Annotated in this window: 221 protein-coding genes, 8 tRNA genes and 1 other RNA gene (2 of these 230 cut by a window edge); 152 read left to right on the forward strand and 78 right to left on the reverse strand. The window is 63.3% G+C overall.

Going from position 1 to position 225,069, the window contains the following annotated elements; translation table 11 throughout:
- From ctaD to N6L26_RS02245, 13 genes are all read left to right on the forward strand, one after another.
- Positions 1 to 239, forward strand: the final stretch of a protein-coding gene (ctaD, locus tag N6L26_RS02185; protein WP_263606414.1) for a cytochrome c oxidase subunit I. Its footprint begins 1,477 nt before the window's first position; only the last 239 of its 1,716 coding nucleotides appear in the window; the start codon falls outside the window, past its left edge; it ends in the stop codon at positions 237 to 239.
- A gap of 90 nt (positions 240 to 329) precedes the next feature.
- Positions 330 to 1,289 carry an alpha/beta fold hydrolase gene (locus N6L26_RS02190; RefSeq protein ID WP_263606415.1) on the forward strand — a complete coding sequence of 320 codons (960 nt, stop codon included), beginning with the start codon at positions 330 to 332 and terminating at the stop codon, positions 1,287 to 1,289.
- 23 nt (positions 1,290 to 1,312) lie between these two features.
- Complete coding sequence (locus N6L26_RS02195) at positions 1,313 to 2,230, forward strand: heme o synthase (RefSeq protein ID WP_263606417.1); 918 nt, start codon at positions 1,313 to 1,315, stop codon at positions 2,228 to 2,230.
- Between the two features lie 124 nt (positions 2,231 to 2,354).
- Positions 2,355 to 2,927: a cytochrome c oxidase assembly protein gene (locus tag N6L26_RS02200; RefSeq protein WP_263606418.1), complete on the forward strand. Its 573-nt coding sequence runs from the start codon at positions 2,355 to 2,357 to the stop codon at positions 2,925 to 2,927.
- 66 nt (positions 2,928 to 2,993) lie between these two features.
- Positions 2,994 to 3,815: a cytochrome c oxidase subunit 3 gene (locus tag N6L26_RS02205; RefSeq protein ID WP_263606419.1), complete on the forward strand. Its 822-nt coding sequence runs from the start codon at positions 2,994 to 2,996 to the stop codon at positions 3,813 to 3,815.
- Positions 3,816 to 3,975: 160 nt separating this feature from the next.
- A complete protein-coding gene (locus tag N6L26_RS02210) occupies positions 3,976 to 4,518 on the forward strand; it encodes an SURF1 family protein (protein ID WP_263606420.1) in 543 nt (180 codons plus the stop codon).
- A gap of 50 nt (positions 4,519 to 4,568) precedes the next feature.
- Positions 4,569 to 5,960, forward strand: a complete 1,392-nt coding sequence (thrC, locus tag N6L26_RS02215; protein WP_263606421.1) for a threonine synthase — start codon at positions 4,569 to 4,571, stop codon at positions 5,958 to 5,960.
- Positions 5,960 to 6,850, forward strand: a complete 891-nt coding sequence (locus N6L26_RS02220; RefSeq protein WP_263606422.1) for an RsmD family RNA methyltransferase — start codon at positions 5,960 to 5,962, stop codon at positions 6,848 to 6,850. Before thrC ends, N6L26_RS02220 begins: the two co-directional genes overlap by 1 nt.
- A 10-nt stretch (positions 6,851 to 6,860) precedes the next feature.
- Positions 6,861 to 7,235: a dihydroneopterin aldolase gene (locus N6L26_RS02225; RefSeq protein WP_263606423.1), complete on the forward strand. Its 375-nt coding sequence runs from the start codon at positions 6,861 to 6,863 to the stop codon at positions 7,233 to 7,235.
- Complete coding sequence (locus N6L26_RS02230) at positions 7,232 to 7,531, forward strand: Rossmann fold domain-containing protein (protein ID WP_263606424.1); 300 nt, start codon at positions 7,232 to 7,234, stop codon at positions 7,529 to 7,531. The genes N6L26_RS02225 and N6L26_RS02230 overlap by 4 nt, the downstream gene beginning before the upstream one ends.
- A gap of 3 nt (positions 7,532 to 7,534) precedes the next feature.
- Positions 7,535 to 7,777 (forward strand): MoaD/ThiS family protein, encoded by a 243-nt coding sequence (locus N6L26_RS02235; RefSeq protein ID WP_263606425.1) that lies wholly within the window; start codon positions 7,535 to 7,537, stop codon positions 7,775 to 7,777.
- Complete coding sequence (locus N6L26_RS02240) at positions 7,770 to 8,237, forward strand: molybdenum cofactor biosynthesis protein MoaE (protein ID WP_263606426.1); 468 nt, start codon at positions 7,770 to 7,772, stop codon at positions 8,235 to 8,237. Before N6L26_RS02235 ends, N6L26_RS02240 begins: the two co-directional genes overlap by 8 nt.
- Before the next feature lie 74 nt (positions 8,238 to 8,311).
- Positions 8,312 to 8,734, forward strand: a complete 423-nt coding sequence (locus N6L26_RS02245) for a hypothetical protein (RefSeq protein ID WP_263606427.1) — start codon at positions 8,312 to 8,314, stop codon at positions 8,732 to 8,734.
- A gap of 64 nt (positions 8,735 to 8,798) precedes the next feature.
- On the opposite strand, the gene N6L26_RS02250 is transcribed toward N6L26_RS02245, so the two are convergent.
- A complete protein-coding gene (locus tag N6L26_RS02250; protein WP_263606428.1) occupies positions 8,799 to 9,317 on the reverse strand; it encodes a hypothetical protein in 519 nt (172 codons plus the stop codon).
- A 188-nt stretch (positions 9,318 to 9,505) separates the two neighbouring features.
- On the opposite strand from N6L26_RS02250, the gene rplU reads away from it, so the two are divergent.
- The 3 genes from rplU to N6L26_RS02265 all read left to right on the forward strand — a co-directional run bounded on the left by rplU (position 9,506) and on the right by N6L26_RS02265 (position 10,993).
- Positions 9,506 to 9,964, forward strand: coding sequence for a 50S ribosomal protein L21 (gene rplU, locus N6L26_RS02255; protein ID WP_263606429.1), 459 nt, complete (start codon positions 9,506 to 9,508; stop codon positions 9,962 to 9,964).
- A gap of 12 nt (positions 9,965 to 9,976) precedes the next feature.
- Positions 9,977 to 10,246 (forward strand): 50S ribosomal protein L27, encoded by a 270-nt coding sequence (gene rpmA, locus N6L26_RS02260; protein ID WP_253517293.1) that lies wholly within the window; start codon positions 9,977 to 9,979, stop codon positions 10,244 to 10,246.
- Positions 10,247 to 10,453: 207 nt separating this feature from the next.
- Complete coding sequence (locus tag N6L26_RS02265; protein WP_263606431.1) at positions 10,454 to 10,993, forward strand: GNAT family N-acetyltransferase; 540 nt, start codon at positions 10,454 to 10,456, stop codon at positions 10,991 to 10,993.
- Between the two features lie 71 nt (positions 10,994 to 11,064).
- Here the strand turns inward: N6L26_RS02265 and N6L26_RS02270 are convergent, their stop codons facing one another.
- Entirely contained in the window at positions 11,065 to 11,943 is an 879-nt protein-coding gene (locus tag N6L26_RS02270; protein WP_263606432.1) for a metal-dependent hydrolase, read from the reverse strand.
- 117 nt (positions 11,944 to 12,060) lie between these two features.
- Here N6L26_RS02270 and N6L26_RS02275 point away from each other — a divergent pair, with 117 nt between their 5' ends.
- On the forward strand, positions 12,061 to 12,660 hold the full coding sequence (locus tag N6L26_RS02275; protein WP_263606433.1) for a TetR family transcriptional regulator: 600 nt from the start codon (positions 12,061 to 12,063) through the stop codon (positions 12,658 to 12,660).
- Here N6L26_RS02275 and N6L26_RS02280 read toward each other — a convergent pair.
- Positions 12,623 to 13,384, reverse strand: a complete 762-nt coding sequence (locus tag N6L26_RS02280; RefSeq protein ID WP_263606434.1) for a YgfZ/GcvT domain-containing protein — start codon at positions 13,382 to 13,384, stop codon at positions 12,623 to 12,625. The two genes, N6L26_RS02275 and N6L26_RS02280, sit on opposite strands and share 38 nt — an antisense overlap.
- Positions 13,385 to 13,422: 38 nt before the next feature.
- Here N6L26_RS02280 and pyrC point away from each other — a divergent pair, with 38 nt between their 5' ends.
- On the forward strand, positions 13,423 to 14,460 hold the full coding sequence (gene pyrC, locus N6L26_RS02285; RefSeq protein ID WP_263606435.1) for a dihydroorotase: 1,038 nt from the start codon (positions 13,423 to 13,425) through the stop codon (positions 14,458 to 14,460).
- Here pyrC and rarD read toward each other — a convergent pair.
- The gene (rarD, locus tag N6L26_RS02290) at positions 14,438 to 15,340 is read right to left on the reverse strand and encodes an EamA family transporter RarD (protein WP_263606436.1); all 903 of its coding nucleotides are present in this window, start codon (positions 15,338 to 15,340) and stop codon (positions 14,438 to 14,440) included. The genes pyrC and rarD overlap by 23 nt on opposite strands.
- Before the next feature lie 183 nt (positions 15,341 to 15,523).
- Between rarD and N6L26_RS02295 the strand changes: the two genes are divergently transcribed.
- Together N6L26_RS02295 and N6L26_RS02300 are read left to right on the forward strand one after the other, a co-directional pair.
- Complete coding sequence (locus N6L26_RS02295) at positions 15,524 to 15,991, forward strand: glycine zipper 2TM domain-containing protein (RefSeq protein ID WP_263606437.1); 468 nt, start codon at positions 15,524 to 15,526, stop codon at positions 15,989 to 15,991.
- Between the two features lie 218 nt (positions 15,992 to 16,209).
- Positions 16,210 to 16,920, forward strand: coding sequence for a hypothetical protein (locus tag N6L26_RS02300; RefSeq protein WP_263606438.1), 711 nt, complete (start codon positions 16,210 to 16,212; stop codon positions 16,918 to 16,920).
- Positions 16,921 to 16,927: 7 nt separating this feature from the next.
- Here the strand turns inward: N6L26_RS02300 and astD are convergent, their stop codons facing one another.
- A complete protein-coding gene (gene astD, locus N6L26_RS02305) occupies positions 16,928 to 18,409 on the reverse strand; it encodes a succinylglutamate-semialdehyde dehydrogenase (protein WP_412071349.1) in 1,482 nt (493 codons plus the stop codon).
- Complete coding sequence (locus N6L26_RS02310; protein WP_263606440.1) at positions 18,410 to 19,849, reverse strand: protein adenylyltransferase SelO family protein; 1,440 nt, start codon at positions 19,847 to 19,849, stop codon at positions 18,410 to 18,412. It abuts the gene before it with no gap.
- A gap of 75 nt (positions 19,850 to 19,924) precedes the next feature.
- Between N6L26_RS02310 and N6L26_RS02315 the strand changes: the two genes are divergently transcribed.
- From N6L26_RS02315 to N6L26_RS02335, 5 genes are all read left to right on the forward strand, one after another.
- Positions 19,925 to 20,791, forward strand: a complete 867-nt coding sequence (locus N6L26_RS02315) for an alpha/beta fold hydrolase (RefSeq protein ID WP_263606441.1) — start codon at positions 19,925 to 19,927, stop codon at positions 20,789 to 20,791.
- Complete coding sequence (locus N6L26_RS02320) at positions 20,788 to 21,933, forward strand: glycosyltransferase family 4 protein (RefSeq protein ID WP_263606442.1); 1,146 nt, start codon at positions 20,788 to 20,790, stop codon at positions 21,931 to 21,933. Before N6L26_RS02315 ends, N6L26_RS02320 begins: the two co-directional genes overlap by 4 nt.
- A 117-nt stretch (positions 21,934 to 22,050) precedes the next feature.
- Positions 22,051 to 22,851 (forward strand): tetratricopeptide repeat protein, encoded by an 801-nt coding sequence (locus N6L26_RS02325; protein WP_263606443.1) that lies wholly within the window; start codon positions 22,051 to 22,053, stop codon positions 22,849 to 22,851.
- A gap of 40 nt (positions 22,852 to 22,891) precedes the next feature.
- Positions 22,892 to 24,235 (forward strand): PQQ-binding-like beta-propeller repeat protein, encoded by a 1,344-nt coding sequence (locus tag N6L26_RS02330; RefSeq protein ID WP_263606445.1) that lies wholly within the window; start codon positions 22,892 to 22,894, stop codon positions 24,233 to 24,235.
- A gap of 55 nt (positions 24,236 to 24,290) precedes the next feature.
- The gene (locus N6L26_RS02335) at positions 24,291 to 25,646 is read left to right on the forward strand and encodes a methyltransferase family protein (RefSeq protein ID WP_263606447.1); all 1,356 of its coding nucleotides are present in this window, start codon (positions 24,291 to 24,293) and stop codon (positions 25,644 to 25,646) included.
- Here the strand turns inward: N6L26_RS02335 and N6L26_RS02340 are convergent, their stop codons facing one another.
- From N6L26_RS02340 to N6L26_RS02350, 3 genes are read right to left on the reverse strand one after another with little or no spacing between them, the layout of a single operon-like run.
- Positions 25,647 to 25,949 (reverse strand): putative quinol monooxygenase, encoded by a 303-nt coding sequence (locus N6L26_RS02340; RefSeq protein WP_263606449.1) that lies wholly within the window; start codon positions 25,947 to 25,949, stop codon positions 25,647 to 25,649.
- Positions 25,950 to 25,969: 20 nt separating this feature from the next.
- Positions 25,970 to 27,340: a glutamate--cysteine ligase gene (locus N6L26_RS02345; RefSeq protein WP_263606450.1), complete on the reverse strand. Its 1,371-nt coding sequence runs from the start codon at positions 27,338 to 27,340 to the stop codon at positions 25,970 to 25,972.
- A 42-nt stretch (positions 27,341 to 27,382) separates the two neighbouring features.
- Entirely contained in the window at positions 27,383 to 28,138 is a 756-nt protein-coding gene (locus tag N6L26_RS02350; protein ID WP_263606452.1) for a 16S rRNA (uracil(1498)-N(3))-methyltransferase, read from the reverse strand.
- A gap of 119 nt (positions 28,139 to 28,257) precedes the next feature.
- Between N6L26_RS02350 and ubiA the strand changes: the two genes are divergently transcribed.
- The 3 genes from ubiA (at position 28,258) to N6L26_RS02365 (ending at position 30,049) form a co-directional block, all read left to right on the forward strand.
- Complete coding sequence (gene ubiA / locus N6L26_RS02355; protein WP_263606454.1) at positions 28,258 to 29,160, forward strand: 4-hydroxybenzoate octaprenyltransferase; 903 nt, start codon at positions 28,258 to 28,260, stop codon at positions 29,158 to 29,160.
- Between the two features lie 5 nt (positions 29,161 to 29,165).
- On the forward strand, positions 29,166 to 29,618 hold the full coding sequence (locus N6L26_RS02360) for a tRNA (cytidine(34)-2'-O)-methyltransferase (RefSeq protein ID WP_263607236.1): 453 nt from the start codon (positions 29,166 to 29,168) through the stop codon (positions 29,616 to 29,618).
- An 80-nt stretch (positions 29,619 to 29,698) separates the two neighbouring features.
- A complete protein-coding gene (locus N6L26_RS02365; protein ID WP_263606456.1) occupies positions 29,699 to 30,049 on the forward strand; it encodes an ArsR/SmtB family transcription factor in 351 nt (116 codons plus the stop codon).
- Here the strand turns inward: N6L26_RS02365 and N6L26_RS02370 are convergent.
- A complete protein-coding gene (locus N6L26_RS02370; RefSeq protein WP_263606458.1) occupies positions 30,040 to 30,411 on the reverse strand; it encodes a VOC family protein in 372 nt (123 codons plus the stop codon). The two genes, N6L26_RS02365 and N6L26_RS02370, sit on opposite strands and share 10 nt — an antisense overlap.
- Positions 30,412 to 30,534: 123 nt before the next feature.
- Here N6L26_RS02370 and soxR point away from each other — a divergent pair, with 123 nt between their 5' ends.
- From soxR to N6L26_RS02390, 4 genes are all read left to right on the forward strand, one after another.
- Positions 30,535 to 30,972 carry a redox-sensitive transcriptional activator SoxR gene (soxR, locus tag N6L26_RS02375; RefSeq protein WP_263606459.1) on the forward strand — a complete coding sequence of 146 codons (438 nt, stop codon included), beginning with the start codon at positions 30,535 to 30,537 and terminating at the stop codon, positions 30,970 to 30,972.
- 96 nt (positions 30,973 to 31,068) lie between these two features.
- Entirely contained in the window at positions 31,069 to 31,434 is a 366-nt protein-coding gene (locus tag N6L26_RS02380; RefSeq protein ID WP_263606460.1) for a PadR family transcriptional regulator, read from the forward strand.
- Positions 31,431 to 32,012: a hypothetical protein gene (locus N6L26_RS02385; protein WP_263606461.1), complete on the forward strand. Its 582-nt coding sequence runs from the start codon at positions 31,431 to 31,433 to the stop codon at positions 32,010 to 32,012. Before N6L26_RS02380 ends, N6L26_RS02385 begins: the two co-directional genes overlap by 4 nt.
- Before the next feature lie 49 nt (positions 32,013 to 32,061).
- Entirely contained in the window at positions 32,062 to 32,934 is an 873-nt protein-coding gene (locus N6L26_RS02390) for a CPBP family intramembrane glutamic endopeptidase (protein WP_263606462.1), read from the forward strand.
- Between the two features lie 37 nt (positions 32,935 to 32,971).
- On the opposite strand, the gene N6L26_RS02395 is transcribed toward N6L26_RS02390, so the two are convergent.
- Positions 32,972 to 33,499 carry a SixA phosphatase family protein gene (locus N6L26_RS02395; protein ID WP_263606463.1) on the reverse strand — a complete coding sequence of 176 codons (528 nt, stop codon included), beginning with the start codon at positions 33,497 to 33,499 and terminating at the stop codon, positions 32,972 to 32,974.
- A 10-nt stretch (positions 33,500 to 33,509) separates the two neighbouring features.
- Complete coding sequence (locus tag N6L26_RS02400) at positions 33,510 to 36,251, reverse strand: ATP-dependent DNA helicase (RefSeq protein ID WP_263606465.1); 2,742 nt, start codon at positions 36,249 to 36,251, stop codon at positions 33,510 to 33,512.
- Between the two features lie 196 nt (positions 36,252 to 36,447).
- On the opposite strand from N6L26_RS02400, the gene N6L26_RS02405 reads away from it, so the two are divergent.
- The 3 genes from N6L26_RS02405 to N6L26_RS02415 all read left to right on the forward strand — a co-directional run bounded on the left by N6L26_RS02405 (position 36,448) and on the right by N6L26_RS02415 (position 40,736).
- Complete coding sequence (locus N6L26_RS02405; RefSeq protein ID WP_263606467.1) at positions 36,448 to 37,395, forward strand: hypothetical protein; 948 nt, start codon at positions 36,448 to 36,450, stop codon at positions 37,393 to 37,395.
- Between the two features lie 441 nt (positions 37,396 to 37,836).
- A complete protein-coding gene (locus N6L26_RS02410; RefSeq protein ID WP_263606469.1) occupies positions 37,837 to 39,465 on the forward strand; it encodes a lysine--tRNA ligase in 1,629 nt (542 codons plus the stop codon).
- Positions 39,466 to 39,614: 149 nt separating this feature from the next.
- Positions 39,615 to 40,736 carry a PAS domain-containing protein gene (locus N6L26_RS02415; protein ID WP_263606471.1) on the forward strand — a complete coding sequence of 374 codons (1,122 nt, stop codon included), beginning with the start codon at positions 39,615 to 39,617 and terminating at the stop codon, positions 40,734 to 40,736.
- 5 nt (positions 40,737 to 40,741) lie between these two features.
- Here the strand turns inward: N6L26_RS02415 and N6L26_RS02420 are convergent, their stop codons facing one another.
- Positions 40,742 to 41,410, reverse strand: coding sequence for a prolyl hydroxylase family protein (locus tag N6L26_RS02420; RefSeq protein WP_263606473.1), 669 nt, complete (start codon positions 41,408 to 41,410; stop codon positions 40,742 to 40,744).
- 99 nt (positions 41,411 to 41,509) lie between these two features.
- Between N6L26_RS02420 and N6L26_RS02425 the strand changes: the two genes are divergently transcribed.
- The gene (locus N6L26_RS02425; RefSeq protein WP_263606475.1) at positions 41,510 to 42,064 is read left to right on the forward strand and encodes a cytochrome b; all 555 of its coding nucleotides are present in this window, start codon (positions 41,510 to 41,512) and stop codon (positions 42,062 to 42,064) included.
- 87 nt (positions 42,065 to 42,151) lie between these two features.
- Here the strand turns inward: N6L26_RS02425 and N6L26_RS02430 are convergent, their stop codons facing one another.
- On the reverse strand, positions 42,152 to 43,132 hold the full coding sequence (locus N6L26_RS02430) for an RcnB family protein (protein ID WP_263606476.1): 981 nt from the start codon (positions 43,130 to 43,132) through the stop codon (positions 42,152 to 42,154).
- A gap of 188 nt (positions 43,133 to 43,320) precedes the next feature.
- On the opposite strand from N6L26_RS02430, the gene N6L26_RS02435 reads away from it, so the two are divergent.
- Positions 43,321 to 43,893, forward strand: a complete 573-nt coding sequence (locus N6L26_RS02435; protein ID WP_263606478.1) for a pyridoxamine 5'-phosphate oxidase family protein — start codon at positions 43,321 to 43,323, stop codon at positions 43,891 to 43,893.
- 5 nt (positions 43,894 to 43,898) lie between these two features.
- On the opposite strand, the gene N6L26_RS02440 is transcribed toward N6L26_RS02435, so the two are convergent.
- The 5 genes from N6L26_RS02440 to ettA form a co-directional block, all read right to left on the reverse strand.
- Positions 43,899 to 44,165, reverse strand: a complete 267-nt coding sequence (locus N6L26_RS02440; protein ID WP_263606479.1) for an acylphosphatase — start codon at positions 44,163 to 44,165, stop codon at positions 43,899 to 43,901.
- Positions 44,166 to 44,214: 49 nt separating this feature from the next.
- Positions 44,215 to 44,652, reverse strand: coding sequence for an FKBP-type peptidyl-prolyl cis-trans isomerase (locus N6L26_RS02445; protein ID WP_263606480.1), 438 nt, complete (start codon positions 44,650 to 44,652; stop codon positions 44,215 to 44,217).
- Between the two features lie 182 nt (positions 44,653 to 44,834).
- Complete coding sequence (locus tag N6L26_RS02450) at positions 44,835 to 45,425, reverse strand: GGDEF domain-containing protein (protein WP_263606481.1); 591 nt, start codon at positions 45,423 to 45,425, stop codon at positions 44,835 to 44,837.
- Positions 45,416 to 46,645, reverse strand: a complete 1,230-nt coding sequence (locus N6L26_RS02455; RefSeq protein ID WP_263606482.1) for an MASE1 domain-containing protein — start codon at positions 46,643 to 46,645, stop codon at positions 45,416 to 45,418. Before N6L26_RS02455 ends, N6L26_RS02450 begins: the two co-directional genes overlap by 10 nt.
- A gap of 50 nt (positions 46,646 to 46,695) precedes the next feature.
- On the reverse strand, positions 46,696 to 48,375 hold the full coding sequence (gene ettA / locus N6L26_RS02460; RefSeq protein ID WP_253517153.1) for an energy-dependent translational throttle protein EttA: 1,680 nt from the start codon (positions 48,373 to 48,375) through the stop codon (positions 46,696 to 46,698).
- Positions 48,376 to 48,651: 276 nt separating this feature from the next.
- Here ettA and N6L26_RS02465 point away from each other — a divergent pair, with 276 nt between their 5' ends.
- Positions 48,652 to 49,863: a GGDEF domain-containing protein gene (locus N6L26_RS02465; protein WP_263606483.1), complete on the forward strand. Its 1,212-nt coding sequence runs from the start codon at positions 48,652 to 48,654 to the stop codon at positions 49,861 to 49,863.
- 163 nt (positions 49,864 to 50,026) lie between these two features.
- Positions 50,027 to 51,202, forward strand: coding sequence for a GGDEF domain-containing protein (locus tag N6L26_RS02470; protein ID WP_263606484.1), 1,176 nt, complete (start codon positions 50,027 to 50,029; stop codon positions 51,200 to 51,202).
- On the opposite strand, the gene N6L26_RS02475 is transcribed toward N6L26_RS02470, so the two are convergent.
- The 4 genes from N6L26_RS02475 to N6L26_RS02490 form a co-directional block, all read right to left on the reverse strand.
- A complete protein-coding gene (locus N6L26_RS02475) occupies positions 51,199 to 52,524 on the reverse strand; it encodes an MATE family efflux transporter (RefSeq protein WP_263606485.1) in 1,326 nt (441 codons plus the stop codon). The genes N6L26_RS02470 and N6L26_RS02475 overlap by 4 nt on opposite strands.
- Positions 52,525 to 52,602: 78 nt before the next feature.
- Positions 52,603 to 52,679: transfer RNA gene (locus tag N6L26_RS02480), tRNA-Pro, on the reverse strand.
- A gap of 26 nt (positions 52,680 to 52,705) precedes the next feature.
- Positions 52,706 to 52,782: transfer RNA gene (locus tag N6L26_RS02485), tRNA-Ile, on the reverse strand.
- Positions 52,783 to 52,838: 56 nt separating this feature from the next.
- On the reverse strand, positions 52,839 to 53,627 hold the full coding sequence (locus N6L26_RS02490) for a polysaccharide deacetylase family protein (protein WP_318173613.1): 789 nt from the start codon (positions 53,625 to 53,627) through the stop codon (positions 52,839 to 52,841).
- Positions 53,628 to 53,687: 60 nt separating this feature from the next.
- On the opposite strand from N6L26_RS02490, the gene N6L26_RS02495 reads away from it, so the two are divergent.
- The gene (locus tag N6L26_RS02495) at positions 53,688 to 53,855 is read left to right on the forward strand and encodes a hypothetical protein (protein WP_263606486.1); all 168 of its coding nucleotides are present in this window, start codon (positions 53,688 to 53,690) and stop codon (positions 53,853 to 53,855) included.
- Here N6L26_RS02495 and N6L26_RS02500 read toward each other — a convergent pair.
- Positions 53,852 to 55,675, reverse strand: coding sequence for a sensor histidine kinase (locus N6L26_RS02500; protein WP_263606487.1), 1,824 nt, complete (start codon positions 55,673 to 55,675; stop codon positions 53,852 to 53,854). The two genes, N6L26_RS02495 and N6L26_RS02500, sit on opposite strands and share 4 nt — an antisense overlap.
- A gap of 227 nt (positions 55,676 to 55,902) precedes the next feature.
- Between N6L26_RS02500 and N6L26_RS02505 the strand changes: the two genes are divergently transcribed.
- Together N6L26_RS02505 and N6L26_RS02510 are read left to right on the forward strand one after the other, a co-directional pair.
- Positions 55,903 to 56,364 carry an Lrp/AsnC family transcriptional regulator gene (locus N6L26_RS02505; RefSeq protein WP_263606488.1) on the forward strand — a complete coding sequence of 154 codons (462 nt, stop codon included), beginning with the start codon at positions 55,903 to 55,905 and terminating at the stop codon, positions 56,362 to 56,364.
- A complete protein-coding gene (locus N6L26_RS02510) occupies positions 56,361 to 56,900 on the forward strand; it encodes a GFA family protein (RefSeq protein ID WP_263606489.1) in 540 nt (179 codons plus the stop codon). Before N6L26_RS02505 ends, N6L26_RS02510 begins: the two co-directional genes overlap by 4 nt.
- Here N6L26_RS02510 and accC read toward each other — a convergent pair.
- The 6 genes from accC to N6L26_RS02540 form a co-directional block, all read right to left on the reverse strand.
- Positions 56,897 to 58,255: an acetyl-CoA carboxylase biotin carboxylase subunit gene (accC, locus tag N6L26_RS02515; protein ID WP_263606490.1), complete on the reverse strand. Its 1,359-nt coding sequence runs from the start codon at positions 58,253 to 58,255 to the stop codon at positions 56,897 to 56,899. The genes N6L26_RS02510 and accC overlap by 4 nt on opposite strands.
- Positions 58,256 to 58,258: 3 nt before the next feature.
- A complete protein-coding gene (accB, locus tag N6L26_RS02520) occupies positions 58,259 to 58,756 on the reverse strand; it encodes an acetyl-CoA carboxylase biotin carboxyl carrier protein (RefSeq protein WP_263606491.1) in 498 nt (165 codons plus the stop codon).
- Between the two features lie 72 nt (positions 58,757 to 58,828).
- Entirely contained in the window at positions 58,829 to 59,263 is a 435-nt protein-coding gene (locus tag N6L26_RS02525; RefSeq protein ID WP_263606492.1) for a type II 3-dehydroquinate dehydratase, read from the reverse strand.
- A 31-nt stretch (positions 59,264 to 59,294) separates the two neighbouring features.
- The gene (locus N6L26_RS02530) at positions 59,295 to 59,708 is read right to left on the reverse strand and encodes a holin family protein (RefSeq protein ID WP_263606493.1); all 414 of its coding nucleotides are present in this window, start codon (positions 59,706 to 59,708) and stop codon (positions 59,295 to 59,297) included.
- A gap of 138 nt (positions 59,709 to 59,846) precedes the next feature.
- A complete protein-coding gene (locus N6L26_RS02535; protein WP_263606494.1) occupies positions 59,847 to 60,734 on the reverse strand; it encodes a hypothetical protein in 888 nt (295 codons plus the stop codon).
- Positions 60,735 to 60,832: 98 nt separating this feature from the next.
- Positions 60,833 to 62,053 (reverse strand): S8 family serine peptidase, encoded by a 1,221-nt coding sequence (locus N6L26_RS02540; protein WP_263606495.1) that lies wholly within the window; start codon positions 62,051 to 62,053, stop codon positions 60,833 to 60,835.
- A gap of 78 nt (positions 62,054 to 62,131) precedes the next feature.
- On the opposite strand from N6L26_RS02540, the gene N6L26_RS02545 reads away from it, so the two are divergent.
- On the forward strand, positions 62,132 to 62,626 hold the full coding sequence (locus N6L26_RS02545) for an RNA polymerase sigma factor (RefSeq protein ID WP_263606496.1): 495 nt from the start codon (positions 62,132 to 62,134) through the stop codon (positions 62,624 to 62,626).
- A complete protein-coding gene (locus N6L26_RS02550; protein ID WP_263606497.1) occupies positions 62,623 to 63,315 on the forward strand; it encodes an anti-sigma factor family protein in 693 nt (230 codons plus the stop codon). Before N6L26_RS02545 ends, N6L26_RS02550 begins: the two co-directional genes overlap by 4 nt.
- A gap of 134 nt (positions 63,316 to 63,449) precedes the next feature.
- Here the strand turns inward: N6L26_RS02550 and N6L26_RS02555 are convergent, their stop codons facing one another.
- Together N6L26_RS02555 and N6L26_RS02560 are read right to left on the reverse strand one after the other, a co-directional pair.
- Entirely contained in the window at positions 63,450 to 63,794 is a 345-nt protein-coding gene (locus N6L26_RS02555) for a hypothetical protein (protein ID WP_263606498.1), read from the reverse strand.
- Between the two features lie 161 nt (positions 63,795 to 63,955).
- Positions 63,956 to 64,032 (reverse strand) — tRNA-Pro (locus N6L26_RS02560).
- 202 nt (positions 64,033 to 64,234) lie between these two features.
- Here N6L26_RS02560 and yajC point away from each other — a divergent pair.
- From yajC to secF, 3 genes are read left to right on the forward strand one after another with little or no spacing between them, the layout of a single operon-like run.
- Complete coding sequence (yajC, locus tag N6L26_RS02565; RefSeq protein WP_253517118.1) at positions 64,235 to 64,561, forward strand: preprotein translocase subunit YajC; 327 nt, start codon at positions 64,235 to 64,237, stop codon at positions 64,559 to 64,561.
- Positions 64,562 to 64,575: 14 nt separating this feature from the next.
- Entirely contained in the window at positions 64,576 to 66,174 is a 1,599-nt protein-coding gene (secD, locus tag N6L26_RS02570) for a protein translocase subunit SecD (RefSeq protein ID WP_263606499.1), read from the forward strand.
- A gap of 13 nt (positions 66,175 to 66,187) precedes the next feature.
- Positions 66,188 to 67,165: a protein translocase subunit SecF gene (gene secF / locus N6L26_RS02575; protein ID WP_263606500.1), complete on the forward strand. Its 978-nt coding sequence runs from the start codon at positions 66,188 to 66,190 to the stop codon at positions 67,163 to 67,165.
- Here the strand turns inward: secF and N6L26_RS02580 are convergent.
- Positions 67,162 to 68,352, reverse strand: coding sequence for a glycosyltransferase (locus tag N6L26_RS02580; RefSeq protein ID WP_263606501.1), 1,191 nt, complete (start codon positions 68,350 to 68,352; stop codon positions 67,162 to 67,164). The genes secF and N6L26_RS02580 overlap by 4 nt on opposite strands.
- Positions 68,349 to 68,921: a helix-turn-helix transcriptional regulator gene (locus N6L26_RS02585; protein ID WP_263606503.1), complete on the reverse strand. Its 573-nt coding sequence runs from the start codon at positions 68,919 to 68,921 to the stop codon at positions 68,349 to 68,351. The genes N6L26_RS02580 and N6L26_RS02585 overlap by 4 nt, the downstream gene beginning before the upstream one ends.
- 113 nt (positions 68,922 to 69,034) lie before the next feature.
- Here N6L26_RS02585 and N6L26_RS02590 point away from each other — a divergent pair, with 113 nt between their 5' ends.
- Positions 69,035 to 69,511: a DUF6456 domain-containing protein gene (locus N6L26_RS02590; RefSeq protein WP_263606504.1), complete on the forward strand. Its 477-nt coding sequence runs from the start codon at positions 69,035 to 69,037 to the stop codon at positions 69,509 to 69,511.
- A 67-nt stretch (positions 69,512 to 69,578) separates the two neighbouring features.
- Here the strand turns inward: N6L26_RS02590 and N6L26_RS02595 are convergent, their stop codons facing one another.
- The 3 genes from N6L26_RS02595 to N6L26_RS02605 are packed head-to-tail and all read right to left on the reverse strand — an operon-like array spanning position 69,579 to position 73,552.
- Positions 69,579 to 70,145, reverse strand: a complete 567-nt coding sequence (locus tag N6L26_RS02595; protein ID WP_263606505.1) for a uracil-DNA glycosylase family protein — start codon at positions 70,143 to 70,145, stop codon at positions 69,579 to 69,581.
- A complete protein-coding gene (locus tag N6L26_RS02600; RefSeq protein ID WP_263606506.1) occupies positions 70,142 to 71,947 on the reverse strand; it encodes an ABC-F family ATP-binding cassette domain-containing protein in 1,806 nt (601 codons plus the stop codon). The genes N6L26_RS02595 and N6L26_RS02600 overlap by 4 nt, the downstream gene beginning before the upstream one ends.
- Before the next feature lie 42 nt (positions 71,948 to 71,989).
- Positions 71,990 to 73,552 (reverse strand): amidohydrolase family protein, encoded by a 1,563-nt coding sequence (locus tag N6L26_RS02605; protein ID WP_263606507.1) that lies wholly within the window; start codon positions 73,550 to 73,552, stop codon positions 71,990 to 71,992.
- 126 nt (positions 73,553 to 73,678) lie between these two features.
- On the opposite strand from N6L26_RS02605, the gene N6L26_RS02610 reads away from it, so the two are divergent.
- From N6L26_RS02610 to N6L26_RS02625, 4 genes are all read left to right on the forward strand, one after another.
- A complete protein-coding gene (locus N6L26_RS02610) occupies positions 73,679 to 74,398 on the forward strand; it encodes an SIMPL domain-containing protein (protein WP_263606508.1) in 720 nt (239 codons plus the stop codon).
- Positions 74,399 to 74,465: 67 nt separating this feature from the next.
- Positions 74,466 to 74,771 (forward strand): PepSY domain-containing protein, encoded by a 306-nt coding sequence (locus N6L26_RS02615; RefSeq protein ID WP_263606509.1) that lies wholly within the window; start codon positions 74,466 to 74,468, stop codon positions 74,769 to 74,771.
- Between the two features lie 84 nt (positions 74,772 to 74,855).
- Positions 74,856 to 75,533: a response regulator transcription factor gene (locus N6L26_RS02620; RefSeq protein ID WP_263606510.1), complete on the forward strand. Its 678-nt coding sequence runs from the start codon at positions 74,856 to 74,858 to the stop codon at positions 75,531 to 75,533.
- Between the two features lie 112 nt (positions 75,534 to 75,645).
- Positions 75,646 to 76,962 (forward strand): sensor histidine kinase, encoded by a 1,317-nt coding sequence (locus tag N6L26_RS02625; RefSeq protein ID WP_263607238.1) that lies wholly within the window; start codon positions 75,646 to 75,648, stop codon positions 76,960 to 76,962.
- Between the two features lie 7 nt (positions 76,963 to 76,969).
- Here N6L26_RS02625 and N6L26_RS02630 read toward each other — a convergent pair whose 3' ends face one another.
- A complete protein-coding gene (locus N6L26_RS02630; RefSeq protein WP_263606511.1) occupies positions 76,970 to 77,266 on the reverse strand; it encodes a chorismate mutase in 297 nt (98 codons plus the stop codon).
- Between the two features lie 65 nt (positions 77,267 to 77,331).
- On the opposite strand from N6L26_RS02630, the gene N6L26_RS02635 reads away from it, so the two are divergent.
- The 8 genes from N6L26_RS02635 (at position 77,332) to N6L26_RS02670 (ending at position 86,929) form a co-directional block, all read left to right on the forward strand.
- A complete protein-coding gene (locus tag N6L26_RS02635; RefSeq protein WP_263606512.1) occupies positions 77,332 to 78,348 on the forward strand; it encodes a polyprenyl synthetase family protein in 1,017 nt (338 codons plus the stop codon).
- A 20-nt stretch (positions 78,349 to 78,368) separates the two neighbouring features.
- The gene (hrpB, locus tag N6L26_RS02640; protein WP_263606513.1) at positions 78,369 to 80,792 is read left to right on the forward strand and encodes an ATP-dependent helicase HrpB; all 2,424 of its coding nucleotides are present in this window, start codon (positions 78,369 to 78,371) and stop codon (positions 80,790 to 80,792) included.
- A 105-nt stretch (positions 80,793 to 80,897) separates the two neighbouring features.
- Positions 80,898 to 81,176: an ETC complex I subunit gene (locus N6L26_RS02645; protein WP_263606514.1), complete on the forward strand. Its 279-nt coding sequence runs from the start codon at positions 80,898 to 80,900 to the stop codon at positions 81,174 to 81,176.
- 34 nt (positions 81,177 to 81,210) lie between these two features.
- An RNA gene (gene ffs, locus N6L26_RS02650) (signal recognition particle sRNA small type) lies at positions 81,211 to 81,305 on the forward strand.
- Positions 81,306 to 81,366: 61 nt separating this feature from the next.
- Positions 81,367 to 83,190 carry a DNA polymerase III subunit gamma/tau gene (locus tag N6L26_RS02655; RefSeq protein WP_263606515.1) on the forward strand — a complete coding sequence of 608 codons (1,824 nt, stop codon included), beginning with the start codon at positions 81,367 to 81,369 and terminating at the stop codon, positions 83,188 to 83,190.
- Positions 83,187 to 83,522 (forward strand): YbaB/EbfC family nucleoid-associated protein, encoded by a 336-nt coding sequence (locus tag N6L26_RS02660; RefSeq protein ID WP_263606516.1) that lies wholly within the window; start codon positions 83,187 to 83,189, stop codon positions 83,520 to 83,522. Before N6L26_RS02655 ends, N6L26_RS02660 begins: the two co-directional genes overlap by 4 nt.
- Positions 83,523 to 84,016: 494 nt before the next feature.
- Positions 84,017 to 86,404, forward strand: a complete 2,388-nt coding sequence (gene lon / locus N6L26_RS02665; RefSeq protein WP_263606517.1) for an endopeptidase La — start codon at positions 84,017 to 84,019, stop codon at positions 86,402 to 86,404.
- 252 nt (positions 86,405 to 86,656) lie between these two features.
- Positions 86,657 to 86,929: an HU family DNA-binding protein gene (locus N6L26_RS02670; protein WP_263606518.1), complete on the forward strand. Its 273-nt coding sequence runs from the start codon at positions 86,657 to 86,659 to the stop codon at positions 86,927 to 86,929.
- 102 nt (positions 86,930 to 87,031) lie between these two features.
- Here N6L26_RS02670 and N6L26_RS02675 read toward each other — a convergent pair whose 3' ends face one another.
- Positions 87,032 to 87,865, reverse strand: a complete 834-nt coding sequence (locus tag N6L26_RS02675) for a hypothetical protein (protein ID WP_263606519.1) — start codon at positions 87,863 to 87,865, stop codon at positions 87,032 to 87,034.
- A gap of 25 nt (positions 87,866 to 87,890) precedes the next feature.
- Positions 87,891 to 88,679 carry a 23S rRNA (guanosine(2251)-2'-O)-methyltransferase RlmB gene (gene rlmB / locus N6L26_RS02680; protein ID WP_263606520.1) on the reverse strand — a complete coding sequence of 263 codons (789 nt, stop codon included), beginning with the start codon at positions 88,677 to 88,679 and terminating at the stop codon, positions 87,891 to 87,893.
- Between the two features lie 142 nt (positions 88,680 to 88,821).
- Here rlmB and N6L26_RS02685 point away from each other — a divergent pair.
- Positions 88,822 to 88,907: transfer RNA gene (locus tag N6L26_RS02685), tRNA-Tyr, on the forward strand.
- 71 nt (positions 88,908 to 88,978) lie between these two features.
- Here the strand turns inward: N6L26_RS02685 and N6L26_RS02690 are convergent.
- Positions 88,979 to 89,689 (reverse strand): Crp/Fnr family transcriptional regulator, encoded by a 711-nt coding sequence (locus tag N6L26_RS02690; protein WP_263606521.1) that lies wholly within the window; start codon positions 89,687 to 89,689, stop codon positions 88,979 to 88,981.
- A 119-nt stretch (positions 89,690 to 89,808) separates the two neighbouring features.
- On the opposite strand from N6L26_RS02690, the gene N6L26_RS02695 reads away from it, so the two are divergent.
- Genes N6L26_RS02695 through N6L26_RS02705 form a run of 3 tightly spaced genes read left to right on the forward strand, consistent with a single transcriptional unit; the run spans position 89,809 to position 92,534 of the window.
- Complete coding sequence (locus N6L26_RS02695; RefSeq protein ID WP_412071336.1) at positions 89,809 to 90,933, forward strand: beta-ketoacyl-ACP synthase III; 1,125 nt, start codon at positions 89,809 to 89,811, stop codon at positions 90,931 to 90,933.
- Positions 90,934 to 90,972: 39 nt separating this feature from the next.
- Complete coding sequence (locus N6L26_RS02700; RefSeq protein WP_263606523.1) at positions 90,973 to 91,725, forward strand: phosphatidylserine decarboxylase; 753 nt, start codon at positions 90,973 to 90,975, stop codon at positions 91,723 to 91,725.
- Positions 91,722 to 92,534, forward strand: coding sequence for a CDP-alcohol phosphatidyltransferase family protein (locus N6L26_RS02705; RefSeq protein ID WP_412071337.1), 813 nt, complete (start codon positions 91,722 to 91,724; stop codon positions 92,532 to 92,534). Before N6L26_RS02700 ends, N6L26_RS02705 begins: the two co-directional genes overlap by 4 nt.
- Here N6L26_RS02705 and N6L26_RS02710 read toward each other — a convergent pair.
- Positions 92,518 to 92,754: a hypothetical protein gene (locus tag N6L26_RS02710; protein WP_263606525.1), complete on the reverse strand. Its 237-nt coding sequence runs from the start codon at positions 92,752 to 92,754 to the stop codon at positions 92,518 to 92,520. The genes N6L26_RS02705 and N6L26_RS02710 overlap by 17 nt on opposite strands.
- A gap of 351 nt (positions 92,755 to 93,105) precedes the next feature.
- On the opposite strand from N6L26_RS02710, the gene rpsB reads away from it, so the two are divergent.
- The 12 genes from rpsB to rpmE all read left to right on the forward strand — a co-directional run bounded on the left by rpsB (position 93,106) and on the right by rpmE (position 104,526).
- Positions 93,106 to 93,858: a 30S ribosomal protein S2 gene (rpsB, locus tag N6L26_RS02715; RefSeq protein WP_263606526.1), complete on the forward strand. Its 753-nt coding sequence runs from the start codon at positions 93,106 to 93,108 to the stop codon at positions 93,856 to 93,858.
- Positions 93,859 to 93,968: 110 nt separating this feature from the next.
- Entirely contained in the window at positions 93,969 to 94,895 is a 927-nt protein-coding gene (gene tsf, locus N6L26_RS02720; protein WP_263606527.1) for a translation elongation factor Ts, read from the forward strand.
- A 288-nt stretch (positions 94,896 to 95,183) separates the two neighbouring features.
- Positions 95,184 to 95,900 carry a UMP kinase gene (gene pyrH, locus N6L26_RS02725; protein ID WP_263606528.1) on the forward strand — a complete coding sequence of 239 codons (717 nt, stop codon included), beginning with the start codon at positions 95,184 to 95,186 and terminating at the stop codon, positions 95,898 to 95,900.
- Between the two features lie 28 nt (positions 95,901 to 95,928).
- Positions 95,929 to 96,486: a ribosome recycling factor gene (gene frr / locus N6L26_RS02730; RefSeq protein WP_263606529.1), complete on the forward strand. Its 558-nt coding sequence runs from the start codon at positions 95,929 to 95,931 to the stop codon at positions 96,484 to 96,486.
- Positions 96,487 to 96,511: 25 nt separating this feature from the next.
- Positions 96,512 to 97,195 carry a polyprenyl diphosphate synthase gene (gene uppS, locus N6L26_RS02735; RefSeq protein ID WP_263606530.1) on the forward strand — a complete coding sequence of 228 codons (684 nt, stop codon included), beginning with the start codon at positions 96,512 to 96,514 and terminating at the stop codon, positions 97,193 to 97,195.
- Positions 97,182 to 97,895, forward strand: a complete 714-nt coding sequence (locus N6L26_RS02740; RefSeq protein WP_263606531.1) for a phosphatidate cytidylyltransferase — start codon at positions 97,182 to 97,184, stop codon at positions 97,893 to 97,895. Before uppS ends, N6L26_RS02740 begins: the two co-directional genes overlap by 14 nt.
- Positions 97,892 to 99,043 carry a 1-deoxy-D-xylulose-5-phosphate reductoisomerase gene (dxr, locus tag N6L26_RS02745; protein ID WP_263606532.1) on the forward strand — a complete coding sequence of 384 codons (1,152 nt, stop codon included), beginning with the start codon at positions 97,892 to 97,894 and terminating at the stop codon, positions 99,041 to 99,043. Before N6L26_RS02740 ends, dxr begins: the two co-directional genes overlap by 4 nt.
- A gap of 2 nt (positions 99,044 to 99,045) precedes the next feature.
- The gene (rseP, locus tag N6L26_RS02750) at positions 99,046 to 100,188 is read left to right on the forward strand and encodes an RIP metalloprotease RseP (protein ID WP_263606533.1); all 1,143 of its coding nucleotides are present in this window, start codon (positions 99,046 to 99,048) and stop codon (positions 100,186 to 100,188) included.
- Between the two features lie 171 nt (positions 100,189 to 100,359).
- Positions 100,360 to 103,059 carry an outer membrane protein assembly factor BamA gene (bamA, locus tag N6L26_RS02755; RefSeq protein ID WP_263606534.1) on the forward strand — a complete coding sequence of 900 codons (2,700 nt, stop codon included), beginning with the start codon at positions 100,360 to 100,362 and terminating at the stop codon, positions 103,057 to 103,059.
- Positions 103,059 to 103,730 carry an OmpH family outer membrane protein gene (locus N6L26_RS02760; protein ID WP_263606535.1) on the forward strand — a complete coding sequence of 224 codons (672 nt, stop codon included), beginning with the start codon at positions 103,059 to 103,061 and terminating at the stop codon, positions 103,728 to 103,730. The genes bamA and N6L26_RS02760 overlap by 1 nt, the downstream gene beginning before the upstream one ends.
- Before the next feature lie 22 nt (positions 103,731 to 103,752).
- Positions 103,753 to 104,205: a 3-hydroxyacyl-ACP dehydratase FabZ gene (fabZ, locus tag N6L26_RS02765; RefSeq protein ID WP_263606536.1), complete on the forward strand. Its 453-nt coding sequence runs from the start codon at positions 103,753 to 103,755 to the stop codon at positions 104,203 to 104,205.
- Positions 104,206 to 104,298: 93 nt separating this feature from the next.
- The gene (gene rpmE / locus N6L26_RS02770) at positions 104,299 to 104,526 is read left to right on the forward strand and encodes a 50S ribosomal protein L31 (protein WP_253516775.1); all 228 of its coding nucleotides are present in this window, start codon (positions 104,299 to 104,301) and stop codon (positions 104,524 to 104,526) included.
- A gap of 89 nt (positions 104,527 to 104,615) precedes the next feature.
- Here the strand turns inward: rpmE and N6L26_RS02775 are convergent, their stop codons facing one another.
- Positions 104,616 to 105,251: a prolyl hydroxylase family protein gene (locus N6L26_RS02775; RefSeq protein WP_263606537.1), complete on the reverse strand. Its 636-nt coding sequence runs from the start codon at positions 105,249 to 105,251 to the stop codon at positions 104,616 to 104,618.
- 191 nt (positions 105,252 to 105,442) lie between these two features.
- On the opposite strand from N6L26_RS02775, the gene N6L26_RS02780 reads away from it, so the two are divergent.
- The 10 genes from N6L26_RS02780 to N6L26_RS02825 all read left to right on the forward strand — a co-directional run bounded on the left by N6L26_RS02780 (position 105,443) and on the right by N6L26_RS02825 (position 113,600).
- Positions 105,443 to 105,519, forward strand: a tRNA-His gene (locus tag N6L26_RS02780).
- Between the two features lie 50 nt (positions 105,520 to 105,569).
- Complete coding sequence (locus tag N6L26_RS02785) at positions 105,570 to 106,634, forward strand: Leu/Phe/Val dehydrogenase (RefSeq protein WP_263606538.1); 1,065 nt, start codon at positions 105,570 to 105,572, stop codon at positions 106,632 to 106,634.
- A 58-nt stretch (positions 106,635 to 106,692) separates the two neighbouring features.
- Entirely contained in the window at positions 106,693 to 107,415 is a 723-nt protein-coding gene (ccmC, locus tag N6L26_RS02790) for a heme ABC transporter permease CcmC (protein WP_263606539.1), read from the forward strand.
- Positions 107,415 to 107,555 (forward strand): hypothetical protein, encoded by a 141-nt coding sequence (locus N6L26_RS02795; RefSeq protein ID WP_263606540.1) that lies wholly within the window; start codon positions 107,415 to 107,417, stop codon positions 107,553 to 107,555. The genes ccmC and N6L26_RS02795 overlap by 1 nt, the downstream gene beginning before the upstream one ends.
- Positions 107,552 to 108,022 (forward strand): cytochrome c maturation protein CcmE, encoded by a 471-nt coding sequence (gene ccmE / locus N6L26_RS02800; protein ID WP_263606541.1) that lies wholly within the window; start codon positions 107,552 to 107,554, stop codon positions 108,020 to 108,022. The genes N6L26_RS02795 and ccmE overlap by 4 nt, the downstream gene beginning before the upstream one ends.
- The gene (locus tag N6L26_RS02805; protein ID WP_263606542.1) at positions 108,019 to 109,974 is read left to right on the forward strand and encodes a heme lyase CcmF/NrfE family subunit; all 1,956 of its coding nucleotides are present in this window, start codon (positions 108,019 to 108,021) and stop codon (positions 109,972 to 109,974) included. Before ccmE ends, N6L26_RS02805 begins: the two co-directional genes overlap by 4 nt.
- Positions 109,971 to 110,495, forward strand: a complete 525-nt coding sequence (locus N6L26_RS02810) for a DsbE family thiol:disulfide interchange protein (RefSeq protein WP_263606543.1) — start codon at positions 109,971 to 109,973, stop codon at positions 110,493 to 110,495. Before N6L26_RS02805 ends, N6L26_RS02810 begins: the two co-directional genes overlap by 4 nt.
- Complete coding sequence (locus N6L26_RS02815) at positions 110,492 to 110,899, forward strand: cytochrome c-type biogenesis protein (RefSeq protein ID WP_263606544.1); 408 nt, start codon at positions 110,492 to 110,494, stop codon at positions 110,897 to 110,899. Before N6L26_RS02810 ends, N6L26_RS02815 begins: the two co-directional genes overlap by 4 nt.
- On the forward strand, positions 110,896 to 111,552 hold the full coding sequence (locus tag N6L26_RS02820) for a tetratricopeptide repeat protein (RefSeq protein ID WP_263606545.1): 657 nt from the start codon (positions 110,896 to 110,898) through the stop codon (positions 111,550 to 111,552). Before N6L26_RS02815 ends, N6L26_RS02820 begins: the two co-directional genes overlap by 4 nt.
- 104 nt (positions 111,553 to 111,656) lie before the next feature.
- Positions 111,657 to 113,600 (forward strand): potassium transporter Kup, encoded by a 1,944-nt coding sequence (locus tag N6L26_RS02825; protein ID WP_263606546.1) that lies wholly within the window; start codon positions 111,657 to 111,659, stop codon positions 113,598 to 113,600.
- Here N6L26_RS02825 and N6L26_RS02830 read toward each other — a convergent pair.
- The 6 genes from N6L26_RS02830 to N6L26_RS02855 all read right to left on the reverse strand — a co-directional run bounded on the left by N6L26_RS02830 (position 113,597) and on the right by N6L26_RS02855 (position 119,562).
- Entirely contained in the window at positions 113,597 to 114,154 is a 558-nt protein-coding gene (locus N6L26_RS02830; RefSeq protein ID WP_263606547.1) for a chloramphenicol phosphotransferase CPT family protein, read from the reverse strand. The two genes, N6L26_RS02825 and N6L26_RS02830, sit on opposite strands and share 4 nt — an antisense overlap.
- 30 nt (positions 114,155 to 114,184) lie before the next feature.
- Positions 114,185 to 114,847, reverse strand: coding sequence for an inner membrane-spanning protein YciB (locus N6L26_RS02835; RefSeq protein WP_263606548.1), 663 nt, complete (start codon positions 114,845 to 114,847; stop codon positions 114,185 to 114,187).
- Between the two features lie 87 nt (positions 114,848 to 114,934).
- Positions 114,935 to 115,861 (reverse strand): signal recognition particle-docking protein FtsY, encoded by a 927-nt coding sequence (gene ftsY, locus N6L26_RS02840; RefSeq protein WP_263606549.1) that lies wholly within the window; start codon positions 115,859 to 115,861, stop codon positions 114,935 to 114,937.
- Positions 115,858 to 117,033, reverse strand: coding sequence for a MiaB/RimO family radical SAM methylthiotransferase (locus N6L26_RS02845; protein ID WP_263606550.1), 1,176 nt, complete (start codon positions 117,031 to 117,033; stop codon positions 115,858 to 115,860). Before N6L26_RS02845 ends, ftsY begins: the two co-directional genes overlap by 4 nt.
- Entirely contained in the window at positions 117,030 to 117,839 is an 810-nt protein-coding gene (gene dapF / locus N6L26_RS02850; protein ID WP_263606551.1) for a diaminopimelate epimerase, read from the reverse strand. Before dapF ends, N6L26_RS02845 begins: the two co-directional genes overlap by 4 nt.
- A gap of 46 nt (positions 117,840 to 117,885) precedes the next feature.
- Positions 117,886 to 119,562 (reverse strand): putative bifunctional diguanylate cyclase/phosphodiesterase, encoded by a 1,677-nt coding sequence (locus N6L26_RS02855; RefSeq protein WP_253516718.1) that lies wholly within the window; start codon positions 119,560 to 119,562, stop codon positions 117,886 to 117,888.
- A 147-nt stretch (positions 119,563 to 119,709) separates the two neighbouring features.
- Between N6L26_RS02855 and N6L26_RS02860 the strand changes: the two genes are divergently transcribed.
- The gene (locus tag N6L26_RS02860) at positions 119,710 to 120,117 is read left to right on the forward strand and encodes an EVE domain-containing protein (RefSeq protein WP_263606552.1); all 408 of its coding nucleotides are present in this window, start codon (positions 119,710 to 119,712) and stop codon (positions 120,115 to 120,117) included.
- Between the two features lie 12 nt (positions 120,118 to 120,129).
- Here N6L26_RS02860 and N6L26_RS02865 read toward each other — a convergent pair whose 3' ends face one another.
- Positions 120,130 to 121,797: a thiamine pyrophosphate-binding protein gene (locus N6L26_RS02865; RefSeq protein ID WP_263606553.1), complete on the reverse strand. Its 1,668-nt coding sequence runs from the start codon at positions 121,795 to 121,797 to the stop codon at positions 120,130 to 120,132.
- A gap of 136 nt (positions 121,798 to 121,933) precedes the next feature.
- Here N6L26_RS02865 and N6L26_RS02870 point away from each other — a divergent pair, with 136 nt between their 5' ends.
- Positions 121,934 to 122,128: a hypothetical protein gene (locus N6L26_RS02870; RefSeq protein ID WP_263606554.1), complete on the forward strand. Its 195-nt coding sequence runs from the start codon at positions 121,934 to 121,936 to the stop codon at positions 122,126 to 122,128.
- Positions 122,129 to 122,131: 3 nt separating this feature from the next.
- Here the strand turns inward: N6L26_RS02870 and N6L26_RS02875 are convergent, their stop codons facing one another.
- Complete coding sequence (locus tag N6L26_RS02875) at positions 122,132 to 123,469, reverse strand: MFS transporter (protein ID WP_263606555.1); 1,338 nt, start codon at positions 123,467 to 123,469, stop codon at positions 122,132 to 122,134.
- A gap of 113 nt (positions 123,470 to 123,582) precedes the next feature.
- Between N6L26_RS02875 and pgsA the strand changes: the two genes are divergently transcribed.
- Together pgsA and drt4 are read left to right on the forward strand one after the other, a co-directional pair.
- The gene (pgsA, locus tag N6L26_RS02880) at positions 123,583 to 124,176 is read left to right on the forward strand and encodes a CDP-diacylglycerol--glycerol-3-phosphate 3-phosphatidyltransferase (protein ID WP_263606556.1); all 594 of its coding nucleotides are present in this window, start codon (positions 123,583 to 123,585) and stop codon (positions 124,174 to 124,176) included.
- A 483-nt stretch (positions 124,177 to 124,659) separates the two neighbouring features.
- Positions 124,660 to 126,336: an antiviral reverse transcriptase Drt4 gene (gene drt4 / locus N6L26_RS02885; protein ID WP_263606557.1), complete on the forward strand. Its 1,677-nt coding sequence runs from the start codon at positions 124,660 to 124,662 to the stop codon at positions 126,334 to 126,336.
- A gap of 39 nt (positions 126,337 to 126,375) precedes the next feature.
- Here the strand turns inward: drt4 and N6L26_RS02890 are convergent, their stop codons facing one another.
- Together N6L26_RS02890 and rnd are read right to left on the reverse strand one after the other, a co-directional pair.
- The gene (locus tag N6L26_RS02890; RefSeq protein WP_263606558.1) at positions 126,376 to 127,272 is read right to left on the reverse strand and encodes a LysR substrate-binding domain-containing protein; all 897 of its coding nucleotides are present in this window, start codon (positions 127,270 to 127,272) and stop codon (positions 126,376 to 126,378) included.
- A gap of 108 nt (positions 127,273 to 127,380) precedes the next feature.
- Positions 127,381 to 128,583 carry a ribonuclease D gene (rnd, locus tag N6L26_RS02895; RefSeq protein ID WP_263606559.1) on the reverse strand — a complete coding sequence of 401 codons (1,203 nt, stop codon included), beginning with the start codon at positions 128,581 to 128,583 and terminating at the stop codon, positions 127,381 to 127,383.
- A 208-nt stretch (positions 128,584 to 128,791) separates the two neighbouring features.
- Here rnd and N6L26_RS02900 point away from each other — a divergent pair, with 208 nt between their 5' ends.
- A complete protein-coding gene (locus tag N6L26_RS02900) occupies positions 128,792 to 129,649 on the forward strand; it encodes a cupin-like domain-containing protein (RefSeq protein WP_263606560.1) in 858 nt (285 codons plus the stop codon).
- Between the two features lie 120 nt (positions 129,650 to 129,769).
- Positions 129,770 to 131,587: an aspartate--tRNA ligase gene (aspS, locus tag N6L26_RS02905; RefSeq protein WP_263606561.1), complete on the forward strand. Its 1,818-nt coding sequence runs from the start codon at positions 129,770 to 129,772 to the stop codon at positions 131,585 to 131,587.
- Between the two features lie 91 nt (positions 131,588 to 131,678).
- Here the strand turns inward: aspS and N6L26_RS02910 are convergent, their stop codons facing one another.
- Positions 131,679 to 132,110 (reverse strand): ferritin-like domain-containing protein, encoded by a 432-nt coding sequence (locus tag N6L26_RS02910; protein ID WP_263606562.1) that lies wholly within the window; start codon positions 132,108 to 132,110, stop codon positions 131,679 to 131,681.
- Between the two features lie 156 nt (positions 132,111 to 132,266).
- On the opposite strand from N6L26_RS02910, the gene N6L26_RS02915 reads away from it, so the two are divergent.
- The 9 genes from N6L26_RS02915 to N6L26_RS02955 all read left to right on the forward strand — a co-directional run bounded on the left by N6L26_RS02915 (position 132,267) and on the right by N6L26_RS02955 (position 140,254).
- Positions 132,267 to 132,503 (forward strand): acyl carrier protein, encoded by a 237-nt coding sequence (locus N6L26_RS02915; protein WP_006834437.1) that lies wholly within the window; start codon positions 132,267 to 132,269, stop codon positions 132,501 to 132,503.
- 94 nt (positions 132,504 to 132,597) lie between these two features.
- Positions 132,598 to 133,857: a beta-ketoacyl-ACP synthase II gene (fabF, locus tag N6L26_RS02920; RefSeq protein WP_263606563.1), complete on the forward strand. Its 1,260-nt coding sequence runs from the start codon at positions 132,598 to 132,600 to the stop codon at positions 133,855 to 133,857.
- Between the two features lies 1 nt (position 133,858).
- The gene (gene mltG / locus N6L26_RS02925; protein WP_263606564.1) at positions 133,859 to 134,830 is read left to right on the forward strand and encodes an endolytic transglycosylase MltG; all 972 of its coding nucleotides are present in this window, start codon (positions 133,859 to 133,861) and stop codon (positions 134,828 to 134,830) included.
- Complete coding sequence (locus N6L26_RS02930; RefSeq protein WP_318173614.1) at positions 134,827 to 135,357, forward strand: 2'-5' RNA ligase family protein; 531 nt, start codon at positions 134,827 to 134,829, stop codon at positions 135,355 to 135,357. The genes mltG and N6L26_RS02930 overlap by 4 nt, the downstream gene beginning before the upstream one ends.
- Positions 135,358 to 135,384: 27 nt before the next feature.
- Positions 135,385 to 136,080 (forward strand): Crp/Fnr family transcriptional regulator, encoded by a 696-nt coding sequence (locus N6L26_RS02935; protein ID WP_263606566.1) that lies wholly within the window; start codon positions 135,385 to 135,387, stop codon positions 136,078 to 136,080.
- 68 nt (positions 136,081 to 136,148) lie between these two features.
- A tRNA-Met gene (locus N6L26_RS02940) sits at positions 136,149 to 136,225 on the forward strand.
- Positions 136,226 to 137,083: 858 nt separating this feature from the next.
- Positions 137,084 to 138,469, forward strand: a complete 1,386-nt coding sequence (locus tag N6L26_RS02945) for a 7-cyano-7-deazaguanine synthase (RefSeq protein WP_263606567.1) — start codon at positions 137,084 to 137,086, stop codon at positions 138,467 to 138,469.
- Positions 138,460 to 139,641, forward strand: a complete 1,182-nt coding sequence (locus N6L26_RS02950) for a helix-turn-helix domain-containing protein (RefSeq protein ID WP_263606568.1) — start codon at positions 138,460 to 138,462, stop codon at positions 139,639 to 139,641. The genes N6L26_RS02945 and N6L26_RS02950 overlap by 10 nt, the downstream gene beginning before the upstream one ends.
- Entirely contained in the window at positions 139,616 to 140,254 is a 639-nt protein-coding gene (locus tag N6L26_RS02955) for a hypothetical protein (RefSeq protein WP_263606569.1), read from the forward strand. The genes N6L26_RS02950 and N6L26_RS02955 overlap by 26 nt, the downstream gene beginning before the upstream one ends.
- 301 nt (positions 140,255 to 140,555) lie before the next feature.
- Here N6L26_RS02955 and N6L26_RS02960 read toward each other — a convergent pair whose 3' ends face one another.
- On the reverse strand, positions 140,556 to 141,638 hold the full coding sequence (locus N6L26_RS02960; protein WP_263606570.1) for a copper resistance protein B: 1,083 nt from the start codon (positions 141,636 to 141,638) through the stop codon (positions 140,556 to 140,558).
- Positions 141,635 to 143,338, reverse strand: coding sequence for a copper resistance system multicopper oxidase (locus tag N6L26_RS02965; protein WP_263606571.1), 1,704 nt, complete (start codon positions 143,336 to 143,338; stop codon positions 141,635 to 141,637). Before N6L26_RS02965 ends, N6L26_RS02960 begins: the two co-directional genes overlap by 4 nt.
- Before the next feature lie 77 nt (positions 143,339 to 143,415).
- Between N6L26_RS02965 and N6L26_RS02970 the strand changes: the two genes are divergently transcribed.
- The 3 genes from N6L26_RS02970 to N6L26_RS02980 all read left to right on the forward strand — a co-directional run bounded on the left by N6L26_RS02970 (position 143,416) and on the right by N6L26_RS02980 (position 144,990).
- Entirely contained in the window at positions 143,416 to 143,688 is a 273-nt protein-coding gene (locus N6L26_RS02970) for a metal-sensitive transcriptional regulator (protein WP_263606572.1), read from the forward strand.
- Between the two features lie 64 nt (positions 143,689 to 143,752).
- Entirely contained in the window at positions 143,753 to 144,229 is a 477-nt protein-coding gene (locus N6L26_RS02975; protein WP_263606573.1) for a DUF411 domain-containing protein, read from the forward strand.
- Complete coding sequence (locus N6L26_RS02980; protein ID WP_263606574.1) at positions 144,229 to 144,990, forward strand: glutaredoxin; 762 nt, start codon at positions 144,229 to 144,231, stop codon at positions 144,988 to 144,990. Before N6L26_RS02975 ends, N6L26_RS02980 begins: the two co-directional genes overlap by 1 nt.
- On the opposite strand, the gene N6L26_RS02985 is transcribed toward N6L26_RS02980, so the two are convergent.
- Both N6L26_RS02985 and N6L26_RS02990 read right to left on the reverse strand, forming a co-directional pair.
- Positions 144,991 to 145,611 carry a DUF305 domain-containing protein gene (locus tag N6L26_RS02985; protein WP_263606575.1) on the reverse strand — a complete coding sequence of 207 codons (621 nt, stop codon included), beginning with the start codon at positions 145,609 to 145,611 and terminating at the stop codon, positions 144,991 to 144,993.
- Positions 145,612 to 145,807: 196 nt separating this feature from the next.
- Entirely contained in the window at positions 145,808 to 146,371 is a 564-nt protein-coding gene (locus tag N6L26_RS02990; protein ID WP_263606576.1) for a recombinase family protein, read from the reverse strand.
- A gap of 345 nt (positions 146,372 to 146,716) precedes the next feature.
- Between N6L26_RS02990 and N6L26_RS02995 the strand changes: the two genes are divergently transcribed.
- From N6L26_RS02995 to N6L26_RS03005, 3 genes are all read left to right on the forward strand, one after another.
- Positions 146,717 to 147,196 (forward strand): hypothetical protein, encoded by a 480-nt coding sequence (locus N6L26_RS02995; protein WP_263606577.1) that lies wholly within the window; start codon positions 146,717 to 146,719, stop codon positions 147,194 to 147,196.
- A 599-nt stretch (positions 147,197 to 147,795) separates the two neighbouring features.
- A complete protein-coding gene (locus N6L26_RS03000; RefSeq protein WP_263606578.1) occupies positions 147,796 to 148,515 on the forward strand; it encodes an excalibur calcium-binding domain-containing protein in 720 nt (239 codons plus the stop codon).
- Positions 148,516 to 148,696: 181 nt separating this feature from the next.
- On the forward strand, positions 148,697 to 148,897 hold the full coding sequence (locus tag N6L26_RS03005) for a DUF6961 family protein (protein ID WP_412071338.1): 201 nt from the start codon (positions 148,697 to 148,699) through the stop codon (positions 148,895 to 148,897).
- 5 nt (positions 148,898 to 148,902) lie between these two features.
- Here N6L26_RS03005 and N6L26_RS03010 read toward each other — a convergent pair whose 3' ends face one another.
- Positions 148,903 to 149,430, reverse strand: a complete 528-nt coding sequence (locus N6L26_RS03010; protein WP_263606580.1) for a hypothetical protein — start codon at positions 149,428 to 149,430, stop codon at positions 148,903 to 148,905.
- Between the two features lie 359 nt (positions 149,431 to 149,789).
- Here N6L26_RS03010 and N6L26_RS03015 point away from each other — a divergent pair, with 359 nt between their 5' ends.
- The 10 genes from N6L26_RS03015 to glp all read left to right on the forward strand — a co-directional run bounded on the left by N6L26_RS03015 (position 149,790) and on the right by glp (position 163,257).
- Positions 149,790 to 150,455 carry a hypothetical protein gene (locus N6L26_RS03015; protein WP_263606581.1) on the forward strand — a complete coding sequence of 222 codons (666 nt, stop codon included), beginning with the start codon at positions 149,790 to 149,792 and terminating at the stop codon, positions 150,453 to 150,455.
- A 1,155-nt stretch (positions 150,456 to 151,610) separates the two neighbouring features.
- On the forward strand, positions 151,611 to 151,913 hold the full coding sequence (locus N6L26_RS03020; protein ID WP_263606582.1) for a hypothetical protein: 303 nt from the start codon (positions 151,611 to 151,613) through the stop codon (positions 151,911 to 151,913).
- 75 nt (positions 151,914 to 151,988) lie between these two features.
- On the forward strand, positions 151,989 to 152,936 hold the full coding sequence (locus tag N6L26_RS03025) for a tyrosine-type recombinase/integrase (RefSeq protein ID WP_263606583.1): 948 nt from the start codon (positions 151,989 to 151,991) through the stop codon (positions 152,934 to 152,936).
- A gap of 102 nt (positions 152,937 to 153,038) precedes the next feature.
- Positions 153,039 to 154,550, forward strand: a complete 1,512-nt coding sequence (locus N6L26_RS03030) for a KAP family NTPase (RefSeq protein WP_263606584.1) — start codon at positions 153,039 to 153,041, stop codon at positions 154,548 to 154,550.
- A 186-nt stretch (positions 154,551 to 154,736) separates the two neighbouring features.
- Complete coding sequence (locus N6L26_RS03035; protein ID WP_263606585.1) at positions 154,737 to 156,440, forward strand: retron Ec67 family RNA-directed DNA polymerase/endonuclease; 1,704 nt, start codon at positions 154,737 to 154,739, stop codon at positions 156,438 to 156,440.
- Positions 156,441 to 156,796: 356 nt separating this feature from the next.
- Positions 156,797 to 158,173 (forward strand): NAD-dependent succinate-semialdehyde dehydrogenase, encoded by a 1,377-nt coding sequence (locus tag N6L26_RS03040; protein WP_263606586.1) that lies wholly within the window; start codon positions 156,797 to 156,799, stop codon positions 158,171 to 158,173.
- 46 nt (positions 158,174 to 158,219) lie between these two features.
- Complete coding sequence (locus N6L26_RS03045) at positions 158,220 to 158,819, forward strand: SDR family oxidoreductase (protein WP_263606587.1); 600 nt, start codon at positions 158,220 to 158,222, stop codon at positions 158,817 to 158,819.
- A 349-nt stretch (positions 158,820 to 159,168) separates the two neighbouring features.
- A complete protein-coding gene (locus N6L26_RS03050; RefSeq protein WP_263606588.1) occupies positions 159,169 to 161,232 on the forward strand; it encodes a putative bifunctional diguanylate cyclase/phosphodiesterase in 2,064 nt (687 codons plus the stop codon).
- Positions 161,233 to 161,605: 373 nt separating this feature from the next.
- Positions 161,606 to 162,082, forward strand: coding sequence for a cyclic pyranopterin monophosphate synthase MoaC (gene moaC / locus N6L26_RS03055; RefSeq protein WP_263607240.1), 477 nt, complete (start codon positions 161,606 to 161,608; stop codon positions 162,080 to 162,082).
- The gene (glp, locus tag N6L26_RS03060; RefSeq protein WP_263606589.1) at positions 162,079 to 163,257 is read left to right on the forward strand and encodes a gephyrin-like molybdotransferase Glp; all 1,179 of its coding nucleotides are present in this window, start codon (positions 162,079 to 162,081) and stop codon (positions 163,255 to 163,257) included. Before moaC ends, glp begins: the two co-directional genes overlap by 4 nt.
- Positions 163,258 to 163,272: 15 nt before the next feature.
- On the opposite strand, the gene N6L26_RS03065 is transcribed toward glp, so the two are convergent.
- The 4 genes from N6L26_RS03065 to N6L26_RS03080 form a co-directional block, all read right to left on the reverse strand.
- On the reverse strand, positions 163,273 to 164,784 hold the full coding sequence (locus N6L26_RS03065; protein ID WP_263606590.1) for an acetyl-CoA acetyltransferase: 1,512 nt from the start codon (positions 164,782 to 164,784) through the stop codon (positions 163,273 to 163,275).
- A gap of 309 nt (positions 164,785 to 165,093) precedes the next feature.
- Positions 165,094 to 168,624, reverse strand: a complete 3,531-nt coding sequence (locus tag N6L26_RS03070; RefSeq protein WP_263606591.1) for a TonB-dependent receptor — start codon at positions 168,622 to 168,624, stop codon at positions 165,094 to 165,096.
- Between the two features lie 146 nt (positions 168,625 to 168,770).
- A complete protein-coding gene (locus tag N6L26_RS03075) occupies positions 168,771 to 169,844 on the reverse strand; it encodes a FecR family protein (protein ID WP_263606592.1) in 1,074 nt (357 codons plus the stop codon).
- The gene (locus tag N6L26_RS03080; RefSeq protein ID WP_263606593.1) at positions 169,841 to 170,389 is read right to left on the reverse strand and encodes an RNA polymerase sigma factor; all 549 of its coding nucleotides are present in this window, start codon (positions 170,387 to 170,389) and stop codon (positions 169,841 to 169,843) included. The genes N6L26_RS03075 and N6L26_RS03080 overlap by 4 nt, the downstream gene beginning before the upstream one ends.
- 234 nt (positions 170,390 to 170,623) lie before the next feature.
- Here N6L26_RS03080 and N6L26_RS03085 point away from each other — a divergent pair, with 234 nt between their 5' ends.
- Entirely contained in the window at positions 170,624 to 173,440 is a 2,817-nt protein-coding gene (locus N6L26_RS03085; protein WP_263606594.1) for a M16 family metallopeptidase, read from the forward strand.
- Between the two features lie 147 nt (positions 173,441 to 173,587).
- Here the strand turns inward: N6L26_RS03085 and N6L26_RS03090 are convergent, their stop codons facing one another.
- From N6L26_RS03090 to yghU, 4 genes are all read right to left on the reverse strand, one after another.
- Positions 173,588 to 174,796 carry a sensor domain-containing diguanylate cyclase gene (locus tag N6L26_RS03090; protein WP_263606595.1) on the reverse strand — a complete coding sequence of 403 codons (1,209 nt, stop codon included), beginning with the start codon at positions 174,794 to 174,796 and terminating at the stop codon, positions 173,588 to 173,590.
- A 241-nt stretch (positions 174,797 to 175,037) separates the two neighbouring features.
- Positions 175,038 to 175,112: transfer RNA gene (locus tag N6L26_RS03095), tRNA-Gln, on the reverse strand.
- Between the two features lie 14 nt (positions 175,113 to 175,126).
- Entirely contained in the window at positions 175,127 to 176,536 is a 1,410-nt protein-coding gene (locus N6L26_RS03100; protein ID WP_263606596.1) for an MFS transporter, read from the reverse strand.
- 70 nt (positions 176,537 to 176,606) lie between these two features.
- On the reverse strand, positions 176,607 to 177,458 hold the full coding sequence (gene yghU / locus N6L26_RS03105) for a glutathione-dependent disulfide-bond oxidoreductase (RefSeq protein ID WP_263606597.1): 852 nt from the start codon (positions 177,456 to 177,458) through the stop codon (positions 176,607 to 176,609).
- Between the two features lie 93 nt (positions 177,459 to 177,551).
- Between yghU and N6L26_RS03110 the strand changes: the two genes are divergently transcribed.
- From N6L26_RS03110 to N6L26_RS03125, 4 genes are all read left to right on the forward strand, one after another.
- The gene (locus N6L26_RS03110; RefSeq protein ID WP_263606598.1) at positions 177,552 to 178,553 is read left to right on the forward strand and encodes a DNA topoisomerase IB; all 1,002 of its coding nucleotides are present in this window, start codon (positions 177,552 to 177,554) and stop codon (positions 178,551 to 178,553) included.
- Positions 178,554 to 178,690: 137 nt separating this feature from the next.
- On the forward strand, positions 178,691 to 179,707 hold the full coding sequence (locus tag N6L26_RS03115) for a sensor histidine kinase (RefSeq protein ID WP_263606599.1): 1,017 nt from the start codon (positions 178,691 to 178,693) through the stop codon (positions 179,705 to 179,707).
- 277 nt (positions 179,708 to 179,984) lie between these two features.
- Entirely contained in the window at positions 179,985 to 182,057 is a 2,073-nt protein-coding gene (locus tag N6L26_RS03120; RefSeq protein ID WP_263607241.1) for an NAD(+) synthase, read from the forward strand.
- A 2-nt stretch (positions 182,058 to 182,059) separates the two neighbouring features.
- Positions 182,060 to 182,947, forward strand: coding sequence for a DMT family transporter (locus N6L26_RS03125; protein ID WP_263606600.1), 888 nt, complete (start codon positions 182,060 to 182,062; stop codon positions 182,945 to 182,947).
- On the opposite strand, the gene N6L26_RS03130 is transcribed toward N6L26_RS03125, so the two are convergent.
- Together N6L26_RS03130 and N6L26_RS03135 are read right to left on the reverse strand one after the other, a co-directional pair.
- Complete coding sequence (locus N6L26_RS03130; RefSeq protein ID WP_263606601.1) at positions 182,948 to 184,030, reverse strand: branched-chain amino acid aminotransferase; 1,083 nt, start codon at positions 184,028 to 184,030, stop codon at positions 182,948 to 182,950.
- Between the two features lie 503 nt (positions 184,031 to 184,533).
- Positions 184,534 to 185,097 carry a hypothetical protein gene (locus N6L26_RS03135; RefSeq protein ID WP_263606602.1) on the reverse strand — a complete coding sequence of 188 codons (564 nt, stop codon included), beginning with the start codon at positions 185,095 to 185,097 and terminating at the stop codon, positions 184,534 to 184,536.
- Between the two features lie 61 nt (positions 185,098 to 185,158).
- Between N6L26_RS03135 and N6L26_RS03140 the strand changes: the two genes are divergently transcribed.
- The 12 genes from N6L26_RS03140 (at position 185,159) to N6L26_RS03195 (ending at position 197,469) form a co-directional block, all read left to right on the forward strand.
- A complete protein-coding gene (locus tag N6L26_RS03140; RefSeq protein ID WP_412071339.1) occupies positions 185,159 to 185,881 on the forward strand; it encodes a TlyA family RNA methyltransferase in 723 nt (240 codons plus the stop codon).
- A 54-nt stretch (positions 185,882 to 185,935) separates the two neighbouring features.
- The gene (locus N6L26_RS03145) at positions 185,936 to 187,468 is read left to right on the forward strand and encodes an acyl-CoA carboxylase subunit beta (protein WP_063511210.1); all 1,533 of its coding nucleotides are present in this window, start codon (positions 185,936 to 185,938) and stop codon (positions 187,466 to 187,468) included.
- On the forward strand, positions 187,438 to 187,737 hold the full coding sequence (locus N6L26_RS03150) for a hypothetical protein (protein WP_263606604.1): 300 nt from the start codon (positions 187,438 to 187,440) through the stop codon (positions 187,735 to 187,737). The genes N6L26_RS03145 and N6L26_RS03150 overlap by 31 nt, the downstream gene beginning before the upstream one ends.
- Positions 187,737 to 188,186, forward strand: a complete 450-nt coding sequence (mce, locus tag N6L26_RS03155) for a methylmalonyl-CoA epimerase (RefSeq protein ID WP_263606605.1) — start codon at positions 187,737 to 187,739, stop codon at positions 188,184 to 188,186. The genes N6L26_RS03150 and mce overlap by 1 nt, the downstream gene beginning before the upstream one ends.
- A gap of 156 nt (positions 188,187 to 188,342) precedes the next feature.
- Positions 188,343 to 188,954 carry a glutathione S-transferase family protein gene (locus N6L26_RS03160; RefSeq protein ID WP_263606606.1) on the forward strand — a complete coding sequence of 204 codons (612 nt, stop codon included), beginning with the start codon at positions 188,343 to 188,345 and terminating at the stop codon, positions 188,952 to 188,954.
- A gap of 93 nt (positions 188,955 to 189,047) precedes the next feature.
- Entirely contained in the window at positions 189,048 to 189,833 is a 786-nt protein-coding gene (locus N6L26_RS03165; protein ID WP_263606607.1) for an enoyl-CoA hydratase-related protein, read from the forward strand.
- Between the two features lie 174 nt (positions 189,834 to 190,007).
- Positions 190,008 to 192,167 carry a methylmalonyl-CoA mutase gene (gene scpA, locus N6L26_RS03170; RefSeq protein WP_263606608.1) on the forward strand — a complete coding sequence of 720 codons (2,160 nt, stop codon included), beginning with the start codon at positions 190,008 to 190,010 and terminating at the stop codon, positions 192,165 to 192,167.
- Positions 192,164 to 192,625, forward strand: a complete 462-nt coding sequence (locus N6L26_RS03175; RefSeq protein ID WP_263606609.1) for a DMT family transporter — start codon at positions 192,164 to 192,166, stop codon at positions 192,623 to 192,625. Before scpA ends, N6L26_RS03175 begins: the two co-directional genes overlap by 4 nt.
- Positions 192,622 to 193,647 carry a biotin synthase BioB gene (gene bioB / locus N6L26_RS03180; protein WP_263606610.1) on the forward strand — a complete coding sequence of 342 codons (1,026 nt, stop codon included), beginning with the start codon at positions 192,622 to 192,624 and terminating at the stop codon, positions 193,645 to 193,647. Before N6L26_RS03175 ends, bioB begins: the two co-directional genes overlap by 4 nt.
- 11 nt (positions 193,648 to 193,658) lie before the next feature.
- On the forward strand, positions 193,659 to 194,945 hold the full coding sequence (locus N6L26_RS03185; RefSeq protein ID WP_263606611.1) for an O-acetylhomoserine aminocarboxypropyltransferase: 1,287 nt from the start codon (positions 193,659 to 193,661) through the stop codon (positions 194,943 to 194,945).
- 19 nt (positions 194,946 to 194,964) lie between these two features.
- On the forward strand, positions 194,965 to 197,031 hold the full coding sequence (locus N6L26_RS03190) for an acetyl/propionyl/methylcrotonyl-CoA carboxylase subunit alpha (RefSeq protein WP_263606612.1): 2,067 nt from the start codon (positions 194,965 to 194,967) through the stop codon (positions 197,029 to 197,031).
- Between the two features lie 180 nt (positions 197,032 to 197,211).
- Positions 197,212 to 197,469 (forward strand): hypothetical protein, encoded by a 258-nt coding sequence (locus tag N6L26_RS03195; protein WP_263606613.1) that lies wholly within the window; start codon positions 197,212 to 197,214, stop codon positions 197,467 to 197,469.
- 35 nt (positions 197,470 to 197,504) lie between these two features.
- On the opposite strand, the gene aroB is transcribed toward N6L26_RS03195, so the two are convergent.
- Entirely contained in the window at positions 197,505 to 198,614 is a 1,110-nt protein-coding gene (gene aroB, locus N6L26_RS03200; protein ID WP_263606614.1) for a 3-dehydroquinate synthase, read from the reverse strand.
- Complete coding sequence (locus tag N6L26_RS03205) at positions 198,605 to 199,159, reverse strand: shikimate kinase (protein WP_263606615.1); 555 nt, start codon at positions 199,157 to 199,159, stop codon at positions 198,605 to 198,607. Before N6L26_RS03205 ends, aroB begins: the two co-directional genes overlap by 10 nt.
- Positions 199,160 to 199,219: 60 nt before the next feature.
- Between N6L26_RS03205 and N6L26_RS03210 the strand changes: the two genes are divergently transcribed.
- From N6L26_RS03210 to N6L26_RS03230, 5 genes are all read left to right on the forward strand, one after another.
- Positions 199,220 to 199,381: a hypothetical protein gene (locus N6L26_RS03210; protein WP_263606616.1), complete on the forward strand. Its 162-nt coding sequence runs from the start codon at positions 199,220 to 199,222 to the stop codon at positions 199,379 to 199,381.
- Entirely contained in the window at positions 199,378 to 201,228 is a 1,851-nt protein-coding gene (locus tag N6L26_RS03215) for a hypothetical protein (protein ID WP_263606617.1), read from the forward strand. The genes N6L26_RS03210 and N6L26_RS03215 overlap by 4 nt, the downstream gene beginning before the upstream one ends.
- 1 nt (position 201,229) lies before the next feature.
- Complete coding sequence (locus N6L26_RS03220; protein WP_263606618.1) at positions 201,230 to 202,108, forward strand: tyrosine recombinase; 879 nt, start codon at positions 201,230 to 201,232, stop codon at positions 202,106 to 202,108.
- Positions 202,109 to 202,117: 9 nt separating this feature from the next.
- Complete coding sequence (locus N6L26_RS03225; protein WP_263606619.1) at positions 202,118 to 203,062, forward strand: acetyl-CoA carboxylase carboxyltransferase subunit alpha; 945 nt, start codon at positions 202,118 to 202,120, stop codon at positions 203,060 to 203,062.
- Between the two features lie 122 nt (positions 203,063 to 203,184).
- The gene (locus tag N6L26_RS03230) at positions 203,185 to 204,663 is read left to right on the forward strand and encodes a M48 family metalloprotease (RefSeq protein ID WP_263606620.1); all 1,479 of its coding nucleotides are present in this window, start codon (positions 203,185 to 203,187) and stop codon (positions 204,661 to 204,663) included.
- A gap of 80 nt (positions 204,664 to 204,743) precedes the next feature.
- On the opposite strand, the gene N6L26_RS03235 is transcribed toward N6L26_RS03230, so the two are convergent.
- Together N6L26_RS03235 and N6L26_RS03240 are read right to left on the reverse strand one after the other, a co-directional pair.
- Positions 204,744 to 204,914 (reverse strand): Flp family type IVb pilin, encoded by a 171-nt coding sequence (locus N6L26_RS03235; RefSeq protein WP_253516502.1) that lies wholly within the window; start codon positions 204,912 to 204,914, stop codon positions 204,744 to 204,746.
- A gap of 121 nt (positions 204,915 to 205,035) precedes the next feature.
- A complete protein-coding gene (locus tag N6L26_RS03240; protein ID WP_253516499.1) occupies positions 205,036 to 205,215 on the reverse strand; it encodes a Flp family type IVb pilin in 180 nt (59 codons plus the stop codon).
- 40 nt (positions 205,216 to 205,255) lie between these two features.
- Here N6L26_RS03240 and N6L26_RS03245 point away from each other — a divergent pair, with 40 nt between their 5' ends.
- Together N6L26_RS03245 and N6L26_RS03250 are read left to right on the forward strand one after the other, a co-directional pair.
- A complete protein-coding gene (locus tag N6L26_RS03245; protein WP_318173615.1) occupies positions 205,256 to 205,720 on the forward strand; it encodes an NUDIX domain-containing protein in 465 nt (154 codons plus the stop codon).
- Between the two features lie 50 nt (positions 205,721 to 205,770).
- Positions 205,771 to 205,847, forward strand: a tRNA-Arg gene (locus N6L26_RS03250).
- A gap of 124 nt (positions 205,848 to 205,971) precedes the next feature.
- Here N6L26_RS03250 and N6L26_RS03255 read toward each other — a convergent pair.
- Positions 205,972 to 206,325: a metallopeptidase family protein gene (locus N6L26_RS03255; RefSeq protein WP_263606621.1), complete on the reverse strand. Its 354-nt coding sequence runs from the start codon at positions 206,323 to 206,325 to the stop codon at positions 205,972 to 205,974.
- Positions 206,326 to 206,455: 130 nt separating this feature from the next.
- Here N6L26_RS03255 and N6L26_RS03260 point away from each other — a divergent pair, with 130 nt between their 5' ends.
- The 3 genes from N6L26_RS03260 to folE are packed head-to-tail and all read left to right on the forward strand — an operon-like array spanning position 206,456 to position 209,116.
- Positions 206,456 to 206,947 (forward strand): hemerythrin domain-containing protein, encoded by a 492-nt coding sequence (locus N6L26_RS03260; protein ID WP_263606622.1) that lies wholly within the window; start codon positions 206,456 to 206,458, stop codon positions 206,945 to 206,947.
- A gap of 19 nt (positions 206,948 to 206,966) precedes the next feature.
- The gene (locus N6L26_RS03265; RefSeq protein ID WP_263606623.1) at positions 206,967 to 208,508 is read left to right on the forward strand and encodes a phospholipase D-like domain-containing protein; all 1,542 of its coding nucleotides are present in this window, start codon (positions 206,967 to 206,969) and stop codon (positions 208,506 to 208,508) included.
- Positions 208,505 to 209,116, forward strand: coding sequence for a GTP cyclohydrolase I FolE (folE, locus tag N6L26_RS03270; protein WP_263606624.1), 612 nt, complete (start codon positions 208,505 to 208,507; stop codon positions 209,114 to 209,116). Before N6L26_RS03265 ends, folE begins: the two co-directional genes overlap by 4 nt.
- A 51-nt stretch (positions 209,117 to 209,167) precedes the next feature.
- Here the strand turns inward: folE and N6L26_RS03275 are convergent, their stop codons facing one another.
- Together N6L26_RS03275 and N6L26_RS03280 are read right to left on the reverse strand one after the other, a co-directional pair.
- On the reverse strand, positions 209,168 to 209,710 hold the full coding sequence (locus N6L26_RS03275; RefSeq protein ID WP_263606625.1) for a MarR family winged helix-turn-helix transcriptional regulator: 543 nt from the start codon (positions 209,708 to 209,710) through the stop codon (positions 209,168 to 209,170).
- Between the two features lie 223 nt (positions 209,711 to 209,933).
- Positions 209,934 to 210,413, reverse strand: coding sequence for a peroxiredoxin (locus tag N6L26_RS03280; protein WP_253516475.1), 480 nt, complete (start codon positions 210,411 to 210,413; stop codon positions 209,934 to 209,936).
- 362 nt (positions 210,414 to 210,775) lie between these two features.
- On the opposite strand from N6L26_RS03280, the gene ahcY reads away from it, so the two are divergent.
- The 8 genes from ahcY (at position 210,776) to trxA (ending at position 223,603) form a co-directional block, all read left to right on the forward strand.
- Positions 210,776 to 212,182, forward strand: coding sequence for an adenosylhomocysteinase (ahcY, locus tag N6L26_RS03285; RefSeq protein WP_263606626.1), 1,407 nt, complete (start codon positions 210,776 to 210,778; stop codon positions 212,180 to 212,182).
- A gap of 82 nt (positions 212,183 to 212,264) precedes the next feature.
- The gene (locus tag N6L26_RS03290) at positions 212,265 to 214,610 is read left to right on the forward strand and encodes a PAS domain-containing sensor histidine kinase (RefSeq protein ID WP_263606627.1); all 2,346 of its coding nucleotides are present in this window, start codon (positions 212,265 to 212,267) and stop codon (positions 214,608 to 214,610) included.
- Positions 214,607 to 215,044, forward strand: a complete 438-nt coding sequence (gene tsaE / locus N6L26_RS03295) for a tRNA (adenosine(37)-N6)-threonylcarbamoyltransferase complex ATPase subunit type 1 TsaE (protein WP_263606628.1) — start codon at positions 214,607 to 214,609, stop codon at positions 215,042 to 215,044. Before N6L26_RS03290 ends, tsaE begins: the two co-directional genes overlap by 4 nt.
- The gene (locus tag N6L26_RS03300) at positions 215,041 to 216,030 is read left to right on the forward strand and encodes an aminoglycoside phosphotransferase family protein (RefSeq protein ID WP_263606629.1); all 990 of its coding nucleotides are present in this window, start codon (positions 215,041 to 215,043) and stop codon (positions 216,028 to 216,030) included. Before tsaE ends, N6L26_RS03300 begins: the two co-directional genes overlap by 4 nt.
- Positions 216,027 to 216,749: a nucleotidyltransferase family protein gene (locus N6L26_RS03305; RefSeq protein WP_263606630.1), complete on the forward strand. Its 723-nt coding sequence runs from the start codon at positions 216,027 to 216,029 to the stop codon at positions 216,747 to 216,749. Before N6L26_RS03300 ends, N6L26_RS03305 begins: the two co-directional genes overlap by 4 nt.
- Positions 216,742 to 219,756 (forward strand): double-strand break repair protein AddB, encoded by a 3,015-nt coding sequence (gene addB / locus N6L26_RS03310; RefSeq protein ID WP_263606631.1) that lies wholly within the window; start codon positions 216,742 to 216,744, stop codon positions 219,754 to 219,756. Before N6L26_RS03305 ends, addB begins: the two co-directional genes overlap by 8 nt.
- Positions 219,753 to 223,232, forward strand: coding sequence for a double-strand break repair helicase AddA (addA, locus tag N6L26_RS03315; protein WP_263606632.1), 3,480 nt, complete (start codon positions 219,753 to 219,755; stop codon positions 223,230 to 223,232). Before addB ends, addA begins: the two co-directional genes overlap by 4 nt.
- Positions 223,233 to 223,282: 50 nt before the next feature.
- On the forward strand, positions 223,283 to 223,603 hold the full coding sequence (gene trxA, locus N6L26_RS03320; protein WP_253516442.1) for a thioredoxin: 321 nt from the start codon (positions 223,283 to 223,285) through the stop codon (positions 223,601 to 223,603).
- Here the strand turns inward: trxA and N6L26_RS03325 are convergent.
- Together N6L26_RS03325 and argJ are read right to left on the reverse strand one after the other, a co-directional pair.
- Positions 223,600 to 224,367 (reverse strand): inositol monophosphatase family protein, encoded by a 768-nt coding sequence (locus tag N6L26_RS03325; RefSeq protein WP_263607243.1) that lies wholly within the window; start codon positions 224,365 to 224,367, stop codon positions 223,600 to 223,602. The two genes, trxA and N6L26_RS03325, sit on opposite strands and share 4 nt — an antisense overlap.
- Before the next feature lie 29 nt (positions 224,368 to 224,396).
- Positions 224,397 to 225,069, reverse strand: the 3' portion of a protein-coding gene (gene argJ, locus N6L26_RS03330; RefSeq protein WP_263606633.1) for a bifunctional glutamate N-acetyltransferase/amino-acid acetyltransferase ArgJ. It continues 554 nt past the right edge of the window; the window shows 673 of its 1,227 coding nt (coding positions 555-1,227); its start codon lies beyond the right edge, outside the window — the gene reads right to left on this strand; it ends in the stop codon at positions 224,397 to 224,399.

The following is a 225,069-nucleotide window of genomic DNA, read 5'->3' on the forward strand; positions in this document are numbered from 1 at the left end:
TCAGCTCGATCGGCTATCTGATCATGGGTGCTTCGATGATCTTCTTCTTCGTCAACATCGTCTACGCCTTCGTGGCGGGCAAGAAGGCGGCGGACAATCCGTGGGGCGAAGGCGCGACAACGCTCGAATGGACGCTGTCGAGCCCGCCGCCGTTCCACCAGTTCGAGACGCTGCCGGTGATCGAAGACCATCACACCGCTCACGATCACATGAGCAAGGCTTCGCCCGCCGCAGGCTAAGCGCGAAGCACTGGACACAAGCAAACGGTCGGTCCCATGGTGGACCGGCCGTTTTCTTTTGCCTGCCGGATATCTGCACGGGGGAGTGCCATGCTCGAAATGCGTACCATCGATACGGGAGAGGTCAGCCTGCGCTGCGCCGTGGAGGGCGAGGGTCCGCTGGCGATCATGGTCCATGGTTTCCCCGAAAGCTGGTATAGCTGGCGCCACCAGATCGGCCCCATTGCGGAAGCCGGGTTCACCGCCTGCGCAATCGATGTGCGCGGCTATGGCGGGTCGAACAAGCCGCAGCCGGTCGATGCCTATGCGATGGAGCATATCGTCGGCGACTTGGTCGGACTGAGGCAGGCGCTGTCGCCCGATGCCCCCGCCGTGCTTATCGGCCATGACTGGGGCGCGCCGATCGTGTGGAATTCCGCGCTCACGCACCCCGAGCACTTCCGCGCAGTGGCCGGCCTGTCGGTGCCCTTCGCGGGCGTGCCGAGCCGGCCCTTTACCGAAGTCTTCCGCGAACATTTCACCAGCCAGGGCCGCTTCTTCTACCAGGAGTATTTCCAGGAACCGGGTGTTGCCGAGGCGGAGGCGGAAAAGGACCCGCGCGATTTCGTTCAGCGGATGATGTATTCGATCAGCGGCGATGTCCCCCCGGGCGAGTACTGGGACAAGCCGCTGGGCGCGACCTTCCTCGAGGGCCTTCCCGATCCCGCGCCGACCGCCTGGCTGACCGAAGACGATCTCGATTTCTACGAAGCCGAATTCGCTGCCTCGGGCTTCCGCGGCCCGCTCAACCGCTATCGCAATCACGAAGCCGATTACGCATGGCTGCAGGGCTGGGCGGACAAGCGCATCGAACAGCCCGCATTGTTCATCGGCGGGACGCGCGATCCGGCGACCTTCCTGTTCGGCGCGATCGAGGACCCGGTGGTGCTGGTGAAGATGTTTGCGCCGCAGGCTGAAGGGCATATTCTCGAGGGCGTCGGCCACTGGACCCAGCAGGAGCGACCCGATGCGGTCAATTCGATCCTGATTGACTGGCTAAAGCGCCTTTGACGCCCTATATGGCGGCCGATTCCATGACCCAGACAGTTCCCACACAGCTCCCCGCGGAATGGCGCGATTTCTTTGCGCTGACCAAGCCTCGCGTGATGAGCCTGGTGATCTTCACCGGCCTGTGCGGCCTTCTCGCCGCGCCGGGCCACATCAATCCCGTCCTCGGTTTCACTGCCATCCTGTGCATCGCACTGGGCGCGGGCGGGGCGGCGGCGCTTAACCAGTGGTGGGAAGCCGATATCGATGCAGGCATGAAGCGTACGGCCGCACGCCCGCTTCCCGCAGGGCGGATGAACCGCACCGATGCGCGCGATTTCGGCGTACTGATCTCGGCCGCTTCGGTGATGATCATGGGCCTCGCGGTAAATTGGCTCTCGGCCGCGATCCTCGCGCTGTCGATCTTCTATTACGCGGTTATCTATACCATCTGGCTCAAGCCGCGCACGCCGCAGAATATCGTCATCGGCGGCGGGGCGGGGGCTTTTCCGCCGCTGATCGGATGGGTCGCGGTGACCGGCGAGATCACGCTGATGCCGGTGCTGCTGTTCGCAATCATCTTCATGTGGACACCGCCGCATTTCTGGGCGCTCGCGCTGTTCGTAAAGACCGATTACGCCAATGTCGGCATTCCGATGATGCCGGTGGTCAAGGGCGAAACCTCGACCCGCCGCCAGATCCTCATCTATGCCGTGCTGCTCGTACCGATCGCCGCCGCGCCGTGGTTCATCGGTGGGACCGGCTTCGTCTACGGTGTTGCTTCGCTTGCGCTATCGCTTGCTTTCCTTGCGCTTTCGGTTCCGGTCGCTTTCCGGCAAACTGGAGCCAACGACACGATGAAGCCCGAAAAGCGCCTGTTCGCTTTCAGCATCATCTACCTTTTCGCCCTGTTTGCCGCGCTGGTGGCGGACCGGGTGCTGGCTTATCAGGGATGGATCGCATGACCCCCGAAGAAGAAATCGAATTCAAACGGCGGCAGAAAAGCCGCAACCTCGTGCTGGGCGGCATCCTGCTGTTCTTTGCCGTGCTGTTCTACGTGATTACCATCGCCCGGATGTGAGCCGCACTATGACCGCTGTAACTCTCGAAACCCGCAAGAACCGGACCGCTCTGCTGGCTCTAGGCGGCGCTCTGGCAATGCTCGGTCTGGGCTATGCCGCAGTGCCGCTGTACCAGCTCTTCTGCCAGGTAACCGGTTTCGGCGGTACGACCCAGCGCGCCACCGAAAGCGAGGCGGATATCGCCGAGCGGCTTGGCGCGAGTGCTGGCGGCAAGACGATTTCGGTGCGCTTCGACGGCACCACTGCGGGCGACGTTCCGTGGAGCTTCCGCCCCGAGCAGGTGACCGATACCGTCACCATCGGCCAGCGCGACATGGCGATTTATCTCGCCAAGAACAATTCGAACCAGACCATCACGGGCACCGCGACCTTCAATGTCGAGCCCGAGCAGGCCGGCGCCTATTTCAACAAGATCCAGTGCTTCTGTTTTACCGAGCAGGTGCTCCAGCCGGGGCAGGAAGTGCGTATGCCGGTGCTCTATTATATCGATCCCAAGGCGCTCGACGATCCCAATATGGACGGGGTGGAGCAGATCACGCTCTCCTATACTTTCCACCGGGCGCTGGATTCTGCCGAGTAGCCCCTAGACCCGCGCGCGATGGCGCATTAAGGGCACCCGCAAAGCGAAACCCAGGACGCGAGTACAATGGCCGGTAACGTCAATCACGAATATCACATCCTCGAACCCGATATCTGGCCGCTGATCGGCTCGCTCTCGGCGTTGACCTTCACCAGCGGCATGGTCCTGTTCATGCACGAAATGGGGAGCGCGCACCTCGTGCTCGGTCTCGGCATCGCTGGCCTCATCGCGACGTTCTACGCGTGGTTCTCGAACATCGTGAAGGAAGCCGAGCGCGGCGACCACACGCCGATCGTCCAGCTGCACATGCGCTACGGGATGATCCTGTTCATCGCGTCGGAAGTGATGTTCTTCGTCGGCTGGTTCTGGAGCTGGTTCGATTTTGCGCTGTTCCCGAGCGAACTGTCCGATGTGGTCGGCGGGGTCTTCCCGCCCACGGCGATCGAAGCGGTCATCGACCCGTTCAGCCTGCCGCTGCTCAACACGCTGATCCTGCTGTGTTCGGGTACCACGGTGACCTGGGCGCACCACTCGCTGATCCATGGCGACCGCGACGGGCTCAAGAAGGGCCTGTGGCTGACCATCATCCTTGGTGCGATCTTCACCGCCATCCAGGCGTATGAATATGCGCACGCGCCGTTCGCCTTCGGTGGCAACACCTATAGCTCGGCCTTCTACATGGCGACCGGCTTCCACGGCTTCCACGTGCTGGTCGGCACGATCTTCCTGATCGTCTGCCTGCGTCGTACCTATCTCGGCCACTTCACCCCGCGCCAGCATTTCGGTTTCGAAGCGGCAGCTTGGTATTGGCACTTCGTCGACGTGGTGTGGCTGTTCCTGTTCATCACCGTCTATGTCTGGGGTGGCTGGGGCGCAGCCGTCCACTGATGCCCGCCGACAGGCCTGAAACACAAGAAGGGCAGCCCGGCATCGCCGCGGCTGCCCTTCTCGGTTTATGCGTCAGCGCATCCGGCGGCATCGCTGGCGCTAACTCTATCGCGAGAGAGCAGAAGCTTTGAAACGCGTTCCGATACTGCCCACCATAGTCGTGGCTGTAGCCATCGCGACCATGATCGCGCTCGGCTTCTGGCAGCTTGGCCGGATGGACGAGAAAGCGGCGCTGATCGCCCGTGCCGAACGGTCGTTGTCGATTGTTGAGCCGGTTGCCTATCCGCGCGATCCGGCAGGCGCCGAAGAGCTGTTGTATCGCCATACCGACGTGACCTGCGCTGAAGTCACGAACATCACCACCGTCGCGGGGACGAGCCGGCGCGGCGAAAAGGGTGTCGCCCACCGTGCGGCGTGCACCTTGGCGGGGGGCGAACGGGTCCGGATCGATCTCGGGTTTTCGCGGAATCCGGCACCGGTCGAATGGGCCGGGGGTGAGGTAAGCGGAATAATCGCCCCGGGCGGTCGGATTGTCGCGGCAGACGGCGTTGCCGGACTTGCACCGCTCGCGCCGCCCGATCCGCGCGATCTGCCCAACAATCATCTCGCTTATGCCGGGCAGTGGTTCTTTTTCGCGCTCACGGCGCTGATCATCTACGTCCTCGCGTTACGGCGCCGCGCCACGCGGGCTAGGGACGATTAAAGAGCCGCTTGCTTGCTCGCCTTCGCATGCCCCGCTAACCGCCGATCACAATGAAATACGTTTCCACCCGCGGCAGCGCTCCGTCGCTCGATTTCGCCGGCGTCACGCTCGCCGGCCTGGCCAGCGACGGCGGGCTCTATGTCCCCGCCGAATGGCCGCAATTCACGCATGACGAAATTGCGGCGATGCGCGGCCTGCCCTATGCCGAACTCGCCGCGCGGATCATGCAGCCCTTCGTTGGCGACTGCCTGACGCCCGAGCGGCTGCGCGAGCTTACCGCCAAGGCCTATGGCCGCTTCGCGCATGCCGCGGTCACGCCGCTGACCCAGCTCGACGAACGGCAATGGCTGCTCGAACTGTTCCACGGGCCGACCCTGGCGTTCAAGGATGTGGCGCTGCAATTGCTCGGCCTGCTGTTCGAGGAATTCCTAGCGCGCGACGGCGGCACATTGACTATCGTCGGCGCGACCAGCGGCGACACGGGCAGCGCGGCGATCGACGCAGTCGCCGGGCTCGACCGGGTCGAGATATTCATGCTCCATCCCAAGGGGCGCGTCAGCGATGTCCAGCGCCGCCAGATGACCACCGTGCGGGCACCGAACGTCCACAATATTGCCATCGACGGCAGCTTCGACGATGCGCAGGCGATGGTGAAGCGAATCTTCGCCGACAAGGACGTCACCAACAAGCACCGGATCGGCGCGGTCAATTCGATCAACTGGGCGCGGCTGATGGCGCAGGTGGTCTATTATTTCGCCGCTTCGCTGCAATTGGGCGGGCCCGAACGCAAACCCGCCTTCAGTGTCCCGACGGGCAATTTCGGCGATGTCTTCGCGGGCCATGTCGCAGCGCGGATGGGGCTGCCGATCGAGAAGTTGCTGGTAGCCACCAACGTCAACGACATCCTCCACCGCGCTCTGAGTGCGGGCGATTATTCGACCGGCACCGTGACCCCGACCGCTGCACCCAGCATGGATATCCAGGTCAGTTCCAATTTCGAACGCCTGCTGTTCGATGTCGGTGGGCGCGACGGGGGAGCCATGGCCGAACAGATGCGCGCGTTCGAAAAAGCACGGGCGATGCGTCTGACCAATGCGCAGCGCGAAGGCGCCGCGGCGCTGTTCACCAGCATGCGTGCCGACGAGGACGACATGGCGCGCGCGATGCGTTGGGCGAGCGAGGAATGCACCGAGATCGTCGACCCGCATACCGCGATCGGTCTCCATGCTGCGCGCCACGCTGATCTGGCCGGCGATACTCCCGTGGTGACGCTTGCGACTGCGCATCCCGCGAAGTTTCCCGACGCGGTCGAACGCGCCACCGGCAACCGGCCCGCGCTGCCGGCGCGGGTCGGCGACCTGTTCGCGCGCGAAGAAGCCTATATCGAATTGCCCGGAACCTATGAGGCGGTCCGCGACCATATCGTGGAGCATGCGGCCTGATGGCCAAGCTGGTTCGCGATCCGGTGCTGATGGTGGGCGAGGGCTGGGATGCCTATCGCTTGCTCGACAGCGGCCATGGGCGCAAATTCGAGCAATACGGCGCCTATCGTTTCATCCGCCCCGAACCGCAGGCAATGTGGTCTCCGCGCCTGGCCGAATGGGACGCGCATGGCGAATTCGTCCCCGGCAGCGATGAAGATGGCGGCGGACGTTGGCAGTTCGCACAAGACGTCCCGCAGGATGGCTGGACACTGGGGTGGGGTGACGAGGCGCGCTTCACGGCCCAATGCACGCCGTTCCGCCATCTCGGCTTCTTCCCCGACATGGCGCCCGTATGGGAATGGATGGGGCAGCAGCTTGGCGAGGCGAGCAATGCCGAGATGATGAATCTGTTCGGCTATACTGGTGTCGGAACGCAGGCGCTGAGCCGTTACGGCCGCGTCACGCATGTCGACGCAAGCAAGAAGGCGGTGGCCCAGGCGCGCGAAAATGCCGCGATGGCGGGGCTGGATGATCGCCCGATTCGCTGGCTGGTCGAAGACGCGATGAAATATGCCGCGCGCGAAGTGCGGCGCGAACGGCGTTATGACGGGATCATCCTCGATCCGCCGAAATTCGGGCGCGGACCCGATGGCGAGGTGTGGCGGCTCGAGGAAGGGCTTCCGGATCTGGTCTCGGATTGCCGCGAGCTGCTCGATGCCGACAGCCGGTTTCTGTTTCTCACCGTCTATGCCGTGCGCATGAGCAGCCTTGCGCTGGCGGGGCTGCTGCAAGAGCTGTTTGCCGAACTTCCGGGCACGATCGAACATGGCGACCTCGCAGTGCAGGAACAGGACGATGGCCGTCTCCTCCCCACCGCGATCTTCGCGCGCTGGTCCAATCCGCGCTAGGACGCTGCCCATGGACGATTCGCTGATCCTCGAAGTGGCCGATTTCGAGCACGATGTGCTCACCGGCATCTATTCCGAAGAAACCGGCCGGCCGCAGCCGCTGCGGTTCACGATCCAGGCGCGGATGAAGCCGCTGCATCGCTACGAGCCCGATACCTCGCTCGACCATTCCAAGAACTACATGGATCTGAAATTTGCCGCTTCCGCTGCCTTGCCCGAAGGCGTGCATTTCAAGCTGATCGAGGCTGTCGCCGACCACGTCTGCGAAACGCTGTTCCTGCAGGATGCGCGCATCACCGCAGTGACGGTCAAGATCGTCAAGCTGGCCATCGCCGAGGCGGGCGAGAAGATCGGCATCACGCTCCACCGCGAGCGGCGTGAATGAAACGCATCGCGGTCGACGGGCTGCCCGACGACCCGCTGGCTGCGGCGGGGGTGTTCCACCAGCATTGGCTGGCGCATGTCGAGCATGTGCTGGGGACGGGCGAAGATGTGCTGTTGGCGCTACCTGCCGCCGATCACACGCACCGCGAATGGCGGCTGGCGATTGCGGCGGGGCTCGCGCGCAAGCATACGCCGCGCCGGATCAACATGATTGCGGGTGAGGGCGAGGGGCTCGACGCCACCGCTACCTATCTTGCCGGAGCGCCGGGGATCACCGGCCAGTATCTGGAGACCTGAGCCATGGGCGTGCGTATCCTCTTCCTTGGTCCGCTGGCCGATCTGGCTGGATCGCACGAGCGTGAGGTGGCCGCTCCGCTCGATTGGGCGGGTTTGCGGGCGGCGGTCGGTGCCGAGATCTCCACGCAATTGGACGACGCGCGCGTGCATGTCGCGTGCGGCGGCAAGGTGCTGGCCGACAACACCGCGCTCGACGCGCGCGATGGCGATGAAATCGCGCTGCTGCCCCCGGTAAGCGGTGGCTAGGCTTACGCTCGCTACTCCGCTCGACGTGCGGCTGCTCGACAAGGGGCTGTCGGTTGGCGAAGCGCTAGCGGCGTTCAATGCCGCGCATGAGCGGGCTGGCGGGATCGTTTCTTTCCTCGGCAAGGTCCGGCCAGATGGCGATGTGAATGCGCTCGAACTGACGCATTACGAACCGCTGACGCATTCCGGCATGGTGGAGCTGGCGCAATCGGCACAGACGCGCTTCGGCCTCGACGGCGTGCTCGCCTGGCACCGGATCGGGGTGATGCTGCCCGGCGACGCGATCGTACTGGTCGCCGCAGCAGCGCGGCATCGGCGGGATGCTTTCGCGGCGGTCGATTATCTGATGGACCACCTCAAATCCGCCGCCTGGTTCTGGAAACGCGAGAAACGCGATGACGGCTGGCACTGGATCACTCCGCGCGAGCGCGATCACGCGGATCTTGCGCGGTGGAATTAAACGCGGGTTCTTAATCCAGATCAAAGACCGCTCCATCGCCTGACGGCATCACGGCTCCAACAAAGGAGCACGTCATGTCCAAGCATCTGATCCGTGAACTCGTCGCCGAACAGGCCATCATCCGCGACGCACCCAAGGTTGTGCACGAGGCGGATCGCAGCTTCGAACTGCCCAAGGGGTTCTATGTGGGGACCGTCGCGCTCTATCTCGGCTTTCTGGCGATTACTGCGGTCGGCTTCGCGTCGCCGGGATTGATCATCCCGATGGCGATCTTCACGCTGTTCATCGTTGCAGGTTTCGGTCTCCCGGCACTGTGGACGCGGATCGGGCCGGAGCACAGCGGCCGCAATATGAGCTGGGCCCAATTGTCGAGCAAGGGCATCGCCACGCATACGGGCCGGGTGACGGCGCGTGACGCGATGGCTCAGGTACTGATCCTCCCGGCGCTGATCTTCTGCTGGGGCATAGTCACGGTCACGATCGCTGCGCTTGTCTGAACGGTCGAATACCGGGAAGAGGCGCGGGGCCGGGCGACCGGCTCCGCGTTATTTTTGTGTCGGACTAGCGGACCTGCGCGCGCAGCCGGGCCAGAACGTCGTCCTCCTCGGCCACCAGCGCGATGACCGACATGCGTGCCGCGGTGATCGGGCTGGCATCCTCCGCCTGCACCGTCGCGGCGGTATAGAGGATATCGAGGTCACCCAGCGCGATTGCAGCGATGCTGCGCGCCGAATCGAGATCCGCCAGGGCGACCTGCGCCGCCGCCCAGCTGTCGCTGCCGATGGCGCTGCCCGATGCCGCCCGAACCCGGCGTTCGGCGGAGGGAACGGCGCCGGTGAAGTCGGCATGTGCACTCCGCGCCTGTTCAACCAGCGCCGAGAGGCGGGCATCGAGCCCGCCGGTCAGTTCGACCGGGACTTGCGGCACATCGAGTCGCGGGCTGGGGACAGGTTCGAAGGTGCCTTCCGCCCGTTCGACATCGCGAACGGCAAGCGAGGGGTAGCCATCGCCCGAGCCGGCTGCACAGCCTGCAAACAGGAACACGGTGAGCGGAAGGACAAGATGCTTGCGGTCGATCATCGCCTTCTCCATATCACGCGGGCCGCAACGCGCCAGCGAGGATGCAAATTTCCTCGCACCGGGCGTTGACTTGGGGCCGCCCATCGCTTAACGGCACGCTTCTTTCCGGGGCTGGCTCTGACAGCCTGACGGGTGCGCCGTGCAATCGCAAGATCACGGCACAGCAATTTGAACGAGAGATAACCACCATGTTCGCAGTAGTGCGCACGGGCGGCAAACAATACCGGGTTGCCGCCGGAGACAAGATCGCGGTTGAGAAGCTGGCTGGCGAAGCCGGCGACACCATCACGCTGGGCGACATCCTGCTTGCAGGCGAAGGCGATACGCTTTCGGATGCCGGCAAGGTTACCGTTTCGGCGGAGATCATTGCGCAGGCCAAGAGCGAGAAGGTGATCGTCTTCAAGAAGCGTCGCCGTCACAACTATCGCCGCAAGAACGGTCATCGCCAGCAGATGACCCTGCTGCGCATCACCGATGTCGGCACCGGTTCGGCCAAGAAGGCAGCTCCCAAGAAGGAAGCGGCCAAGCAGGACGACGCTGCAGAGCAGAAGGCCGCTCCGAAAAAGGAAGCCGCCGAGAAGAAGGCTCCGGCCAAGAAGGCAGCGCCTGCGAAGGCCGCCGCCAAAAAGACCGCAGACAAGAAGTAAGGAGCACGGACGATGGCACATAAGAAAGCAGGCGGTTCGTCGCGTAACGGTCGCGATTCGGCCGGTCGTCGCCTCGGTGTGAAGAAGTTCGGCAGCGAGAACGTCGTCGCCGGCAACATCATCGTGCGCCAGCGCGGCACGCGCGTCTATCCGGGCGCCAATGTCGGCATGGGCAAGGATCACACCCTGTTCGCGCTTACCGACGGTATTGTGCGATTCCACAAGGGCAAACTCGACCGCAAATTCGTCTCGGTCGAAATGATGGCCGAAGCCGCCGAATAACAGGACGCTCCGATAACGGGATCGTCCAGACAGGACGGTCCCAGCCGGGTCCACGATCCGGCAACCGAAGAGGGAGATGGGGCCGACCCGTCTCCCTCTTGTCGTTTCTCCCTCTTCAATTTCGCGGCGAAACCTTCTTTCGCCATCACGCAATTGTCACGCGTCCGGCCTAGGAGCCCGGAGCGTGGACCTCAGGGGAGATAACCGATGTTCCATGTAACCGAGAGGCTGCTGCTGCGGCCTGCCTGGCCCGAAGATGCCGATGCGCTGTTTGGCGGGATCGCCGACGAAGCGATCGTCCGTAATCTGGCGCGCGCCCCGTGGCCCTATCTTCCCGAACATGCGCGTGAATTCGTCGCTCGCGAGACCGATCCGCGAATGCCCGCTTTCCTGATGACCCGGCCCGACGAGAAGGGCTCGCGGGTCATCGGAGCGGTGGGCTTGGGCGACCATGAGGACGGAGTGGAACTCGGCTACTGGATTGCACGGCCTTTCTGGGGAAAGGGGTATGCCACCGAGGCGGCCCGCGGGGTGCTCGAAGTTGCCCGGCTGCTCGGCCATCGCAAGATCACCGCAGGTCACTTCCTCGATAATCCGGCATCGGGGCGTGTGCTGCGCAAGCTTGGTTTCATGCCCACCGGGCGGACGGTACCGCGGTTCAGCGAGGGACGCGGCGAGGACACGCCCTGTGCGCTCTATCGACTTTGCCTCGATGAATGCGAGAGGCTCGCGCCGATTGCCGCATGACACAAAGAAGGCCCCGCGATCCGCTCGCGGGGCCCTTTTTGTTTGGGGTCTGTTGGGTTCGGCGCCGCTGCCTATTCGGCGGGCATCAGGGCGTCTTCGAAATCGCCTTCGTACAGCTTGATCAGCGCGCGGTCGTCATGGTCCCACGGATGGAAGCCCGGTTTGAAATAGGCGAGCCATGCCGGGAAGATGCGGCGCACGATGCCGGGGCTGACGGTGAGGTATTTGAACAGGCCCCACTTGGCCTTCCAGCCGGTGATGCCGTCCTGTTCGAGCAGCGCCACCGTATCGGTCCAGCGGTTCTTGAAGAAGCGCGCGGTGACGCTGAGCATCACAAGGCTGCGAACCTGCCAGCGCTTGCTCGGCTTCCAGTCCTTGGTCGCATGGTTCCAGGTGTCGAAGGCGACGCCCTTGTGCTCGATTTCCTCCGCAGAGTGCCAGCGCCACATGTCGCGGACCTCGGGATCGGCATCCTTGAAATGCGCCGGGTTGGCGAGAAATTCAGCCGCCATCATTGCGGTGTAATGCTCGAGTGCCATGGTCACCGCGAGATTGGCGATAGCCGGGCGATCCTTGGTCAGCGCCAGCAGTTCGGCGACCCGCGCGTCGATCGCCTTGATGTCGTAGCCGGCATCTTCGGCGAGCCGGTTGAAGGCGATATGCTCGCGCGTGTGATTGATCTCCTGCTTTACGAAAGCGCGGATTTCGGCCTCGAGCTTGGGCTGGGCACCTTCGCGATGCGCCTTGACCGCTTCGATGAAGAACGCCTCGCCGCGCGGGAAGGTGGCGGACAGCGCATTGTGCCACGCAGTGCCGAACGGTTCACCTGCCCACCAGCGCCGCGGATTGGTGCCACGGTTGAAGCGCTCGTCGCGCACGGTGATGGTAAGATCGGCCGGGGTCGGCGCGGCTGTACGGTAGTCTGAATCGATCGAAACGGGCGCGTTCATGGGTAGCTCCGCAAAATTTAACTGACATTGATGTAAGTAAGGCTTACTTACAGGACTGTCAATAACGGGCCCTAGCTGCTTCCCACAGCCGGATCGATGGGTTAACGCTGGCGGTATATGGCGACACGCAAAAGACTAAGCCCCGAGGAATCGCGCCTTGCCGCGCTCGAGGCGGCCCGCCTGCTGTTGATCGAGACCGGGCCGCAATCGGTCACGCTGAAGGCGGTCGGGGCGCGGATCGGGCGTACGCATGCCAATCTGCTACATCATTTCGGTTCGGCTGCGGGGCTGCAGAAGGCGCTTGCCGGGCATCTGGCGGGAACCGTCTGCAACACGATCATCGATGCGGTCCGCGCCAGCCGTGCCGGACTGGGCAGTCCGCGCGAAGTGGTCGATCTGGCTTTCGATGCCTTCGACAAGGAAGGTGCGGGCGCGCTGGCCAGCTGGATGATCCTCACCGGCAATGAAGACGCGCTGACGCCGATCGTCGAGACCATCCATCAGCTGGTCGATGAAATAGCCCCCGAAGAGGCCGGGCATGGCGCGGGCCCGCTGCAGGTGCATGAGGAAACGCTCGCGCTGGTCCTGCTGGCGATGGGCGATGCGCTGATCGGAACGGCGCTGTCGCGTTCGCTGGGACTACCCGAAACCGCTGCGCGCGACCGGGCCGAGCGCATGCTCACACGTTCGATGGATCCAACGGTTCCGCAGGGCTGAGTGCGTCGCGCATCCAGTCGGGTGCGATTTCGGAATTGATATCCGCCAGCCGGAGATGATCTACCGCCAGACCGAGGTCGGGATACTCCGCCTTGCGGCGCTTCTCTTCCGATTGCTCCAGCGGCACCACGACCAGCCGCCGGTTGACCTTGCTGCGCCAGTTCATCCGCGCAGTGTTTTCCTGTCCGACATAGCACCCCTTGTCGAAGCTGACGCCGTGGAGCTCGACCGCATTGGTCTCGAGCCACAGGATGTCGCCCAGCTCCGCGCGGCCTTCGGGAACGCCTAGCGCGAGGCGGTGCGCCTGCCAGGCCGCGTCTGCTGCTTCGTCGCTCTCGCTGGCGGGGGCGAGCCAGCGCTGGCCCAGTGCTCCAAGCCGCGGGTCGGCCGCACCGCCATCGCCCATCTCGCGCTGCCAGTGCACCGAAACCTCGGGATCGACCGCGATCTCGATCTTCCGGCGCAAGCGATAGAGCGACAGGCGTTTGACGAGATCCTCGGCGGCATCGGCCTCGCAATCGAGCAGCAACTCGCCTTCGGCACCCGGCCAGACGATGAAATCGAACAGCATCTTGCCCTGCGGCGTCAGTAGTCCCGCATAGGCGGGGAGCGTGCCCGCAACGTCATTGGTAACGAGTCCCTGGAGGAAGGCGGCAACGTCTTCTTCGGGGTCTTCGGTGACCAGGCGGATCACGGCGCGGTCGAACAGGCGGGTAGCAGTCATGGGTGACAGATAGGCCGCTCGCCGCCATAGGCAACCACATGGTCGATTCGCTGACAATCCGCCGCCCCGACGACTGGCACCTGCATTTCCGCGATGGTGACACGATGCGCGCCGTGGTCCCGCAGACGGCACGGCAATTCGCCCGCGCGATCGTGATGCCCAATCTGGCGCCTCCGGTTACCACCACCGCGCTCGCTGCGGCCTATCGAGACCGGATCCTTGCCGCGGTGCCGGCGGGCATTGATTTCACCCCGCTGATGACCGCCTATTTGACCGATGAGAGCGACGCGGACGATCTCGCCGCAGGACATGCCGGCGGCGTGCTGACCGCGGCCAAGCTCTATCCCGCTGGCGCTACCACCAATTCCGCCCACGGTGTAACCGACGTGGCCAACATCATGGGTGTGCTCGAACGCATGGCCGAAATCGGCATGCCGCTATGCGTTCACGGTGAGGTGACCACGCCCGATATCGACATCTTCGACCGCGAGGCGGTATTTATCGATCGCGTCCTCCAGCCGCTGGTCGACCGCTTGCCGCAGCTGCGCGTTATCTTCGAACATATCACAACCATGCAGGCGGTCGCATTTGTCGATGGCGCCGGCCCCAATGTCGCGGCGACGATCACCCCGCAGCATCTGCACATCAACCGCAACGATATCCTCGTCGGCGGTATTCGCCCGCATCTCTACTGCCTCCCGGTGGCCAAGCGCGAACAGCACCGTCTGGCGCTGCGCGCTGCGGCCACCAGCGGTTCGGCCAAGTATTTCCTTGGCACCGACAGCGCCCCGCACCACCGGCATGCGAAGGAAACCGATTGTGGCTGCGCAGGGATATTCAACGCACCCTTCGCGCTCGAAAGCTATCTCAAGGTGTTCGAGGATGAGGGCGCGCTCGACCATTTCGAAGCCTTCGCCAGCCTCAACGGCCCCGCCTTCTACCGCCTTGCGCCCAATGAGGAGCGGATTACGCTGGAGAAGGCCCCGGTCGAAGTGCCGGTGGAAGTCGATGGCGGCGAGGCCCGGATCGTGCCCTTCCACGCGGGCGAAACGCTCAGCTGGCGGCTGACTTCCTAGTCCGCGCGACGAGGTCCCACACGAAAATCGCCGCGGCTGCCCAGATGCAGGCGAAGCAGGCGGCCTGAACGGGCTTCAGTTCCTCGCCAAAAACGGTCAGGCCGAGGATGAAGACGATGCTGGGCGCGAGAAACTGGATAAAGCCGAGCGTCGAATAGGGCAACTTGCGCGCGGCGATGGCGAACAGCAACAGGGGGAAGGCGGTCAGCAGGCCGCCCGCCATGATCGACAGGCTCAGTTCGGTCGAAACGGCGAAGGACGAGCCCTGCGTCTGCGCGAAATACCACGCCACACCAAGCGACGGCAGCAATAGCAGCGTCGATTCGATGGTCAGGCCGGGTACCGCGCCCACATCCAGCTGCTTGCGAATAAGACCGTATGTACCGAAGCTCAGCGCCAGCGTCAGGCTGATCCACAAGGTCGTCAGCGCGCCCGCTGCAAGCAAGGATACGCCGATAGCAGCGAGGCCGACTGCGACCCATTGCGCGCGGGTCAGTTTCTCGCCCAGCAGCAGCGTGCCAAGCAGCACATTGACCAGCGGGTTGATGTAATAGCCCAGGCTGGCGGCATAGACCTGGCCGTTCTGGATCGCCCAGACATAGACCACCCAGTTGACCGCGATCAGCGTTGCACTTGCGGCGAGCCAGGCGATCGTGCGCCGATTGCGGAGCGCGACCCGCAAATCTGGCCATTGCTTGCGGGCCAGAACGATCAGCAGGCACAGTGGCAGCGTCCAGATAATCCGCCAACCAACGAATTCGAAGGCCGGAACATTGCGGACGAGAATCAGATAGAGCGGCAGGAAGCCCCAAATGACATAGGCGCTAAAGGCCGCGGCGAGGCCCGTCCGGTCGTGCTGGGGTGGGGCGCTCGCATCCATGCCCCGCGCGCTAGGCGGCTGCGCTGGCGCCCGCAAGCGGCAATTCGTCGGCGCCCAAACCTCGCTTCGTCGAATTTCGCGAAAGCTGACGGCGGCGTTGCAAACGGTTCAGGTTCGGGTGCTTAAAGCTTAACGGCATCGCAGGGGTGCCCCTCTCGGCTCCCGCTCAGGAAAGGACCTATCATGCTCAAATCGTTTCGGAACGCCTCGATGGCGATCGCCGCAGCGGGCCTGGCATTCGCCATGCCGGCCAGCGCTGCCCCTGCCACGCACATGGCCCCCGGCGCGCACGCCGCGGTTATCGGGGATATGAGTTTCGAGCACAAGCGACAGCGCTCGCATCGCCATGACCGCTCTCACAATCGCGATTACCGCGGTGCCCAGTCCCGCCCCTATTACATGGGTTACGACCGCCAGTACGGCCAGCCGGTCCGCAACAACACCCGTGTCTGGCGTGGAAATGACGGGCGGTACTACTGCAAGCGCGACAATGGCACGACCGGCCTGCTGGTTGGGGCCGGGGTCGGCGCGCTGCTCGGCCATGAAATCGCCGGCAGTGGCGGCGACCGCACGCTGGGCGCCATCCTCGGCGGTGCCGCCGGTGCGTTGCTCGGCCGCTCGATCGACCGCTCGAGCACCCGCTGCGGCTAATTAGCTTCACCAGTTCCGGCCGTGCCCACCCACGGCCGGATACCACGGTTCCACCGAGCCGTGAGGGCGTCGTCCGATCTCCCACAGAGGAGGCGGGCGGCGCCCTTTAACCTTTGCATGCGCGTATGTCCCGCTATGGTGCAACGGTGTTCGCCGGGCTGGCACAGTCTGCCGGTCCGGTCTTATGCCGTTCGTGTTCCCAAGCTGAAGGTCTACCGATGAAACGTCGCCTGCTCGCCTCCCTCGTTCCCGTCGTCCTGCTCGCAAGCTGCGGCGACAAGACCGAGGACGAGGCGGCAGGTGACGCCATGGACCCGGCCAGCGAACAGGCTCTCAATGACGAGCTGATGACCGATCCGGACCTTGCCGGCCGTAACGAGGCGAATGCCGCGCTGTCGGGCACGGGCAATGCCGCGATCCCCAATATCGACAAATCGCCGCGCGCCATCGAGGCTGCGCGCAGCCGCGCGGCCGAACTGGTCGGCGGACGCAGCGCGCTGATCGCGGTTCCCGCTGCCCGGGCACTGGGTAAAGATGCCGCACCGAGCCAGGCGATGATCGCAGCGGCGCGCGCCGCGGTTGCTCCCGGGGGCGAGAATTGCGGCGAGAAAGTCGAATACACCTCGGCCTGGGCGGCAAAACTGCCCGCTGCCTTCCCCGTCTATCCGCGCGGCAATACGCAGGAAGCCGCCGGGACCGACGAAGGCGATTGCGCACTACGCGTGGTTACCTTCCTCACGCCGGTTGCGCTTGAGGACGTGCTGTCATTCTATCACACCCGCGCCAAGGCCTCGGGTTACAGCGCCGAGCATGTTGTCAGCGCGGGCGACAACGTCCTGAGCGGGACCAAGGGCCAATCGGCCTATGTCGTCTATGGCCGGCGGCTGCCGCAAGGTGTGACCGAGATCGACCTCGTTACCACCGACTGACTGGCGATCAGTCGCCCTTGATACCCACGCCGATGCTGGCGCGCGGCTGTTCCATTTCATTGCTGGCAACCGGATAGGCGCAATAATCCGCGGCATAGAACGCTGCCGGACGATGGTTGCCCGACAGGCCGACGCCGCCGAAGGGTGCAGCCGAGGATGCCCCGTTCGTCGGGCGGTTCCAGTTGACAATGCCCGCGCGGATCTCGTTCCAGAACGTCTCGAAATCCTGCGGCTTGCCGCCGATGAGCGAGGCCGAGAGGCCATAGCGCGTGGCGTTGGCTTCGTAGATCGCCGCGTCGAAATCGGGGACCCGGATAACCTGCAGCAGCGGGCCGAACAGCTCGATGTCGGGCCGTTCGTGGATATCGGTCGCGTCGAGAATAGCCGGCGAGAGGAAGGGCAGATTCTCGTCGCGCCGCTTCATATGCATGATCGGCGAACCGCCACGGCTCATCAGCGCGACGAAGCTTTCGGACAATAGGTCGGCGGTGCTGTTGTCGATCACGCAGCCCATGAAGGGTTGCGGATCGGCGAAGGGTTCGTCGACGATCAGCTTTTCTGTCAGCGCCTTCACGGCAGGGACAATCTGGTCGAACATCGAATCGACGACGATCAGCCGCCGCGCGGCGGTGCAGCGCTGGCCCGCGGTGGTGAAGGCCGATTGCACGATCGTTGCCGCAGCATCCTCGATCTTGGGGGTGTCGAGCATGACGATGGGGTTGTTGCCGCCCATTTCGAGCGCAACGATCTTGCCCGGGTCGGCGGCCAGCTTGCGGTTGATCGCGATGCCCGCGCGCGCCGATCCGGTGAACAGGACGCCGTCGACCATCCAGTGTTCGACCAGCGCCTGACCGACCTCGACCCCGCCATGAATGCACTGGATCACGCCTTCGGGCAGCTTGGCCTCGTGGAAGCAGCGAGTCAGGAATTCGCCTACCGCCGGGGTCTTCTCGCTCGGTTTGAAAATCACGACATTGCCCGCGATCAGCGCGGGAATGATGTGGCCATTGGGCAGGTGTGCGGGGAAATTGTAAGGGCCCAGTACAGCCATCACGCCATGCGGCTTGTGCCGTAGTGCGGCGGTGCCTTTCAGCGCGCTGTTGAGCTTTTTCTGGCCGGTCCGCTCGGCATAGGCGGTAACCGAGATTTCGACCTTGCCGATCACGGCTTCGACTTCGGTCCGCGCTTCCCACAGCGGCTTGCCGGTTTCGCGCGCGATCAGTTCGGCGAAGGGTTCGGCATGTTTGCGCACTTCATTGGCGAAGCGGCGCATGAATTCAATTCGGCGGGCCAGCGGCTCGCGCGCCCAGTCGCGCATCGCCTTGCGCGCGCGCTCGATCGCAGCATCGACATTGCCCGACTTGCCACGCCAGATTTCCTTGCCGGTCGCCGGTTCGGTTGAAACCAGATCGGTTGCCATTACGGTATGATATTCCTGTTTGCGCCTCGAAGTGCGTCCTAAGTGGGGGGTCCGACGCGCAACGTCAATTCAAGTCGTGGCCGTGTCCCACACATGGCCGGCGGGAAGCGGGGGTGTGCCATGCGCCGCGCCCATGGCGCGCAAGGCCGAAACCTTGTCCGCCAGCGGCTGCCAATCGTCGGCGTCGGCGATGGCCGCCCAGATCGCCTCGACCTCGTCGATCAGCATGGATTGCGGGGCTGCACCGTCCCAATAGGAATGTTCGCTGGCAAGCGGTTCGTAACCCTGGAGTGCATCCGCTAGCGCGCCCTTGGCACCGCGCCCGGCACGGTGGGTGAAAAAGAACGCGTCGGGTGCCACGCCGGTTTCGCTCAGCACCTTCTCGCTCGCCGCTACCAATGCTGCATCGGCCTCGGCCCCGCGGCTGGCAACGCCCAGCCGCCAGCACCAGCGCCGCCCGATCGCCGCCATATAGAGCGGTCCGAAGCGTTCCATCGCGGCAATCAGCGGCGGCGCATCGGCGAGCAGCCGCAACGCAATGGCAAACTGGCCGCAATTCCAGTGCAGCGCTTCGGGCTGACGACCGAAGGCATAAAGCCCCTGATGGTCGAAATAGGCAGCGGTGAAGCCCGGATCCCATTTGGGCAGGAAGCGCCACGGACCGTAGTCGAAGCTTTCGCCCGAGATGTTCATATTGTCGGTGTTGAGCACGCCGTGGACGAAGCCCGCGACCATCCAGCTGGCCGCCAGATCCGCCATCCGTTCGACCACCAGATGCATCAGCCGCACCGCGGGGTCATCGCGTCCCGGCGCGTCATCGGGCGGGGGCGGGCCGGGAAAGTGTTCGAGGCAGTAATCGACCAATTGCGCCATATGCGCAGGCTCTTCCAAGGTGAGCAGGCGCTGGAACGTGCCGATACGGATATGGCCGTGACTCAGCCGCGTCATGACCGCCGAGCGTGTCGGGGACGGTTCGTCGCCGCGGGTCAGTTCCTCACCCGTCTCGACCACGCTGAATGTCTTCGAGGTATAGACCCCCAACGCCTCGAGCATTTCGGTGGCGAGGATTTCGCGCACCGCGCCCTTGAGCGTCAGCCGTCCGTCGCCGCGGCGGCTCCACGGCGTCGGGCCGGATCCCTTGGTGCCGAGGTCGAGCAGGCGATCCGCGCCATCGCGCAACTGCGCAAACAGGAACCCGCGACCATCGCCGATCTCGGGATTGTAAACGCGGAACTGGTGCCCGTGATAGCGCAGCGCCAGCGGGTGGGGCAGATTGCCGGGTAGCGGCTCGAACCGCCCGAAGTGCTTGACCCAATCTGCGTCCGACAATTGCGCCAGGCCGATACTGGCCGCGTGGCGATCGTTGCGGAAGCGCAGGATGGTTTCGGGAAACGCCGCTGGTTCGACTTCATCGCCGATCCATTCGGCCATGGTTTCGATCGGCGTATCGGCGCGATAGCTCGCGTCGGCTGCGACTTTGCTCGGGACAGGTTGCGGTTCGGCGCGCATGCGGCGATAGTGGGCGGCGAAACAGCCCGATACAAGGGCAGGATTGCCAAGCGACTAAGGTTTTCGCCGCCAGACATGGATATCAGCTTCACCGACCGTCACTGGCAGAGCGCCGACGGTCTCACCCTGCATTGCCGCGAATACGGCACCGCCAGCGATCGCCCACCGGTGATCTGCCTGCACGGCCTGACGCGCAACACGCGCGATTTCGAAGCGCTTGCACCGCATATCGCCGCGCAGGGCTGGCGCGTGCTGGTCCCGTCGATGCGCGGGCGCGGCGACAGCGATTATGCCGAGATCTCGGATAGCTACGCGCTGCCGACCTATGTCGAGGACCTGCTGGCGCTGCTGGAGCAGGAAGGCATCAAGCAATTCGTGTCGATCGGTACGTCGATGGGCGGGCTGATGACGATGCTGCTGGCACAAGCGCAGCCCGAACGGATTGTCGCGGCGGTGCTCAACGATGTCGGGCCAGTGCTCGAAACCGCGGGTCTCGACACGATCAAGACCTATGTCGGACAGGGGCGCAGCTTTCCCACCTGGATGCACGCGGCACGCGCGCTCGAGGAAGTGCATGGCACATCCTTCCCCGCTTTCGATCTCCACGCGTGGATCGCCATGGCCAAGCGCACGATGACGCTGTCGAGCAGCGGACGGATCGTGTTCGATTACGATATGAAGCTGGCCGAACCGATCCTCGCCACGCCCGAGGCAGCGGCACCGGTCGATCTTTGGCCCGCCTTCCACGCGCTCAAGGGCAAGCCGCTGCTGCTGTTGCGGGGTGAACTGTCCACGCTGCTGTCAGGGCGCAGCTTTGCCGATATGCAGAAGGTTGCGAACGAGGCGGATAGCGTCGTGATCCCCCATGTCGGGCATGCGCCGACGCTGGATGAACCCGAAGCCCGCGCCGCGATCGACGCCCTGCTGGCGCGCGTCGCATGAGCAAGGCGCGAGGCGGGGCGGTTCCGCATATTCTCCATCTGCATTCGACCTTCGCCCCCGGGGGGAAGGAATTGCGCACGGTCCAGCTGATCAACGCCTTCGGCAAGAACGCGCGGCATACGATCGTTTCGGCGGAACCCGACCGGTTGGGTGCGGCGGAGCGGATTGCCCGGAACATCGATGTCCGCCTGCAGCCCGATTTCCCCAGCCTCAAGGGGCGGCCAACGCCGGGGCGGCTGCAGAAACTGGCCAAGGCGATGCGCGGCTTCGATCTCGTCTGCACCTATAATTGGGGCGCGATGGATGCGGTAATGGCGCATACTTTGTTCAAGGACCTCCACAATTTGCCGCCGCTGATCCATCACGAGGATGGCTTCGACGAAAGCGAGCTCAAAAAGCTCAAGACCAGCCGCACCTGGTATCGCCGCATTGCACTGGGCAAGAGCGCCGGGCTGGTCGTGCCGTCCGAAAAGCTCGAAGAGATCGCGCTGGTCGACTGGCAGCAGCCGCTGGGCCGTGTCCGCCGCATTCCCAACGGGATCGATACCAAAGCTTTCGCCATGCGCCCCAAGAAGGACGCGCTGCGGCTGATCAAGCGCCCGGGTGAATATTGGGTCGGCACCTTAGCGGGGCTCCGCACCATCAAGAATTTGCCGCGGCTGGTGCGGGTGTTCAACGATCTGCCCGAAAACTGGCAATTGGTTATCCTGGGCGAAGGCGATGCGCGCGATGCGATCCTTGCCGAGGCGGACCGTTTGCAGATCAACCACCGGGTCCATCTGCCCGGCGCGGTAGCACAGCCCGAACGGGTCGTCGGCCTGTTCGACATCTTCGCGCTGTCGAGCGATTCCGAACAGTTCCCGCTCTCCGTGGTCGAGGCGATGGCAGCGGGTCTGCCGGTGGTCGCTCCGGCGGTCGGCGATATTGCGGGGATGGTGTCGCAGCCCAATGCAGAGTTTATCGCGCCGCCGGGTAACGAGGAAGAACTGCGGATGGCGCTGGTCCAGCTCGTCGTGTCCAAGGAACTGCGCAAGGATGTGGGCGAGGCCAACCGAGCGAAGGCCGTTGCCGAATTCGACGCTGCCAAGATGATCGCCACCTATCGCCGCCTTTATTCGAGTGCGATGAAAATTGACCTCTAAGCCGTTTCAGCCGGGGTTCACGCGAGCGGGGACAGGCGGTCGCGACCATTGCCCTTGTCCACGCCGGGCCTTAAAGACCCGCCCGAACCGATATCTATCCAGATGGAGCCCGCCCCTGTGGCCCTGACACCGAAGAACGAACTGTCCCGCGAAGAGAAGCGCGCCAAGCAGGAAAACGCGCAGCAGGAAGCGCTGCTGCGCGAAGTCGATGAAGCCGTGCGGCAAAGCGATGCCGAGCAGTTTCTCGACCGCTGGGGCAAGCCTCTGTTCGGCCTGCTGATCGCAGGGCTCGTGGCCTTCGGCGGGTATCTCTATTGGGACAGCCGCCAGGAAGCCGCGATGGAACGCGATTCCGAGGCGCTGGTGGGCGCGCTCGACCAGATCCAGTCGGGCAATATCGACAGCGGTTACGACCAGCTGGAAGAGTTGGCCGGGCGCGAGGGTGGCGGCGCGGCGGTCGCTGCGGCAATGATGCGCGCCGGAATTGCCGAACAGCGCGGCGATACCGAAGAAGCCTCGACGATCTTCAAGCGTGTTGCCGACAATGACAGCGCGGCGCCCGCTATGCGCGACCTTGCCCGCCTGCGCGACGTGGCGCTCAATTACGACAATATGCAGAGCGCCGACATCATCGCCACGCTCAAGCCGCTGGCGGTACCGGGAAAACCCTATTTCGCCAGCGCGGGCGAGTTCGTGGCGCATGCCTATGTCGACCAGGGCAAGCGCGCCGAGGCCGGGGCCATGTTTGCCCGGATCGCCAAGGATGAAAATGGGCCGGAATCGGTCCGCTCGCGTGCGCGCCAGATGGCGGGTGTGCTCGGTGTCGATGCAATCGAAGATGTCGATGCGGTGCTCGAGGAGCAAGGGGTCCAGCGTGAGGAAGCCGTGGGCGAAAACGTCGCGGCCACAACCGAATAGGCCCCTGCGGCCCGCCAAGAGATACGGAACGAGGATACAGATGAAGCGCAAGAACCTATCGCGTACGGCAATCGTTGCGGCACTGGCCATCGGGCTGGGCGGCTGCAGCGGCGGCCTCTTCGGCGGCGGCGGAGACAAGAAGGTCACCCCGACGCTGGGCGATCGTCAGCCGATCCTCTCGCGTATCGAAACCGGCGCACAGGTCGATCCGGCTCTGGCCGGCGTATCGGTGGTGCTCCCCCCGGCGCAGGTCAACGATGCCTGGGCGCAGGCGGGCGGCAATGCGGGCAAGTCCTACGGCCATCTGGCGCTGACGGGTTCGCCCACCAAGGCTTTCACCGTCTCGATCGAAGGCGCCAGCCAGCGCCGCCGCTTCGGTGCCTCGCCGGTCATCGGGCAAGGCATGCTTTTCGCGGTCGGCGGAGATGGTATTCTGACGGCGTTCGATGCCCAGTCGGGCGCGCAGCGGTGGAGCTACAATCCGGGGCTCCCGAGTGATCTCAAATCCTCGGCCTTCGGCGGCGGCGCCAGCTATGACGATGGGAAGGTCTATATGACCGACGGCGCAGGCGACGTCGTCGCGCTGACCGCCGACAGCGGCGCGGTATTGTGGAAGGTCAAGCCGTCGGGCCCGCTGCGCGGCGCGCCGACGATTGCCTTCGGTTCGGTCTTCGTCATGACGCAGGACAACCAGATCTTCGCGCTCGATGCCGCCGACGGTTCGGTGCGGTGGCAGGAATCGGGTTCGTCGACCCAGGCGGGCGTGTTCGGGGTAGCCGCTCCGGCAGCGGCGCAGGGCACGGTCATCGCCGGCTATAGCTCAGGCGAACTGATCGCGCATCGCTATGAAAACGGGCGGACGTTGTGGGCCGATGCGCTGGCGCGGACCTCGATCTCGACGCAGGTCGGCTCGCTCACCGATATCGACGCCGATCCGATCATCGACAACGGCCGCGTCTATGCGCTGGGGCAGGGTGGCCGCATGGCCGCTTACGAACTCGTCACCGGCCAGCGGATCTGGGAACTCAACCTGGCGGGGATTTCGACCCCGGCTATTGCGGGCGAATGGATCTTCACGCTGACCGACGATGCCCGCCTGCTCGCGATCGCGCGCGCCACGGGCAAGGTGCGCTGGCTGACCCAACTGCCGCGCTGGCGCGACGAGAAGGACAAGAAGGGTCCGATCTTCTGGTCGGGCCCGGTGCTTGCCGGAGGCAATTTGTGGGCGGTGAATTCGGAAGGCGAAGTCTACCGCATCAGCTCGGGCGAGGGTTCGGCGAGCCTGTTCACCGATCTCGACCAGCCGGTGTCGCTGGCGCCGGTGGTGGCCAACAACACGCTCTACATCCTCGACGACAGCGGCAGGATTACCGCTTTCCGGTGATTTCCTTGGTAGCGTGACCGCCGTGTTAACCAAATCGGGCTAACGAGGTGCGGTCATGAACACGGCGGAACAAGCACCCCTCGCGCGGCCAGAGAGCGATGTCTCCGCGGCCGTGGGGCTGGTGGGCCTGGCCGGGCTGTTTGCCTGGGTGGCGTTCGCGCGCGCCTTTCCCGCACTGGCCGAAGCCTTCGACTGGGCAGTACCGCTCGATACGCTGGGCGGGCGCAATTCCGCGCTGGTGGGCCTGCTCGCTGCGGCGATCCCGATGGCGGCATGGTCGATCCTGGTCGACAAGGTGCACCTGCGCGCCTCGACCGGGCTCGACTGGTCACTGGTGCATAGCCGCGAGCCCGATCACAGCATCACGCTGGTCAAGCTGGTCGGTTTGTGGGCGACCTGGGCGATCATCGCGGGGCTTTACTGCCTGTGTCGCTGGTATTGGGAGGGGCAGTATGTCTTCGCGATACAGGTGCTCGCCTATGCCGCGCTGCCACTGGTGGTGCTGTCGGTGCCCTATGTCTGGTGGATCGACCGCGCGCTGGTGAACCGGCGCGATGCCGCGTGGCACTTCGGCGCGCTGCTGCTGATGCGCCCGGGCTGGGACATGGGCCAGATCGCCAAGCACTGGCAGGCGTGGATCATCAAGGCCTTCTTCACCGCCTTCATGCTCTCGATCACCCCTTTCGCCTTCAACCATATCGTGACCGCGAACTTCGCCGAGGTGTTTGCACGACCAGAACGGATCGCGCTGACGATCATCGAGGCGATGTTCATGATCGACGTGATGATCGGCACCGTCGGCTATATCGTCACCATGCGCCCGCTCGATGCGCATATCCGCTCGGGCAACCCACTGCTGGGCGGCTGGGTCGCAGCGCTGATCTGTTACCCGCCGATCGTATGGGGCATCCTCGGCGGGGGCCGCGCGATCAATTACGAATACGATACCGCGGGCTGGCTGCACTGGATGGCGGGCAATGACACGCTGATCGCGTTGTGGGGCGCGCTGCTGGTGGTGCTGACCGCGATCTACGCCTGGGCGACCTTCGCCTTCGGCCTGCGCTTTTCCAACCTCACCTACCGCGGTGTGCTGACCAATGGCCCGTACCGTTTCACCCGGCACCCGGCCTATGTCTCGAAAAACCTGTTCTGGTGGGCGGCGATCCTGCCGTTCCTGGTGACCAGCGGTTCACCGGTCGAAGCAATCCGCAACTGCTTCTTCCTCGCGGTCGTGAACGGCATCTATTTCTGGCGTGCCAAGACAGAAGAAGCGCATCTGCTCGCCGAGGACCCGAAATATCGCGCCTATCATGCGTGGATGGCGCAGCACGGCCTGCTGACCGCGCCGCTGACGCGGTTGTGGAACCGGATCAAGCCGCGCCCGTCGATGACGGCGGACCCCGCCGGGTAATCAGCCGAGCGGCTGGCCCTCGTCGGTATCATACACGCGCAATTCGCGCGCCTTGGGCGGATTGGCAGCCATGAAGCTCTGGAATTCGGCCATGTGTTCCGACCGGCCATGCGCGTCGAGCGCGGCGCGATCGCGCCAGCGTTCGAACAGGATCAGCGTGTCCGGATCGGCAAGGTCGCCGGCGAAAGCGTAATCGAGGCAGCCATCCTCGGCGCGACTGGCGCGGACCATTTCGACAATCGCCTTGCGCGTCGCGGCGTCGATCGAACGCCCCAGCTTGATGGTGCCGTTGATCTGGATCATCGCTTTTCCCCCCACGCTTCTCAGAAGCTGTATTTGTAAATGCGGTCGATATCGCCGCCCCATTCGCCATTGTAGCGGTCGAGCATGACCTGCGCCGGGACCTTACCCGTGGCGACAATCTCGTCGAGCGTTTCGAGGAAGCCGGTTTCATTGTCGCCCGAAGTGTTGAGACGGCCGCGGGCCGCGAGGCCCGAGCGTGCGATCGCCAGCACTTCCTTGGCTAGGTCATGCAGCTTGCCGCCGCCGGGCAGCGGCGCGTCGAGCGCTAGCTTGGGCACTGCATTGCGCAGCGTCTCGCGCTCCTCCATCGACCAATGCTTGACCAGGTCCCAGGACGCATCGAGCGCGGATTGGTCGTAGAGCAGGCCGACCCAGAAGGCGGGCAGCGCACAGATCCGGCTCCACGGCCCGCCATCGGCACCGCGCATCTCGAGGAAGCTCTTGAGGCGCACTTCGGGGAAGGCGGTGGACAGATGGTCCCACCAATCGCTTTCGGTCGGCTTCTCGCCGGGCAGGACGGACAGCTTGCCCTCGAGAAAATCGCGGAAGCTGAGCCCCGCGGCGTCGATGTACTTGCCGTCGCGGAAGACGAAATACATCGGCACATCGAGCATGTAGTCGACGTAGCGCTCGTAGCCGAAGCCGTCCTCGAACACGAAGGGCAGCATGCCGGTGCGATGCGGATCGGTGTCGCTCCAGATATGGCTGCGATAGGACAGGTAACCGTTGGGTTTCCCTTCGGTGAAGGGCGAATTGGCGAACAGCGCAGTGGCCAGCGGTTGCAGCGCCAGCCCCGTGCGGAACTTCTGCGCCATGTCGGCTTCGCTCGAATAGTCGAGATTAACCTGGATGGTGCAGGTGCGCAGCATCATGTCCAGGCCGAGATTGCCGACCTTGGGCATGTGCCGCATCATGATGTCGTAGCGCCCCTTGGGCATCACCGGCAATTCTTCGCGCGTCTTGTCAGGCCACATGCCCAGGCCGAGGAAGCCGACACCCTTGCGCTCGCCGATTTCCTTTACCTGCGCGAGATGGCGCCCGGTTTCGGCGCAGGTATCGTGCAGGTTTTCGAGCGGCGCGCCCGACAGTTCGAGCTGACCCGCGGGTTCAAGGCTGACCGTGCCGTCGTCGCCCCGCATCGCGATGACCTTGCCGCCTTCCTCGACCGGCTCCCAGCCGAACTCGCGCAGTGCCAGCAGGGTGTCGCGGATCCCGCCCTCTTCGTCATAGGACAGCGCGCGGTGTTCATCGCAGCAATAGACCAGTTTTTCGTGTTCGGTACCGATGCGCCAGTCGGCTTTCGGCTTCTCGCCGCGCTGCATCGGGGCGACCAGCTGGTCGCGGCTTTCGATAATGGGGTCTTCAGTCCCCGATGTTTCGCGCGTGCTCATGACGCGTGGCGATAGGCAACCGAACCTTGCGTGAAAAGGAAATTAATCTGCGTCGAGCCAGTCGCCCGCTTCGGCCATCCATACTGCCATCCCGGCAATGGCTGCGGTTTCGCCGCGCAGGATACGCGGGCCAAGGCTGATCGCGACAGTGGCGGGATGCGCGCGGATCGCCGCGCGCTCGGCCTCGTCGAACCCCCCTTCGGGGCCGATCAGCAGCGCGGCGGGGCGGTCGGCATAGCAGAACGCATCGGCGGCAGGTTCGCCGCCTTCCTCGTCGGCGAAGAACAGGTCGCGCTCCTGCGGCCAGTCGCGCAGCAGTGCATCGAGCTTCGTCACGGGCGCGATTTCAGGCAGCGCGGTGCGCGCGCATTGCTCGGCCGCCTCGGTCACGATCGCGGCAGCGCGTTCGGCATTGAGCTTGTCGGCAACGCAGCGCCGCGTGACCACCGGGGCGATCCGCGCAACACCGAGCTCGGTCGCTTTCTCGAGCACGAGGTCGAAGCGGTCCTTCTTGAGCAGCGCGGAGCAGAGCCAGAAATCGGGCACGCCTTCGCGCGGCCGCTGGTGGTCGCGCGGCTGCAGCAGGATCTGCCGCTTGCCGGCCTCAATCACTTCAGCCGCCCATTCGCCGGTAATATCGTCGCACAGGATCACCGCGTCGCCGGGGGCAACGCGCATCACCTTGGACAGATAGTGCGCCTGGTTGCCCTCGATCGTTACCGGCGTGTCGGCCGACAGTTCCTGCTCGACGAACAGGCGCGGAGCGCTCTTGGGCGGCCAGGCGGGGGTAGCGGGCATGGCCCCCTCTAATCACATCCGTCATGCCGGCGAAAGCCGGGATCGGGTCCCTTCTGGCAAGAAGGCCGGCGGCGATCCCGGCTTCCGCTGGGATGATGAGATTGATAGGGCGCATCCCAATGAATGAAACCGTCGTCCCCGATAGCGAACATCGCGGGCTTGTTGCGCGCCTGCCGCAACTGCCGCGCGATCTGGCGCAGCTGGCCCGGTTCGACCGGCCCATCGGCTGGTGGCTGTTGTTCTGGCCCTGCGCGTGGGGCGTGTGGCTGACCGGGGCGGGCTGGCAGTTGGCGCTGCTCGCCTGGTTGCTGCTGGGGGCCATCGCAATGCGCGGTGCGGGCTGTGTCTACAACGACATCGTCGATGCCGATCTCGACCGGAAGGTTGCGCGTACTGCGGTGCGCCCCGTGGCAAGCGGACGGATATCGAAGAAGCTCGCATGGGGCTGGCTGTTCTTGCTGTGCGCTGTCGGGCTGCTGGTTCTGCTGCAATTGCGCCCGCTGGCGCAGGGCGTGGCGCTCGCCAGTGTCGTGCTCGTCGCTGCCTATCCTTTCATGAAGCGGATCACGTGGTGGCCGCAGGCGTGGTTGGGAATGGTATTTACCTGGGGGCTACTGGTCGGCTGGACGCAACTCCGCGCCGACCACTGGGATGCGCTGGGCGCCATGTATGCGGGCGCAGCGCTGTGGGTGATCGGCTACGATACAATTTACGCCATGCAGGACCGCGAGGACGATGCGCTGGTGGGGATCCGCTCGAGCGCACTGCGGCTGGGCGGGCATGTGCAGGGCGGGGTAGCGTTGTTCTATGCTGGCGCGGTGGCGCTCTGGACGCTGGCTTTCTGGCTCTACCGCGCTGATTGGGTGGCGCTGCTTGCGTTGGTCCCCGCAGCCGCGCATCTGGCATGGCAGGTCGTCACGCTCGACGGGACCGATGGCGCCAATCCGCTAAACCGCTTCCGTGCCAATCGCTGGACCGGCGCGCTGGTTGCCGCGGCGTGCTACGTTGTGGGTAATGCCTGATGGCTATGCGCGTCGCGATGTATGAGCCCGAGATCGCCGGGAATGTCGGCGCGGTGCTGCGTCTTGGCGCGTGCATGGGCGCGGGTATCGACCTGATCGAACCGCTTGGCTTCACCTGGGACGACCGGCGCGTGCGGCGTGCGGCGATGGATTACATCGACGAGGTCGAGATCACGCGCCATTCCGGGTTCGACGCTTTCAGCGCGGGTCTGGGTGAGCGGCGATTAATCCTGTTTACCACCAAGGCGACCCGGTCGGCCTATGATTTCGCTTATCGCGCCGACGATGTGCTGCTGTTCGGCAAGGAAAGCGCGGGCGTGCCCGAGCATGTGGCTGCGGCCAGCCACGCGATGGTTCGCTTGCCGATGCGCGCCCAAGTGCGGTCGCTCAATGTCGCGACCAGCGCGGCGATCGCGCTGGCAGAGGCCTTGCGCCAGACCGACAGCCTGCCGCGCTAGGTCCCCTACGGTGGACAAGTCGGCGCAGGAGGGCCGGCGAATCTTGAGCGACTCGGCCGCGCCTTCTTAACCATGGCCGTATGACGGACACTTTCACCGCCCTTTCCGATCCCACGCGGCGGCTCCTGCTGGACCGGCTGAGCGAAACGGGTGGGCTGACACTGTCCGACCTTGCCGAAGACCTGCCGATGACGCGGCAGGCGGTGGCCAAGCACCTCGCCGTGCTCGAGGCAGCCGAACTGGTCGCCTCCGAGCGCGACGGGCGGTGCAAGCGGCATTATCTCAACCCGGTGCCGCTGGCCAAGATCGCGCGCCGCTGGCTGGGCCGGTTCGAGGAGGTTCCGCTGGCCGCGATGTCGGGTTTTCACGGACCTGCGGGCGAGCGGCGCGTGGCGCAAACACAGGGGTGCGGGGGAGCGGCTCATTCATAGCTGACCACCTCGAACTCGATCCCATCCCAGTCGAAGAAATAGAAGCGGCGCCCGGGATCGTAATCGTCGTGCCCGAACGGTTCGAGGCCATGCGCGACGACGGTTCCTTCCGCCGCATCGAGATCGTCGACGGTGAAGGCGAGATGGTTGAGCGGATGGCCCTTGGCGAAACCGCCCGCGACATGATCGCCAGTGTAAAGCGCGATGTAATCGTGGCTGGCCCCGATATGGACCGAGCGGCCGTATTTCTGTGAAGGTCCGCGCCAGCGCTCCTCCCAGCCGAGCAGGTCCTTGAGCAGCGCGGCGCTGCGTTCGGGGTCGGTAACCGAAATATTGGCGTGTTCGAGGCGGCCTGTCGCCATGGTGCATCTCCTGTTTCGAAGCGGCCTGCCATGGTTCGGCCCGCCGCTCGGTTGCGATGCACAGCTCTATGCAACTTCAACTTCACTTGAGGTCAAGCTTCAATTGCCCTATCACTCTGATCGATGAATGCGAACGACCATCTCAGCATCGGCGATCTGGCGCGCCGAACGGGCCTCTCTGCCTCCGCCATCCGCTTTTACGAGGACAAGGGGCTGATCGAGTCGTTCCGCACCACGGGCAACCAGCGGCGTTTCCTGCGCAGCGATATCCGGCGCCTCAGCTTCATCCTCATCGTCCAGAAACTGGGGCTCTCGCTCGAGGAAATCGGCGAGCACCTGCGCAGCCTGCCCAAGGGGCGCAATCCTTCCAGTTTCGACTGGTGGAAGATCAGCGAAGCGATCCGCGAAAGCCTCGACCGCCGCATTGAGCAACTGCAATCGCTCCGTGACAATCTTGACGGTTGTATCGGCTGTGGCTGCCTCAGCCTGAAGACCTGCAAGCTCTACAACCCCGACGACATTGCTGCCGAGGGTGGGCCGGGACCGCGGGTTCTGCGGTAGAAACTGCCCGGGGCGATAATCGCCGAAAAGCAGCGCAGTACCATCAATTTTGTCCCATGCCTTGCCATGCAAGGTACCATGCAATAGATACCTTGTATGGCAAGGAACTCTACCGATTCGGGTGACCCGACTGCGCGCTGGGAAGTACAGTTGCGCAAGGGTGTGCTCGAATTCGTGATCCTCCTGAGCCTGCGGGAACGTGAGCACTACGGCTTCGAGCTGGTCCAGACACTTACCGAAAGCGCGCGCATCGATGTGCCTGAGGGGACGATTTACCCACTTCTCCTGCGCCTTGCGAAAGATGGGCTGATCCAGTCCGAATTGCGCCAGGGCGAGGGCGGCGCACCGCGGAAGTATTATACGCTGAGCCCACAAGGGCGCAAAATTCTCGAAGCGATGATCCCGCGCTGGCGACTGTTGTCGTCATCGGTCGATCGTCTGCTCGACGGGAGGAAATCATGACCGTGACCTTCGACCATCCTGCCGCCCGTGAAATGTGGGACGCGTATTTCGACGAAGTCGACCAGCTGCTGGCACCGCTCGGCCCCGATGGGCGCGAACTGCGCAGCGATCTCGAAATGCATTTGCGCGATAGCCTGGCGAATGGCGACAGCGCGGGCGACGAGGCAGACAGGATGGCGCATGCTCTCGACCGCCTCGGTCGCCCCATCGAGTACCTCAGGCCGCTGCTGGCCGACAGCTATCTCGACCGCGCTTCAAGCACTTATAACCCCGTTACGATCGGCAAAGGGCTGTTCCATACGCTGCTGTCCGGAAGCGGAAAGGTGCTGGCCGGAGCCGGCTTTGCATTGGGGTACCTTACGCTGGCCATCTTCGTCGCCATTGCGCTGTCCAAGCCGTTCTGGCCGGACAATGTGGGTGTATTCCGCTTTCCTGACGGAGAGATTGCCGCAGGGATCGTGAGCGACACCGCTGGAGCGCAAGAACTGATCGGCGGGTGGGCGATCCCTATCGCGCTGGGCCTCGCGGCGCTGACGTACATTCTCCTGACCAAAGCGTTGCGCAGACTGCTGCGCTGAGCCCCTTCGATTTATCCAATAACCTTGCAATACAAGGATACTAACTGTGATGCCTCCAGAAGACAGTCGGCCTACGGCCTTCCCATGGTCCTTCGTCATCCTGACCTATGCGTTAAGCTGGTCGACATGGTTGCTCGGTTGGTACGCGCTGGGCCAGCCCGACGAGATGAGCGGATCGAGCGCGATTGTGCCGGTGATTTTCGCCGGATCTTTCGGCCCCGGGCTCGCCGCAGCGATCCTGACTGCGCGGCAGGGGTGGGGCCCGTTAAAGCAGTGGCTGGGTTCGTTCGTCCGTTTTCGTTGCGGATACCGCGCCTACGTCGCGGCGTTCCTGCCGTTTCCGCTCGCCGTTGTATTGCTGACCGTGCTGTTCGGATACGAACCCATAATCGACCAGGGCGGTGGTCATCCAGCCGCTGCTTTCTACCTGACCATCTTCCCGATGGCGATCGTCAACGGGCTGGCAACAGTGCTCATGGGTGCGGGCCCGTTGGGTGAAGAAGGTGGCTGGCGCGGGTACATGCTGCCGCGGCTGCTGGAGAAATTCGGCGAGATCCCCGCTTCGTTGATCGTCGGCGTGGTCTGGGCGCTGTGGCACTTGCCGGTCATGGCCATGTTCCCCGATTGGCGCGGGGGCATGGATTTCTGGACCTACCTGCCGCTCTACGTCGGAAGCGTGATCGCGCTTTCCTTCCTGATGACGCGGATATGGGCAATCGGTCGCGGCAGTCTCGTTCCGGTGATCTGGCTGCACGGCATCATCAATGCCATTGGCAGCATGGCATTCGAGAAGAACGTCTGGGCGAGCGGCTGGTCGGAAGAATTCGGTATCGTCCTCTTTATGGCCGCGGCGATGATCGCATGGCTGGTGCTTACCCGCACAAAACCCGAATTGATCGCGTCGAGATATCCACGCGAATGAGATGATCCGCCCCGTTCCGAAATGGTGCGGGGCGGGCCTAGTACTCCGGCCCCAGCTCCGCATCGAGATCGCGGGGCCGGGCGAAGTGCGACAGCACGCCGCAGCCGGTGCGCAGGTCGGCCCAGTCGTCGATATCGAGCTCGAACACCGCATAGGCAGCGGTGGGAAACTTGACCTTCGCCTCGTCGTACAGCGCGTTTTCCTGCTTGGGCGCGACCAGTTCGAACAGCATGTCGCCGAGGCCGGGATTGTGGCCCGACAGCAGCAGCGCAGCGCCATCGCCGCCCTTTTCGCGGATTACGTCCATGATCGTGTCGGTCCCGGCGAGATAGAGCCTCTCGTCCCACTGCGGTTCCATTTCGGGTAGTGCTTCGGCCAGCGTGGCCTTCACCCTTTGCGCGGGGCTGGCGAGCAGGCGATCCCATTTGACGCCATGCGCGCGGATATGATCACCGATAACCTGCGCACCGCGCCGCCCGCGATCGTTCAGACCGCGATCGAAATCGCGCTTGTCGCTCTGTCCCCAGTCGGACTTGGCATGACGCAGCAGGCCGAGGATCTTCATGCGCGCGTCATCACTGGGGCAGGGTCTCCGCTGTCGAAAGGTCGGGGCTAACAACACCCTCGGTGACGCGCTGTAAAGCCTCTTCGAGTGTCAGCCGCGTGACGGGGGTGCCTTCGGGAAAGGCGGACAACAGCCGGCTGGGGAAGGCGGGTGATAGCACTACGAAATGCCCCGCATCCTCGCGCGTGCGGATCAGCCGGCCGAAGGCCTGCGCCAGCCGCGCGCGGATGATGCGGTCGTCATAGCGCTTGGCGCCGCCTTCCTGTTCCGCCGCGGCAGCGCGGCGCGCGCGGTGCAGGATTGTGGGCCGCGGCCAGGGCACGCTTTCCATCACCACGCAGCGCAGGCTCCGGCCGGGCACGTCGACCCCGTCGCGCAGCGCATCGGTGCCGAGCAGGCTGGCGCGCGGATCGTCGCGGAAGATGTCGGTCAGCGTGCCGGTGTCGATTGGATCGACATGCTGGGCATAGAGCGGCAGGCCGGCGCGCGCGAGCCGGTCGGCGATCCGGCCATAAACTGCGCGCATCCGCCGGATCGCGGTAAACAATCCCAGCACCCCGCCATCGCTTGCTTCGATCAGCCGGGCATAGGCGCCCGCCAGCGCGGGAATGTCGCCCTTGCGGATATCGGTGACGATCAGCACTTCGGCGCGCCCGGCATAATCGAAGGGACTTTGCGCCTCCGCCGTCTTCGGCATCAGTTCGAGGTGCGGTGCGCCGCTCTTGGCGATGGCATGCGCCCAGTCTGGTCCGCTCTCGTCGCGATCGGTCAGCGTGGCGCTGGTGACCATCACGCCATGCGCAGGTTCGAGCACGACCTTGGCGAAGGGTTTCATCGGGTCGAGCCAGTGGCGATAGATCCCGACGTCGAATTCGCGCGCATCGTTGCGGTCGACCTGCAGCCAGTCGACGAATTCGGGATCGGCCGGGCCGCCGAGCCGGGAGAGCAGCGCTTCCCAGGCAGCGATCAGATCGATCCGCCAGGCGAGCGAATGCCGCGCGCCCTCGATCCGCGCGCGCCCCTGGCCATCGAGCCAGTCGGGCGCATCCTCGACCACCGCCTCCAGCCGTCCGGCCAATTTGAGCAGCGGCGTGCGGATACCCGCCAGCGCCTGCGCGGCGGTGCCTGCGGCTTCGACCAGTTCGCCGGGTAGCTGCGCGGTCTCGGTCTCGATGCCATAGCCCATTTCGAGCCCGCTTTCGTCGCGCGCGAAAGTGGTCGCGCGGACGGCCGCGAGCAATTCCTCGATTGGCCCGATGGGGCCGCTTTCGGCCAGCCGCCCGAGCCAGCCATCGGAGGGCAGGGCATTGGCAGCTTCGACCGCCGCCTCCACCGCTTTGCCGCCGGCATCGTCATAGCTGGCGACATCGGCGAGACGCGCGGAAAGGCCCCGGCGGCGTCCACGGCTGTTCTTCTCGGGGCCGATGATCCAGCGCCTCAGCTCGATCGCCTCCTGCCCGGTCAGTGCGGCGGAAAAGGTGCTGTCGGCGGCATCGAAGACGTGGTGCCCTTCGTCGAACACGATCCGCGTCGGGCGCGTGGCGGCATCACGTCCGCGTGCGGCATTGACCATTACCAATGCGTGGTTGGCAATGACGAGATCGGCCTGCGCGGCATTGCGCGCGCTGCGTTCGATAAAGCACTTCCGGTAATGCGGGCACCCGGCATAGACACACTCGCCGCGCTGGTCGGTCAGCGCGGCGATCCCGCGCTTGCGGAACAGCGTGCCCAGCCAGCCGGGCAGATCGCCGCCGATCATGTCGCCATCCTGCGAATAGGCAGCCCAGCGCGCGACCAGATGCGCGAGGATCGCAGGGCGCCCCGCGAAACCGCCCTGCAAGGCGTCCTCCAGATTGAGCAGGCACAGATAGTTCTCGCGCCCCTTGCGCACCACGACGGGGGGCGAGCCGTCGGCGCGGCTGGCGGGCCATGCGCGGCGACTTTCCTGGCGCAGCTGGCGCTGGAGGTTCTTGGTATAGGTGCTGACCCAGACGGTGCCGCCCGATCGCTCCGCCCACAGCGAGGCGGGGGCGAGATAGCCCAGCGTCTTGCCGATCCCGGTACCCGCTTGCGCGAGCAAGACATGCGGCCGCTTCTGGCTGTCGCGCGGGCCGAAGACATGGCCGGCACCCTTCGAAAACGCCCGCTGGCCCTCGCGCCGTTCCGCGCCTTCGCCGGTCAACCGTTCGAGCTGTGCCTCGATCTCGGGCTCGTCGATCAGTACTTGCGCTGGCTGCGGGCGATCGGGAGTCTCCTCCCATTCGGGCAGCCGCGAAAAAAGCCATTTCTCCGCCCGATCGGGTCTTTTGATATGCGGCGCGAGCACGCCTGCCCAGGGCCAGCGCAGCCGCGCCAGCGATTGCAGCGAGGACCACGCCCCTTCGCGCTGCGACCAGTCCTCGCTCTCGCAGGTCGCAACCAGGACGCCCGCCGCCTGTTGTAGCAGCAAGGGCACGCCGGCATCGTCCGCCGGCTCCTCCAGCCCCAGCGCATGCGCCAGCCCCTTGGGGGTGGGCACGCAGAAGGTCGCCGGATGGACGAAAGCGAACAGCTCGAGCAGGTCCAGCCCCGACAGGTCGGGATAGCCAAGCCTGCTCGCCACCAGCGGCGCATTCATCAGCAATTGTGGCGTATCGGCCGCGGCCATGACTGCTTCGCCCTTCGAACAGCCGCGCGTCGAACCGTTCGGATCGCGCAGCCAGGTGCCGGCGTGGCTGGCATGAAGAGCGGGGAGGGGCAGCAAATGGCTCACGCAAAAGACCATGTAAGGGAGGGAACGAAAAGTAAACAGAGGGCGGCGAGACTATGCCAAGAGCGTTTCGGTTCATCGCAAGCGGTCGGTGCTTGGCCGTGAAACGGTTTTAAGAACATGTGTTATATCAGAGATTTAGAGTTTTCTGAACGTCAGATGACAGGAACTGTGGCGAAATCATGCCCGTTCTATTGGCATGACCAAGACCCGCCATATGATCGCCAGCGCCCCTATCGCGATTGCCGCGATGGCCGCGCTCCATACACCAGCCGCCATGGCTCAGGAAGCGTCACCGATCGTGCTCGATGTTCCGGCGCCGACACCTGCCGCATCGCCCGCACCGATCGTGCTTTCGGCGCCAGAGCCTGCTCCGATCGTGATCGACCTGCCCGAGGCTGAACCACTGGTCGAGCCGCCGGTCGTGAACGACCCTGCACGGGTCGCCACGACGCGCACCACGCAAACCACTCCGACGCAACCTCGTGCTGCAACTCCGGAACCCACCGCAGGTACTACGACCACCGCAGACGCGACAATTGCTCCCGCAGCTACCGCGGATCCCGTGATCTCAGCGGAGGAAACGCTTGCCCCTGTTGCGCCAAGCGCAGCGCAGCCTGCTCCTACGGCTGACGTCGTACCGGTTGAGGAGCCGGTCGGTGATACTTCAAGCGCGGCCCTGCTCTTCGCTCTGCTGGGCGCAGGCGGGATCGGTCTCGCAGCTCTCCTGCTGTTCCGCTCGCGTCGTCGCCGTCGCAGCGGCGAAACGCCGGCTATCGAACGGTCCATCGTCAGTGCGTCGCCGGTTACCGAGCGCGAACCCGCAGTGACGACGCATGCCGCCGGGACCGCCAGCGCGTGGGCGAGCACGTCGCCATCTACCGCTACCAGCGACGGCGCCGCAGTCGAGTTGCCGAGCGAACTGCCGTCGAGCCGTGCCGAGCGGGGGCGCCTGCTCCAGCGGATGATCACTGCCCGGCCTGACCGTGCCAACCCATTCGCCTCGCACAAGGCCCGTGCCAAGCGCGCCCGCCTGATCCTGCAATCGATCGGCACCCGTTTTACCGATCGCAAGCCGGGCATCGATCTCAGCCAGTATGCCAATGTCTGGCCCGAACTGCGCGGCTGGCGACCTGCGACGACCTAGATCCCTCCTGACCCTCGATAGGTGTCGCAGCGGTAGGGGCGTCTACTCCCAGGAGTAGGCGCCCCTATTGGTATGTCTGGCGGCGAGCGAAGCGTCGGCGACTGTGGCCCCACCTGGCGCGGCCTCGGCTTTCGTCGAACTGGTTTTTACAAGTTACTTTCCCAGCGCACCACATTGGGCCGCAGCGTCCTGCGTCGCGCTATCTTCGAGATAAGCTAGCGCCTGTCCTACACGGCGCTTTGCGGATAGTCCCCGCCGCATGCCGGACTTCTGCTTCCTCGAACGTTACCCCGATTGCATCTGCGAAAGGGCCCGGCGGGTTTCCTCTTCCAGAACCGTGGTCCATGCGGTCCATGTGACTGGACCCGGTCTCGGGCGTTCCAACAAGTCTCCAACACTTCGCACTTGCGAAAGCGGCGGTCACCCGCAATGGCGTTCCACATGAGCATGACCGATCTGATCGCCGCTGCACGCGTGTCCAAGGCCTGGCCGTTCCAGGAGGCGCAGCGCCTGCTCAAACGCTATCCCGACGGCGCGAAGTCCGACGGCTCGCCGGTGCTGTTCGAAACCGGTTACGGTCCCAGCGGGTTGCCGCATATCGGCACCTTCCAGGAAGTGCTGCGCACCACGCTGGTCCGCCGCGCGTTCGAGGCGATGATCGGCGCCAAGCCCGAAGACGGCAAGACGCGGCTGGTTGCCTTCTCCGACGACATGGATGGGCTGCGCAAGGTCCCCGACAACGTGCCCAACCAACATCTGCTGCAGGACAACCTGCACCTGCCGCTGAGCCGGGTGCCCAATCCCTTCGGTAGCGCGCACGACAGCTTCGCGGCGCACAATAACGCGATGCTGCGCGAATTCCTCGACCGCTTCGGCTTCCAGTACGAATTCGTCGCGTCGAGCGATCGGTACAATTCGGGCGATTTCGACGACGCGCTGCGGCAGGTGCTGCGCAAGAACCCGCAGATCCTCGACATCATGCTTCCGACGCTTCGCGAGGAACGCCGCCAGACCTATTCGCCGGTGCTGCCGGTCAGCCCGCAGACCGGACGCGTACTTCAGGTGCCGGTCGAAGTGGTCGATGCCGAAGCGGGCACGATCCGCTTCACCGACGAGGACGGCATCGTCGTCGAGCAGAGCGCGCTCGGCGGCATGAGCAAGCTGCAGTGGAAGGTCGACTGGGCGATGCGCTGGTATGCGCTGGGCGTCGATTACGAGATGTACGGCAAGGATCTGACCGATAGCGGCGTGCAGTCGGGCAAGATCGTCCAGGTGCTCGGCGGGCGCAAGCCCGAGGGATTGATCTACGAGCTGTTCCTCGATGAAAACGGCGAGAAAATCTCCAAGTCGAAGGGCAACGGCCTGACCATCGACGAATGGCTGACCTATGGTTCGGAAGAGAGCCTTGGCTTCTACATCTTCCCCAATCCCAAGAGCGCCAAGCAGCTTCACGTGGGCGTGATCCCGCGTGCGGTCGACGATTACTGGCAGTTCCGCGAGAGGCTGGCCGAGCAGGAGCTCGACAAGCAGCTCGGCAATCCGGTGTGGCACCTCGCGCGCGCCAATGGCGGTTTCGACGCCGCCGAAGCGCCGGGCGCAGGCGACAGCCTGCCGGTGACCTACGGCCTGTTGCTCAACCTCGCCAGCGTGCTGGGCGCCGAGGCGAGCGAAGAGGCGCTGCGCGATTACCTCGCCAGCTATATCGGCAATGGCCGGATCTCACCCGAACTCGACGTGCTGATCGCCACAGCGGTGACCTATACGCGCGACTACATCGTCCCCACGCTGAGCAAGCGCGCGCCGACCGCGCAGGAGGCCGAGGCTCTGCGCGCTCTCGATGGCTATCTGGCTGATGCGGCGGAGGATACCAGCGCTGAAGACCTGCAGACGCAGGTCTACGAGATCGGCAAACGCGAGGAATACGGGTTCGCCAGCCTGCGCGACTGGTTCAAGGCGCTCTACCAGACCTTGCTCGGCAGCGATCAGGGCCCGCGCATGGGCAGTTTCATCGCGCTTTACGGCGCGGCGAATACGCGCAAACTCATCGCCGACGCGCTGGCGCGCGGGTGACCGTCTAGAGAAACGCAGCCGAGCCAGTCATTTGTTGCCTTCTATTTGTAGAGTTCGCGGAATGACGGGGGCTTGGGACTTGAAATCCGCTTTCAACCGCGACAGTCTCTCATTCGGACAGACGGGTAGTAGAAACGGGGGGAAGCGCCATGGGTCGCGCCATGGACGAGGATCACGAGCGCACTCCACCCTCCAGCGGGGTCGAGCAAACAGTCGAACGCGCCGAGCATGAAGCGCGCATGGTCGGCCGTCTTGCCGATCTCAAGATCGGCTCGTCGCAGCTGTTCCTGCAGACAACCGAACAGACACGCCTGGCGCTGTCCATCGCCGATCCGCACCAGGACGATTGCCCGCTGGTTTATTGCAACCAGGCCTTTGTCGATCTGACCGGCTATGAACGCGACGAGATTATCGGCCGCAATTGCCGCTTCCTGCAGGGGCGGGGCACCAAGCCTTCCGCCATTGCGAAGCTAACCGAGGCGGTCCGAAGCGGGGAATATACGGTCGTCGATATTCTTAATTACCGGAAGGACGGATCGGCCTTCTGGAACGCCGTCCATGTCGGCCCGATCTACGACGAGAACGGCGATCTGGCCTACATCTTCGGTTCGCAATGGGACATCACCGAACTGCTCGCCGCACGCGAGACGATTGTCGAAAACGAGCGCGTAGCGGAGGAATTGCGGCACAGGACAGACAATCTGTTCGCTGTCCTGGTCGCCATCGTCCGGCTTTCGGCGCGCAATTCGCAGGACGTCGGTGAACTCACGAACAAGATCGAGCGGCGGGTAGAAGCACTTGCCGGGGCGCACCGCGTCTCGCTGGCGGCAGAAGGGCTCAACCACGACCGCAGCAATCTGCGCGATCTCGTCGAAGCGGTCATGCGGCCCTATCGCAATGCGCGCGGCGACCGCATCGACCTTGCCGGCGAACTGATCGAATTGCCGCGCAAGCATGTGACGCCGCTGGGCCTGACGCTGCACGAGCTGGCGACCAATGCGCTAAAATACGGGGCGTTGGCGCATCAGGACGGAAAGGTCACGATCGACTGGGAGGTCGAAGAGGGCACGCTGGTGATCGAATGGGAGGAGACGCGTGAACGGAGCGCGATCCCGCTCGTCGCCAATCCCCAGACCAAGGGCACGGGTTCCGGCACGCGGCTGATCGAAGGTGCCATCCGCGGCCTGGGCGGCGAGGTCGAGATGCGTTTCGAGCCCACCGGTTGTCGCGCCACGATCCGCGTACCGGCAGCGGCACGCGCGGTCGACTGAACTGGCTACCCGTGTTTGCGCGTGCGGAACCACTTGGTCAGCACGTATTTCTGCCCGGCAATCACCGGGGTTCCGGCATGAAGCGTGTCTTCATTGGGTAGCCCTTCGGACGTGGCATTGTTCCACACCATTAGTACGCCGGGTTTGGGTTCGATCGAGGCGCCGATCTCGACGAAATGGGTGTGCCCGCCTTCCTCGACCTCGTTGAGAAAGGCCATCGCGGTCCAGCAGCGTTGCCCGCCGCGCTTGCGTTCCAGGTGCCAATATTCCTGGTCGGTATAGAACCAGTCATTGTGCGGCTTGAATTCCTGTCCGGGAAGATAGCGCTGCCCCTGGATGCTCTCCCCCACCTTGCCGGGCAGGCCGAGCAGATCGTCGATCCGGCGCGAGATCGCCTTGATGAACGGATCGTGTGGGTCGAAATTGCCAGAATAGGAGGTGCGGAACTTGGCGATATAGGCGGTTTCGTGCAGCTCGCTCGGCCGCGCGACGGCATCGATCATGCCCATCAGGCGCTGGCATTCATCGGGCGAGAGAAAATCGCCAACGGCATAGATTTCCGCCCTGTCGGTGGGGATCTTGTAGGCCTGCGGGTCGGCATCGAGGCGTTTGCGCACCATGGCGCCAACGCGTTTGAGGGCATCCTGATCGGGAACGGCAGCGGTCTTTGTCATCGGGGCCCTTGTTAGCAAGCATGTGCGAGGCTTCAAGTAAGGCGCTTGCCGAGCAGGTCTCGAGCGTTAGGATGACGCCAGATCGATAGGGAGTGAATGATGAGCGAGACGCACGCACGCCGCTATTCCACCGGAGCCATGCTGTTCCATTGGACCATCGCGATACTCGTGATCATGAACTGGCAGATTGCCGAACGCGCGGCATCGCTGGAAATGCCGCTCAAGGCGGAAGTTTTCGGGTATCACAAGGCTTGGGGGATGGTGATCCTCGCGTTAACTTTGGGCCGACTGGCGTGGCGATTCACGCATCGCGTTCCGCCGCTTCCCGCCGATCTGGCCCGCTGGGAAGCCGCCCTGGCGCGTACGGTGCATACGATTTTCTATATCCTGCTGATCGGCCTGCCGCTGGGCGGATGGCTCGCCAATTCACTGGGCGGCCGCACAATCGATGTCTTCGGCCTGTTCACCATTCCGGCGCTCCCGGTCGGCGAAAATGGCGATCTGGCAGGACAGATTTTCGACGCCCATGCCTTGGGCGGATCGATTTTTATCGCGCTGATCGGCCTGCACATACTCGGCGCGCTCAAGCACACCTTCTTCGATCGCAACGGCGGCATTTTCCGCATGCTGCCCTTCGGCAAGGTGCCGGGCTGAGGCAGGCCACGAAAAACCCCCGCCAGTCACCTGGCGGGGGCTTGATTGCCGATTGGACCACTCACGAGAACCGATCGGCTGCGCGACTTACCAGAAGAAGTCGTGGATCACGTCGACTACCTCGCCGCTATAGACATCCACCAGCAGCACATCGTCGTAATAGCGCACCCAGCGATAGGGGCCGTAGACGGCGGGAAGGCGATAACGCCAGGGATCGTTGATCCAGTACCGGCTGCCGAAAAACAGGCTGCCGATACGCAGGCCGATGCTCAGGCGGCGGTAGTTGTAATTACGGTAGGGCGCGTAGTAGCGACCAAGCCGGTAGGTGCTGCGATTGGTGTAGCGATAGCGCTGCCAATCGTAGCGATTGTTGCTGCGCCAACGGCGCTGGTCCCAACGATTGTAATCGCGCCACCGGCGTCCGTCGTAGTAGCGCGCGCGGCGATTGTCATTCCGCGTATTGCGAGTGCGGGAGCGACTGGCGTCATTGCGGATGCGGCGATTTTCACGGGCGTCGCGTTGGCGCTGGTCTCGGCGACCCTCACGATAGGCCTCGCGGCGTGCTTCCTGGCGCCGCTCGATTCGCTGGCGCGCCTGCCGTTCGCTACGATTACGGTTGGCATTGGCGCGGTCCCGATTGGTGCGATCCCGTGCGGCATGGGCACGGTTGGCGCTGGCACGATCGCGATTGGCCGCCGTGCTGCGGTTGCGTTGCTGGATTTGACGCCGGGCGTTGCGCTCACGGGCGGCTTCGCCGCGCCGCTCTGTTGTGCTTGAGCCACGGGCCCGCGCAATATCTGCGCGGTTCTCGCCGCGTGAATCGCGGGCTTGCGAACGTTCTGGGCGTTGCGCTCTCCGGGACTGGGCGCGCCGTTCACTGCGCTGCTGGCGCTCGGCGCGCGGGGCGGAACGTCGCTGGCGGGTTTCGCCACGATCGCCGCGGTCGCGTTGTGCGCGTTCCTGCCGGTCGCGCGATTGCGCTTCGGCTTCTGCGGGCAGGGCGGTGATCGCCATCGCCGCAGCGAGGGCGCCCAGCGCGCTTCCTTTCAGGAGCTTGGTCAGATTCATGGAGCGTGTCCTCTTCTTACGCTTGGCGCCGCTCCACCACCTGCGGCATGTGTCGATGTCGCAATATGTATCACAACGGCCTGACCCCAAACTGAACCGGTCTGTCGGATTGTCGTTCATGTTCGGGTGTGGAAGTATGAATTTGGTGGGGCTTGGCACCAAGTGGCTGCGCAGGCATTGCTGTGCCCATGTACGACACACTCGACGAAGTCCGCGCCGATCTTTCCGCCAGGCTGGCCAACGCCGCGGGAAACCGCCATTCGGCCATGCACACACCGGTGGTTGCCACTGCCGATGCCGATGCGCGGATGATGGTGCTACGCGCCTTCGATGCCGACAGCTGGACGCTGCGCTTTCATACCGACGCCCGTTCGCCCAAGGTCGCGGTGATCGAAGGCGATCCGCGTATTGCGATGCTTGGCTATGACCGCGATGCAAAGGTGCAGCTGCGGCTGCGCGGCACCGGACGGATCGAACGCGACGGGGCGATGGTCGATGCGGCCTGGGCGGAAAGCACCAATTTCGCGCGGCGTTGCTATCTGGGGGAAGGGCCGGGGGCAGTCTCGAAAGAGCCGACCTCGGGGCTACCGCCCGAATTCGAACGCGACGAGCCTGACTATGCCCAGCTCATCCCCGCGCGCGAGAATTTCGCGGTCCTGCTGATGCAGGCCGACGAGGTCGACTGGTTTTCGCTCGCGCACAATGGCCATCGCCGGGCATTGCTGATGCGCGACGGACGCGGCCGCTGGATCGCGCCATAGGACGCTCAGCGCCGGGCGAATTCAGCAAAGCCGCCTTCGTCCACATTGCGTGAATCGATATGTGTCGGCGCAGCGCGGGGAGGGCCGTCTTGCATCGCGGCCATCATCTGCTCGACTGCCTCGCGCGGACCTTCGACATGCGCCTCGACAGTGCCGTCGGGCAGGTTCCTGACCCAACCGGTCAGGCCGAGTGAACGCGCGGTCTGGACTGTCCAGTCGCGATAGAACACGCCCTGGACGCGGCCGTGAACGATAAGATGGCGGGCGGTCATCGAATTGCTCGACCGGGGCCGTCGGCCCGGACCGCCCGCCAGTATCCCATCAGGCCGCCTGCTTGATCTCGCGAAGCGTGATGGCGAAAGTGATGTCTTCACCGGCCAGCGGGTGATTGCCATCCGCCTTGATCGACTGGTCGTTCACATCGACGACATAGAGCGTCATCGGCGAACCGTCCTGCTGCTGCGCCTGCAGCGCCATGCCGGGCTGCGGGGCGGGTTCGGGCGGCAGGTTTTCGCGCGGGATTTCGATGATCAGCTCCTCGCGGCGCGGACCGAAGGCGCTGTCGCATTCGATCGCGACGGTCTCTTCGTCGCCGACTTCCATCGCGGTCAGCGCCTGCTCGATCTGCGGGAATATCTGGCCGCTGCCCAGTTCGATGTCCTGCGGGCCTTGTTCTTCGGTGTTGCCGACCACTTCGCCGTCGCTCCGGCGCAGGACGTAGTCGATGGATACGGTGTCACCGTTTTTGGGAGTGGGCATAAATGTCCTTTTCGAAATTGAATTTTGCGGCCGCCATGGGCCGTCCGGGAACGCGCTCGCAAACGAGCGCCTTGCCCCTGATTGTCGCAACTCAGCGGGTGCTAGTCAAATGCAGTCGGCGCAGGTCGCTCACTGCCGGTCGATTCATCGGCAACGGGCGACGGTATGGTCCGTGCGGCCCGCTAGATCACGGCGGGTTCTTGGTAGATGACGCAACGCGCGCGGCCGCCGTGCTTGGCCCGGTATAGTGCGTCGTCGGCCGAACGCAGCAGCTGGCTTTCGTCCCAGCGCACGTCATATTCCGCGATGCCGATACTGACGGTCACGGGTTCGAGGCCGGCTTGGCTCCATTCGGCGGCCGCCAACGCGCGGCCCATGGCCAAGCATCGTTCGCGGGCCGCAAGCGCGTCACTGCCGGGCCAGACGAAGAGGAATTCCTCGCCGCCCACGCGGCCCACCATTTCGCCCGATCGCAAATGCGCTTCGAGCACCTGGCTGACCTTTACCAGCGTGAGATCGCCGATCTCGTGGCCGAACCGGTCGTTGATCGTCTTGAAGTGATCGATGTCGATCATCGCGATGGTGAACCGGTGTCTGCCGGAAAAGGCCTTCGAAATCTGTCCGGCGATGCGCGACAGCACCTTGCGGCGGTTGGGAATGCCCGTGAGGTGATCGGTCTCAGCCAGGATCCTGACTTCGGCCGCCTCGGTCTCGGCCCGCAGCTTGGCCTGCTCAAGTTCGCGCATGGCCTCGGTGCGTTCAGTCACATCCATGATGGTGCCGAAGATAATCGCGGGTCCATGACGAGACTCGGTTTCCACCTCGTTGCGGCATTCGAAATAGCCCGGCGTGCCATCGGGTGAGTCGATGCGGGCTTCGAATATGAATGGAATGCCGGTGTGGCGCGCCCCGCCAGCAGTCCCATTACCCTGGGGCGGTCATGCTCGTGGAACATCTCTGCCATCTCGGTCAGTGTTGCGGGCAGGGGCTCGCGCGCCAGCATCCTGCCGGCTTCTTCGGACCAGTAGATTGCATCGGTATCCGGATCATGCCGCCAATGGCCGACCTTGGCGGCGCGTTCGGCGGCCTCGAGAAGCCGCTTGCTGGTGGCAATTTCCTCGAGATCGCGCCGGTTCCGGGCGAGTGACAGCGCTACGGGCAGCGTCGAGACCAGCAGGGCCAGCAGGTAGACCTGGAACACCAGTACCTGCTGCTCGACCGGGGGAAAGAATGTCCCCACCGGTCCGAGATCGAAGATCGTCAGGACCGAGCCGATTGCGGTCACCAGCAGCAGCGCGACCATCGCGCCGCTCAGACCCAATGCCGCGGTGGTGATCGAGATCGCGACCAGCGGCAGGATCAGCAAGGGGAATGCGGCCTGCCCGAAGGCCGCCAGCGCGGTCAGCGCGACGAACACAAAGGTCCAGAACCCGCGCAGCGACAGCATGCGGGTTTCATGCGCCTTGTCCTGATGGAGGAACATGACGACCGGCGTCACCACCAACATGCCCAGCGTCACCGTGCTCATCCACGAGGTAAGGAACACGGTGTCGAAATTGCTCGACAGAATGCCCGCCATGATGGCGCTGGCGACGCCACCGATTAGCGCGGATGCAGCGAAGCGGAGCAGGTTGAGCGGGCGCGCCAGCAGGACATGACCGGTCCGCCCGCCACCCATCAGCGCGAAGACCAGCCAGCCTTCGATGAGATTGGCGATGGTATAGCCTACCGAGGGCAGGACACCCACGCCGGACCACATATTCGCTACGAAGCTGGCGAGCGCCACGCCGATGCTGGTCAGCTTGCGTCCGCGCGGATTGAGCAGCAGCAGCGCCGCGACGAAAATGCCGCTGGACGGCCAGACCGCCGCAAGGCCATCCGCACCCTGGGTCAGCTCGAGTGCGATCATCGCGCACACGAGCCAGCCGAGGCTGAAGATGATCGCCCACGTCAGTTCGGCGCCTGCCGAAACCGCGAACTTCCGCTTACTCAACTAAGCCCCCCCTTTGGCCGCGGCGTGAATGACCGGGCCTTACCGGAGGCTTAACGCGTCAGCTTCTTGTAGGCGAGGCGTGTGGGACGATCCGCCGCATCGCCGAGACGACGGCGTTTGTCTTCCTCGTAAGCTTCGAAATTGCCTTCGAACCATTCGACGTGGCTGTCGCCCTCGAAGGCCAGAATGTGCGTGGCGAGGCGATCGAGGAAGAACCGGTCATGGGAGATGACCACGGCGCAACCGGCGAAGTTTTCGATCGCTTCCTCCAGTGCGCCGAGCGTCTCGACGTCGAGATCGTTGGTCGGTTCGTCGAGCAGGAGGACATTGCCGCCTTCCTTGAGCATCTTGGCCATGTGCACGCGGTTGCGTTCACCGCCCGACAGCTTGCCGACGTTTTTCTGCTGGTCGGCGCCCTTGAAATTGAACGCGCCGACATAGGCGCGGGTGCTGGTGTCGTGCCCATTGACCTTCATATAGTCGTGTCCATCGGAGATTTCCTCCCACACGTTTTTGCTCGGATCGAGATGGTCGCGGCTCTGGTCGACATAACCCAGATGCACGGTCGACCCGATTTCGACCGTCCCGCTATCGGGCTCTTCCTTGCCAGTGAGGATCTTGAACAGCGTCGACTTGCCCGCGCCATTGGGGCCGATCACGCCGACGATACCGCCCGGGGGCAGCATGAAGGAGAGGTCTTCGAAAAGCAGCTTGTCACCATAGGCCTTGGTGATGTTCTTGGCCTCGATCACCTTGCCGCCAAGCCGTTCGGGGACCTGGATGACGATCTGCGCCTTGCCCGGCTTGCGGTCCTTCTGCGAATCCTGGAGCTGTTCGAACTTGCGGATACGCGCCTTGGACTTGGTCTGGCGCGCGGCCGGGGTCTGCCGGATCCATTCGAGTTCACGGCCCAACGCCTTCTGGCGTCCGCTTTCCTCGCGGCTTTCCTGTTCGAGACGCTTGGCCTTCTTCTCGAGATAGGTCGAGTAATTGCCTTCGTAGGGATAGTAGCTGCCGCGATCGAGCTCGAGGATCCATTCGACGACATTGTCGAGGAAGTAGCGGTCATGGGTGATCATCAGCACCGCGCCGGCATATTCCTTGAGGTGGTTTTCAAGCCACTGGACGCTTTCGGCGTCGAGATGGTTGGTCGGTTCGTCGAGCAACAGGATCGAGGGCTTCTGGATCAGCAGACGCGTCAGCGCGACGCGGCGTTTCTCGCCGCCCGAGAGGTCGGTCACCGACCAGTCGCCCGGCGGGCAGCGGAGCGCTTCCATCGCCACTTCGAGCTGGTTGTCGAGCGTCCAGCCGTCAACCGCGTCGATCTTGGCCTGCAGATCGCCCATTTCTTCCATCAGCGCATCGAAATCGGTGTCGTCCTGCGGGTCGCCCATTTCCGCGCTGATCGCATTGAAGCGGTCGACCAGACCGGCGGTTTCGCGCGCGCCGTCCTTGACGTTTTCGAGCACGGTCTTGCTCTCGTCGAGTTCGGGCTCCTGCTCGAGATAGCCGACGGTGATGTTCTCGCCCGGCCAGGCTTCCCCGGTGAAATCGGTATCGATCCCCGCCATGATCTTGATCAGCGTGGACTTGCCCGCACCATTGGGCCCGACGATGCCGATCTTGGCGCCTTGGTAGAACTGCAGATTGATATTGCTGAGCACCGGCTTGGGCGCACCGGGGAAGGTCTTGGTCATGTCCTTCATGACGAAAGCGTACTGGGCGGCCATCGGGCGAAAATCCTTCGAGATACGGAACTGGCTGGGCGGGCACGTTGGCCCGCATGTTTGGGGGCGCAGATAGTCGCCCAAGCGTCATCGGGCAAGTATCACGAGGCTGCGGGACCGACCCCGCAGGTACCTGAAATGCAAATACGTGTTAAGCCGCAATGATATCTGGACAAATCCGGCCAGAAAACCGAATTGGGCCGGCAATTGGGGGTTTTACCTACACCAACTTTTAACCGAAACTGCTTATCCAAATGGCAGGAAGGGCAAGGGCAGTCCATGCGCGAACAGATTATGGGCTTGATCACGCCGACGATGGCGATCGTGTTTTTCGCGGTCTTCCTCGTGATGTGGTGGCGTGGGAAGATGGGCAGTTATGTGCTCGGCTTCGCCGTGGCCTATGTGTTTTTTGCGATCGGCTTCGGGACGACGCATCTGTTCGACACCGGTTCGCCTTACGTCTTCCACATCACCCAGTTCTTCTATTCGATGAGCACTGCGACGGCGATCTGGGCCTTGACCAGGCGCGCCGGGCAGCCGCCTTATCTTGGTGTCCTGCTCGTGATCTATGCGCTGTCGGCGGTTACGCTGGCGGTGGCCGTGGTGACCACACCCGAAATTTCCTCACGCCTGATCATCGTCAACGTCGGTTATGGCGCGATGTATCTCGTCTGTCTGATGTCGCTGCTCGGCGGGCAGCGGCGCGAGGCGATCGACAAGCTGATCATCGTCGCGCATTCGATCCTGGCTGCACAATTCATGATCCGACCGGTTCTGACCTTGCTTGTCGAGCAGGGGATCGCAGCGGATGGTTACCGCGAGTCGGTCTATTACTCGGTTCTCAACCTGTCGCTGGCGCTTATTTCGCTGATGACTGCGATGGTCCTGGTCGGCGCCTGCGTCTACGACCAGATCAAGGCGGTGCGCGAACAGGCCGAGCTCGACGGGTTGACCGGGCTGCGCACGCGGCGCGCCTTCGAACAGGATGTCGTCGAATTGCTCGAACGAGCGAAGCAGGAATGCCTGCCGGTGTCGCTGGTGGTGGCCGATATCGACCACTTCAAGGCGGTCAATGACGTGTGGGGGCACCAGGTCGGCGACCATGCGATCGCGCAATTCGGCGAGATCATCACGGGGACGATCCGCGATACCGACCTCGCCGGGCGCATCGGCGGCGAAGAATTCTGCATTCTCGCTTGGAATTGCGACGAAACCGCAGCCGCTACTATGGCGGAGCGTATCCGCTGCACGTTTGCGCAGGCACAGGTCGAGGGCATGCCCGACGATCACCGGCTTACCGCCAGCTTCGGCGCTGCCGGGCGGATTGAGGGCGAGGGCTACGGGCGGCTTTTCGCGCGGACCGATGCGGCGCTCTACCGGGCCAAGGAAAATGGGCGCAATCGCACAGTGCGCGACGCTGCGGGCAAGAAACGCAACGTGGTCACCTCAATCACGCAGAGCGTCGACGAACGGCGCGAAGCGAGCGTCTAGCCAAGACCCTGCGTCAAGATGCGCTCTTTCCCTGCGCGGCGCTACTTGTCCTGCGAAAACAAAACCAATGTTTTCAATCGGGCCTTAACTGTTATCGCCTAGGGATCGGGTGAGAGGGTCGGGGTAGCGCATGTCAGAGAATATTCTAGCTTTGGCGAACCCGATGCTTAGCACGGTATTCGCCCTTGCGTTCTTCATCTTGTGGCGACGCGACCCCAGCGCCACTTGGATCGCGATCATATCCGTCGGGTATTTCTCCAGCGCGCTCGGGTTTTTCATTTTCCATTTCACCGATGATCCCAAGGGGATCACGGCAACCGTGTTGATGCACCTATGCTATTCGCTCGGGACGATCAGCCTGGTGTGGGGGATTTGCGCGCGGTACGGGCAGGCGATCGACCACAGGCTCTATATCGGGATTGCCGCTCTCGGCATGATCCTGATGATCGGCGCGAGTTTCGGGGTGAATTATAATGCGCGTCTCTATACTGCCAACGCCTGTTACGGACTGATCTTCGCGCTCGGCACGCAGACCGCCGCGCGCAAGGCAGGTACGGAGTTGCTCGACAAGACGATCATTTTACTTCTCGCGATAGGATCGTTCCAGTTCTTCGTCCGCCCGCTGGTTGCGATCATGGTCGAAGGGGCGATGACCGCTACCGAATATCGTGAAACGCCGTTCTACGCCCTTATGGTTGTGTCGCTGGCGCTCGCGGCGGTATCGCTGGCCCTGATCTTGCTCGGAGCGGCTCTAACCGACCAGACCAAGGCGGTGCGTGAAGATGCGGAGCGCGATGCGCTGACCGGTCTGAAGATGCGTGGGCCCTTCGAGGCCCAGGCAATCGCCATGCTGAACCGCGCCCGCGACAAGGACGTCCCGGTAAGCGTGATCGTGGCCGATATCGATCACTTCAAGCGGATCAACGATATCTGGGGGCATCAGGTCGGCGACAGTGCGATCGCCAGCTTCGGGGACCTGCTGCGCTCGACGATCCGGGACACCGACATTGCCGGACGCGTCGGAGGAGAGGAGTTCTGCATCTTGGTATGGAATTGCCCGGAGGACCCCACGCTCAAACTAGCCGAGCGCATCCGCGCGCGGTTCGAGCAGCTTCCGATCGACGGCATTTCGGATGATGTCCGGCTGACTGCCAGCTTCGGGGTTGCCCAATGGGTGACCGACGAAGGCTATGGCAGGCTCTTCGCGCGTGCCGACGCGGCGCTCTATCGCGCTAAGGAAGGCGGCCGCAATCGCACGTCTGCCGATGCCGACGACAGGCCACGCGCTGTGGTCTCTCCCTTCAAACAAGGTGCCGATCCGCGCGAAGTACGCGCCTAGCCCAGCTTCCGCCGAAGCAGACGGGGCATAAGTGCCGCTTGCATCGCCGCACGCAGCAACAGGAACCCGACGAAGCTGGCCCACAGACCGTGATTGCCGAGCGGCCAGGTTAGCCACAGCAACAGACCATAGCCCGCCGCCGCGCCCGCCATGGCGAGCAGTAGTGCGCGGGTCCAGCTGGCGCCCACGAACACGCCATCGAGCACGAAGCCGGCAAAGCCCGCCAGCGGAATCGCCACGAGCCACGGCCATAGTGTCCGCGCCTCGGCGGCGACTGCGGGGGTGGCGGCGAAGCTGTCGGTGATCGTCCCGCCAAGAAAGGCAAACACCAGCGCCAGCCCGGCCGCCACGCCGAAGCAGCGCCACAGGATCGCGCGGATATAGAGCGTGAAGCCGCCGCGGTCTTTATCGCCCGCACGTTCGCCATTGAGCACTTGCGCGGCATTCTCGAATCCGTCGAGCAGCAGCGCGGACAGGATGAACATCTGGTAGACGATCCCGTTAGCCGCGAGCGCCACCGGTCCGCGCTCGGCCCCCAACCGGGTCAGGGCGGCAATGGCGATGATCAGCACCACAGTGCGCAGGAACAGGTCGCGATTGACCGAGAGAAAGGGCCTGAGCGCGGCCAGCGACATGCTCGTCCCGGTACGCAGCGCCGCGCGGATATCGCTGCCCGCAATCCGCCAGATCACTACGCCCGCGGCGGCGAGTTTGGCAAATTCGGCGATAAAGCTCGACCAGCCGATCCCCGCAATGCCCCAGTCGAGTGCGAGCGTCAGCCACAGGCCCAGCGCGACGTTGAGCAGATTGTAGAACACTTCGATCGCCAGCACCTCGCGCATGCGGCGACGCCCGACGAGAAAGCCGACCAGCGCGAAATTCGCCATTACGGCGGGGGCGCTCCAGTACCGGATATCGGCATAGACCAGCGCCGCGCTGCGCACCTGCGCTTCGGCCCCCAGCGCATCGAGAAACAGCGGCAGCAGCACCGGCTTGGCGAGCAATAGCAGCGCGGCGATCGCCAGGCCGACTACCAGCCCCTTGATCAGTACTTCGGCCTGCGCCTGCGCGCCCGACCGCGTGCCCGCCTGCGCGACCAGGCCGGTGGTGCCGGTCTTGAGGAAATTCATCACGGTGAACAGCGCGGCGAACAGCTTGGCGCCGACATCGACCGCGCCCTGCGTCGAGGCATCGCCCAGTTGGCCGACGATCCACATATCGCCCACGCCGATCAGCGCGGTGGCCACATTGGTCACCATGGCGGGCAGCGCGATCGCCCAGATCAGGCGGGTATCGATGGCGGGAGATGCGGTGGTGTTCAAACGGTGGAACCTCCGCAACGGCGTCTGGAAGCCAGCCGGACGAAGCCGCCCATGCGGCGGCTTCGCATTACGAAATACTGGTCGGGGAGACTGGATTCGAACCAGCGACCCCTTGTACCCAAAACAAGTGCGCTACCAGGCTGCGCCACTCCCCGACCGATTTCCCGCAAGACGCCGAGCTTGGTGGGCCCGGCAGGACTCGAACCCGCGACCTAGCCGTTATGAGCGGCCAGCTCTAACCAACTGAGCTACAGGCCCCAAGGCACGCCCTGCGGAACAGCGCGCCTAGCCCCGGGGCGAGAGGCATGCAAGCGCTAGGCGTCCACTGCGCTCATGATTTCCGCGACCGTGGTCGGACGGACCCCGCGCATGTCGAGATAACCGTAGACCCCGCGCAGCCAGTCATACAGCGTGTCGAGGTCTTCTTCGGTGCGGACATAGGGTGTGTGACCGGGCGCGAGCGAGGGGCTGTGGAAGCTCAGCACCAGGATCGGCAGACCGTCATCAATCGCGATATCGACCGCGCGCAGTGCCTCTTCCTTCGTGACGCCCTCGGGGGTGAGACCGATGCGTTCGAGCAGCCCGAGCTTCGCCAGCGCGCCGCCAAGCAGCGGAAGTTTGCGGGCGAGCGGGAAGAGCTGCTGGCCCTGCTTGCGCAGCATGCCCCAGAACACGCTGGTAAGCGGTAGCTCGAGCAAGGTGCGCTCCGCGTCGGTCCAATAGGGAACGACCGGATGGCGGCTGTAGTCGGGCCCATGCGCGTCGGAATAATCGTAACGCGCGCGTACCGAACTATCGATCGCAACGCCGGTCTCGCTCAACACTTTGGCGGTTTGCGGGCCAAGGCCATAACGGCCCGCGCGATAGATCCGCGGAACGGTGCCGAAGCCTTCTTCGATCGCATCGCGCAGGCGGCGAAACTTGTCCCGCTCCAATTCGTGCGGGAGATTGCCGGCAAAGCTGTTGCGCGTGGTGACTTCTTCCCTGTGCGGCGGATTGACCCAGGGGTGCAATTGCACGCCGATTTCGGCCTTTTTCGCGCGCACCGCATCGCCGATGATCTCGCGCGCCAGCGGATCGGCTGCGATCGGCCAGTCGACCATATAGACCGGCGAGACGCCGAGCCCTTCGCAGAACTCCTGGAAACCGGTAATCGCGCGGACATGGTCGAGCCCATAGCCATCGGCGCGAAATGGGGCGTTCCAGTCGAACTCTTCCTCGGTATCGACCGTCAGCAGCGAGCGCTGCCCGAACCCGTCCGCATAACGCGCGACCTGCGATGGGTGGGGCGGGTCGAGGAGATTGGCATGGGCGATAGTAGGTTGTCCTAGCCGGCTGCGCGATCAGGTGCATCGGCAGGGCTAGGCAGCGCGTCCACACCGGTCAAGAGCGGGAGCGCGAGGATGAGGACGCCGTCTTCGCGCACCAGTTCGCCGCCCGCCGCGCGGGCTTCCGCGCGCGCAAGGCGGAGCGAGAAGCCGGCACCGAAAATGCCCGAGCTCAGCGTGCTGCCACCCGAGCGGACATCGGAGGCGAAGACGTCTTCGGTTTCAGCCAGTTTGGTTGGCAATTGCGCACGCAGTGCGACCTGGTCGCCGTCCAGCGCGAGCGCCAGCGCAACGTTCTCGCCCGCTCCGGTCGCTCCCGCCAGCGTAGCCAGGATACGCCAGCCAAGCATTTCGGCTTCGTTCTGGGCCAGCGCCATTGGGGCAGGCGCTTCGGTGATCTCTGCATCAAATCGCGCAACCCGGGGGCCAAGCACGGTCTGCAGTTGCCGGACTTGCGCGCGGACGATGGCGGCAAAATCGCTCTCGCCCGCTTCCAGATCCAGTTCCCCAGTCTCGAGCCGCGCCAGCCGGTCGAGCTCGTCGAACCCGGCAAGGATGCGCGCGGAATCGCCCGCGATCGTTGCGGCCAGCGCGCGGTATTCATGCGGGGTCGGCCCGAAGACCTGCTGCTGGATGACCTCGGCATAGCCCTGCATCGCATTGACCGGCGTGCGCAGTTCATGGAGCAACTGGCGCAGACGGTCCGCGCTGCGCTGGGCGCGGTTGTCGACCGGCGCGAGCGCACGGCGGAACCGCCCGACATAGCCATAGAAGCGACCATCGCCGCGGGTGAAGCGCGGGGCGGCATCGACGATCCAATCGCCCTCGATCGCGTCGGCCCCGCGCAGGCTGATCGGCACATCGCGGACCGGCTGGCGGTTGACGAAAGCGGTGGCGAAATCCTCGCCCACCTGACCGCCTGCGCGTCGTTGCGACAGGTCGATACCAAACACCAGCGGGGCGATTTCGGGTTCGGCCCAGTCGATCCGGCCTTCGGACCCGGTGCCGAAGCTGAACCCGTCGAGCGGTTTGCGCGGCGCCGTTTCTTCAAGTCCCGCCATCGGCAGGGTCGGCGCATTGACGCCTTGCTCACCGGGCGCGCGGGCCTTGCGGAAAGTTTCGATCCGCTCGACCAGCGCGCGGATGCCATCGGACTTGGGAGGCGTTTCTGCCTCAGGCGCGGGCGCGGGCGCGGGGGCGGGCGCGGTGTCTTCGGCTACCGGTACCGGGGCGGGCTGCGGCTCCGCTTCAACCAAGTCGTCGGGCTCATCGGCTGTAGCAGCATTTTCGTTCGCGGGACGCAGGACCAGCGGCTCGAGTTCGTCCAGATCGATCGGGTCGCGTGTTTCCTGCGCAGCCGGATTGGGCTGGGACGCGGGCCTTGGCAGCGGCAGTGCGCGATCCGACACGCCGAGCCGGTCGAGCACTCGCACCGCGCCAATGGGCAGGTCGCGGCGATGACGCAGGAAGCCGCGCGCGCGGATCGGCAGGCGCGGGATGAGCGCGGCCCATTCCTCGTCGGTCAGTTGCGCGCGATACAGTGCGGCCCCGGCGATGGCGGGATGCGCCTCGCCGAACCAGCGCACGAGTTCGGGGTTGCGGAAGCGCCAGCCGTTCTCGCCCACGATGCCCGCGCGTTCGTCGGTCGGGATCACTTTGGCCAGCGCAATCAGCCGCAGATACGCCGCCGCCTTGAGCGCGGGATCGCCCCCCTGCGGCCGCTCGCCAAGAAGGTCGAGCAATTGCCGGAACTGCGTCTTCGCCGCGCGCTCGCCCGCAGCGCGGTGGCGCAGCACAGTGGCAAGGCGATCGTCGAAATGCATTGATACTCCGGGTAGCGTGGGGGTCCGCGACACGTAACCCATCGCAGCACAACGTTTCTACAGGTGTAAAACTTAGGCTGAACGGAAAGTTGCCTTCGCGTTGCAAAGCGGGACAATTGCTGGCAGGGCTAATAATGTTAGCCAAGAGGGCTGCATTGCGTTTCCAACATTTCGTGGAAGTTTCGCGATGACTCGCCTGTGGCGCAGGGTTAGCAGAGGCAGCGTATATGGCCAATCTTGATGATATCGACCGTCGTTTGCTGGCGGAACTCCAGTCCGAAGGACGAATCACCAATGTCGAACTGGCCCATCGGGTCGGATTGACTGCGCCGCCGTGCCTGCGCCGCGTGCGCGCGCTCGAAGAAGAAGGCGTCATCCGCGGCTATCATGCCGAACTCGATCCCTCGAAGCTGGGCTTCTCGATTACCGTTTTTGCGATGGTCAGCCTGAAGAGCCAGGCGGAAGATGCCCTGCGCGAATTCGAGGTCGCGATGCGCGACCTGCCCGAGGTGCGCGAAGTACACATGCTCAATGGCGAGATCGATTTCATCATCAAGATCGTGAGCAAGGATCTGCAGAGTTTCCAGGAATTCCTGACCAGCAAGCTTACGCCCGCTCCCAATGTGGAGAGCGTGAAAACCTCGCTCACCATCCGCACCAGCAAGCACGAGCCCGGCGTGCCGCTATGAGCGCGGTCGAGCGGATTGAAGGCCATTGCCTGTGCGGCGCGGTCTCTATCGCGCTCGACGATCCCGCGCATGAGATCGAGATTTGCCAGTGCGACATGTGTCGGCGCTGGGGCGGCTCGTTCTATTCCGCGCAGACCGGCAAAAGCGTTGAAATCACGGGCGAGGGCAAGGCCACCGTATACCGCTCGAGCGAATGGGCCGAACGCGCCTTCTGCTCGCAATGCGGCAGCAATCTGTGGTTCCGCTTCCTCCCGACGGGCAATCGCAGCTTTTCCGCGGGCCTGTTCGACGCGGCGGCACATCACGCGATCGAAAAAGAGATCTTCGTCGACGAACGCGCCGACTGGTGCCGCATCGAAGGCGACCATCCGCGCCAGACCGGCGAAGAGGTGATCGCGGAGGCAAAGGCGGCGGGTTTCAGCTTCGATCAGTCGGGGGCCGAGGTGGGGCGGCTGGTCGATTGGCGGCTTAGGTCTCGCATGATCAAACAGCCACCGTCGCTTGGTATATCGCCAGCAGCCGATTGTGGTCCTTAGCCGCCGCTAGCCTCACGCGTCTTTAGCCATTCCTCGAGCCATTTGATCGAGTAGTTCCCGCTCTTCACATCGTCCTGCTGCAGCAATTCCTGGTGCAGCGGGATGCTGGTCTTGACGCCTTCGACCACCATCTCTTCCAGCGCGCGCTTCAGGCGCATCATGCAACCTTCGCGCGTGCGGCCATAGACGATCAGCTTGGCGATCATGCTGTCGTAATAGGGCGGAATCCGGTAACCGGCATACAGCCCGCTATCGACACGCACATGCATGCCGCCGGCCGCGTGATAATGCGTCACTTCGCCGGGCGAAGGGGCAAAGGTCCAGGGATCTTCGGCATTGATGCGGCACTCGATCGCATGACCCTTGAACTCGATTTCGTCTTGCGTGACCGACAGCGGCTTGCCTTCCGCGATACGGATCTGTTCGCGCACCAGATCGACGCCGGTGATCGCTTCGGTAACCGGGTGTTCGACCTGCAGGCGGGTGTTCATTTCGATGAAATAGAACTCGCCGTTTTCCCACAGGAATTCGATCGTCCCTGCGCCGCGGTAGGCCATGTCGCGCATCGCCTGGGCGCAGATTTCGCCCATCCGCATGCGGTCGTCCTCGCCCAGCACGGGGGAGGGGGCTTCCTCGAACACCTTCTGGTGGCGGCGCTGGAGCGAACAGTCGCGCTCGCCCAGGTGGATCGCCTGGCCATTGCCGTCGCCGAAGACCTGGAATTCGATATGGCGCGGGTCGCCGAGATATTTCTCGATATAGACAGTGGCGTCGCCGAAGGCCGCCTTGGCCTCGCTGCCCGCCTGCTTCATCAGCGTTTCGAGCTGGTCCTCGCTTTCGCAGACCTTCATGCCGCGCCCGCCGCCGCCGCTGGCGGCCTTGATGATCACCGGATAGCCGATTTCGGCAGCGACCGCGCGGCCTTGCTCGACGGTTTCGACCGCGCCGTCCGAACCCGGAACCAGCGGCAGGCCAAGCGCTCCGGCAGTCTTCTTCGCCGCGACCTTGTCGCCCATGGTGCGGATATGCTCAGGCTTGGGGCCGATCCAGGCGATGTCATGCGCCTCGACGATCTCGGCGAACTTGGCGTTTTCCGACAGAAAGCCATAGCCAGGGTGGATCGCGTCGGCCTGGCTGACCTCGGCCGCGGAAATGATGTTGGCAACGTTGAGATAGCTGTCGGTCGCGGGCGGCGGACCGATGCACACCGCGTGATCGGCCAGCCGGACATGCATGGCATCGGCATCGGCAGTGGAATGCACTGCGACCGTCTCGATCCCCATTTCATGCGCCGCGCGGTGGATGCGCAGCGCGATTTCGCCGCGATTGGCGATCAATATGCGCGAGATACCCATGGCTTACGCGACGACGACGAGCGGCTGGTCGAATTCGACCGGCTGGGCGTTTTCGACGAGGATCGCCTTTACCGTCCCCGCCTTCTCGGCCGTGATCGGGTTCATCACCTTCATTGCTTCGACGATCACCAGCGTCTGGCCTTCCTTGACGCTGTCGCCGACCTTGATGAAATCCGCCGCACCCGGTTCGGGGGCCAGATAGACCGTGCCGACCATCGGCGATTTGGTTGCCCCGGCAGTGTCCGCTTGTGCGGCGCCCGCGCTATCGGGTGTTGGAGCCGCAACAGCAGGCGCTGCCGGTGCCGCCGTCGCTGGCGCCATCATAGCGGGAGCCGCTGCCATGGCTACGCCGCCGCCGCGCGCAACGCGGATCTTGCGGTCGCCATCCTCGACTTCGATTTCGGTAAGTCCGGTGTCGTCCAGCATCTCGGCCAGCTCGCGTACGAGAGCGGTGTCGACATTCATGCCGGATTTGCCGGCGCTGGCTTTACGATCGGCCATGGAACCCCTTGTGTGTTGTTTGCGCCGCCTATGCTACCCGCGCGGCGATAGGGCAAGGGGTGTGCGGGCGAATTAGAGCACGGCCGCTTTCTCCAACGCTACGGCATAGCCCCGCGCGCCCAGGCCCTTGACCTCGTCCACCGCGCCCATGCCCACATAGGAGATGTGACGGAAGGCTTCGCGCGTCGCAGGGTCGGACAGATGGACCTCGATCACGGGCACTTCGACCGCCTTGATCGCATCGAGCAGCGCGATCGAGGTATGCGTATAGGCCGCCGCGTTGAGCAGCACCGCTTTGGCACCCACGCTGCGCGCCTCGTGCAGCCAGTCGACCAGCACACCCTCGTGATTGGTCTGTCGAAAGTCGATCGCCAGCCCGAGCTCGCGCGCCTTCTCGCCGAGCATCGCCTCGATATCGGCAAGCGTATCAGTGCCGTAGATCTCCGGCTCGCGTGTGCCGAGCAGGTTGAGATTGGGGCCGTTGAGGACGAAGACGGTGTCGGTCATGGCCGACGCTGTAGCGCCAATCGGCAGGACCTCAAGCATCGACCCCCTTGACCTTACCCCATTGGCGCGCCGCGGTGTAGCCGAGGTAGCCGGTGCCGAAGAGCGCGTAGAGCGCTTCGGGCAGGGCGGCGAGGTAGCGCGTCATGCCTTCGCCGATAGCGCGCGCGGCGGTGGGGTCGAAGGCGGCGATCACGCCCATCGGGACGCTGAACAGGATCAGCGCATACATGACATAGAGAAAACTCGGCCGTGCGCGGCTGGTCCAGGGGTCCGCGCTCTGTGCTTCGGCGACGATGGCGGACAGGCGCGCCTCGATCTGCTGCAGGTCCTGCGTGCCTTCGAGGGCGAGCAATTCGAGCTTGGCCTTTGCGCGCGCTTCCTTGTCGGGGATCATCTTATCGATGATCGAGGCGATCGGGCCGATAAGCGATTCGATAAGCGGCATTGGACATCTCCGGTTCTAGAAATGGAGATGTTTAACCAATTTGGCACATGTAGGAAAATGGACGCTACGACATGACAAAATCCGGGGGTGGTCGGGATCTTGCCCGCCACCCCCGGTGCATTTGGGGGTTATTGGCCCCTATCGGTGCGTTTGGCCTTCAGCCGGCTGGGCGGGTGCTTCCTTGAGTGCCGCGCCTGCGGGCTTCGCCTTGCCGCCCGAAACCGCGGCTTCTCCCATTACCAGGGCATTGCCGCTCGCTGCGAAATTGCTCGCCGGGACCGTAAAGGCGCGCCCCTTCGATTCGACCACGACCTGTTCCACCCGGCCCCGCGAATCGCTCACCAACTGGCGAACCTTGCCTACCGGGATGCCCTGCGCGCTGGTTACCGGCATACCCGGGGCAATGGCGATGGCGCCTTCGCCTGCTGCGGCTCCGCTACCCGCTGCTGCCAACATGCCCTGCGGGAATGAAGCCTCGCCAGCTCCCCCAGCCGTTCCATTGCCGCTGCCGGTGGCAGTGAGGTCACTTGTCTGCGAAGCGGCACCGCTGGCAGCCGTTTGCGCCTTGTGCACTGCGGGGGTCGCCAACTGGCGGACCCGAGTCACGCCAGACCGCGTCTGAGCAACGCCTTGTCCGGCCAACGCGCCAACCGCATCGGTGCCGACAAGTTGCGCCTGCGCGTTACCCGAGCCCGATGCGCGTCCGCTGCCCGTCGCCGAACTGGCAGCATTGCCATGCGGCGTGGAGAGGACTTGGTCGGCAGTGGTCGTGACGCTTGTATCGAGCGAACGGTCAAGCGACACCTCGCCTGAGCGGCGGTCGACATTCTGGCTGCCGCGTGTGCGGGTTTCACCGCGCAGCGTTCCGCGCGTGGTCGATCGGAGTGACCCGGTCGCGCTTTGCGTGATCGAACCGGTCGTGCCGGTGACTTGGCCCAGACCCGAGCCCGAAAGCAGCTGTGCCTGCGCCTGCGGCGCTGCGGCCAGGGCAGTGAGTGCGGCTGCTGCAAGAAGATGCTTTTTCATCATATGGTCCTTTCGTCTGCAGGCGGAGGGGGATCGGTGCCTGCTTCGAAAGGAGAACGGATTGGCCGCGTGGCTTAATCCATGCGAGGGAGAATTTTTCAGCGGCCCGTGCACGACCCGCAGAGAAGTCCGCGTCCGAACACCGGATCGGCGCCCTTGCTCCCGAGGTCCTCCGCCTCTCGGTCGAGCGCGCTTCGCCAGTTGTCACCGCTATGCAGCGCGCGCGCCAGCCGCGCGGCAACCAGCGGAGCGGCGAACGAGGTGCCGCGCACGCGGATGCGTTTGCCCTTGGCATCGATCGCGCGAATATCCGCGCCCGGTGCAGCATAATCGAGATGCAGCGCGCGGCCCGCCTCGATCAGCGCACGGCGCTTGCCATCTACTGCAGTCACCGCGACTACGCCTTCGTAGCTGGCGGGGTAGGCGGGTGGCGCAGCGGGCCCGTCATTGCCAACCGCCGCAACCACGATCACGCCGCGGCGGCGCGCCGAGGCAATCGCGCGTTCGAGGAGCGGGTTTCGCGGCCCGACCAGACTGATCGTCACCACGCGGCTCCCTTCGCCGACCAGCCAGCCGAGCCCGCGGGCAATGGCGAGCGCATTCCCGCCCGCCTTGTCGGTCCCATAGACATCGGCAACGCGGATCGGCCCGGCGTGTTCGGAGGCGAGAAGCGAGGCGACCGCACTTCCGTGATTGCTCGGATAGGGTGCGCCTTCGGCAAAACCGCGGATCGCCGCGACGCGGACCGATTTCCCGGGGGCGCCGTCGATCATGCCGACCGCAACGCTGGCGCCTGCGCCGCTCGACGCAGCGCTCATCAGGCCAAGCGGAACCGCATCGCCTGCGAGAAAATGCAGATTGTCGGGCGCGAAGATCGCGTCGGGCACCAAATCGGCCAAGTCTTTCTCGGCTTCGTCGAGGTCGCGACCGGACGGAATGCGCAGCCGTGTCACGCGCATCCCCAGTTCTTCCAATTCGATCGTTTCGATGATGCCGAACCCCGCACGTGACGCGGCCAGCAACGCGTCCGTCTGCGCATCGACCAGCAGTAACTCGCCCCGCCGTGCGGGCGCGCCGCGCGCATCGCGTTCGATTGTCGCGCGATTGCTGCGCACCAGCCGGTCGATCCGCTGCACCCGGTTGCGCGCCAGTTCGCGCGCATCCTGCGCGGTGCGATCGAGCGTGTTTCCAGCCAGCTCGCCTACCTGCCCCAGCACCTCGCCAACGCGCGGTACTGCTACGCCGGGCACCGCGACCTGCGCCGCAAGCGGCGCGGCAATGATGGCAAGGAGCAGGGAAATCAGGGAAAATCTGGCCATTGGTTGCCTTCTGTGTCGTAAATCGCATTAAGCATGGATGAAACGGGCCATGCCGTCCGTTTAATCCACGGAAGGCAGATGACGCTGAATCCATCGTTCGAGCAGGACTTGCTGGCCTTGTTGCCCCGGCTGCGCCGTTTCGCAGTCGGGCTCTGCGGCAATCCGGCCGACGGTGACGACCTCTGCCAGATGAGTCTCGAGCGCGCGCTCGCCAACCGCGACAAGTGGCGGGAAGGGACGCGGCTCGACAGTTGGATGTATCGGATCATGCGCAATCTGTGGATCGACGAGGGCCGCGCGACGACGCGCCGGCGCGAGACATTCGTCGCCGAAGACGCGGGCTTCGCGGTCGGCGGCGATGGAGCACAGGAATCTGCGGTGGAGCTGTCGATGGTCGATCGCGCGATGCAGCAATTGCCTGCGGACCAGCGCGAGGCGGTGCTGTTGGTGATGGTCGAAGGCTATGGCTATCGCGAGGCCGCCGGGATCGTCGGCTGCCCGGTCGGTACGCTCAATTCGCGGCTGGTGCGCGGGCGCGACGCGCTGCTTACGATACTCGGAGAAAACGCATGACCATCACGCGCGAGGAACTTGCCGCCTTTGCCGACGGCGAACTGCCGCCCAAGCGCGCGTCCGAAGTCGCCGCTGCGGTCGAGGGCGATCCCGAGCTGGCGCACCAATTGGCCACGCACCAGGCGCTCAAGAGCCGGCTGGCAGGCCATTTCGCGCCGCTCGCCGAAGAGCCCGTTCCCGAGCGCCTCTCGGACATGCTGGCGCAAAAGACCGCGCCGGTGGCGGATATGGGCGCCGCGCGCGAACGACGCCAGGCTCGACGCACGCTTCCGCGGTGGAGCTGGGTGGTCGGTCCGGCGCTAGCCGCGTCGCTGGCGCTGGCCGTATTCCTGCCGCGCGGCGAAGCGCCCGACGGCTATGCGGGCGCGCAGCTTGCGGGCGTGCTCGATACCCGGCTCGTGGCCGAGCAGGGCGCCGATGAAGACACGCGCATATTGCTGAGTTTCCGCGATGCCGATGGCGAATTTTGCCGCGCCTTCACGGCGGAGGCGGGCAGCGGGATCGCGTGCCGCGATGCGCGGGGCTGGAAGCTGGAGGCGCTGGGCGAGGGCGCTACCGGTGCGCAGACCGAATACCGCACGGCCGGAGGCGGTACGACAGAGATCCTCGTGCAGGCGCAGCAGATGGCGGATGGCGCGGCACTCGACGCCGAGGCCGAGGCCGCCGCGCGTGCTGCTGGCTGGCAGTAGCCGCCGACGCGGAGCTGCCTCGCCGCTACTCGATTCGAGATAAAAAAGGACCGGCGCTCTGAGCACCGGTCCTTCGAGGAGGGCGACCGTCCGGGTGGCTTGGGACGGGTGCGGTCGCCGTTGGCTGCGGCTGGTCAGTCGACCAGGTAGACGGTGCCCTGGCGATAGCCCCGCTTTGCCATGTCGTGGATGTAATCCTTGCGCTCGTGCCCGATCTCATGGGCATATTCGGACCATGCATCGCGGCGGTCTTCGACGTCGCTGGCGCGGCGCAGATCGCTGGTGAGTTCCTTCTGCGCCTCGGTGATGTCGATGCGATAATCGAACCACAGGCTGTTCTCGATCCCCGCAATGGGAGTGGTGAAAATCAGCCGTTCCTCGGCGCGGGCGATCTGTTCTTCGTACAGCGCGGGCAGCGCCGCCTGCGCGGTACCGGCGAGGCCGAGGGCGAGCAGCGGGAGGATGGTGTTGGTCTTCATCGGGTCTTCTCCTTCATGCCGGAGCCGGCACGCGCCGGCTGGTCGAAGGGGAAACGGATCCGCGCATGCGCTTAATCCACGCAGCGCCAAAAATTTCATCCGCGCATGCCAAACGCCCCGCAGGGCGGTGGTCTGTCAGACGGATTATGAAGGGAAACCACTGGTCGGGATGACTGGATTCGAACCAGCGACCCCCACACCCCCAGTATGGTGCGCTACCAGGCTGCGCTACATCCCGAAACCAGTGGAGGCGGCCCTATAGGGCGGGTGTTTGTGCATGGCAAGCGGAGTTCGCAGGCATTTCGTTGCCCCGGCATCGCAATGCTGCTAACCGCGCCGCACTTTCGCAAGAAGGATTGCGCAGACCGCTTGAACCGGCCGCGCGTATCGCCCAATTGCGGACCCGACCGATACGCAAATTTCCGACAGGTATTCCTCCGATGATCGATTTTCTCGCCGCCGCCGGAAGCGCCGCAGCTGGGCCGCCCGCATGGACCGGCTGGGTACTGCCGCTGGGCATGCTGCTGATCCTGTGGTTCCTCATCCTGCGCCCGCAGATGCGCCAGCAGAAACAGCACCGCGAACGCGTCGCCGGGCTCGGCAAGGGTGACGAAGTCGTCACGGCCGGTGGCCTCGTCGGCAAGATCACCAAGGTGGACGAGCACTTCGTCCATGTCGAACTTGCCAAGGGCATGACCGTCAAGGCGGTGCGCAATACGATCGGCGAAGTGCTGTCGTCGCGCAATACCCCCGCCGCAAACGACTAGGACGCGCCCCCTCCATGCTCGATTTCCCTACCTGGCGTAAGGTCTGGCTCTGGCTGATTACCGGCCTGTGCATCGCCGCCGCGCTGCCTTCGTTGCTGTCGGCCACCAGTGTTCGCTGGCCCGACGTGCTGCCCGACCCGATGGTCAACCTCGGTCTCGACCTTGCCGGCGGCAGCCACATCCTGCTCGAGGCCGACGCCGCGCAGGTCGCGACGCAGCGGCTCGAGAACATGGAAGAGAACGTGCGCAACACCATGCGCCGCGCCGAACCGCGGATCCGCATCGGTGACGTTTCGACCCGTGATGGACGGCTCAGCTTCATGCTCGACGATCCGGGGCAGGTCGACCGTGCGCGCGAATTGCTGCTGCCGTCGATCAACGGCACCGGTCTGGTTCGAGAATGGGATCTGGCGGTCGAGGACGGCAATCGCATGATCCTCACCCCCACCTCCGAGGGGATCGACCAGGCGGTCGGCGATGCAATGGAAAGCGCGACCGAAGTCGTGCGCAAGCGTATCGACGAACTCGGCACACGCGAACCGACGATCATCCGTCAGGGCGATACGCGCATCGTGGTGCAGGTCCCCGGCCTGCAGGATCCCGACCAGCTCAAGGCGCTGCTGGGCCAGACAGCCAAGCTCGAATTCAAGCTTGTCGACCAGAATGCCTTGCCCAGCGACGTGCAGCAGGGCCTCGCCCCTCCGGGCTCCGAAATCTTTGCCTATGCGGATACGTCCGCCTTTGCCGGATCCTCGCTCGCAGTACGCCGCCTCGGTGGTATCCGCGGCGACAATCTGACCGGCGCGCAGCAGAGCTTCGATCCGCAGACCAACGAACCGGTGGTCAATATCCAGTTCGACAGCGATGGCGGACGCCGTTTCGCCAAGCTGACGACCGAGAATGTCGGCAAGCCCTTTGCGATCATCCTCGACGATACGGTGCTGTCGGCGCCCAATATCAACGAGCCGATCCGTGGCGGCACCGCGCAGATATCGGGCGGTTTCTCGGTCGAGACGGCGAACCAGCTGGCGATTTCGCTGCGCTCGGGCGCGCTGCCGGTCGATCTCGCAGTGATCGAGGAACGCACCGTCGGCCCCGATCTCGGCGCCGACTCGATCAAGCGCGGCATGCTCGCCATGCTGGTCGGTTCGCTGCTGGTCATCGCGTTGATGATCGCCAGCTATGGCCGCTTCGGTGTCTATGCGACGGTCGCGCTGGTCATCAACGTGGCGATGCTGCTGGGTATCATGGCCGCGCTCAATACCACGCTGACCTTGCCCGGTATTGCCGGTTTCGTGCTGACCATCGGCGCGGCGGTGGATGCCAACGTGCTGATCAACGAGCGTATCCGCGAGGAACGCAAGCGCGGCCGGCGCGTGATCGCCGCGGTCGAGAACGGCTACAAGGAAGCGAGCCGCGCGATCTACGACGCGAACGTCACCAATTTCATCGCCGGCGTGCTGCTGTTCCTGTTCGGATCGGGCCCCATCCGCGGTTTCGCGGTGGTGCTGATCATCGGCCTGTTCACCAGCGTCTTCACTGCCGTCACGCTGACCCGCATGTGGGTTGCCGACTGGCTGCGCAAATCCAAGCCCAAAGACATCGTGCTGTAAGGAGGGCGACGATATGAAACTGCTCAAGCTCGTCCCCGACGACACCAACATCAAGTTCCTCCGCTGGCGTATTCCGTTCTTCGCCATCAGCATCCTGCTGATCGCCGCAAGCTGGGCGCTGGTCTTCACCAAGGGGCTCAATTACGGCGTCGACTTCGCCGGCGGCCTCGAAGTGCGCGCGACCTTCACCCAGAGCGTCGAAGCCCCGGTGGGCGAGTTGCGCGAAAAGGTCGCCACGCTCGGCTATGGCGATCCGGTGGTCCAGCGCTTCGGCGAGGACAACCAGGTCTCGATCCGCGTCCGCCTGCCTGACGACGTATCCGCCGACAAGGAAGCCGCGCAGGCCGCCGCGAACGATATCGTCGAGACGCTGCAGTCCGATTACGAGGATTTCCGGCTCGACGGGAATGACAATGTCTCGGGCAAGGTTTCGGGTGAATTCCGCCAGACCGCGCTTTATGCACTGCTCGCGGCGATGGCGGCGATCGCGCTTTACATCTGGGTTCGCTTCGAATGGCAGTTTGGGGTGGGCGCGCTGTTCGCGCTGTTCCACGATGTCAGCCTGACGCTGGGGATGTTCTCGCTATTCCAGATGGAATTCAGCCTGCAGATCATTGCGGCGATCCTCGCGATCATCGGCTATTCGCTCAACGATACCATCGTGGTCTACGACCGTATCCGCGAGAATTTGAAGAAGTTCCGCAAGATGGAACTGCCCGCGCTGCTCGACCTGTCGGTGAACGAAACGCTCGCCCGGACGGTGATGACCTCGGTGACGCTGTTGGTCGCATTGCTGCCGCTGCTGCTGTTTGGTCCCGCCAGCCTGTTCGGCATGGTCGCCGGGATCACGCTGGGCCTGTTCGTGGGTACCTACAGCTCGGTCTATATGGCCGCGCCGATCCTCGTCTGGCTGGGCGTCACCAGCGACAGTTTCGTCCCGACCGAAACCGTCGCCGACCAGCAGGAAAAGAAGGCGCGCGGCCTGGTCTAGGCAATCGCGTCGTAATGGGTGGCGAGCGCCGCGGCGTTCTCTACCCAGCTGAATTTCTCGACCGTCGCCGCCACCGTCTCGGGTGAGCGGGGACGGCGGATCACCAGGTCGATCCCCTCGCGAATGGCGCGGCAGTTGCGCGCGACGATCACCCCGGCTTCGGGCGCGGTTACCACTTCGCGTGCGCCGCCCGCATCGGTGATGACGATCGGCGTCCCGCAAGCCAGCGCCTCGATCCAGGCATTGGCAAGACCCTCGCTGGCCGAGGGCAATACCAGGGCATCCGCAGCCGACAGGATCGGCGGCAGCATCGTCGGGGCGAGGCTGCCGAGAAAATGGACCCGCTCGGCCACGCCGACTTCTTTCGCCAGCGCGCGCAGGCTCGCTTCGTCTTCGCCCTTGCCGATCAATAGCAGTCGGGCCCGCGGCAGATCGGCCAGTGCCTTGATCACCAGCGCCTGGCCCTTGCGTTCGATCAACGCGCCGACACTCACCAGCAGGCGATCGTTGCTGGATATGGGAATGGAGAATGTCTCGCCCAGCCGCGTGCGCAGGCCGACATGGTCCATTGGCCGGAACAGGTCGCGGTCGAGCCCGGTGTAGTGCACCGCGATTTTCTCGCGCTCCATCCCCAGCGTCGCCATGTCATCGGCCAGCGCTGCGCATACCGCCAGCACACCCGCCGCCTCGCGCGCGGTTTCGAGCAATGCGTCGCGACCATAGGCGCGCGCGCCCCAGTAATGAATGTCGGCCCCGCGTGCCTTGACCGAGAAGGGCAGGCCCAGTTCACGCGCGATCATCATCGCCGCGGGCCCGTCGGGATAGAAGAATTGCGCATCGACGAGGTCGAACGGGTGTTCCGCATGCAGGCGGCGGGCGAGCGGGAGGACGGTCTTGGCGATCAGCCCGGGATTGAGCCTGCCACCGATCTTGGGGAGCAGGCGGAAAGTGGGGCGATGGATATCCATCCCGAATTCGCGGCCATCCCCGGCAGCACTCGCCAATGCGCGGTAGCGCCCGAACGCGAGCGGCGGGAGGCCGATCGGATTGATGACCGTGACGTCCCAATGCGTATCGCGCTGCAACGCCTCGAGCGATTTGGCCACGAAGATGCCGAAGCGCGGATTGGCGGCATTGGGAAACAGTGTCGCCAGCGACAACACGCGGCGGGTCTTCGCGGTACTCACAGCCGGCGCACCAGCATTTCCGCCACCGCGATCCAGGCGGGACTGTCCACCACCTGCTGCTTCTCGCCATGACCGGGAGGGAGCAGGCCGACCATCTTGCCCTGCCGGTCGATCAGCCGTCCAAAGGCGAAGCGCCCGCCCTTTTTCGGGACCAGCACATCGCGATTGATCGCGCGTGACGCTTCTTCCGGATTAAGCTGGCGCAGCCATAGCTGGTCGCCAGGACGGTATTCTCCATGCGGATAGGCGATATCGAGCACCATTAGCGAGCCGTCGCCGCCTAGATCGGTGGCGAGGATGGCATCCTGCGGTGTAGCGAGCGCTTCGGGTCCGGCCTTCGCCAGCGTGGCGACGACTTGCGGGTGACCGGCCTTTTCGCTGCGCACGAGCATTTCGGGGTCGACCTCGAGCGCGGCGGCGATCCGCTCCATCCATTTGAGCGAGAGATTGCGCATCCCGGTTTCGAGCCGTCCAACGGTCTGCGGGGTGGTTGGCGGCGTGCAGGCCTCGGCGAGGTCGGCCAGCGTCAGGCCCTTCTGCTTGCGAATGTCGCGGATCCGGTTGATCACTTGGCTGCCCCACAGATAACCGATTTGGTTTTTCCCGTTTCCTACAGGAACCGTCGCGGCGCAAGGGTAAACTCGTCGAAAACACCGAACCCATTGGATTAGGGGAGACTGCCATGCGCCGCACACTCGTCGAACGCGAACTGACGGAGGAAGGCCCGCGCCGGGGCGCCGCCGCGCATGGCCAGCGGCGCAGTGTGACGGTCAATCTTGCCGAAAGCCCGCTCAGCTGGCTGTATTCGCGCGGGCATCTGACTGACCGGCAGTTCGATGCCGGCGAACGGCTGCGCGCCGATTACGAGCGCGCGCAGATCGCCCCATCGACCACGATGCGCTGGGACCCGGTGCGGGTCGATGGCGGCGCGGCGGACCACGGCCTCTCCCCGTCGGAGCGTCAGCTTGCGGCCAAGGAGCGCTTCCACGGTGCGATGCGCGAGGCAGGGCCGGGACTGAACGATATCCTGTGGCGTGTCGTCTGTGCGGGCGAGGGGTTGCCGGGGGCGGAGCAGGCGCTCGAATGGCCCGCGCGCAGCGGCAAGTTGGTGCTCAAACTCGCGCTCGACCGGGTGGCGGTTTTCTACCGGATCGGCTGAGACGGGATATTTTGCGCAGGACAGTGGTCCATGTGGTCCATGTCGTTGGACGCGAACCGGCCCGGTCCTACACGCGCTGCGCAACCGTCTCGCGCAAGATGGGCAGCACTTCGGCTTCGAACCACGGGTGCTGGCGCATCCAGATGGTCGAACGCCAGGCGGGGTGGGGCAGGGGGATGAAATGCGGCAGGTAATCGCGGAACTGGCGGACCCGGTCGGTCATCGACAGCGTACGCGGCGCGGGGAGGTACTGCGCCTGCGCATAGGTGCCGACCAGCAGCGTCAGCCGGTCTTCGGGAAGTACGTCGAGCACGCGTTCGTGCCATTGCGCGGCGCATTCGCGGCGCGGCGGCTTGTCACCCCCGCTGGCCTTGCCGGGATAGCAGAACCCCATCGGGACCAGCGCGACACGAGCGGGATCGTACATTTGGTCCTTGGTCAGTCCGGTCCATTCGCGCAGGCGGTCGCCGCTGGCATCGTCCCACGGAATGCCGCTTTCATGGACCTTCGATCCGGGCGCCTGGCCGATGATCAGCAACCGCGCGGTTGCCGAGAAGCTGGCCACGGGGCGCACGCCGTGCGGCAAGTGGTCGGCGCAGAGGCGACAGGCCGCGATCTCGGCCTCGAGGCTCACCCTTCGACCGCCTCCGCCAGCATCAGCCAGCGCTCTTCCGCCGCATCCTTCTCGGTGCGGGCGTTCTCGAGCCCCTTGGAGATATTGGCGAAGCGCTGCGGATCGGCGGTGTAGAGTTCGGGATCGGACAGGATCGCCTCGCCCTTGGCAATCGCGATTTCGAGCTCCTCGATGCGCGTTGGCAGCAGTTCGAAGTCGCGCTGGTCCTTGTACGAGAGCTTGGTCGACTTTGCGGGTGGCGGTGGCGCGGCCGCGGGTTTGACCGCCTGCTTCTCCACTTTGGGTTTGCCCGCGATCGGCTGGCGGCGCTTGCGCTCCCAGTCCTCGTAGCCGCCCGCGACCACATCGACCTTGCCGGTCCCGTCGAGGCCGAGCGTGATCGTGACGGTCCGGTCGAGGAAGTCGCGGTCATGGCTGACGATCAGCACCGTGCCTTCGTAATCGGCGATGACTTCCTGCAGCAGGTCGAGCGTTTCGAGATCGAGGTCGTTGGTCGGTTCGTCGAGGACGAGCAGGTTCGACGCCTTGGCGAATTCGCGCGCCAGCAGCAGCCGGCTGCGTTCGCCACCCGACAGTACGCTGACCTTCATGTCGACGATCTTGGGATCAAACAGGAAGTCCTTGAGATAGGCCTGCACATGCTTGCGATTGCCGCGCACGTCGATCCAGTCGCCGCCTTCGGCGAGCACGTGGCGCACGGTCTTGTCGGCGGTGAGCAGCTGGCGTTGCTGGTCGATCATCACCCCGGTGAGCGTCTTGGCGATGTCGATCTTGCCGCTGTCGGGTGCGAGTTCGCCGGTGAGCATCTTGAGCAGCGTCGTCTTGCCCGCGCCATTGGCGCCGACGATGCCGATGCGGTCGCCGCGCTGGATGCGCAGCGAGAACGGCTTGATGATGGTCCGGCCGCCATAGGCCTTGGTAATGTTCTCGGCCGCGATCACCGACTTGGACTTGAAGTCCTCCTCGGTCGCCAGCTTGAGCTTGGCGGTCCCCGCGGCGTCGATCATCGAGGCGCGTTGCGCGCGCATCTGGCCCAGCTTCTCGAGCCGGCCCTGGTTACGCTTGCGCCGCGCGGTTACCCCGCGTTCGAGCCAGTGCGCCTCGAGCTTGAGCTTGGCATCGAGCTTCTCCGCTGCGCGGGCTTCCTCGGCATAGACCTGCTCTTCCCACGCTTCGTAACCGCCGAAGCCCACTTCCTTGCGGCGCAGGCTTCCGCGGTCGAGCCACAGTGTCGAGCGGGTCAGTCGCTTGAGGAACGTCCGGTCATGGCTGATGACGAGGAAGGCGCCCTTGTAGCGTTCGAGCCAGCTTTCGAGCCAGTCGATCGCGCCAAGGTCGAGATGGTTGGTCGGCTCGTCCATCAGCAGCAGGTCGGGGTCCTGGGCCAGCGCCCGCGCGATCGCCGCGCGGCGTTTCTCGCCCCCGCTCGCGCCCCTGGTTTCGCGCGCCATGTCGATGCCGAGCTGTCCGGCAATCGCGTCGATCTCGTGCTCCTCGGGCGCAAGGTCGCCTGCCAGCGCCCATTCCATCAGTGTGGCATGGCCCGATAGGTCCGGGTCCTGCTCGAGCACGACGATCCGCATGCCGGGCTTGGTCTTGCGGATGCCGGCGTCGGTTTCGACCTGCCCGTCGATCATGCGGAACAGCGTGGTCTTGCCCACACCGTTGCGCCCGATCAGCGCGATGCGGTCGCGCGGGCCGACATGCAGGTCGAGCGGTTCGTGATCGGGGCCGCCGAACAGCCATTTGCCGCCCTGCTGCAGGGCAATGCCTTCGAGGCTGAGAATGGGTGGTTGCGCCATGAAGCGCGCGAGGTAGGCGCGCGGACGCCGCTCCGCAAGACGCTAGCGCGCTGCCTCCTGCTCGGCGACCATCCGCGCGACGTCGGCGAGCAATTGCGGCGCGTCGTAAACGATCCCGTCCTTGATGGTCCAGCGCACCCCGCCGACCTGCTCGATTGCCCCGGTCTCGCGATTGAGCCGCGTATGGCCGGTGCCATAGAGCACCTTGAGATTGGCCAGCGGGTTCTCGGGCACGATCACCAGGTCGGCCAGCTGTCCCACTGCAATCCGGCCCATCGGCGGCTCCTCGCCCTGCGGCTCGTACAGTTCGCGCGCCCCGTCGAGAGTGGCCGCGCGAATGACGGCAAGCGGCGAAAGTCCTGCCTCGCGCAGCATTTCCAGCTCGCCGATATAGGCGAAGCCCCATGTCTGGTAGATATAGCCCGGGTCGGAACCCGCAGTGACGCGCCCGCCGCGATCGTGAAAATCCTTCGTCAGCGCGAACCACTTGGCGTAGAAATTCCGCCAGGCGACCTCGTCCTCGCTGGTCCAGTCCTTGTAATAGCTCCCATGATTGGTTGCGTTGGGCGCGTAGAAATCCATCAGCGAGGGCAACGTATATTGAGCATGCCAATCCAAGCCGCGCGCACGCATCACGTCGCGGCTGGCGGCGTAGATGTTGAAGGTCGGGCTCAGCGTAACGCCGTTCTCGATCAGCAGGTCGACGTAATCGTCCCACATCTCGCTACCCGGCTCGACGGCCTGCGGGGCGAGCCGGGCTACCCAGGCGAACCGCGATTGCTCGTCGAAGTAGTTGTAGTCCTCGGGGTAATAGGGGAGCGCGCCGTCCTTCAGCAGGCTTTCGAAATGGCCATAGAAATGCGTGACGTCGTCGAGCCCGAGTTCAACCGCCTTGCGCGCGTTGACCTCGGCCGCCCCGGTTTGCGCGAGATGCGCGACGGTGCCCATCTGCTGCTTCTCCGCCTCGTCGAAGGCAGCCGCGAAGACTTCCGGCGAATAGCCGTTGAAGAATTTGACGCCCCAATAGCCCTGCGCCTTGGCCCAGCGGACCCATTCGCGCGCACCGGCAGGGGTGTCGGGGGTTCCGCGCGACCATTTGTCGCCAAAGACGGCGTAGGGGATCAGCCGCGGCGCGGTGATGGTATTCGCGGCGCTGCGGCGCGCGTCGGACAGGTCGGGGGTATCCGGGCCGAAGTAGAAGCTCACCCCGCGCACCGTGGTCACCCCATGCGCGAGCCACAGCTTGTAGCCATAGGATGGCTGCGGCGCCTTCGACGCATCGCCATTATGGCCATGCACATCGACGAAGCCGGGCAGGACATACATGCCTTGCGCATCGACCACGCGCTGCGCGGATTGCGCCTCATCAGCCGGAGCACCGCCGGGATAGAGCGCAGCGATGCGATTGCCTTCGACCATGATGTCGATCGGTCCGGCGGGCGGGGCACCGCTGCCCTCGATTACGGTGGCGCCGCGGATCAGCAGCTTGCCAAAGGGCCCTTCGCCCTCGTCGGCGGTGCGCGCCGGGACCGGTTCCATCTGCGCGGCCAACGGGATCGTCACCATCATGGCCGCAGCGGCCAGCGCGTATTTCCAGGCTTTCATGCATTCCCTCTCGATTGGCGCTATGGCTAGCGGTAAGCGCTGGCCGAGAAAAGCGGGAACCCATCCGTTCAGCAAGCCGTAAAGCTGCAAAGCCGATATTCCGCTCGACAAATGAGGAGCAAGCCCATGATCCGTTTCGCTATTCCCGCGCTGGCCATTGCCGCCACCGCTTCGCAGGTACAGGCCGCACAAGTCCAGATCGCCAGCCAGGGGCCGGTGGTCGAACTGTCTGTGAGCGAGACCGTCGATGCCAAGCCCGATATCGTCGACATCAGCGCGGGCGTAACCAGCCAGGCACGCACCGCAGTCGAGGCTATGCAGATCAATGCGCGCGAAATGACCGCGGTGATCGATCGCATCAAAGCGCTTGGTATCGATGAAGACGATATCCAGACGACCGGAATCAATCTCGGCGCGCAATATGACTACGACCAGTCGACCCGCAAGCAGGTGTTCCGCGGCTATCAGGCTTCCAATCGCGTGAGCGTGACCTTGCGCGACGTGAAGCGGGCGGGTGAGGTGCTCGACGCGCTGGTCGCTGCCGGTGCGACCGATATCGGCGGACCGCGTTTCTCGCTCGATGATGACAGCCCCGCGCGCGCACAGGCCCGCAAGGCGGCCTTCGACAAGGCGAGGGCGCAGGCCGAGGAATATGCGCAATGGTCGGGTTTTGGCGGCGTAAGGCTGCTCGAAGTCAGCGAATCCGTAGCTTCGAGCGGACCGATGCCCTTTGCCGAATCGGATGCGCGCCAGGCGATCAAGGTCTCGGCTGCACCGACGCCGGTCGAGCCGGGCCTGGTGGGCACGATGGTTTCGCTGACCGTCAAGTTCGAGATGACCCGTTAGGCTGCATGAACGCCACCACGGATATTCAGTCCTTGTTCAATGCCCCGAGGCTAGGCAGGATCGCATCATGAAGCGCATTTTCGCCTCTTTCCTCGCCTTGGGGCTCGTCGCGAGCCCCATCATGGCTGCGCCCGCGTTTGCCCAGCCGCGTTCCGAACAGGGCGAGGCGCGGCGCGAAATGAGTGCGGGCAATATCCTGCAGTTACGCGATATCGAGGCACGTATCCTGCCCACTATGCGCGGGGCGGAATATCTTGGCCCGGCGTACGATTCGACCGCGATGGCCTACCGCCTGAAGTTCATCAAGGAAGGCCGCGTGATGTATGTCGATGTCGATGCGCGCACCGGCAAGGTACTCCGGCGCAGTCGCTGATTTGCCCCGGCGAAACTCCGTTCAGGTTGACGCGTTCATCTACATGAACGAAACGCGCTCCAAACAATCCGAGGACGGACATTTATGCGGATCCTGATCGTCGAGGATGAGCCCACCCTGGGCCAGCAACTCAAGTCGACGCTCGAGCAGAACGGCTATGCGGTGGATTTGTCCACCGATGGCGAAGACGGCCATTTTCTGGGCAGCACCGAGGATTACGACGCAGTGATTCTCGATCTCGGCCTGCCCGAGATCGACGGGCTGACCGTTCTCGGCATGTGGCGCAAGGAAGGCCGCAAGTTCCCCGTCCTGGTCCTGACCGCGCGCGACAGTTGGTCGGACAAGGTCGCGGGCCTCGATGCAGGCGCGGACGATTACCTCGCTAAGCCGTTCCAGACCGAAGAACTGATCGCCCGCCTGCGCGCACTGATCCGCCGCGCTTCGGGCAATACGTCGAGCGAACTGACCGCCGGCAATGTCCGGCTGGACACGCGCTCGGGCCGCGTCACGCTCAAGGGTGAACCGGTCAAGCTGACCGCGCAGGAATACAAGCTGCTCAGCTATCTGATGCACCACAAGGGCAAGGTGGTCAGCCGCACCGAGCTGATCGAGCATATTTACGATCAGGATTTCGACCGCGATTCGAACACGATCGAGGTCTTCGTCACGCGCATCCGCAAGAAGCTGGGTGCCGAAGTAATCACGACGATCCGTGGACTCGGATATAGTCTCGACGACCCCGCCGACCAGCCGCGCGCCTGACGCTGCGCCCGGCACGGTGCTGAAGGTCGGGAAACCCCCGCCGCCAGACCCTGCTGCCGACAGCCCGGTGACCCTCGCCGCACCGCCCGCGAAGCGCAGCCTTGCGCGGCGCATGATGGCGATCGCCGCGCTATGGATCGGCGTGCTCCTGCTCGGCGGCGGATTTGCGCTCGATCGCACGCTGGTGCGGCTGGTCGAGGACAATTTCGATGAACAGCTCGAATACGTCCAGACTGCTCTGATTACCTCGGCCGAGATCGACAGCTTCGGCGATGTGCAGCTCTACCGCTCGCTTGGCGATCAACGGTTTCTCGAACCCAATAGCGGCGTCTACTGGCAGATCACCGGCGAGGGACATCAGCCGTTTCCAAGCCGTAGCCTGTGGGATCGCAGCCTGACGGTCGAAGGCGATCACATCGACAATGAGCCGCATTTCTACAACTCGAACCAGTTCGAGAACGAACCCCTGCGGATCGTCGAACGGACCGTGATCCTGCCCGATAGCGACACGCGCTGGACCTTCGCGGTTGCCTCCGCCCGCGACGAACTCGATTACCAGATCACGCGGATCCGCTCGATCCTGGTCTGGAGTTTTGCCGCCCTGGCGCTAGGCCTTCTGGCGATGGCGATGCTGCAAAGTTGGTACGGCCTTTCGCCGCTGCGGCGCGTGCGCAACGCAATCCAGGCCATGCGCACCCACGGCACCAACCGGATCACCGACCCGCTCCCGCTCGAGGTCGAACCGCTGGTCGATGAAATCAACGCGCTGCTCGCACATACCGAACAGCAGGCCGAGGAAGCGCGGATGCATGCGGGTAATCTGGCGCATGCGCTCAAGACCCCGCTAACGGTGCTTACCAATGCGGCCACCGCGCACGATCCGCGGCTGTCCGACCTCGTCTGCCGCGAAACCAAGACCATGCAGCGTCATGTCGAACATCACCTGGCGCGCGCCCGCGCGGTGGGCCGCCGCGCCAGCGGCCATGCGCGCGCCGAGGTCTGGCCGAGCGCCGAAAGCGTTCTGCGCGCGGTTACCCGTATTTACGAAGAAACCCGCTTCGACCTCGACGGGAATCGCGATGCCGTGGTCTCGATGGAACGGCAGGATCTCGATGAAATCCTCGGCAATCTGATCGAGAATGCCGCCAAATACGGCGGGGGCAGCGTATTCGTCACGATCGATGCCGATCCGGCAGCCAGCCGCTGCATCATCTGGATCGAGGATGACGGTATCGGTATCCCCGAAAGCGAACGGCCGCGTATCTTCGACCGCGGTGCACGGCTCGACACGGGCAAGCCCGGAACCGGACTCGGCCTCGCCATCGTGCGCGATGTGGTCGAGATATACGGCGGCTCGGTCGAACTGGGCGAGAGCGAGGATCTGGGCGGCCTGCTGGTCAAGCTCACCCTGCCGCGCAGCGCGCTGTAAACAGGGTCTAGCGCCGCGCCGCGCGTTCGTGGTGGCGGATCACTTCGTCGATAATAAAGCGCAGGAATTTCTCGCTGAACTCGGGGTCTAGCTCGCTGTCTTCGGCCAACCGCCGAAGCCGCATGATCTGTTCTTGCTCGCGCGCCGGATCGGCGGGGGGCAGCGTGACCTTGGCCTTGTATTCGCCCACCGCCTGCGTGATCCGGAAACGCTCGGCGAGCATATGGATGAGCGCGGCATCGATATTGTCGATGCTTTTGCGAAAGCCGGCAAGGACGGCATCGGGCTGTGGGGCGTCGGACATTCGATCACGCTAACAGCAAATCCCGTCTTGCCAAGAAAGCTTGGGCAGACCATGGCCAAGCCGAAATGTCTGCCGACGTAATCCCCCTGAATCGCGCAGAGCCTGAGGGCTCGATCGAACCCATGCTGGCTCTCACCGCGCAGGGCATGAACCGGGTCAACCAGGTCATCCTCGATAGGATGCAAAGCGAAGTGCCGCTGATCCCGGCGCTTGCGGGGCATCTGATCGCGGGCGGGGGCAAGCGCCTGCGCCCGATGCTGACGCTCGCAGGGGCCGAACTGGTCGGCTACAGCGGCACACGCCAGCACAAGCTCGCCGCCGCGGTGGAGTTCATCCACACTGCCACGCTGCTGCACGACGATGTCGTTGACGGGTCCGACCTGCGCCGCGGCAAGGCGGCAGCCAATATCATCTATGGCAATCCCGCGACCGTGCTGGTCGGCGATTTTCTGTTCAGCCGCTCGTTCGAACTGATGACCGAGGACGGCAGCCTCAAGGTGCTCAAGATCCTCTCGGGCGCAAGCGCGATCATTGCCGAAGGCGAGGTCGACCAGCTCACCGCGCAGCGCAAGATCGACACAAGTGAGGAACGCTACCTCAATATCATCCGCGCCAAGACCGCAGCGCTGTTTGCCGCGGCCAGCCGGATTGCCGCGGTCATTGCCGAGTGCAGCGACGAACAGGAGCAGGCGCTCGACGAATACGGTCGCAATCTCGGCGTTGCATTCCAGCTGGTCGACGACGCGCTCGATTACGATTCGAACGCCGCCACCATGGGCAAGGATCGCGGCGACGATTTCCGCGAGGGCAAAATGACGCTGCCCGTCATCCTCGCCTATGCCCGCGGCAACGAGGAAGAGCGCGCCTTTTGGAAAGCGGCGATCGGCGGTTTCCGGACGAGCGACGATGACCTCGAACAGGCAATTGCACTGATCGATCGCCATAGCGCGGTCGACGATACCAAACTGCGCGCGCGGCACTTCGCCCAGCGGGCGATCGATGCGCTGTCGATCTTCCCTGACAGCACTGCTCGCCAAGCGATGACGCAGGCGGCGCTGTTCGCGGTAGCGCGCGGGTACTGATCCGTCCTAGGGCCGCTGGCGTGCCCGCATTGCCGATCCTCTCCGTAATTCCCGAATTGCTCGGCGCACTGCGTGAGCAGACTGGTGCCGTGCTGGTTGCGCCGCCCGGCGCGGGCAAGACCACCGCGGTCGCACCCGCGCTGCTCGACCAGGACTGGTGCAGCGGCACGATCATCCTGACTTCGCCGCGCCGGGTTGCCGCCCGCGCCGTGGCCGAGCGGATGGCCGAAACGCTGGGGGAGAAACCCGGCGAAACGATCGGCTATCTCAGCCGCCTCGACAGCAAGCGTTCGGCACGAACTCGCGTGCTCGTCGTGACCGAGGCCATTTTCGTAAACACGATCCTCGCCGATCCGGAATTGTCCGGCATATCGACAGTGCTGTTCGACGAAGCGCACGAACGTCATCTCGACAGCGATCTGGGGCTGGCGCTCGCGCTCGAAAGCCGCGCCGTGTTGCGCGAGAATTTGCGCGTGCTGGTCATGTCGGCGACCATCGACGGCAGCCGCTTTGCGCGCCTGCTGGGCGAAGAGGCACCGGTCATAAAAAGCGCTGGCCGGGCATATCCGCTGCGGATCGAATGGCTCGGCTCGTCGCCGCAGGTCGCGGTCGAGGACGCCATGACGCAGGCCATTGGCACCGCTTGGCGGCAGGAAGAGGGCGACATCCTCGCCTTCCTGCCTGGTGTCCGCGAGATCGAGCGAACACGCGAGCGGCTCGAAGCGCGGCTGCCCGCTGCGCTTCTCCTGCCGCTGCACGGACAGGTCGATCCGGCGGGCCAGCGCGCGGCCATCAAACGCGATCCCGGGGGGCGGCGCAGGATCGTACTCGCAACTGCGATCGCTGAAACTTCGCTGACGCTCGACGGTGTTTCGGTGGTGGTCGATGCGGGACTGTCGCGGAGGGCCGAATTCGACCGGGCCGCGGGGACGACGCATCTGGTAACGCATCGTGCCAGTCAGGCGGCGGCGGCGCAACGTGCCGGACGCGCAGCGCGGCAGGGGCCGGGCGTGGCTTACCGTTTGTGGGAGGAAGCGGGGCATGCCGGGCGGCCCGCCTATGATCCGCCCGAAATGGTTACGGCCGACCTTGCTCCGCTGGTGCTGGCGCTGGCGCAATGGGGCAGCGGCGATCCTGCGGACCTCGCATGGCTCGATCCACCCCCGGAAGCTTCGGTCGGCGCGGCGCGGCAAATGCTGGCGGCGCTGGACGCGCTGGATGAAACCGGCCGGATTACGCCGCGTGGCAGCAAGCTCGCGCAATTGCCGCTCGACCCGCAGGGTGCGGCGACCGTGCTGTTCGGGGCCGAGCATGGCGCAGCCGAACAGGCCGCGCGGCTGGCGCTGTTGCTGCAGGAACGCGGGCTGGGTGGTCGGGGTGAGGATCTGGAAGCGCGCCTCACGCGCTGGAATGCCGATCGCAGCCGCCGGGCCGATGCCAGTCGCAAGCTGGCTGGGCGATGGGCCAAGCGCGCCGCCGACCTTGCCGATCGGGTTTCGACCGGCAATGCGCCGCCGCCAGCGATCCTTCTGGCAGCAGGGCGGCCTGAATTCATTGCCAAGCGGCGCGATGCCAGCGGCGAACAGTGGCTCGCAGCAGGGGGCAGGGGCTTCGTCCTCGATCCGACTTCCCCGCTCGCCCGCGCGGCGTTCATGGTGGTGGGCGATGCGCAGGGGCAAGCCAAGGGCGCGCGGATAACCTCGGGTATTGCTCTGGAAGAAATCGAGCTGGAACGCTGGCTTCCTGACCGTATCGAGCGCCGACAGGTCCTGCGCTGGACGGGGGACCGGGTCGAGGCCTTGCTCGAACGCAGGCTCGGCGCGATCACGCTGGCGCGCGGTCCCGATCCCGCTCCCGATCCCAGCGCGATTGTGGATATGCTTGTGGACAAGGCTCTGGAAAACCCTGCGAAACTGCTCCCGCAAGCGCTGCTCGCCAGGGCCGGTTATGCAGGCGTCGAAAGCCTTTCGAGCGCGGGCCTTGCCGCCACCGCCGATGTGTGGCTGGCACCTTTGCTTAAGGGCAGGCGTGATCTGGCGGTGCCAAAGGGCAGGCTGGTCGACGTCGCGCTCGGGCAGATCGATTGGGACAGCCGCCAACGGCTCGATCGGCTGGCGCCTCGCGCTTTCACCTCGCCCGCGGGGACCACTCACGAGATCGACTACGTTGGCGATGACGCGCCGAGCGTAGAGGTGCGCGTGCAGGCGCTGTTCGGGCTGGAGCGCCATCCTATGGTCGGCAACACGCCGCTGCTGCTCAAGCTAACCAGCCCGGCGGGGCGACCGATCCAGTCGACACGCGATCTGCCCGGCTTCTGGCGGGGAAGCTGGGCCGAAGTGCGCAAGGAAATGAAGGGGCGCTATCCCAAACATCGCTGGCCCGAGGAACCCTGGACCGAAGCGCCAAGTTTGAAGACCAAGAACGCCTTCGACCGCTCGCGCTAGTTGACTTCCACGCCGAAGGCGAGGCAAGGGCGGGGCCTGTTTAGGACTCATGCGAGGTAGCCAAGCGACGGGTGTTCCCACCCGGCGTCTGAAGGATCGAGAGAAATGTCAGCACGTATCTACCAGCGACCGAAAAACGCCATGCAGTCCGGCAGGGCGCGGACCGATGAATGGGTGCTCGAATTCGAGCAGTCCGAAGCGCGCCAGGCCGATCCGCTGATGGGTTGGACCGGCAGCGGCGATACGCAGGCACAAGTCCAGCTGACCTTCCCAAGCAAGGAAGAGGCGAAGGCCTACGCCGAGAAATACGACATTGTAGCGCGCATCCACGCGACTCCTGCCAAGAGCCTCAAGCTGCAGGCCTACGCCGACAATTTTCGGTAATTGATTTTTATCGCTCCCGCCGCCATATGGCGCGCCGGGAGTCGGTCGGACGTTTGCGTTCGCTCACCGGGTCAGGTCCGGAAGGAAGCAGCCCAGGTGGATTGCGGCGGGTCGGCCGGCTCCTTTTTCACCCACAATTCGTATGCGCCATGGCATGACTTTTGCCGCGCCAGTGCCTACCTAGTCGGGCATGGGTGATTCACCGGACAATCCTGACGGCCTTCCGTGGGAAAGCGGGGCCGAAGAGGCCGACACGCCGAGCGTGGCGGAACTCGAGGACGCCGGACAGGAAGCGATGTTCGGCGGTGCGCCTGCTGGCGAAACCGAACAGAAGGCCGAGCCTGAGCCCGCGCCACCAACCGCTCCCGTAACCGGACCGGTTACACCCGATGCGGCGCAGCCCTATCGCGTACTGGCACGCAAATACCGCCCGCAGACCTTTGCCGAGCTGATCGGCCAAGAGGCGATGGTCCGCACTCTCGCCAATGCGATTGCGCGCGATCGGCTGGCGCATGCCTTCCTGATGACCGGGGTGCGCGGGGTCGGCAAGACCTCGACCGCGCGGCTGATCGCCAAGGCGCTCAACTGTATCGGCCCCGACGGGCAGGGTGGCCCGACGATCAGCCCCTGCGGCCAATGTGAGCCGTGCCGCGCGATTGCCGAAGGGCGCCATATCGATGTCATCGAAATGGACGCGGCAAGCCATACTGGCGTCGACGACGTGCGCGAGATTATCGAGGCGGTGCGCTATGCGGCGGTCTCGGCGCGCTACAAGATCTACATCATCGACGAAGTCCACATGCTGTCGCGCAATGCATTCAATGCGTTGCTCAAGACGCTCGAGGAGCCGCCCGCGCATGTGAAGTTCCTCTTTGCCACGACCGAAGTCGAGAAGCTGCCGGTCACCGTGCTCAGCCGCACGCAGCGTTTCGACCTGCGGCGGATTCCTGTCGAACTGCTCGAAGCGCATTTCGCGGAAATCTGCCGCAAGGAAGGCGTCGAGGCTGATGCCGAAGCGCTGCATATCGTCGCGAATGCTGCCGAAGGTTCGGTCCGCGACGGGCTTTCGATCCTCGACCAGGCGATCGCGCATGCCGATCTCGACACCGAGGGGCGCGTCAGCGCGGCGCGTGTGCGCGACATGCTCGGCCTCGCCGACAAGGGCGCACAGCGCCGCCTGTTCGGCCATATCCTCGAAGGCGAGGGTAAGGCCCTGCTGGCGGCAGTGGATGAACAATATGCGCTGGGCGTGGAACCGCTTGCGCTGATGCGCGCACAGATGGACGTCGCCCATCGTATCACCGTGGCACAGGTGTCGGGCAGCGAACCTGAAGGCGCCAGCGCCGATGAACGCGAGCAATTGGCCGAGTGGGCATCGCGCCTGCCCGCGGGTCAGTTGCATCGGTTGTGGCAATTGCTGCTCAAGGGGCACGAGGAAGTCCGGCTGGCACCCGATCCGTTGGTGGCGCTGCGCATGGCGCTGTTGCGGACACTGCATGCCGGGCAGATGCCCGATCCGGGCAAGCTGGCGAAAAAGATCGAGGCTCTGGCGGAAGCCGGACCGGCTCCAGCATCCGTGCCTGCCGGCGCGGGAGAGGCAGCGCCGACCGCCACCGCGCAACCTGATTGGCAGGGATTGGTCGACGCTATCGATGCGTCCGGCCTGTTACAGGAAGCAAGCATCATGCGCCTGCAGGTGCGCGTCGTCGAGCTTGCCGACGGCATGTTGCGCTATGGCCGCGACGGCAAGTTCACTGACGATATCGCGCCCGTCCTGCGCGAGGCGCTGCATCGTCATACGGGCAAGCGCTGGACGGTCGAGGAAGTGGCCGGCGGTGCCGGTGCGCCCTCGCTGGTAGAGGTGATCGAAGCGGAACGCACAGCGGCTGCCGCTGCGACGCGATCGCATCCTTTGGTGAAGGCGGCATTCGATGCCTTCCCCGATGCCGAACTGATCGAAGAAGACGGCGCGCCCCCCGAGCGCCGCGAAATACCCTGGAGTAGAAAAGCATGAATATGGAAGAAATGCTCGCGCAGGCACAGAAGGCCGCAGAGACGATCCAGAAGCAGATGGGCGATGCGCAGACCAAGCTTGATGATATCGAAGTCGAGGGTTCGGCCGGCGGCGGACTGGTCAAGGTGCGCGCGACTGCGCGCGGACGCATCCTTGGTGTTGCGATCGACGATAGCCTGATGAAGCCCGAAGAAAAGCAAATGGTCGAAGATCTCGTCACCGCAGCGTTCAACGATGCGCGCGACCGGGCCGATCGCGTTTCGGCCGAAGAAATGAACAAGATCCAGCAGGACGTGGGCTTGCCGCCCGGTTTCAAACTGCCGGGCATGTAAGCCGGGCAAGCCCGGCGTGCTTAGCGTCCAGTGAGGCGAACTTTCCCAGGCGCCGGTCGAAGAAATGGCCGGATCATCCCCTCACTCCATCGATTCGCTAAGGCGTGTATTCACACTTGGCGGGGATGCGCGCACCTGCCTTCGTTTGAGTCGCGATTGCTATCGAAGGGGCGCCAACCCTGCTTGTCGCGGATCATCGGCGTCTGACATCGCTCGCAATTTGTGCGAAAATTCATGCCGTCGTCCCAAACGCGGCGGCGGTTCACGCGGTGACCAACCACATTGCATATTACAATGTCGATCATTGCATTCACTCCCCAAGGAAATCTCTGATCCTCTTCCCGAGCGGCTGCACCGGTAACCTTGGTTAACGTCGATTGATTGTAACCCCGCGCCATCCACATGACTTTGGGACCCGGCGTTGCGTTGCGGGACAGGGCTCACCATATTCCTTTTCGAACGGCCACAGATGGCTTCGATTTGGAATTTGATTGATGACCCAGACCTATCCCCTCCTTCCCCTGCGCGACATCGTGGTGTTCCCCGGCATGGTGGTCCCGCTGTTTGTCGGCCGGGACAAGTCGGTGGCCGCGCTCGAAGCCGCGATGGAAGGCAGCAAAGACATCTTCCTCCTCGCGCAGCTTGATCCCGGATGCGACGATCCGGAACGCGACGACCTGTTCGATGTCGGCGTGGTGGCGCAGGTCCTGCAATTGCTCAAACTTCCCGACGGGACCGTTCGGGTGCTCGTCCAGGGCAGTTCGCGCGCGCAGCTCGAGCAGCTGAGCGAACGCGGCGAACATGTCGAAGCGGCAGTTTTGATGAACGATGCGGTGACCGCTTCGGGCAGCGAAGTCGTGGCGATGATGCGCCAGGTGGTCGAACAGTTCGGCGAATACGCCAAGCTCAACAAGAAGCTTGGCGAGGAAGCCGCCGAACAGCTTGGCGATATCGACGACGCCGGTGAACTGGCCGACACGATTGCCGCGGCGATCAATGCCAAGGTATCCGACAAGCAGGCGCTGCTGGTCGAGAAGGATCCGCTCAAGCGGCTCGAAATGGTTATGTCCTTTATGGAGGGCGAACTGTCGGTGCTGCAGGTCGAGCGCCGTATCCGTGGCCGGGTGAAGCGGCAGATGGAGAAGACCCAGCGCGAATATTACCTCAACGAGCAACTGAAGGCGATCCAGAACGAGCTTGGCGGCGACGAGGACGGCAGCAATGAGATTGCCGAACTGACCGAGAAGATCGGCAAGACCAAGCTCAGCAAGGAAGCGCGCGAAAAGGCCGAGGCCGAGCTCAAGAAGCTCAAAGCGATGCAGCCGATGAGCGCCGAGGCGACTGTCATCCGCAACTACCTCGACGTTCTGCTCGGGTTGCCCTGGGGCAAGAAGAGCAAGGTCAAGAAAGACATTGGCGAAGCGCAGCAGGTGCTCGATGCCGATCATTACGGGCTCGAGAAGGTCAAGGACCGGATCATCGAATATCTCGCGGTGCAGGCGCGCACGCGCAAGCTGAAGGGGCCGATCCTGTGCCTCGTCGGCCCGCCGGGCGTCGGCAAGACCTCGCTCGGCAAGAGCATCGCCAAGGCGACCGGCCGCGAGTTCGTGCGTCAGTCGCTGGGCGGTGTGCGCGACGAAGCAGAAATCCGCGGCCACCGGCGCACCTATATCGGTTCACTGCCGGGCAAGATCGTCACTAATTTAAAGAAGGCGGGCAAAATCAACCCGCTGTTCCTGCTCGACGAGATCGACAAGCTGGGCCAGGATTTCCGCGGCGATCCGGCATCGGCGCTGCTCGAGGTGCTCGACCCCGAACAGAACAGCAAGTTCCAGGATCACTATCTCGAGCTCGACCTCGATTTGTCGGACATCATGTTCGTCACCACGGCGAACAGCCTGAACCTGCCGCAGGCCTTGCTCGACCGGATGGAGATCATCCGGCTGGAAGGCTACACTGAGGACGAGAAGGTCGAGATTGCCAAGCGTCACCTGTTGCCCAAGCAGATCGGCGAGCATGGCCTGAAGGCCGGCGAATTCGAACTGACCGAGGATGGCCTGCGCGACCTGATCCGCTATTACACGCGCGAGGCGGGCGTCCGCACGCTCGAGCGTGAACTGGCACGGCTGGCACGCAAGAGCCTGCGCAAGATCCTCGAAAAGGAAGTCGAGAGCGTCACGATCACTCCCGACAACCTCAGTGACTTTGCCGGAGTGCGCAAGTTCAAGCACGGCATGGGTGAGGACGAGGCGCAGGTCGGCGCGGTCACCGGTCTGGCGTGGACCGAGGTGGGCGGCGAATTGCTCACCATCGAAAGCGTCACCACGACGGGCAAGGGCGAAATCAAGACGACCGGCAAGCTGGGCGAAGTGATGAACGAAAGCGTCGCCGCGGCTTTCAGCTTCGTGAAGGCGCGCGCGCCGCATTACGGTATTAAGCCGAGCCTGTTCCACCGCCGCAATATCCATATCCACCTCCCCGAAGGCGCGGTGCCCAAGGACGGGCCGAGCGCGGGTGTGGGCATGGTCACCTCGATCGTCTCGACGCTGTCCGGTGTTCCGGTTCGGCCCGATGTGGCGATGACCGGCGAAGTGACGCTACGCGGCCGCGTGCTGGCGATCGGCGGACTTAAGGAAAAGCTGCTTGCAGCTTTGCGGGGCGGGATCAAGAAGGTCCTCATTCCCGAGGAGAACGTGAAGGATCTCGCCGAGATCCCCGGCAATGTGAAGGACGGACTGGAAATCATCCCGGTCAGCCATGTCGACGAGGTGCTCGCGCAGGCACTGTGCAGCGTGCCCGAACCAATCGAATGGACCGAGGCCGACGATCTCGCGAGCCAGCCGAGCCACGCACATCCAGCCCCGCTGCCGACTGCGCATTAACAAAAGATGTGCTGCATTGCAGCGACTCGGACAGGCTCTGCGGTATGCCGGGGCCTGTCCTGCCGTTGCAGACCGCGCATCCGAATGGTGAATGAGTGCTTCACCCTGAAATTAACCGCTTCAGCTTCGGAAGTCGCCGTTTTTAGCCGAATTTGCCTTTGACAGTGCGGGCAAAAAACTCTCAATTTGTGCGTCTTCGCCGAGGCGATTCAGCCAATACGATTTCCTGATAAGAACAAGGGGGTTTTCCTGATGAATAAGAACGACCTGATTAGCGCAGTTTCCGATTCCAGCGGCCTTTCCAAGAGCGATGCAGCCAGCGCCGTCGAAGGCGTGTTCGATGCCATCACCAAGGCCCTGTCGAGCGGCGACGAAGTGCGCCTGGTCGGCTTCGGCACGTTTTCGGTAGCCAAGCGCAAGGCCTCGACTGGCCGCAACCCGCGTACCGGTGAACCGATGACGATCAAGGCATCCAACCAGCCCAAGTTCAAGGCTGGCAAGGGTCTCAAGGACGCAGTCAACTAAGCCGGTTTTCCTCACCGGAGCATCGCCACGCCTCGCGGTGCGACAACGGGATCGAACTTCGCCGCGCATTCCAACCCGGAATGCGCGGCGTTTTCGTATCGATCAGTCGAAGGCGATCAGCGCGGTCGGTGCCTGCTGCGTTGTCGGTCCTATTTTCCACGAGAGCGACTGGCCCGCAGCATGCGGGGCAGGGCCTTCGTCGGTATTGTTGGCCAGCACGCGGCCATCGGTCACGATGGTGAAGGTCCCTTCGGGCATGACGATCTGCGGAATTTCCCCGCCTTCATCGGCTTCGGCCATGGCTGCCATCGCCGCCAGCGAGCCGCCACCAAACATCGGATTGGTGTCTTGTTGCCGGCTGAAGCCTGGCGCATCGACGCGGACTTGCGCCCCATCGCGCAGGTTGATGCTGACAAACGCATTGGCGGCCAGCATCCCCTCGATCGTGGGGAAGGTGAAGTCATGTGTGAGGGTGCCGGAGATGGCGAACGCCACGTCGAACACGCCATCGCCCTTATAGGTAACCCGCTGCCAACCGCGCTGGCGTTCGAGCCGTGCGGCCAGCTCCTGTGCCGCTTGCGGGTCCGCCGGATCGATGCCGCCCATGACGGCGCGCATCTTCTCGGCCTCGCGGGCCTGTTCGGCGCGGCGATCCTCTGCCCCTGCGTCCCATTCCGCCTGTTGCTCGGCAATCTCCGCCTCCGAACATTCGGCCATTTCGAAATCGGCGTCATAACATTCCGCGACGAAGCTTTCGTCGCTGTTGTTGGCCATGTCGGCAAGCCTGCTCAGCGCGAGCATCTGGATTTCACCATCGTAGGTGAAGGCGAACTCGTCATCGGCGAACAGCTTCAATTCGCTGGTGAACTTGCCGGGTGACAACAGACAGCCGGCTAGCAGCAGCGGAGCCAGCAAAGCGATCAGAATGCGTTTCATATGGTTTCCCCCCATTCGAATACATCTACCTCGTGGCGACGGCGTAAAGCGCGATCGCGCCGGCATTCGAGACATTGAGGCTCTCGATCTGGTCGCCGATCGGCAGCTTGGCCAGCGCATCGCAATGCGATTCGATATTCTGTCGCATGCCTTCGCCTTCCGCGCCCAGCACCAGCGCAACCGGCCCCGCCGGCAGCGCGTCTGCAAGCGTTGCCTCTGCCGCGCCGGTCAGGCCGATACGCCAATATCCGGCCTCGGCAATCTGTTCGAGCGCGCGAGCGAGATTGATCACGCGGACCCAGGGTACGGTCTCGAGCGCACCCGATGCGGATTTGGCGATCACCCCGCCTTCGGGCGGCGCATGGCGATCCTGCGTGACCAGCGCCGCTGCCCCGAAAGCCGCAGCCGAGCGCAAGATCGCGCCGACATTATGCGGATCGGTAACCTGATCGAGCACGATGATCGGGCGGGTGGGTTCGCTGTCGAGCACCTCGTCGAGATGGATGTCCTCCAGCGCGGCACATTCGAGCACCAGCCCCTGGTGCGGGGCATCCTTGGCGACCATCCGGGCCAGATCGGCGACATCGGCATATTCGATCGGGAAGTCGGCGGGCAGTTCGCCATCAAGCGTGTCGATCGCTTCGCGCGTCGCCCACAGCTTCTGGTGGACCCGGTCGGGGTTCTTGAGCGCGGCTTCCACCGCATGGCGCCCCCACAGCCGGACCTGCCCGGTGCTCGCGCGCCCGCTGCCCCGGCCACCCTTCATTCGTCCTGCCCGTCCACGGAGCGCGCGCCTGCGTTCGCCTTTGGCCATCAAATTCGTCCTGTCTGCATCATTGGTTGCGGCCTGTGCCAGCGAGGGCATTGACAGGCAAGCATCGCTTCGCCAAAGGGGCGCCTCTCGGCACGGGGTCGGCTTGTCGATCCCTCGATTTCCTCAGTGAAATGGCCCGTGTGGACAGGTGGCCGAGTGGTTAAAGGCAGCAGACTGTAAATCTGCCCGCGCAAGCGTACGCTGGTTCGAATCCAGCCCTGTCCACCACCGCCATCCCTTCGAATACTCTCATACCCTCTGACGCTGTCGGTCACCCCGGCGGCAAGCGGTGATCGAAGTTAGCCCGCGCGTAGCTCGAGGTCGGCGCGGTCGCGGAGGATGATTTCGCGGCGCGAGGGGAGTTCGATTGCCCCGTCGCTTCGCAGGCGGGTCAATTGGCGGCTGACCGTTTCTATCGTGAGGCCAAGCACATCGGCGATCTGCTGCCGTGACACGGGTAGGGTCAGGCTCGTCTGTTTGCCCGGAACGCCGTTGCCCAGCCGGTCGGCCATTTCGAGCAGGAAGCTGGCGACCTTCTGTTCGGCATTCATGCGGCCGAGCAGCAGCATCCAGCGCCGGGTCCGGTCGAGTTCGCTGAGCGTGCGTTCGAGCAATTTGTGTTCGAGGCGCGGATGCTCGCGTGCGAAATGGTCGAAGTCCGCGCGTTCGAACACACAGATTTGCGCCTCCGTCAGCGCCTCGACGCCATAAGGCGTGATTTTTCCGAAGGGGCGGCCGAGGAAATCGGAGGGATAGACCAGACCGAGGATCTGCTCCTTGCCATCGGCCGAGTGCGACGAGAGTTTGAGCACGCCCTCGATCACATTGGCGACCAGCACCGCCTCGTCACCTTCCCACATCAGCTGTTCGCCCGCTGCCAGGGTGCGGCGCCGTCCGATGGTGTTGAGCATGTCGATCTCGCGCTCGTCCAGCTCGGCGCAGATCGCGCGGTTGCGAATGGCGCAGCTATCGCAAAAGTTGCGGGCGCGCGAGGGCTGCATATCGTGCATGCCGCCAGCAGTATCGGGTGCCCGCCGCGATGCCAAGGCATGTCTGCGCCGCGGCAGGGGCGAAACTTGCGGGATGGCCGGAGCCGGACTAACCAGCCGGGATGAGTCACGATAGCAATATGACCGGGCGCCCCGTCATCTCCTCCACCGGGCTATTCACGCCTGAAGAAACGATCACCAACGAAGAGCTCGTCGAAAGCTACAATCGCTACGTCGAGATATTCAACACCGACAATGCGGAGGCCATTGCATCGGGGGAAGTCGATGCGCTTCAGCCCAGTTCGGTCGAATTCATCGAAAAGGCGAGCGGAATCAAGGCGCGCCATGTAATGACCAAGGCGCCCATCCTCGATCCGGAAATCATGGCGCCGCGGCTGCGCGAGCGGTCGAACGACGAACTGTCGGTGATGGCGGAGATCGGCGTAAAGGCGGCGCGGCAGGCGCTCGAGCGGGCGGGCCGCGATGTTGCGGATGTCGATGCGGTGCTGTGCGCGGCGTCCAACATGGAACGCGGCTACCCGGCGATGGCGATCGAAATCCAGCAGGTGCTGGGCATCGACGGCTTCGGCTTCGATATGAATGTCGCCTGCTCCTCGGCGACCTTCGGCATCCAGACCGCGGCCGACTATATCCGTTCGGGCAACGCCAGAAGCGTGCTCGTGGTTAGCCCGGAGATTACCAGCGGCCATCTCAACTGGCGCGATCGCGACAGCCATTTCATCTTTGGCGATGTGGCCACGGCGGTGCTGGTCGAAGATGTCGCTGTGGCGCCCAAGGAGCATTGGGACATTCTCGGTACGCGGCTGAAGACGGTGTTCTCGAACAACATCCGCAACAATTTCGGCTTCCTCAACCGCGCTTCGCCCGAGGGTGAGGGCAAGCCGGACAAGTTATTCGTCCAGGAAGGCCGCAAGGTGTTCAAGGAAGTCGTCCCCATGGTGGCCGAGATGATCGTCACCGAAGCCGAGAGGCTGGGCATCGAACCGCAGGCGCTGAGGCGGCTGTGGCTGCACCAGGCCAATGCCGGGATGAACCGCCTGATCGCACAGCGCGTGCTGGGCCACGAGGCCACGCCGGACGAGAGTCCGACGGTGCTCGATACCTATGCGAACACGTCGAGCGCGGGTTCAATCATCGCGTTCCACAAGCATAATGAAGACCTTGCCGCAGGTGATACGGGGCTGATTTGCAGCTTCGGCGCGGGCTATTCGGCGGGTGCGGTGTTCGTGCGCAAGGTGGCATAACATCTTGTGACTGCTGGCCGCAGGCCCTACGTGGCCGACATGGCAGGTGATTTACTCGACAATCGTGGCCGCGGCGATGTTCGCTGGTCATGGCCCCCGATCCATCCCGAAGGTCGCAAGTTCGGCGTCATCGCGGTGCTTGTCAGCCTTGTGTTCCTGATCGGTCTCGATTGGGAAATCATCGGCTGGCCACTGTTGCTGTTGTCACTTGGCGTGTTCGCGTTCTTCCGCGATCCCGAGCGCGTGGTGCCGCAGGACGACAATCTGATCGTCGCCCCGGCCGATGGCCTGGTGTCGTTGATCGCCGAAGTCGAACCGCCCGAGGAATTGATGATCGACGATGGCAGCGGCCACGCCGGTTTGACGCCTGGCCCGGTCACGCGCATTTCGATTTTCATGTCGGTGTTCGATGTCCACATCAACCGCACACCGATCGCCGGGACCGTGCGCCGGGTGGTCTATATTCCCGGCAGCTTCGTCGATGCGGGCCTCGACAAGGCGAGCGACGAAAACGAACGCCAGCATGTCCTGATCGAACGGATGGACGGGCAGAAGATCGGCTTCACGCAGATCGCCGGCCTCGTCGCGCGGCGGATCGTGCCCTTCGTAAAGCCCGGCGACAGTGTGGGCGTGGGCCAGCGGATCGGCCTGATCCGCTTCGGCAGCCGGGTCGATGTCTATCTGCCCGCCGGGACCGATTCTAGGGTCCTGCTCGGCCAGAAGGTCATAGCGGGTGAGACCGTGCTGGCCGAAATCGGTTCGCAGCGGCTGATCGAGGGCGTGTCGCAGTGACTGTCCCCAGCGCCGACCCGGAGGGCGGAGCCCGCCTCGGCCCGAAGGCGACGGAAGACGAACAACCCACCGAAGTTCACACGCGGGCGCTGACCCTGCGCGCGATGATCCCCAATGCGATTACCGCGGCGGCGCTGTGTTCGGGCCTGACCGGTATCCGCTTCGCGATCGACGAGAACTGGTCCGCTGCAGTGGTGGCAGTGATCATCGCCGGAATCCTGGACGGCATCGACGGACGGATTGCGCGCGCGCTCAAGGCGCAGTCGCGGTTCGGTGCGGAACTCGACAGCCTCGCCGATTCGCTGAGCTTCGGCACTGCGCCGGCGATCATCGTCTTCCTGTGGTCGCTGGTGGCCGAGCCCCGGCTCGGCTGGTTTGCCGCGCTGGCGTTTGCGATCTGCTGCGCGCTGCGCCTGGCGCGCTTCAATGCGCAGATCGATGTGTCCGAGCAGCCGCACAAATCGCTTGGCTTCCTGACCGGCGTTCCCGCACCGATCGGGGCAGGGCTCGCCTTTTCCCCGTTCTATCTGTGGATGGCCACCGGTCTCGACGTGCTTCGCCATCCGCTGCTGGTAGGCATCTGGCTGACCGTCATCGCTCTGCTGATGATTTCAAACATGGCCACACCGAGCTGGACGTCGCTGCGTCCGCGCCGCGGAATACGGCTGGAAGTGCTGGCTTTCGTCGGCCTGACCTTCGCCGCGCTGCTGGTCGAACCCTGGTGGACGCTGAGTGCCATTTGCGCCGGGTATCTGCTGCTGCTGCCTTACAGCCTGCTGCGCTATTCGCGGGTCAAGCGGCGTAGCTGACCTTGCCGCCGGAAGAACGCACCGTACCCGACCGATCGAACGCGGCCTGAGAGCCGGCAGTCGTTGCCGGTCGCAGTGCTGGCAAGGGGGCGGGCGCGCCCTTCAACTCACCCCGCAGACGAGCGAAAGCGGACCACCAGCGCAGCCCGCTGTCGGCGAGCACGGTCGCCGTTGCCAGGCCGATGGCAGCGAGGAGGATAATGAGGAACAATGCGAACATCGCGAAATCTCCCTGCCCGGTTGCCGAGAAGCCTGTTGACAGACCGGGGAAATCTAGTGGAAAACCCGTAGCGCCCGCCGGAGGTTCCGGCGAATGAGAACAATGTTCTCTTTTTGTTCTCAAGTGTCAAGCGTTTTCCCGTTCGGCTCCGCATTTTTTGCGGTAAATCGAGTCTGGATTTTCCCACCTATCGACGCTAAGTGCGCGCGGTCCGCAGCGGATTCGGCCGATTATCGGCTGCAGCGCAGCGGGCAAATCCACATGGAAGGCGCACATACCGGTGCCCGCCGCGGGACATGACCGCATTCGGGTTCCAGCTTTCCAGAGGCATAACCGGAAAGGAATTTACTTATGGCGGCTCCTACCGTCACGATGCAGGAACTGATCGAGGCCGGCACGCACTTCGGCCACCAGACCCACCGCTGGAACCCGCGCATGAAGCCGTATATTTTCGGCGCGCGCAACGGCATCCACATCATCGACCTGTCGCAGACCGTACCGCTTTTCGCGCGCGCGCTCGACTTCATCCAGCAGACGGCCCGTTCGGGCGGCAAGGTGCTGTTCGTCGGTACGAAGCGGCAGGCGCAGGACGCGATCCGCGAAGCCGCGCTCGCTTCGGGCCAGCACTTCGTCAACCATCGCTGGCTCGGCGGCATGCTGACCAACTGGAAGACCATCAGCGAACGCATCAAGTACCTCAAGACGCTTGACGAGCGCCTGTCGGGTGACACTGCGGGCCTGACCAAGAAGGAAGTGCTCGACCTGACCCGCAAGCGGGACAAGCTCGAAATGTCGCTCGGCGGCATTCGCAACATGGGCGGCATTCCCGACGTGATGTTCGTGATCGATGCCAACATGGAAGACCTGGCGATCAAGGAAGCCAACGTTCTCGGCATCCCCGTGGTTGCGGTGCTCGACACCAATGTCGATCCCGAAGGCATCTCCTTCCCGATCCCGGGCAATGACGACGCGGCCCGCGCCATCCGTCTGTATTGCGATGCAGTCGCCAATGCCGCCAAGAGCGGCAAGGGTGACGGCGTGCAGGATTCGGGTGCCGATGTTGGCGCGATGGAAAACCCGCCGGAAGAAACCGTCGAGGCCTGAGCCCTCGATTGACCGGGCGCCATCACGCGCCCGTCACAAAGCGGAGTTAAGCGCCGGGCCGCCCATCAGCTGGCCCGGTGCCCGCACACCATACCAAGAAGGAAACGACCATGGCTGCATTCACTGCTGCTGACGTAAAGGCCCTGCGCGAGAAGACCGGCGCGGGCATGATGGACGCCAAGAAGGCCCTCGAAGGCGCGAATGGCGATATCGAAGCCGCGGTCGACGCACTGCGCGCCAAGGGCCTCGCCACCGCCCAGAAGAAGTCGAGCCGCACTGCGGCCGAAGGTCTGGTCGGCGTGGCCGTCGAAGGCACCAAGGGCGTTGCCGTCGAAGTGAACTCGGAAACCGACTTCGTCGCCAAGAACGACAAGTTCCAGGACTTCGTCCGCAAGACCACGCAGGTCGCGCTGAACGTCTCGGGCGACGACATCGAAACGCTCAAGGCTGCTTCCTATCCCGATGGCGGCACCGTTTCGGACAAGCTGACCGACAATGTCGCAACCATCGGTGAGAACCAGCAGGTTCGCCGCATGAAGACCGTTTCGGTCACCAACGGCGTGATCGTGCCCTACATGCACAACGCGGTTGCACCCGACCTCGGCAAGATCGGCGTTCTCGTCGCACTCGAGAGCGAAGGCGATACCGCCAAGCTCGAAGAGCTCGGCAAGAAGCTGGCCATGCACATCGCCGCGGCATTCCCGCAGGCGCTGACCGCCGAAGGCCTCGATGCCGACGTGATCGAGCGTGAACGCGCGATCGCCAAGGAAAAGGCTGCCGAAAGCGGCAAGCCCGAAGCCGTCCAAGACAAGATGGTCGAAGGCGCGATCGGCAAGTATGCCAAAGAAAACGCGCTGCTCAGCCAGGTCTTCGTGATGGATAACAAGACCCCCATCGCGCAGGTCGTCGAGCAGGCCGGCAAGGATGCCGGCGCCAAGATCGAGCTGGTGGACTATGTCCGCTTCCAGCTCGGCGAAGGCATCGAGAAGGAAGAAAGCGATTTCGCCGCGGAAGTCGCGGCAGCCGTCGCTGGCTAATCCTGTGTATCGCGCACGATAGGGGGCTGGACCGCCAGCCTTTTATATGCGCAGTTTCCTGTGCCCGATTTTCCGGGTCGCCTGAATTCGGGAGCGGTCGTCGGACTTCGGTTCGGCGGCCGCTCTCGTATGCGGCGGGCGGGTTTTCCCCGCGATCATGCGGTGCCCCCGAAAACGGCGCGCTCGATTTTGCCCTCCACCGCCGATCCCCGGCTTTCCCTTTGCGCGTTTCCTGCTTCATGGCTAAGGACCCGCAACCCCCTACGCTACACGGATCCCTCTCCGCCCATGCCCCTTACGACGATGAAACGTGTCCTCCTCAAGCTTTCGGGCGAGGTGCTGATGGGGGATCAGCAATTCGGGATCGATCCGGCCTTCGTGCTGGAACTCGCGCAGGAAGTGAAGCAGGCGAAGGAAACCGGCCTTGAAATCTGCCTCGTCATCGGTGGGGGCAATATCTTTCGCGGCATGGCCGGTGCAGCGCAGGGGATGGACCGCGCACAGGCCGATTACATGGGCATGCTCGCCACGGTGATGAACGCACTGGCGATGCAGAGTGCGCTCGAACAGATCGGCGTCCAGACCCGCGTGCAAAGTGCGGTGCAGATGGACCAGGTTTGCGAACCGGTTATCCGCCGCCGCGCCGAGCGCCACCTTGAAAAGGGCCGTATCGTGATCTTCGCAGCGGGTGTCGGCGCGCCCTATTTCACCACCGACAGCGGCGCAGCACTGCGCGCGGCGGAAATGAATTGCGATGCGCTGCTGAAGGGCACCAGCGTCGACGGGGTCTATGACAGCGACCCCAAGAAGAACGCGGATGCCAAGCGTTTCGATACCGTGACTTACGGCAAGGTGTTGGCCGATGACCTCAAGGTCATGGACGCCAGCGCCGTCGCGCTGTGCCGCGACAACCAGATTCCGATCGTCGTCTTCTCGATCCGCGACAAGGGCAATCTTGCCCGTGTGCTGAGCGGCGAAGGCGTGCAGACGATCGTCAAGAACTGAACGCAAAGACAAGACAGAGGAAGCCGCCATGGCCAAGTACGACAAAGCCGATATCGAGCGCCGCATGAAAGGCGCCGTCGAAAGCCTCAAGAGCGATCTTGGCGGCCTGCGCACCGGCCGGGCGAACACCAGCCTGCTCGATCCCGTGATGGTCGAGGTCTATGGCTCAATGATGCCGCTCAACCAAGTCGCCACGGTCAGCGCGCCCGAACCGCGCATGCTCAGCGTGCAGGTATGGGATAAGGCCAATGTCACTGCGGTCGAAAAGGGGATCGCCAAGGCCAATCTCGGGCTCAACCCGATGGCCGACGGGCAGAACGTGCGCCTGCCGATGCCCGACCTGACCCAGGAACGGCGCAAGGAACTGGCCAAGCTGGCCGGCCAGTATGCCGAGCAGGCCAAGATCGCCATCCGCAACGTGCGCCGTGACGGGATGGAAGCGCTCAAGGATGACGAGAAGAAGAAGGCGATCTCGGAAGACGAGCGCAAGCGCGGCGAGGATGAAGTGCAGAAGCTGACCGACACCTATGTCGCCGAAGCCGATGCCACCGCTGCGCAGAAGGAAAAGGAAATCCTGACGCAGTAAGGCGGACAGGACGCGGAGTGAAAGGATGACTGGGGAAGGGGCGAGCGCCCGCCATGTGGCCATCATCATGGATGGCAACGGCCGCTGGGCGAAGCGCAAGCATCTGCCCCGTGCGATGGGGCATCGCAAGGGTGTGGAAGCGGTGCGCGAACTGGTGCGCGGCCTCCAAGACACTTCAATCGAGTGCCTGACGCTTTACGCCTTCAGCAGCGAGAACTGGAAACGGCCTGAGGAAGAGGTCGATGACCTGATGAACCTGATGCGCAAGTTCATCAAATCCGACCTACCCGAATTCGTCGCCAATGACGTCAGGCTGCATATTCTCGGTGACTGGCGCGGACTTGCACCCGATATCGTCGAAATGCTCGAAGATGCCTTGGAGCAGACCGTGCAGGGTTCGCGCACGCTGGCAGTGGCGTTGAATTACGGGTCGCATGCCGAGATCGTCCAGGCGGCGCGGCAGGCAGCGGCCGAGGGCGAGATCACCGAAGCCGGCATTGCCCGGCATCTCTACAGTGCGGAATTGCCGCCGCTCGACCTGTTGATCCGCACCAGCGGCGAAGTGCGGCTGTCGAATTTCCTCTTGTGGCAAGCGGCTTACGCGGAGATGCTGTTTCTCGACGTGCTGTGGCCGGACTTCACCCCCGAGCATTTGCAGCAGGCGCTGGCCGATTTCGCGGAGAGGGAGAGGCGCTTTGGCGGACGCTGAGACATCTGCGGCATCGCCCGCACGCAAGAATGCCGACCTGCCGGTGCGCGTGCTTTCCGCCGTGGTGATGATCGCATTGGCTGTCGGCGCATTGGTCGCCGGTGCCCCGTGGTTCGGCTGGTTTATCCTCGCCGTCACGCTTGCGACCATGGTCGAGTTTGTCCTGCTGATGGTGAAGGCCACCCCGTCCGTGCCCTACCGCCTCGCCGGTATCCTCGGCGGCGCGATCTATATCGGGCTCGCGGGCTATATGCTGGCGCGGTTTCCGCTGCCGCTGGTGGTCGGCGTCATCGGAGCCGTCGTGTCCGTCGACAGCTTCGCCTATTTCTTCGGTCGCACGCTGGGTGGGCCCAAGATCGCCCCTTCGATCAGCCCATCCAAGACCTGGGCGGGCCTGCTGGGCGGGATCGTCGGTGCGACGGTCTGGATCGCGGTGTGGAGCTATTTCGTCGCCTCGGCCATGCGCGGCGATGCGGCCGCTGTCATCGACAGCACGCAGTTCGTCCAGATGCTCGGGCTCGGCGCGTTGACCGCGGTGGCCGCACAAGCGGGCGATTTTTTTGAAAGCTGGCTCAAACGCAAGGCGGGGGTGAAGGATTCGTCCAGGCTCATACCGGGCCATGGCGGTGTGTTCGACCGGACCGACGGAATGATCCCCGTCGTGCTGCTCGCAGGCGTCCTTCTGGGCGCTGCGCAATGACCCGTTCGATCTCCATCCTCGGCGCGACGGGTTCGGTGGGCGAACAGACGCTCGACCTCATTCGCCGCAATCCCGGCGACTGGAACGTCGTCGCGCTGACCGCCAATTCCAATGTCGCGGGTCTGGCTGCGGCGGCACGTGAGTTCGGTGCCGATATTGCGGTTGTCGCAGACGAGAATTGCCTCGGCGATCTGCGCGATGCGCTTGCCGGCAGCGGGATCGAAGCCGCGGCGGGGCGCAGCGCGCTGTGCGAAGCGGCCTCGCGTCCTGCCGCAATTACCGTCGCCGCAATCGTCGGCTGCGCCGGGCTTGGCCCGGTAATGGCGGCGATCGAGCAGGGCGGCACGATTGCGCTGGCGAACAAGGAAGCGCTGGTGTCTGCGGGCGAGGTGATGACTGCGGCCGTCGCCAAGCACGGTGCCACGCTGCTGCCCGTCGACAGCGAGCACAATGCCATCTTCCAATGCTTGCAGGGCGGCAAGATCGCGGATGTCCGCTCGATCACGCTGACCGCCAGCGGTGGCCCTTTGCGTCTGGTCGAGGATTTGTCCGCAGTGACGCCCGAACAGGCCATTGCGCATCCCAATTGGGATATGGGCGCCAAGATCAGTGTCGACAGCGCCACCATGTTCAACAAGGGCCTCGAACTGATCGAGGCACATCACCTGTTCCCCGTGGGCCTCGACCGGATCCGGATCGTCGTCCATCCGCAGAGCGTGATCCACTCGATGGTAGAATATCGCGATGGCTCGACGCTGGCGCAGCTGGGGCCGTCCGATATGCGCGTACCGATCGCCTCGTGCCTCGCCTGGCCCGCGCGGATGGACACGCCCATGGCCCCGCTAGACTTGCCGGCAATTGGGGAAATGACCTTTTTCGCGCCCGACGAAGACCGCTTTCCTGCGACACGGCTGGCGCGGCAGGCCGCCGAAGCGGGCGGGGCGGTTCCGGCAGTGCTCAATGCCGCGAACGAAATCGCGGTGGCCGCTTTCCTGAAGCGTCAGATTGGGTTCAGCCGGATTGCGGTATTGGTCGAAAGCGTTCTCGATCAGGGTGATTTGCCCCCGGCGCCGCGGACCCTCGAAGAAGTCCTGCGCGTAGACGAAGACGCCCGCACCCGCGCCACCCGCATTCTGGAGCCTGCCTGACCTTGGAACTGAACCTGCCTTTGTGGCTCTATTACGTCGTCGGTTTCCCGCTCTTGCTGGGGCCACTGGTGACGATCCACGAGCTGGGCCATTATCTGGTTGGCCGCTGGTTCGGCGTCCATGCCGAGGCGTTCTCGGTCGGATTCGGCAAAGAACTCTGGGGCTTCACGGACAAACGTGGCACGCGCTGGAAGCTCAGCGCGCTGCCGCTGGGCGGCTATGTCCAGTTCAAGGGTGACATGAACCCCGCAAGCATTCCCGATGCCGAGGCGGCTGCGCAAGCGACCGCGGAAGAGCGCGCGGGAAGCTTCCACCACGCTTCGCTGTGGAAGCGCGCGCTGATCGTTTTTGCGGGGCCTGCCACCAACATCCTGCTGACGCTGGCGATCTTCGCCGGTTTCTTCGCCTTTTACGGCAAGCCGGTTCCGGGCAATCCCGAAGAACAGCTGACCGTCGCCGAATTCGCCGAAATCTCGCCCGCACGCGCGGCGGGAATCGCGATCGGCGACCGCATCGTCGCGGTCGAAAGCGAACGGATCGACGATTTCCGCGACCTCCAGGATTCGATCATGCTCTACCCCGGGCGTACGCTCGACATTACGGTCGAGCGGGGCGGGGCCGAACAGAGCTTCGCCGTGCCCGTCCGCAGCGTCGAGATGGAAGACCGGTTCGGCAATGTTTCCAAGATCGGGTTGATCGGCATTGCGCCGGCCGCCGCCGGCTTCGAGTTCGAGCCGCAGGGCGTGATCGCTTCGCTTGGCCTGGCGGTCGATCATTCGATCGGGATCGTCGACATGATGGTGACTGGTATCGGCCAGATATTCACCGGCGAACGGTCGGTCCAGGAACTGGGCGGCCCGGTCAAGATCGCGAAATTCTCGGGCGAACAGCTCAGTCTCGGTGCGATGGCCTTCATCAATTTCGCGGCGCTGATTTCGCTTAACTTGGCATTCATCAACCTCCTGCCAATTCCGGCGCTCGACGGCGGGCACCTGGCTTTCTACGCGGCAGAAGCTGTCCGCCGGAAGCCGGTCGGTCCCCGTGGAACCGAAGTGGCGTACCGCGCCGGTGTGGCACTCGTGCTCATGCTGATGGTGTTCGTCACAATCAACGATCTGGTGACGCTTCCCGTTTTCGGGAATTAGCCGGGGAAAGGGAGCGGGTAACCGGCAATAGACCGCAGCAAAGCTTGATCGCCACGGACGCATGGGGCAGGGGACGGCAAGGCCGCCCCGCACAACGCGGCCCGATGCCGGATCGGGGCTGCATCAGCCGGGTCTGCTGTAAGTGTAACGAGGACGGGAATCTCCTTGTCGATGACTAATTTTGTTTCTGCCGCCACGCGACGCAACCCTGCCGCGCGGCTGGCTATCGGCCTGCTGGCCGGCACCATGCTTGCCGGCGTGCCCACTACGGTTCTTGCCCAGGAAGAGGCTGCCGCAGTCCCGGCAGTCGCACCGGCGGTTCAGCAGGATGTCGTGCGCACGATCGCTGTCAGCGGTGCCCAGCGTCTCGAGGCGCAGACGATCCTGTCCTACATCAAGCTGCGCCCCGGCGACACGTGGACGCAGGCCGCGGGTGACGAGGTCCTCAAGGACCTCTACGCGACCGAGCTGTTCTCCAGCGCCAATGTGGTCAACAACAATGGCGATGTGGTCATCACCATTGTCGAGAACCCGGTCATCAACCGCATCATCCTCGAAGGCAATCGCCGGTTGAAGAACGACAAGGTACTGCCCGAAATCCGGCTGTCGCCGCGGCAGATATTTACCCGTTCGAAGGTCCGCGCCGACGTGTCCCGCATTATCGAACTGTACAAGCGTCAGGGCCGTTTCGCCGCCACGGTCGAGCCGAAGATGGTCGAGCTGTCGCAGAACCGCGTCGATATCGTGTTCGAGATCAGCGAAGGACCCAAGTCCAAGGTTCGCCAGATCAACATCATCGGCAACGATGCTTTCTCCGACGGGAAGCTGCGCGGCGAGATGCTGACCAAGCAGGCGCGCCTGACCAGCTTCCTCAGCTCGAACACCAGTTACGATCCCGATCGCCTGGCGTTCGACCAGCAGAAGCTGCGCCAGTATTACCTGACCGAAGGCTATGCCGATTTCCGCGTGGTTTCGGCGGTTGCCGAGCTGACCCCCGACAAGCGCGACTTCATCATTACCTATGTCGTCGAGGAAGGCGAGCGGTACAAATTCGGCACGGTCGATGTCGAATCGCAAATCCGCGATTTCGACGATGAGGCGATGACCGCGCGTCTGCCGATGCAGGGCGGCGACTGGTACGATGCCAAGCTGGTCGAGGACACGGTCGAGCAGCTGAGCGAGCTGGCCGGGACCTTCGGTTACGCCTTTGCCGACGTCCAGCCGCAGTTCAGCCGTAACCAGGACACGCTGACGATGGACGTGACCTTCGCCTTGCGCGAAGCACCCCGCGTTTATGTCGAACGGATCGACGTCAACGGCAACACGCTGACGCAGGACAAGGTCGTCCGCCGCGAATTCCGTCTGGCCGAAGGCGATGCCTTCAATTCGCTGTCGGTTGCGCGGTCGACCGCACGCATCAATTCGCTGGGCTATTTCCAGGAAAACTTCGAAATCAACCAGGTCGAGGGCAGCGCCCCCGACCGGATCGTGCTCGAGGCCAATGTCGAAGAGCAGGCGACCGGCGAACTGCAGTTGTCGGCTGGTTTCTCGAGCCTAGAGAGCTTCATTCTTGCGGGCTCGATTCGTCAGCGCAACTTCCGCGGGCGTGGCCAGACGGTCGGCCTCAGCCTGAACTATTCGCGCTATTCGAAGTCGGCGCAGGTGAGCTTTTCCGAACCCTATGTGTTCGATCGCAACATCTCGGCCGGCGTCGACATCTATCGCCGCGACACCAACAGCTTCAACTTCCGTAACAACGAGCGCAACACCACCTTTTCGCAGTCGACCACCGGCGCCCAGCTGCGTGCGGGCGTTCCGTTGACCGAATACACTTCCGCGATTGCGAGCTATACGTTCAACTACGACGACGTCACGCTAGACGAAGGGCTGTATTTCTCGGATCGCGATGGCGACGGGATCGCGACCTGCGATCCGATCCGTGCCAGCCGATATCTGTGCGAGGCGATCGGACAGCGGACCAGCTCGATCGTCGGGCTCACGCTCAATTACAACACGCTCAACAGCCGCCTGCGTCCCACGAGCGGCGAGACGATCAGCTGGACGACCGAACTGGCCGGTCTCGGCGGCGATGTGAAATATGTCCGTTCGCGCGCCCGTGCCGGTAAGTACTGGCCGGTTGGTGCCGGCTTTATTTTCTCGATCACCGGCGAAGGCGGCTGGATCCGCAGCCTCGAGGACAACAATGTTGCCGGGCAGGATGATGTCCGCCTGACCGACCGCTTCTTCCTCGGCGAGCCGCAAATGCGCGGGTTCGACATCCGCGGCGTTGGACCGCGCATCGTGCGCCTTCAGTATCTCAACGAAGATGGCGATGACACGACGCCGCTGGTCCCGCAGACGATTGAGGAAGCGCTCGCCAGCGATAACCGCGTGGACGATGCCTTGGGCGGCAAGGCCTATTACCTTGGTCGGGCCGAACTCGAAATTCCGCTTGGTAGCGGTGCGCGCGAGATGGGCCTGCGTCCGTCGATCTTCCTGGACGTGGGGTCGTTGTTCAGCGTTACCCGCCCGGTTCTGCAGGATTACCCCGATGGCTTGCAAGCCACGGACGGGGACGGCAATCTGATTTATCTGCAGCCCGGCGTAGACGATGAAGGCAACGACATTATCCAGGCAGTAACCAACCGCTTTGCACCCGATGGGACCGAGAACGAGCGTAATGTCATCGCGGGGACCTTCTTCAAGGAAGTGTTCGTCGGTGACAGCCCCGCGCCGCGTATTTCGGTGGGCATTGGCGTGAACTGGAACTCGCCCTTCGGTCCGTTCCGGATCGATGTATCTCACGTGCTCAAGAAGCAGGTCGGAGACGACACCAAGACCTTCTCCTTCAACGTAGGAACGCAATTCTGATGAAACTTTTTGCCAAGACCATTGCTGCCGCCGCGCTTGCGGGCACTGCAGCCATCGCAACTCCCGCCGCCGCGCAGGTGTCGGGCATCGCCACCAGCAGCCCCGAAGCCGTGATCGTGCGCAGCCAGGCGCGCATCACTGCCTACCAGCAGATCGACCAGCAGTATTCGGCGCAGATCGCGCAGATTCGCACGCTGCGCCAGGAAATGCAGACGCTGCAGCAGAGCCTCGATACCGACAACAATGGCCAGCTGAGCCAGGCCGAAGCGCAGGCCAACCCCACGGTCGTGCAGCAGCTCCAGCAGAAGGAACAGCAGCTTGGGCAGGCTTCGCAGCCGATCGTGCTCGCGCAGACCTATGCCATCGAGCAGCTGATCAACGATTACCAGAACGTCCAGCAGCAGGTCATCCAGCAGAAGAACATCCAGCTGCTCCTGAACCCGGATGCGATCCAGTGGGCACCCGAAGCGGTCAATGTGACCAACGACCTCGTCGCTGCGCTCAACCAGCGTATGCCGAGCGTCCAGATCACGCCGCCGGCCGACTGGCGCCCGCGCCAGGAATCGCTGTCCGCGCAGCAGACTGTGTCGCAGGTCCTCCTCGGCGTCGCGCAGCAGCAGGCAGCCCAGCAGGCCGCGCAGCAGCAGCCCGCGCAGCCGACCGGCCGCTAGGTTCGACGACAGGGGCAGGGTGATGAGCGAGATCGGTTTCGACATCGTCGGGGTGCTGAAGCGCCTACCGCATCGCTATCCCCTGCTGCTCGTCGACCGGGTGCAGGAACTGGTCGCCGATGAGCGCATCCACGCGGTCAAGGCTGTCAGCTTCAACGAAGATTTCTTCCAGGGCCATTTCCCCGGCGCGCCGATCATGCCCGGTGTTCTCCAGATCGAGGCGCTGGCGCAGGCCGCCGGCGTACTCGCGGTGGAGAGCCTCGGCCTCGCGGACTCCGGCAAGCTGGTCTATTTTATGGCGATCGAGAACGCCAAGTTCCGCGCGCCCGTGACGCCGGGCGTGCTGCTCGATCTCAAGGCCGAATTCGTCCAGAAGCGCGCGCGCGTGTGCAAGTTCGCCGGCCAGGCATCGGTCGATGGCAAGGTGACCTGCGAAGTGCAGTTCACCGCGATGATCGCCGACGCACCCGAATAGGGTTGTCAATTCGGGCGCTCGCCGCTATGCGCGCGCCTTTCCCATAACAGCTGGACCGGTCGGAACCGTTCCGATGCTAGAAGGACGCTTATCATGAAGGCCGCAGGTCACCCCGATTACCACATGATCACGGTCAAGATGACCGATGGTACCGAATTCCAGACGCGCTCCACCTGGGGCAACGAGGGCGAAACGCTGACGCTCGACATCGATCCGACCAGCCACCCGGCATGGACGGGCGGCACCAAGCAGATCCAGGAAGGCGGCCGCGTCGCAGCCTTCAACAAGCGCTTCGGCGGCCTGTCGCTCAAGAAGGGCTGAGCGCAGCCAACCCCAAGAGTTTACGCAAGGGCGGTCCCGTTGGGGCCGCCCTTTCTCGTTGTGCAAGCACCGCGCGCCGGATAGCTGCGTCACCAGCCCCAGGGCTTCTCGCGGTACCATTTGGTGATCACATATTTGATCCCCTTGCGAACCTTCATCCCGTGATGGAGCGTATTGGGGTTTTCGCGCAGGTCGGCGCGCCGGTTGTTCCAGCAGACCAGCTTCCCCGCCTCGGGCTGGAAGGTCTTGCCGACCGCCTTGAAGCGGGTCGCACCGCCGCCTTCGACCTCGTTCAGATAGATCATGAAGGTCCAGGTCCGCTGGCCCGCGACCGAGCAATAGGTCGCCCAGTCGGCCCCGCCGCGATTGAAATAGTCGCAATGCGGTTTGAACTCCTGCCCCACGTCGTAGCGCTGGCCCTGCAGTGGTTCGCCATGCGCGGGGGCGATCCCGTTGAGATCGTACAGCAGCTTTTCGAGCGTCTCGACAACAGGTACCGCAGTATCAAGGTCACACGTCTCGCTGGTGCGGAAATAGCGGTCATCGCCTGCATCGGCGAGCGTCGAGGGGCGCCGGTCCTGCTCGATCAGCCGGATCAATCCAGCCCGCAGGTCGATGGGGACGAAATCGCGCAATTGGAACAGTTCGATCTTGTCGCTCGGCACGCGTTGCATGCCCTCGCGCGTCAGCAGCATTTCGCTCGAAGATTCGCCCGGTCCCGTCATCACGTTTACGATAACGTGCGCACAACGCGCTTCAACCGCGAAAGAAAATTGCGCACAGCTGCGGCGGTTGCGATTTTCGCTTCCCTATCCGCCTTCATTGTGCAACAGGCACGCGCCGTTGCGCAGGCGGCTTGACGCTGTCCCGCTCATGCGCAACAGCCCCCAATCCCGGGCGGTTCCGGGGGCATGTGGCGATCGTAGCTCAGTTGGTTAGAGCGCCGGTTTGTGGTACCGGAGGTCGCGGGTTCGAACCCCGTCGATCGCCCCATATTCTCCCCCCCCATGACCGTCCATCAGAGCATTTTGGGGACTCGCTGCATGACGGCATTCTGGACCGAAGCGGATTTCGACGATCATGAACTGGTCGAGGTCGTCCGCGATGCGAAAAGCGGCCTGACCGCGATTATCGCGCTCCACTCCACCCATCTCGGTCCCGGGGCCGGTGGCACCCGCTACTGGCACTATGCCGAACCCGCCGCTGCCATGCGCGACGCGCTGCGACTGTCGCGCGGGATGAGCTACAAGAACGCCATGGCAGGCCTGCCGATGGGCGGGGGCAAGGCCGTGATCTTGGCGCAGAAGAATAGTGCCAAGACGCCCGAAATGCTCGCCGCCTTTGCCGATGCGGTGGAGCGTCTCAACGGCCAATATGTCACCGCCGAGGATGTTGGCATTTCCGAAGCCGATATGGCCGCGGTCGCGCAGCGCACGCAATATGTCTCGGGCCTCCCGGTCGAGGGCGAAGACGCCGCTGGCGGCGACCCGGGCCCGTTCACCGCGCTCGGCATCTTCCTCGGCATCAAGGCCGCAGTCCGGCACAAGCTGGGCAAGGACAGCGTCGAAGGCGTGCATGTCGCGCTGCAGGGCACCGGTAGTGTCGGCGGCGGCGTTGCCCGGCTGCTGGCGCGCGATGGGGCCAGGCTGACGCTTTCCGACATCGATGCGGGTCGCGCCGAGACGCTGGCCGCCGAACTCGGCGCCGATACCGCTGCAGCCGATGCAATCATGTCGGTTTCCTGCGACGTTTTCAGCCCCAATGCGCTGGGCGCGATTCTCGACGACGAGGGTATCGCACGGCTCGATTGCCAGATCGTGGCAGGCGGCGCGAACAACCAGATCAAGCGGCCCGAGCATGGCCCGATGCTGGCCGAACGCGGCATTCTCTATGCTCCCGACTATGTGATTAACGCCGGCGGAATCATCTCGGTAACGCTTGAATATCTGTGCCGCCGCGACAAGGCGCCCTGCGATATCAACGAGGTCCGCAAGCGCATCGCGCTGATCCCCGGACGGCTCGAGCAAATCTGGCAGGAAAGCGACGAAACCGGGGTCTCGCCCGACCAGGTTGCCGACCGGATGGCACAGGAACTGATCGGCCGCTGAACTGCGCCCTTGCGAGGCCGGTGGAGCGCTGCCAAAGCGGTGCCGGACGGTATATTCGATGCACGGCTTCGCCAATCCCAAGCGCTTCCTGGCGCTCGCCAACCCGCTGACCCCGCTGTTGCTGGTCGGCGGCCTGGTGGTGAGCGCGGGCGCGCTCTATTGGGGGCTATTCCAAGTGTCTCCCGACCGCCTGATGGGCGAGACCGTGCGCATCCTGTTTCTGCATGTTCCGGCCGCATGGCTGGGGATGGGTGGCTGGACCGCGATCGCCGTGGCAAGTCTCGTCTTCCTCATCTGGCGGCATCCGCTTGCCGCGCTCGCCGCGCGCGCCGCGGCATTACCCGGCCTCGTCTTTACCATCATCTGTCTCGCCACCGGCTCGATCTGGGGGCGGCCGACATGGGGCACTTGGTGGGTGTGGGACGGACGGCTGACCAGCATGCTGGTGCTGGCCTTCCTCTATCTGGCCTATATTGCGCTGGCGCAGGCCGCCGAACGCGAAGGTGTTTCGCCGCGTATCCCGGCGATCTTCGGCCTGCTCGGCGCAATCAACATCCCGATCATCAATCGCAGCGTGGTGTGGTGGAATTCGCTCCACCAGCCGCCCAGCATCACGCTGGGCAAAAGCGCGATCGACGCCGAGTTCCTCGTGCCTCTGCTCGTTGCAATAGCCGGTTTCTCGCTGCTGTTCGGTGGCGTCGTACTCGCGCGTATGCGAGCGCTGCTTGCCGATGTGCAGGCCGAGGCGCGCCTACGCCGCCGCGCGATGGAAGCCGCCTGATGCGCGAGGCACTCGATCAATGGACCTTCGTCGTCGCCGCTTATGCGGTGGGCGTGACCGGCACGCTGGCGATGGTCGGCTGGGCATGGCTCGACATGAAACGCGCCGAGAAGCGCCGCGAAGAAAGCCGCCGGAAATGAGCGCACTCAAACCCAAGCACCAGCGCCTCGTGCTGGTCGTCCTCGCGCTTGTCGCACTGATCGGGGCGGGCCTGCTCGCGGCCTATGCATTGCGCAATCAGGCGAGCTATTTCTACCTGCCCGAGCAGATGCTCGCCAATCCGCCCGAGATCGGCCAGGCCGTACGACTGGGCGGCATGGTCGAGCAGGACTCGATCGAAACCGCTGCCGATGGGGTCACGCTGACCTTCGCGGTAACGGGGAATGACGGATCGCGCGTGCCGGTACGCTTCAGCGGCATCGCGCCCGATCTGTTCGTCGAGGGTTCGGGTGTGGTCGCCGAAGGGCGGCTGGGTCCGGGCGGCGTATTCCTCGCCGACAATCTCCTCGCCAAGCATGACGAGAATTACGTGCCGCGCGAATTGCAGGACATGGACCAGCACCAGGCCGCGCAAATGGCCGAAGAAACGACGGTCGGGCTCGAATGATCGCTGAACTGGGTCTTGCCGCCCTGTGGCTCGCCGCCGCACTGGCCGCGCTGCAGATGGCCGTCGGCTTTATGGCAGTGCGCAATGAACGGGCGAGCGAACTGGCCGGACTGATCCGCCCCGCGGCGATCGTGCAGGGCGTGCTCGTCGCGCTATCCTTCGCAATGCTGGTGTGGCTGTTTGCCGTCACCGATCTCTCGGTCAAGCTGGTGGCTTCCAACTCGCATTCGATGAAGCCGCTGGTGTTCAAGCTGTCGGGCACTTGGGGCAATCATGAAGGCTCGATGCTGCTGTGGGTGACCGTCATGGGTCTTGCCGGCGCGTTGATCGCGCTGGTCGAGCGACGTCTGCCAGAGCGGACGATGAATGCCACGCTGGCCGCACAGGGCGTGGTCTCGCTGGGCTTTTACGCCTTCCTGCTGCTCAGTTCGAACCCCTTCGAACGCCTGCCGACCCCCGCGGCGGAGGGGATGGGGCTCAACCCGCTGCTGCAGGACATCGGTCTCGCTTTCCATCCGCCCACGCTCTACCTCGGGTATGTCGGCCTGTCGGTTGCCTTCAGCTTTGCGGTGGGGGCGCTGCTGACGCGGCAAGTGACGCCCGATTTCGCACGCGCGATGCGGCCGTGGGTGCTCGGTGCGTGGGTCATGCTGACAGTGGGCATCACCGCAGGCAGTTACTGGGCCTATTACGAACTTGGCTGGGGTGGCTGGTGGTTCTGGGATCCGGTCGAAAACGCTTCACTCATGCCGTGGCTTGCGGCGACTGCCTTGCTCCATTCGGCCAGCGTCCTCGCCAGCCGCGACGCCTTGCGCACCTGGACGATCATGCTCGGCGTGGTGGCCTTCTCGATGAGCATGGTCGGTACCTTCCTCGTGCGGTCAGGCATCCTGACCAGCGTGCATGCCTTCGCCGTCGATCCCGAGCGTGGGACCTTCATCCTCGTCCTGCTCGGAATTTTCATCGGCGGGGCACTGCTGCTGTTCGCGCTGCGGGCCAATACGATCAGCGAGGGCGAGCGGTTCGCGCTGGCCAGCCGCGAAGGCGCGCTGGTGTTCAACAATGTCATGCTGAGCGCGATCCTCGCCATCGTGCTGCTGGGTACGCTCTACCCGCTGCTGACCGAGGCGTTCGATGTGCGCGTGTCGGTCGGGCCGCCATATTTCAATCCCGTCGGGGCGATCTTCGTCATTCCCATGTTAGCGGTCATGGCGGTTGGACCGCTGCTGCGCTGGCGGCAGGACCGGGTCGACCGGATCGGCCGTGAAATTGCGTTGTTCGCCGCACTGGTGCTCGCGGCGCTTGTCCTGTTCGGCCTGCTTGCGGATATTGCATTGCTGCCGCTACTCGGGCTGGCTTTCGGTCTGGGACTGGCGGTCGCCAGCCTGTTGCCGCTGCGCCGCCGTAAACTCGGCCGCACCCCGCTTGCGACATGGGGCATGGTAATTGCCCATTTCGGCATCGCGGTGGCGCTGATCGGCATGGCGAGCGAAAGCGCCTTTACCAAGGAACGGCTCGCCGCCGTGGCCGAAGGCGACAGCGCCACCGTCGGTCCCTGGACTATCGTGCTTCAGGGCGTCGAGCCGGTCGCGGGTCCCAACTGGACCGCGATTCAGGGGCGGCTTGCGGCAAGCTATGATGGCGATGAGCCAGATATCCTGACCCCGCAATCACGCAATTTCTGGGCTCCGCCGCAGCAGACCACCGAAAGCGCGCTGGTCACGCGGTGGAACGGCCAGCTTTACGCGGTGATCGGCGACCGCGCACCCGATGGGCGGTGGCAGGTGCGACTGTGGTGGAAGCCCTTCGTCCCGCTGATCTGGTATGGCGGCCTGCTGGTCGCGCTGGGCGGCGTGCTGGCTTTGCTCGGCCGGTTGCTGAGCGATCTCAGGCATCGCCGCCTCGCGGTGCGCATTGCCGAACGCCGCGCCGACCGGGAGGCGATCGCATGAGCTGGCGTCTGTGGGTCCCGCTGTTCGTGTTCGCGTTGTTTCTCGGCCTCGCGGCGTACCAACTGACGCAGCCCAAGGACGAATTCGTCGCCAGCGGCATGGTCGGCGAGGAACTGCCGTATTTCAACCTTCCGCCCGCGATGGAGGGGGGCGAGGGGGTAACCAATGCGACCTTCGCCGATGGCCAGCCGCGCCTGCTCAACATATGGGCGAGCTGGTGCCTGCCCTGCATTGCCGAAGCGCCGCATCTCGAAAGCCTCGAGCGGCAGGGAGTGGAGATCGTCGGCGTCGCGATCCGCGACCGGCCCGAAGACATTGCAAGGTTCCTCGCGCAGCACGGCAATCCCTACAGCCGCATCGGGCGTGACGATCTGTCCGAAGTGCAGCTGGCGATCGGTTCTTCGGGCGTGCCCGAAACCTTCGTAATCGATGGCGAGGGTGTGATCCGCTACCAGCATATTGGCGATGTCCGTGCGAGCGACGTGCCGGTGCTGCTTGCCGAGCTGGAGCAAGCCCGATGATCCGCGCGCTCCTCACCGCCATGGCCCTCGCGTTCGCGCTGCCGGTCACGGCGCAGCAAAGCATGCCGCCCGCACCTTACGCCTATCGCCAGCTCGACGATCCCGGGCAGGAACAGGCCGCGCAGGATTTGATGGAGACGCTGCGCTGCCTCAAGTGCCAGTCGCAGTCGATTGCCGATAGCGACGCTCCCATGGCGGGCGACATGCGCCACCAGGTGCGGATCCGCATCGCGGCGGGTGAAAGCCCCGACGACATCCGCAGCTGGCTGATGCAGCGCTATGGCGACTACGTCAGCTACAAGCCCGAAGTAAGCGCGACGACCTGGCCGCTTTTCGCCATCCCGCTGCTGCTCATTCTGGGCGCTGGCGCGGTGCTGCTCCGCCGGTTCCGGGGGCGCGCATGAGCTGGTTGCCGATCATCCTGCTCGCGGCGCTGATCTTTGGCCTCGCGGTCGTGTTGCTCAAGCTGCCACGGAGCCTGTGGATGCTGTTCGGATCGGCGCTGCTGTTCGGGCTCACGGGCTATGCCTTGCAGGGCCACCCGGGGCAGGCTGGCGCGCCCGCCACTCCGATAACCGACAATGCCGCGCAGACCGGCGAACTTATGGTCGAGGCGCGGCGCGAATTTTATCCTGCGGGCAGGCTGCCTTCGCGCTTCGTGGTCACTGCCGATGCCTTCACCCGGCGCGGCCAGCACGACCAGGCGGCGAATTTCCTGCGCAATGCGGTGGCGGAGAACCCGAATGACGGCGAGGCTTGGGTGGCGCTGGGCAATGCGCTGGTCGAACATGCTGATGGCCAGCTGACCGCTGCGGCGCTGTTCGCCTATTCGCGCGGCGAGCAGGTTGCGCCCAATAATCCCGCGCCGACCTACTTCCTCGGGCTGGCATTCCTGCGGGCAGGGGAGCCGGGCCGGACGCTCGCACTGTGGCGCGAATTGCTCGAAGCGGCGCCCGAAGACGCCGAATGGCGTGCACCGCTGGCCGCGCGACTCGACCGCCTGGAGACGATGTTGGGCGTTGCAGAGCCATCCGCCGCCCAACAAACCGAAGAATAATCAATGCGATGCGCGATTTGTTGCGAGTGCGAAGCCTTGCTGCTACTCGCCGCGACTTCGCCAAGCAGGCCATGTGACACGATGTTGTCGGAACCCAATCCCGCATGAATGATACCGCTTCTGCGCCGCTCCAGCAGGATGGCGTGCCTCCCGTAACCGAGCAGGGTGGCCACGGCCACGGCGGCTCGCGCACGGCGCTGGCGGTGGGGGCGATCGGTGTCGTCTTCGGCGATATCGGTACCAGCCCGCTCTATGCCTTCCGCGAGACTTTTGCCGGTGCCGCCAGCATCGCCATCGACCGGCTGCATGTGCTCGGTGTGGTCAGCCTGATTTTCTGGTCGATGCTGGTCGTCGTGGCGATCCAGTATGTCACCATCCTCATGCGTGCGGACAATAAGGGGCAGGGCGGCAGCCTTGCGCTTGTCGCACTGCTCAGCCGCCATATCGGCAAGTCGAGCTATGGCTGGCTGGTCGTGCTGCTGGGGGTCTTCGCGACTTCGCTGTTCTACGGTGACAGCATGATTACGCCGGCAATCTCGGTCCTGTCCGCGGTCGAGGGCCTGACGGTGGTCGACCAGCGGCTCAATCCGCTGGTGATCCCCATCGCGCTGGTGCTGCTGGTATGCCTGTTCCTGCTGCAAAGCCGCGGTACGGCCAAGGTCGGCGCGCTGTTTGCGCCGGTGATGATCGTCTATTTCGTGACCATTGCCGGACTTGGCCTCAACCAGATCATCCTGAATCCCGACATCCTGTGGGCGCTCAATCCCTATTACGCGGTGATGTTCTTCGTCACCGACGGCGCGGTGGCTTTCTTTGCGCTGGGGGCCGTGGTGCTCGCGGTGACTGGTTCGGAAGCGCTGTATTCGGACATGGGCCACTTCGGGCGCGGACCGATGCGGTTGAGCTGGTTCGGCTTCGTCATGCCGTGCCTGCTGCTCAACTATTTCGGGCAGGGAGCAATGATCGCCGGCCTGCCGCCCGAACAGGCCGCTGAAGTCGTGCGCAATCCCTTCTTCCTGCTGGCGGGCGAGGAATGGCGCCTGCCGCTGGTCATTCTCGCCACGGTCGCGACCTTTATTGCCAGCCAGGCGGTTATCTCGGGTGCGTTCAGCATTACCCACCAGGCGATGCAGCTGGGCTTCATGCCGCGCCTGTCGATCCGCCATACCAGCGAGACCGCGGCGGGACAGATCTACATCCCGGTGGTCAATTGGTCGCTGATGGTCGCGGTCATCCTGCTGGTGCTGACCTTCCAGACATCCTCCAACCTCGCGGCCGCTTACGGCATCGCGGTGACCGGGGCGGTGACGATCGACACGCTGCTGATGGGCGTCCTGTTCGTCGGTGTGTGGAAATGGAAATGGTTCATCGCCCTGCCGGTGGTGGCGTTCTTCCTGATCGTCGACGGGGCCTATTTCGCCGCCAATCTGGCCAAGGTACCCGATGGCGGCTGGTTCCCGCTGGTTGTCGGTCTGGTCGCCTTCACCCTGCTCACCACCTGGGCGCGCGGACGCAAGCTCATGCGGGACCGGATGAGCGAGACTGCGCTGCCGATCGAGATTTTCGCCAAGAGCGCGAAGAATTCAGCCACCCGCGTACCGGGCACGGCGATCTTCATGGCCAGCCAGACGGCGGGCGTGCCCAGCGCATTGCTGCACAATATCAAGCACAACAAGGTGCTGCACGAACGCGTCGTGATCCTGACCGTGCTGATTGCCGATGCGCCCTATGTCGACGCCACCGAAAGGTGCGAAATCCACGATCTCGGCGACGGCTTCTACCGGGCGACGCTGCACTACGGCTTCATGCAGGAAACCAATGTTCCGCAGGGGCTGAAGGAAATGTCCCGCTGCGGCGGCGAGTTCGACATGATGCACACCAGCTTCTTCCTCAGCCGCCAGACGCTGCTCGCCAGCGACAAGCCCGGCATGCCGATCTGGCGCGAGAAGATCTTCGCCTGGATGCTGCGCAATGCGGCCACCGCGATGGATTTCTTCCGCCTGCCGACCAACCGCGTGGTCGAGCTGGGGAGCCAGGTGGAAATTTAGCGACTGCTAGGCGGAATAGCGGCTATTTCGCGAACAATCTGGTCGGCTACTCCCTGCGCTGGGAGAACCGTCGTTTTGACTTGGATATCGTAAGCCATTCCGTCATGTACGACGTCGATCTGCCCTTCGGCCTGTCCAATTACCCGGTCTCCGCGAGCAGATTCTCTGCGCTGTAGTTCATTCAAGCTGCAATGCACGCCGATGAAGATGACATCGAGGCCCGCTAGAACCGTCATCCAATCCTGCCGCAACTTATCCGTGAGGATTACCTCGTCGCAGATCAAATCGATGCCGCTCTTTGCCATCGCCGCTACTGCGCGATGATGAGCTTTGAGCGTGGCTAGGCCAAACTCGCCAAAATTCAGTCGTACCTTTTGGCGGCGATCGCGATCGAAATAGAAACCGTCTCGGTGGTTGTGCAGATGGCGCGGGAGCATGGCGAACGCATCGTCAATGCCGGTCAGAAGGTGAGGCGAGTCCAGTCTATCTTGAAGCTCGCGAGCGAGAGTGGTCTTGCCGGAAGAGGTCGCGCCATTGAGAAAAATCAGTGTCACGTCCTATCCCTCACCCCGTTTGAACCCAATCTAAGCAGTCGGCGGTTCGTCCTTCACCACCTCGTCCCGGTCCTCTAGCGCCAATCCGTGCTTCAGCAGCATGGGCAATTGGGTGAAGGTAAACAGGAAGCTGATCGGCATGAACACCCATAGCTTCGCCCACAGCCAGCTTTCGAAGTCCAGTTGCATGCGCAGGACCTCGTTCAGCGCGGCCATGAAGAAGAAGAACAGCCCCCAATTGCGCGACAGCTTGAGCCAGCCTTCACGGTCGAGGCCCTCGAAAGCAGCCTCGAGCAGGATCTGCAGCAGCGCCTTGCCGCGGAGCCACCCGCCGATCAGCAGCACGCCGAACAGCAGGTAGATCGCGGTCGGCTTGATCTGGATGAACCTTTCGTCCTGCAGCCAGATGGTCAGCCCGCCAAAGCCGACGATCAGCGCGGTCGAGAGGATCAGCATCGGGCTGACATGGCCGAATTTGAACTTGCTGAAGACCAGCGCGGTCACCGCTGCGACCATGAAGGCGATTGTGCCGTAGATCACCGCCGCGATCTCGCCAAAGGTCGAGGTCTCGGGCGGCTGGTAGAACTTGTACACGCCGAGGAAGACCAGCAGCGGGCCATAATCGACGAGGATGTTGAGCCAGCCCGTCTTGGGCTTCGGCTTGGCCGCGGTGGTGCTGTCGGTTTCGCTCATCATTCTCTCAGTCAGTCATTACGTGCAGCGCAATCGCGCGGAAATATCGGGTTCGCCTTCGCCTGCTCACAATGACGAGGGGCTGAACTAGGCCACACCCGCGATCACGCGCGCCACGAGATCGGGATCGAACGGGCGCAGGTCGTCGATCTTTTCGCCCACACCGATCGCATGGATCGGCAGGCCGTATTGCTCTGCCGCCTGCACCAGCACCCCGCCGCGGGCGGTGCCGTCGAGCTTGGTCATCACCAGGCCGGTGACCCCCGCGACTTCCTTGAACACATCGATCTGGTTGAGCGCGTTCTGCCCATTGGTAGCGTCGAGCACGAGCACGACGTCATGCGGCGCTTCGGGATTGAGGCGGCCGAGTACCTTCCGAATCTTGGCCAGCTCGTCCATCAGCTCGCGCTTGTTCTGCAGCCGCCCGGCGGTGTCGACGATCAGCACATCGGTGCCGATCTCGGTCGCCTTCTTGACCGCGTCGAACACGATACTGGCGGGGTCGCCGCCTTCTGGGCCGCGTACGATGGGAACGCCCACGCGGTCGGCCCAGGTCGCCAGCTGGCCGATGGCAGCGGCACGGAACGTATCGCCCGCCGCCAGCATGACGGCGTAGTCGTCTTCCTGGAATAGATGCGCGAGCTTGGCGATCGTGGTCGTCTTGCCGCTGCCATTGACGCCGATCACCAGCAGCACCTGGGGGCGCGGGAAGGCGGTAATCTCGAGCGGTTTGGCCACCGGACGCAGGATCGCAGCGATTTCCTCCGCGACCGCTTCTTTCAGCTCGCGCTCGGTTATCTCGAGCCCGAAGCGTTTTTCGGCCAGCTTGGTCCGGATCCGCGCGGCTGCCGCCGGACCGAGGTCCGACAGGATCAGTGCATCCTCGACATCGTCGAGTGTTGCATCGTCGAGTTTCGCAGTGCCGACGACTTCGGTCAGGTTGCTCGTCAGTTTCTCGGAGGTCTTGCGGAAGCCCCCGAACAGCCGGTCGCTCCAGCTCGATGTGTCATTCATTGCAGCAGGCCATTCTCGATTTGCGTCGGCGTCACGGAGGCGATCGTCCCGGCGGGTGTGCCTTCGGGCACTGCCACGCGGGCGAAGTGCGGGGTGTAGCCCGTCGTATCGCGCTCGGCGAGGACGCTATGCGGCTTATCGACGAGCGACGCGAGCCAGCCGTCGCGGGTCGCCTTGGCAAGCGTGCGCAGTTCGGCGGCGCGGCGCTTGACGGTTTCGCGCTCGACTTGCGGCATACGCGCGGCAGGCGTGCCGGGACGGGGCGAATAGGGGAAGATATGTCCGTGGACGATCTGCAATTCCTCGATGATCGCCAGATTGGCCGCGTGATGCTCCTCGGTCTCGGTCGGGAAGCCCGCAATGAGGTCCGCACCGATGGCAATATCGGGACGGCGCTCCTTCAGCCGCGTTACCAGCGCAATTGCATCGCCGCGCAAATGCCGGCGCTTCATGCGCTTGAGGATCAGATCGTGCCCATGTTGCAGCGAGAGGTGCAGATGCGGCATCAGCCGCTGTTCGCTGGCGAAGATATCGAACAGCAGCGGGTCGATCTCGATCCCGTCGAGCGAGGACATGCGCAGGCGCCCCAACTCGGGGAAGCGATCGAGCACCGCGCGGACCAGTTCGCCCAGCGGTGGCTTATCGGGCAGATCGTGACCCCACGAGGTCACATCGACGCCCGTCAGCACCACCTCGGGCGCGCCGTGGATCAGATGGCGTTCGACCTCGGCCAACACTCGCGCGATGGTCAGCGATCGGCTCGGCCCGCGACCCTGCGGAATGACGCAGAAGGTGCAGGCATGGTCGCAGCCATTCTGCACCGCGATGAAGGCCCGGGTGCGGTCCTGCGGGATGGCGGGTGTTTCGGCGGGGACGTTCCAGGCGCGTGCATCGAGCTTGGCAGTATTGGCGACGAGCCCGTCGACCTCGGGCATGGCGGCGAGCTGGTCGCGTTCGATATCGGCGGCACAGCCGGTCACCAGCAGGCGCGCGTCGGGATGTGCCCGCCGCGCGCGGCGGATCGCCTGCCGCGTCTGGCGCACCGCCTCGCTGGTCACTGCGCAGCTATTGACCACCACGAGGTCGCGTTCCTGCGCCAGCATGGCGCGGATCTGTTCGCTTTCGGAAATGTTCAACCGGCAGCCGAGCGAGATAACCTGCGCCTCGCTCACGCGAAATCACCCCATTCGAAATTGCCGCGATAGGCCTCCGCAGCGGGACCGGTCATGCGGATGCGATTGTCTTCGCCCCATGCAATGACGAGATCGCCTCCGGGCAGGGTGATGGTCACTTCGCGTTCGACCAGACCGCGCCGCATGGCGTGCACGGCGGTTGCGCAGGCGCCCGTGCCGCAGGCGCGCGTGATCCCGGCACCGCGTTCCCAAACGCGCAGCCGGATATGCTCGCGGTCGAGGATTGTCGCGACATTGACGTTCACGCGCTCGGGAAACAGCGGATCGGTCTCGATCTGCGGGCCGATGGTTTCGAGCGGCACCGCGCCGGCATCCTCGACAAAGAAGATCACATGCGGATTGCCGACATTGACCGCGCCGGGCTGGTCGAGGCCGTCCCAGCCGACCGGCATGACCGAGGTGTCCATGCCATAAGCGAGCGGGATCGCGTCCCAGTCGAAGCGCGGCTCGCCCATGTCGACGCTGGCGCCCATGCCGCTGGGTTCGACCGCGATCACGCCGCCCGCTGTCTCCACTTTGGCCGCAGCGCCATGGAGCAGCGCGACCGCGCGGCTGGCATTGCCGCAGGCGCCAACCTCGGTGCCGTCCTGGTTGAAGATGCGCATGCGGAAATCGGCCGTGGTGCTCGGCTCGAGCAGGATCAGCTGGTCGCAGCCGATCCCGGTCCGGCGATCGGCCAGCGCGCGGGCAACAGGCGCGCCGATCGCGGGGAGGGTACGCGTGCGGGCGTCGAGCACGACGAAGTCGTTGCCCAGGCCGTGCATCTTGATGAAATCGACACGCATCGTGCGGCGCATCTATGCACTCGCCGCCGCAGCGTCCAGTGCCGTGTCAGCCGGCGCGCTTGCTACCCTGCGCGGTGAAATCGACCTCGGTGACATTGTCGAGCTTGTCCTTGGCGAGCAGGTCCTGCCGGCTCAGCCGCTCGAGGACCAGCCCGGCGGGTTCGGGGCGACCATAGTGATAGCCCTGGCCCTTCATCTTGCCCATCCGCTTGAGCGCCTCGAGCACGACTTCGTTCTCGATCCCTTCGGCGGTGACGGGCAGCTTGAGCCCGTCGCTCATCGCAAGGATCGCATCGACCAGCTTTTCTCCGTGTTCTTCCTGCTTGAGCTCGGAAATGAAGGTGCGGTCGATCTTGAGACGGTCGAAGGGCAGGCTGCGCAGTTGCGACAGGCTCGAATAGCCGGTGCCGAAGTCGTCGAGACTGACCCCGACACCCTGGTTGCGCAAGCTGCTGATCATCGAGCGGACCATACCGACGTTTTCGTGCAGGCAGCTTTCGGTGATCTCGATATCCAGCCGGTTGGCGGGGAAATTGTGCCGCACGAGCAGCTTGAGCAATTTCTGGGCGAACCATGGATCCCGCATCTGCACGGGGGAGATATTGACCGCAAGGGTGAGCTGCGAATCCCACTCCTTGGCGTCTTCGAAGGCGCGTGCGATCAGCGCTTCGCTCATTTCGCCGATGACGCCGATTTCCTCGGCAATCGGGATAAAGATATCGGGTCCGACGACGCCCATTTCAGGCGATTCCCACCGGGCGAGCATTTCGAAGCCGACCAGCTTGCCCGATTCAAGATCGACCTGCTGTTCGTAGTAAGGGCGGAACTCACCATTGGCGATGCCCTTGCGGATTCCCGCTTCGAGCTCGTTGCGGAAGCGCAGCTCGTTTTCCATCGGCGGTTCGAACCAGTAGAAGCGGTTCTTGCCCTGCTTCTTCGCGTGATACATCGCGATATCCGCCTTGTGCATCAGCTTCTGCGCCGACGTCGTGCCGTGGCGCATATCTTCGATCTGTGTGCTCGAGGCGATGCCGATCGACATGGTCACATCGACCGGCGAATCCCCGTAGGGAACCGGCCGCGCGACCTGTTCGATCATCCGCGTGGCAAGCTGGTCGACCCGGTCGGGGACCTGCGGGTGATAGGGCACGACGCAGACGAATTCGTCGCCGCCGAGCCGCGCGAGGATACCGCCGTCGGGCAGCAGGCGCTGGATGCGCGCTGCGGTCGTGCGCAACACTTCGTCGCCAGCCTGGTGGCCGTGAAGGTCGTTGACCTGTTTGAAATTGTCGAGATCGACGGCAATCGCCGCCAGCGCCTGTTCGCGGCGCTCGAGATCGTTGAGCAGATCGCCCAGCGCAGTGGTGAAGCTGCGGCGGTTATGGCACCCGGTCAGATGGTCGAGATCGGCCAGGCGGCGCGCTTCTTCCTCGGATGCGCGGCGCGTGTCCAGTTCGTCGGACAGTGCCTTGTAGCGTTGCCAGCCGAGCAGGATCAGCGCGATATTGAGCAGCAGGGCATTGGTTAATGCAGTGTCGGGCGAGGCTTCTTTGCCGGTCCATGCCTTGATCAGGTCGGGCAGGACGACGCCAGCCGTCCCCACGAACAGGATAATCGCCGCAAAGGCGATCCCGAGAGTGACGAAGTCACGTTCGCGTGGCGCAGGTTTCCTGCCCGCTTGCGTGCGTCGATCCTCATGTGTCTTGGCAGTTTTCGCGGTCAAGCCCGCCCCCTGAGTTTTAGCTGCAGCGCTTGCTTAGGCAATGCCGCCTAAAAACAGGTTAACCGGGGACTGCGGTGGGGTGGTCACTTCGGGCGGCACGCGCTACCCGCTGGGGACCCGAGAAGAATTGACGGAGCAGGTTCCCCGATGCGTTACTGGCTGTTGAAATCCGAACCCTTCAAATATGGCTGGGACGATCTCATCGCCGAGAAGGAAGGCACGTGGGACGGGGTGCGCAACCACCGGGCCAAGAACAATCTCGCGGCGATGGAAGTGGGCGACCAGGCGTTCTTCTACCATTCGCGCGAAGGGCTGGAGATCGTCGGTATCTGCGAAGTCAGCGTCGCGGGCATTACCGACCCGACCGATCCTGAAGGCAAGTGGGCTGCGGTGAAGGTCAAACCGAAAACCAAGCTGCCGCATCCGGTCACGCTGAAACAGATCAAGGCCGAACCCAAGCTGGCGGATTGCGAACTGGTCCGGCTCTCGCGCCTCTCGGTGGCCGAAATCAAGCCCGACGAATGGTCGGTGATCTGCTCGATGGCGGGGATCTAGCCGCCCGAGCCGCTAGCGTCCGCGCAGCCCGCTGATACTGGCGCCGCTGGCGGCGAGCTGCTCGATATCGATGGTGCAGTGGATCAGCCGCACACCGCCGCGGCCCTGCGCATCGACCAGCGCATGCTTGAACTCCTCGGTCGTCGCAGCGCGCGCCGACCAGCCGCCGAAGGCTTCGGCAAGCGCGGCGAAGTCGGGATTGGCGAGGCGGGTGCCACTGATCCGCTCCTCGCCGGGAAATTCGCGTTCCTGGTGCATGCGGATCGTGCCGTAAGCCGAATTGTCGACCACGATAACCAGCAGATTGACGCCATGCTGGACTGCGGTGGCCAGTTCCTGCCCGTTCATCAGGAAGTCGCCATCGCCTGCAACGGCGACCACGGTGCGTTGCGGGTACCGCATCGCCGCAGCGATCGCTGCGGGAACCCCGTAGCCCATCGCGCCGCAGGTGGGGGCGAGCTGCGTCGGGTAGCCGTCGTAACGCCAGAAGCGATGCCACCAGCCCGCGAAATTGCCCGCGCCGTTGCAGATTATCGTATCGGCGGGCAGCGTATCGCGCATGAACTGGACGGTCTGCCCCATATCGAGCGCATGGTCGTTGGGGTGCGCGGTTGCCCAGCTTTCCCATTCGGCATGCGCCTCGGCCCCGGCATCGAAGTCGATCGTTTCGCCGTCATCCCATAGCGCGGCGCTTTCCGCGAATTCATCCATGCTGGCGCAGATGGCGAGATCGGCGGGGTAGACGCGGTTGAGCTCGTTTGCATCGGGATGGACGTGGACCAGCTTTCGTTCGGGCGCGGTTACCGGCGGAACGGTGTAGCCATCGGTGGTCGCTTCCCCCAGCCGCGCCCCGATCGCGAGGATCAAGTCGGCCTGTTTGACCCGTTCGACCAGCGCGGGGTTGGGCCCGTAACCGAGATTACCGGCATAGACCGCGCTTGCGGGTGAAATCGCGTCCTGGCGGCGGAAAGCGGTCGCCACCGGAATGCCGAGCCGTTCGGCGAAGAGCTGGAAATGCGCGCGGGCCTTGGCGTTCCAGCCAGCGCCGCCGATAATCGCCATGGGCGCAGCGGCATCGGCAATCAGTGCCATCATCGCCTGCATCGCATCGGGGCAGGGCGCCTGCGCCGGACGTTCGACCCGTGGGCGAGGCTTGGCGGAGGTATCGCGGCTCAGCATGTCTTCGGGCAAGGCCAGCACCACCGGTCCGGGCCGCCCCGAGATCGCGGTGGCATAGGCGCGCGCGATATATTCGGGGATCCGCTCGGCGGAATCGATGCGTGCCGCCCATTTCGCGATCGGTCCGAAGAACGTCGCGAAATCGACTTCCTGGAAGCCTTCGCGGTCGCGCATCTCGCTATCGACATCGCCGACGAACAGGATCATCGGCTGCGAATCCTGCATCGCGACATGCACGCCGATGCTGGCATTGGTCGCCCCCGGACCGCGCGTGACGAAAGCCACGCCGGGGCGGCCCGTCATCGCGCCATCGGCACACGCCATGAAGGCGACGCCGCCCTCTTGCCGGCAGGTCACCACGTCGATCGCGTCCTGTTGGCCGAGACCGTCGAGCACCTGGAGGAAGCTTTCTCCCGGCACGGTGAAGATGCGGTCGCAGCCCTGTTCGACAAGGCAATCGACGAGCAGTCGGGCGGCGGGCGGGGTGTTGGGCGCTTGCATGATTGTTGCGGTTAGCCCGCCTGATGAAGCGGCGCAATTGCCGCCTCAATCGTTAATTTCCTCGCGCGCCGTTCCAGTCGGGGACAGTTGGGCCAAAAGCGGTTCCAAAAGGTTAAGAAAGTGTTAACAAGGGCCTATGCGACGCGCCCTGGTCCTATCGAGTGAAGCCGCCCGCCACTGGTTCCGGGCAAGCCTGCCGCAGCGACGTGCTGCGTTCTCCGATCTTCCCGCCAGCGGGACACTCGACTGGCGCCTGACCAGCGACGATGTGCGCGGCGTCGCGACGACCTATTTCGCCACGCTCGCCGCGGTGTTTGCCTTTATCGTGTAGTGCTTAAGCGCCGGCGGCTGCGGCTTCGGCCGCCGCGTGGTTCTCCGCCGCGATCAGCCTGCGTGCAAGCCACGCGGATACCAGGCACATCGCTGCGCAGAGCAGGATCTGTTCGGTAATCGGCACCCCGATCGCGCTCATGCCCATCGCCACCAGCGACCCGCCCACCATCGCGCCCGAATTGACGATATTGTTCGCCGCGATCGTGCGCGAGGCCTTGTCGGGTGACACGCGCGTGGTGAGGAAGGCGTAGAGCGGCACCACGAACATTCCGCCCGCAACCGAAATGCCCAGCAGGCACAGCAGCAGCACCGCCGCCATCGGCCAGGCGAGGAACTCGCTCACCCCCAGCAGGCTGGTCGGCTGGTCCGCCTCCCACAGCTTCGCCACGACGTAGAAGGCGACCACGAACATGCCCATCGCGATCACCGATGCGGGTGCAAAACGCGCGGAAACGCGGCCCTTGAGCAGCGCATTGACCGCTACCGATCCGATCGCCACGCCGACCGAAAACACCACCAGGAACAGGCTGGCCACTTCGGGGCTGGCCATGATCGTGTTCTTGGCCAGCGGCGGGAACTGGATGAACAGCACCGCACCGATGGTCCAGAAGAAGCTGATCGCGAGGATCGCGTAATAGACTTCCGGATTGTGCATCGTATCGCGCACCAGCTTCGCCGAGGCGCGCAGGATATGCCAGTCGAGCTTCTCGATCTCGCCCATGGGCGGGGCGGGGGGCACCTGGCGGCTCACGAAATAGCCGATGCAGGCGGTCACGATAATGCCAATCGCGGCCCAGCCGGTATGCTCCACCGCCAGCGGTCCGGCGATGATCGTGCCGGCCAGAATGGCGATATAGGTCCCGGCCTCGACCAGTCCGGTCCCTGCCAGCACCTCCTCTTTTTTCAGGTGCTGCGGCAGGATCGCGTATTTGATCGGCCCGAGGAAGGTGGACTGCACCCCGGTCAGGAACAGCGCGAGCAGCAGCAGCGGGATCGCTACCGTCTGCACCATGATGCCCTGCCACGCCATGTAGAGGCCCGCCGCGCCGATCATCATCAGCCCGATCTCGCACAGCTTCACCGTGCGGATGATCTTCGCCTTGTCGCGCATGTCGGCAAGCTGGCCCGCCAGCGCGGACAGGATAAAGAACGGCAGGATGAACAGCGCCGAGGCGAGACCGCTGAAGCCTGCCTCTGTCGTCTCATCATTATAGACCGCGTAAACGACGAACAGGACCATGGTGGTCTTGTAGAGATTGTCGTTGAAGGCGTTGAACAGCTGCGTCACGAACAGCGGCAGGAACCGCCGGCGCCGCAGCAAATGCGTGGATGTAAGCATGACCCCCCGGGCAGAAACCCATTTGTGGCCCAAGTCTAGTGCCATCGCGGTGGCGGACAAGGGCACACAGCGGCTTTTGCGACGGGACGATTGCCGCTAGGGCTGGCGCCACGATGCTGACGCTACCCAACATGCTGACACTGTCGCGTATTTTCGCGATCCCGCTGCTCGCCTGGTTCCTGTGGTGGCCCAGCTGGGAAACGGGTTTCCTGTTAGCCTTCGGCCTCTACTGCCTAATGGGCATCACCGATTACTTCGACGGCTATCTGGCGCGCACCAGCGGCACCGTATCGAAGCTGGGCATTTTCCTCGATCCGATCGCGGACAAGATCATGGTCGCCGCGGTGATCCTCGTGCTGGCCGCGCAGGGCGTGCTGCGCGGGCCCTATGTCGGCGACATGCATGTCGTGGCCGGACTGATCATCCTGATGCGCGAGATCGCCGTTTCGGGCCTGCGCGAGTTTCTCGGCCCGCTGCAGGTCTCGGTCCCGGTGAGCCGGCTAGCCAAGTGGAAGACGACCTTCCAGATGGTCGCGCTGGGGGCGCTGATCCTCGGCCAGGGCCTGCCGCAATGGACCACGATGATCGGCGCCGTCGAAGCGAACATCCCGCATACCGTCGGCCTCGCCACGCTGTGGGCGGCGGCGGTGCTGACGGTGATCACCGGATGGGATTACCTGCGGGTCGGCCTCAAGCACATGGATTAGGATTCGCCCTCGGCCACTCTGTAGACATGGACCGGGTGTTACACGGTCCATGCGCAAAAAACGGAGTGGTGCGCGAGGGGCGGGATCGGGCTGGTTCGACGGCGAGAAAGAGCGGGCGGGATTCTAGCGGAGCGCGGGCGAGTAGGAAATGTCTGGGGTTGGGCCGTAAGGAGACCGACCGGTTTTGGCTGCGAGGGAGGAGCAAGCAGTCATTCCTTTATCGAGTTCTCCCGGGGATGAGTGCCTTATGTAGGCACGCAGGATCATCTGCACGGTTCTAGGCGAGATCGAGCACCGCTCGCCCATGCAGACCTCTCGCACCCCTCTTGATGCGGTGCGCCTCGTCCAAAATTAGCCGTGGAATTGGCCTGTTGAACAGCCTAAGTTGTGACCAAGAACGACGGTGTCGCGACTTGCCTCTGGTTGATCGATATTGCTTAGAATAAGCTGCTGCGAGACCGATGAAAATGTCCAGGAGTTCGCATGACTGCATTGAATTCTGAAGCGAACCTAAATGGCCTAGATAAAGAGGCTGTCCGAAAGGCTCTCCTCCAACACAACTACTTGCCACGGCAGCACGACCACAAGGAAGAGCTCCCACCGATTTTCAATTCGAACCTGTTCACGCCTGAGATTGTCGCGAAGTTGATCGAAATTAAAGCTCGTTGGAAAGGTGGGTATGATTTGCTGCCCTTCCGAAGGACGCGGCACCCCAACATCCCTCGGATAATGGGTATCCCTCATCCCAGGGCCTATGCTGAACTCGTGACCGTCATCGCCGAACATTGGAATGAAATCTCACAAGTTTGTCAGAGCCCTAACTCGCAGTTGGAGTTCGGTCTGCATGACGATGGCCGAATCGTCGTGCATCGGTACGACCATGTTTCGGCAGATGGAGAAATCGAAGATCAGGACCCCTTGGCTGATTTTGGGAAAAACTATCGCATCAAGACGGACATCAACAACTTTTATCACAGCGTTTATAGTCATTCCCTGCCATGGGCGCTTGTGGGTCACGACGAGGCAAAGCAACACAAGAGTAGCGGGATTTGGTATAACAAAATAGATAAGGCCATTACTCTGTGTCAACGTGGCGAGACAAAAGGAATGCCAATCGGTCCTGCGACGTCAACTATTTTGAGCGAGGTCATTTTATACAGGGTAGATGAGGAGCTGCGTGGTAAGTATCATTTTACCCGATATATCGACGATTATACCGCGTACGTGGATAGTCGAGATCAGGCCGACCAATTTCTAATAAATCTTTCTCGTGGATTACAGAGTTACGCTCTTACCCTAAACTTGAAAAAGACCTTTGTCTCTCAAATGCCCGTACTCAATCGCGACGATTGGGTCACAGACATAAACCTATTCCTCGGCGTCGATGACGAGGCGGGCGCGGACGAAGGAGGCACGCGTGCGAAACTAAAATTCAGGCAACTGAAGTTGATCATCGATAAAGCCGTTACGCTAAGTAAAGAATTTCCCGATGGCAGCGTCATAAAGTACGCATTCTCGGCAATCATTGAGATCGGCATCGAGAATGAAGGCGTCGGCGCAGACGATGAAGCTGCCGAAAGATACTTTGAAGATGCGCTGCTACGTTACGCATATTATTTTCCAACTATTATTCCGCTAATCCAACGCTGGCTGCCTCGAGTAGCCTCCGCCGATCGCCGCGTCGAACAGCGCGTGGAGAGCAGGGTACTCAAGCTGCTGGACAGGTCGTTCGCCCTTGCTCAATCAGACAATATTGTCTGGTGCATTTACTACCTATTGCAGTTGAGCGCTCAGGCCCAAGAAGACCTTCCTAAACGCTGTCTGGAAGCGGATGACCCTGTGGTTGTTCTCATGGGATATGTATACGCAAAGAAGCGCAAACGTCCCCTTCGGGAGTTTGCAGACTGGGCGAATAGATTCAAAGACGAACGAAAGGATGAGCGGCTAACTGATTATGACGTGGACCGCGTCTGGCTTCCGCTCTATCAATTATTCTTCGATGGCGTTATTGAGGAACCGCCATACGCAGTAGAGGATGACAACGACGTTTTCACCGCCTTGAAGGAAAGTGGTGTGTCATTCATAGATTTCGATCATGAAGACTTTGGGCGTCGCGCGTCCAATTACGCTGCGAAAATCTTTGGGGATCCACCTTTCTAGATGAGCATCCCCATTCAGTCCGGCTGAATGCCGCCCCGCCTAACCCGCGCGCAATTCCTCGGCCAGCAGTTCGAAATCCGCACGCCTTGGCGAGTTCTTGCGCCAGATCAGCGCGATTTCGCGGGTGGCGTTCTTTGATTTGAGCGGGCGGGCGACCACGTCGGTCCCGTTGAGGATCCCCGCATCGACCGCCATCTTGGGCAGCATGGTCAGGCCGAGGTCGTTATCGACCATCTGCACCAGCGTATGCAGGCTGGTGCCGATCATCGTCGCGCTGGCGCGCATTTCGGGCCGGTTGCACGCGGCCAGCGCGTGGTCCTTCAGGCAGTGGCCGTCCTCGAGCAAGAGAAGCCGTCCCTCGTCGATCATGCTCGGGGGCACGAAGTCGGGCGGATCGCGCGGGTCGTCCTTGGGGAAGGCGACGTAGAGTTCGTCATCGGCGATATGCGCCTTTTCCACCTCGCCGGTGGCGAAGGGCAGCGCGAGCAGCACGCAATCGACGCGGCCGTGCTGGAGCGATTCGACCGCGTCGTGGCTGGTTTCCTCGCGCAGCAGCAGTTCGAGGTCGGGTCGTTCGCGGCGCAGGCGCGGGAGAAAGCGCGGCAGCAGGAACGGTGCGATCGTGGGGATCACGCTCATCCGCAGCTGGCCCGCCAGCGGTTTGCCCGCCGCCTGCACCAGATCGGCCAGTTCCTCCGCCTCGCGCAGGATGCGATGCGCCTTGTCGACCACCTGGTTGCCCAGCGCGGTGAAGCGCACCACGCGGCGGCTGCGCTCGACCAGCGTCACGCCTAGCAGCGATTCAAGCTCGCGAATGCCCGCCGACAGAGTCGATTGCGACACGAAGCTGGCCTCCGCCGCGCGCCCGAAATGGCCGTGCTCGTGGAGCGCGACGAGATATTGGAGCTGCTTGAGCGTGGGGAGGTAGGTGGACATTTCTAACCCATATCCGTCATTGCGAGGAGCCGCAGGCGACGCGGTAATCCAGTAAACTCGGCACTGGATTGCCGCGCGGCTGCGCCGCTCGCAATGACTATTTGCGTTTTATTCCGCTGCCTGCGCTTCGACCATGCCGGCGTGCAGTTCATCGACATGGGTCATCAGCAGGCGGCCGTCCTTGACCGCGAAAGCCAGCCGGCCTTCGACCAGTTCGAGCGCATCCTTGCCGAACACTTCGTAACGCCAGCCGGTCAGGATCTTGAGGTCGCGCGCTCCCGCGGCGAGCGCTTCCATCTCGTCGGCCTTGGTCAGCAGCCGCGAGGCGACGTCGATCTCGCGTGCGCGGATCTTGAGCAGCAGCTTGAGCAAATCGGCGACCAGCGCGCCTTCCTTGCCCAGCGGCGCACCGCGCTTGGGCTTGTCGGGCATTTCCTCCTTCGGCAGCGGTTCGGCCTTGTCGAGCACCTTGAGAAGTCGTTTGCCGATGTCGTTGTCTTTCCATGCATTCGACAGGCCGCGGACCTTGATCAGGTCGGGCTGCTTCTTGGGCGGGTGGCTGGCAATATCGGCCAGCGTCTCGTCGCGCATGATACGTCCGCGCGGAATGTTCTTGTGCTGCGCCTCGCTCTCGCGCCAGGCGGCCAGCGCCTTGAGGCGTCCGAGTACTGCCGGGTTCCGTCCCGGCGAGCGGATGCGCTTCCACGCGATATCGGCGTCATTGGCGTAATTCGCCGGATCGGCCAGCTTTTCCATTTCGGCATCGAGCCATACGCCGCGGCCGGTCTTCATCAGCTTCTTGAGGATGCGCGGGAAGATGTCCGCCAGATGGGTGACATCGCCGATCGCATATTCGATCTGCCGTTCGGTTAGCGGACGGCGGCCCCAGTCGGTAAAGCGCGCGCCCTTGTCGATCGTCAGGCCCAGCCAGCTTTCGACCAGATTGGCATAACCGATCTGTTCCGACTGGCTGATCGCCATCATCGCGATCTGCGTATCGAAGATCGGCTGCGGGGTCTTGCCGGTGAAATTATAGACGATCTCGACGTCCTGCCCGCCGGCATGGAAGACCTTGAGCACCTCGTCATTGTCGCACATCAGGTCCCATAGCGGGGTGAGGTCGATGCCATCGGCCAGCGGATCGATCGCCGCGGCCTCTTCCTCATTGCCGATCTGCACCAGGCACAGCTCGGGCCAATAGGTGTTCTCGCGCATGAATTCGGTGTCGACGCAGACGAAATCGCTTTTCGCCAGTCGCTCGCACAGTTCGGCCAGCGGTGCAGTCTCGGTAATAAGTTCGTGTATTTTCATCGTATCTTTTCGTTTCTGTCGGGCGGAGTGCCGCCCCCGGGCCGGGGCCCATCGAGTTGCGGGCTTGTCCCGCAGGTTCAGGCTAGCGCGTCTGGCGTGGCCCGCAATCGTTCGGCGGCACCTATGCACCGTCGCGATGCGCGCCGCTTTAGACCTGCCGCAAGTCCGGTCAAGACGGTCTTAACGCTTGGGTGCCATGGTGCACCCCATGTCCCGCATGGAATTCCAGCATGCTTTCGATGCCGTCGCAGCCACGCCCGGCTTCGACCGCGCGCCGCTGTGGCGGGCCTATCCCGATGCCGCGCACCTGCTTTCGCACAGGCTCGAGATCGAACCGTGCTTCGACTGGTCGCGCCTTGCCGATACCATCGCGGCAGCCGATCGCGCGCTGATCGAGATACGCGAGGATACGCCGCAGCAGCGCTTCCGCATATTGCCCAAGTATCCGGCGGATCTGCGGCCCATGGTGCATGGGCTCGAGGGCAAGAAGCGCTGGATCATGCTGCGAGAGCTGGACAGATGGCCCGATTTCGCGCCGCTCGTCGCCGATATCCTGCAGGCAGTCGCGCCGGTGGTCGAAACGCGGACCGGCGCGATCGTCAAACCCACCGCGTTCCTGTTCATCAGCTCGCCGGGGCTCGTCACCCCGCTGCATTTCGATCCGGAATACAATATCCTGTTCCAGATCAGCGGCCGCAAACGGTTCACCATCCTGCCGCTATCCTGCGGCTTGCCGTCCCGGTCGGACAATGAACGCTTCCACCGCAGCGGCGACAATCTGCTCGAATGGCGGCCCGAACTGGCCGCGCAGGGCTGGCCCTTCGACCTTGCCCCGGGCGATGCGCTCCACGTTCCCTTCAAGGCGCCGCACACGGTGACGGTCGGGGACGAACCGTCAATCTCGCTTTCGGTTACCTGGCGTTCGCACAGCAGTCTGCTGCAGGACGATGCGTGGGCGATGAACGGCCTGCTCGCGCGCTGCGGGGTGAGGGCGCCCGAGCCGGGGGTGCGCCCGTGGATGCGCGCCGGCACGCTGCGCGCCTTGCGCCGGGCGCGACTCGCCTAGCCCGGACCCAGAGAAATCTTGACAAAACGGCCCTTGGTGGCTGTTAGGGGCGCGCTCTCGTGCGGCGCCCGGATGCGCGCGCGGTTCCAACCAATCTCCGGCAGAAAGATCGAGCTTTAGATGCACGCCTATCGTACCCATACCTGCGCCGCGCTAACCAAGGACAATGTCGGCGATACCGTTCGCCTGTCGGGCTGGGTGCATAACAAGCGCGATCATGGCGGCGTGCTGTTCGTCGATCTGCGCGACCATTATGGCATCACCCAGATCGTTGCCGACGAGGACAGCGAGGCGCTGCCGATCCTCGACAAGCTCAAGCTGGAATCGGTCGTCACCATCGATGGCGTGGTCAAGGCGCGCGCCGATGCCGCGGTAAACCCGAACCTGCCGACCGGGGCGATCGAGGTTTTCGCCCACGCGGTAAATGTGCAGAGCCGTGCGGACGATCTCCCGCTGATCGTCAATTCGGCCGAGGATTATCCCGAAGAGACGCGCCTCAAATACCGCTTCGTCGACCTGCGGCGCGAGCGCGTCCACGCCAACATCATGCTGCGCAACAAGGTCATTACCTCGCTGCGCCGCCGGATGACCGATCAGGGCTTCAGCGAATTCCAGACGCCGATCCTGGGCGCTTCCAGCCCCGAGGGTGCGCGCGACTACCTCGTGCCCAGCCGCCTGCACCCGGGCCGCTTCTACGCGCTCCCGCAGGCGCCGCAGATGTTCAAGCAGTTGCTGATGGTTGCCGGTTTCGATCGCTATTTTCAGATCGCGCCGTGTTTCCGCGATGAAGACCTGCGCGCCGACCGCAGCCCCGAGTTCTACCAGCTTGATTTCGAGATGAGCTTCGTCACGCAGGAAGACGTGTTCCAGGCGATCGAGCCCGTGCTGGCCGGTGTGTTCGAGGAATTTTCGGGCGGCAAGAGCGTGACGCCCGCAGGCGAGTTCCCGCGCATCCCCTATGCCGAAGCGATGCTCAAGTATGGCTCCGACAAGCCCGATCTGCGCAACCCGCTGATCATCAGCGATGTCACCAGCCACTTCGAGAAGAGCGGGTTCGGCCTGTTCGAGAAAATCGTGGGTGGCGGTGGCCGCGTGCGCGTGATCCCCGCACCGAATACCAACGAAAAGAGCCGCAAGTTCTTCGACGAGATGAACGACTGGGCGCGCCGCGAAGGGTTCGCCGGGCTGGGCTATGTCACGCGCAAAGGCGGCGAGTTCGGCGGCCCGATCGCCAAGAACCACGGCACCGAAGGCATGGAAAAGCTCTATGCCGAGCTGGGTCTGGGCGAGAACGACGGCCTGTTCTTCGCTGCGGGCAAGGAAAAGGACGCCGCCAAGCTGGCCGGCGCCGCACGCACTCGCGTGGCCGAGGAACTGAACCTGATCGAGGAAGACTGCTTCAAGTTCTGCTGGATCGTCGACTTCCCGATGTTCGAATATGACGAAGAGCTCAAGAAGGTCGATTTCAGCCACAACCCCTTCTCGATGCCGCAGGGCGAGATGGAAGCGCTGGAAACCAAGGACCCGCTCGATATCCTCGCTTGGCAGTACGACATCGTCTGCAACGGTTACGAGCTCTCCTCGGGCGCGATCCGGAACCACCGCCCGGACATCATGTACAAGGCGTTCGAACTGGCGGGTTACAGCCAAGCGGACGTCGACGAGAACTTCAGCGGTATGATCGAGGCATTCAAGCTTGGCGCACCGCCGCATGGCGGCTCTGCCCCGGGGATCGACCGGATCGTGATGCTGCTCGCCGACGAGCCGAACATTCGCGAAGTGATCGCCTTCCCGCTCAACCAGAAGGCACAGGACCTGATGATGGGCGCGCCCAACCTCGTCGGCCCGCGCCAGCTGCGCGACGTGCATATTCGGACCGTCGATGCGCCCAAGCCCCAGGGGGCAGAGGCGACCCGCGTCGACCACGCGGGCGACTGACCCGCAAGCGCACGGCGACAGGCTGTGCAGCGCGAACGAAAAAGGGCGCGGGACCTGCTCCCGCGCCCTTTCCTCGTGATTTCAGGACCTGTCAGTCGAACTGCTTGGCGGCGAAGTCGCCGAAGCGTTCGCCTGCGCAAATCTCACTGTATGCCAGCTGCACCACCGCGCGTTCCTGCACGTCGAGCTGATCGCTTTCGAGCGCCTGCTGGAATTTGTTCTTGATGTAGTCCTCGCCTTCCTCGACGCGCTCGGAGGCGGCTTCGTCGTCGTTCTTGAAGGCAGCGGTGACGCTCTGCCACATCTGGTGGGCTTCGCCGGTCAGCGTACCCTTGGTGACCAGTTCCTCACCCTGGCGCTGCAATTCGGCGTTCATTTGCTGGAGCGTCTGACCGCGTTGCTGGCCGCGCTGCTGCAAGGCTTGCGTGAGCTGCGGACTGTTCGCGGTTTCAGCCGCTTGGCGATAGCCTTCGACCGAATCGAAAGTGGTATCGGTAAGGCTCTTGAAAACGGTGCTAGCCATTGTTTTGTTTCCCTTTTTACAGCGTGTGCTATGTAGAGGAAATCAATCGCAACGCGTTTGGGTCCGGGCTACACGGCGAGTTGCCCTTGCGCTGCGCCGCTCCGTTGATTAGGGCGATTGGCAATTCAGAAACCCCCAAATTTGAGAGGGACACAAATGAGCGATACTGCCGACCGCGTGCAGAAAATTGTCGTCGAGCACCTCGGCGTCGAGGCCGACAAGGTCACCCAGGAAGCCAGCTTCATCGACGATCTCGGTGCGGACAGCCTCGACATCGTCGAGCTGGTCATGGCCTTCGAAGAGGAATTCGGCGTGGAAATCCCTGACGATGCGGCTGAGAAGATCACCACCGTCGGCGACGCGACCAAGTATATCGAAGAGCACAAGGGCTAAGCCTCGCGCTTTTCGAATCCCGCACTATATGCGGGACCGGACAGGCCCGACCCCATAGCGGGCCGGGCCTGTTGTCTTATCTGCGGAGAATTACATGCGTCGTGTGGTCGTAACCGGACTTGGCCTCGTCACCCCCCTGGGCGGTGACGTGGAGACTTCATGGAAGAACCTGATCGCGGGCAAGAGCGGAGCCGCGCAAATCACGCGCTTCGACACCGAGGGGCAGAAATGCACCATCGCCTGCGAGGTCAAGCCCAAGGACCACGAGTTCGGCTTCGACCCCGACAAGCGTGTCGACCACAAGGTCCAGCGACAGGTCGATCCGTTCATCATCTATGGCATCGATGCCGCGGGCCAGGCGCTTGAAGACGCCGGCCTCGATGAAATGGACGACGAGCTCAAGCTGCGCACCGGCGTCTCGATCGGTTCGGGCATCGGCGGTCTGCCGGGAATCGAGAAAGAAAGCATCGTGCTGCACGAACGCGGCCCCGGCCGTGTGTCGCCGCACTTCGTCCACGGGCGGCTGATCAATCTCATCTCGGGCCAGGTCTCGATCAAATACGGCCTGATGGGGCCCAACCACGCGGTGGTGACTGCGTGCTCCACCGGCGCGCACTCGATCGGCGATGCCGCGCGGATGATCGCGCTCGACGATGCCGACGTGATGCTGGCGGGCGGGGCCGAAGGCACCATCAACCCGCTGGGCGTGGCCGGCTTCGCACAGGCGCGCGCGCTCAACATGAGCATGAACGACCGCCCCACCGAAGCCAGCCGCCCCTATGACAGGGACCGCGACGGGTTCGTCATGGGCGAGGGCGCGGGCGTGGTGGTGCTCGAGGAATACGAACACGCCAAGGCACGCGGCGCGACGATCTATGCCGAAGTGGTCGGCTATGGCCTGTCGGGCGATGCCTATCACGTCACGGCACCGCATCCCGAAGGCAAGGGCGCCGAGCTGGCGATGCGGATGGCGCTCAAGAAAGCGGGCCTGACCGCTGCCGATATCGATTACGTCAACGCGCATGGCACGTCGACCATGGCCGACACGATCGAACTGGGCGCGGTCAAGCGCGTGCTCGGCGACGATTTGGGCGGTGCATCGATGAGCAGCACCAAATCCGCCATCGGGCACCTTCTGGGCGGCGCCGGTGCGGTTGAGGCGATCTTCTGCATCCTTGCGATCCGCGACCAGATCGTTCCGCCCACGCTCAATCTCGACAATCCCGATGAGGGCACCGAAGGCGTCGACCTGGTTCCCAAGCAGGCCAAGCAGCGCGAAGTGAAAGCGGTGCTCAACAACAGCTTCGGGTTCGGCGGCACCAATGCATCGCTGATCCTCAAACAGGTCGATTGATGTGAAAAAGGCCGGGTGCCTCATCGCAGGCGTCCTCGCGCTGGTTCTCGCCATCGGGGCGATCTGGTTTCTGTCGGGCTGGTGGGGCACCGCCGAGGTCGAGGAAGATACCAATTTTATCGTCCCGTCGGGGGCCAGCCTGACTTCGGTTGCCGACAAGCTCGGTGACGAGGGGCTGATTGCCAATCCCGAAGGCTTCCTGCTGCGCGCGAAGCTGTTCGGCTCGTCGGACCCGATCATGGCGGGCGAGTTCCTGCTGCCTGCCGGGGCGAGCAATGCGCAGATTCTGGACACCTTCCAGCATGGCGAGGTGATCCGGCGTTTTGTCACCATTCCCGAGGGCCTGCCCTCGGTACTGGTCCACGAACGACTGATGGCGGAAGACCACCTGACTGGCGAAATCCCCGTCCCGGTCGAAGGTTCGGTGCTGCCCGATACCTATGATTTCGAACGCGGCGAGGCGCGCAGCGCGGTGCTCGCGCGGATGCAGGCGGCGATGCAGAACTATCTCGCCGAAGCCTGGCCCAAGCGCGCACCGGACATCGCGGTCGACAATGTGAAGGACGCGGTCATCCTCGCCTCGATCGTCGAGAAGGAAACCGGCGTCGCGCGCGAGCGCAAGATGGTCGCCGGACTGTATTCCAACCGCGTGAAGGACGGCATGCTGCTGCAGGCCGATCCGACGATCATCTACCCGCTGACCAAGGGCAAGCCGCTGGGGCGGCGCATTCGCCAGTCGGAAATCGCCGCGATCAACGATTACAACACCTACACCATGGTCGGTCTGCCCAAGGGGCCGATCACCAATCCGGGGCGCGAAGCGATTGCGGCGGTGCTGAACCCGGCGGAAACGAGCGCGCGCTATATGGTTGCCGATGGCACCGGCGGCCACGCCTTTGCGGAGACGCTCGAAGAGCATAATCGCAATGTCGCCGAATGGTTCGAGATCCGCCGCCGACGCGGGGAAATGTGAGCGCGGCAGACGCCGCTCCGCTGATCCTGACCGCGCAATTGCCGCGCGACCTGCACGCCCGGTACACCGCGCTGCGAACCGAGCATTTCCCGCCCGAGCGCAATTACCTCGACGCGCATGTGACGCTGTTCCACGCGCTGCCGGCCATGTGCGAGGCGGAGGCCGGTACCTATCTCAAGCGGCTTGCGGGTGAGTTCGCGCCGGTGGCGGGGCAAGTCGAAGGGCTGATGTCGCTCGGCGGCGGCACTGCGATCAAGCTCTCCAGCCCCGACATGCTCGCGCTGCGCGACATGATCGCCGACCATTTTCGCGGCATGCTGACACAGCAGGACCAGCATCGCCCGCGCCTCCACGTCACCATCCAGAACAAGGTCACCAGCAAGGAGGCCAAGGCGCTGCAGGCGGCGCTCGCAGGCACGATCGAGCCCCGACCGTTCGCCTTTTGCGGGCTTGCGCTCTTTCGCTATCGCGGCGGGCCGTGGGAAGCGGTAAAGGAATTTGCATTCAGGGGCCGGAGCGCGGCATAAGAGCCCTGTTTTACGAAGGGACGGGGGATGGCCGAAATCGCCACTATACTGGCTTATATCGCGGCGCTGCTGGCGGTCGCGGCGATGGCAGCGACCACGATCAGGCAGCTGCGCTATGCGATGTTCGTCGCCGGCCTTGCAGCGCTGGCGCATTTTGCGCTGGCCGACCATCTCGGCTGGGCGATCATCGCCGCCGTCTTCCTAATCATCAATGGCATGCAAATATCGGTGCTGCGCCGCCGTGCGCGGCGTGGCGCGATGCTGGAAGAGGAAACCAGCCTGTTCCAGCGCCTGCTCGGCATCGAGGATCCCGGACGCCAGCAGCGCTTGCGCGACCTGATGGAATGGCGCGATGTCGAGGAGGGTGCGGTGCTGATGAAACAGAACCAGCCCGACCCACCGCTGATCTATGTCGCGCGCGGCGCGGCGCGGGTAGAGTGCGACGGCAAGGTCGTGGGCACCTGCGGTCCGGAGGAGTTCCTCGGCGAGATGAGCCTGGTGTCCGGCAAGACTGCCTCGGCGACGGTTATCGTGACCGAACGCACCCGCGTGGCGACGTTCGACCGCGATGCGCTGGCGCATTATGCGCGCGCGGTGCCCGAGGTCGATACCGCGCTGACGCATGCGCTCAACCGCGGTCTGGCGGCCAAGGTCCGGCGCATGAACGAGGCGGCATCGCAAGCATCCGCAGAAAACGCGGGCGAGTCGCATTTGCGCGGTTGACCGCAATCGCGGACCGCCCTAAACGCGCCGCCTGCCGAGGGGGCTATCGCCCCGGCATGCCTCTATGGGGCGGAGTAGCTCAGGTGGTTAGAGCAGCGGAATCATAATCCGCGTGTCGGGGGTTCAAGTCCCTCCTCCGCTACCAATTCCCGTGATACCCGTTCTCGGGCTATCCAACCGATGGCTACAGAAGCTTTTTAGGGCGCACGTCCTTTTCTCGCCTGACGCTTCCTTCTCCCGCAAAATTGCCGGCGACCTATGGCCGAAGAACTACACACCGTGGGAGCGATTTCCCAACGGCAGCAAGAGCCTGCGTTTTATGAAGAATCGAGGGCTTTATGCGTCTCTCGAGGGATCCTAATGTCAGGTTAGCTGGCGTATATTCTTGACAATGTCAGGTGATCTTGTGAGTCTTGCTGGGAGGAGGTCCTATCATGAGTGATGGTCCATACCGTTCATTGGCGATGTCACCGAAGTGGAAGCGCGTCGCAAAACGCGCTTTTCTCCCGTCTTTCTCAGCGCCCGAAATTTCTGAGGCCCTTCAGCAGGCGGCAGAACGAGACTGTCGTGCTGAGCTATCGGAAGGTCTCGTGCGTCATGTGACCGCGCTAGTTATCGGCCCAGAGGAGCCTGCCCTATTCCATGACTCGGTTGTTGGCGGCTTGGACGCACTTCATCGTAAGTGTTCCTCGCCTATGGAGCATGGGCTCGTGAAGAATGTGATCGACGCACTGCACGACGGCCTGAGCGGTCAAGCTGCACTTCGACAGGCGGCGGAAGCGAGTGTGTCGGATCGCCTGCTCTCTGGTTGTCGTCAGATCGAGGAGCACATGCATCGCGAAGCGTCCGATCGCCGAGCGCGGGATACTCGCGCCCGTCTCGATGAAGCATATAATAGCGTCGATTTGTCCGGGGTTGCTCGGATCCTACTGCGTGCTCCCGAAGCGCCCCCGCGAACCGAAAGCGTTGTCTATTCCGGCCTTGATGACGGAGCGCAGTTTTGATGCCAAAGCTTTATCACGTCGCTGATGCATCCCCACAACTCGTAGATGCAGTCGAGCCGGGAGAAAACCCTCGAGAGGGCGCGCGATTGGCGGCGCTTGGCGACGCCATTTCCTTGTCAATCGAAGGGTTGAATGATTTCTTCTTCGCGAATTGGCGCCCCGAGTTGATCGATTTGCTCGTGATTGCCGCCGCTGTCGAATATTGCGATCTTAGTGTTCGGCGTCCTGCGTGGGGGTGGGCGCGCTCATTCGATTTGCGCGTTGCGGTGCATGATACCGAGAAATGGTGCGCGCCGTTGATGCGCGATGCGCTCGAGGAGGCTCTCGCCTTTCTCACTGGAGATCGATGGAGCTTCAGCTTCATTAAACGGCGGGATCCAGTCGAAAAAATTAGTCCCCGCCGGTTTGAGTTAGACACCCCGGACAAGGTCATAACGCCCTACAGTGATGGACTCGATTCCAGAGCGGTTGCTGCAATTGTTGACGACCTCGAGAACGGCGGCCAAGTTCGCGTCCGGCTCGGCTCTAGGGGCGTGGATAGCGCCAAAGTTCCGCCAAATAAGCAGCGCTTCAGGACTGTCCCGTTCAAAGTGAAGCTTGGTAAGCGTCAACGTGTAGAGTCATCTGCACGTTCACGCGGTTTCAAGTTCGCCGTCATAACCGGGATCGCTGCCCAGCTTGCTTCAGTTGACCGCATAGTCGTCACTGAAAGTGGGCAGGGGGCGCTTGGACCAATCCTAGTGCCATCTGGCCAAACCTACCCGGATTATCGCGTCCATCCTGCTTTTACCCGGCGTATCGAACGCTTGTTTCTCGCCCTCACCGATAATGGTGTAAGTTATGAGTATCCGCGCATATGGAGCACCAAAGGTGAAACTCTCGCCGTCGCTAATTCGCTCGCCAATCCACCATCTTGGCATGATACGCGATCGTGCTGGCAGGATTCTCGCCGTGTCAGCTTTGCGGGGAAGCGCCGCCAGTGCGGTATTTGCGCGGCCTGCATGTTGCGACGTTTGAGTATGCACCGCGCTGGAATCGATGACCCAGCGTCGCAATATATCATGGAAGACCTGAGCGCGACCGAACTCGAGGAAGGCGTGGTGTCAGGTTTCTCCGATATTTCCCAGGCTTTTCGCGAGTATGGATTCGCTGGAATATTGCATCTAGATCACCTTGCGGCGCTTAGTGGGTCTATCCAACATGAGAGGGTTGTCCGCCGCGTCGCGCGTGAAACCGCTGTTGCGCTCGGTATTGAGATGACGGAAGGCGAAAGCGCATTAACCGACTTACTTGAACGACACCGTGCGGAGTGGCTCGATTTCCTATCAACCCTAGGTGACCGTTCGTTTGTGGCTCGAGTAGCTTTGGTGTCACCATGGCACTGATACCCGGTGGCTTAACGCCTCAGAGCGTCGGCGATCTGCTGCGGCAGGCTCGTGAGAATGCCAAAATCACTCAAGCTGCTGCGGCCGCTAATCTCGATGTCGCGCGCACCACGCTCGTTGCCATGGAAAAGGGGCAACGTCGGCCTCGCGTGAACGAGTTGCAGAAGCTTGCAGCTCTCTACGGCCTGTCACTCAATGAGTTGCTCCGTCAAGACGGCACTCGTGTCGATCTGAGGCCGCGTTTTCGTCATCTTGGAGAAGAGAGCGAAAAGCTCCAAGGCGCAATTGCGCTGCTTAACGACCTCGTTCAAGCGGAGGTCGAACTAGAGGATTTACTGGGTATCAAACGCACTCGGCTTGATCCGCCGGAGCGCCCTCTTTTACCGGGTAATGTGGGGATCCAGGCGGAACAGGACGCTGCCGAACTGCGCCAGTGGCTCGGACTTGGTCTGTCGCCGGCCCATGACATCATGAGTGTATTGGAACTCCAGCTCGGCGCTCGTGTGTATATCCGTAAACTCGACCCTAAGATTTCGGGACTTTATGCTTTTGATGAGCGTGCAGGCGCTTGCATCCTGCTCAATGCCAACCACCCGCGTGATCGTCGCACCCAAACCAGCGCACACGAATTAGGTCATTTCGTTTCAACTCGCCGGTCACCGGACACTTTGCACGAGGGCACGCCAGAATCGACTCGCGAAGAGCGCTACGCAAACACCTTTGCGCGCTGCTTCCTCACTCCGGCGAGAGCGGTGCATACCAAATTTCGGGAACTGACTGCCGGGGCTTCGAGACTGACCCGTCGCCACATCATTCTCCTCTCTCATATATTTGGTGTTTCTCGCGAGGCCATGGTCCGCCGTCTCGAGGAGCTGGAACTCGCAAAGCCCGGCACTTGGGAGTGGTTTTTGCAGCACGGAGGGATCACCGATATGCAGGTGCGGGAGGTGCTCGGTGATCTAGTCAAGCCAGACGAGGCGAAGGTCGATGCCAAGCGCCAAATTTCGATGCGCATGAGCGTCATGGCAAGCGAAGCATGGCGTCAGGGCCTGCTCAGCGAAGGCCAGATCGCTCGCCTGCTACACATGGACCGCGTCGATGCGAGGAGACTTATTGACGAGTTTGAAGCGGAAGGAGTTGAGACGGATGGATCTCGTTCCTTTTCGGCTTAAGCCGCCACTGGTCGCCGATGCCAGTGTTTGGATTAATCTCGTCGCCAGTGGTCTTGCAACGGATGTGCTTCGCGCTCTGCCGACCCCTACTATGATCCCGCGCATTGCGTTGAATGAGCTCAAGCGTGGCCAAGAGAAGGGCCACTCAGCATATGCTGGCGTCACCCCGTTGATCGCCGAAGGTCATGCCGCAGTGATTGATCTACCGGAAGAGGCAGAAGATACGTATCTGAACCTTGTTGCAGGACCCGCCCGTCAAACGCTGGATGACGGTGAGGCTGCAACCCTGGCGCTTGCACTCCACTTTGGCGCGACTGCATTGATTGACGAGCGCAAGGCCATCAGCATCGCCGCCGCACAATATCCCGATCTCATCGTAGCGACCACTACGGATGTCCTATTTCGCACCAATGTGCGCTCGACACTGGATGAAGCGACGTTTGCGACAGGACTCTTTGCCGCGCTTACGCAGGCCCGAATGCGTGTCCCTGAACACCTACTCGTTCAAGTTTGCGCATGCCTTGGATCTGAAAGGGCACAGCTTTGTTTGAGCTTGCCGGCACGTATACGCGGCGACATGATGAAAAAAGGCGCGAAAGCATACAGAGCCTGAAACGTGCCGCAGTTAATTCGATACACTGGTTTTTTCTGACAACGCCTCAAACGCTGTGTGGTCCGAGGCGACGTCTTTTTGGCTAGTCAGACTTGAAACCATCCGCGCTCATCGTCCGATGCAGCCATGCCCACTGGCCCAAACTTAAGCAGCACTTCGTTTTACCGCAACCGAACGGATGGAGCGGGATCGTTAGCGTCCCAAGCTGACGACACTGTCAGAAATCAGCGGTTTTCGCTGTAAACCCCGCCATATCCAGGCCCTTTCGTTTCAATAACTTATGATTGCGCTGTAAACTGCCCTAGAACCACGCTCGCAGCCCGATCACAGTTTTCAGGCCATCAGGATCCTTGCCCCCATTGCGCGCAATGTCGGCGGTTTCGCCGAGCTTGGCTTCGTATTCGATACCTACGTAGGGTGCGAATTCCGGCACGATCTCGTAGCGCAGTCGTATACCTGGCTCGACTTTGGTGATGCCTGCGCCAATCTCGCGCTCGGGAATGTCCTGCGCCGCGAACTCGGTTTCAATGCGCGGCTGGAGGATCAGGCGCTGGGTGATCTTCTGATCGTATTCGGCCTCGGCCCGCGCGGTTAGATCGCCCCGGTCCGACAGGAACAGCGCGCCATCGACGTGGAACATATACGGCGCGAGGCCCTGGAACCCGACGACGAGATATGTTCGGCTGTCGGGTTCGGGATCGAACCGCACCCCGGCCTGCAAATCGAAGAACGGCCCGATAGCGCGGCTGTAGAGCGCCTGGATCTCGGCGTCTTCCAGCCCGCCGCCAAATTCGCTCTCGCCCTCGGTCTTGAGGACGAAGCGATTGATGTCGCCGCCATACCAGCTTTGCGCGTCCCACAGGTAGCCATCCTCGCCACCATCGGTCGCGATGCGCGCTTCCAGCCTTTCGATCAGGATCATGCCGGTGATCATGCCACCGTTCTCGCGGGCGAGCTGTTCGCGCGACGGCTCCATCGCTTCCTTGCCCCAAATGGCATCGGCTGCGTGGATCGGCCCGTCGAATGCACGCGCCGGAACGGCTTCCTCCGGCGCTGCACCTGGCACGGACTTGTCGGTCATTCCGCCGTGCGAGCCATGATCCCTGTCCACCATGCCGTCGTCCATCTCCGGGACTGTCTCGGGTCCTCCCGTGGGAGAGCACTTTTCCGGCGGGAGGGGACCCATGGCGCAATGGTCCATTTCTGGTTCGGGCGCGGTTCGCGGTTCTTCCTTTGTCGGACACTGCTCGGGAGGCATGTGGCCCGAGGCGCAATGATCCGTCTCCGGCTGCGTGGCAGGCTTGTCCTCCTGCGCCGAGTGATCCTGCGCGGCGAGCGGAGCAGCGGCGAGCATCGATCCGGCAAGCAGTGCGACGCGGATCATGCGCTGTCTCCCGCAGGGAAGGGTCGCACGGTCACCACCTGCATCATGCCAGCATGCATGTGATAGAGCAGGTGGCAGTGAAAGGCCCAGTCGCCCGGCTCGTTCGCGGTCAGGTCGAAGGTCGCGGTGCCGCCCGGTTGAACGATCACCGTGTGCTTCAGCGGCTGGTGCATGTGGTCCGCGCCATTGACCAGCTCGAAGAAATGGCCGTGCATGTGGATCGGGTGTGCCATCATGGTCTGATTGACCAACTTGACGCGCACGCGCTCATCGAAACCGAACCGGACCGGGTCGTCAGTGACGGCAGTGAACTTCTTGCCGTCGAACGACCACATATACCGTTCCATATTGCCGGTGAGGTGGATCTCCATCTCGCGCTCGGCCATCCGGTGCGGCTTCATTCGCTTGGCCTTGAGGTCGGTGTAGCGCAGGACGCGGTGGCCCACCTCGTCGAGGCCGAGGCCAGGGAAATCCATCCGGTCCATCGGCATCGGCGCGATCATATCGACGCCCGGCCCAACTTCGACGTCGTGCGGCACGAGCGACTTGTCGCGCATCGAGAGGTCCGTGCCGCTCATGCCTTCCATGCCGCTCCCATGCGCAGAGTGGTCCATCATGCCCATATTGACCATGGTCAGGGTCGGGATCTCGCGCAGGGGCGGCGGGGTGGCGCGGTGGCCCTTGTGGCTCGTCAGGCTGGCGATTCCCATACCGCTGCGATCCATCGCCTCGGCGACGATCGCATGGCTGCCATCAGGTGGGGTTACGACCACATCGTAGGTTTCCGCGACGCCGATCTGAAATTCGTCAACCTGCACTTCGTCAACGTCCTGCCCGTCGGCTTGGATCACGGTCATCGGCACGCCCGGGATGCGCATGTTAAAGAAGGTCATCGCCGACCCGTTGATGACTCGCAGGCGCACGCGCTCGCCGGGGTTGAACGCCAGTTGCAGGTCATCCTGCGGGCCGTGGCCGTTGATGAGGAAGGTGTAGGTGCTGCCGGTTACGTCGGAGATGTCGCGCGGGTTCATCCGCATCTCGCCCCACATGCGTCGCATTTCGCCCGACATATCGCCCTCGGTCGCGGTCTGCATCTGGCGCTGAAAATAGTGCTCGCCGACCTTCAATTTGCGCATAATCTCGTGCGGGTGCATCGGGGTGAACTCGGACAGCAGAACCACGTAATCGCGATTGTAGCGCGGGTCCGGTTCTGCGCTCTCGATGATGATCGGTCCGTAGTGACCCGCCTGCTCCTGCAAGCCGGAGTGTGAGTGCCACCAGTAGGTGCCGTTCTGCCGCACCGGGAACTCGTAGGTGAATGTCTCGCCCGGCTTGATCCCGGGAAAACTGACGCCAGGCACACCGTCGAACTGGAACGGTAGCAAAAGGCCGTGCCAGTGGATCGAGCTGTCTTCGTTGAGATTGTTGGTGACGTGCAGCCGCACGTTCTGCCCCTCGTGCAGCCGCAGCAGCGGGCCGGGCACAGTGCCGTTGACTGCCACTGCATGACCCGAGCGCCCGCCGGTGGTGAAGTGGTGGTTGCCTATGGCGAGCTCGATGTCCTCGCCCGACACTTCACCAAAGCCGTTCTTCGCATGAGGAGCCGATTGTCCGCGCGCCCATGCCGGCATTGGCAGAGCACTGAATGCAGCGAGCGCGGCGGTGCTACGGATCAAATTTCGACGAGAAACCGAGATCATAGGGGGCAAGCTTCCGATTGAACTTCTGCGCCAAGCTATATATACCCCTACAGGGTATTTCAATCGGGCTTTGGAACATGGCAAACGCGAAGACCGCAAAGATCAATCGGCTCAACCGGATAGAGGGTCAGGTGCGCGGTGTGGCGCAGATGATCGAGAACGATCGCTACTGCATCGACATCCTGCACCAAATCCAGGCGATCCGGTCAGCGCTTGGCAAGGTCGAGACGCAGGTCCTGAAGGATCACGCAGCCTGCTGCGTGGCCGAAGCCATCGCAAGCGGCGACGAGGCCGAACAGCGCGAGAAGTTCGAGGAGCTGGTGACGCTGTTCGAGAAGGCCAAACGATAGAACGCGCATCGCTCGTGCTGCTGACCTCTCAAGATCAGAACTTTATTCCATTTAGGAGATTGCAATGCTTTTGCTACTTCGTTCCGCCATTGCTCGCCGCAGCCTGGCCGGCTCGCTCTTTTTGAGCACAGCGCTGGCGGCCTGCGCCGCGCAAGCTGCCAGCTTCACCATGTATCGCGATGCGCATTGCGGTTGCTGCCTCGCATGGGCAGAGCATGTTAAGGCGACCAACGAGCACGAAGTGCAATCGGTCGAGCATCCCGACATGGCGTCGGTGAAGGCCGAGAACGGAGTGCCGGGCGATCTGCAATCGTGCCACACAGCGATCGTCGAAGGCTACGTGATCGAAGGCCATGTGCCCGTCGCCGATGTCGAGCGGCTGCTCGCCGAACGTCCGACAGGCGTGAAGGGTCTCGCAGTCGCCGGGATGCCGATGGGCTCGCCGGGAATGGAGCACGGCAACCATCACCAGGCGTTCCAGGTCGTCGCCTTCGGTCTCGATGGCCGCAGCGTCTGGGCCAGCTACCCCGCGAGCCACTGATGAGCACCAGCAAAGCCACCGTCTACCGGATGGTCATGCCTGACCATCTGTGTCCCTACGGTCTCAAGACCGTCGACTTGCTGAAGCGCGAAGGGTTTGAGGTCGAGGATCATCACCTGACCTCGCGCGAAGAGACCGATGCTTTCAAGCAGAAGCACGGCGTCGAAACCACGCCCCAGACCTTCATCAATGGCAGGCGGATCGGTGGCTACGATGACCTTCGCGAGCATTTCGGGAAATCGCGCAGCCAGCCCAAGGAAGGTGAGACGAGCTACCAGCCGGTCATCGCGATCTTCGGCGTGGCGTTCCTGCTCGGTCTGGCGATCAGCTGGTATGTGTTCGACACCATCTTCACGGTCCAGGCGATCGAGTGGTTCGTCAGCCTGTCGATGGCCTTGCTGGCGATCCAGAAATTGCAGGACGTGCGCAGTTTCTCGACAATGTTCCTGAACTACGACCTGCTCGCGCGACGCTGGGTGCCCTACGGCTTCGTTTATCCGTTCGGCGAGGGGCTCGCCGGGGTTCTGATGGCCGCCCATGCCTTACCGATTATCTCGGTCCCGGTGTCGCTGTTCATCGGCACGGTCGGCGCGGTCAGCGTTTTCAAGGCCGTCTACATCGACAAGCGCGACCTCAAGTGCGCCTGCGTCGGCGGCGACAGCAACGTGCCGCTGGGCTTCGTGTCGCTGACCGAGAACCTGTTCATGATCGGCATGGGCCTGTGGATGGGTGCCAAGTCGCTCGGTTGGATCGCGATGTGATCAGCGCGAGGAGTCGAGCTCCTCGCGCATCTCCGGCGTCATTTCGCGGCCGATAGCGGCCTCCGCTTCGGCTTGCAGCTTTGGAGTTAGAACCGCGGTGCGTGGCGGCAGGGGCGTTTCGTCGCCCATCTCCCCGTTCGCTTCGATGTCTTCGAGCAACAGCTCCATCTGCGCGATTTCCTTCACCTGAGCCTTGATGATCGCATCGGCCAGTTCGCGAACGCGCGGGTCCGAGATCTGCGCGCGCCGACTGGTCAGCACCGCAATCGAGTGGTGCGGGATCATCGCCTTCATGTAGGCTTGGTCGTCCACCGTTGCCTGGCTGCGGGCGAGAAACAGGAACAACGCGAAGCCCAGCACCGCGCCGACCATCACCAGCACCTTCGTCAGCAACGTGCGATACATGCCCCACATGAAGCCGAGCATGATGACGATCATCGCCATGCCCATCATCATGGCCATCCACATGCGGGTCTGGCTGAACCAGATATGCCCGGGCTCGTAGACATTTGAGTATTTGAGCACGAACATCGTGACGATCGATGTCGCGATCATCGCCGCGAAGGTTGGCCATTTGCTCTGGTGAGCCTGTTCGGTCGAGGGCGTGTTCGCGTCTGCCATTGGTGTCTCCTCATGGAGACTTACACCCCCCAGGGGTATCCGGTTCCAATTTTGTGCGACGCAAGCCGACACGCTGGGACAAAAGAGCCAGTGGGAGCCGGTGGATGGCAGGACCGCCCAAATCCAGCCTCATAGGCAGCATCAGGGTCGAGCACACCGGCACGGTCTAGGACTTCTTGAATTCGGCGATCCGCGACTATGTCGCGGTGACAGGTTCGTCTTTCAGCGCGCGATACACGCTCGCTCGTGCGATCCCCAGCTTCGTTGCTATGTTGGTCGCCCCGAACCCCTGATCGTGCAGAGAACGCACCTGCTCGGCGTCCACGGTGCGTTTCCGCCCCTTGTAGATACCAGCAGCCTTGGCGCGCTGGATACCTTCGCGCTGACGTTCCTTGCGGATGTCGGTTTCAAACTCGGCGACCGCACCGAGGATGCCGAGGATCAGCTTCCCCATACTGGTAGTAGTATCGACCGCTCCCTGCTGCACGCACCGAAAACCCACCTGCTTGGCTGACAGCTGGGCAATGATGTCGTGAAGATCGCGACCAGATCGAGCGAGGCGGTCCAGGCGCGTGACCACCAGCGTATCACCCTCGCGCACCCAATCGAGACACGCGGCGAGCGCTTGGCGGTCGTTGCGCGTCGTTCCTGTGACCTTCTCCGAGAAGACCTTTTCACACCCCGCGTCGGCGAGTTGCTCAAGCTGGAGGTCGAGGTTCTGGGAGCTGCTGCTGACGCGCGCGTATCCGACAATGCTCATGTGGTGGTTCTCGCTGTCTCATTAGGGTCTAGAGTCAGCGCAGCATAGCGTCTCACAATCGGGATCTAACTCGTATGAGACATTACGTGGACGCGGTGAGACGTCTCGGATGGGTATACTCTTAGCGGTAGGCAATGCTTAACTATCGCGAAAAATTCGCTTTAGCGTCGGCTACAGGACAACATCTACCTTTTGTTTATTCTTGAGCGCCTAGCTGTGCCTTCAAGTCCAAGGGCTCAAGCGTCGAAAAGTCCGAACCAACCATAATCATCGATTGATTTCGGAGATTTATTGCGCTTTCTACGGCGCTTCCCGATTGGCGGGATTTAACAGGGGGTTGCCTATATGAAGAAATTTCTGTTCGCCGCGTTTGCGGCGCTTTCGTTGTCGGCGTGCGCTAGCAGTGTGCTGGTCGTCGAACAGCCGTATGCAGGTCAGGAGAAATTCACGACCGCGAATGTCGAATTCGACAATGGCGGCGTTCCAATCGACAATGACAATCGTGCCTACACTCAAGAGAAACTCGAAGAGGAACTCTTCAGAGGGGAGTCGCCGATCTTCGCTATGGGCGAAGGGCTGACCATCAAATGGCGTTACGTCGGTTTTAATGAAGGTAGCCGTCTTGGTCGCTATCTCACCGGCGGTATCGGCGGCGGTTCGAAAGTCGTTCTAGAAGTCGATTTCGTCAGCCCTACGGGTGAAGTTCTTGCTACTGTGCGTGGCGAGGGTTCTGTCGGTGGCGGATTGTTTGGCGGATCCAATAAGACAGGTATCGACAAAGCTGCGCGGCATGTAGCAGACTACGCTGCATCAAATTTGCGCTAAGCGAAAATTTCGCAAGACTGGGCCGCTTCGAAACAATCGAGGCGGCCCATTTTCTGAAGAACGACAGGTCACCATCAGGGCCAAAGCCCTCGGTATCAGGGTCGCATTCTCCTACCGGGTAACCCGCCGTTCCTGCCTACCAAGTAGGCTAAGCCCCTAAAGCGCAACACCGTGGTTCTCACGCCATCCCAGGATGGCACAAACCTCCATGATGATCGCGCATCATTGACTAAACGCGGGTCCCAGCCGCGTGTCCCTGCTTCCGCACCGCGAGCAACGCAGTCGACCCTCAAGCGCCGTCATCTGCTTCGACCAGCCGCGCTGTTGGCATTGCAGAACGATTTGCAGCGGATCCATCACCGCGACCCTGCGACAGCGCCGACAATCCACGCGAAGTGCATAGCCATGGCGTGAATAGTCGGCGATGCTGTCGAGGCGCTTTGAACTCATGGCTTGCGGCGCACGGACCATATGAGGGCTGAAAACGCTGTGATGAGGGCAGCGAACGCCGATATGATGAGTGGGTCGATAATTAGCACGGCAACCTCCGAATCAGATCGTGGGCTTAGTTCACTTTTTGTTCCGAGTAGGAAAGGGCGATGATGTATATGGACACACCGAAGCTGCATTCCCTGTGTCTTGCCGCTGCGCTGGTCTGCAGCGCACCTGCAGTGGCGCAAGTTCACGTCGGCCAAGCTGTTGCTGTCGATGGCGACTCTCTCGAGATCGGCGGTGTGCGGTTTCGCCTATTCGGGGTTGATGCCTTGGAGGCGCGCCAGACTTGCAATCGCCGTAACCAGATTTGGGAATGCGGGCAGGAGGCAGCGGCTGTCTTGCGCGGTATGCTCGAAGAAAAGCCGGTCAGCTGCGACCAGAAGGACATAGACCAGTATGGCCGCGTCGTTGCTGTGTGCACCGCGAACGGTCGCGATCTTGCGCAGGAGATGGTGCGCATGGGTCTAGCTGTGGCTCTGCCTGAATTTACCACCGACTATGTGGAGTGGGAAGATCTGGCGCGGCAGCGCGGCCTGGGCATATGGAGCGCGGAGTTCGAGCAGCCGTCTGAATTTCGTGCCCGCGATGCCGAAAGCATTCGCGAAAAGCGTGCTATGCTCGAAGAAGCGAGGCGTCGAGAGGCTGCGCGGCAGGAAGTAAGCCGAGGAGAGCGCGGCGGTGCTGCAAATGTATACTATCGCAACTGCGCTGAAGCACGAGCAGCCGGCGCAGCGCCTATTTATCGGGGGCAACCAGGTTACCGGCCAGAAATGGATGGTGATAGTGATGGAATTGCATGCGAGCCCTATCGAGGGAGACGGTAGACCTGATCGACGTGCTGGTTTTGAACCCAAGGTGGGTTCATGTCCTTTTGTGTGAACTGGTGAGAGGGCATGCTGCCGCTATGACCGACAGGCGCCCCGGGAAGGTCTCTACGATTGAATTCGTGACCCTCTTGGTCGCCCATGCAGTCATCGTTGTCTTTGCACTTGTTTGGGCGTTCTTGTGAGGATTACCCGTGAGCAGGAGATCTGGGCCATGGCGCTCTGGGTCGATCGCGAGCACGGTGAAGACGCCGAGGAGTTTATTGCGGAGAAGGTGCTGCAATTCGAGCATCGCGGCGAGACTGGTGGCAAGGACCTCTGGATGCAGGTGGCCCGGCGGTATGTCGAGCTTAGGGATGCGCTAACCGCCGAGCCAAACTGATCAGATTAGCGGTGCGACCAGCCGCCGACGTCCTTGTCGAACTTCACGAGGCCGATCGGTCCGCATTCAAGCAGGTGCGGCAGGTTGCGAACTTCGTCGTCAGGCAAGTCACTCATACCGTCCGCGATGCGCAAGGTTCGCGTCTCCCCCATCGGGACGCGCAAGGCGGTCGTGAACACCGAGGCGGCGATGTCGATGTTGGGCGCGATCGCGAACAGGTCGTCACCTCCATCGGCGGCGAGCCGGAAGAGCTTCAGCCGCTGGACCGGGGCGGTGTGTGCTACCCAACCGATCTCACAGAAGCTCGCAAAGCCCACCGAAGCGCTCTCCAGCAGGACATCGAGACCACGCCGGTGATCGCCGATGAGAGTCTCATCCACGCGGGTGAGCGTCAGATCCTCGTGTTCGAGTCCCAGTGCTTCCTCGTGCTCGACAGCGGCCATCCATGCCCTGTCCTTGGAGGGGGCGATGATGTGACCGCGGACCTCGCCGTCCTGACGCTGGATGACGACTTCGTAGAGGTGAAACTTCATGTCTGTAGACCTTCTTGTGGTAGTTATTGCACCAAGGTCTACGAGCGCCCCGAGTGGGTGTCGGGTGGGCAATGCGGTGGCGCGACAGGATCGTCACCCTGTGCGGTTGGATTAAATGGCTCCCAAAGAGGTCTGTTTGAGTTCAGTGCTAGCGGCTGTTCAAGTAGCGCAACCCTAATTCGTGCCCGCCGGACCATTTTTGGAAGAGATTTGTCAGTGTATCCATGCGGGGTGGCGTGGGCGTCGAGCCAGTCAGCTACTCGCCGAGGCATCGCGCCTTTCGGCCCCCATTCTGCGGTCAGCCATGTGTCTGCCGCCCAAACGTCAGCGGCAAACTGAATGGCGCGCTCGAACGTCCCTTGCTCGAAGAAATGGTATCCCGGCCGCATTACATAATCGGCAAACTCACGCACTGCTGCCCGCCTGTCGCGCTCGCCCAGCACGCGGGTTGTGAAGTCCTCGGACAAGATCTTTCGATAGTCCGCCATACGAGCACGCTCATCGGCCTTGTTACGCTTCCAGCGCGCGGTTTGCTTCGCCTGGTCGATCGCCATTTGAGTGCGACTAGCGGCGCGGACGATATTGGAAACAAAATTCGCCCAGAGACCTGGGGGAAAATGTGCGTAGATCGCATCTCACTCGCCGGACAGCCGGTCCAGCGGGATCAACGTCCCAAAGAAGGAGTGATTGAAATGCATGAATACCCACTGTCCGATCAGATCGTCGATGCTTTGGAAATCGCATTTCGCTTTGTTTACGGATCCGAAAATTATGAGGACTTCCAAGCTTGGATCGGGGAGCACGCTTGGCTTGATTGTCGGGATGGCGGCGATCGTTTTCTCTTCCATGGAGGGGTGCTGCTTCGGGATGCACTTGATGGTATCGAGAAGGGCGTGTTTTCTCCGCCTAGGCCGGACAAGGCGCTGCTGCTTTTGGCAGAACGAACTCTTGAAGCAATCGAGGTTGCTCAAGAGATTGCGACGACATGGGGCATGCCGAAGACACTCATGTCTCATGCGGTATAAACGCAAAGACTAAGTTGAAAGATCGCAGCCAATGGATGGCGCTGACTAAAAACCCACCGGGATTTCGGCGCCATCCTGGTCAGTGAGACCAGCCGTTCATAGGACTTCCATTCCCAACGGAGTTGACCGCAATCATGGTTCCCTCCGTTGGAATGGAAGCTCGGATTGTTTAGGGACTAAAGGGAGGTCCATTCTCTCCGAAGGGTGGTTCTGTCCCGAAAACAGGAACTTACCGATTCCCAAGTGTAGGGCAGAAAAATCAAAACCTCGTTGGTAAAGAAACGCGGACCCACAACCGATGGGGTTCATGATCCCCATTCATGCCATGACCACCCATACCATGCGACCATGGAGTCCATAATGCCAGCTACCATTGGACCGGAGTAAGCATGCTTCATGGGTTCATGGGGTAGGGGACTTGATGGTTGAAGGGGCGGTCATGGTCTTCGTGGGTTCCATGGTGTTCATGTCTAAGCAGCTACCGGGCTTCGCCCGGCAGCGGAACGACGCTGCTTCGCAGCATCGATCCAGATTGTTTTGAATGTGAATTTGATTCCAAATCACCATCCCAAGGAAGACATTAATCCCCCCGCCACCATGCAAAGAGATCAGCATGGCAGCGGAGAGGTTATTCCTGGTTATCCCATGGGAAGTGGTAGAGAGCATCGATCGTGCGACGATCAGGCTGGCGGAACGCATTACCAACCTATCTGCTCCGAAACCCCGGCCTCTCGGCCCGTTCGGTCACCCAGCACCTGCTGGGTTCACCCCGCTGAACTTTCCTGCAATTCTCACGAGGTAGGGGCATCAGCCCCATCTTTTGGCAAGCTTTCACTCCGGGGGGAGCGGGGCTTTCACCAGCCGGTCGTAACGGCTGATTTTCCCATCGCGCGCACTCGCTCGGCTCCGGTCTTCTTCCCGGCTACCGATATGCCGCAGGGCAAGCGGCGAGATCCCTTGTGCGTATGGCAACGCGCGGTCGCTAACCGACTGTCGCGGGCCGGAACTGGCTTGCCATCAGTATACCATGGAGCCGCCTTGGCTCGGACTGAAAAGTGGCCGGAGGAGCCACTCGGATGCTGCATAAATTCGATCACGAAAGTGCCAGTGATTGGGATATTGACGCATCTACGTAGACGCGTCTATTGCAGTGTCATGACAGACACCACCAAACGCGATAACTCCTACTGGATTGGCCGCTTGCAGAAAGACGGTCACGGCGATCTTCTCGCCCAAGTTAAGTCTGGCAAGATTACGGTCTACAAGGCCACACAGAAGGCTGGGTATCGCAAGACTGGGCCGAGGTCGCCAGCCGCGACACTATCCTATCATTGGGGGCGAGCGGACCATGACGATCGGAAACGCTTTGTCATGGCGCACCTGAAGGACGTGAACCGTGTGCTTCGGGAGGTGGGTGACGACATCAAGAAAATGAAGGCACAAAAACCCAGCGAGTAGGCTGGAAAAGAGCCCGACAGCTCACTCCACGTCTCCTAGAATAGCGGGATAAACCAATGCTCTAGGATATGCTCAATGACTACCCCCGTAGACCAAGTCTCCATCAGCGATGCAGCCAAACTCTGGATCGCTCGGTGCGAACTCGAACAGCTCGAACGCGCTACGCTCCATTCCTATCGTGGCCATGTGAAGAACCACATTGAGCCGAAGATTGGTTATCTGCTGCTCAATCAGCTCTCGGCCGTAGACGTTCGTGATTTTCTCGACGCAATGCTTCGCGACAGCACGCGCGCAATGGCGAAGAAGTGCCTGACCACGCTTCGGTCGATCATCAGCGCAGCGCAGGAGCGCGGCTTGGTTCAGCACAACGTCGCACGCGACGTAAAGCTGCGCCGCACCGAGAGACATGACCCAGATCGCGTCTTTCCGACCAAGGACGAGATCAAGGCGCTGATTGCAAACGCACCGCCCAAGCACCAGCCGCTCATCATGACGGCGCTCCTAACTGGCATGCGTATGTCAGAGCTGCGAGGGCTGACCTGGGACGCGATTGACTTCAATCGGAGCATCATTACCATCAGGAAGCGCGCCGATCGCTATTGCGACATGGGTAACACTAAGAGCAAGTCGGGCCGGCGTGATATCCCGATGGGGCCAGGGCTCGCGAACGTGCTAAAGGCTTGGAAGGTCGCGTGCCCAAATGGTGATCTCGAACTGGTGTTCCCGAATGGCGTCGGCAATGTCGAGACTCACTCGAACATATACAATCGCATTTTCAAACCGCTGATGCTCAAGAGCGGCATCGTGGATGGGGAGGGCGCTCCGAGGTTTTCACTGCACGCTATGCGTCATGCGGCAGCATCGCTGTTCATTGAGCAAGGTTGGCCTCCGAAAAAGATCCAGACCATGCTGGGGCATTCTTCGATCACGATGACCTATGACGTCTACGGCCACCTGTTTCATGATCCGGCGAAGGATGTGGATCTTATGGGTGAGATGGAGCGGGGGTTGCTGGCTGCATGAGAAGGCTTTGACCGAGCGCGAACTTTCGGCGATCCTGGCTTAATGCGCTCGATTTATGTCCATTGATCTTGGCATGACGAAAAAGGTCGCTAGACACGAATAATGTCCGCTCAGATTTCAAACCAAGACAACGCCATTTTAGACCAAATTTGGGAAGGTGACGTTTTCGATCGAAAGCGCGAAGCAACCGACCTAGTAGCTTACATTGAAAGCCTTGGAAAACGACCCTCTCTACGCGAAGACAAGCGCGCATACACGATTACCGTGGATGCACCGTATGGTTTCGGAAAAACTTTCTTTCTTCGACGTCTCTCAAAGCATTTGGGAGTCAAACATCCGGTAGCATTCGTTGATGCTTGGGCCGATGACTTGGCCGATGAACCATTAACCGCACTAGCTGCTACACTTCAAGAAGCGCTCGAACCCTTCATGGCGGAGCCCGAAGTCAGACGCCGTCTGAGTGATTTCATGTCGAAAGCCGGAAAGGTGGCGAAAATTGGCGGTGTTGGCCTCTTTCGCAGAGGGCTTGGGTTCTTCGTAGGGCATCAGGCTGTGGATGCAATGAGCGATGTCTTCGATGATGCGGATCCGGACAAACAGGACGAAATCAAGAAAGCCATTGCGAAAGCTTCGGATGAGATTGCTGAGGAGACTCAAGATGCTCTCGCAGAAATAACGGGCCATTCGCTGATGGAGCGGCGGGTGGAGGAGTTTCGCGAAGGCAAGGAAGCTATTGCGGCGATGAAATTGAGTTTGGAGGGCGTTGTCGGGGCATTTTCTCAGACTGGCAAAGAAGCGCCGATCGTCATTGTGATAGACGAGCTTGATCGGTGCAGGCCAACCTATGCGATCAAGTTGCTGGAGGAAATCAAACATTTGTTTGACGTTCCAGGCTTAGTTTTTGTCATGGCTATGCACGCTACTCAGCTATCACATTCAGTTAGCGCGGCATACGGAGCTAAGTTCGACGGTCAATCATATCTACGTAGGTTCATCGACAGAAAGTATACACTGGCAGAACCGTCACTCGATCCGTTAGTGAAAAACCTTTTGGATCTTTATGGTATAACCACCATTAAATTTGAATACCCAGAAATAACTATTCTGGGAGAGGCCCCACTCGACGTGAGTTTTGCAGAAGTTCTCAGTGAATACATGCGAGTATATGATTTAGGTGCTCGTGATACCTTCGTATTGGTTGACATGCTTCAAACGTGTGTTGCGCTCTGCCAAGGGCATACGCTTTCAATACCTTACCTAATCCCACTAGCTATTGGACAAATTAAGGGTGCTGCGAGCGGAGAATTGCCAGAGCCTATAAAGACATCAGACTGGCGATACATACCCAACTGGTCTAGGCAAAATCAAGATTCAACCACGTTCACGCTACCTGGATTTGCCGAAGAGATAAAAAATGAACTTGGGAAGGGCTGGCAATACTATCAGGAAATCAGTGAACAAGGTCACCTTTCCTATGCGCAAAGGTTGGGTTCGCGGGATTGTCAGGTGATCGGCAATGGCGCGTTAGTTTGGACTCCCTCAGGTTTTCCAAGATTGCTGCAGGCGGTTACTAGATTTGAAAGCCCGCAGGTGGCTCATGAGCCAGAAGGCTAGCTTGACAGCGAAAACCGAATAATGAATGACGAACGGAAGGGCTTGCAGTCAGATTTTGCGCCTGTGCTTTCGCGGCGCGTGAAAACAACGTCACGGGGAATTGCCTGTGAGTAACTTTTTGCAATTTTTACGGTAATCCGGTTGGTTCCAGAGAGTGCTTGCAAGCCCGCCTTTTAAGAGAGCGAATTGTCTCAGCTTCAAAAGTTAAAAGCGTGCAATACGCTTTCAGACCTTGCGCGTGCGATCGGCTATAAGCCCCAGTCGCTCGGCTATTTCATACATAAATTCGATGACGCCAACAAATACACGGATTTTGAGATCCCGAAGAAATCGGGCGGGCATCGAAAAATATCTGCGCCAATCCCAAAACTCAAAGCAATTCAGGTGAGACTGGCTGAGCTGCTCTACGACTGCATAGACGAGATTAATCTAGAGCGTGGTATCGAAAACAGCGTATCGCATGGCTTTCGACGCGGTAAGTCAATTTTCACGAACGCCGACGCGCATTCCGGCAAGCGTTATGTTTTCAATCTAGATCTGGAGGACTTCTTCCCAAGCATTAATTTTGGAAGGGTCGAGGGCTTTTTCGTCAAGAATGCCAACTTTCAATTGAAGCAGCCTGTCGCGCTCGCGCTGGCTCAGCTTACGTGTCACAAAGCGCGACTTCCTCAGGGTGCACCAACATCCCCGGTGATCTCGAACCTTATAGGTCACATTCTCGATATGCGGCTTGTTAAACTGGCCGAAAAATATGGCTGCACTTACACGCGCTATGCGGATGACATCACGTTCTCGACTAATAAAAAAACCTTTCCGAAGCAGATAGCGAAAAGTCGCATTTGCGATGAGAACGATTGGCGGATCGGACGAGACCTGAAAAAAGCCATTGAGAGCTGCGGCTTTCGAGTGAATGCTCAGAAGACTCGCATGCAATACTTTTACTCAAGGCAAACAGTCACAGGCTTAAATGTAAATGCCAAGCCAAATGTTAGTCGAGAATATTACAAAAATGTCCGTGCTATGTGCAACCAGGTCATCACTGATGGCGTAGCGTATCGAAAAATCACCGAAGTCAACGCGGACGGTGAGGAAGTGATAACGAAAGAACCGGTTAAGCTCGATTCAATTTTCGGCCAAATCGATCATGTGTTCCAGGCCAAAACCTTCGGGGCCCACAAGCCAAGTTTTGACGATTACACAAAGCCACGCGGTTTCCTGAAAACCTATCAGAGGCTAGTATTCTACGACTTCTGTATCGGTAACGATTTGCCCACGATCATATGCGAGGGGCGCACAGATGTTGTTTATCTGAAAAGCGCTTTGAAAAGCCTTCATAAGGAATATCCTGCCTTAATCCAAAAGGAAGGGGGCAAGTTTGTTTTCAAGGTAAGGTTCGTCAACCATTACAGCAGAAGAGCGCGTTCCCTTGGAATATTTGATGGTGCAGATAACTTAAAGAGCTTCGTCTACAAATATGAGAAGCTTAATAAACACATCAGGGCGCCGAGATCAGGGGCTAGCACCATTCTCCTAACCGATAACGACACTGGAGTGATGGGGAAGAAGAAGCTCTTTGGCACAGTAGCGAAGTTTACAGGCAAACCTTGTGATGGCCTACGCGACTCCTACGAAATTATGCCGGGTCTCTACCTAGTTCCGGTTCCGAAAGTGAAGGCAACAGATGAGGTGGCAATTGAATCTCTTTTCACTCCTGCCTTCTTGGGCAAACCGGTTAAGGGCAAGAGTCTCAACTACCTCACTAAGCCCAATCCTAAGACGGAGTTCGGAAAAAGTTATTTCGCCGACTACGTTGTGAAGAAGGAGATTGCGAGCATCGATTTCAAGGGTTTCAAACCCCTACTCGATGCAATCGTTGCAGTCGTCACGTAGACGCGTCTACGCTCATTTCCGTTGGAATCATAATCCGCGTGTCGGGGGTTCAAGTCCCTCCTCCGCTACCAATTCAACCGACATCGCTGTGCGATACTGCATCAGCTTTCGGCCGCTGCGCCGGAGGCGTTAGAGCAGTTCGTTCGCTCACCATCGACATCTGCCGAGTGCCTGTTGGCTTCTCCTGCCAAACCGTCCTGCCTGACGCACGTTCGAACGCGTGAACGCGCTTGTTGCGGGTGCGAACGGAACGGGGCGTGGTCGCTCCCGTTGTCTTGCTGAACCTTGCGGCGTGCAGCTGCGCCGGTCCCACGTGGATCGACGAGTGCTCCCCCCCCATAGCGAGAAAGCGAAATATGACCCAGATTCAGACCCGTAACCCTGCCACCGGCGAACCGCTCGAGACCTATGACACGATGGGTGAGGACGAGGTGTTCGCCAAGATCGAGGCGGCGCATGCCGCGTTTCTCGACTGGCGCACCAAATCGCATGACGAGCGCGCGCCCTATCTGCGCAAGATCGCTGAAGTCCTGCGCGCCAATGCCGACCGTTTTGCCGAGCTGATGACCCAGGAAATGGGCAAGCTGATAAAGGACGGGAAGACCGAGGTCGAGATCTGCGCGCGCATTTTCGAATACACAGCAGACAACGGACCGAAGGAACTGGCCGACCAGGAACGCCAGCATAGCGGCGGGAAGCGCGGGATCGTGACCTTCTCGCCGATCGGGGTGATCTACAGCGTGCAGCCGTGGAATTTCCCCGTCTATCAGCCGGTGCGCGTGCTCGCCGCCAATCTAATGGCGGGCAATGCGGTGATCCTCAAACATGCATCGATCTGCACCGGCAGTGGGCTGCTGCTGCGAGATCTGTGCCTCGAAGCGGGCCTGCCCAAGGATTTGTTCGAGGTGATCCTCGTTGGCCACGATCTGTCGGACAAGGTCATCGAACACAAACTGATCCGTGCGGTGACCATGACCGGCAGCGATGGCGCGGGCAGCCATATCGGCGAGCTTGCTTCGAAGAACCTCAAGAAGACCGTGCTCGAGCTGGGGTCGAACGACGCCTATCTGGTGCTCGAGGACGCCGACATCGACCTCGCGGTCGAAACCTGTGCGCGGGGGCGTCTCTACAACAATGGCGAGACCTGCGTGTCTGCCAAGCGTTTCGTGGTGACCGAAGCGGTCTATGACGATTTCGTCGCAGCCTTCGTCGCGCGGATGAAACGCGCCAAGATGGGCGATCCGACTGCCGAGGACACCGAGCTCGGTCCGGTATCGAGCCAGGAACAGTTCGACACGCTGGTCGAACAGGTGAGCAAGAGCGTCGAGAAGGGGGCCACGCTGCTGTGCGGCGGCGATCCGGAGGACGGCGAGGGCTATTACTACCCCGCCACCGTTCTCGCCGACTGCAAGCCCGGCATGCCTGCCTACGACGATGAACTATTCGGCCCAGTGGCTTCGATCATCCGCGCCAAGGATGACGAGGATGCCATGCGGATCGCCAACGACAGCCGTTATGGCCTCGGCGGCGGCATCTTCACCAAGGATGAAGACAAGGCGATCCGCCTGGCGCGCGATCATTTCGACACCGGGATGATACGGATCAATTCGTTCGGAGCGGCGGACCCCAACATGCCCTTCGGCGGCGTCAAGAATTCGGGTTACGGCCGCGAACATGGCGGCTTCGGCATGAAGGAATTCGTCAATGCCAAGGCGATCTTCCTGCCTTCCTAAACCCCCGTCGACAGCGACCGATCAACACCAAATTCGGAGAACATCCATGCAAGTCCTCGTCGCCGGTTCGACCGGCAATACCGGCCTCAGGCTCGTGCGCGAATTGCACGACCGCGGCCTCGATACCGTCGCCATGGTGCGCGCCAGTTCCGATACCTCGGGCCTGCCCGATGGGGTGGAGAAGCGCGAGGCCGATCTAACCGATCTGGCCGACGATGTGACCAAGGGCTGCGACGTGGTCGTGTTCGCCGCAGGCTCGGGCGGAAACACGTCGGCAGAGATGACCGATAAGGTCGACCGCGACGGCGCGAAGCGGCTTATCGACCTGTCGGTGGCCAATGGCGTGCGCCGCTTCGTGATGCTGAGCAGCGTCGGGGCGGGCGATCCCAACCCCGACAGCGAACTCGCGCACTACCTCCAAGCCAAGCACGAAGCCGACGAGCATCTCAAGGCGACCGATCTCGAATATGCGATCCTGCGCCCCGTTTCGCTGACCGATGCGAACGGTACGGGCGAGGTCCGGCTGGGCGAGAATGTCGATCCCAGAGGCGAAGCGGCGCGCGGCGATGTTGCCAAGCTGCTGGCCGATGCGGTCGAGGCGCCTGAATGGGTGGGCAAGGTGCTGACGATGGAAAGCGTCGGCTGATGTGGTTTCGAGCGTGTCGGGGAGGGGCGGAATGCCGTCTCCCCGACACGCCTCTACCGATCCTCTCCAAGTGTAATTAGATACAGCGAGCCCGCGGTCCGAAAGACCACGGTGAGACGTGCCGAACCGCGGTTCGGCTAATTGTACGGTTGCCGCGTGGTAGCAAATCCATCCGTTTTTCCGCGCGTTTCGGTAGCATCGTTAACCATCGCATGAGTGCTTCGGCACGCGTCCACGCTCCCCAACACCGTAATTCCCCTGATGTGTGGTTTACCATACGTTCGTGCTGACCTGCCACTTCGGCTCAATGTCGAAGGCTCGAGTGCAAGTAATGCGGTTTATCGATAGGTTGATTGGATTTGAATCCGACAACGAAATCGCCGCCAAGTTCAGTCGGGAACGCATCAAGTCGGTGCGCAACACGATCCATATCTATTATCTGACCATCATCGCGCCCTTTATCGGGATCGCGTGGGTTACCTGGGACCAGATCCCCACCCGGATCATGGCTGGCATCCTGGTGCTGGCTGTTGTCACACGCTTTCGCCATTGGGTGTTGCCGCTGCCCGAAGGCACGTCGGAAGACGTCAATCCTGTTGCAGCACGCGTGACGGGTTTCATGGTCGTGCTGCTGTCCTGCTCGCAGACCTTTTTCTATCTCTCGCTTGCGCTTGGCAGCGCCGCGCTAGGCGGAGAGGACATGCTGTGGCTGCAGATTTTATCCCTCGCGCTGCTGGCGGCCTTGACCCAGGGCGCCGCGCTCACGGGGATCATCTTTGCCTCGCGGGTGATCTTCTTCTGCTTCGTGCTGCCCTTGGTTGCCACCGTCCTGTATCTCTATGCAGGGAGCAACCTTCCGGCTTCGGTCGCGGTCATCGTGCTGACCGTGGTCAGCCTGTATCTCGCCGAGACCAGTTACAAGATGCAGCTCTGCCTGTTCAAGGCGCAGTTCGATGCCGATGCAGCGCTGGTCGGGATGGAACGGACGAATCTCGAACTGGTCGATGCCCGGCGCACTGCCCAGCATCAGGCCGAGTTCGACAATCTGACCGGGGTCCGGAACCGCCTCGCCTTTATCCATGACGTCGAGGCCAAGCTGGACGGCGGGCAATGCGGCCTGCTGGCGGTGATCGACCTCGACCGGTTCAAGCCGATCAACGATCTCTACGGCCACCATGCCGGCGACGTCGTGCTGCGCCATGTCGCCCGCCGCCTGCAACGTGTATCACCGGCCGGAACAATCGTCGGACGGCTGGGCGGGGACGAGTTCGGCATCTTCATCGGCGGGTCGTCATGCCCGAATGAACTTGGCGAGCTGGTCGCGACCTGCGACGATGCGCTGGTGCAACTGCGCAAGCCCATGCGCCTGTCGAATGCGCTGGTCAGCGTTGGTGGATGCGCGGGCGCGCGCCTGCTCGGCGAGGATGCACCCGATGTCGGCCGGGCACTGCGCGATGCGGATGCAGCGCTGTATGTCGCCAAGCGCGAAAGTCTCGAAACCACCAAGCTGTTCGATGGCGCGATCCAGGAAGAAACCAGGCGATTGCATGCCATCGAAGCGGATCTGATGGAAATTGGCACCATCGATCGCATGTCGCTCGCGTATCAGCCGATCCTCAATCTCAAGACAGGTGAGCTGACCTCTTTCGAGGCGCTTGCCCGCTGGAATCATCCGATCTTCGGCGAAGTTTCGCCGGCGATGTTCATCCCGGCAGCCGAGCGTCTGGGCCGGATCGGCGAGATCACCCTTTCACTGCTTAGCAAGGCGCTCGATTTTGCTGCCGATTGGACCCCCCCTTGCCGTCTGTCGTTCAACCTCAGCGCCGCGCATATCTGCAGCGAGAACGCCGCAGCGGAAATCGTCAATCTGATCGAGCGCAGGAATTTCCCGCCCGATCGCCTGCAGTTCGAGATCACCGAAACCGCGATGCTGGTGAATTTCGAAGTCGCGCGCCGGAATGTCGAGCTCCTGCGCAATGCCGGCTGCCGGATCGCGCTCGATGATTTCGGAGCTGGTTTTGCGTCGCTGGTCTATCTGCGCGAGATCAAGTTCGACAAGGTCAAGATCGATGGCTCGCTGATCCGCGGGGCGCGCGAACCGCAGGGCCGCGACATGCTGCGCGGCGTGATCAAGATGATCGAGGCGATGAAGCTCGAAAGCGTTGCCGAATACATTGCCACCGTCGGCGATCGCGAAACCGCTCTGGAACTGGGCGCACAGTTCGGACAGGGTTTCTATCTCGGGCGCCCGCTCGATGAAGCGGCCGTGCTTGCCTTGCTGGGGCAGTATCGCGAGCCCAATGCGCCCAATATCCATCGCCTGGCCAATCGCCAGATCGACGATCTGGGCGCGGATGCCTGCGAGGAGCTCGAGACTCCCTGTCCGTTCTCGGTAAGCGGGTCGCGCCCCTAGCCGTCCGGCTGGCGGCAGTGCCCGCAGCGGCAAGCGCCAACATTCTCCCTCGAAGCGTAATCAGCTTGCCCGATCTGGGGTGAGTGCGGTTCCTCGCGCCGAGGCTAGAAACCCACAAGTCGCAATGTTGCGCGTCGCGGTGATCGATCCCGGCACCGCTGTGACATGTTATCAACCAGAACCAACTCCGGCGAACTTTGGGCAGAAATCAAAATGTCAATTAAACTTTAGGTCTCTTGTGACTGCCCGCGGGTTTCTCCAACTTGTAACGGATCATCTGGCGGTGGGGCATGGTCTTTTTCGCGAAGCCGCTCGACAGAACAACGCGATGATGCTCGAACGCCGCCCGACCGCAGCAATCGAGGACCCGCAATTGGCCGATTTATCCCATCTCGATGAACAGGGCCGTGCGCGCATGGTCGATGTCGGCGACAAGCCCGTCACTGCGCGCCGCGCTACGGCAATGGGCCGGGTGGACTGCGCAGCTGATACGATTGCGCTGGTGAAGGCGGGCAAGACCCCCAAGGGTAGCGTCATCGCCACCGCGGAACTGGCCGGGGTCATGGCGGCCAAGCGGACCTCCGACCTGATACCGCTATGCCATCCGCTGCCGCTTTCTCAGGTCGAGGTGACGATCGCGTTTGACGACACGCGGCCCGGCTTTATCGTCGAAGCGGCCGTGCGGACCGAAGGGCGTACGGGAGTAGAGATGGAAGCGCTGACCGCGGTGTCGGTCGCCTGCCTCACGCTGTTCGATATGCTCAAGGCGGTCGACAAGAACATGACCATCGAAGATATCCGCGTCACCGCCAAGGAAGGCGGCCAGTCGGGTAGCTGGCAGAGCGCATGATTGCCTTCGACGAGGCGATGGCGCTGCTTGCGGAGCATATCGCTCCGCTCGATGCCGAGACGATTGCGCTATCCAAAGCTGCGGGACGGACGCTCGCCGCCGATATTACCGCCGCCATCCCGTCGCCGCGCTGCACGATTTCGGCCATGGATGGCTATGCGGTGAGGCTGAGCAGTGTCGTCCCTGAAACGCCGATGCGGGTGGTTGGCGAGGCGCGACCCGGTCACGCTCATGCCGGCCGGCTCGAAGCTGGCATGGCAGTACGGATATTCACCGGGGCGCCACTGCCCGAGGGCGCCGACTGCGTCATCATGCAGGAATACGCCTCGCGCGCGGGGGATGATGTACGGTTTTCCGCCGGGTTTGGTCCGGCCCGCCACATCCGCCAGCAGGGCAGCGATTTTGCGAAAGGCGATGTCGTCCTTGAACAGGGGACGAGCTGCGATCCCAAAGCGCTCGTCGCGATCGCGGCGGCAGACAGGGCCGAGATTGCAGCTCATCGCCAACCGAGGGTGGCACTGCTCGCCACCGGCGACGAATTGGTCGAGCCCGGATCGGCGGAAAGCGCGTCCGACGCCATCCCCGACAGCACCAGCTATGCGCTGGCGGCGTTGGTCGAGCGCGAGGGCGGGGTCGTGACCGCCCGCGAGCGCGGGCTGGACGATCTGCCGGCGCTCGAACGACAAGCAGGTGCATTGCTGGGCGGTGCGGATCTCGTAGTCGTCACTGGCGGCGCTTCGGTCGGCGAGCGTGACTTTGCGAAACCTATGTTCGCCCCGCACGGGCTCGAACTGGTGTTCGACAAGGTGGCGATCAAGCCGGGCAAGCCGGTGTGGCTGGGCCGCGCGGGGGGAACGCTGGTGCTGGGGCTGCCGGGCAATCCCACCTCGGCCATGGTAACCGCGCGGCTGTTCCTCCAGCCGATCCTGGCGCTGCTGCAGGGCGCGAGTACCGCGCATCGCTGGCGCACCATGCTGCTGGCAGAAGGCCTGCCCGCGACCGGCGATCGGGAGACTTTCGCACGAGCCGCCTGGGTGAAGGAGGGGCTGCGTCCTCTCGGCAATCAGGACAGCGGCGTGCAGGGCAGGCTGGCCCGCGCGGACTGGCTGGTCAGATGTCCGCCCGGCCAGGCGGAATTGCCCGCCGGGGCGATGGTGGAGGCGCTGCCGTTCTAAGCCAGGGGCGGGCGGTCAGTCGCGCGCCCAGAGCGCCAGTGCCTCAGCCTCACCCGAGCGCGTTATCATGCCGCTGCTTCCGACGGGTTCATCGCGTCCTTCGGTGAGGAAGGCGATCATATCGCTATCCTCGGCGGGAACGCTGGCCAGCGTGCGCGATCCCGTTGGCGTGCGTGCCACGATCACGCCCGAGCTGGGCGCACCCTCGCGGTCGTAATCCACGGTGTAGCTCTCGATCGTGGCGGGACCCGTATAGGCCTTGTCCAGCGGCGGAACGTCCCCGCGCCGCGCATCGGCTTCGGCCTGGTAGTCGAATGCTTGCGGAAAGGCGGCCCGCGTCGGAGCACCCGAAACGAGGATCGTGTGGTTATGCGTGGCATAGCCGCCATTGGCGAACAGCAGCCCCTTGTCGCGGGTCCCGCGCAGCTTCTCGACCATCGCGGCGACCGCATGGCTCATGTAATTGCCGATCGGACCGCCTCCGAAGGTCAATCCGCCGAAAACCGTCGCCGGTTGCTCTACCGACCAGCCAAGCACACGGCGCGCCATCTTCGGCACGCAGGGAAAGCAGCTGTAGAGTTCAACATGCGCAAGGTCGGCGGCAGTGACGCCGTTCAGCGCCATGGTCCGCTCGATCGAAGTGGCGAGGCTGGGGGAGGCGTCATAGCGGTCGCGGGACAGGAAGCTGTCGCTTTCATGCGCTGCCGCGCCATAGCCGACATAGACCAGCCGGTTCTCCGCAATCCCGCGTCGCCGCGCTTCGGCCAATGAGGTCACGATGAACCCAGCCCCTTGGTTGACCGAAGAGTTCGCGACCTGGAGCTTGGTATAGGGAAAGGCGATCGGGCGGTTGCTGGCGGAAGGCGTGACAACCTCTTCCGCGCTGACCGGCTTGCGAATCCAGGCGCCTTCGCTCTGCGCCGCGACCTGGCTCATCCCGGCCCAGATCGCCCCGCTTTCCGCCTGTCCTTCGGCGAGCGACTGGCCATAAGCCGCCCGTCCGGCGTTCTCGTAAAGCGGATAGACATCGGTCGGCACCACCAGCCCGTAACTTTGCGCATAGCCCTTGCGTACCCGATGGCTCGCATCGCGCAGGGCATTGGGCTTTGCGCCATCGGCGCGCTTTTTCAGCGCTGCCAACTGGCCCGCAGTGCGCAGCGCCTCGCCGCCGGTCACCGCGCAAATTGTCGCCTCGCCGCGACCGATGCGATTGGCTGCTTCGTGCAGCAGCAGGATCGGGCTGTCGCCATTGGGCATGGCAGTCTGCATCCGGTGTGCGGGATCTACCCCCAGCACCTCGGCCAGCTTGTCGTCGACCGGGTTGAGTTGCGGCCAGGCCAATTGCGCCACTACCGCGAGCGAATCGCATTCCGCCAAGAGGCCGCCGCCCGCATCCGCATCCGCCCGTCGCAGCGCCTCGGCCATCAGGTGAATGGGGTCGAGCCCATCCCCGGGGGTATCGGGGCGGTCGTTGACCTGTCCGACACCGACGATGACGGGAATATTCTCGGGATCCTGCTCGGGCACGCATGCTCTCCTCTCGCTGTCTTGCCTAGCAAGCGAGTTTCACGCTGCAACCGAAAGTTAAAACAGAATGGCTCGGATGGCAGGGACCAGGCGAGCACTCGGTTTGCTCCGCCGTTGGAATAACCCGAGTGGAGCAGCCTTAGCATTTGTTCGGAGCCACAAGCGTATTGGCATCACCATACTGGTCGAGCCCCTCTGCGGAAGGCAGGGGCAAGGCGCGCCTTTCCCTGGCGCGGCCTGTCTTCCCGTGTCCGGGAGCTAGCTGGCTCCCCAGCGCATGAGGGAAGCCAGCCGAGCGAGCTATCTTGTTCAGAAGCGGGCGCGAATACCCATTGTCATCGTACGACCGCCATTGAACTGGTAAGCCTGCGGGAAGTCGAACATCGCAGTACCGTCGCCGAATTTCGAGCTGGTGGTGTTGCGGATATCGGCCTCCTTGGCGCCGCGCAGGAGATCGTCACCCTCGAGGAAGATCGACCATAGCCCGCCGAAGTTCTCGAAGTTGTAGGACAGCCTCGCATCCAGCGTTTCGTAGGACGGGACGACCGTGTTGAGATTGAACTCGTCGAAGGCTTCGACCGTGGCCGACTGGCTGGTGTAAATGATGCGGCCTTGGAAACCGTTGCGATCGTAGTCGAGCGAAAGGTTGTAGACCCAGCGGGCCTGATCGCGCAGCGGACGATCAAGGCTGAGCTGGATGATCTCGCCATCGTCCGATCGCGCGGAGACCAGCGTCGGGAAATCGCCATTGGTATAGGTTGCGTTGGCGAGCACGCCGAAATCGCTGAGGAAACCGGGCAGGAAGTTGAGCCGCCGAATCAATTCGAACTCGAGCCCCCAGATCTTGCCGCCTTCGCCGTTCTCGGGCCGATTTACGAGAAACTCGGTGTCCTCGGGCAGAGCGAGCAGATCGGGACGGCTTTCAGCGAGCGGTGCGAATTCCTCGAGGAAGCGTTCGCGCACCCCGTCATTGCCCACCGCAGTGAAGTTCACATTGGTGAAGTTGTTGCTGATCTTCTTGTAGAAGAAGCCGGCACGCACGAGCCCGGGCGTGTCGCCGAAGTAGTAGGCGAGGTCGAGATCGATATTATCGGTCGTCGAGGGCTTGAGATCGGGATTGGCCTCGAGGATCGTGACCCGGCCAAAACCGGGACGCAGGTCGACGCTGAACTGGGTGTTGCGATTCAGCAGCCTGAAGTCGGGGTTCACCGTCGAGCGGAAATAGCCGAGCCGTGCCGCGATGTTCGGGTGCGGACGATAGGTGGCAAGGAAGCTCGGCGTCCAGGTATCGACCGTTCCGCCATTATTGGCAAAACGCACAAGCCCTGCCTCGACGAAGGTCTCGCGGTCCTCTGTGCGGTAGCCCGGCTCATCGAGACGGACCGAGGGTGATGAGATGGTGAAGCCGTTGCGCTTCTCGCGCTCGTAACGCACGCCGGCGATGATCGAGAGGTCGCCGAACACCAGCTTGGATTCAAGATAGGCGGCCCAATTGTCTTCGGTCGTCTCGGTCGGCACGAGGTAGCCGGAGCCATCCGCGATGGGGTCGAGCTGGCTGAAATCGGTAAAGGTAAACCGCTCCTCGTCGAGCGCGGTGGCCGGATCGTCCTGCGTATACCCCGGGAGCAGGTCGAAAATGCTGCGTGCGCTGCCTGCGGACAGATAGGGCAGAGCGAAGGTATCGACACCGATCAGCGATATATCGTCCGCCCCGAGCAGGTTCGGGTCGAACAGCGCCAGGTCACTATCGGCGCCTGTAATGCGCAGATAGCGTTGGCTGGTGACATTGCGCGGGTTGGTGACGTTGCCAATCGTCCGGCGCTTGCTGGAATCGTACTTACCGCCCAGCTCGACATATTCGAGAAACGTCAGCGGTGTGTTGTAACGGGCCTGGAACTCGCCGATGTAGGATTCCGACGGGCTGTCGATCGGATTGATGATTGCCGAAAACAGATTGTACTGGCCAGGATCCCCCAGCAGCGCGAACCCACCGGCGGTGAGCGAGGGCAGGGGCAGGCCGTTGGGTCCCGCAACGAAACCGCCATTCACCACCCGCTCGGTCTGCGCCGCATCGTCGTCGGGCGCAGTTTCCAGCGTTGCCGGATCGATCAGTTCCTCGAGATTGGCGAAACTGTTGCCCACCAGCGTGATGGCAGTGTTGCTGCCTTCCTGGCGGGCCTTCGAATAGCCCAGCTTGTATTCGAACTCCCAGCGACCGATGTCGGTATCGCCGCGGAAGCTGATCGTGTCGGAGGTGAACGTCTGGTCGGTCGAGCGAAAGGCAATGCTCGGGCGCAGCGCGCGCAACGTGGTGCGGCGGCGTACTTCACCGTCAAGTTCGGCGATCGGCATGTCGAGATTTGAGGTCAGGAAACCGATGGCCGTCCGAGAATCGCTACCCTCGCTCTTGCGGACGTTGCGCTGGAGGTCGAGCCGCAGCCGCGTGTGGCTGGCGATGTCCCACGCCAGATTGAGCGACCCGACGTAGGTCTCTTCGGCCCGCTCGCGCCGCAGGTAGTTGGTGGTGGTGATGAGTTGCTGGTCGAGCGCGGGGTCGAACGGAAATTCGAAGCTCGCCGGGACGAGGAAAATGGAAGTGTAGCCCGCGGGTAGAACCGGGGGTACCGAGTCGAGGATCGAGACGTCGTAGTTCAGCCGGTCGGTATTGCGGTACTGGAGCGTAGCGGCGATGCCGAAGCTGGGGGTGAGTTCCTTGGCGATGGTCCCGTTGATCTGGTATTCTTCGCCGAAGTCGCGATCGAAATTGGTCTCCCCCTCGATGCTCGCATTGAAAGCGAACTCGCCGTAGTCGAGGCCCGACTTGGTCTCGATTTCGACCAGCCCGCCCGATCCGGTCGCCTCGTGGCTGGGCAGCAACGATTTATGGACTGTGACCTGCGAGATGTTGTCGGCAAGGAAACCGCTCAGGTCGATCGTCCGCTCGTAACCCGTTCCCTGCAGGTCGAGCCCGTTAAGCTGCACATTGATCGCTTCGGAACTGAAGCCGCGTACCGTGATGCGCGACCCTTCGCCAGTGTCGGCGTCGCGGCCGAAAGCTATGCCGGGCACGCGGCGCAGGGCTTCGGACACGGTTTCGGCCGGAAAGCCGCCGAGCAGGTCCGATGCAACCACGGTTGAGTTGTTGTCGGCGTTCTTCTGCTGGTTAAGCGCGACCTGGATGGCGCTGCGGTAGCCCTGCACGACGATCTCGTCATTGGAGGAGGCAACGCTCACGTCGCCGACATTGCGGGTGCCCGGTGCGACCGAGACTGTAGCTACTTGCGGCACTTGGCCGAGATACTCGACCACAACTGTTTGCACCCCCTGCGGCGCGGCAGGAAAATTGTAGTGGCCGCGGTCATCGGTCACCGCGCGCAGCGGTGTGCCTGCGATCCGCACGTTCGCTCCGGGGAGGACCGAGCCGGTAGCGGCATTGCGAACGATCCCGCTCAACGGTGCCGTCGCGACCATCGTCGAAGGTGCCGCATCTCCATTGCGCTCCGCTTGCGTTCGGCTGGCACCGACTGCGCGCAGCGTAAGGACATTGCCTTCGGTTACATCGAAGGTGAGGCCCGATCCGCGCAGTATCTGACGCAATGCGGCGGCGGGCGTCATGGCGCCCCTGACGGCCTGCCCCTTCCGGTTTTCGACGAGTTGGGGAGGGTATAGCAGGTCCTTGTCGGTCGCAGCGGCAAACGCGCGCAGTGATTTCGACAGTTCTTGCGTCGGAATATCGAATTCCACCTGCCGCTCCTGCGCGTGGAGTGGCGCGACAATGGCAATTTGGGCGGCGCCCACCAGCAAGGCTGCCTGCAGGCTCGTCGAAATTCCGGTATTCATTGTTTTCCCCTTTAAGCGCGACCGCCCCGACCCGGTTGCCCGGGTTTCATGGGGCGTAAGACGCGCAGGGCCCGCACTCCCTCAAGGAAAGTTGCGTCTGCGAACCAAAAAGATGTCGATGAATGCGCCTGCGAGGTGCGCTGCGGCTATTTATTCCAGCGAAGAAACAAGCGGTTCCGTTCACTGTCTGCAACCGCTGTGACAGGAAATGCGGCCTGAAGATTATCGGAAAACCCATCGGCCGACCCAGCGCGAAAGCTGCCGCTGATACGCATCTCGGCTAGGCTGGCGTCGCCGAGCACGATCTTGCGCGCCGAGTAGCGATTGACCTCGGCTACCACGCGCGACAGCGGATCGTTGTCGAACACCAGCCGCCCGTCACGCCAGCTGGTGGCGATCTGCGTATCGATCACGTCCTTCGTGCCGGTCCGATTGTCGGCCAGCACGATTTGCTCTCCGGCCACGAGCCTCTCCAGCGTAACTTCCTCGGCGCCCCCGAGGAAGCGGCCCTCGACCGCGCGGCCCACGTCGATGACGCCTTCGACCAGCGTGACGCGCACGGCGTCGCCTTCCATCCGAACCGCGAATTCGGTCCCCACCGCGCGAACCAGCTTGTCGTCTGCCATGACGACGAAGGGGCGTTCGGGATCCTTCTCGACGTCGAAGAAGGCTTCTCCCTTGAGCAGAACAAGTTCGCGGCGATCGTCCGAATAATTCACCTGCATGAGGGAATCGGTGTTGAGCTCCGCGGTCGATCCGTCAGGCAGGCTGATGGTCGAGCGTTGCCCGGTTTCGGTACGATAAATCGTTACCGCAGGGGCAGCGGCGATGCGCTCTGCATCGGGCGGCACGCTGCCAGTCGTGCCGTCACGCGATACCAAGCCCAGGACTGTCACCGAGATCAGGAGTGCGCACAGGCTCGCGGCGATCGCGGTGATCCGTCCCCAGCCATCCCGTGTCTCGGGCTGCATCGCCGTGAGCGCGTCGTTGCGCATGGCAAGAATATCGGGGTCGGAGGAGGCATCACCGATCTCGTCCCACATGCTCTGGCACTCGCGGAACGCGCTCACATTGTCAGGCGACTGGCGTAACCACTGGCGAAACCGACGCTTGGTCGCCGAACCGCTCTCTTCGGACTGCAGACGCGCAAACCATTCGGCCGCCTGATCGAAAGCGGTCGAAGGCAACTGGGCCGTACCGGACTGATTGTCGCCGCTCATGGGTGTTTTCCCAGCCTTTTTGCGACGTGTTTGATCGCCTGCATCATATACTTTTCGACTGAACTGACCGAAACACCCAAGTGCTGGGCAATCTCGCGATACTTCATACCTTCGTAGCGATGAAGCAAAAATACAAATCGCACGCGTTCTGGTAGTTCCGCCAGCGCGTCCTTCAGCTTTGCAACCTGTTGTTTGGCCAGTAAGACGCGCTCCGGTGTAATTGCCTCAAAGGAATCGCCATTTTCTTCGGCAAATCGGCCACTGGCCGATTTGCGCACGATGTCGCGGCGCGCGCGATCGCGAAGCAAATTGGCTGCAACCTGGAAGACGTAGGCCTCCGGCTCCTCCATCCGAAACTCGTTTGATCGCGCCAGCAAGCGTGTGAAGACCTCCTGCACGAGATCGTCCACATCGCCCTTCTCGAACACGCGTTTGCCGAAATAGCGTTCAAGCGGCGCGCGGAAGCGCGCGTAGAGATCGGCTTCGATCGTCCGGCGACTGTCGTCTTGTGATGCCGCGTGGCCGTCAGGCTTGTTGCTTGCCAAGATGCGTTCCCGTTCTTCGCGCTCAGCGGCGCGTCCCTCGCGCGTGTATGGGGCTCGGCACCGGGCCAGGGCAAGCTAGCAAAATTCGTTGAGGTGTCCGCGCCGGGATGCGTCTTCCCGGACAAGAGTGTTACACGAACGGGCCGTTTCCGGCGGTCTTCGAATAGCGAGGAACCTGCAATGCGCAGCAAAACTTTCCGTCTTTGGCAGCGGCCCCTTCTTGCCGGCGCGCTTATGGCCGCTTTCATCGCACCGGGCATGGCCGTGGCGCAGGATGAACCCGCCTTCGTCCACGAGGCAAGTGACCTCGAGGCGGATCCTCGTGTCGTCTACGGGACGTTGGACAATGGCCTGCGCTATGCAGTGATGAACAACCAGACACCGAGCGGCAATGCGGCCATCCGGATGCGCATCGGTACCGGATCGCTCAACGAAACCGACGCGCAACAGGGCATTGCCCACTTTCTCGAGCATATGGCGTTCAACGGTTCGGTAAATGTGCCCGAGGGCGAGATGGTCAAGCGGCTCGAGCGTCATGGACTGGCGTTCGGCGCGGATACCAATGCGAGCACCGGCTTCGACCAGACGATCTACAAGTTGAACCTGCCGACCGTCCGCGAACCGGTACTGAACGAAGCCATGTTCCTGATGCGCGAAACGGCGGAAAACCTGTTGCTCGACGCGGATGCGATCGACCGCGAGCGCGGGGTAATCGCATCGGAAAAGCTCGCTCGCGATTCGCTGTCCTACCGCTCGACGGTCGACCGGTTGCGTTTTTTCACCGAGGGCAGCGCGATCACCGATCGACTGCCGATCGGCATTGCCGAGACGATCGCAACGATGCCGCGCGAGGAATTCGTGTCGTTCTATCGTGGTTATTACCGGCCGGAGAACACCTTCATCGCCTTCATCGGTGACGTCGAACCTGCGGTAGCGATCGCCAAGATCGAAGAGTATTTTGGCGACTGGAAGGCCCAGGGACCAGCGCTTCGCGAAACGCGTCCCGGCCCTGCAGTCCTGCAGCCCGGGAAAGTGGGGTACTTCTTCGACGAGAAGCTGATGACCTCGGTCACACTTGGCGCGTTGCGGCCTTACGAGGAACGGTCGGACACCCGCGTGATGCGGCGGGAAAATCTCGTCCGGGCGATCGGTGCGCGTATCCTCAACCGGCGCTTCAATCGCAAGGTAAAACAGGGCGAGGCAGCCTACCTCTCGGGCGGGGTGGGTCGCTACCGCCCCTACGAAGTTGTTGACGGCATGACCCTTACCATCCGCACGACCCCCGAGGATTGGAGGCAGGCGCTTGCCGAAGGCGAGCAGGAGCTTCGGCGGGCGCTGCAATATGGTTTCTCGCAGGATGAAATGGATGAACAATTGGCGATCATCCGGCAATCGCGCGAGACCGCGGTCGAGCGCGCTGCAACGCGCAAGACCTATGCCGGCCTCGAATACAATTACGCCCGCGAACTCGTGTCCGCTTTTGCCGAGGACAAGGTGTTCACTTCGCCGCAGGCCGGACTCGCCCTTTTCGAGGAGGCCGAACCAACGATCACGCTCGAGGAGGTGGAGCGCGAATTCCGCGAAGCGTGGCGCGGTATCGAGAACCCGGCGATCTATTTCATCAACAAGGAGCCGCTCGAGGACACGGAGCGCGCCTTGAAGACAGCACTTCGCGAATCGCGCAATGTGGCGGTAACGGCGCCCGAACCGCGCAACGTAGCCGCATTTGCCTATACCGATTTCGGTAGTCCCGGCGAGGTCATCTCGGATAGCTATCTCGCGGATGCCGACGCACATCTCGTGAAATTCGCGAACAATGTCCGCCTCAATTTCAAGCAGACCGATTTCGATGCAGGCACGATCGCGGTGCGCGTGCGCGTAGGGGGCGGCTTCATGGCGATGCCGCGCCGCAGCGAGGCATTGCGGCGGCTGGGCCTCAATCTCCTCGACCAGAGCGGTGTGGTCGGACATACCGACGACGACCTGCGTAGCCTGTTCGCCGGGCAGCGTGTCGGGGTATCGGCCAAGACCTTCATCGACAATGATGCCTTCGAATTGCTGGGTGCGACCGATGCTGACGACCTTTCATCGCAGCTCAATTTGATGGCGGCCAAGGTCAAGGCGCCGGCCTTCAGCGAGGACGTGGCTGAGCAGTACTTCCGCAAGATCCGGGCCTGGTATCCGACGCATGATTCTTCGCCGCAGGAGACGGTACGCAAATATCTGCCGCGGCTCGTACGCTCGGGTCACGAAGCCTACGGCTTTGACGATCTCGATAGTTTTCTGGAGCCGACCATCGCCGATGCGCGCGCCTGGATCGAGCCCGAGATGGCAGATGGACTGATCGAAATCTCTGTCGTCGGCGACATCGACAAGCAGACGGTCGTCGAACAGGTCGCGCGGACGTTTGGCGCGCTTCCTGAACGCGCCGACGACAAGGGCGACTATCCGGTGATGGGGGACGTGCAGTTCCCGGCGGGCAGTGAGACGCCCAATCGTTTCTATCACAAGGGCACGCCCGACCAGGCATTGGTCTATGTCTACTGGCCCGCCCCCGATGCGAGCGATCCGGTCGACCGCTATCGCATGCGGCTGCTGCGCGGGTTGTTCCGTAACCGGTTGTCGGATGTCCTGCGCGAAGAGATGGGCTCGACCTATTCGCCCGGGACCTCGTCCTATTCGAACGATCTCTTCGATGGCTACGGCTATCTCTATGCGCGGGTCACCGCCAAGCCGGACGAAGTGGACAAAGTGCGCGAAGGGGTCCTTCGGGTCGCAAGCGAGATGGCGAATACGCCGATCGACGAAGACACCTTCACCCGCGCCTGGACTCCGATCGTAGAGGACCTCGACAGCAGTCTGGAAAACAACAGCTACTGGCTAAGCATCCTCGGCGATGCGCAAACTGGCGCGAGTGGCCTGACCCGGTTCCGCGTCCGTGAGCCCGCCTATCGCGATATGACCGCGGAGGATATCAGCGTGCTGGCGAAGGAGGTGTTCGGGGGCGACCGGGACATCAGCGCCTACATCCTGCCGGCCGAGATGCAGTAGCCGAGACAACCTTGTCCCGGCCGGTGGTTGTCGACCCCCAACAGGCGACCACCGGCGACCGGCCTGTGCTGGTCCGGGTGGTATGCCGGTTCTCCGGCATTCCACCCGTCGTCGTTCGGTCGAGCTGAACCGGCCAGGCTTGCGCGATCAGGCAGCCACCTTGCGCGTCGCCAGTACTGGAGGTGCGGGCTGTGGTGCCGCCGGTTCGAACGGGGCGAGAGAAACCTTGTTGCGGCCGGTGTTCTTGGCTTCGTAGAGTGCGAGGTCGGACCGGCGCGCGAGGCTGGACAGCGCTTCGTCAGGCGAGAGCTGGGCCAGGCCGAATGAGGCCGAGACTACCTGAGCGTGGCCGACCGCCTGTGACAGTTCGGTCTGCACCCGCTGCCGCAGTAATTCGGCCGAACGCGCCGCCTGCTGGATCTCCTGCCCGGCAAGGACCAGCGCGAATTCCTCGCCCCCGAGCCGGGCCACCAGATCCCCTTCGCCGGTCGCACTGGAAAGCAATTCGGCGACCGCGATGATCACCTTGTCGCCGACCGGGTGGCCGAAGCGGTCGTTGATCGTCTTGAAGCGGTCGATATCGACCGTCACCAGCGTCAGGGGCGTGCAGCTGTGGACGGCGTCAGCGACCATCTCCTCGCCGTGAACCTCGAACCCGCGGCGGTTGCGAAGGCCCGACAGCGGATCGGTTTCCGAGCGCGCGATCATCTCGATCGTCATGTCGCGCATCATGACCAGCAGCAACACCAGCGCGAGCGCGATCAGGATAACCGAGCCCACGCTTTGCGAGATTGCGGCGTAATCCGATGCGAGGTAATTCCGCGGCGTATCAGCACCCCCGATCTGCCAGGCGATGAGCGGCTTGACCAGGTAGGATAGTGCGGCCGCCGAGCTGACGAAGACCAGCAACCGGTCGAGCAGCATGCGGCGCCCGGACCGGATCACGATCAAGGTCATCAGTACCTGCATGGTGAAATAGGGAAGGTGATAGAGCAGCGTGCGAGCGCCCGTGCCGTAAGGAAGCATCAGCATCGCTGGGGTCAGCATTCCGGCAAGGACCCAAACGACCATTATGGGCCTGGTCTGCGGACCAGTGCGATAATACTTCGCTACGCCGACAAGACCGCAGGTGAGCGCCGCCAGATAGGTATAGAAGATGCCGGTAATGACCGGCGTGGGATGTTCGGTCCAGCGCATGATGAACTCGAGCATTACATCGACGATGCCCAGCGCATAGCCGGCTGCCAGCCAACCCGCGCCCCGGGCGACCGGATTGGAGCGCGCGACCACCGCAAACGCCACGCCGAACAGCGCGGCGATGAACATGTTGATTCCGAGAATGAATGCCGCCGTCATCGGCTGTTCCCTGCTCCCATCTACTTCCCGCGCAGGACCTTAAGGAGGGCGGGTTAAGATGCCCTAACCATACACTTTGATTGCGGAAGAAGCGCGCGGGGCGATCGGCGCGCTTGCTCGGCAGCATCTGAGCGGTTCAAGTGCTGATATCGGTACCGCCAAAGCGTACCACGGCAGGGCGCCGGCCGGTTTGGCTCGCAGGCAACCCTTGGCTTTCGACGCTTGGATCACATGGGAAAACTGGCTGGGGTGGCAGGGATCGAACCTGCGAATGCCGATACCAAAAACCGGTGCCTTACCACTTGGCTACACCCCAGCGAGTGAGCGCCCCTATAACGCCTCGGACGCGGAAGGGAAGGGGTTGGAAGGCGAAACCAGTCGACGTTCGGCCAGTTCGGTTTCGACCTGCGCGACGGTCGCGCGGTCGAGCCGGTAGAAATACATCGCCACACCCGCCGGAACGATCGCGGCTGCGGGTACGAGCGCGAAGGCGAGCTCGATCCCCATGCGCGCCTCGGCCGACTGGACCGCGCCCGCTTCGAAGCCGGTCAGTGCCAGTAGGAAACCCGGCAGCGCCGCGCCGAACGCCACCCCCGCCTTGATCGCGAAGATCGACGCGGAGATCACAAGTCCGGTCATCTGGCGCCCGCTCGACCATTCGAGATATTCGGCGATATCGGTGAACATCGAATAGGCGAGCACCATCATCATGCCGAAACCGACGCCAACGAACAGCTGGACGAAGGTCTGCGGCCAGACTGCATCATAGGGCAGGAGGTAGAACACCAGCATGGCGGCGATTTTCAACCCGCCGGCCACGATCAGCAGCACCGGCTTGTCGAACCTGCGGGCAAGGTAGTTGGCCCCGATGACGCCGATCAGCTGGCCGATGGCGAGCGCCGAATAGAACAGCCCGATCCGGTCGAGGAAAAAGAACACCGGCGCGCCATCGTCGCCTGCGACATAACGGAACCAGAACAGCGCACTGCCCGCGCGCGCGGAGAGCGCGACCGGGGCGAGCAGCGCGGCCACCGCCACGGCGATCCATGCAGGCGTGCGGACCAGGACCTTGAGATCGTCGATAATGCGGCCGTTGGTTGGGGCGGGCGGGATACGCTCGCGGCTGGCCGCAAAGGCGATCCAATAGGTCGCGACGCCCAGTCCGGCGAGTATGAACATGGTCAGCATGATCCCCTGCCGCTCGTCGCCCGCGCCCAGCTCGCGCACCAGCGTCGTCCCGACCACACCGATCAGGATCACCGCAGCGGCGGAAAACACCATGCGATAGGCAGCGAAGCTCGAGCGTTCGTCGGCGCTGGTGGAAACGACGCCCATCAGCGCCGAATAGGGGACGCTGGCGGCAGTGAAGGCGAGCATGGTCGCGGTGTAGGTGACATAGGCCCAGATCAACATCGAGCCGGGGGAAAGATCGGGCGCGGCAAAGATCGCCGCCCCGGTCAGGCCAAAGGGGATCGCGCCCCACAACAGATAGGGCCGGTACCGCCCCCAACGGGTGCGCGTGCGGTCGGCCAGCGCGCCCATCATCGGGTCGGTCACCGCGTCGATCAGCTTGGTCAGGAACAGCATCAGCCCCATCGCGGCAGGTGCCACGCCGCCAAGCTCGACGAAGAAGAACAGCAGGTAGAGATTGAAGAAGTTGAGATAGAAGGACGAGGCGAGATCGCCCATCCCATAGCCGATCTTCTCCAGTCGGCCGACAGGGCGCACCGGATCACTCAAATCTGTATCCTCCCATACCGCCGCGATGGGACGGCATGGGAGGAGCTAAGTCAAGCCAAACGGGAGCGGGTCAGATTGCCTTGCCGTCGAAATCGGCAGCCGAATGGCGTTCGAGGAGCTGCGCGTCGTCATCGCCCCAGGTCTTGTTGACGATCCGCCCGCGCCGCGCCGCAGGGCGATCGGCGATCTGTTTCACCCAGCGTTCGACATGGGTGTATTCGTGGATCGAGAGGAAGGTGCGCGCCTCGCCGTAAATGCCGCCGAGTACGAAGGGCGACAGCCAGGGCCAGGCGGCCATATCGGCAATGGTGTAATCCTTGCCGCCAAGGAATTCGCTTTTCGCCAACCGCTGGTCGGTGACGTCGAACAGCCGCTTGGTTTCCATCGCATAGCGGTTGATCGGGTATTCGAATTTCTCGGGCGCATAAGCGTAGAAATGGCCAAAGCCCCCGCCGATGAAGGGGGCGCTGCCGACCTGCCAGAACAGCCAGCTGAGCACTTCCGCGCGCGTATGATCGGTGGGCAGGAAAGCACCGAACTTTTCGGCCAGGTGCATCAGGATCGCGCCGCTTTCGAACACGCGAACGGGTTCGGGGCCGCTGCGGTCGAGCAGGGCCGGGATCTTGGAATTGGGATTGAGATCGACGAAGCCCGAACCGAACTGGTCGCCTTCGCCGATATTGACCGTCCAGGCGTCGTATTCGGCGCCGGCGTGTCCCGCCTCGAGCAATTCCTCGAACATCAGCGTGGCCTTCACCCCGTTGGGCGTGGCGAGCGAATAAAGCTGGAAGTCATGCTCGCCCACGGGCAGCTCGCGATCCTCGCGCGCACCGGCCGTGGGGCGATTGATATTGGCGAAGCGGCCGCCATTTTCGGAATCGTGGGTCCAGACTTCGGGCGGGGTATATGTGGTATCAGCCAAGATCGTTCTCCTCAGGCGGACGGGCTAAAACAGCCTTCCATTCGTCGCAAGGTGGGGAACCGTGACCACTCTCCCACGGTTCTTCCCTTCGCCATGACGAAGCTCATCTATGTCGACGACGACCTGCCCGGTATCTCTCGCAAGGGTGCGGGCAAGGGATGGGCCTATTACGACCCCGAGGGCAAGCTGCTGACCGATGCAGCGGAGAAGCGCCGGCTCAATGCGGTGGCGCTCCCGCCGGCCTATACCGATGCCTGGTTCTGCCCTGCGCCCAACGGCCACATCCTCGCCACGGGGATCGACGCCAAGGGGCGCAAGCAATATCGCTACCATCCCGAATTCCGCGCCGCGCGTGAAGGCGAGAAGTTCGACAGCTGCGTCACTTTCGGGAGCCTGCTGCCGCTGGTGCGCAAGCGCGTGGAAGCGGATTTGCGCGGCCACAAGCTGACGCGTGAACGCGCGGTGGCGAGTGTCGTCCGCCTGCTTGATCTGGGCGCGGTGCGCGTCGGGAACGAAGGCTATGCCAAGGCCAACAAGAGTTTCGGCGCCACCACGCTGCGCCAGCGCCATGCCGAACTGACCGGCAAGGTGCTGCGCCTGCGCTACAAGGGCAAGGCAGGCAAGCTGCGCGAAGTGACGCTGTCCGACGGAAGCCTCGCGCGCATGGTGCGCAAGATGCAGGACCTGCCGGGGCAGCACCTGTTTAAATATACCGATGACGAGGGCGAGCTGCACACGGTCGGGTCGAGCGATGTGAACGACTATCTGCGCGAAACCATGGGGCAGGATTTCACCGCCAAGAATTTCCGCACCTGGCATGCCAGCGTGAAGGCGCTGTCTTGCCTTCGGGATGGGGAGGGCGCGCTGCCGATGAAGGCGCTGCTCGAATGCGTCGCCGACCATCTCGGCAATACGCCCGCGGTTACCCGCAAGAGCTATATCCATCCGGCTGTATTCCAACTGCTCGAGAATCAGGAAAGCTGGCGCGCGCAATTGCGCCTGCCGCGTGCCACCCGCTGGCTGACCCGCGAAGAACGCGGGCTTATCAACCTGTTGCAGGAAAGTCCGAGCGCGCAGGAATTGCTCGCCGCGTAGCCCGCAGACGCGAGAAGGGCTTCTGCTTTTCGGAAGTTTGCGATAAACGGAGCGGGCCGATGGTGCGGAGCCATCGCGCGTCCGCGCGTGCATCGGGGCAACGGCGGGCATCTGTTCTCCGCCGGAATGTCGTATCCATGCACCGGCTCGCCAATTTCGATGTCAGTCGCCAGTTCCTCAGCCAGCGCAGCAAGATTGCCGCCCAAGTGGTGTTCGGGGCCATGTGCGCCGCGGCCATGGTCGGCCTGCGTTCGCTGGTCGACGTTTGGGCGCCGATCTCGGGGCCCTTCGCGATGATTTATCCGACGATCCTGCTCGCCACGCTCTACGGACATTGGCGCGCGGGCGTGGTCGCCTTTACGATCACCTTCTTCTGGGCGTGGTTTTTCATCCTGCCGCCATCGCGCTCGTTCCTGTTCGCCGATCTTACCGATCCCGCACGCGTCGTCCTCAATGCCACCTGTGCGCTGATCGTGCTCGTCTTCGCCGAGGCCTTTCGCCGTGCGGCGCATGCGACGATGGACGAAATCCGCGAACGCGCCGACCGGCGGCTGACATTGCTGGCCGAGCTCGAGCACCGCACGAAGAACAATTTCGCGCTGGTCGCCAGCATGCTCGAATTGCAGAAGCGGCGTATCCCGCAGCGCGAATTGCATGCCCCGCTCGACGACGCGGTGGGCCGCGTGCGGACCTTTGCCGATGCCTATTCGGCGCTGGCACTGGAACAGTCGGACGATCCCGATGTCGCGATGAAGCCCTATCTGGAATACCTCCTCGACCGGATCGAGGGATCGAGCCTTCCGCCATCGGTGCGCCTGTTTCGCGAGATCGACCAAGCGACGCTGAGCCCTGAAGAGGCGGTGGCAATCGGGCTCTATCTCAACGAAGCGGTCGCCAATGCGTGTAAATACGCCTTCCCCGACGACCGGACCGGCACGATCGCGGTGTTCTTCCACGCGCGCGGCGACACGTGGCGGTTCACTATCGAGGACGACGGCGTGGGCGCCGATGCCTTTACCGATCCGGGGGGCGGACTGGGCAGCCAATTGCTCGCCGCCTTTGCCGCCCAGGCCGAGGCGACGCACCATGCGGGGCCCGTGCTAAACGGTTTCCGCACGGAAATGCGCAAGGAAGACCAGTCCGAACTTGCGTAGGGTAGCCTAAAAGGATACCGCCGCGGCCATGCATCTGGCCGGCTCCAAGATACGCCAATGGCGCGAAACACAGCGCCCTCCGCTCAGTGCGGAGGAATTCGGCGCGCGCTATGGCGATCCGCAGCCATGGCCCAGCCGGACCGTCTATGGCTGGGAAGCGAAGGGCAAGATCGCGCGCGCCACGGTCCAGAAGCGGCTGGCCGAACTGGGCATCTGCCAGCCCGCCGACTGGCTCGAACCTGCTCCTGCACCATCCGATCAGAAAGGTACCGCCCCCATGAGCGGAAGCGCCACGCATCCCTTTTACGACATGCACACGCATGGCTTCGTCCGCCTCGCGACGAGTACGCCCAAGGTGCGCACGGCGGACATCGCCTATAATGCCGAGGGCATTCTCGAGACCGCGCACGAGGCGCATGCGCAGCATGTCGACCTGCTGCTCTACCCTGAACTGGCGCTGTCCTCCTATGCAATCGACGATCTGCATTTACAGGGCGCATTGCTCGATGCGGTCGAAGCGCAGATCGAGGCGATCATCGACGCATCGCGCAAGCTTAGTCCGGTGCTGGTCTTCGGCGCGCCGCTGCGCCGCAATGGCCGAATCTACAACTGTGCGCTGGTCGTTGCGCGGGGCGAGCTGCTTGGCGTGGTGCCCAAGAGCTTCCTGCCCAACTATCGCGAATATTACGAGAAGCGCTGGTTCGCGCATGGCCGTGAATGTGTCGGCCTGATGATCCGCTGTGGTGCCCGAGAAGTACCTTTCGGTACCGATCTGATCTTTGCCGCCAACGATCTGCCGGGGTTCACCTTCGGTATCGAGATATGCGAAGATTTCTGGGCGCCCAATCCGCCCGGTACCATGGCTGCGCTGGCGGGGGCGACGATCCTGCTCAATCTTTCGGCATCGAACATCGTCATCGGCAAGTCGGACGAGCGCCATTTGCTCAGCCGCGCAAGCTCGAGCCGGTCGGTCTGCGCCTACGCCTATTCGGCCAGCGGGCATGGCGAAAGCACCACCGACCTCGCGTGGGACGGTCAGGGGATGATCTACGAGCTGGGCGATCTGATGGCCGAAAGCGTGCGCTTCGATCTCGCGCCCGAACTGTGCGTCACCGATATCGATACGCAGCGCATTCTCTCCGAGCGGATGCGCATGCAGACCTTCAACGATGCCGCCGAGGCCGCCGGACGGCCCGAGGACTGGTACCGGCGGATCGCATTCGAGCGCGCCGCGCCGCGCGCAGACGTCGGTCTCAACCGCCCGATCCGCCGGTTTCCCTTCGTGCCCAATCGCGCCGACAAGCTCGATGAGGATTGCTACGAAGCGTTCAACATCCAGGTCGATGCGCTCATGCGGCGGATCCAGGCAACCCGGCCGAAAAGCCTGACCATCGGTATCTCGGGCGGGCTCGACAGCACGCATGCGCTGATCGTCGCGGCGAAGGCGATGGACCGGCTGGGCCGTCCGCGCAGCGATATCCATGGCTATACTTTGCCCGGCTTCGCCACTTCGGACGATACCAAGTCGAACGCCTGGCGGCTGATGGAAGCGTTCGGCATCACTGCCGAGGAAATCGACATTACGCCCACCGCGCGGCTGATGCTCGAAAACATCGGCCATGCATTTGCCGATGGCGAACCGGTCTATGACACGACTTTCGAAAACGTTCAGGCGGGCTTGCGCACCGATTATCTCTTCCGCCTGGCCGGGCAGAACGGCGGGTGGGTCATCGGCACCGGCGATCTCAGCGAGCTGGCGCTGGGGTGGTGTACCTATGGCGTGGGCGATCACATGAGCCATTATGCGGTCAATTCGGGCGTGCCCAAGACGCTGATCCAGTATCTGATCGGCTGGGCCACGCGGACCGCGCAGTTCGATGCGGGCGTCGACGCCGTGCTGACCGACATCCTCGCCACAGAGATCAGCCCCGAACTGGTTCCGGCAGGCGAAGACGGTGCGATCCAGAGCACCGAGTCGATCATCGGCCCCTACGAACTGAACGACTTTTTCCTTCACCACATCATCCGCTGGGGCCAGAAACCCAGCCATGTCGCCTTCCTCGCATGGCATGCCTGGAAGCAGGCGGACGCCGGGCTGTGGCCGATCGACTTCCCCGAGCAGGCGAAGAACGAATATGATCTCGCCACGATCGCGGAGTGGCTGGAGAAGTTTCTCAAGCGCTTCTTCGGCTTCAGCCAGTTCAAACGCAGCGCGATACCCAACGGGCCCAAGGTCAGCGCGGGCGGCGCGCTGAGCCCGCGGGGCGACTGGCGCGCGCCCAGCGATGCCGTAGCCGACACGTGGATCGCCGAACTTGCCGCAGCGCTCCCGCCGCGGGATGGTGACTGACCATGTCGGCGCGGGCCTTGTTGGTAATGATGATGTGTAACATCGTCTGGGCGCTCAATATCGTGGTCAGCAAAGTGGCGATCGTCGACCTTGCCTCGCCGCCGCTGTTCTATGCGCTGCTGCGCTCGCTTATCGTGGCGATCGTGCTCATCCCGCTGCTGCGGCCGCTGCCTGAAAATCTCGGGCGTGTGTTGCTCATCGGTCTGGCGATCAGCGGAGGATCCTTCGCCCTGCTGTTCATGGGGTTGGTCACGGCCAGTCCCTCGGCTGCCGGGGTCGTCAGCCTGACCGGCGCGCCGATGACGGTGCTGTTCGCGATCCTGTTCCTAGGTGAGCGTATCCGCTGGCGCCGCGGGCTTGGCATCGGCCTCGCATTCGGCGGTGTGCTGTTCGCCATGGCGGGCGAAAACCAGATGGAGACCAGCACCGGCCTGTTGCTGGTATTCATTTCCGCCGTGGTGGGGGCGCTCGGGACGGTCTTCGTCAAGCGGCTCGACCTGTCATCGATCCGGTTGCAGGCTTGGGCGGCGCTTGCCTCGGTAGCGGTGCTGCTGCCGCTGACCGCGGTGATGGAAAGCGGGCAGGTCGCGTCGCTTGCCACCTCACCGTGGAAGCTCGCTGCATGTCTGTTCTTCGCCGCAATCGTCGTGTCGGTCGGCGCGCACACCGCCTATTACCGGATGCTGCGCGAATACGATGCCAATCTGATCGTGCCGTTGACGCTGTTCACGCCGATCCTGACCATCGTCTTCGGTGCGTGGTTGACGGGGGACGCGATCGGCGGGCGGTTGGTCGTCGGCGGCGGCATCGCGCTGGCCGGGGTCGCCATCATCGTGCTGCGGCCGAGCAAAACCTTCACCCGCCGCTTCCTCGTCCGCCCGCGGTTCTGATCAGCCGAGTTTCACTGTCCAGCCGTGGGTATCGGCAACGGCACCCTTCTGGATGCCGACCAGCTTCTCGCGGACCTTGTTGGTCATCTGGCCCGTACCACCGCTACCGATGGTGAATTCGCCGTCGGGGCCAAGCACCGTGCCGACCGCGGTGACCACTGCGGCAGTGCCGCAGGCCATGGTCTCGAGCAGGCGCCCCGTGGTGGCATCCACGCGCCACTGGTCGATGCTGTAAGGCTCCTCGCGCACTTGGAGCCCTTCTTCCCGCAGCAGCTGGATCAGGCTGTCGCGGGTGATGCCAGGCAGGATCGTACCCGTCAGCGGCGGCGTGACCACGCTGCCGTCGTCGAACACGAAAAACAGGTTCATCCCGCCCAGTTCCTCGACCCATTTCTTCTCCACCGCGTCGAGGAAGACGACCTGGTCGCAGCCATTGGCAATGCCTTCGGCCTGCGGGACGAGGCTGGCGGCATAATTCCCGCCCGTCTTGGCCGCGCCGGTGCCGCCCGGGGCGGCGCGGGTGTAATTGCGGCTGACCCAGATCTTCACCGATTGCGCGCCCGCCTTGAAATAGCCGCCGACGGGCGATGCGATCAGGACATATTTGTACTGCCGCGCGGGCCGCACGCCGAGGAAGGCTTCGGAGGCGAACATGAACGGCCGCAGGTAGAGCGCGCCATCGGGAATCGTCGGCACCCAGTCGCGGTCGCGGGTGACCAGCTGGCGGATCGATTCGAGAAACATTTCCTCGGGCAGTTCGGGCATCGCCATCCGCCGCGCGCTTTCATTGAAGCGCCGCGCGTTCTGCTCGGGCCGGAAGAGCGCGAGCGAGCCGTCTTCCTGCTTGTAGGCTTTCATGCCTTCGAAGATTTCCTGCGCGTAATGCAGCACGGCCGCTGCCGGATCGAGGCTGATCGGCTCGCGCGCGCCCAGCGTCGCCTGGTGCCATCCGCCCTTGTCGGCATCGTAGTCGATCACGACCATGTGATCGGTGAACAGCTTGCCGAAACCGGGGTCGAGAAGCGCCTGCTGACGGGTTTCGCCAGGGACGGGGGCGGGGTGGGGAAGGTGCTCGAAATCCATGCTGCGCGGGTAATCGGAAGGCGCGCGCGAGGCAAGGATGAGTGTGGTGGCTTGTGTCGTCGGTAAGAAAGCGGCTGGTGCGGCGAAGGTCGGAAACCGATCCGATCTGATCTGGCACAATGAGAAGGGCAGTCCCACGCCCGTAGGTGGAACTGCCCTTCGCATGGTCAGCGGCGGGAAGTGCCGCTCACGAAGCCTCTAAGGGTTTGGTTTTACCGATAGTGCTCCGCGCGGAAACTTGCCGACCTCTCTGCTGAACCATGAGACATCGGATCACCTCCTTTCGCGCTGTTTAGAGCCAAAGTACCCCGTCTCCGGGGAACAAGACCGCGTTTCGCCGCTGATCTTGTGGACATATTGGAGTCTTCCAGAGGCTTAAAACAAGCCTTGTAAAAAAGTTTTCCCACGTCAGAATTGGTGTTTCTGGCTCGGATCGGTTTCCGGGCCTTTTTTGTGCCTCCTGACCGCGATCATGCCGGAGGCGGCCGGTCGCGCGACTCCGGTCAGCGGCAATCCTCGATCACGCGCGTCACCTCGGCCCAGGGCGGCAGGTAAAGTGTGGATAAGCCCGGCGCTTCCACAGCGAATCGCCCACGCGTTAGCGCCATCGCATCGAGCAGCGGGTCGCGCGCGCTCACATAAGCGATCAAGCGGGGCCGTCCCGCGCTGTCGGGGGTGAAAGCGCGGGCGGGCAGCGTGCGCTCGGCGGTTTCCGTACGGATGATCATCTGTCCATTGCCGCCTGACGCGGCATTGCGCACCAGCCCGACCTGCCGGTCGGCGGTGAGGCACAGCAGCGAGAAGACCGACGTACCGCGGCCATCGACGAATTGCGCGACCGCATTCTCTCCACTGTCCGAGTAGGTCCAGTTGCCTGCCGTCTGCGGACGGTCGATCCAGTTCTCTGCCGGGGCGGGCGCGGGCATCGGGGGCGGCGCTGCCGGGGTAGTCGCAACCGGCGTCGGTGCAGGCTCGGGCGCGGGCGTCGGCTGCGGAGCGGGCACGCAGGCCGCGATGGTGAAGCTCAGCGCTAGCGCGCCACCCAGATGCAAATAGATCGGTTTCATGCCTGCACAATGATCGCTAACGCGCAAGTTTCCAATGCCGAAAAAGATGCGCCTCGATCAGATGCTGGTAGACCGCGGGCTCGTGGAGAGCCGCACGCGCGCGCAGGCGCTGGTCATGGCCGGGTTGGTTTTCACCGGCGAACAGAAATTGGCGAAGCCGGGGCAGCAGCTTGCCCATGATGTCCCGCTCGACGTGCGCGGGCGCGATCATCCCTGGGTTTCGCGCGGCGGGATCAAGCTGGCGCACGCGATCGAACAGTTCGGTCTCGATCCCAAGGGTGTCACTGCAATGGACATCGGGAGTTCGACCGGCGGCTTCACCGACGTGCTGTTGCAGGGCGGGGCGGAGCATGTCTTCGCAGTCGACAGCGGGACCAACCAGCTGGCGTGGAAGCTGCGGCAGGACGAACGCGTCACCGTGCTCGAACAGACCAGCGCACGCATCCTCACACCCGAAATGATCGACCGGGCGTGCGACTGGGTGGTGTGCGATGCCAGCTTTATCGGGCTGGCCAAGGTGCTCGACCGTCCGCTCCAGCTTGCGGCGCCGCACTGCCGCTTGGTCGCATTGATCAAGCCGCAATTCGAGGTCGGACGCGAGGAAGTGGGCAAGAAGGGCGTAGTCAGCGATCCCGCGCTGCACCGGCGGGTCTGCGACGAAATGCGCGAGTGGGTCGAGGGACTGGGCTTCGCGGTGCAAGGCATCGTGGAAAGCCCGATCACAGGCCCCGAAGGCAATGTCGAATTCCTGATCAGCGCCGAAAGAACCCCGCCGCGCGATTGACCTTGCGCCTCGCTTGCCACTAGTCGCTCATGCAAACCTATTCACGGAGAGAGCATGTCCGCCAATATCGCCGAAATGGAACGCCGCCGCGATGCCGCCAAGATGGGCGGCGGGCAGAAGCGGATCGACGCACAGCATGCCAAGGGCAAGCTGACCGCGCGCGAACGGCTCGATATCCTGCTGGACGAAGGCAGCTTCGAGGAACTCGACACCTATGTCGAGCATGACTGCGTCGACTTCGGTATGCAGGACCAGAAGATCCCCGGCGACGGCGTGGTCACCGGGTCGGGCACGATCAACGGCCGGCTGGTCTATGTCTTCAGCCAGGATTTCACCGTCTTCGGCGGCTCGCTATCGAAGCGCCATGCGGAGAAGATCTGCAAGGTGATGGACACCGCGATGAAGGTCGGGGCGCCGGTCATCGGCCTCAACGACAGCGGCGGCGCGCGCATCCAGGAAGGCGTCGCCAGCCTCGGCGGCTATGCCGAGGTGTTCCAGCGCAACGTGCTCGCCAGCGGCGTGGTGCCGCAGATCAGCCTGATCATGGGGCCGTGCGCGGGCGGGGCGGTCTACAGCCCGGCGATGACCGACTTCATCTTCATGGTCGAAGACAGCAGCTACATGTTCGTCACCGGCCCCGATGTCGTGAAAACGGTGACCAATGAGGTCGTCACGCAGGAGGAACTGGGCGGCGCGAAGACGCATACGACCAAGACCAGCGTGGCGGACAACAGCTTCGAGAACGATATCGAGACGCTGCTCGCGACGCGCGATTTCTTCGATTACCTGCCGCTGTCGAACCGCGAGGATGTGCCCGAGCGCCCGACGAGCGATGCCTGGGACCGCGAGGAGCCGAGCCTCGACACGCTGATCCCCGACAACGCCAACCAGCCCTACGACATGCACGAAGTCATCCGTAAGACGCTGGACGAAGGCGATTTCTTCGAAGTGCAGCCGGGCCATGCGGCGAACATCATCTGCGGCTTCGGCCGGGTCGAGGGGCGCACGGTGGGCGTGGTTGCAAACCAGCCGATGGTGCTGGCGGGCGTGCTCGACATCAATTCATCGAAGAAGGCCGCGCGGTTCGTGCGCTTCTGCGATGCCTTCGAAATTCCGATCCTGACCTTCGTCGACGTGCCCGGCTTCCTTCCCGGCACCAGCCAAGAGCATAACGGCATCATCAAGCACGGCGCGAAGCTATTGTTCGCCTATGCCGAGGCGACCGTGCCCAAGATCACCGTGATCACCCGCAAGGCCTATGGAGGCGCCTATGACGTGATGGCCTCCAAGCACCTGCGCGGCGACCTCAACTACGCCTGGCCCACCGCCGAGATCGCGGTGATGGGCGCCAAGGGCGCGGTGGAAATCATCTTCCGCCAGGACCGCGACAATCCCGACAAGATCGCCGAGAAGACCAAGGAATACGAAGACCGCTTCGCCAACCCCTTCGTGGCGGCAAGCCGCGGCTATATCGACGAGGTGATCTACCCGCACTCGACCCGCAAGCGGATTGCGCTGGGGCTACGCAAGCTGCGGACCAAGCAGCTCGAGAACCCGTGGAAGAAGCACGACAATATTCCGCTGTGATCCCTGAACTGGAAAAATTGAAACTGCTTCTCTGGGAAGAGTGGGATCCTATCGGGGTCAACGAGACAGACTGTCCGCGGGACGAGTATGATGCCTATGCTCTCAAACTATATACCATGCTGAAGTCCAAGGCGTCCCGCGATGAGGTTCGCAACTACCTCGTTTGGGTGCGAACCGAGTATATGGGTTTAGGGGAGAAGGGCGATCCGCCTTCTAATTCCGACGAAGGGGTCGCAGACTTAGCAATGAAAATTCATGAGGATGCGTAATGAAACTCGGCCGTCTCAATCATATCGGCGTCGCGACGCCTTCGATCGCGGAATCGCTGCGCTATTACCGCGATGTCATGGGCGCGACGCTTACGCATGAGCCCTTCGACCTTGAAGAGCAGGGCGTGAAGGTCTGTTTCGTCGATACGCCCGGGCAGGATGGCACCCACGGCACGCAGATCGAGCTGATCGAGCCGCTGGGCGAGCAGTCCACGCTCACCGGTTTCCTCGCCAAGAACCCCGCCGGAGGGCAGCACCACCTGTGCTACGAGGTCGAGGATATCGAAGAGGCCCGCGCGTGGTTCGAAGGGCTGGGCAAGCGCATTCTCGGCCCCACGCGCATTGGCGCGCATGGTACGCCGATCTTCTTCCTCCACCCCAAGGACATGATGGGCCAGCTGACCGAAATCATGGAAACGCCCAAGGACGACGCGCACTGGTCGAACTAACCGGCGCGGAGGTTGGAATGGCGCCCCACCAACCTTTTTCGTCACCCCCGCGCAGGCGGGGGTCCAGCTGACCTTGCGAGTTTGAGCGACCGTTGTCTGGATCCCCGCCTGCGCGGGGATGACGGGAACAGGCAGCGGAAAATGAGAGGAACTTCGATGCTTTTCTACGACAGTCCCAACCCGGCGCCCAATCCGCGCCGCGTGCGTATCTTTGCCGCCGAGAAGGGCATCGAGCTGCCGAGTAAGGAAGTGTCGATCCCCAAGCGCGAGCAGAAGGCGGAGGACTTCGTCGCCAAGAACCCGCGCGGGCAGACGCCGATCCTCGAGCTCGACGACGGCACGGTGATCGCCGAAAGCGTCGCGATCATGCGCTATCTCGAGGCCGAGCATCCCGAGCCGCCGCTGTTCGGCACCACCGCGCGCGAAATCGCGGAAATTGAGATGTGGTGCCGCCGGGCCGAGATGATCCTCATGCCGCCGGTCGGCGCCGTGTGGGTGCATACGCATCCCTTCACAGCAGCCCTGCCGGGGCGCAATGCGGAGTGGGGCGAGGCCAACCGGCCGCGCGTGGCCGAAGCGATGCGCTTCTTCGACGAATCGCTGGAGGGGCGCGATTACCTTGCTGACGAGACATTTACCGCGGCGGATATCCTGCTGCTGACGACTGTCGACTTCGCCAAGTTCGTCGGGCTCGCAATGCCCGGGGAATGTTCGGCGCTTGCCGCATGGCATGATCGCGTGTCGGCACGGCCCAGCGCGGCCGCCTGAACCTCCGCTACGCAAGGCTCTTGCACGCAGGCGTCATCGCAGCCAAGGTCGGTTGCGAAACGAAACGAAACAATCGCACCTTGGGAGAGACGCGTGAGCTACGAAACCATCGTCGTCGAGAAAGACGGCCCGCTGACCACCATCACGCTCAACCGGCCCGACCGGTTGAATGCAATGGCGCCGCAGATGGCGGACGAAATCGGCGCGGCTTTCTACGATCTGGGCGACAGTCGCGCAGTGCTGATCACCGGCGCGGGCAAGGGTTTCTGCTCGGGCGCCGATCTCGCCGCGCGGGGCGAGGGCAGCGCGCTGCAGAACAAGGGCGGCAGCCACCGCGCTCTGCAGAACCATTATAACCCGGCGATCAACCAAGTGCTGCGCGCGCCGGTGCCCGTGATCTGCGCGGTGAATGGCCCCGCTGCGGGCGTCGGCTGCAGCCTCGCGCTGGCGGGCGACTTCGTGCTGGCGGGCAAGAGCGCCTATTTCCTCCAGGCCTTCGTCAATATCGGTCTCGTCCCCGATGGCGGGTCGACCTGGCTGCTCAGCCGCGCGATCGGCCGCGCCCGCGCGACGCGGATGATGATGCTGGGCGAGAAGATCGGGGCGAACCAGGCCGAGGATTGGGGCCTGATCTACAAGGCCTGCGATGACGATGCGCTGATCGGCGAAGCCCGGGCGCTGGCGCACAAGCTCGCCAATGGTCCGACGCTGGCCTACGCCACGATGAAGAAGAACATCGCCACCGCGATGGACGGCACCATCACCGAAGTGCTGCTGGCCGAAGCCGAGGGGCAGCGGCTGGCAGGCGCCAGCAAGGATGCGATGGAAGGCGGCATGGCCTTCCTCCAGAAGCGCAAGCCGGACTTCAAGGGCGAATAGCGCCTCCCCGCAAAAAGCTCATCGCCATTCCCGCGAAGGCGGTAATCCATCTATCTTGGCTATCGATAGCAACGTTATCTGGACCCCCGCCTGCGCGGGGGTGACGGGGGAGGAGGGTGGTTTGCACCGCGCCCGCCCTTTTCCTGTGCATACGATTGTGGTTTAGGACCGTGCATGACCGACAAGCCGACTTATGACGACTGGAAGCCTCTCGCCGACAAGGAAGTGAAGGGGCGCGATCTCACCTGGCACACGCCCGAAGGGATCGCGGTAAAGCCGCTGTATACCTCCGAGGATACCGCCGCGCTGGTTGATCCCGGGGTGCCGGGGATCGCGCCGTTCACGCGCGGGCCCTATGCCTCGATGTACACTGGGCGCCCGTGGACGATCCGCCAATATGCCGGCTTCTCCACCGCCGAGGAATCGAACGCCTTCTATCGCCGCAATCTCGCGGCGGGGCAGAAAGGGCTGTCGGTCGCTTTCGATCTCGCCACGCACCGGGGCTATGACAGCGATCACCCGCGCGTGGTCGGCGATGTCGGTAAGGCGGGTGTCGCGATCGACACCGTGCGCGACATGGAAATCCTGTTCGACCAGATTCCGCTCGACACGATGAGCGTGTCGATGACGATGAACGGCGCGGTCATCCCCGTGCTGGCTTTCTACATCGTTGCGGCGGAACGGCAGGGCGTGAGCCAGGACAAGCTGTCGGGGACCATCCAGAACGACATCCTCAAGGAGTTCATGGTCCGCAACACCTATATCTATCCCCCCGAACCGAGCATGCGGATCGTTTCGGACATCATCGCATATACTTCGGCCAACATGCCGAAATTCAACAGCATTTCGATTTCCGGCTATCACATGCACGAAGCCGGGGCGACGGCGGTGCAGGAACTGGCCTTCACCATCGCCGACGGCAAGGAATACGCCAAGCGCGCGATGGAAGCGGGGCTCGATATCGATGCCTTCGCGCCGCGCCTGTCCTTCTTCTGGGGCATTGGCATGAACTTCTTCATGGAGATCGCCAAGATGCGCGCCGCGCGCGCGCTGTGGCACGATGTCATGGAAGGGCTGGGGGCGCAGAACCCCAAGTCGAAGATGCTGCGCACCCACTGCCAGACCAGCGGTGTGAGCTTGCAGGAGCAGGACCCCTACAACAACGTCATCCGCACGACGGTGGAAGCGATGGCGGCGGTGCTGGGCGGTACGCAGTCGCTGCACACCAATGCGCTGGACGAGGCAATTGCGTTGCCGACCGATTTCAGCGCCCGCATCGCGCGCAACACGCAGCTGGTGATCCAGGAGGAAACCGGCATCACCAATGTCGCCGATCCGCTGGGCGGCAGCTATTACATCGAGAGCCTCACCGCCGCGCTGGTCGAGCAGGCCAAGGCCATGCTCGACGAGGTCGAGGCGGCCGGCGGGATGACCGAATATGTCGCCAGCGGTAAGCCGAAGGCGGCAATCGAAAGCGCCGCCGCGGCCAAGCAGGCGAGCGTCGACCGCGGAGAAACCGTCATCGTCGGCGTCAACAAGTATCGCCGCGAGACCGAAGACGAGATCGACACGCTCGATATCGACAACCACGCGGTACGGCAGAGCCAGATCGCGCGATTGCAGGAAGTCCGCGCCAAACGCGATGAATTCGCCTGCAAGGCCGCGCTGGATACGCTGGCGCGCGGCGCGGCGCAGCGCGAGGGCAATTTGCTCGCGCTCGCGGTCGAAGCCGCACGGCACGATGCGACGCTGGGCGAGATCAGTCAGGCGATGGAAGATGCCTATGGCCGCTACGATACGCTGCCGATCCCGGTGCGCGGCATCTATTCGAAGGCTTATGCCGAGGATGATCGCTACCGGCAGGTGGTCGAAGGCGTGAAGGCAGTCGAACGCCGTCTGGGCCGCGCGCCCCGGCTGATGGTCGCGAAGATGGGCCAGGACGGCCACGACCGCGGCGCCAATGTGATCGCCAGCGCCTTTGGCGACATGGGCTTCGAGGTCGTTTCGGGCCCGCTGTTCCAGACACCGGCGGAAACGCGCGACATGGCGCTGGAGAAGGACGTCGACGCCATCGGCGCAAGCAGCCTTGCGGCAGGTCACAAGACGCTGATCCCCGAGCTGATCGGGCACCTGCGCGATGCCGACCGCGCCGACATCAAGGTGATCGCGGGCGGCGTGATCCCGCAGAAGGATTACGACTTCCTGCGCGATGCCGGGGTGCAGGGCATTTACGGTCCGGGCAGCAATGTCGTGGAATGCGCCGCCGACGTGCTGCGCCTGCTGGGGCACAACATGCCTCCCGCGGGTGAGGATCTGGACGAGGCCGCGGAGTGAGCGCATCCTCGTCCCATGCCTTCTTTCCGATTGCCGCAATGATGTTCGCGGCCGGGCTGGGCATTCCGGTTTTTGCGGCGCTTAACGCTGCGCTCGGCCAACAGCTCGGCGGGCCGGTGGCCGCAACTGCGGTTACCTTCGCAATCGGTTTTGTCATTGCGACCGCAATGCTGGCGTTCACCGGGTTTCCCGCCGCCAGCACCTTCACTTTCGAACGGCCCTGGTTGTGGATCGGCGCCGTCGTGATGCTGTTCTACGCTACTTCGGTAGCCTATTCCGCGCCCCGGATCGGGCTTGGCAATGCGATTTTCTTCGTGCTGCTGGGCCAGATCGTCGCTGCGGCAATTATCGACCATTTCGGCCTGCTTGGCTCCATCCAGAGCGCGATTACTCCCAAGCGCGCGCTCGGCTTGGCGGTCATGGCATTCGGCCTTTATCTTGCCAGGAGGCCCGTATGACCCAAATCCGCACCGACTGGACCCGCGAGGAAATCGCGCAGTTGTTCAACCTTCCCTTTACCGAGCTGCTCTTCCGTGCGGCCTCGGTGCATCGCGAATTCCACCCGGCGGATCAGGTGCAGCTGTGCACGCTGCTGTCGATCAAGACCGGCGGGTGTCCCGAGGATTGCGGCTACTGCTCGCAAAGCGTGAAGGCCGATAGCGGGGTCGAGGCGACCAAGCTGATGGATGTCCGCGCCGTGCTGCAATCTGCGGCGCAGGCCAAGGATGCGGGCAGCCAGCGGTTCTGCATGGGCGCCGCCTGGCGCAACCCCAAGGACCGCGACATGCCCGCGATCGTCGAGATCGTGAAAGGCGTGCGCGCGATGGGGCTGGAAACTTGCATGACGCTGGGCATGCTGACGCCGAAACAGGCGGATATGCTCAAGGAAGCGGGCCTCGATTATTACAACCATAATGTCGACACCGGTCCGGAATATTACGAGCGGGTGATCTCCAGCCGCAAATACGAAGACCGGCTCGATACGCTGCAGAACGTCCGCGATGCGGGGATCAACGTGTGCAGCGGCGGGATCGTCGGCATGGGCGAAACGCGCGACGACCGGGTGGGCTTCGTCCACACGCTCGCCACGCTCGAACGTCATCCCGAAAGCGTGCCGGTCAACGCGCTGGTGCCGGTCAAGGGCACCGTGCTGGGCGACATGCTGGCAGATACGCCGCTCGCCAAGATCGACGATATCGAATTCGTCCGCACCGTGGCGGTCGCGCGCATCTGCATGCCGATGAGCATGGTGCGCCTGTCCGCAGGTCGCGAGAGCATGAGCGAGGCGACGCAGGCGCTGTGCTTCATGGCGGGCGCGAACTCGATCTTCACCGGTGACAAGCTGCTCACCGCACCCAATGCGGGCGACGACACCGACGCGGCGCTGTTCGCCAAGCTCGGGTTGACGGCGCTCGCGCAGGAAGAACCGATGCGGGCGTGCAAGGCGGCGGCGCCTGCCGAAGTCGAACCGGCCGAATAAGGGGAAGTCCGATGTCCGAACAGAAGCTGGAAACGCTTACGATCCACGCGGGTCAGCAGCCCGATCCGACGACCAAGGCGCGGATCACGCCGATCTACCAGACGGCAAGCTATGTCTTCGACGATCCCGATCATGCCGCGCGGCTTTTTAGCCTGCAGGAATTCGGCAACATCTACACGCGGATCATGAACCCCACCAATGATGCGCTGGAGAAGAAGATCACCGCGCTCGAGGGCGGGGTCGGGGCGCTGGGTGTCGCGTCGGGGCATGCTGCGCAGCTGATCGCCTTCCACACGCTGATGGAACCGGGCTGCAACATCGTCGCGGCGAAACGGCTGTATGGCGGTTCGCTCAACCAGCTGGGCGAAAGCTTCCGCAAGTTCGGCTGGGAAACACGCTTCGTCGATGCCGACGATGCGGCCAATATCGAAGCGGCGATTGACGACAAGACGCGCTGCGTCTTCATCGAAAGCCTCGCCAATCCCGGCGGCGTCGTCAGCGATATCGCCGCAATCGCCAAGGTCGCGCACGAGGCGGGCGTCCCGCTGATGGTCGACAACACGCTGGCTTCGCCCGTGCTGTGCCGGCCGTTCGAGCATGGTGCGGATATCGTGGTTCACTCCTGCACCAAGTTCCTGAACGGCCACGGCAATGCAATCGGCGGATTGATCGTTGATTCGGGCAAGTTCGACTGGAAGGCGAGCGACAAGTTCTCCAGCCTGACTGCGCCCAACGGATCCTATCACGGTGCGGTGCTGGTCGATGCGCTCGAACCCATCGGGCCGATCGCCTTCATCACCGCTTGCCGGGTGCTCGGCCTGCGCGATCTCGGCCCGGCGATGGCACCGATGAATGCCTTTCTCGCGCTGACCGGAATGGAGACGCTGGCTCTGCGGATGGATCGCCACTGCACCAACGCGCTGGCGGTGGCGCAATGGCTGCAGGCGCACCCCAAGGTCGACTGGGTGTCCTATGCAGGCCTTGAAGGCGACCACTACAAGCCGCTCGCCGATCGCTATCTCGGCGGCCGGGGCGGGGCCGTCTTCACCTTCGGGCTCAAAGGTGGATTCGAAGCGGGCAAGCAGCTGGTCTCCAATGTCGCAATGTTCAGCCATCTCGCCAATATCGGCGATACCCGCAGCCTGATCATCCATCCGGCATCGACCACGCACAGCCAGCTGGCGGCCGATGAACTGGTGGCCGCGGGTGCGGGGCCCGACGTGGTTCGCCTTTCAGTCGGGATCGAGCATCTCGACGACATCATTGCCGACCTCGAACAGGCACTGGCCCAGATTTAAGCGCACGGGAAAACCGATAATGTTCAAGAAGATCCTCATCGCCAACCGCGGCGAAATCGCCTGTCGGGTGATCAAGACCGCCAAGCGGATGGGTATCGCCACTGTGGCGGTCTATTCGGACGCCGATGCGCGTGCGCCCTTTGTGCGCATGGCGGACGAGGCCGTGCACATCGGTCCGGCGCAAGCATCGGAAAGCTATCTGATCGCGGAAAAGATCATCGCCGCGGCCAAGCAGACCGGTGCCGAGGCGGTTCATCCCGGCTATGGCTTCCTCTCCGAACGCGCCAGTTTCGTCGAGGCGCTGGCGAAAGAGAATATCGCGTTCATCGGCCCGCCGGTTAACGCCATCGCCGCCATGGGCGACAAGATCGAAAGTAAGAAGCTTGCGATGGAAGCGGGCGTCAACGTCGTCCCCGGCTTCGTCGGAGAGATCGAGGATACCGAACATGCGGTGCGGATTTCCGAGGAGATCGGCTATCCGGTGATGATGAAGGCCAGCGCGGGCGGCGGCGGCAAGGGCATGCGGCTCGCCTATTCCGAACAGGACGTGCGCGAAGGCTTCGAGGCGACCAAGCGCGAAGGCCTCAACAGCTTCGGCGACGACCGCGTGTTCATCGAGAAGTTCATCCTCAACCCGCGCCACATCGAGATCCAGATCCTCGGCGACAAGCACGGCAACGTGATCTATCTCAACGAGCGCGAATGCAGCATCCAGCGCCGCCACCAGAAGGTGGTCGAAGAGGCTCCGTCGCCCTTCGTGACGCCGAAGATGCGCAAGGCGATGGGCGAGCAATGCGTCGCGCTCTCGCAGGCAGTGGGCTATCACAGCGCGGGCACGGTCGAACTGATCGTCAGCGGCGCCGACGAGACCGGCGAGAGTTTCTATTTCCTCGAGATGAATACCCGTCTGCAGGTCGAACATCCGGTGACCGAGGCGATCACCGGCGTTGACCTTGTCGAGCAGATGATCCGTGTCGCAGCGGGTGAAAAGCTGGCGATGACGCAGGATGACGTGACCATCGACGGCTGGGCGATCGAGAACCGCGTCTATGCCGAAGATCCCTATCGCGGGTTCCTTCCTTCCACTGGCCGACTGGTCAGGTACCAGCCCCCGGTCGAACCATGGACCGACGACGGCGCTGTCAATGGCCGCCGCGGCGTGGACGGCATCCGCGTCGACGACGGCGTGTTCGAAGGCGGCGAAGTGTCGATGTTCTACGACCCCATGATCGCCAAGCTGGTGACCTGGGGCGAAACGCGTGATGAGGCCGCCGACCTTCAGGTGGCGGCGCTCGATGCCTTCCGGATCGAGGGGCTGGGCCACAATGTCGATTTTCTCAGCGCGATCATGCAGCATCCGCGCTTCCGCTCGGGCGAACTGACCACGGGCTTCATTGCCGAGGAATATCCCGACGGGTTTGTCGGCGCGCCTGCGTCCGTCCAGCTGACCAGGGTCCTGGCCGCGGTTGGGGGCGTGATTGCCACCGCCGATGCCGATCGTGCGCGGCGCATCGAAGGCCAGCTTTCCGATGATCTTTACGCTCCGGGCGACTGGACCGTGCGGATCGGCGAGCGCGAGGAAGGATCGACATCGCACGAGGTGCGGCTCGAAGAAAACGCGCTCACCGTCGATGGCGAGCCGGTCACGATCGAGATGCAATACACGCCGGGCGAACCGATGGTCGATGTCGTGCTGTTCGAAAACGGCGCGGATGAGGATGCCGACCCGGTCGAGGCTTATACGGCCCAGCTCAAATCCACCCGCACTGGCTATGCGGTGACCACGCGCGGCGCGACGCATCATCTGCGCATCCTGCAGACGCGGATAGCCGATCTTGCCGCGCATATGATCGAGAAGACGCCGCCCGACCTGTCCAAGATGCTCATCTGTCCGATGCCCGGCCTGCTGGTGAAACTGCATGTGGGCGAAGGCGAGGAAGTCCATCCTGGTCAGCCACTCGCCACCGTCGAGGCGATGAAGATGGAAAATATCCTGCGCGCCGAAAAGCAAGCCACCGTCGGCAAGATCAACGCCTCCGAGGGTGACAGCCTTGCAGTAGACGAGGTGATTCTCGAGCTCGAATAGAGAGGCGGGACTACCAGTTCGTCACATCCCTACGCAATTTTCTACGCCTCCCGCAGAAGCGTTGTTGCGAATTTGGCCGAGTTTACCGGGATTGTTGGTAAACACGCTGGTAAGGCTGATCGCTGCGGGGGATCCTGTGCGTTCGGAGTCGGCTCATGCTTTTATGCGGGAGGTAGCGACATGGCACGCAAGGGTACCGGGTTCTTCGACGCGAGGGGCCACTTCTTCAAATCGCCCGAGGAGGCAACGGTGAGCGATCTCGCCAGCATACTCGGCAAGATCGGCGACGGCGAAAGCCTTGCGCCGGGCATCGCCTGCACGCTGCTCGACCGCCGCGGCGAAATCGAGCGGCTGTTTGCCGAACACGATGCGATGATGGCGGATTACCAGCCGGTAGGCGTGGGCAAGATCGCCCGGCTGGCGCCGCGTCTCAGCTAGCGCGGAGGACCTGAAGCAGCCGTCTACGGCGTAGCTCAGTGCGCCTGCAATTCCTCGTCGAGGAAAGCGGCGACATCGGCCAGTTCGACATCGCGCGCAAGATGCGCATCGCCGATCGCTCCCAACAGGATGAAGGGCAGTGTGCCCGCATCCATCTTCTTGTCGTGCAACATGTGATCGGCCAGTCGGCGGCCATCGCATTCAAGACCCAGCGCTGAGATTTCTGCAGGTAATCCTGCTGCGTCGACCGCTTGGGTGACACGCTGCGCATCGCCCAGCGAAAGTGCGCCGCGCCGCGCGGAATAGCGCGCTGCGAGCACCATGCCGAGTGCCACCCCTTCGCCATGCAGCAACCGGTCCGAAAAACCGGTTTCCGCTTCCAGCGCATGACCGAATGTGTGGCCCAGATTGAGCAGCGCACGCGCGCCGCTGGTTTCGCGCTCGTCTTCGGCCACGATCCGCGCCTTGGCTGCAATACTTCTGGCAACCGCCTGTTCGAGCGATTGCGGTTGCAGCGCGACCACTGCATCGCCGTGCCCCTCGAGCCATTCGAAGAAGGGCCGGTCGCCCAGTACGCCGTATTTGAGCACTTCGGCATAGCCCGCGCGCAATTCGCGCGCAGGGAGCGAGCCGAGCGTATCGAGATCGGCCAGCACCAGTGCGGGCTGGTGGAAGGCGCCGACGAGGTTCTTGCCCGCGCTGGTGTTGATCGCGGTCTTCCCGCCGACCGAACTGTCGACCTGTGCCAGCAGCGTGGTCGGCAATTGGACAAAGCCGCAGCCGCGCTTGAGGATCGCGCAGGCAAATCCGGTCAAATCGCCGACGACCCCGCCGCCCAGCGCAAACACGTGGTCGCCGCGCTCGACACCCTGGGCAAGCAGCCAGTCGGTCAGCCGGGCAAGGCTATCCCAGCTCTTCGAGCCTTCGCCCGGCGCTACATCGTACCACCGCGGTTCGATCCCTGCTGCGTCGAGCGATCGTGCGATGGTCTCGCCCCAATGTCTGCGCGCATTTGCGTCCGCTACGATGCAGACATGGCGCTTGCGCAGGAACGGGCGCGCCTGTCCTGCCAGATCGGACAACAGGCCGGACCCGACGCGGACCTCGTATTCACGCTCGGCCAGGTCGACGGGAATCACAGCCATGCGTCGATCGCCTCCAGAATGCGTTGCGCGGTTTCGGTATGCGGCGCGTCATCGGTAACGACGTGGACCTGCGCCTCGGCATAGGCGGCACCCCGCCGGTCCTTGAGCGCGGTGAGTATCTCGCGCGGATCACCCGAGCGCAGCAGCGGGCGGTTGTCGCGGCGTGCGGTCCGCTCGACCAGCGTGTCGATATCGCAATCGAGCCATACGGCAATCGCCCGATCGAGGATTGCGGCGCGGGTCTCGGGATCGACGAACGCGCCACCACCCGTGGCGATCACGCCATGCGCTTCGTCCATCAAACGCGCGATCACGCGGCGCTCACCATCGCGGAAATAGCTCTCGCCATGGGAATCGAAGATTTCGCTCACCGTGCGGTCGGCGGCGCGTTCGATCTCTTCATCGACATCGACGAAGTCCTTGTCGAGCATCGCCGCCAGTCTTCGCCCGACGGTGGACTTGCCCACGCCCATCAGCCCGACCAGCACCACCGGACGGTCGATCCGGCGCGCGATGCCGCCGATCTCGGCAGGGGTGAGGGCCATTGCATGGGTCATTGCCGCCGTGCCTAGAACTGGGCTAGGGCGCGGGCAAGGTATCAGCACTTGAAACGGGACGTGAAAATCTTGGCGATGAGCGGCAGAAAGATCGGAGGCCTCATGGCGGTGCTGTTCGTTTTATTGCTCGTCGCGGCGCTGGTCGATGGCGGGGAAGAGCCGTTGCATCCGATCGAACAGGCGGTCGATTTGCCGGAGGCACCGCGATGAAATCGGCTTGGCTTTTCGGCGGCGCGGCGCTCGCGCTCAGTTCCGCGATGGTCCTGGCGCAGGAAGCGCCCGTGGACCTGCTGCCTCCCGGTTTCGACAATCCGGCGTCAACGCCAACGCCGACCCCGCGGCCCACGCGTACACCTGCGCCGACCGCGCCCGTGCAGTCCGGAACACCGCAGCCGACCGAGAGCCAGCCGGGCGAGATCGTCCAGCCGCTGCCGCCTCAGGCCGCAGCGCCGCGCGCCGATCTCGATCTGTCCAATCTGCCCACGCTCGAAGAGCTGGAGGCGATGTCGACCGACGATCTCGACGACTTGCTCGGTCTGAAGCCGAAGTTCGATATCCCGCCTGCGGCCCGGCGGTCGATGGAGCGGGTCGGGGTGATGGATGCGAACGAGGGCGGTCTGCCCGCAGGCTCGCTGGCGCGCCAGCCCGCGGCACTGGTCCGCGCAGTGCTCGCGGGCATGCAGCAACCGATGGTTTCGCGCTGGGGCCATATACTCTTGCGACGCACGCTGGCGAGCAGGTTGGCGGCGCCCGAGGGCATGGACCCGGTCGAATTTGCGACCCTTCGCGCACAAGTGCTCAACACGATGGGCGAGTACGGTGTCGCCCGCGCACTGGTGCAGGATATCGATACCGCGAATTACTCGCCCGCGCTGACGAATGCCGCGGTTGCGGCCTATATCGGCACCGCCGACATAGTCGGTGCCTGCCCGGCTGTGCGCCTGGTCGAGACCGGGCGCGACGACCAGGAATGGGAGATGCTGGCGGGGATCTGCAACGCCTATGCCGGCGAAGCGACCCGCGCGCAGAACGATCTGCGCCGCTTGCTAACCCGCACTGAAGACGGCCGGATCGACGTATTGCTCGCGCAGCGCCTCGCCGGCTCGGCCGGACGCGGGCGCCGTGCGGTGACGATTGAATGGGACGGTACGGGCGCGATCACCCCGTGGCGCTTCGCGCTGGCCAATGCGCTTGGTGAGCCGATCCCCGAGGGTTTGCTGGACAGGGTCGGTCCCGAACTGGCGCGCACGGCGGCGCTGACGCCCGCACTTGCGCCGGTCCAGCGCGCCCGCGGTGCGGATATTGCGGGAGCCAGCGGCATCCTCTCGGCCTCGGCGATGGTGGATCTGTACAGCCAGCTTTACGCTGAAGAAGGCGCCGAGGGCGATGCTGTACTGACCGCCTCGCGTTTGCGCGAAGCCTATGTCGGGACCGATCCGATGCAGCGGCTGGCGGCGATCCGCGATATCTGGTCGGGCGGCGGCGACTATTCGTACGGTCGCATGGTCCTGACCGCCTACGCTGCGGCGCGCATGCCGATCGATGGCGAACTGGGCGATGACATGGGCGCCTTGATTGCTTCGATGCTGGCCGCGGGCCTCGATGGCGATGCCATGCGCTGGGCGGGCATGGTGGATGCGGGCAGCGAGGCCTGGGCCTTGCTGGCGCTTGCCGATCCCCGGCGCACGATCGGCATCACCGACGGCGAGTTCGATAGCTTCGTCGACGATGACGGTTCCGCGGACCAGCGCCGTTCGCGCCTGCTGCTTGCGGGGCTGGCCGGGCTCGACCGGATCGGCAGCGGCGAGATCGCCGAGTATAGCGGGCGGCTGGGCCTGGATTTTTCCGCGCAGACCCGCTGGACGCGGATGATCGATCGCGCGGCCGAGGTCGACAATCCTACACTGGTCGCGATGCTCGCAGGCCTTGGCATGCAGGGATCGAGCTGGGACCGCATGACCGCGCGGCATCTTTATCACATCGTTTCCGCGCTGCGCCGCGTTGGTCTCGAGGCCGAGGCCCGGATGATCGCCGCGGAGGCGATCGCGCGCGCCTGACGTGAACGCGATCGCCGATTTCCTCGCCATGCTCGCCGCCGAGCGGGGGGCGGCAAGGAACACGATCCTCGCCTATGGTAGGGATCTCGAACAGGCAGACGAGCTGGTCGGGGGAAACCTCGAAGAGGCAAGTTCGGCGCAGTTGGCAAAGCTCGGCCAGGGATGGTCGTCGCTCGCCCCGTCGACGCTGGCGCGCAAGATTTCGGCCTTGCGACAATTCTTCGGATTCGTGATCGACGAAGGGCTGCGCGAGGACGATCCCACACACGCTATGCCGCGTCCCACAGCCCGCCGCCCGCTACCGCGAATCCTCTCCCACGCCGAGGTAGAGGCGCTGTTCGCTGCCGCAGAGGAAGCGGCAACTGCCGATTCTCCCGCCGCTGTGCGCATGCTAACCTTTCTCGAATTGCTCTACGGATCGGGTTTGCGCGCCACCGAACTGGTCGCGCTGCCGCTATCGGCGGTCCCGCGTGATGCGCCCTTCCTGACGGTGATCGGCAAGGGCGGGCAGGCGCGCATGGTTCCGGTCAGCCAGCGTGCGAGTGCCGCGCTCCAGCGGTGGTTGCCCTTGCGCGATAGCGATTCCCCCTGGCTGTTCCCCTCGCGAACCGGCCATCTCTCGCGTGTCCGGCTGTTCCAGCTGCTCCGCGAGCTGGCCGTGCGCGCCGATCTGCCACCCGAAAAGCTCAGCCCGCATGTCCTGCGCCATGCCTTTGCCACGCATCTGCTGGAAGGCGGGGCGGATTTGCGCGCCTTGCAGACATTGCTCGGTCATGCGGATATCTCGACCACCCAGATCTACACGCATGTCGATGCCGCGCGGCTCGTGAAACTGGTCAACGAGCGGCACCCGCTTGCGCAGCAGCGCGCTTCGGACTAGCGCCACGGCATGATTTCCTATCTCGAATTCGAGAAGCCGGTCGCCGAGCTTGAACAGCGCATTGCCGAACTGCGGAACGCAGCGGAAGGCGACGATGTCGATATCTCCACCGAGCTCCAGCGGCTCGAGACGAAGAGTGCTGCGCTGCTTGCCAGCACCTATGAGGCGCTCAGTCCGTGGCAGAAGACGCAGGTCGCCCGGCATCCATCGCGCCCGCATTTCCGCGACTATATCGAACATGCGTTCGACGAGTTCGTCCCGCTCGGCGGCGATCGCTGTTATGGCGATGACGAGGCGATCCTCGGCGGATTTGCCAAGCTTGACGGGCGTAAGGTCGTGGTGATCGGTCATGAAAAGGGCAACGATACCGCCAGCCGCATCCGGCACAATTTCGGGATGGGTAAGCCTGAAGGTTACCGCAAGGCGATCCGCCTGATGGAACTGGCGGGGCGGTTTGGCCTTCCGGTGGTCACGCTGGTCGACACCTCGGGCGCCTTTCCCGGGGTCGAAGCCGAAGAGCGCGGCCAGGCGGAAGCGATTGCGCGTTCGACCGAGGCCTGTCTTGCGCTGCCTGTCCCGATGGTTGCAGCCATTGTGGGCGAGGGCGGATCGGGCGGCGCGGTGGCGCTCGCGAGCGCCGAGCGCGTGCTGATGATGGAGCACGCCGTTTATTCGGTCATCTCGCCCGAAGGTTGTGCATCGATTCTGTGGCGGACCGCTGAAAAGGCGCCCGATGCGGCGGAGGCGATGAAAGTCACCGCGCAGGATCTTGCCAGCCTGGGCGTCATCGATCGCATCGTGCCCGAGCCGATCGGCGGTGCCCATCGCGATCCGCGATTGGCGGTGAGCACGCTGGGAACGGCAATCGCCGAGGAGCTCGACAAGCTTGGCCGTTATGCGCCGCACGAACTCAAACGCTTGCGGGAAGAGCGTTTCCTTACCCTGGCGGGCTGATCGCTACTCCCAAAGCGGGAACAAACACCCGTTCGTTCAGGTTTTCCCTTCTGTAATGAAACATCGCCGCGCGGGTCGCCTCAGTCGGCCCGCGCGCGTTTGCCAATCGGGGAGACCTTTTTATGTCGCACATCAGATTTACCGCCGCCACTTCCGTCACCGCACTGTCGCTGGCGCTCGCCGGCTGCATGGGCGGGGGCGACATTCCCAGCGCGTCCACCCCGATCACGCAAAGCGAAGCGGAGATGGGATCCGAGGTACATCCCCAGCTGCTTGCCGAATTCGGCGGCGCGATGAGTGGCAGCCATGCGCAATATGTCGAGCAGGTGGGCAAGAACATCGCGGTCCAGTCCGGGCTTGGCAATGCGCGCGAATCGTTCACCGTTTCGCTGCTCAACAGCCCGGTGAACAACGCTTTCGCGATCCCCGGCGGCTATATCTACACCACGCGCCAGCTGGTCGCGTTGATGAACAACGAAGCCGAACTGGCCGGCGTGCTCGGGCACGAGGTCGGTCATGTCGCCGCGCGCCATTCGCAGCGGCGCCAGGCCGCCTCGCAGCGCAATACGCTGCTTGGCGCAGCAGGTGCGATCCTGTCGGGCATCCTGCTCGGCAATAGCGGGCTCGGACAGCAGATCGGCCAGGCCGCACTGCAAGGTTCGCAATTGCTGACGTTGAAGTTCTCGCGTTCGCAGGAGCTCGAAGCCGACGAGCTCGGCATCCGTTATCTCAACCAGGCGGGCTACGATCCGCGCGCGATGGCGACCGTCCTGCAGAGCCTGGCAATGCAGAACGCGCTCGATGCGCGTGTCCAGGGCCGCGATAATGCCAGCATCCCCGAATGGGCATCGACCCACCCCGATCCGGCGAGCCGCGTCCAGAGCGCCATGGCGACCGCGCAAGCCTCTGGTGTCGGTGGCGGCATCACCAATCGCGACACCTTCCTGACCCGGATCGACGGGCTGACCTATGGCGACGACCCGGCGCAGGGCGTGGTCGAAGGCCGCCAGTTCATTCATCCCGAACTGCGCCTCGCCTTCACCGCGCCGCAGGGCTTTTACATGGTCAATGGCACGCGCGCCGTGTCGATCAACGGCCAGAGCGGGCAGGCGCAGTTCACGCTCGCCCCGTACAGCAACAATCTCGACAGCTACGTCACCAGCGTCTTCGCCGGTGTGAGCGAGCAGCAGCAGATCCGCCCGCAGTCGATCCAGAAGACGACCGTCAACGGATTGCCGGCTGCTTACGGAACCGCGCGGGTCAATTCGGGCAACGGGCAGGTCGACGTAACGGTGTTCGCATATGAATTTTCGAACAGCGTCGCCTATCACTTCCTCGCCATCACGCCGGCGGGCCAGGCATCGACGTTCAACCAGATGTTCAGTTCGATGCGGCGGATCGACTCGCAGACTGCGGCCAATATCATCCCCCGCGTGATCGATGTGGTCACCGTGCGGAGCGGCGATACGGTCAATTCGCTGGCGAGCCGGATGGCCTATAGCGACAATCAGGTAGAACGCTTCCGCGTGCTCAACGGGCTGACTTCGAATGAAAGTGTCAGCGCGGGGCAGAAGGTGAAGATCGTCGTGCGCGGGCGCTAGCGTTCCGCACCGACGCCGGACAAAAGAAAAGGGCGGCGGGATGAACCCGCCGCCCTTTCTTTATCGATCTGGCGTCGAACTTAGTTTTCGGCGCTCAGCGTGGTCGAGACCTTGTTGAAGGTCGTGCTGAGTTCGTCACCCAGGCTCTGCATTGCGGTGATCGCAGCAACGGCGATCAGGGCAGCGATAAGGCCGTATTCGATAGCGGTGGCGCCTTCTTCATTGCGGCGCAGCTTGCGGAAAAACTTCATATGTCGTCTCCTGGTTCAGTCTTCGTACCCGGTCCGTCCCGAAAATCCGGTTCGAACATTTGCGGTTCTGCATCGAAGTGGTTGAAAAAATCCTAACACTCCGAGCATCCCATTTTCCCCGTCAACCGCTCGTGACCGCGACAACCGCGGCTTCGATGCTCGTCCACATGGCCGTAGCCGTAGTGCCGAAGGCCTGAATTCCGCCAATCATGGCAAGAAAGATCAGTGCGAGGATCAGCCCGTATTCGACGGCAGTGGCCCCGCGTGTGTCGCGTCCCAGATTGCGCAGGAATTCGACCATGTTCGTTGCCCCATTCGTCACTTGCCTAAGCTGACAATGGGTGAGTACGGCTGATCGGGTTAAGAAAGGGTTGAGGGCGGCGACGGTTTTGGAAAAAATCCCGACATGGACCTGCGTGGTCGCCTTGGCGCTCGGCGACGGGGAGGGCCGCTGGCTGATGCATCGGCGCCCCGCGCACAAGCACCATGGCGGATTGTGGGAATTCCCCGGCGGTAAGGTCGAAACCGGCGAAAAACCGCGGGATGCGCTGGTTCGCGAGATCGAAGAGGAGCTTGGACTGGCGCTCGCGCCGGAGCAGGTTTTGCCGGTCGCCTTCGCCGAAGAAACGCTTGCCGAAGCGCGTCCGCCGATTGTCATATTGCTTTACAGATCGGTGTGGGACGGCAGTCCGGTGGAGGCCCGCGAAGGGGGCGAGATCGCATGGTTTGCGCCGCGCGAGATCGAGTCGCTCGACAAACCGCCGCTCGATATCGAGCTCATGCTGCACTTGTTTGTAAAACCTTGAATTAGGGATTGCCAAGCTCGGGGCACCTGCCTATGTGCCGCCCTCCAAGCGCGCCCGTAGCTCAGCTGGATAGAGCACCAGACTACGAATCTGGGGGCCGGAGGTTCGAATCCTTCCGGGCGCGCCACAAGAGGCCATCTCTCGCAAGAGGGGTGGCCTCTTGTGGTTCTGGCTTAGGGGAATTTGCCGTTCGAAGGGCAAGGGCGGCCAGAGCCATGCTGCGGCGGCGGCCAATCCTTCCAGATGCGGTGCTAGTCCGCCTGGTCTTCGAGCCAGTGCATGTCGTCATCGCTGAAGCCGAAGTGGTGGCCCGCTTCATGGATCACCACATGGCGAACGAGGTCGTCCATGCGCACGCCGGTCTCGCGCCATTCTGCAATCAGCGGTTCGCGGAACAGCCAGATGCGCGGCGGCAGGCGCCCGCTTTCCCAGATCGACCGGTCGGGCAGGGGCTCACCCTCGTACAGGCCGGATAGATGCCAGCGCTCCTCCATGCCGACCGAGGCAAGCTGCTCGGGCGTGGCGAAATCTTCCACTTGCAGGACCATATCGCCCAATTGCTCGCGAAAGCGGACGGGCAGGGCGGCGAGTGCGGCCTGCGCCATCGTCTGCATCTGCTGTTTCGACGGGGCCTGTCGGTCGTGCATCCAGAGAAGATGGGACCGCCCGCCGCTTGGCACAAGAGTGGAACCGCGCCGCCGGTAGCCGGTTCATTGGTCGAAGGAGATCATTTCCATGACCGACGCCACCGAGATTTTCGCGCGCCTCAAGCAGGATCACGACCAACATCGCGAGCTGCTCGACAAATTGCTCGAGACGAGCGGTGACAGCCGCGAGCGCGAAAGGCTGTTCGAAGAGCTCACCAAGGAACTCAAATCGCACGCTGCCGCAGAGGAACAGGCGCTCTATTCGACCATGCTGCGCAAACCGCCGACGACTGGCGAAACGCGCCACTCGGTCGCCGAGCATCACGAGATCGAGGAAGCGCTCAACGATCTTGCAGCGACCGACATGTCCGAAGGTGGCTGGCTGACCAAGTTCAAGAATTTCGACCACCAGTATCGTCATCACATCGACGAGGAAGAGGAAGACCACTTCCCCGATTTCGAGCAATATCTCGACGACGACGACATGGAGCACATGGAAAAGGTGTTCGAGCGCCGCAAGCGCGAGGAAATGGCCGAGGCCGCGGTCACGCCGGAGAAAAAGGAAGACGCCAAGGAATAGCGCTGGCAGGGGGCGGTTGGTGAGCGAAGCTGGCACAAGCGACCCGAGCCGGGTGTCCGGGCTCGAACCCTCGATCGAACCGGGGGTGTGGCGTTATGCCAAAGCCACGCGTGCCAGCGTTATCGTCGATGCGGCAGATTACTTCGCTTTCATACAGGAAGCGATGCTTAAATCGCGCCGCCGGATCCTGCTGATTGGCTGGGATTTCGATACACGCATCCATCTCGAACGGGGGCGCCGCTGGTGGCAGCGTGGATGGAAACGCGGCTATCCGTCGCGTCTGGGCAGTTTTATCGCCTGGCTTGCCCGCCACCGCAAACAGCTCGATATCCGTATCCTGAAATGGAGCGTTGGGGCGCTGTCGACCATCGGGCGCGCCTCGATGTGGTGGGATCTTGCGCGGTGGATCCGTCATTCGCGGATCACGTTCAAATTCGATACCGCCCATCCGGTCGGCTGCACCCACCACCAGAAGATCGCGGTGCTCGACAACCAGGTCGCCGTGTGCGGCGGGATCGACATGACCGATCAGCGCTGGGACACGCGCGAACACAAGGAAGACGATCCGCGGCGCAAGACGCCGCATGGGCGTCCCTATGACCCCTGGCACGATGCCGCGATGATGATGGAAGGCGAAATCGCCGTCGCTCTCGCGCAGCTGGGTGACGACCGTTGGACCTGCGCGGGCGGCGACGAACTGCCCGAGGTGCCCGATAGCCCCGGCACGCCCTGGCCCGATGCGTTGCAGGCGCAATTCGAGGATGTCGAAATCGGCATTGCCCGCACCCGCGCCTCCTATCGCGAGTGGGACGCGGTCGACGAGATCGAGCAACTCTATCTGAAGCAGATCGCCGGGGCCAAACGCTTCATTTACGCCGAAAGCCAGTATTTCGCCTCGCGCACGATTGCCGAGGCGATGATCGCCCGGCTGCAGGAAGACGATCCGCCCGAGATCGTCATCGTCCATCCCTGCCATGCCGACGGCTGGCTGGAGCAGCAGGCAATGGACCATGCGCGGGCCGAACTGGTGCGCGCGATAGAAGAGGCGGACAAGCAGCACCGGTTCTCGCTGTGGTCGCCATTCTCCGGCGAGACGCCGATCTATGTCCATGCCAAGATCATGATCATCGACGACGATATCCTGCGGATCGGATCGGCCAATCTGAACAATCGCTCGATGGGGCTCGACAGCGAATGCGACGTGTTCATCGACGCCACGCGCGAAGGTAACGATCATGCGCGCGCCGGCATTGCCGACCTGCGGCGATCGCTGCTCGGCGAACATTGCGGAATCGACGAACGGGAGGTGGGCGAACTGCTGTCGCGGTATGGGTCGATGGGCCGCCTGATCGACCATTCGCAGGAAGAGAGCGGGCGTAATTTGCGGCGCTACCACCCGCCCGAACTCAACGGAGCCGAGCAGACACTGGCGAAGAGTGCGCTACTCGATCCCGAGCACCCGGACGAGATGTTCGAGCCATTTGCAAACGGCGGCCTTTTCCGCAAAGGCAGCAAGCTCGCGCGGTTTCGCGAAAAGTTCAGGAGGATCAAGGGAACGTGAGCAGCCTAGTTGGACCCGACGAGGACGATCCCCGCGGCAAGCTGCCGGTGCCCGACCATGTTCAGGATGCCATTCGCACCTTGATCGAATGGACCGGCGATGATCCGTCACGCGAAGGCCTGCTCGATACCCCCGCACGCGTGGCGCGCGCGTGGAAGGAATATTGCCTCGGTTACGAGGAAGACCCGGCCTATCATCTCGGCCGCGTATTCGAGGAAGTCGGCGGTTATAACGAGATCGTCCTGCTGAAGGATATTCCGTTCCAGTCGCATTGCGAGCATCACATGGCGCCGATCATCGGCAAGGCGGCCATCGCTTACCTGCCCAATGACCGGGTGGTCGGCATCTCCAAGCTGGCCCGGGTGCTGCACGGTTTCGCGCGGCGTCTGCAAGTGCAGGAACGCCTGACCGCGGAGGTCGCCGATTGCATCTGGGAGAACCTTCAGCCGCAGGGTGTCGCCGTGGTCATCGAGGCCTCGCACAGCTGCATGACCGCCCGCGGGGTCAAAACCCCCGGTGTCGGCATGGTCACCAGCCGCATGATGGGTACGTTCCTCGACGATCACCGGAGCCGCGAGGAAGTGCTCCGCCTGATGGGATACGGCTGACCTTGCGTGCCCGAGTGCCGCCTCAACGGCACCGAGGGCATACTCAGGTAATCACGACACGCCGACTGCACCGATCTTGCGAACCAGCGCCTCGGTATAGAGCCGCGGCGGGTCCGAGGCTTGCAGATAGCTGCACATGGTATCCATCGCATTGTCGGTCAGCGTCAGCTGGACATTGCGCGAATCCGCCTTGGGCTTCGTCCGGATAAGGTACCCTTCATTCTCCATCACCGAGATGGCGCGCAGCGCGGTGGTCGGGGGGACATGCGCGGCATAGCTGGCTTTGGTGATGGACACCGGCCGATCCTTGGCGGTGCGCTCGAACAGATGGAGTAGCAGGTCCCACATCGGTTCACCGAGGAATTTCTGTGGCAGGATTTTTTCGCGCCTGCGTCGCAGCGAGAACATCGCTTGGGCGACTGGAATCAGTTCGGCCGCCGATACTTTTGGAGCAGGCGCCCGCTTGGTCGGGACAGGTGCGAGTCCGAGGTCTTTTTCCAGCGTATCGGCGAGTTCGTTCAGCTGGGTGGCCTGCTGACGGAGGGCTGCGACATAATCTCTTGTTTTTTCTATCATAGAGACTGGTTCGTGCATCACCTGCACTGTTGGAGGAGGGCGTGTGGCCAAGGGCCGGGGGTGCGGATCGAGTTCCTTGATCTGAGTTTCGACCAAGACAGGCTTCAGAGAATACCATCCGATGTCTTGTATATTCTGGACAGGAGTGCCGAGGGCTATCCCCTAGCGCGCAAGAAAAACGCCCCGCCCGGCGCAGGGCCGGGCGGGGCGGTAATTCCACAACAGTGTTGCTTGCGGTGGCCTACATCTGGCCGAGCATGTGCTCCGCGCTCGAGACCGAGAAATCGCCCGGCGCCTCGACATTGAGCTGCGTGACCACGCCGTCTTCCACGACCATCGAATACCGCTGTCCGCGCTTGCCCAGGCCGAAGCCCGAACCGTCCATGGTAAGGCCCACGGCTTCGGCGAAATCGCCATTGCCATCGGCGAGCATGGTGATGTCGTCCGATCCGGCCGAGCTCTTCCACGCGCCCATGACGAACGCATCGTTGACTGCAGTGGCGACGATTTCGTCGACGCCCTTGCTCTTCAAGTCATCGGCCTTCTCGACATAGCCGGGCAGATGACGTGCCGAGCAGGTCGGGGTGAAGGCACCGGGCACCGAAAACAGCGCGACCTTCTTGCCCTTGAAATATTCGCTCGAGCTGACCTGTTCGGGGCCATTCTCGGTCGCCTTGACCAGCTTCACATCAGGCAGCTTGTCGCCCACCGAAATCGTCATGTTGGAAACTCCGTTAATATCGTCCGGCGCATGGGTAGGCGGGCGCGAAGGCCCGCGCAACCTTCCTCGAAGGGCGCGGCACCGCACAATTGCAACCGAAGCGTTAAGGCCTCTTTACCTCGCCGCTTCAAGTTACTGTAATCCCTTTGCCCCATGCCTTGAAATGCAAGAATGCAGCGACTGAACGGCTCGCTGCTGCGCCGCGCGACGGGGGACGGTTCGCGGCGCGCCGAGGCCCCTTCGGGTTCGCAACGGTCGGGGGGCTGTTGCCCCCGGATCGTGGAGGGGCTAGGGGCGGCGCCAATGCGGCGGCCGCCCCTTTTTTGCGTGCGGTCTCCACCCCGAAAGTCGAGGACATCGTCGTGACCGAATTTACCGATTACGTTATCAAGGACCTGGCGCTGGCCGAATATGGCCGCGCCGAGATCGCCATTGCCGAAACCGAAATGCCGGGCCTCATGGCGCTGCGCGAGGAATATGGCGACAAGCCGCTCAAGGGCGCGCGCATCACCGGCTCGCTGCACATGACGATCCAGACCGCCGTGCTGATCGAAACGCTGGTCGCGCTGGGCGCCGATGTGCGCTGGGCCACCTGCAACATCTATTCGACGCAGGACCACGCCGCCGCGGCAATCGCCGCGCAGGATATTCCCGTGTTCGCGATCAAGGGTGAAAGCCTCGCCGATTACTGGGATTATGTCGGCCGCATTTTCGACTGGTCGACCGATGCCGACGCCGATCAGACCGCCAACATCATTCTCGACGATGGCGGCGATGCCACCATGTTCGCGCTGTGGGGCGCGCGCATCGAGGCGGGCGAGGAACTGCCCGAGCCACAGAATGCCGAGGAAATCGAATTCCAGCGCGCGCTCAAGGCGTTCATCGAGGCCAAGCCCGGCTACCTCAGCAAGTCGGTCAAGAACATCGTCGGCGTGTCCGAAGAAACGACTACCGGCGTCCATCGCCTCTACCACCTCGCCAAGCAGGGCAAGCTGCCGTTCCCCGCAATCAATGTGAACGACAGCGTGACCAAGTCCAAGTTCGATAATCTCTACGGCTGCCGCGAATCGCTGGTCGACGCGATCCGCCGTGCGACCGATGTGATGCTGTCGGGCAAGATCGCCTGCGTCGCCGGCTTTGGCGATGTCGGCAAGGGCTCGGCGCAGTCGCTCCGCAATGGCGGGGCGCGCGTGCTGGTGACCGAAATCGATCCGATCTGCGCGCTGCAGGCGGCCATGGACGGCTTCGAGGTCGTGACCATGGACGAAGCGGTGGGTGTTGCCGATATCTTCGTCACCGCGACCGGCAACGAACATGTCATCACCGCCGAACAGATGAAGGCGATGAAGGACAAAGCGATCGTCTGCAACATCGGTCACTTCGACAGCGAATTGCAGATTTCCGCGCTCGACAATTATGAGTGGAACGAGCTCAAGCCCGGCACCGACCTTGTGAAGTTTCCCGATGGCAAGGAAATCATCGTGCTCGGCAAGGGCCGCCTGGTGAACCTCTCCTGCGCGACCGGTCACCCCAGCTTCGTGATGAGCTTCAGCTTCACCAACCAGACGCTGGCGCAGATCGAACTGTGGACCAAGGGCGACGACTACAAGAACGACGTCTACGTCCTGCCCAAGCACCTCGATGAGAAGGTCGCGGCGCTGCATCTGGACAAACTCGGCGTGAAGCTGACCAAGCTCAGCCAGAAGCAGGCCGACTATATCGGCGTGCCGGTCGAAGGCCCCTTCAAGCCCGAGCACTACCGCTACTGATCGCCGTAAACTCCGGCATTACCGTTGCACGGACGCGCGCGGGGGCATTGCATCCCCGCGCGCGTCCGCATAGCTGGCGGTAATGGAAACCTCTCCCGCACTGCTGGCCATCGTCGGCCTCCTGCTGGCCTTGTGGACCGCAGGTGCAGTCTGGGCGATGCTGCGCGCGAGCGGGCGAGAGCAGAAATCGATCGCCAGTCGGCAGGTTGCACAGCGCCTCTCGCGCCTGATCGAGGAAGCGCCCGCGATTCCGCTGTTGGTCCGGGCCGACGGGCGGATCGAGGCACCCGACCGGCTGGCACGCTGGATCGGGCTCGACAAGGTCCCCGAGTATATGTCCGAGCTGTCGGGCGCAGATGATCGGGGCCTGACCGAAGCGCAGATGGACGATCTGACGCGCAACGTGCGCCGCACCCAAAAGACCGCCAAGCCGTTCCGCATGGCGATTACTGTCGCTCCGGGATCGGGCAAGTCGCTGGCGATGCAGGGTTCGCTGGCCGACCCGGCGGTTTCGCCCGGCGGGGCGGCACTTATCTGGGTCTTCGATTTCAGCGAGAGCGAGGCCGAACTGCTGCAATTGCGCGAGGAAGCCGCGCGTGCACGTGAGGATTTCGGTGCGCTTGTCGGCCTGATCGAGGCCGCGCCAATGCCGATGTGGTTTCGCGGTGCGGACATGCAATTGCGACTGGTCAATCAGGCCTATGTCGAAGCGGTCGGCGCGGACAGCGCGGATCGCGTGGTCACAGAGCAGATCGAACTTGTCGAAACGGTCAATGGCCGGACGGCGACCGAGGTCGCGCAACAGGCAGCAGACCGGCGCCAGCCGATCGAGCGCATCGTCAGCGCGACCATCGACCGTGCGCGGCGCACCATCCGTGTCACCGACTTGCCGCTGATGGGTGAAGGCATTGCCGGTTATGCCGTCGATATCGAGGAAATGGAGGAGCAGGCCCGCGAATTCCGTGCCTTCCGCGAAGCGCAGCGCTCGATGCTCGACCAGCTGTCGATCGGTGTGGCGCAGTTCGATGCGGCGCACCGCATGACCTTCGCCAACCAGCCGTTCCACCGCGTGTTCTCGCTGCCGCCGGGCGTGGTCAACGATCGCACGACCTTCCAGCAGATGTTGCTGATCGCACGCGAGAACGGCCGCATCCCCGAAGTGCGCGACTTCCCCGCTTGGCGCAACGAGTTGGCCGAGTGGTTCCAGCGCGACGAGCCGCATGAAGAGGCATGGTCGCTGTCGGACAGCACGCATCTGCGGATCGTGGCGCAGCCGCTGCCCGATGGCGGACTCGTAATGATCGCCGAGGACCGGACCGAGCAGCTGGCGCTTTCGGCGACCCGCGACACGCTGCTGCGCACGCGCACCGCGACGTTCGACAACCTGTTCGAGGCGCTCGCGGTGTTCGCTCCCGATGGGCACCTGGAACTGTGGAATCGCGGTTTCCCCGGCGCCTGGGGAATCGAACACGAGGTTCTCGACGGCCACCCGCAGGCCGAGGATCTGCTCGGCGCGATTGCCCCGAACCTTGCCGATCCGAGCGCGGTATCGCGGATCAACCAGGTCATCCGTGCAGCGACGCTGGACCGCAAGAAGAGCGATGGCCGGATAGAACTCGCTAATGGACGCACGCTCGACTTCACCGGTGTCCCGCTCCCCGATGGCAATGGCCTGCTGACGGTGCTCGATGTCACTGCCTCGCGCCAAGCCGAGCAAGCCTTGCGCGAACGCAACCGCGCGCTGGAAGAGGCCGATGCGGTGATGACCCGCTTCCTCGCGAACATGAGCTATGAATTCCGCACTCCGCTGACCTCGATCGGCGGGTTTGCCGAACTGCTGACAAGCGGGATTGCCGGCGAACTGCCGCCGCAGGCCGAGGAGTATGCGCAGGCGATCTCGCTCTCCGTCGGCAAGCTGACCGAGCAGGTCGAGAACGTCCTCGATCTCTCGCAATCCGAAGCGGGCCTGATGCCACTGCGCCAGAGCAAGCTCGAATTGCTGCCCTTCGTCACGCAGATCGTGCGCAAGCAGGAACGGCGGATCCTCGACAGCGGGCTGACGCTCGACCTCAAGGGCAGCCCCGACAAGAGCGTTACCGCCGATCCGCACCAATTGCGCCGGGCGATTTCGCAGCTGCTCGACAATGCCATTAACGGTACGCCGCGCGGCGGGCGGATCGTGGTCGATATCGGGCGCAAGCGCGGCGAGACCAAGATCGTGATCGCCGACAATGGCCGCGGAATGAGCCAGCACGAACTGGCGCGGGCGCTGGAGGGCATCCGCATGTCCGCCGATGGCAAGGGGATCGAACGCCGGCAGGGGCTGGGCATCCCGCTCGCGCGGCAGCTGATCGAAGCGCATGGCGGCACGCTCGAAATCCACAGCCGCAAGAACGGCGGCACCACGGCCACGATTACCCTGCCGTGACCATTGCACTGCCCGATCTCGCAGCGATGGAGGCGTTCGGCCAGCGCATCGCAACCAAGCTTGCGCCGGGTGATGTCGTTGCGCTGTCGGGCACGCTGGGAACGGGCAAGACCACGCTCGCACGCGCGATCCTCGCTGCGCTGGGGCATACGGGCGAAGTGCCGTCGCCGACCTATACGATTGTCGAGACCTATGACGATCTGAGCCCGCCGGTGGTCCATGCCGATTTCTATCGGTTGGAGCATCCGTCCGAGGCCGAAGAGCTCGGGCTCGACGACTATCGCGAGGGTGCGGTGCTGCTCGCGGAATGGCCCGACCATGCCGGCGGCTTCGCGCATGAACCGGCCTGTCTGGCGATTGATCTCGAAAAGGTGGGTGACGGACGCGAGGCCGTTGTAACCCCGGGCACATCTTGGCAAGGGCGCTGGCTATGAGCGACGCGCTTCTCGACGACATTCACGCATTCCTCGGCGATACCGAATGGGAAGGGGCGGAAATCGCCCCGCTCGTCGGCGATGCCAGTTTCCGCCGGTATTTCCGGCTCAAGCTAGGCGGCAAGACCGCGATGCTGATGCATGCGCCGCCGCCCGAGGAAGATCCCAAACCGTTCCTGCACGTCGCGCACTGGCTGGAAACCAATGGCCTGCGCGCGCCGCACATTCTGTTGGAAGACGCCGCGAGCGGTTGGGTGCTGACCGAGGATTTCGGCGACCAGCGGATGCGCGAATGGATCGACGACACCCCCGGCGACGAACGTGACATTTATGCCAAGGCGATCGACACGCTGGTACAGTTGCATCGGCTGCCGCCGGGTCCCTTCGAGCGCTACGACATGGCGGTGTACCTGCGCGAAGCCATGCTGCTGGTCGAATGGTACTGTCCGGCAATGGGGCTCGAGGTCGATGTGGAGGACTATCGCAAGGCGTGGGAGGCCGCGCTCGAACCTCTGCTGCCGCGTCAGGCACCGGGCGTGACCGTGCTGCGCGATTACCATGCGGAGAACATCATGCTTCTCGAACCCGGCAAGCTTGCGGGCGAGCAGGGCTTGATCGATTTCCAGGACGCGCTGGTCGGCCATCCGGCCTATGACCTTGTCAGCCTGCTGCAGGACGCCCGCCGCGATGTTTCCGAGGACCTCGAATGCAAAATGCTCGGTCGCTACCGCGCTGCGGCCGATGCCGGCGAGCACTTCGAAGCCGATTATGCACTGCTCGGCGCGCAGCGGAATGCCAAGATCGTCGGTATCTTTACCCGGCTGTGGAAGCGCGATGGCAAGGCGCGCTACCTCGCGATGATCCCGCGGGTCTGGACCGCGATGGAGCGCGATCTTGCGCATGAGGCGCTGCAGCCGGTCGCCGATTGGTTCGCCGCCAATATCCCGCAGGAAATCCGCGATACCGCGGGCGGGGAAATCCAGTGAACGAACTCGCCTCCGACACCGCCATGCTGATGGCCGCGGGGCTGGGCAAACGCATGCGCCCGCTCACCGCGAGCACCCCCAAACCGCTGGTGCGCGTGGCGGGAAAGCCGCTGATCGACCGCGCGCTCGACCGGCTGGAGGAGGCGGGGATCGCCAGGGCGGTGGTCAATGTCCATTACCTCGCCGATGCGATCGAAGCGCATGTCGGATCGCGCAAGGCGCCTGCCGTGACCTTTTCGGACGAGCGCGAACACTTGCTCGAAACCGGCGGGGGCATGGTGAAAGCCGCTGCGGCGGGCCTGCTGCCCAGCCAGTTCTTCGCCTGCAATGCCGACAGCATCTGGCTCGATGGCCCGCGCAATGCCTTTGCCGATCTGTCGGCGCGCTGGGACCCCGACCGGATGGACGCGCTGCTGCTCGTCGTGAACCACGCGCGGGCGTATAATTTCGACGGCGTGGGCGATTTCTACATGAATGGGGCGGGGCTGTTGCAGCGCAAGCTGCCGGGGCGGATCGCGCCTTTCATCTATACCGGCATCCAGCTCGTGTCCGAGCGGCTGCTGCGCGACGCGCCCGAAGGCAAGTTCTCGACCAATGTCCTGTGGGACCGGGCGATCGCCGAAGGCCGCCTGTTCGGGCTCGCCTTTACCGGACAGTGGTACGAAGTCGGCACGCCCGCGCATATCCGTCCGACTGAACAGGCGCTCAAGGGTGGCTGAACGGCACCAGCCGCAGGTCTACTCGATTGCTGCCCACCGCGGCTTTGCCGATGCGCTGGTGGCGGGCCTTGTCCCGCGGTATTCGGAGCCCGAATTCGGCCTCGCGCGGCTGACGCTGCTGGTACCGAGCAGCCGCGCGCGCCGGACGATTGCCGAAGCCTTCATCCGTCACGCAGGCGAGCACACCGCGCCGGGGCTGCTGATGCCGCGCATGGCGGTGGTCGGCGATCTCGATCTGGATGAAACGCTGGGTCCATTGCTCGACCCGCTTGGCGCCGCCGATGTCCCACCCGCGATCGATCCGCAGCGGCGGTTGTTCGCGCTGGCCCAGCTGATTGCCGGGACCATGGGCGACGAGGCACCCGGCGGGGCGACCCTGCTCCGGCTGGCGCGCGAGATGGGCGCGACGATGGACCGGCTACTGGTCGAAGGCGTGGGTCCCGAGGAACTGCTTGGCGAGTCCGTGCTCGACCTGTTCGGATCGCTGTCGGGCCATTGGCAGCAAAGCCTCCACCTCTTTGCCAGCGTGCAGGCGCAATGGCTGTCACAATTGCGCGAATGGGACGCGCTCGACGCTGCCGCGCGGCGCAATCGGCTGTTCGACTGGGCCGCTTCGCGCTGGAAGCAAACCCCGCCGCCGACACCGGTCGTGGCTGCGGGGGTGACCAGCGCGGCGCCGTCGCTCGCACGGCTGTTACGCGTTGTCGCCGATCTTGAATATGGCGCGGTGATCCTGCCCGATTTCGACCTGACCATGCCGCAGGCGGTGTGGGACGAGCTGGGGCGGGCGGGTGCCACTCCCGAGCCTGGCGCTACGCCCTTCGCGCGCGATGATGCAGTGACGCATCCGCAATATCATCTCAAGCTGCTGCTCAACCGCATGGGCGTGGCGCGGGAAGAAGTGCAGCCATGGCATCGCAAGGGCCTCGCCGCGGCGCCGCCCGAGCGCAGCCATGCGATCGGTTCGCTGTTCCTCCCGCCCGAGGCGAGCAAGGGCTGGGTCGATCTGCCGCCCGAAAAGCGCCGGCTGTCGGGCCTGCGGACGATGACCTGCGCCACGCCCGAGGAGGAGGCGCAGGCGATCGCGCTGCTGGTGCGCGAAGCGCTCGAGGAGCCCGAGCGGCGTGTGGCAGTCGTTACCCCGGATCGCGCGATGGCGCGGCGGGTGGTGCATCATCTCGACCGCTGGAATATTGCCGCCGACGATTCGGCGGGACGCCCGCTTTCGCAGACCCCTGCGGGGCGCTTGTTCCTGCTGCTTGCTGAAGTGATGGCGGAAGATGCTGCGCCCGTTCCGCTGATGGGGCTGTTGGCGCATCCGCTGGTCGATGGCGGGATGGAGCGCGGCACCTGGCTACGGCAGCTGCGCCGGGCCGAGCGCCGCTTGCGCGGGCCGCGGCAGGCGGGCGGGCTTGTTCCGCTTGCGAAGATCGCGGCGCAGCTCTCCGAAACCCATCCTCGCATTGGCGAATGGTATGGGGTGGTCGAACAGGCGCTCACCCCGCTGCTTGCCTTGCTGCGTGAGGCAAGCGCGCCGCTGGCCGAAGTGCTGGACGCGCTGGCCGCGACCGGAGAGGCGCTATGCGGGGAAAAGCTGTGGGGGAGGGAAGACGGCCGCGCGCTCTCCGCCTTTGTCGAGGATTTGCGGCTGCATGCGCGCGAGGCGGATTTTGCTCTCGCCCCCACCGAAGCGGGTATCGCACTGCGCGATGCGATGGAGCAGATCGCGGTGCGCCCACCCTATGGCGGGCATGCGCGGGTGCATATTCTCGGCCTGCTCGAAAGCCGGATGACCCGCGCCGAGCTGGTCATCTGTGCGGGACTCAACGAAGGTGTCTGGCCCATCAGGGGCGGGATCGACGCGCTGCTCGCGCCGCCCGTGCTCCGCGCGCTGGGCATTCCCGGCTCCGATTTCCGCATCGGTCTGTCGGCGCACGATCTGGCAGGCGCGATGGGCGCACCCGAAGTGGTGCTCTCGCGGTCGGAGCGCGACGAGGCGGGGCCTGCGATCCCCTCGCGCTTCCTGCTGCGTGTCCAGGCGCTGCTGGGCGAAATGCTGCCGCGTTACGAGGAGCGCGACGTGGTCGCGCTGGCCCGCGCCATGACGCGCGCACCGGCGGCCGAGCGCTATCCGCGCCCCGCGCCCGATCCCGCGCCGGACCAGCGCGATGTCGATATTTCCGCCACCGCGCTCGATCGGCTGCTGGGCGATCCCTACCAATTCTATGCGGGCAAGATCATGGGTCTGTCCGATCTCGACGCGCTCGATGCCGAGCCCTCGGCGCTCTGGCAGGGCAATGTCGCGCATACGATCCTGCAGCGCTGGCACGAAGCGCGCGAGACCGACCCGGCGGCAACCTTGGCGCCGATCATGGAAGCAGTGCTCGACGAGGAGAATGCTGACTCGATGATGCGGGGGCTGTGGCAACCCCGCCTGGAAGCAGCGCTGCGCTGGATCGAGGACAAGGTGACCGGTTACGAAGGTCGCCGCGTGCTCGCGGTCGAAAAGAAGGGCGCGATGATCTTTGAGGGCGTGCAGGTGCATGGCCGCGCGGACCGGATCGACCGGCTCGAGGACGGTAGCCTTGCGATCATCGACTACAAGACCGGCAAGCCGCCCAGCGCGGCAATGGTCGAGCAGGGTTTTGCGCTCCAGCTCGGCATCCTCGGCCTGATTGCCGAGCGGGGCGGGTTCGGCGGTCTGTCGGGCGATCCGCACGGCTATGAATACTGGTCTTTGGGCAAGGCGCACAATGACGATAACCCGTTCGGCTTCGGCTATGTCGACATCCCGCTGAAGGTCGGGCGCAAGACTTCGGGTGTGCTGCCTGAGGAATTCCTTCCGCTCACCGCCGAGAAACTGACGCTGGCTATCGGCCGCTTTATCAAGGGCCGCGATCCCTTCACCGCGCGCGAGAACCCGAATTACCCCGCCTACGACACCTATGACCAGCTGATGCGGCTCGATGAATGGATCGCGCATCAGGATGGCGGAGAGGACGCATGAGCGGGACCGTCTACGAACTGCAGGACAAGCAGCGGCTCGCGGTCGATCCGCAGGACAGCGTGTGGCTGTCGGCAAGCGCGGGAACGGGCAAGACGCAGGTGCTGTCGGCGCGTGTGCTCCGGCTGCTGCTCGAACCGGGCGCCGATCCGTCGCAGGTGCTGTGCCTGACCTTTACCAAGGCGGGCGCGGCCGAAATGGCGGTGCGGGTAAATGCGGTGCTCGCACGCTGGGTGCGGATGGACGATGCACAGCTGGGCAAGGAGCTCGGCTTTCTCGGCGCCCCGGCCGATCCCGAGACACGCGCCCGAGCCCGCGCGCTGTTTGCGCGGGTGCTCGATTGTCCCGGCGGCGGCTTGCGGATCGATACGATCCACGCCTTTGCGCAATATCTCCTCGCCGCGTTCCCGGGCGAGGCGGGCATTCTGCCCGGATCGCGCCCGATGGAAGACCGCGAGCGGGACCTGCTCAGCCGCGAGGTGCTGTCGAGCCTGCTGGGTGACGGCGACATCCGCATAACCGGCGCGATTGCCGAGATGAGCAAACGCAAGGGCCCCGATGCGGTCCGCGGCTGGCTGATGCGCTGCGCACGGCACATGGACCTATGGCGCGGGCCGGGAAGCTGGCAGCCGCCAATGCAGCCGCGCGTCCACCGCCTGCTCGGCATTCCCGCCGATGCCGATGCAGCATGGGTGGCGCAGGCCTGTGCGGACGACGCCTTTCCGGTTGCGGCTTTGCGCGCCTGCCTGTCCGCGACGCGCGCATGGCCCGCGAAGACCGGGCAGCAATGCGCGGATTTCATCGAAGGCTGGATTGCCGGTGATCCCGAGGCGCGCCGCGCCGGTCTCGACGGATTCCTGACTACGCTGCTCAAGAAGGAAGGCGACCCGCGCAAACTGGCCGGGGCCGAGAAAACCGACCCCGCCTTTCCGGACAACCAGCAGCAGGTGGCCGAGGCCGTGGCGCTGGTGCGCGAACGCGCTGCTCTGATAGAGCTTGCCGCATTCCTTGCCCCGCAGCTCGAGGCGGGACGGGCCTTTGCGCTGGCCTGGCATAAGGCAAAGGAACGCGAGGGGCTGGTCGATTTCGACGACCTTATCGCGCGCGCTGCCACGCTGCTGTCGAACAGCGCGATGGCCGAGTGGATCCGCTACAAGCTCGACCGCAGTTTCGACCATATCCTCGTCGACGAGGCGCAGGATACCAATGCGGCGCAATGGAGCATCGTGAAGGCGCTGACCGACGATTATTTCGACGGCGCCGGGGCGCAGGGCGATGCGGTGCGCACGATCTTTGCAGTCGGCGACTACAAGCAGGCGATCTTCGGTTTCCAGGGCACCAGCCCGGAAAACTTCCGCGAGGCGCGCGATTACTTCCGCGACAAGCTGGGTGCCGCTGCGCAGGCCGCGCGCGAAACGCGCGGCACGCCGGAAGTTCGCGGGCTGGAGGAATACGGGCTGGGGCGCAGCTATCGCACGAACCAGCAGGTGCTGGGCTTTGTCGACCGGGCAATCGACGCGATTGGCTATGACGGTTTCGGTCTCGACCAGCGCGGCGACCCGCATTCCGGCAGCGCGGAGCCGGGACTGATCGGCCTGTGGCAGGTCGTCCAGGTCACGGAAGGCGAGGACGACGACGGCGAGCGTGAAGGCTGGCTTGCCCGGCACGACCGCCGGCTGGCCGATCGCATCGCGCAGCAGGTGGCACAGTGGCTCGATCCTGCGGGCGAGGGTTTCACGCTGTCGAAGGGCAATCCGCGCCGCGCGACCGCCGGCGATGTTATGATCCTGGTGCAGAAGCGGCGCGAGCTGGCGTCGCTGATCGTCGCGCGGCTTTACCGTCACGGTGTTCCCGTCGCCGGGGTCGATCGCCTGCGGCTCGGCAATCCGCTGGCGGTAAAGGATCTGATGGCGGCGCTGCGCTTTGCCGCGCAACCGCTCGACGATCTCACGCTCGCCAGCCTGCTCGTCTCGCCGCTGATCGGCTGGAGCCAGGACGAATTGCTGCGCTACGGCCATCGCCCGCCGCGGGTCCGGCTGTGGGAGCATTTGCGCGAAAGCGATGCCGATCGGGTGGTGGGAACCATGGGCATCCTGCGCGAAATCCTGCGCCGCGCCGATTACGACAGTCCGCAGCAATTGCTCCACTGGATGCTGATCGGCCCGATGGACGGACGGCGGCAATTGGTCGCGCGGCTGGGGCGCGAGGCGAACGATCCGATCGACGAATTGCTCAATGCGGCGAATGCCTATGCCAGCGCGCATACCGCCAGCCTGCAGGGCTTCATCCGCTGGTTCGATGCCGGCGATGGCGACCTGAAACGCGAAGCAGGCGAGGGCGGCGACCAGGTGCGCGTCATGACCGTGCATGGCTCGAAAGGTCTCGAAGCGCCGATCGTGATCCTTGCCGACAGCGCGATCCGCCCCGATGGCGCGGGCGAGCTGGTCCTGCACGAGGACCTCCCCGGTGGGGGCGAGGCACGCGCGGTCCCGCTGCCCGTCCTTGCCAAGGGCGAGCAGGTCGGCCCGGTGCGGCTGGCGGGTGAGCTCGAAACCGCCAAGACAATGCAGGAGCACTGGCGGCTGCTCTATGTCGCGCTGACACGCGCACAGGAAGCGCTGTTCATCACCGGCTCGCTGGGTCCGCGCGATGCGAAGAACGGCCCGCATGAGGATAGCTGGTATGCGCGCCTCAAACCGTTGTTTGCCGAGGATGAGGGGCTGGCGGACCCGATCTGGGGTGCGCGCTGGGAGATCGGCGAACGCGCCCCGGCGGTAGCGCCAGCGGCCGAGCACACCGCCGAGAGTTCGCAGCCGATGCTGCCTGTATGGGCCACGCGCCCGATCGGTCCCGAACCGCGGCCACCGCGCCCGCTAGCCCCATCGGGGTTGGGTGAGGTCGAGGGCAGCGATCCACCGCTGCCGCCCGCCAATGCGGCGGAAGCGGCGCGGCGCGGGACGCTGATCCATGCGCTGCTCGAACGGATGCCGCAGCTGGCCGAGGATATGCGCGAAGAACAGGCCCGCGGCTGGCTCGCGCGGCAGGCCCCCGATCTGACCGAGGCGGAGCGCGCGGAAATGCTCACGCGGGTTCGCGCGGTGCTTGAGGACCCGGCCTTCGCGCATGTGTTCGGGCCGCAGGCGCTTGCCGAAGTGCCGCTCGCCGCGACGGTCGAAGGGCAGGTCGTGATGGGCACGGCGGACCGGTTGCTGGTCACGAGCGAGACGGTCACCGTGGTCGATTTCAAGACCGCGCGGCGCCCGCCGGCCACGCTTGGTGACATTCCCGACAGCACGTTGAAGCAGATGGCAGCCTATGTTGCCGCGCTGGAGACGATCTATCCCGGACGCCGGGTCGAAGCGGCGGTACTCTATACCCAGACGCCGCAGCTGTTCGCCTTGCCGCCCGCAAAGCTGGCTGCCTACAAGAGCGCGTTTGCGGGGCCGCAGGAAAGTTTTACCCTGCCACCCGTTGAGTAATCGACCGGGCCGCCCACATCGGGGGCCAAGCGAATTTCAGGAGATTTCCCATGGCCACCACCGCCGTCACCGACGCCAGCTTCCAATCCGACGTGCTCGAAAGCGACAAGCCCGTGCTGGTCGATTTCTGGGCCGACTGGTGCGGTCCGTGCAAGATGATTGCACCCGCGCTCGAAGAACTGAGCGAGGAACTGGGCGAGCAGGTCACCATCGCCAAGATGGACATCATGGAAAACCCCGATGTCCCCGGTTCGATGGGCGTCCAGTCGATCCCTTATCTGGTGCTGTTCAAGAATGGCGAAGCCGCCGCCCATATGCGCGGCGCGGCGCCCAAGGGCCAGCTCAAGCAGTGGCTTGAGAGCGAGCTTTAATCCAGCTTCGCATATAGTTCGGCGAGTTCGTCCCACAGGGCCGGGCTCGCCGCACCCAGCAGGCCCGTCCGGCCCACCTCGTCCACGCGATAGGGTGTGCCGTCGGGCCGCGCTGCTTTTCCGCCCGCTTCGTTGAGCCACAACGCGCCTGCGGCGTGGTCCCAGGCCAGCGTGCGCTCGAAAATCGACACATCGTTCGTGCCCAGCGCCAGCCGCGGATATTGCTCGGCGGCGCAATAGGGGATGTCGACGAGCTCGTACTGTGGCGCGATGTGCCGCCGCGTCGCCTCGCGGCGCTCCTGCTGCATGAAGATCAGCGATATGGCAGCGATCGGCGGCGTCTTGCCGGTCGCCCGGGCTTCGACCCTCGCGCCATCGACCTGTGCCCCCTGACCGCGGTGCGCGACGCAGAAGCGCCCGCTGAGGCAATCGTAAATCCACCCGGACTGCGCCTCGCCGCCTTCGGCGCGCGCGATGATGATCCCGAACGGCGGCTTCCCGCTGGCGAAATTGCGTGTCCCGTCGACCGGATCGACGATCCAGCAAGGGTGATCGAGCCGGTCGAGTATGGCGGGGTCCGAATGCGCGGTTTCCTCGCCCACGAAGGCGAGTGTATCGTCGAGCGCGGCCAGCCCCTCGCGCAGCAGCGCCTCGCTCTCCTTGTCGGCCACGGTGACGGGGTCGTTGCCGCCCTTGTCCTCGACTTCGCCCGCGGCAAGGTTGCGATAGCGCGGCAGGATCGCCTGCTTGGTGACCCGCTGCATCAGCGCAAGGATATCGCGGTCGAGCGCGCTCACGAGCGGTAGTCTGCGTTGATCGAGATGTAGCCATGCGTGAGGTCGCAGGTCCACACGGTCGCGCGGCCCCGGCCAAGGCCGATATCGACCTCGATACGAATGTCCTGCCCGGCAAGATGTGCGGCGACCGGCGCCTCGTCGTAATCGGCGACGGGCTGGCCATCGCGCGCCGCCCATGTCCCGCCGAAGCCGATCGACAATCTGTCGCGATCGGCGGGTTCGCCCGCCTTGCCCACCGCCATGACCACGCGGCCCCAATTGGCATCGCCGCCGGCAATCGCGGTCTTCACCAGCGGTGAGTTGGCAATCGCCAGGCCGACGCGGCGCGCGCTGGCGTCGTCCGCCGCCCCGGTGACCGCGATCTCGATGAATTTCTGCGCCCCTTCGCCGTCGCGCACGACCAGCAGGGCGAGTTCGCGGCAGACATCATGCAGCGCAGCGTAGAAGGCATCGGCGCCGGGGTCGTCCCATGAGGTCAGCGGCGCATTGCCCGCCTTGCCAGTTGCGAACAGCAGGACTGTGTCGCTGGTCGAGGTATCGCCATCGACCGTGATACAGGAAAACGTCTCCTCATTTGCCTTCGACAGCATCTCCTGCAGGAAGGCGGGAGCCACCGCCGCATCGGTAAAGACATAACCCAGCATCGTCGCCATGTCGGGCGCGATCATG

Source organism: Qipengyuania sp. SS22, assembly GCF_025736935.1.
Lineage (GTDB): Bacteria > Pseudomonadota > Alphaproteobacteria > Sphingomonadales > Sphingomonadaceae > Qipengyuania.

Bases quoted from the DNA above. Each gene is read 5' to 3' on its own strand.
- N6L26_RS02450 (WP_263606481.1), bottom strand. From the start codon at position 45,425: ATGGATGTGACTGAACGCACCGAGGCCATGCGCGAACTTGAGCAGGCC.
- N6L26_RS02610 (WP_263606508.1), top strand. From the start codon at position 73,679: ATGATCCGTTTCGCTATTCCCGCGCTGGCCATTGCCGCCACCGCTTCG.
- pyrC (WP_263606435.1), top strand. From the start codon at position 13,423: ATGGTCGATTCGCTGACAATCCGCCGCCCCGACGACTGGCACCTGCAT.
- ubiA (WP_263606454.1), top strand. From the start codon at position 28,258: ATGAATGAAACCGTCGTCCCCGATAGCGAACATCGCGGGCTTGTTGCG.
- rarD (WP_263606436.1), bottom strand. From the start codon at position 15,340: ATGGATGCGAGCGCCCCACCCCAGCACGACCGGACGGGCCTCGCCGCG.
- N6L26_RS02835 (WP_263606548.1), bottom strand. From the start codon at position 114,847: ATGAGCGAAACCGACAGCACCACCGCGGCCAAGCCGAAGCCCAAGACG.
- N6L26_RS03225 (WP_263606619.1), top strand. From the start codon at position 202,118: ATGATTTCCTATCTCGAATTCGAGAAGCCGGTCGCCGAGCTTGAACAG.
- N6L26_RS02660 (WP_263606516.1), top strand. From the start codon at position 83,187: ATGAATATGGAAGAAATGCTCGCGCAGGCACAGAAGGCCGCAGAGACG.
- N6L26_RS03280 (WP_253516475.1), bottom strand. From the start codon at position 210,413: ATGACGATTTCGGTGGGCGACAAGCTGCCTGATGTGAAGCTGGTCAAG.
- N6L26_RS02900 (WP_263606560.1), top strand. From the start codon at position 128,792: ATGTCCCGCATGGAATTCCAGCATGCTTTCGATGCCGTCGCAGCCACG.
- N6L26_RS02430 (WP_263606476.1), bottom strand. From the start codon at position 43,132: ATGAATCTGACCAAGCTCCTGAAAGGAAGCGCGCTGGGCGCCCTCGCT.
- rpmE (WP_253516775.1), top strand. From the start codon at position 104,299: ATGAAGGCCGCAGGTCACCCCGATTACCACATGATCACGGTCAAGATG.
- N6L26_RS02815 (WP_263606544.1), top strand. From the start codon at position 110,492: ATGATCCGCGCGCTCCTCACCGCCATGGCCCTCGCGTTCGCGCTGCCG.
- N6L26_RS02630 (WP_263606511.1), bottom strand. From the start codon at position 77,266: ATGTCCGACGCCCCACAGCCCGATGCCGTCCTTGCCGGCTTTCGCAAA.
- N6L26_RS02825 (WP_263606546.1), top strand. From the start codon at position 111,657: ATGAATGATACCGCTTCTGCGCCGCTCCAGCAGGATGGCGTGCCTCCC.
- N6L26_RS02975 (WP_263606573.1), top strand. From the start codon at position 143,753: ATGCTTTTGCTACTTCGTTCCGCCATTGCTCGCCGCAGCCTGGCCGGC.
- N6L26_RS02340 (WP_263606449.1), bottom strand. From the start codon at position 25,949: ATGATCCAGATCAACGGCACCATCAAGCTGGGGCGTTCGATCGACGCC.
- N6L26_RS02535 (WP_263606494.1), bottom strand. From the start codon at position 60,734: ATGAAAAAGCATCTTCTTGCAGCAGCCGCACTCACTGCCCTGGCCGCA.
- N6L26_RS02415 (WP_263606471.1), top strand. From the start codon at position 39,615: ATGGGTCGCGCCATGGACGAGGATCACGAGCGCACTCCACCCTCCAGC.
- N6L26_RS02935 (WP_263606566.1), top strand. From the start codon at position 135,385: ATGGCCGAAATCGCCACTATACTGGCTTATATCGCGGCGCTGCTGGCG.
- N6L26_RS02280 (WP_263606434.1), bottom strand. From the start codon at position 13,384: ATGACTGCTACCCGCCTGTTCGACCGCGCCGTGATCCGCCTGGTCACC.
- N6L26_RS02890 (WP_263606558.1), bottom strand. From the start codon at position 127,272: ATGTCCACCTACCTCCCCACGCTCAAGCAGCTCCAATATCTCGTCGCG.
- N6L26_RS02360 (WP_263607236.1), top strand. From the start codon at position 29,166: ATGCGCGTCGCGATGTATGAGCCCGAGATCGCCGGGAATGTCGGCGCG.
- N6L26_RS03040 (WP_263606586.1), top strand. From the start codon at position 156,797: ATGACCCAGATTCAGACCCGTAACCCTGCCACCGGCGAACCGCTCGAG.
- N6L26_RS02250 (WP_263606428.1), bottom strand. From the start codon at position 9,317: ATGATCGACCGCAAGCATCTTGTCCTTCCGCTCACCGTGTTCCTGTTT.
- N6L26_RS02670 (WP_263606518.1), top strand. From the start codon at position 86,657: ATGAATAAGAACGACCTGATTAGCGCAGTTTCCGATTCCAGCGGCCTT.
- N6L26_RS03020 (WP_263606582.1), top strand. From the start codon at position 151,611: ATGACAGACACCACCAAACGCGATAACTCCTACTGGATTGGCCGCTTG.
- addA (WP_263606632.1), top strand. From the start codon at position 219,753: ATGAGCGGGACCGTCTACGAACTGCAGGACAAGCAGCGGCTCGCGGTC.
- N6L26_RS02990 (WP_263606576.1), bottom strand. From the start codon at position 146,371: ATGAGCATTGTCGGATACGCGCGCGTCAGCAGCAGCTCCCAGAACCTC.
- N6L26_RS02695 (WP_412071336.1), top strand. From the start codon at position 89,809: ATGACCGGGCGCCCCGTCATCTCCTCCACCGGGCTATTCACGCCTGAA.
- N6L26_RS03275 (WP_263606625.1), bottom strand. From the start codon at position 209,710: ATGCACGAACCAGTCTCTATGATAGAAAAAACAAGAGATTATGTCGCA.
- N6L26_RS02955 (WP_263606569.1), top strand. From the start codon at position 139,616: ATGGATCTCGTTCCTTTTCGGCTTAAGCCGCCACTGGTCGCCGATGCC.
- drt4 (WP_263606557.1), top strand. From the start codon at position 124,660: ATGACTGCATTGAATTCTGAAGCGAACCTAAATGGCCTAGATAAAGAG.
- N6L26_RS02350 (WP_263606452.1), bottom strand. From the start codon at position 28,138: ATGCCCGCTACCCCCGCCTGGCCGCCCAAGAGCGCTCCGCGCCTGTTC.
- N6L26_RS02970 (WP_263606572.1), top strand. From the start codon at position 143,416: ATGGCAAACGCGAAGACCGCAAAGATCAATCGGCTCAACCGGATAGAG.
- N6L26_RS02605 (WP_263606507.1), bottom strand. From the start codon at position 73,552: ATGAAAGCCTGGAAATACGCGCTGGCCGCTGCGGCCATGATGGTGACG.
- ftsY (WP_263606549.1), bottom strand. From the start codon at position 115,861: ATGAATGACACATCGAGCTGGAGCGACCGGCTGTTCGGGGGCTTCCGC.
- N6L26_RS02965 (WP_263606571.1), bottom strand. From the start codon at position 143,338: ATGATCTCGGTTTCTCGTCGAAATTTGATCCGTAGCACCGCCGCGCTC.
- N6L26_RS03230 (WP_263606620.1), top strand. From the start codon at position 203,185: ATGTCGCACATCAGATTTACCGCCGCCACTTCCGTCACCGCACTGTCG.
- N6L26_RS02525 (WP_263606492.1), bottom strand. From the start codon at position 59,263: ATGACCGACACCGTCTTCGTCCTCAACGGCCCCAATCTCAACCTGCTC.
- N6L26_RS02335 (WP_263606447.1), top strand. From the start codon at position 24,291: ATGAACACGGCGGAACAAGCACCCCTCGCGCGGCCAGAGAGCGATGTC.
- N6L26_RS02620 (WP_263606510.1), top strand. From the start codon at position 74,856: ATGCGGATCCTGATCGTCGAGGATGAGCCCACCCTGGGCCAGCAACTC.
- N6L26_RS02465 (WP_263606483.1), top strand. From the start codon at position 48,652: ATGCGCGAACAGATTATGGGCTTGATCACGCCGACGATGGCGATCGTG.
- pyrH (WP_263606528.1), top strand. From the start codon at position 95,184: ATGCCCCTTACGACGATGAAACGTGTCCTCCTCAAGCTTTCGGGCGAG.
- N6L26_RS02980 (WP_263606574.1), top strand. From the start codon at position 144,229: ATGAGCACCAGCAAAGCCACCGTCTACCGGATGGTCATGCCTGACCAT.
- thrC (WP_263606421.1), top strand. From the start codon at position 4,569: ATGAAATACGTTTCCACCCGCGGCAGCGCTCCGTCGCTCGATTTCGCC.
- N6L26_RS03115 (WP_263606599.1), top strand. From the start codon at position 178,691: ATGCACCGGCTCGCCAATTTCGATGTCAGTCGCCAGTTCCTCAGCCAG.
- N6L26_RS02270 (WP_263606432.1), bottom strand. From the start codon at position 11,943: ATGAACGCGCCCGTTTCGATCGATTCAGACTACCGTACAGCCGCGCCG.
- N6L26_RS03235 (WP_253516502.1), bottom strand. From the start codon at position 204,914: ATGAAGTTTTTCCGCAAGCTGCGCCGCAATGAAGAAGGCGCCACCGCT.
- N6L26_RS03010 (WP_263606580.1), bottom strand. From the start codon at position 149,430: ATGAAGTTTCACCTCTACGAAGTCGTCATCCAGCGTCAGGACGGCGAG.
- N6L26_RS03085 (WP_263606594.1), top strand. From the start codon at position 170,624: ATGGCCGCTTTCATCGCACCGGGCATGGCCGTGGCGCAGGATGAACCC.
- N6L26_RS02500 (WP_263606487.1), bottom strand. From the start codon at position 55,675: ATGCATTTCGACGATCGCCTTGCCACTGTGCTGCGCCACCGCGCTGCG.
- glp (WP_263606589.1), top strand. From the start codon at position 162,079: ATGATTGCCTTCGACGAGGCGATGGCGCTGCTTGCGGAGCATATCGCT.
- N6L26_RS03215 (WP_263606617.1), top strand. From the start codon at position 199,378: ATGAAATCGGCTTGGCTTTTCGGCGGCGCGGCGCTCGCGCTCAGTTCC.
- N6L26_RS03325 (WP_263607243.1), bottom strand. From the start codon at position 224,367: ATGCAGCGGGTCACCAAGCAGGCGATCCTGCCGCGCTATCGCAACCTT.
- N6L26_RS02510 (WP_263606489.1), top strand. From the start codon at position 56,361: ATGAGCGCGGTCGAGCGGATTGAAGGCCATTGCCTGTGCGGCGCGGTC.
- N6L26_RS03255 (WP_263606621.1), bottom strand. From the start codon at position 206,325: ATGGCGCAGGCCGCACTCGCCGCCCTGCCCGTCCGCTTTCGCGAGCAA.
- N6L26_RS02205 (WP_263606419.1), top strand. From the start codon at position 2,994: ATGGCCGGTAACGTCAATCACGAATATCACATCCTCGAACCCGATATC.
- N6L26_RS02775 (WP_263606537.1), bottom strand. From the start codon at position 105,251: ATGACGGGACCGGGCGAATCTTCGAGCGAAATGCTGCTGACGCGCGAG.
- N6L26_RS03130 (WP_263606601.1), bottom strand. From the start codon at position 184,030: ATGGATTTCGAGCACCTTCCCCACCCCGCCCCCGTCCCTGGCGAAACC.
- N6L26_RS02865 (WP_263606553.1), bottom strand. From the start codon at position 121,797: ATGCAAGCGCCCAACACCCCGCCCGCCGCCCGACTGCTCGTCGATTGC.
- ettA (WP_253517153.1), bottom strand. From the start codon at position 48,375: ATGGCCGCCCAGTACGCTTTCGTCATGAAGGACATGACCAAGACCTTC.
- N6L26_RS02505 (WP_263606488.1), top strand. From the start codon at position 55,903: ATGGCCAATCTTGATGATATCGACCGTCGTTTGCTGGCGGAACTCCAG.
- N6L26_RS02410 (WP_263606469.1), top strand. From the start codon at position 37,837: ATGAGCATGACCGATCTGATCGCCGCTGCACGCGTGTCCAAGGCCTGG.
- secF (WP_263606500.1), top strand. From the start codon at position 66,188: ATGAAACTGCTCAAGCTCGTCCCCGACGACACCAACATCAAGTTCCTC.
- N6L26_RS02785 (WP_263606538.1), top strand. From the start codon at position 105,570: ATGACGGCATTCTGGACCGAAGCGGATTTCGACGATCATGAACTGGTC.
- N6L26_RS03045 (WP_263606587.1), top strand. From the start codon at position 158,220: ATGCAAGTCCTCGTCGCCGGTTCGACCGGCAATACCGGCCTCAGGCTC.
- N6L26_RS03140 (WP_412071339.1), top strand. From the start codon at position 185,159: ATGCTGGTAGACCGCGGGCTCGTGGAGAGCCGCACGCGCGCGCAGGCG.
- rpmA (WP_253517293.1), top strand. From the start codon at position 9,977: ATGGCACATAAGAAAGCAGGCGGTTCGTCGCGTAACGGTCGCGATTCG.
- N6L26_RS02385 (WP_263606461.1), top strand. From the start codon at position 31,431: ATGACCGTGACCTTCGACCATCCTGCCGCCCGTGAAATGTGGGACGCG.
- N6L26_RS02190 (WP_263606415.1), top strand. From the start codon at position 330: ATGCTCGAAATGCGTACCATCGATACGGGAGAGGTCAGCCTGCGCTGC.
- N6L26_RS03070 (WP_263606591.1), bottom strand. From the start codon at position 168,624: ATGAATACCGGAATTTCGACGAGCCTGCAGGCAGCCTTGCTGGTGGGC.
- N6L26_RS03300 (WP_263606629.1), top strand. From the start codon at position 215,041: ATGAGCGACGCGCTTCTCGACGACATTCACGCATTCCTCGGCGATACC.
- N6L26_RS02395 (WP_263606463.1), bottom strand. From the start codon at position 33,499: ATGAAGATCCTCGGCCTGCTGCGTCATGCCAAGTCCGACTGGGGACAG.
- N6L26_RS02235 (WP_263606425.1), top strand. From the start codon at position 7,535: ATGGGCGTGCGTATCCTCTTCCTTGGTCCGCTGGCCGATCTGGCTGGA.
- N6L26_RS02225 (WP_263606423.1), top strand. From the start codon at position 6,861: ATGGACGATTCGCTGATCCTCGAAGTGGCCGATTTCGAGCACGATGTG.
- N6L26_RS03125 (WP_263606600.1), top strand. From the start codon at position 182,060: ATGTCGGCGCGGGCCTTGTTGGTAATGATGATGTGTAACATCGTCTGG.
- fabF (WP_263606563.1), top strand. From the start codon at position 132,598: ATGCGTCGTGTGGTCGTAACCGGACTTGGCCTCGTCACCCCCCTGGGC.
- N6L26_RS02380 (WP_263606460.1), top strand. From the start codon at position 31,069: ATGGCAAGGAACTCTACCGATTCGGGTGACCCGACTGCGCGCTGGGAA.
- N6L26_RS02910 (WP_263606562.1), bottom strand. From the start codon at position 132,110: ATGGCTAGCACCGTTTTCAAGAGCCTTACCGATACCACTTTCGATTCG.
- N6L26_RS03000 (WP_263606578.1), top strand. From the start codon at position 147,796: ATGATGTATATGGACACACCGAAGCTGCATTCCCTGTGTCTTGCCGCT.
- N6L26_RS02810 (WP_263606543.1), top strand. From the start codon at position 109,971: ATGAGCTGGCGTCTGTGGGTCCCGCTGTTCGTGTTCGCGTTGTTTCTC.
- N6L26_RS02470 (WP_263606484.1), top strand. From the start codon at position 50,027: ATGCTTAGCACGGTATTCGCCCTTGCGTTCTTCATCTTGTGGCGACGC.
- N6L26_RS02700 (WP_263606523.1), top strand. From the start codon at position 90,973: ATGGCAGGTGATTTACTCGACAATCGTGGCCGCGGCGATGTTCGCTGG.
- N6L26_RS02300 (WP_263606438.1), top strand. From the start codon at position 16,210: ATGAAACGTCGCCTGCTCGCCTCCCTCGTTCCCGTCGTCCTGCTCGCA.
- N6L26_RS02600 (WP_263606506.1), bottom strand. From the start codon at position 71,947: ATGGCGCAACCACCCATTCTCAGCCTCGAAGGCATTGCCCTGCAGCAG.
- N6L26_RS02615 (WP_263606509.1), top strand. From the start codon at position 74,466: ATGAAGCGCATTTTCGCCTCTTTCCTCGCCTTGGGGCTCGTCGCGAGC.
- N6L26_RS03110 (WP_263606598.1), top strand. From the start codon at position 177,552: ATGACGAAGCTCATCTATGTCGACGACGACCTGCCCGGTATCTCTCGC.
- N6L26_RS03145 (WP_063511210.1), top strand. From the start codon at position 185,936: ATGTCCGCCAATATCGCCGAAATGGAACGCCGCCGCGATGCCGCCAAG.
- N6L26_RS02265 (WP_263606431.1), top strand. From the start codon at position 10,454: ATGTTCCATGTAACCGAGAGGCTGCTGCTGCGGCCTGCCTGGCCCGAA.
- rpsB (WP_263606526.1), top strand. From the start codon at position 93,106: ATGGCGGCTCCTACCGTCACGATGCAGGAACTGATCGAGGCCGGCACG.
- N6L26_RS02645 (WP_263606514.1), top strand. From the start codon at position 80,898: ATGTCAGCACGTATCTACCAGCGACCGAAAAACGCCATGCAGTCCGGC.
- N6L26_RS02985 (WP_263606575.1), bottom strand. From the start codon at position 145,611: ATGGCAGACGCGAACACGCCCTCGACCGAACAGGCTCACCAGAGCAAA.
- N6L26_RS02945 (WP_263606567.1), top strand. From the start codon at position 137,084: ATGCCAAAGCTTTATCACGTCGCTGATGCATCCCCACAACTCGTAGAT.
- N6L26_RS02405 (WP_263606467.1), top strand. From the start codon at position 36,448: ATGACCAAGACCCGCCATATGATCGCCAGCGCCCCTATCGCGATTGCC.
- N6L26_RS02315 (WP_263606441.1), top strand. From the start codon at position 19,925: ATGGATATCAGCTTCACCGACCGTCACTGGCAGAGCGCCGACGGTCTC.
- N6L26_RS02320 (WP_263606442.1), top strand. From the start codon at position 20,788: ATGAGCAAGGCGCGAGGCGGGGCGGTTCCGCATATTCTCCATCTGCAT.
- N6L26_RS02200 (WP_263606418.1), top strand. From the start codon at position 2,355: ATGACCGCTGTAACTCTCGAAACCCGCAAGAACCGGACCGCTCTGCTG.
- ccmC (WP_263606539.1), top strand. From the start codon at position 106,693: ATGCACGGCTTCGCCAATCCCAAGCGCTTCCTGGCGCTCGCCAACCCG.
- N6L26_RS02590 (WP_263606504.1), top strand. From the start codon at position 69,035: ATGCGCCGCACACTCGTCGAACGCGAACTGACGGAGGAAGGCCCGCGC.
- N6L26_RS02490 (WP_318173613.1), bottom strand. From the start codon at position 53,627: ATGGTCGACTGGCCGATCGCAGCCGATCCGCTGGCGCGCGAGATCATC.
- trxA (WP_253516442.1), top strand. From the start codon at position 223,283: ATGGCCACCACCGCCGTCACCGACGCCAGCTTCCAATCCGACGTGCTC.
- accC (WP_263606490.1), bottom strand. From the start codon at position 58,255: ATGGGTATCTCGCGCATATTGATCGCCAATCGCGGCGAAATCGCGCTG.
- N6L26_RS02365 (WP_263606456.1), top strand. From the start codon at position 29,699: ATGACGGACACTTTCACCGCCCTTTCCGATCCCACGCGGCGGCTCCTG.
- N6L26_RS03090 (WP_263606595.1), bottom strand. From the start codon at position 174,796: ATGACGGCGGCATTCATTCTCGGAATCAACATGTTCATCGCCGCGCTG.
- N6L26_RS02550 (WP_263606497.1), top strand. From the start codon at position 62,623: ATGACCATCACGCGCGAGGAACTTGCCGCCTTTGCCGACGGCGAACTG.
- N6L26_RS02690 (WP_263606521.1), bottom strand. From the start codon at position 89,689: ATGCACGATATGCAGCCCTCGCGCGCCCGCAACTTTTGCGATAGCTGC.
- N6L26_RS02795 (WP_263606540.1), top strand. From the start codon at position 107,415: ATGCGCGAGGCACTCGATCAATGGACCTTCGTCGTCGCCGCTTATGCG.
- tsf (WP_263606527.1), top strand. From the start codon at position 93,969: ATGGCTGCATTCACTGCTGCTGACGTAAAGGCCCTGCGCGAGAAGACC.
- N6L26_RS03240 (WP_253516499.1), bottom strand. From the start codon at position 205,215: ATGGTCGAATTCCTGCGCAATCTGGGACGCGACACACGCGGGGCCACT.
- bioB (WP_263606610.1), top strand. From the start codon at position 192,622: ATGACCCAAATCCGCACCGACTGGACCCGCGAGGAAATCGCGCAGTTG.
- ccmE (WP_263606541.1), top strand. From the start codon at position 107,552: ATGAGCGCACTCAAACCCAAGCACCAGCGCCTCGTGCTGGTCGTCCTC.
- N6L26_RS02860 (WP_263606552.1), top strand. From the start codon at position 119,710: ATGCGTTACTGGCTGTTGAAATCCGAACCCTTCAAATATGGCTGGGAC.
- scpA (WP_263606608.1), top strand. From the start codon at position 190,008: ATGACCGACAAGCCGACTTATGACGACTGGAAGCCTCTCGCCGACAAG.
- N6L26_RS02345 (WP_263606450.1), bottom strand. From the start codon at position 27,340: ATGAGCACGCGCGAAACATCGGGGACTGAAGACCCCATTATCGAAAGC.
- fabZ (WP_263606536.1), top strand. From the start codon at position 103,753: ATGAGCGAGATCGGTTTCGACATCGTCGGGGTGCTGAAGCGCCTACCG.
- aroB (WP_263606614.1), bottom strand. From the start codon at position 198,614: ATGGCTGTGATTCCCGTCGACCTGGCCGAGCGTGAATACGAGGTCCGC.
- pgsA (WP_263606556.1), top strand. From the start codon at position 123,583: ATGCTGACGCTACCCAACATGCTGACACTGTCGCGTATTTTCGCGATC.
- N6L26_RS02330 (WP_263606445.1), top strand. From the start codon at position 22,892: ATGAAGCGCAAGAACCTATCGCGTACGGCAATCGTTGCGGCACTGGCC.
- N6L26_RS02530 (WP_263606493.1), bottom strand. From the start codon at position 59,708: ATGCCGCTTATCGAATCGCTTATCGGCCCGATCGCCTCGATCATCGAT.
- N6L26_RS02655 (WP_263606515.1), top strand. From the start codon at position 81,367: ATGGGTGATTCACCGGACAATCCTGACGGCCTTCCGTGGGAAAGCGGG.
- N6L26_RS03030 (WP_263606584.1), top strand. From the start codon at position 153,039: ATGTCCGCTCAGATTTCAAACCAAGACAACGCCATTTTAGACCAAATT.
- N6L26_RS02960 (WP_263606570.1), bottom strand. From the start codon at position 141,638: ATGATCCGCGTCGCACTGCTTGCCGGATCGATGCTCGCCGCTGCTCCG.
- N6L26_RS02495 (WP_263606486.1), top strand. From the start codon at position 53,688: ATGGTCGAGCCCATAGCCATCGGCGCGAAATGGGGCGTTCCAGTCGAA.
- secD (WP_263606499.1), top strand. From the start codon at position 64,576: ATGCTCGATTTCCCTACCTGGCGTAAGGTCTGGCTCTGGCTGATTACC.
- N6L26_RS03025 (WP_263606583.1), top strand. From the start codon at position 151,989: ATGACTACCCCCGTAGACCAAGTCTCCATCAGCGATGCAGCCAAACTC.
- N6L26_RS03135 (WP_263606602.1), bottom strand. From the start codon at position 185,097: ATGAAACCGATCTATTTGCATCTGGGTGGCGCGCTAGCGCTGAGCTTC.
- N6L26_RS02295 (WP_263606437.1), top strand. From the start codon at position 15,524: ATGCTCAAATCGTTTCGGAACGCCTCGATGGCGATCGCCGCAGCGGGC.
- N6L26_RS03160 (WP_263606606.1), top strand. From the start codon at position 188,343: ATGCTTTTCTACGACAGTCCCAACCCGGCGCCCAATCCGCGCCGCGTG.
- N6L26_RS02805 (WP_263606542.1), top strand. From the start codon at position 108,019: ATGATCGCTGAACTGGGTCTTGCCGCCCTGTGGCTCGCCGCCGCACTG.
- N6L26_RS02995 (WP_263606577.1), top strand. From the start codon at position 146,717: ATGAAGAAATTTCTGTTCGCCGCGTTTGCGGCGCTTTCGTTGTCGGCG.
- N6L26_RS02445 (WP_263606480.1), bottom strand. From the start codon at position 44,652: ATGCCCACTCCCAAAAACGGTGACACCGTATCCATCGACTACGTCCTG.
- N6L26_RS02540 (WP_263606495.1), bottom strand. From the start codon at position 62,053: ATGGCCAGATTTTCCCTGATTTCCCTGCTCCTTGCCATCATTGCCGCG.
- N6L26_RS02310 (WP_263606440.1), bottom strand. From the start codon at position 19,849: ATGCGCGCCGAACCGCAACCTGTCCCGAGCAAAGTCGCAGCCGACGCG.
- N6L26_RS02440 (WP_263606479.1), bottom strand. From the start codon at position 44,165: ATGACCGCCCGCCATCTTATCGTTCACGGCCGCGTCCAGGGCGTGTTC.
- N6L26_RS02435 (WP_263606478.1), top strand. From the start codon at position 43,321: ATGTACGACACACTCGACGAAGTCCGCGCCGATCTTTCCGCCAGGCTG.
- mce (WP_263606605.1), top strand. From the start codon at position 187,737: ATGAAACTCGGCCGTCTCAATCATATCGGCGTCGCGACGCCTTCGATC.
- rplU (WP_263606429.1), top strand. From the start codon at position 9,506: ATGTTCGCAGTAGTGCGCACGGGCGGCAAACAATACCGGGTTGCCGCC.
- N6L26_RS02245 (WP_263606427.1), top strand. From the start codon at position 8,312: ATGTCCAAGCATCTGATCCGTGAACTCGTCGCCGAACAGGCCATCATC.
- N6L26_RS03075 (WP_263606592.1), bottom strand. From the start codon at position 169,844: ATGAGCGGCGACAATCAGTCCGGTACGGCCCAGTTGCCTTCGACCGCT.
- lon (WP_263606517.1), top strand. From the start codon at position 84,017: ATGACCCAGACCTATCCCCTCCTTCCCCTGCGCGACATCGTGGTGTTC.
- N6L26_RS02820 (WP_263606545.1), top strand. From the start codon at position 110,896: ATGAGCTGGTTGCCGATCATCCTGCTCGCGGCGCTGATCTTTGGCCTC.
- N6L26_RS02390 (WP_263606462.1), top strand. From the start codon at position 32,062: ATGCCTCCAGAAGACAGTCGGCCTACGGCCTTCCCATGGTCCTTCGTC.
- uppS (WP_263606530.1), top strand. From the start codon at position 96,512: ATGACTGGGGAAGGGGCGAGCGCCCGCCATGTGGCCATCATCATGGAT.
- N6L26_RS02555 (WP_263606498.1), bottom strand. From the start codon at position 63,794: ATGAAGACCAACACCATCCTCCCGCTGCTCGCCCTCGGCCTCGCCGGT.
- N6L26_RS02875 (WP_263606555.1), bottom strand. From the start codon at position 123,469: ATGCTTACATCCACGCATTTGCTGCGGCGCCGGCGGTTCCTGCCGCTG.
- N6L26_RS02420 (WP_263606473.1), bottom strand. From the start codon at position 41,410: ATGACAAAGACCGCTGCCGTTCCCGATCAGGATGCCCTCAAACGCGTT.
- accB (WP_263606491.1), bottom strand. From the start codon at position 58,756: ATGGCCGATCGTAAAGCCAGCGCCGGCAAATCCGGCATGAATGTCGAC.
- N6L26_RS02230 (WP_263606424.1), top strand. From the start codon at position 7,232: ATGAAACGCATCGCGGTCGACGGGCTGCCCGACGACCCGCTGGCTGCG.
- rlmB (WP_263606520.1), bottom strand. From the start codon at position 88,679: ATGGCCAAAGGCGAACGCAGGCGCGCGCTCCGTGGACGGGCAGGACGA.
- N6L26_RS03190 (WP_263606612.1), top strand. From the start codon at position 194,965: ATGTTCAAGAAGATCCTCATCGCCAACCGCGGCGAAATCGCCTGTCGG.
- N6L26_RS03260 (WP_263606622.1), top strand. From the start codon at position 206,456: ATGACCGACGCCACCGAGATTTTCGCGCGCCTCAAGCAGGATCACGAC.
- dapF (WP_263606551.1), bottom strand. From the start codon at position 117,839: ATGCGTGTCGATTTCATCAAGATGCACGGCCTGGGCAACGACTTCGTC.
- N6L26_RS02760 (WP_263606535.1), top strand. From the start codon at position 103,059: ATGAAACTTTTTGCCAAGACCATTGCTGCCGCCGCGCTTGCGGGCACT.
- N6L26_RS03205 (WP_263606615.1), bottom strand. From the start codon at position 199,159: ATGGCCCTCACCCCTGCCGAGATCGGCGGCATCGCGCGCCGGATCGAC.
- yajC (WP_253517118.1), top strand. From the start codon at position 64,235: ATGATCGATTTTCTCGCCGCCGCCGGAAGCGCCGCAGCTGGGCCGCCC.
- N6L26_RS02195 (WP_263606417.1), top strand. From the start codon at position 1,313: ATGACCCAGACAGTTCCCACACAGCTCCCCGCGGAATGGCGCGATTTC.
- N6L26_RS02710 (WP_263606525.1), bottom strand. From the start codon at position 92,754: ATGTTCGCATTGTTCCTCATTATCCTCCTCGCTGCCATCGGCCTGGCA.
- N6L26_RS02675 (WP_263606519.1), bottom strand. From the start codon at position 87,865: ATGAAACGCATTCTGATCGCTTTGCTGGCTCCGCTGCTGCTAGCCGGC.
- N6L26_RS03195 (WP_263606613.1), top strand. From the start codon at position 197,212: ATGGCACGCAAGGGTACCGGGTTCTTCGACGCGAGGGGCCACTTCTTC.
- frr (WP_263606529.1), top strand. From the start codon at position 95,929: ATGGCCAAGTACGACAAAGCCGATATCGAGCGCCGCATGAAAGGCGCC.
- N6L26_RS02635 (WP_263606512.1), top strand. From the start codon at position 77,332: ATGTCTGCCGACGTAATCCCCCTGAATCGCGCAGAGCCTGAGGGCTCG.
- bamA (WP_263606534.1), top strand. From the start codon at position 100,360: ATGACTAATTTTGTTTCTGCCGCCACGCGACGCAACCCTGCCGCGCGG.
- aspS (WP_263606561.1), top strand. From the start codon at position 129,770: ATGCACGCCTATCGTACCCATACCTGCGCCGCGCTAACCAAGGACAAT.
- N6L26_RS03290 (WP_263606627.1), top strand. From the start codon at position 212,265: ATGGAAACCTCTCCCGCACTGCTGGCCATCGTCGGCCTCCTGCTGGCC.
- N6L26_RS02915 (WP_006834437.1), top strand. From the start codon at position 132,267: ATGAGCGATACTGCCGACCGCGTGCAGAAAATTGTCGTCGAGCACCTC.
- N6L26_RS03185 (WP_263606611.1), top strand. From the start codon at position 193,659: ATGTCCGAACAGAAGCTGGAAACGCTTACGATCCACGCGGGTCAGCAG.
- N6L26_RS02625 (WP_263607238.1), top strand. From the start codon at position 75,646: ATGATGGCGATCGCCGCGCTATGGATCGGCGTGCTCCTGCTCGGCGGC.
- N6L26_RS03120 (WP_263607241.1), top strand. From the start codon at position 179,985: ATGAGCGGAAGCGCCACGCATCCCTTTTACGACATGCACACGCATGGC.
- soxR (WP_263606459.1), top strand. From the start codon at position 30,535: ATGAATGCGAACGACCATCTCAGCATCGGCGATCTGGCGCGCCGAACG.
- N6L26_RS02220 (WP_263606422.1), top strand. From the start codon at position 5,960: ATGGCCAAGCTGGTTCGCGATCCGGTGCTGATGGTGGGCGAGGGCTGG.
- N6L26_RS02950 (WP_263606568.1), top strand. From the start codon at position 138,460: ATGGCACTGATACCCGGTGGCTTAACGCCTCAGAGCGTCGGCGATCTG.
- rnd (WP_263606559.1), bottom strand. From the start codon at position 128,583: ATGAAAATACACGAACTTATTACCGAGACTGCACCGCTGGCCGAACTG.
- N6L26_RS02425 (WP_263606475.1), top strand. From the start codon at position 41,510: ATGAGCGAGACGCACGCACGCCGCTATTCCACCGGAGCCATGCTGTTC.
- N6L26_RS02870 (WP_263606554.1), top strand. From the start codon at position 121,934: ATGCGACGCGCCCTGGTCCTATCGAGTGAAGCCGCCCGCCACTGGTTC.
- dxr (WP_263606532.1), top strand. From the start codon at position 97,892: ATGACCCGTTCGATCTCCATCCTCGGCGCGACGGGTTCGGTGGGCGAA.
- N6L26_RS02545 (WP_263606496.1), top strand. From the start codon at position 62,132: ATGACGCTGAATCCATCGTTCGAGCAGGACTTGCTGGCCTTGTTGCCC.
- N6L26_RS02370 (WP_263606458.1), bottom strand. From the start codon at position 30,411: ATGGCGACAGGCCGCCTCGAACACGCCAATATTTCGGTTACCGACCCC.
- N6L26_RS02275 (WP_263606433.1), top strand. From the start codon at position 12,061: ATGGCGACACGCAAAAGACTAAGCCCCGAGGAATCGCGCCTTGCCGCG.